Genomic DNA, 229,018 nt, shown 5'->3' on the forward strand with positions numbered 1-229,018 from the left:
CGCTGCGCATGGGCGGGGTCTGCGTGGCGATGCGGATCCCGGCGACCACCACCTCGGAGCCGCTGCGCACCTCGAGCAGCTGGCTCGCCGGGATCACCCCGAGCTCGTCGAGCATCGGCCGGTAGCTCTCCAGGACGTGCTCGGTGACCTCCATCTGCAGGATGTCGAGCTCGGCGGCGACCCGCTCGCGCCCGTCGGGGTCGGGGGAGCCGCGCGGGATGAGGTCGCGGTCGTCGACGAACAGGGGCAGCTGCCCGGCCGGATCCGCGGGGCGGGCCGCGCGCGCCGTGAGCCGCCGCACGTACGCCATCACGTCGCCGCGGGACGCGGGACCGCGGGTGCCGGCGTCGTCCGCCGAGGTCGCGAGCGGGTCGAGCGCGCCCACCGCCGCGAGCCGCTCGAGCAGCGCGCGCGACGGCTGCGCCTTCGCGTAGAAGTCGGAGATGGAGTCGAACGGCTGCCCGGCGACGATCCGCTCCATCTCCGCCTCGCTCATGCCGTGCACGTCCTGCAGCGACAGCCGGATCCCCAGCTCGCCGATGCGCGTGCGCGCCGTGGTCGCCTCGCCCTCCACGCGCTCCACGCGGTAGACGCCCGTGGAGCGGTTCACGTCGAGCGGCAGCACGGGCACGCCCATCCGGCGCGCCTCGGTGAGGAGCAGGCGCTTGGGGTACATGCCGGGGTCGTGCGTGAGGATCCCCGCGAGGAACTCCGCCGGGTAGTGGGTCTTCAGCCACGCGCTCTGCCAGGTGGGCAGCGCGAAGGCCGCGCCGTGCGCCTTGCAGAAGCCGAACGAGCCGAAGCCCTTCAGCGCCTTCCAGATGCGCTCGACGTCGGCGTCCGAGAAGGGGCGCCGCCCCGTGCGGCCGTCGACGTGCGCGGACGTGCGCTCCCGGAAGGCCTGCTCGACCACCGTGTCCATGCGCTCCATGTTGCGGCGCAGCTCGTCGGCCTCGGCGAGGGAGACCTGCATGCAGTCGGCGAAGATCCGGATGACCTGCTCGTGGTAGATCACGACGCCGAACGTGGGCGCGAGGAACGGCGCGAACCGCGGGTGCAGGTAGTCGGGCCGGGTGATGCCGTGCTTCGTGTCGAGGAACGGCGCGACCATGTTGCCCTTCATGGGCCCCGGCCGGAACAGCGAGATGTCGGCGATGAGGTCCTCGTAGACGTCCGGCTGCATCTTGCCGATGAGCTCGCGCTGCCCCGGCGACTCGATCTGGAACATGCCCAGCGTGTGCGTGGTGCGGATGGCGGCGAAGGTCTCCTCGTCGTCGTGCGGGATCTCGTCGAGCTCGATGCGCCCGTCGCGGTGCACGTAGCGCGCGTCGACCGGGATGCCGCCCGCGACCGCCGAGCGCGCGCCGTGGATGCGGTGGATCTCGTCCAGCGCGTACGCCATGGTGCTCTGCATCCGCACGCCCAGGATGTCGAGCTTGAGCAGCCCCATGTCGTCGATGTCGTCCTTGTCGAACTGGCTCATCGGCAGGCCCATGCCGCTCGGCTGCACGGGGCTCGTGCTGAGCAGGTCGGAGTCGCCGAGGATCACGCCGCACGGGTGCATGGAGATGTGGCGGGGGAGCCGGTCGAGCCGCTCGGTGAGGTCGACCAGCAGGTCGATGCTCGGGTCGTCGCGCACGAGGTCGGCGATGGGCTTCAGCTCCGGCTTCGTCTCGAGCACCGCCCGGAACTCGCGCGCGTTGAACCGCCAGATGTTCTTGGCGATGAAGTCGATCTGCTGCTCGTCGAGGTCGAGCGCGAGCCCCGCGTCGCGCGCGGCGCCGCGGGCCCGGTAGGTGTTCTGCATCGACAGCAGCGTGACCCGGTTGCTCCCGTACCTCTCGAACACGCGGTGGTACACCTCGTGCCGGCGCGCGGACTCCACGTCGATGTCGATGTCCGGCAGCGTCGAGCGCACCTTGCCGAGGAAGCGCTCGAACAGGAGGTCGTGCTCGAGCGGGTCGACGTTGGAGATGCGCAGCAGGTAGTTGACGAGGCTGCCCGCGCCGGATCCGCGCGCCTGGTTGCGCACGCCCATGTCGCGCATGAGGGAGCACACGTCGGCGACCGTGAGGAAGTAGGTGGCGAAGCCGAAGCCCGTGATGGTCTGGAGCTCGGTGCGCATGCGGGCGAGCACGCGCTGCCGCATCGCCTCGTCCACGTGCCCGAACCGCTCGGTGACGCCGGCCTCGGCCTTCCGCCACAGCGCCTCGTCCGGGTCGCCCGTGACGCCGATGACCGACTTCTCCGGCAGCTTGGGCTTCCGCCAGGCGAGGTCGGCGTCGGGATCCAGCCGGCACCGGTCCGCCAGCTCCTCGGTGGCGCGCAGCAGGGCCTCCCCGGCGCGGCGGTCGAGGGAGGAGGTGCCGGCGATCTCGCGCGCGATCGCCTGCATCTCCTTCGGGGTCTTCAGCCACGCCTGGCCGTTGGGCTGCGGCCGGAACGACCCCAGCGGGCGCAGCGTCCCCGCGGCGTCGAGCACGTCGCCCGTGAGCGCGTCGTCGGGCTCGAGGTAGCGGACCGCGTTGGTGAGCACGGCCGGGACGCGATGCGCGTCGGCGAGCTCCAGCATCCGGGCCGCGTGGCGGAGGCTCGCGGACTCGCCGGGCTCGGTGAAGTGGCAGACCACCTCGACCGCGATCGCGCCCGGCAGGAGGCGCGCCCACTCGGCGAGGTGCCGGGATGCGAGCGCGTGGTCGCCGGCCGCGACCGCGCGGCCCACGTCCGAGTCGGGCCCGAGCATGACCGTGCCGACCGGTCCGTCCTCGCCGAGGAGGAAGGCGGGCGGCCGGGTGCGTTGGATGCCCGCCTGGGCGCTCCGGGCGGTGCTGCGCGCCGTGCCCCGGCCGTGGCTCGCGCTGATGAGCCGGCTGAGCGCCGCCCAGCCCTGGCCGTGCGTGCCGCCGTGCGCGAGCACCGTGATCCGCCCGGGGTGGTCGCCCGTGAGCCCGAGCTCCGCGCCCACGACGGGGGAGACCCCCGCGGCGATCGAGCGGCGGATGTGGCGGACGGCGCCGTACAGCCCGTCGCGGTCGGTGATCGCCGCGGCCGACGCCCCCTCGGACGCGACCCGGTCGACGAGCGCCTCGGGCGCCGTGGTGCCGTGGTGGGCGGAGAACGCGGACGCGACGTGCAGGTGGGTGAAGCTCACGCACGCCTCCCGACGGATCCGCCGCGCCCTCCCGAGCGCGATGTTCGAACGGATGTTCGACTCGCCCAGTGTAGGTCGGCTGCCCGACGGCCGCGACCCGTAGTCTCGGAGGATGACCAGCGAACCCTCCACCCTCGTCATCCTCGGCGCCAGCGGCGACCTCACGGAACGCCTCCTCCTGCCGGGTCTCGGCAGCCTCGTGGCGAGCGATCGGGGGCGGCGGATCCAGCTCATCGGCACCGGCCGGAGCGAACGGTCGCCCCAGGAGTGGACGAGGACGGTCAAGACCGCGTTCGACTCCGTGGAGGCCACGGGGCGCCGGGCGGCGAGCATCGTCTCGTCGACGAAGTACATCCAGGCCGACCCCACGGACCTCGACGACCTGAAGCGCATCCTCGAGGCGTGCGAGGGCGCGCCGGCCCTGTACTTCGCGCTGCCGCCGGCCATCTCCATCGCGGTGTGCGAGAAGCTCGAGCAGCTCGACCTGCCGGAGGGCACCACGCTGGCGCTCGAGAAGCCCTTCGGCTCGAACAGCCGCACGGCCGCCCAGCTCAACCGCCAGCTGCTGAAGCTCGTGCCGGAGGACCGCATCCACCGCACCGACCACTTCCTCGGCCTCTCCACGGTGCTCAACCTCGTGTCGCTGCGCTTCGCCAACCGGTTCTTCGAGTCGGTGTGGAGCGCCAGGGACATCGAGAAGGTCGAGATCCTCTACGACGAGACGCTCGCGCTCGAGGGCCGCGCCGCCTACTACGACAAGTCGGGCGCGCTGGTCGACATGATCCAGAGCCACCTGCTGCAGGTGCTCGCGGTCTTCGCGATGGAGCCGCCCGCGAGCATCGACCCGGACGACCTGCGCTCGAACATCGCCTCGGTCCTCCGCGCCACGGAGGTCTGGGACAACGACCCCGTCGCGCACAGCCGCCGCGCCCGCTACACGGGCGCCACGGTCGACGGCACCCGCATCCCCGCCTACGCCAAGGAGGAGGGGGTGGATCCGGCCAACGAGACGGAGACGCTCGCGGAGGTCACCTTCGGTGTCGCGAACGCGCGCTGGGCGGGCGTGCCGTTCCGGCTGCGGTCGGGCAAGGCGCTCAAGGAGGCGTCGAAGCGCATCGTCGTCACGTTCAAGCCCGTGGCGCACCTGCCGCGCGGCCTCCACGGCTCGGCCCGGCCCGACCGGCTCGTCATCGACCTGAAGCCCGACGGCATCTCGCTCGAGGTCACCATGGACGGCACCGGCGAGCCCTTCACGCTCACCCAGTCCACCTTCCGCGCGGAGTTCGCCCAGCCCGAGCTCACCCCGTACGGCGAGGTGCTCGACGGGATCCTCGCCGGCGACCCGCGCCTCTCGGTCCGCGGCGACGTGGCCGAGCGGTGCTGGCGCATCGTCGCGCCCGTCATGCGCGCCTGGAAGGGCGACCGCGTGCCCATGGCCGAGTACCGCGCCGGATCCGCGGGGCCGACCGCCTGGCGCTGACCGGGCCGCGTCGGCCTCCCGTATGACGGCTCGCTGGGCGTCGTCGCCTCCCGGGGGCGGCGCCCACGGCGCGCCCTAGCGTGAGGGCATGCCCGTGACGCTCACCGAGATCCCCCTGCCCGCCGCCGGACCCGGGGCGTCGCCCGGCCTGCACGGCGTCCTCGCGGTGCCCGACGGCGACGGCCCCTGGCCCGCGGTCGTCGTGGTGCACGAGGCCTTCGGCGTCACTGACGTCATGCGCCGCCAGGCGGAGCGGCTCGCCGAGGCCGGCTTCCTCGCGCTCATGCCCGACCTCTTCTCCGCGGGCGGCGCGCGCCGCTGCCTGGTCGCGACCTTCCGCACGCTCGCGGCGGGGGAGGGCCGCGCGTTCGTCGACGTCGAGTCCGCCCGCCGCGCGCTCCTCGCCCGCGCCGACTGCACGGGTCGCGTGGGCGTCATCGGCTTCTGCATGGGCGGCGGGTTCGCCCTCGCGGCGGCCTCCCGCGGCTTCGACGCGTCGAGCGTCAACTACGGCATGCTCCCCGACGACCTCGACGGCGTGCTCGACGGCGCGTGCCCGATCGTCGCGAGCTACGGCGGGCGCGACCGGCAGCTGGCCGGATCCGCCGACCGGCTCGAGGCCGCCCTCGTCGCGCACGGGATCGACCACGACGTGCGCGAGTACCCGGATGCCGGGCACGCCTTCCTGAACGACGCCGAGTCGGGGCCGCGGCTGCTCCGTCCGGTGCTGCGCGCGGTCGGGATGGGCCCCGAGCCCGCGTCGGCGGAGGACGCGTGGCGGCGGATCGACGCGTTCCTCGACGCCCACCTGCGCGACGGCGAGCCCGCGGGGGCGTAGCGCATCCGTCCGCGCGCCGGGCGGACTCTCCACCGCCCTCGGTTACCCTGTGGAGGATCCGGGTGCCCGCGCCCGGCGCTCCCCGCCCGGCGACGAGAGATCCCCCCATGCAGCACGCCCCCCAGAGGACCCGCGCCGACCGGGCCCGCGTCCGCGGCATCGCCCGCCACGGCCGGCTCCGCGCCCCGAGCGCCTCGCGCACCGTGATGAAGGGGATCGGCATGGTCGCCGCCGTCTCCGTCGCAGCGGCGGCGTCGATCCTGACCATCGCCTTCTGGGACCTCTCGCGCACCGTCGCCGACAACACGGTCGACATCTCGGGCGGCCAGACGCTCCCGCCGTCGCTCGGCGGCATCGACGGCGGCGCCAACATCCTCATCGTCGGCAGCGACAGCCGCGCCGGCCAGGGCGACGGCTACGGCGCCGCGAAGGACGTGGGCACCGCGACGCTCAACGACGTGACGATGCTGCTGCACATCAGCGAGGACAGCAGCCGCGCGACGGTCATCTCGTTCCCGCGCGACATGCTCGTCCCCATCCCGGAGTGCGAGGGCCCCGACGGCACGAAGTACCCGGCCAGCGCGCGCGCCCAGCTCAACGAGTCGCTGTCCCGCGGCGGCTTCGAGTGCACCGTGCGGATGGTCGAGGGCCTCACCGGACTCGACATCCCCTACGGCGGCGTCGTGCAGTTCAACGGCGTGGTCGAGATGTCCAACGCCGTCGGCGGCGTCGAGGTCTGCGTGGCCAACGGCATCTACGACAAGAAGACCGACTTGGCGCTGGATCCCGGCATCCACCCGCTCCAGGGCAAGGAGGCGGTGCAGTTCCTCCGCACGCGCTACGGCGTGGGCGACGGCAGCGACATCTCGCGCATCGGCAACCAGCAGGTGTTCCTGAGCGCGCTCGTGCGCACCATCAAGAGCTCCGACACGCTGACGAACCCCGCCAAGCTCTACGGCATCGCGCGCGCCGTCGTCGACAACATGCAGCTGTCGACCTCGCTCGCCGACCTCGACACGCTCGTCTCGGTGGCGCTCACGTTCAAGGACATCCCGCTCGACGACGTGGTGTTCCTCCAGTACCCGGGCACCGTGCTCGCCAACGGCCGGGTGCAGCCGGACGCGCCGGCGGCGGCCCAGCTCGTGAGCCTGCTCGCGTCCGACGCGGACTTCTCGCTCGGCCAGCCCGCGGCGACGGGCGAGGCCGGCAGCGTGCCAGGCAGCGTCCCGGGCGAGGGTGCGACGACGCCGCCCGCGGCCCCGTCGCCGACGCCGACCGACGGATCCGCACCGGCGCCCGCCCCGACGCCGACCGCGGAGGTGCTCGACCAGAGCATCACCGGCCAGACCGCCGCGCAGGCCACCTGCTCCAACGGCCAGGGCCGCTAGGGAACGGGAACCGTCCCGCCGGGTGGAGGCCCGGCGTCAGCGCTCGGCGGGTGCCTCGACGACGCGCGGATCCGGGAAGGCCGTCTCGACCGCGGGGCTCGCGGTGCCGCGGGCGCGCATCCAGACGAAGAAGCCCGTGAGCGTGAACGCGCCGTAGAAGACGTACATGAAGGCGGAGGCGTAGTAGCCGGCGCTCACCAGCAGGGGCACGCCGACGAGGTCGACGGCCACCCACACGAGCCAGAACTCGACCCAGCCCTTGGCCATGCCGTAGGTGGCGAGGAGCGAGCCGACGAAGATCCAGGCGTCGGCCCACACGGGCTCGTAGGAGCCGAGCGCCCGGAAGACGGGCGTGAGGATCGCGGTGCCGCCGACGAGCGCGACGACGAGCAGGACGCGCTCGCGTCCGGACGCCCACTGCGGCACGACGGGCGCGCCGCCGTGCCGGGCCTGCTGCCAGCGGTACCAGCCGTAGACCGACACGGCGATGAACATGACCTGTCGGCCGGCCTGGCCGAGGAGGTTCACGGGGTTCGGCGTGCCGAAGACCGCGCCGAGGAAGACGGTGAAGAGCAGCACGTTGCCGACGATGCCGACGGGCCACGCCCAGACCTTGCGGCGCATGCCGCCGAGGGCGCTGGCCAGGCCGAAGAGGTTGCCGACGATCTCGCGCCAGAGCACGACCTGGTCGCCGATGCGGAGCTGCGCGTCGAACAGCCACTCGAGTGCCGCCATGCGGGTCCCCTCCGTGCGCCGCGGTCCGGGTGATCGCGAGCGGGCGCCGTGCGCGGCGCCGATCTGGTGCAAGGCGCGTGCGCCCTCCGCTATTCCCCGGCCTCAGGCGAACAGGCGCACGTCGAGCTCCTCGTCCGACGCCGTGACCAGCGACCAGCGACCGCGCGCGTCGACGCTGAGGTCGAACGAGCCGTCGACCCGCCGCGCGCCCGTGGTGAGCGGCACGGCCTCGACGCGCCACATCGACAGCTCGAGCAGGTGCGCGCTCGCGCCGCGGGGCGCGCGGCCCGTGCGCTGCCACCAGTCGACCCGCGCGATCCACCGCTCGGGGGAGCTGACCACCCCGTAGACCACGCCCCGCCAGGTGAACCGCAGCGGCGACCCGTCTCCGGAGAGCTCGACCTCCACGTCCTCGTCGATCCGCATGGTGCCGCTCCTCTCGCCCGCGCCGGCCGCGCTCCCGCGTTCGAACGGATGTTCGAACGTCTGATCCGAGTGTAGGAACGCCCGCCGACATCCACGAGGGGAGCGGGCGGATCCACCTCACCCTCGACCGGAGCCTGAGGGTCTCGTCCTCTTCCGGCGCATCGGGCATGGATCGGCGGGTCGGCGCGTTGGCCCCGGTGTCCCGAGGGCGGCAGACGCCCCCTCGTCATCGACACCCGAGGAGGGTCCACATGACCGACACCACCACCCGTCCTGCCGAGGCATCCGGCACGTTCACCATCGGCGGCGACCTGCCCGTCGTCCGGCTCGGCTACGGCACCATGCAGCTGACCGGCGAGGGCGTCTGGGGCGCCCCCGAGGATCCGGCCGAGGCCGTCCGCGTCATCCGCCGCGCCGCCGAGCTCGGCGTCACGTTCTTCGACACCGCCGACTCCTACGGCCCGTTCGTCGCGGAGGAGCTCCTCAAGGAGGCGCTGCACCCCTACGCCGACGACGTCGTCGTCGCCACCAAGGGCGGGCTCACGCGCCCCGGCCCCGGCGACTGGCGCCCGGTCGGCCGCCCCGAGTACCTGCGCCAGCAGGCCGAGCTGAGCCTCCGCCACCTCGGCCTCGAGCGCATCGACCTGTACCAGCTGCACCGCATCGACCCGGCCGTGCCGCTGGAGGACCAGATCGGCGTCCTCAAGGAGCTGCAGTCCGAGGGCAAGATCCGCCACATCGGCCTGTCCGAGGTCTCCGTCGACGACGTGAAGGCCGCGCGCGGCATCGCCGAGATCGTCTCCGTGCAGAACCTCTTCAACCTCGCCAAGCGCGACGCCGAGCCGCTGCTCGAGTACGCCGAGGCCGAGGGCCTCGCCTTCATCCCGTGGTTCCCGCTCGCGACCGGCGAGCTCGCGAAGGACGGCGGCCCGCTCGACGCCCTCGCGAAGCAGCACGACGCGAGCCCGTCCCAGCTGGCGCTCGCGTGGCTCCTCCGCCGCTCGCCCGTCATGCTGCCGATCCCCGGCACCAAGTCGGTCGGGCACGTCGAGGACAACATCGCCGCGGCGGGCATCGAGCTCACCGACGACGAGTTCCAGGCGCTCACCGACGCCGTCTGATCCGTCCCGCACGCACGAGGGCCCCGCAGGAGATCCTGCGGGGCCCTCGTCGTCGTGGGCGACGCCGCGGCTAGGTGCCGATGCGCGTGCCGGAGTCGTCGGCGAGCCCGAGGTCGTCGAGCTGCGCGAGGAGGCTCGCGCCGTCGGGGGCGTAGACCCACGGCACGCTGCTGTCGAGCGTGCGCTTCTCGGCCTTGGCGCGGCCGCCCGCGAGCACGGCCTCGCCGGCGCTCAGCTGGCGGATGAGGACGACCTCGACGTTGTCGGGGTGGTGCTCGGCGAACTCGCCGTAGAGGAGCTCGTCGTGCTGGCCGTCGTCGCCCGCGAGGATCCACTTCACGTGCGGGAACTCCTCCGCGAGCCGCTGCAGGTTCAGGCGCTTGTGCTCCATCCCGCTGCGGAACCACCGGTCGACCGTGGGGCCCCAGTCGGTGAGGAGGATCGGGCCCGGCGGGTAGAGGTTCCGCGACAGGAACCGGGTGAGCGTCGGTGCCACGTTCCACGCGCCCGTGGAGAGGTAGAGGACGGGCGCGCCCGTGTGCTGCAGGCGGAGCCGCTCGTAGAGCACGGCCATGCCGGGCGTGGGGGTGCGCGCGTGCTCGTCGAGCACGAAGGTGTTCCACGCCGCGAGGAAGGGGCGGGGGAGCGCGGTGACCATGACGGTGTCGTCGATGTCGCTGAGGATCCCGGTGCGCACGTCGTCGCCCACGACGAACACCGGCGCCTCGACCGTCTCCGAGCCCTGCGCGCGGAGGCGGATGGTGTGCCAGCCGCTCGGCAGGGTCGCCTCGACGACCACGTCCACGACGCCGCCGCGGTCCGCGCGCACGTGGTGCTCGGTGCCGTCGATCTCCACGGTGACGTCGACGTCGGTGAGCGGCACGCTCGTGAAGCTGCGCCAGCCGCGCACGCTCTTGTCGCCCGCGAGCGCGCGTCGGCTCTTCGGATCGGTGAGGAGGACGCGGCAGAGCACGCGCACCCAGCGCACGGACCCGTAGCCCGCGTACGGGATGACGGTGGGGGTGAGCCCGCGCTTGCGAGCGCGGCCCTCGCGGATCTCGTGGATGCGGTCCTCGATGCGCGCCGCCCGGTGCAGCACGGGCGCGGCGGCCGGCGACTCGAGGAGCGTGCGGGTCGCGTGCTTCTTCTTCTTCGAGGAGGGGGCCACGGGCTCAGTCAACCAGACCCGGGGACCGGCTCCGCGCGTCACACGGGTCGGGCGAGCTCCGCGGTGTCGGGCGCGCCCTGGTCGAGGCCGGGGCCGACCTCGTCCATCGCCAGCTGCTCGATCACGTCCTCCGCCTGCGCGGCGACCGCACGCAGCAGGTCCGGGGAGCCCTCGGCCGTGGGGTCGAGCCACTCCTCGACGACGTCGGGGGAGAGCACCACGGGCATGCGCTCCGCGAGCGCCTCCACCGTGCCGGCGGCCGGCCGGGTGAGGACGGCGCAGCTGAGCACCCAGCGGGCCGGGTCGTCCGCGGCGCGCGACGGGTCCCGCCACCACTCGTAGAGGGCCGCCAGCAGGACGAGGCCGTCGCCCGCGCCCACCAGGTACGGGGTGCGGAGGCCGTCGTCGGTCTCGTGGTGCTCGTAGTAGCCGGAGACGGGGATCGCGGCGCGCCGCGAGACCAGCGCCTGCAGGAGCTCCGGGCGGGAGGCCAGCTGCTCGGCGGGCACCTCGGCGAGCGGCGGGCCCTGGTCCGGCCCGGCGGATCCCGCGGGGACGAGGCCCCAGCGCGCCGACTCGAGCCGGCGCACGGGCACCTGGTCCTCCGTGTCGCCCTCGGCGCGGCGGGGGAGCGTGTCCACCAGGACGGCGACGCGCTGCCCGGGGACGATGCGCCAGGAGGGCGCCGGCACGGCGTCTCCCGCGTGGTCCACGTCGAGCAGGTCGACCAGGTCGTCGGCGGTCATGGCCCGGGCGAGGATGCGCGTCATGCCCTCCATACTGGTCGACGCCCCCGACGGCCAGGGACGCGGGCGCGGCATCCGGGGACTGTCCGCGGAAGGATCGATTCATTACGAAGTGGCGTCAGCGGACGCCCCGGTGCGGCCGATCGGCGCCGGTCGTGGTTCGCTGGTGTGCCTGGCAAGTGTCGATTCGTAGCGCATACGAGGAATGAGCCACCCATGATCGAGTTCCACCACGTCCGCAAGCAGTACCCGGACGGCACGCTCGCGATCGAGGACTTCAGCCTCGTCGTGCCGTCGCAGACGACGACCGTCCTCGTCGGATCCTCCGGCTGCGGCAAGACGACGCTCATGCGCATGATCAACCGCATGGTCGAGCCGACCGACGGCCGCATCGAGATCGACGGCACCGACATCGCCACCCAGGACGCCGTCAAGCTCCGCCGCAGCATCGGCTACGTGATGCAGAACTCGGGCCTCCTGCCGCACCGCAAGGTGGTGGACAACATCGCGACCGTGCCCCGCCTCACGGGCGTCGACAAGAGGACGGCCCGCGAGCGCGCGCTCGCGCTCATGGACACCGTGGGCCTCGACCGCTCGATGGCCGACCGCTACCCGTCGCAGCTCTCCGGCGGCCAGCAGCAGCGCGTCGGCGTCGCCCGCGGGCTCGCGGTGGACCCGAACATCCTGCTCATGGACGAGCCGTTCGGGGCCGTCGACCCGCTCGTGCGCGACGACCTGCAGCAGGAGCTCATCCGGCTGCGCACCCAGCTCGACAAGACCGTGGTCTTCGTCACCCACGACATCGACGAGGCGTTCCTGCTCGGCGACCAGGTCGTGATCCTGGAGAAGGGCGGCCGCATCGCCCAGCAGGGCACGCCGCAGGAGATCCTCTCGAACCCGGCGAACGACTTCGTCCGCGACTTCGTGGGCGCCGACAAGGGCAAGCGCGCGCTGCACGTCGAGGACACCGGCACGGGACGGGTGCTCGTCGACCGCGACGGCCGGCTCGTCGGCGTGCTCGACGACGCGGGGCGCTCCGACGCCGCACCGGCATCCGCATCGGACGAGGCGGGGGCCGCGCACGCCCCCGGTGCTCCGGCGCAGGGTGCGGGACCCGCGTGAACTGGGTCATCGCCAACATCCAGACCGTCCTGGACCTGGCCGCGGCGCACGTCGCGCTGGCCGCGCCGCCGGTCCTCCTCGGGCTCGTCATCTCGCTGCCCCTCGGCTGGCTCGCCAACCGGTACCGGCGCACCCGCGGCGCCCTGCTCACCATCGGGGGAGCGCTGTACACGATCCCGTCGATCGCCCTCCTGCTCGCGATGCCGGCGATCATCGGCACGAACATCCTCGACCCCCGCAACGTCGTCGTCGCCCTCACCGTGTACGCCGTCGCCCTGATGATCCGCATCACCTCGGATGCGCTCGCCTCGGTGTCGGAGGACGTCAAGCAGTCCGCGACCGCCATGGGCTACGCCGGCTGGGCGCGCTTCTGGCGGGTCGAGCTGCCGCTCGCGGGCCCCGTGCTCCTCGCCGGGCTCCGCGTCGTGTCCGTCAGCACCGTGAGCATGGTGACGGTCGGCTCGCTCTCGGGGATCCTGAGCCTCGGGACGATGATCCTGAGCGGGTACCGCCGCCAGTTCTACACGGAGATCATCACCGGGATCGTGGGCATCGTCGTCATCGCGCTCGTCTTCGACCTGATCCTCCTGCTGGCCGGGAGGCTCCTCATGCCGTGGTCGACGCAGCCGTCCCTGCGCGCCCGGACCCGATCGGCGCGCCGCGCGGCGCTCGTCACGGATGCGAGCGCGTCATGAACCTCTTCGCCGAGGCCTTCGCCCTCCTCCTCGACGCGTCGCGATGGGCGGGTCCCACCGGCTACGGGACGCGCCTGCTCGAGCACCTGGGCTACACCGCCCTCGCCATGGGGGTCGCCGCCGTCATCGCCATCCCCGCGGGTCTCTACATCGGGCACACCGGCCGCGGACGCAACGTCGCCGTGGCGTTCTCCGGCGGGCTCCGCGCGCTCCCCACCCTGGGCGTCCTGGTCCTGCTCGGGCTCCTCTTCGGCATCGGGCTGACCGGCCCGATCCTCACCTTCTCCCTCCTCGGCATCCCGCCGCTCCTGGCCGGCGTCTACTCCGGCGTCCAGGCCGTGGACCGCTCGGCGATCGACGCCGCGCGCGCCGTGGGGATGACCGAGACCCAGATCCTGGGCCGGGTAGAGATCCCGCTCGCGCTGCCGCTCATGATCAGCGGCTTCCGGGCCGCGATCCTCCAGGTCATCAGCACGGTCACCCTCGGCGCCTACCTCGGGCTCGGCGGGCTCGGCCGGGACATCTTCACGGGTCTGACGACCCGGAACTTCCCCCTCCTGCTGGCGTCGGCGATCCTCGTCACCGTCCTGGCGCTCCTCGTCGACGCGCTCCTCGCCGTCGTGCAGCGCGCCGTCGTCCCACGCGGCGTCGTCGCCGCAGCCGGACGCACCCCCGACTCACCGCGCGCCTCGTCGAGGCCGGCGGTCAGCACCACATCCTGAAAGGAACACAGCACATGTCCCACAGCATCACCCGCCGGCTCCTCGTCGGCACCGTCGCGCTGGGCACCGCGATGGCCCTCGCCGGCTGCTCGTCCGGCGACCCCCTCGACACCTCGGGCGGGTCGGCGTCCGCCGCGCCCTCCGACACCATCTCCGTCGGATCCGCCGCCTTCGGCGAGAACGTCATCCTCGCCGAGGTCTACGCGCAGGCCCTCGAGGCCAACGACGTGAAGGTCACGCGGAACCTGCAGATCGGCGAGCGCGAGGTGTACCTCAAGGCGCTCGAGGAGGGGTCCATCGACCTCATCCCCGAGTACACGGGCAACCTGCTCGCCGCCTACGACACCGACTCGAAGGCGACCTCGAGCGACGACGTCTACTCCGCGCTGGGCGCCGCCCTGCCGGAGGGCTTCGAGGTGCTCGACGAGTCGCCCGCCGAGGACAAGGACTCCTACAACGTCACCAAGGAGTACTCCGAGTCCAACGGCGTCACGAGCCTCTCCGACCTCGAGGGCAAGGCCGTGCGCGTCGGCGGCGGCGCCGTGCTGGGCGAGCGCGAGTACGGGATCCCCGGCCTCACCGACGTCTACGGCGTCGACGCGAGCCTCGTCACCATCGAGGACCAGGGCGGCCCGAACACCGTCAAGGCGCTCCTCGACGGCCAGGTCGACATGGCGAACATCTACTCGACCACCCCCTCGATCCTCGACAACGGCTTCGTCACGCTGAAGGACCCCGAGAACCTCATCAAGGCGCAGAACGTCGTGCCGCTCGTGAAGACGGCGAAGATGAACGCCGACATCACCGCCGTGCTCGACAAGGTCTCGGCCGCGCTGACGACCGAGGACCTCACCGAGATGAACCGCCGCAACCAGGGCGACGAGAAGGCGGAGCCCGCCGCCATCGCCGCCGACTGGCTGAAGGAGAAGGCCCTCTTCTAGGAGGACCGACCGGGCGGCGACGCCCGGATCCGCGAGGGGTCGACGCGCGAGCGCCGGCCCCTCGCTCCGTCGGTCGTGACGTGCCCGACGGAGCAGAATGGACCCACCGCACGTCCGTCCCCGACGACAGGAGCCCGCGCATGGCGAAGAAGAAGTCCCCGACCGGCGAGGTGAGCGTCCTCGGCGCGGTGACCACGGTCGCCCGCGAGGTCCGCAAGCACAAGACGGTCGCCGAGTCCGCGCCGCACGGCCAGGGCGCGAACATCCCGCCCGCCCCGAAGCGCAGCCCCGAGGAGCTGAAGCGCGACATCCAAGCCGGCCGCGAGGAGCTCGCCCGCACCGTCCGCGAGCTCGAGACCGCGCTCGACGTGCCGGCCCGCGCGTCCGAGCTGAAGGCCGAGGCCTCGGGACGCGCCCGCCGCATCCGCGACGGCGTCACCCGGCGCGTCCGCAGCGCCACGGAGGACGTGACGACCCGCACGCGCGCCTTCACCCGGAAGGACCCCGCCATCGCCGCGTCCATCGGCGCGGGCGCCGTGGCCGTCGTCATCGCGGTGGGCGCCGCCGTCGTCTCCGGCGGCCGACGCTGATCCCCTCGATCCGCTCCATCGCGACGGCGGTGCCGCCCACGGTCCTCGCGCAGGACGGCGTGCGGGACATGTTCGGCAGCCAGCCGGAGCTCGGGCGGCTCGGCACGCGGCTCGTGTCCGCGGCCTTCGGGGCCTCGGCGATCCGCACCCGGCACACGGTGATCCGCGAGCTCGGCACCGCCCCCGGCATGGCGGGGGCCGACGACCCCGTCGACCCCGACGACGGGGAGCCCGTCTTCTACGACCGCGCGACCGGCCGGATCCTCACGCCCGGCACCGGCGCGCGCAACGACGCGTACATCCGCGAGGCGCCGGCGCTGCTGCTCGGCGCCGCGCGCCAGGCGGTGGAGGAGGCCGTCGGGATCGAGGCGGCGGACGTCACGCACGTCGTCACCGTCTCCTGCACGGGCTTCTACGCCCCCGGCCCCGACTACGCCGTCGTGCGCGGCCTCGGCCTCGGCGCCTCCACGCAGCGCTTCCACCTCGGCTTCATGGGCTGCTACGGCGCGTTCCCGGCGCTCCGGATGGCCTCGCATTTCTGCGCCGCCGACCCGGACGCCGTCGTCCTCGTCGTGTGCGTCGAGCTCTGCTCGCTGCACCTGCACTCCTCGGGCGACGCCGACACGATCGTGGCCTCGTCCGTGTTCGCCGACGGCGCCGCGGCGGCGATCGTGACCGCGCGGCCGGCGCCCGCCGGTTCCACCGTGCTCGACCTCGACGCGTTCGAGACCGTGCTCACGCCGGTCGGCGAGGACGACATGGCCTGGACCATCGGCGACCAGGGCTTCGACATGGTGCTCTCGAGCTACGTGCCGAAGATCATCGACGAGCACATCACGGGCGCTCTCGAGCCGCTGTGGGCGCAGGTGCCCGCGCTCGCGGGCGTGGCGCCCGCGGCGATCGAGGACTGGGCGATCCACCCGGGCGGCAGGAGCATCCTCGACCGGGTCGAGGACCGGCTCGCGCTCGCGCCCGCGCAGCTGGCCGCGTCCCGCTCGACGCTCGCCGAGGAGGGCAACATGTCGAGCGCCACGGTGCTGTTCGTGCTGCGGCGGATCCTGCACGGGACGCCGCCCGCTGACGTGCCGGGCCGAGCGGACCTCGCGGAGGGCGCGTCCGCGGCCGCCGCGGGACCCGGCGCCGGCCGCGTGTGCGCCATGGCGTTCGGCCCCGGCCTCACCGTCGAGACGGCGCTCATGACCCGCCGCACCGCCTGATGGACCTGTCCCGGCGGGACGCGGAGCTCACCGAGCTCATGGACGACCCGGACTGCGACCCCGAGGCGCTCGAGCGGACGTACGCGCGGTTCGGGCTCGTCAACCGCGTCGTCGCGGGCTGGCGCGGGGTGTACCGGTCCCGGATCCGCCCGCTGCTCGCCGCCGACCGCGGGACGACGCTCCTCGACATCGGCTCGGGTGGCGGCGACGTGCCGCTCGCCCTCGCCCGGTGGGCCCGGCGCGACGGCCTGCGGCTCGCGGTGACGGGCATCGACCCGGATCCGCGTGCCGCCGCCTTCGCCCGCTCGCGCCCCGCTGACCCGGACGTGCGCTTCGTGGCCGCGTCGAGCGCGGACCTCGTGGCCGACGGCCGCCGGTTCGACCTCGTCACGAGCAACCACGTCCTGCACCACCTCGACGACGCCGCGTTCGACGCGCTGCTCGCCGACTCCGCGGCGCTCGCCCCGCGCGCCATCCACAGCGACATCGCGCGGAGCCGGTTCGCGTACGCGGCGTACGGGCCCCTGTCGCGCCTCGTCGCTCGCGGGTCGTTCGTGCACGTGGACGGGCTGCGGTCGATCCGCCGCAGCTGGACGCCCGTCGAGCTCGCCCTGCGCGCGCCCGCCGGCTGGCGGGTCGAGGGCGCGCTGCCGGCGCGGGTGCTGCTCGTGCGCGATGCGACCGCGCCGGCGGCCCCCGGCGTCGCGCCGTGACCCGCCTCGACGCGCTGGTCGTGGGCGGCGGGCCCGTGGGCATCCACCTGGCCGCGCTCCTCGCGCAGGCCGGCCTCGACGTGCGCGTCTGGGAGGCCCGGCCGGAGCCCGCGCTGCTGTCGCGGGCCATCGGGATCCACGCGCCGTCGCTCGACGCGTTCGACCGGCTCGGCGTCGCCGGTGAGATGGTGGCGGAGGCGGTGCTCGTCCGCACCGGGATCGCGATGGCGCGCGGCCGCGCCATCGGCCGGGTCAGCTTCGCCGGGGTCTCCGCCACGCACCCCTACGTCGCCGCGCTGCCGCAGTGGCGCACCGAGGCGATCCTCACCCGGCGCCTCGGCGCGCTCGCGCCCGACGCCCTGCGCCGCGGCGTGACGCTCACCGCGCTCCAGGTCGATCCCGTGGAGGCGCCCGGCGGCGGCGTCCGCGCGACCGGCACGGACGCGGACGGCCGACCCGTCGAGGTCGACGCGCGTCTCCTCATCGGGGCCGACGGCACGCGCGGCGTCGTCCGCGGCCTCCTCGGGATCGGCGTCGACGAGCGCCCGCTGCCCGACCGCTTCCTCATGGGGGACGCGCCCGACACCACCGACGGCGGCGACGACGCGGTCATCACGCTGCACCCCGACGGCGTCGTCGAGTCGTTCCCGCTGCCCGGCGGCATGCGCCGCTGGGTCGTCGGGCTGCGTGCGGGGGAGCGGGAGGGGGATCCCGCGGAGGCCGTCGCGGCGACCGTGCGGGAGCGCACCGGGTACGTCGTGCGCGCCGCCGACCTCGGGCCGGTGAGCGGCTTCGGCGTCCGCCGGCGGCTGGCGCGGCGCATGTCCGCGGGGCGCGCGCTCCTCATCGGCGACGCGGCCCACGAGATCAGCCCCATCGGCGGGCAGGGCATGAACCTCGGCTGGCTGGACGCCGACGCCCTCGCGCCGATCCTCGCGGACGCCGTCCGGGCGCGGGACGGCGTGCCGCATCCCGCGCGCATCGCCCGCTGGGAGCGCGACCGCATGGCGAGCGCCCGGCGCGCGGCCGTGCAGTCGGAGATCAACACGGCGCTCGGCCGGCCCGTCCGCGGCCTCACGCGCATCGTCCGCGACCAGGGACTCCGCGCGGTCCTCGCGTCGCCCGCCGCCGCGGGCCTCGCGTCCGTCTACGCCATGGGACGGGACGCGGGCGCGCGCGTCAGGTGAGGCGCGTCGCGTTCAGCGCGACCTGGGCGACGAGCAGCAGCGACGCCGCCATGATCAGCTGGAACAGCAGCCGCCCGGGCGGGCGCGTGACGACGAGCACGGCACCCCATGCGGCGACGGCCAGCATGATCGCGAGGCCGCCCAGGGCCAGCGGCGTCAGCGCGAGCCCGGGATCCGCGAGCACCGGGCCGACCGTCGCGGCCAGCGCCCCGAGCGCGAGCGCCCCGAACGCGACGAGGCCCGACGGGACGCGGCCGAGCCGGTGCGGCAGGCCGCGGACGCCGGTGCGCGCGTCGTCCTCGAGGTCGGGCAGCACGTTGGTGAAGTGGATGGAGACGCCGAGCACCCCGCCCGTGATCCCGGCCCACGCGGCGGCGGGCACGGGATCGGCGGCGCCGAGCGCGACCACCGTCGGCAGGATCCCGAACGCGACCACGAACGGCACGACGCTGACGGCCGTGCGCTTGAGGCCGGCGTTGTAGGCCCAGCCGGATCCCACCAGGACGACGTGCGCGAGGAGGAACAGCGGCCCGAGCGCCGCGGACGCGACGAGGCAGGCCGCCGCCGTGCCGAGCGCGGCCGCCCGCACCTGCGCCACGGTCACCTCGCCGCGCGCGACGGGCTTGTCCGCGCGGCCGACGCTGCGATCGCGCTCCGCGTCGATCCAGTCGTTGGAGAACCCGATCGACAGCTGCCCGAGGAGCACGGCCAGGGCGACCGCGACCACGCGCCCGAGCCCGTAGCCGAGCGCGACCGCGAGGCCCGCGGCGAGCACCGTCACGGTGGCCGTCGGCCCCGGGTGCGAGGAGAGGGCGAGGAGCCGGAGCCGGTGGATCACGCGAGCGTCAGCCCGTAGCAGCGCGAGCCCTCGGAGTCGGCGTAGGCGCCGAAGCGGGGGATCTCGATCCAGCCCTCGCGCGCGTAGAAGCGCATCGCGTCGGGCTGCTCGGGGCCGGTCTCCAGCACCAGGTCGACGACGCCGAGCTCGCGGGCCGCGTCCTCGAGCGCGCGGAGCAGGGCGGTCGCGACGCCCGTGCCGCGCGCGGCGGGGACGACGTACATGCGCTTGAGCTCCGCCCACGGCGTGCCGTCGCCGCGGTCGGCGAGCGGGCGGATCGCCCCGCAGCCGATGGGCGTCCCGTCCGCGTCGCGCGCCACGAGGAACGCGGCCACGTCGGCGGCGGTGGGCTTGGTGCCCGGCTCCGTGTCGCCGCCGTAGCGGAGGTCGAGCTCGGCGCGCTGGGCGGCGCGGAGCAGGGTCGCGTCCTCGTCGTCCCACGGGACACGGGCGATCGTGGGGTGCATGCCTCGATCCTGCCCCACCCGGTCGTCGGCTCCCGACCGCTCCGCTAGCCTGCCGGGATGAGGATCCGCCCCGCCGAGCCCCGTGACATCGACGACCTGCTGGAGATCCGCAACGACGCGATCCTCCACGGCACGGCGCTGTGGATGGACGAGCCGGTCGACCGCGCCGAGCGCGAGCGCTGGTACGAGGAGACGACGGCCGCGGGGGACCCGATCCTCATCGCCGACGTGGACGGCCGCGTCGCCGGCTACGGCACCTACGGCCCGTGGCGGAGCAAGTCCGGGTACCGCTTCTCGGTGGAGGACTCGGTCTACGTGCGGGACGCGTTCCAGGGCCGGGGCATCGGCCGGGCGCTCGTGGAGGAGCTGATCGCGCACGCGCGGGCCGCGGGCAAGCACGCGGTGTTCGCGGACATCGAGGCGGGCAACACGGGATCCATCCGGCTGCACGAGCGCCTGGGCTTCCGCCAGGTGGGGCTGCTGCCCGGCATCGGCTGGAAGTTCGGCCGGCCGCTCGACCTCGCGATCCTGCACCTGCCCCTGGTCGACGCCGCGGCGGCCGGGGACGACGCCGCGGGCGACCGCACGGCCTGATCCGACGGAGGACGGCCGAGAGGCCCGGCACGGGGCGCGGGAACGCCACGGGTGCCGGGCCTCTCCGGAGAAGCCGGTCCTTCGGGGGACGGGGGATCTCCGTGGTCCGGGAGCAGTCCCGTCCGGGGGGGGATGGACGGACGTGCTCGTCGGGTTGCGAGCGCCAGGCCCAAGGGGGGGTAAGGGCCGTGCGCTCGTGGACGACTCTATCCGGGTCCCCCTTTATGCGGACACCCCCGCGTGGCCCCAGAAGGAGGGGCGTGCCCGGACGGGGCGACCCCGATCAGTCCTGCGACTCGTCGAGCTCGCGCCCGCCGCCGGCGACGACCGCGTCGCGCAGGGCGTGGAAGTGGTCGACCGTCAGGCCGTTGCGGAGGAGGTAGGGCTCGACGCCGCCGCGGCCGGCCAGCGAGTGCAGCGCGAGGATGACGGGCGCGGGATCGCCGTCGACCGCGTGCTGCGCGGCGTCCCGGACGTCGAGGCCGCCGGCCACGAGCGCGAGGGCGACGACGAGCGCGTCCTCCACGGTCGCGGTGCGGGCGTCGTACCGGGCGGCCGTGCCGGCCTCGACCCGGTCGGCGGCCTCGGCGACGCGCGCCGTGAGGTGCGCGCCGTCGGCCACGAGGAGCGCGACGAAGGCGGACGCAGGTGCCGACGCGGCGGGGGTGGCGGCCAGGACCCGGGATCCGTCGGCGAGGCCGGAGACGGGGGAGGCGGTCTCGGGGGAGGTCATGGCGGCGGCCCTTCGGTCGACGTGCGCGGTGCGGGTGGGTGCGGTGCCGGATCCGTGCCGACGACGGGAGCGGGACGGGGCGTCCCGCGGATGGCGGGCGCACCGGGTCCAGGCCGATCCGCCGCGTGCCCCGAGCCTCACCCGGCCGGGTGAACGCCGGGTGTCGGCGGCGCCGCCGGGCGGCGAACGCGACCCGACCGGGACGCGCCGCAGGGCTCGCGTGGATCGTCTACAAGTCGTAGAATCGAGGCGTCGCGATGGAGCCTCACCACCCGCACGATCCGCCCTCCACAGGAAGCGCATCCGGTCGCCATGACACCGCACCCCGCCCCCGCTGACCGCCCCGCACGCCGCATCGGCCGCCGCCAGAGCGGTCGCCCCGCGTGAACGAGCTCCTCGACCCGCTCGTCCTCTCCCGCTGGCAGTTCGGCCTCACGACCGTCTACCACTTCCTCTTCGTCCCGCTCACGATCGGCATGGCCTTCGTCTGCGCGCTCTACCAGACGGCGTGGGTGCGCACCGGGAAGCAGCACTACCTCCGGCTCACGCGCTTCTTCGGCCGGATCTTCCTCATCAACTTCGCGATGGGCACCGTCACCGGCATCGTGCAGGAGTTCCAGTTCGGCATGAACTGGTCCGAGTACTCCCGCTTCGTCGGCGACGTGTTCGGCGCCCCGCTCGCGCTCGAGGGCCTGCTCGCGTTCTTCCTCGAGGCGTCGTTCATCGGCGTGTGGATCTTCGGCTGGGACAAGCTGCCGAAGGGGCTGCACCTGGCGTCCATCTGGGTGGTGTCGGTCGCGTCGATCCTGTCGGCGTACTTCATCCTCGCGGCCAACGCCTTCATGCAGAACCCCGTGGGCTACCGCATCGACGAGGCCCGGGGGAGGGCCGAGCTCACCGACATCGGGGCGCTCCTCACGAACAAGGTCGCGCTCGCGGCGTTCCCGCACACGATCTTCGCGGCCTTCATGTGCGCGGCCGCCGTGATCATCTCGGTCGCCGCGTGGCACCTGTCGCGCAACCAGCACCTCGAGACGATGATGCCGGCCATGCGGTTCGGCATGTGGTTCATGGTCGTCTCGGGCGCGCTCACCATCCTCTCCGGCGACCAGCTCGGCCTCGCCATGGTGCAGACGCAGCCGATGAAGATGGCCGCCGCCGAGGCGCACTACGACACCTCCTCCGGCGCCGCCGCCTCGTTCTCGCTCTTCACCTGGGGCACGCCCGACGGATCGAGCGAGCTGTTCTCCATCCGGATCCCGTACCTGCTCTCGTTCCTCTCCACGCACACGCTCGACGGCACGGTCGAGGGGATCAACGACCTCCAGGCGCAGTACGTCGCGAGCTACGGCCCCGGCGACTACACGCCCACCATCTGGGTCACGTACTGGGCGTTCCGCTGGATGATCGGCTTCGGCATGGCGGCCATCGGCGTCGCGGTCGCGGGCCTCTGGCTCACGCGCCGGGGCCGCGCCATCACCCGGCCGTGGATGTGGAAGGTCGCCATCTGGGCGGCGCCGCTGCCGCTGCTCGCGATGACGGTCGGCTGGATCTTCACGGAGATGGGCCGCCAGCCGTGGATCGTGTTCAGCCTGCTGCAGACGTCGTCCGCGGTGTCGCCGAACGTGACCGGGATCCAGGTGCTGCTCTCGCTCGTGGCCTTCACGGTCGTCTACGGGTCGCTCGCCGTGGTGGAGTTCCGCCTCATCCTGAAGGCGGCGCAGAAGGGGCCGGAGCCCGAGCGGGAGCCGGACCCCGAGACGGGCGAGGTCGTCCGGGAAGCGAGCGTGTACTGAGATGGACCTGCCCACCCTCTGGTTCGGCCTCATCGCCTTCCTCTTCGTCGGCTACTTCGTGCTCGACGGCTTCGACTTCGGCGTGGGGATGAGCCTGCCGTTCCTCGCCAAGGACGACACCGACCGGCGCGTGCTCATCAACACCATCGGACCCGTCTGGGACCTCAACGAGACGTGGCTCATCGTCGCGGGCGCCGCCCTCTTCGCCGCGTTCCCCGAGTGGTACGCCACCATGTTCAGCGGCTTCTACCTGCTGCTCGTCGCGATCCTCATCACGCTCATCCTCCGCGGCGTCTCGTTCGAGTTCCGGCACCAGGGGGCGTCCGACCGGTGGCGCGGCTCGTTCGACCTGATGATCGTCGTCGGCTCGGTCGTGCCGTCGTTCCTCTGGGGCGTCGTGTTCGCGAACGTGGTGCGCGGCGTGCCCATGGACGGGAACCACGACTACACGGGATCCACGCTCGACCTGCTGAACCCCTACGCGCTCCTCGGCGGGCTCACGACGCTGTCGCTGTTCCTCGTGAACGGGCTGCAGTTCGCGGCGCTGAAGACCGACGGGCCGATCCGGGCCCGCGCCCGCGCGCTCTCGGTGCGCATCGGCGCCGTCGCCATCGTGATCGCCGCGGCCTTCCTCGCGTGGACGACGCTCGCGCACGGATCCGCCCTGTCCGGGCTCGTCTCGGCGCTGGCCGCCGTGGCGCTCGTCGGCTCGTACCTCGCGAACGTGCGGGGACGCGAGCGGTGGGCGTTCGGCCTGCTCGCGGCGACCATCGCCCTCGCGGTCGCCAGCCTCTTCACGGCGCTGCACCCGTATGTGATGCCCGCGTCGAACGACCCGGCGAACGGCCTCACGCTCGAGAACGCGTCGTCGTCGCCGTACACGCTGACGATCATGACGTGGGCCGCGGGCTTCGCGCTGCCGCTGATCCTCGCCTACCAGGCGTGGACGTACTGGGTGTTCCGGAAGCGCATCACGCGCGCCGTCATCGCCCGGGCCGCCCACTGACGCGGCCGTGAAGCCCCTCGATCCGCGGCTGCTCCGGCACTCCGCCTCCGCCCGCGCGATGCTGGCCGCGGGCGCCGCCGTGGGCGTCGTGCAGACCCTCGCCCTCGTCGCCTTCTGCTGGTCGCTCACGCAGCTCGTCGTCCGGGCGATCGGCGGCGCCGACGCGGCGGCGCTCGGGCCCGTGCTCGCCCTCGTGGTCGGATCCGCCGTCCTGCGCGGGCTGGCCGCCTGGCTCCTCGACGTGACCGGGGCCCGCGGCGCCGCGCGGGTCACGGCGGAGCTCCGGCGCCGCGCGCTCCAGGCGATCGCGGACCTCGGCCCCCGATGGACCGCGAGCCGGAACCGGGGTCGGCTCGCGACCGTCGTCGGTCCCGGGCTCGACGCGCTCGAGCCGTACTTCGCGCGCTACGTGCCGCAGCTGATCCTCACGGCCCTCGCGACGCCGATCGTGGTGGCCGTGCTCCTCGCCCAGGACCTCGTCACGGGGATCACGGTGATCGCGACGCTGCCGGTCATCCCCGTGTTCATGGTCCTCATCGGCTGGGCGACGCAGGAGGTGCAGCGGCGGCAGTGGTCCCGGCTCACGGAGCTCGCCTCCGGCTTCCTCGACGTCGTCGACGGGCTCTCCACGCTGCTCGTCTTCGGCCGCGCGCGGCGCCAGACGGCGCGGATCCGCCGGGTCACCGAGGAGTACCGCGTCGAGACGATGCGCGTGCTGCGGATCTCCTTCCTCTCCGGCTTCGTGCTCGAGCTCGCGGCGTCGCTGTCGGTCGCGCTCGTCGCGGTCTCGGTGGGGGTCCGCCTCATCGGCGGCCAGCTCGACCTCGAGGTGGGCCTGTTCGTGCTGCTGCTCGCGCCCGAGGCGTTCCTGCCCATCCGGCAGGTGGGCGTGCAGTTCCACGCGGCCGCGGAGGGCGTCGCCGCGTCCGACGACGTGCTCGCCATCCTCGACGAGGCGGCGTCCGCGCCCGCGGGGACGATCCCGGCCGGGGACCGGGATCGCGCGACGGGCCCGGCGGGGGACGCCCTCGTGATCCGCGGCCTCGGCGTCGAGCACGACGGACGCGCCGTGCTGTCCGGGCTGTCGGCGCGCTTCCCGCGCGGGCGCGTCACGGCCGTCACCGGACCGAGCGGGGTCGGGAAGACCTCGCTCGTGGCGGCGATCCTCGGGCAGCTGCCCGCGACCGGGGCCGTCGGCTGGGTCGACGACGCCGATCCCGACGCGGTGCCGCGCCCGATTTCCCCCGCGCACATCGCCTGGGCGGGGCAGCGTCCCGGACTCGTGGCGGGCACCGTGCGGGAGAACGTCGCCCTCGGCGTCGACGACCCCCACGACGACCTCGTCCGGCGGGCGCTCGCGCTGGCCGACGCCCGCGGGATCGACCCCGACCTGCTGCTCGGCGTCGGCGGGCAGGGGCTCTCGGGCGGGCAGGCGCAGCGGGTCGCGGTCGCGCGCGCCGTGCACCGCGCGCTGGCGCTCGACTGCCCGATCGTGCTGCTCGACGAGCCGAGCTCGGCCCTCGACGCCGCGTCCGAGCTGCGCCTCGCCGCGGGGATCCGCGCGCTCGCCGACCAGGGCCGGGCGGTCGTGGTCGTGACCCACCGCGGCGCCCTCGTGCGCGCCGCCGACGCCGAGCTGCGGCTGGGTGACGGCGGATCCGCGGCGGACGCACCCCCGGAGCTGCCGCAGCGGCGCGCCGATCCCGCACTCGGCCTCGCCGTCGCCCGCATCGCGCCCGAGCCTGCGTGGCGCGCGCAGGTGGCCCCGTGAACCGCGACGACGTCCTCCGGCTCGCGCAGCCGCCCGTCCGCCGCGCGCTGCCCGGCCTCCTCGCCGGGCTGGCGAGCGCGGTCGGCGCGGTGGCGCTCCTCGCGACGTCGGCGTGGCTCATCACGCGCGCGTCGGAGCAGCCGCCCATCCTCTTCCTCGGCATGGCGATCGTGGGCGTGCGCGCCTTCGCACTCGGCCGCGCCGCGTTCCGGTACCTGGAGCGGATCACGAGCCACGACGCCGCGTTCCGCGCGCTGGCGACGCTGCGCGTGGGCGTCTTCGAGCGGATCCTGCCGTTCGCGCCCGCGGGCCTCCGCGACACGCGCCGCGGCGACCTGCTGACCCGGCTCGTCGGCGACGTCGACCGGCTGCAGGACCTCCCGCTCCGGGTCGTCCAGCCGCTCGCCGTGTCGGTGCTCGTGCAGGCGGCCAGCGTCGCCGTCGTGTGGGCGGTGCTGCCCGCCGCCGGGATGGCGCTCCTCGCGGTGCTCGCGGTGGCGCTCGCGGTCGGGGTGGGCGCGACCACCGCGATCGCGGGACGGGCCGAGACGCGCATCCAGCCGTTGCGGGCCGCGCTGCAGGACCGGGTGCTCGACCTCGTGGGCGGCCTCGACGTCCTCACGGCGTTCGGCGCGCTGGACGCGCGGCTCGCCGAGGTGGACCGCGCCGCCCGGGCCCTCCGTCGCGCCGAGCTGCGGAGCGCCGCGGCCGCGGGCGTCACGACGGGCGTCGTGCTCGCGGGCACCGGCGCGGTAGCCGGCTGGACGGTGCTGCAGGGCGTGCCGGGCCTGGCGTCCGGCACGCTGGATCCGGCGTGGCTCGCTCTCGCCGCACTGGTGCCGCTCGCGCTGGTCGAGCAGGCGGCGTCCGTGCCGCTCGCCGTGCAGGCGTGGCGCCGCGTGCGGACGAGCGCGGACCGCGTGGCGGGCGTCGTGCCGGCCGCGCTGCCGGTCGAGATCCCGCGCGAGGGCGGTGCGGACGAGCCGGACGCCGACACCGCGGCTGCCGCGCCGGCCGGCACGTGCGCGCTCGAGGTCCGCGGCCTCGTCACCCGCTGGCCGGGCGCCGACCGCGACGCGCTCGCGCCGGTGTCGCTCGCGGTGCGACCGGGCGAGGTCGTCGTGGTGCGCGGCCCGAGCGGATCCGGCAAGTCGTCGCTCGCGGCGGCCCTCGCCCGCTTCCTCGAGTCGGAGGGCGCGTACGAGCTCGACGGCCGGGACGCTCGGGGCATGCCACCGTCGGCGGTGCGGCGGATCGTCGGCCTCTGCGAGCAGGCGCCGCACCTGTTCGACGCGAGCATCCGGCAGAACCTGCTATTCGCGCGCGAGGAGGCGACCGACGACGAGCTCGTGGCGGTGCTCGCGCGGGTCGGGCTCGCGGGGTGGGCGGCCGAGCGCGGCGGACTGGACGCCCGCGTCGGCGACCGGGGCGCCCTCGTCTCCGGCGGCCAGGCGCAGCGCATCGCCCTGGCGCGGGCCCTGCTGGCCGACTTCCCCGTCCTCGTGCTCGACGAGCCGACCGCGGACGTCGACGCCGAGCGCGCGCATGCCGTGCTCCGCGACGTCCTCGCGGCCTCCCGCGACCGCGGGCGCGGCGTGCTGCTGCTGACGCACATGGACGTGCCGGACGACCTCGTCGACCGGACGGTGGAGCTGGGTCGCGCCGTCTGAGGCGCCGCTGCCGACGGCTCGGGGCTGTCGGGCGCGCCTCAGGCCGCCGGCAGCTCGCGGCGCAGCGCGGCGAGCCGCGTGCGCCAGGCGCGCGCCCGGCCGGGCTCCGCGGCGACCGCGGGCCCGTCCACCCAGCCGCGCACCAGGCGGATCCCGTGCAGCGCGCTGACCGCCCACACCTCGCGGCCGTCGAGGTCGGCGGGGGTGGCCCTCTCGTGCAGCACGTCGACGCCGAGCGCCGTCGCGAGCGCGACGATGCTGCGCTCGGTGACGCTCGGGATCCGCGGCACGTCGCCCTCGACGACCGCCAGGGCGTCGCCGTGCCACCACAGGATCGCGCTGTACGCGCCCTCCACGATCGTGCCGTCGGCGGCGAGGATCACCGCCTCGCCCGCGCCGTGGCGGGCCGCGCGGCTCCGCAGGGCGCCGAGCGCGTGCAGGTCGGGGCCCTTGACGCGCGGCATCGTCCGGGGATCCGGGCCGTCGTGGTCGCGGAGCACCACCGAGGTCGTCCGCTCCGGCGCGGGTCGGAGGAGGAGGCGCGCGACGTCGCCGTCGGGCCCTCGCAGCGCCTCGACGCGCGGGAACCACGCGCCCGCGCGCGGCAGGGCCCTGGCCGCGGCGTCGAGGAACGCGGCCGGATCCGCGACCGCGGCGGACTGCGCCCGCAGCGCGGCGAGGAAGCGCTGCCGGTGCACGTCGAGCGCGAGCACGCGGCCCTCGTCGACGAGGAACGAGTCGGCCGCGAGCACCCGGTGCCCGGCCGGGCGGGCCTCCTCGGCTCCTCCTCCACCGGCCGGATCCGCGACGTCCGCCGCCCAGCCCGCGGGGGTCCACCGGAGGATCGTCTCGGAACTCATACCCTTGAGGCTAGGCGGCCGCCGGGTGCGCTCACGACACCGGGAGGCCGAGCATGCACGAGCACGCCGCGCGCACCGCCGCGCCCGTCGTCGGCCGCCGCCTCGCCGCCTGGCACGATCCCGAGGAGGCGTTCCTGGCGCTCCTCGCGCCCGCGTCCGCCGGCGACGTCGCCTGGCTGGACGACTCGGCGGGGGAGAGCTGGAGCTACCTCGCGGCGTCCGCCGGCACCGTCGCCGCATGGCCCGACGGGGTGTTCGCCGGGCTCGCGGATCTGGTGCCGGGCCCCGCCGAGGCCGAGGTCCGGATCCCCGTCCCGGACGCGGACGCGGATCCGCTCCCGGACCGGCTCGCGTTCCGCCTCGGCGTCGTCGGGTGGATCCCGCATGACGCGTGGCCCGAGACCGTCCCGCTGCACCACGCCCCGCCGCGAGTGCCCGCCGACGACGCCGACGACGACCCGGCGGCTCCGGCGGCGTTCCTCCGGGTCGAGCGCCTGCTCGCGTACGACCACGCGGCACGCGAGGTGTGGGCGGTCGCGCGCGCGGGGGATCCGTGGCCCGACCTCGTGGAGGACGAGCTCGCCGCGGCGCGCGCCGCCCGCACCGGCCCGCCCGACACGGGCGGTCCCGACGACGCCGACGCGGAGCCGCTCGGCGCCGACCCCGTCTGGCGTCACGACGACGCCGCCTACCTCGCGCTCGTGCGCTCCTGCCAGGAGTCCATCCGGCGGGGCGACGCGTACCAGCTCTGCCTCACGAACGCCGCGCGCGTGCCGGGCGTCGTGGATCCCGTCCGCGTGCACCTCGCCCTCCGCGCCCTCAGCCCCACCCACCACGGCGCCTTCCTCCGCGTGGGCGGCACGGCGCTCGTCAGCGCGTCGCCGGAGCGCTTCGTGGAGGTCGACGCCGGCGGCACGCTGCGGACGCTGCCGATCAAGGGCACCAGGCCCCGGCACACGGACCCCGTGGCCGACGCGCGCGCCCGCGCCGAGCTCCTCGCGAGCGAGAAGGAGCGCGCGGAGAACGTGATGATCGTCGACCTCATGCGCAACGACCTCAGCCGCGTGTGCGTGCTCGGCTCCGTCCGCGTCACGAGCCTCTTCGCCGTCGAGGCGTACGCGCAGGTGCACCAGCTCGTCAGCCGCGTGGAGGGCGAGCTGGCGCCGAGCGTATCCGCGGTGGACGCCGTGCGGGCGCTGTTCCCCGCGGGATCCATGACCGGCGCCCCGAAGTCGGCGGCGGTCGGCATCCTGGCCGCCCTCGAGCGCGGTGCGCGCGGGATCTACGCGGGCGCGTTCGGCTGGTTCGGCGACGACGGCCGCGCCGACCTCGCCATGGTGATCCGCTCGGTCGTCGTGACGGACGGCCGGGCCACGGTCGGCGCGGGCGGCGGCATCACCGCGCTCTCGGTCCCGGAGGAGGAGCTCGAGGAGGTGCGGGTGAAGGCGGCGCCGCTCCTGGCGGCCGTCCGGGCGGGTCGCGTGACCTCCGCGGCGGCCCCGCGCGCGGCCGCCCGCCCCTCCCCAGGCCGACATCCGGGGCGTGATCCGCGCCCGCACCGGCCGTTCGGGAGCGGCCCGGCGCGTTCACTAGTCTTGTCGAGGCCTCGACGGCCGTGACCCCCGCATCGAATCGAGAGCGCCCTTGGCACACGAGACACCCGACACCCCCGGCGAGACCTACGACTTCCGCGCCATCGAGGCCGAGTGGTCCGAGGTGTGGGAGCGCGAGCAGCCCTTCCGCACGCCGGACGCGAGCGACACGCGCCCGCGCAAGTACATCCTCGACATGTTCCCGTACCCCTCGGGCGACCTGCACATGGGCCACGCGGAGGCGTTCGCGCTCGGCGACGCGGTCGCGCGCTACTGGCGCCAGCAGGGCTTCAACGTCCTCCACCCCATCGGCTGGGACTCCTTCGGCCTCCCCGCGGAGAACGCCGCCATCAAGCGCGGCGTCGACCCCCGCGAGTGGACCTACGCGAACATCGACACGCAGAAGCAGTCGATGAAGCGCTACGGCCTGTCCTTCGACTGGGAGCGCGAGCTGCACACGAGCGACCCCGAGTACTACACGTGGAACCAGTGGCTGTTCCTCAAGATGCACGAGAAGGGCCTGGCCTACCGGAAGGACAGCTGGGTCAACTGGGATCCGGTGGACCAGACCGTGCTCGCGAACGAGCAGGTCCTGCCCGACGGCACGTCCGACCGCTCCGGCGCCGTCGTCGTCAAGAAGAAGCTCACGCAGTGGTACCTGCGCATCACCGACTACGCCGACCGCCTCGTCGACGACCTCAACCAGCTCGAGGGCAAGTGGCCGTCCAAGGTGCTGAACATGCAGCGCAACTGGATCGGCCGCTCCGTGGGCGCCGAGGTCGACTTCGTGGTCGAGGGCCGCGACGAGCCCGTCACCGTCTTCACCACCCGTCCCGACACGCTGCACGGCGCCACCTTCATGGTGGTCGCGCCCGACAGCGACCTCGCGGCCGAGCTCGTCGAGGGCGCGTCCGACGAGGTGCGCGAGCAGTTCCGCGGCTACCTCGAGCGCACCCAGCGCCTCAACGAGATCGAGCGCTCCACGACCGACCGCCCGAAGACCGGCATCCCGCTCGGCCGCACGGCCGTCAACCCGGTCAACGGCGAGCGGATCCCGATCTGGGCCGCCGACTACGTGCTCGCCGACTACGGGACGGGCGCGGTCATGGCCGTCCCCGCGCACGACCAGCGCGACCTCGACTTCGCGCGCGCCTTCGACCTGCCCGTGCGCGTCGTGGTCGACACCACGCAGCCCGTCACGGGCGCCATCCGCATCATCCCCGAGGACGGCGAGCTGCCCGACCTGGAGGAGGTGCTGCCCGGTCGCACGGGCGTCGCGCTCCCCGGCGAGGGCCGCCTCATCAACTCCGGCTCGCTGAACGGCCTCAGCAAGCAGCCCGCGATCAAGCGCGTCATCGAGCAGCTCGAGGCGGAGGGGCGTGGCCGGGCGGCCAAGAACTACCGCCTGCGCGACTGGCTCATCTCCCGCCAGCGCTTCTGGGGCACGCCCATCCCCATCGTCTACGACGAGCAGGGCACCGAGATCCGCGTGCCCGAGGACCAGCTCCCCGTGCGCCTGCCCGACACCGAGGGCCTCGACCTCACGCCCAAGGGCAAGTCCCCGCTCGCGGCCGCCACGGAGTGGGCCAACGTGCCGAGCCCCGTCGACGGCAGCCCGGCCGTGCGCGACCCGGACACCATGGACACGTTCATGGACAGCTCCTGGTACTGGCTGCGCTTCCTGTCGCCGAACGACGCCACGAAGGCGTTCGACCCGGCGGACGCCGACCGCTGGGCTCCCGTCGACCAGTACGTGGGCGGCGTCGAGCACGCGATCCTGCACCTGCTGTACTCGCGCTTCATCACCAAGGTGCTCTTCGACCTCGGCTACGTCACCTTCACCGAGCCGTTCAGCGCGCTGCTGAACCAGGGCATGGTGCTCTCCGGCGGCAGCAAGATGTCGAAGAGCAAGGGCGGCGTCGACCTCGGCTCCGAGATCGACCGCCACGGCGTCGACGCCATCCGTCTGACCATGGCGTTCGCCGGTCCGCCCGAGGACGACATCGACTGGGAGGACGTCTCCCCGTCCGGATCGGCCAAGTTCCTGGCCCGCGCCTGGCGGCTCACGGGCGACATCACCAGCGCGCCCGAGATCGACTGGAAGACGGGGGACGAGGCGCTCCGCCGCGTCACGCACCGGTTCCTCGCCGAGACCCCGGGCATGCTCGAGGCGTTCAAGTTCAACGTCGTCATCGCGCGCACCATGGAGCTCGTCAACGCCATCCGGAAGACCATCGACCAGGGCGCCGGCGGCGGCGACGCCGCCGTGCGCGAGGCCACGGAGGTCGTCGCGGTGGCGCTCAGCCTGTTCGCGCCGTACACGGCCGAGGACATGTGGAAGCGCCTCGGCCGCGAGGGCTCGGTCGCGTTCGCCGGCTGGCGCAAGGCCGACCGGAACCTGCTCGTGGTGACCACGGTCACGGCGGTCGTGCAGGTCGACGGCAAGGTGCGCGACAAGCTCGAGGTCGACGCCCGCATCGGCGCCGACGAGCTCGAGGCCCTGGCGCGCGAGACGCCGGGAGCGAAGCGCTCCACGGCGGGCCGCACCATCGACAAGGTCATCGTGCGCGCGCCGAAGATCGTGAGCATCACCACCACGCCCGCCGCGTAGCGAGCGGCTCGCGCCACGGCGCGCGGAGACGAGGGCGGTCCGGTGACGGGCCGCCCTCGCTCCATCCCAGGGGCTCATCGCGTCGGGGATCCCCAGACCGCGGCCCTCGGGTCCCCGGGCGCGATGCAGGACCTACCGTGCGGGCATGCGTCCCCTCCGCCGATCCCGCAGCCGACCCGTCGACGTCGAGTCGGATGCTCGGGGACGGGGGCCATGGCCCTCTGCCGATCCCGTCGACCTGCGGGGCGGATCGCCCGGCGGCGACGGCTCGGGCGCGCGCTCCGAGGATGCGCACCCCGGGCGTGAACGCGAGGGTCGCCCCGCGGACGACGATTTCTCGCCCGAGGATCTGTTCCCGCCCGACGACGCGTTCCCGTTCCCGTTCCCGTTCCCGGAGGGCGTCGACGTCGGACTGCAGGCGTCCGGGTCCGCGACGGCCGCGGAGCCCGCCCGCGCGTCGGCCGTGTCCCCGGGAGCACCGCTGCCCGGGCAGCGCATGCGCGTGCGCCTGCGCGTCGGCATCGGGGCGGCGGCGGCGCTGGTGGGCGCGGCGCTGGTCATCACGATCCTCGTGACCGCGTTCCAGGGCGCCCAGGGCGGCACGACGACGGCGTCGTCCGGCGCGGGGTCGACGTCCGCCGAGCATCGTGCCCCGGGATCATCGGGCCGGGGAGCCCGCGCGTCGGAGGACGACGACGCTGCGGCCGGCGCGTCGGCCGGATCGCCCGGGGAGGGCGCCGGAGCCGATCCCGGCGCGGTGGGCTCGGAGGCCGCGGGCGCGGGAGACGCGGATGCGGACGACCCGCCCGGCACCGGATCGACGACCCCCATCTACGTGCACGTCGTCGGTGCCGTCGTGTCGCCGGGGCTGTTCCCGCTCGCGCCGGGCAGCCGCGTCGTCGACGCCGTCGCGGCCGCGCACGGCTTCGCGGACGGCGCGGACCCTTCCGGAGTGAACCTCGCGCGCGTGCTGACCGACGGCGAGCAGCTCGTGGTCCCGCGGCAGGGGGAGACGGCTGCGCCCGCCGCACCGGGCGCGACCGGAGCGTCCGCGGCCGGGGCGAGCCCCTCGACCCCGGTGGACCTGAACACGGCGACCGCCGAGCAGCTCGAGACGCTCCCGCGCGTCGGCCCGTCGCTCGCGGCGCGCATCATCGCGTGGCGGTCCGCACACGGGAGGTTCACGCGGGTCGCCGACCTCGGCCGGGTGCCCGGCATCGGCGACCGCACGCTGGCCTCGCTCACGCCCCTGGTCCGCGTATGAGCCCGCCGGCGCGGAGCGGTCGCGGAGGTCGGGCCGGGGGAGGCGCGCGGGGGCGTCGCGCACCGACGTTCCTCCGTCGAGGCGCGTCCGGGCAGGTCGACCTCCGGCTCGCGATCCCCGCCGCCGTCGGATGGGCCTCCACCGCGATCGCCGTCGGCGTGCGCGGAGCGGCCGCGATGCTGGCGGTCGCGTCCGCCTCGGTGGCCGTCGTGGCGGTCCTCGCGGCCCTCGGCACCGCGCGCCGCATGCGGTCGATCCGCTTCGACCCCACGGCCGCGCGTCTCGGCCCCGCCGCGCGTCTCGGCCCCGCCGCGCGTCTCGGCCCCGCCTCGCGTCTCGGCCCCGCCTCGCGTCTCGGCCCCGCGTGCATCCGCGTCGCTGCCGTCGTCGCGGTGACCGCCGGGGTCTCCGCGCTGCTCCTGGGCGCGGCCGCGGCACGCGAACCGCTCCGTCACCCCGCCGCGCTCGATGCGGCGGCCGCGGCCGACGGGATGGTCGTCGCCGACATCGTGCTCGACGAGCCACCGGCACCGGTGGCCTCCCATCCCGGCGGCGGATCGGGCTCCGCCGGGTCACGCGTGCGACTGGTCGGCCGGCTCCTGGCGCTGCACGTCGGGCAGGGGCCGCACGGGCGGGCGACGGACGGCACGGTCGTCCTCCGCGCGCCCGTGCCCGTCGTCGTCTTCGCGAGCCGACCGGGCGCCGACCGGAGCGGACCCGGGGGCGGGCACCTCGGCGTCGGGACCGTCGTGCGGTCGAGCGCGGCCGTCCGCCCCGCGGATCCGGCCGACCGCGCGGCGTACCTGCTCCTCGCCCGCGGCGCGCTGGAGCAGACGGCACCTCCGGCGGGACCGCTCGCCGCCGCGGACGGGCTGCGCGCGGGTCTCTCGCACGCCGCGACCGCGCTCCCCGGTCCCGGCGCGGAGCTGCTCCCCGGACTCGCGATCGGTGACGTGTCGGCCGTGGCGCCCGACCTCGCCCAGACCATGAAGGACAGCTCGCTCACGCACCTCACCGCCGTGTCCGGCGCGAACTGCGCGGTCATCGTGGGCCTCGTCCTCGCGCTGTCCGCCGCGATCGGCCTGCGGCGCCCCGGACGCGCGGTCGCGGCCCTCGCCGCCCTGGGAGCCTTCGTCGTGCTGGTGACCCCGCAGCCCAGCGTGCGCCGCGCCGCGGTCATGGCCGCCGTGCTCATCGGCTCCACCGCGAGCGGCCGGCCGGCCCGCGGGCTCCCCGCCCTGTCGCTCGCCGTGGTCGTCCTGCTGGCGGACGATCCCTGGCTCGCCCGCGACCTCGGGTTCGCGCTGAGCGTGCTCGCCACGGCGGGGCTCCTGGTCCTCGCGCCGCCGCTCGCCGAACGGCTGTCGCGGCGCATGCCGGGGCCGGTGGCCGACGCGCTGGCCGTCCCCGTCGCCGCGCAGGTCGCGTGCCAGCCGGTGCTGCTCGTGCTGCAGCCCGGGCTGCCCGTCCACGGCGTGCTCGCCAACGTCCTGGCCGAGCCGGCAGCGGCACCCGCCACCATCGGCGGCCTCGCGGCGTGCGTCCTGCTGCCCCTCTGGCCGGCGGCGGGCGACCTCGCACTGCGACTCGCCTGGCTGCCCGCGTCGTGGATCGCCGCGGTCGCATCCGTCCTGTCCGGCCTCCCGTGGGGCCGCGTCCCGTGGCCGACGGGGCCAGGGGGAGTCGCCGCCCTCGTCGTGGCGACGGCGCTGGTCGTGGCGGTGGTGGCGCTCGCCGGAGGCCGCAGCCCGATCGGCGACCCGCCGCCGCCCCGGGCCCGCCGATGCCGGCGACGGACGCGGGGACGGCCGATGTCCCACCCGACGGCTAACCTGGATCCGCTCGCGGCACCCGACCGCAGCCCACCGCTCCCGCCCACCTCTCCCGCCCACCGCTCGGAAGGACCCGCATGGCCGCCAGGACCTCCCGCAGCACCGCGGCCAAGGCGTCGGCCGCCATCCCGCAGCTCGCGTGGGACGCCGTGCGCCCCGCGCCCATCGTGCTGGTCTCCGGCACCGAGGCGCTCCTCGCCGACCGGGCCATGCGGCGCCTCCGCGACATCCTCACGGCCGAGGACCCGAGCATCGAGGTCTCCGACGTCGAGGCCGACTCGTACGCGCCCGGCGAGCTCATCACCCTCGCCAGCCCGTCGCTGTTCGCGGAGCCGCGGCTCATCCGCGTGGTCAACGTCGAGAAGTGCTCCGACCAGTTCCTGCTGGACGCGCTCGCCTACCTCGAGTCGCCGGCCGACGACACGTACGTGATCCTCCGGCACGCCGGGGGAGTGCGCGGCAAGAAGCTCCTCGACGCCGTGCGCGCCGGCACGGGCGGCGGCATCGAGGTCGTCTGCGCGGAGCTGAAGAAGGACAGCGAGAAGCACGACTTCGCCGTCGCCGAGTTCCGGGCCGCGAAGCGCTCGATCACGCCGGGCGCCGTCCGGCAGCTCGTCGCCGCCTTCCAGGACGACGTCAGCGAGCTCGCCTCCGCCTGCCAGCAGCTCATCTCGGACACCGCGCACGACATCACCGAGGTCACGGTCGACCAGTACTACGGCGGGCGCGTCGAGATCAACGCGTTCGCCGTCGCCGACTCCGCCATCGCCGGCCGCAGCGGCGAGGCCCTCGTGCTGCTCCGCCACGCGCTCACCTCGGGCGCCGACCCCGTGCCGCTCATCGCCGCGTTCGCCATGAAGATCCGCACGATGGCGAAGGTGTCGGGCGTCTCCGGCGCGTCGGGGCAGCTGGCGTCGAAGCTCGGCATGGCGCCGTGGCAGGTCGACCGGGCCCGGCGCGACCTCCAGCTCTGGGACGACGCAGGGCTCGGCCGGGCGATCGAGGCCCTCGCGGAGGCGGACGCGCAGGTCAAGGGCGGCGGCCGCGACGCGGTCTACTCGCTCGAGCGCATGGTCCGCACGGTCGCGTCCCGCGGCCGCGACTGACCACGACCGCCCGGTCCGCGCACGCGCCCCGGCGCCGGACATGACGAAGGGCCCCGCGCAGCGCGCGGGGCCCTTCGATCACACCAGGGGAGATCAGCCGATCTTGGCGACCTGCTTGGCGATCGCGCCCTTGCGGTTCGCGGCCTGGTTCTTGTGGATGACGCCCTTGCTCGCGGCCTTGTCGAGCTTCTTGCCGGCGAGGTTGACGGCCTTGACGGCCGCGTCCTTGTCGCCCGCGGTGATGGCGGTCTTGACGGAGCGGATGGCCGTCTTCAGCTCGCTCTTGACGGCCTTGTTGCGCTCCTGGGCCTTCTTGTTGGTGCCGATGCGCTTGATCTGCGACTTGATGTTTGCCACGTGTTATGTCTTCCGTTCGAGTTTTCGTCGTATGAGTTGCCGCTCAGCGAGAGAGGGCGCCTGCGGCGATACCGCGTGATCGGGGAGGATCACACGCAAGCCAACAGGCGACGATACCAGGTCCGGGCCGGGAAATCAGGCCGTGGTGCCCCGCGCGTCGCGGTCGTGGTGCGGCGCCTCCTCGCCGGGACGCACGAAGCGCGTCTCCGGCTCGTCGTCGAGGGCGTTCCGGATCCGCTGGCGGAGGTCGGCGCCCATCTCGGGCAGCGCGTCGACGGGCCACCACGCTACCTCGAGCGACTCGTCGTCGTTCACGCGCGCCTCACCCGAGACGTAGCGGCAGCGGAAGGTCAGGTCGAGGTAGCTCGCGCGGTCGCCGTTCGGGTACGTGATCTCGCCCGTGGTGCCGACGGCGACCAGGCGCTCGACCTCGACGATCACGCCGGTCTCCTCCTCGGCCTCGCGCCACGCGCCGACGGCCGGCTCCTCGCCGGGCTCGAGGATCCCCGAGACGGGCGCCCAGCCGCCGGTGTCGCCGCGCCGCACGAGGAGGACGCGCGGGCCGTCGAGGATCACCGCGGTCACGCCCGAAAGCCAGAGGGGAGCGGTGCCGACCCGCTCGCGGAGGGAGACGATGAAGTCGGGGATGCCCATGCCGCGAGCCTACCGACGGCCGTCGACCGCGCCCCGCCGTCCTAGGCTCGGACAATGGCCCTCCCCGCAGATCCCACCGCCCCCGTCCGCGCCTCCGCCTCCTCCGTCACCGCCATCGTCGGCGGCCACGTCGTCCCCGTCGACGGCGCCCCGATCCCGGGCGGCACCGTCCTCCTCCGCGGCGGACTCGTCGCCGCGGTCGGACAGGCCGACGACGTCGAGGTCCCCGACGACGCGACCGTGATCGACGCCACGGGCCGCTGGGTGCTCCCCGGCTTCGTCGAGGCGCACGGCCACGTGGGCATCCACGAGGAGGCCAACGGCCCCGCGGGCAACGACACCAACGAGATGACCGACCCCGACATGAGCTCGGTGCGCGCGATCGACGCCATCGACATCGACGACGAGGGCTTCCGCGACGCGCTCAAGGGCGGCGTCACGACCATCGTCGTCAAGCCCGGCTCCGGCAACCCGATCGGCGGCCAGTCGGTCGCCATCAAGTCGTGGGGCGGCCGCACCATCGACGAGCAGCTCGTCAGCGACTCCGTCAGCGTCAAGAGCGCGCTGGGCGAGAACCCGAAGCGCGTCTACGGCGCCAAGGACCGCACGCCGTCGACCCGCCTGGGCGTCGCCATGGTGATCCGCCGGGCCTTCCGCGACGCGGAGGACTACCGCGCCGCCCGCGACCACGCCGAGAAGGAGGGCAAGCCCTTCTCGCGCGACCTCGGCAAGGAGACGCTCGTGCGCGTCCTCGACGGCGAGCTCGCCTGGGACCAGCACACGCACCGCCACGACGACATCGCCACGGCCATCCGCCTGGCCGACGAGTTCGGCTACCGCCTCGTCGTCAACCACGGCACGGAGGGCGACAAGATCGCGGACGTGCTCGCCGAGCGCGGGATCCCCGTGATCTTCGGCCCGATGATCACGTCGCGCTCCAAGGTGGAGCTCCGCGACCGCGCCGTCGCCAACCTCGCCGCGCTGCACCGCGCGGGCGTCCTCGTCGCGATCACGACCGACGCGCCCGTGGTGCCCATCGACTTCCTGGTGCACCAGGCCTCCTTCGCCGTGAAGGACGGGCTGCCCGCCGACATCGCGCTGCGCGCCATCACGGCGAACCCCGCCGCGATCCTCCGGCTCGACCACCGCGTCGGCGCGCTCACGCCGGGCCTCGACGCCGACGTCGTGATCTGGTCGGGCGACCCGCTCGACGTGCGGTCCCGCGCCGAGCACGTCATCATCGGCGGCAGCACGGTCTACACCTGGGCCGACGGCACGGGCACCACGGTCGAGCGCAGCACTCGCTTCGGCGCATGAGCGACGCAGCGGGGGAGGCCGGCCGGCGCATCGCGGTCGTCGCGGGCGCGTCCGGCTTCATCGGGCAGGTGCTCGTGCGCGAGCTCGCCGACGAGGGCTACCGCGTGCTCACGATCGGCCGATCGGGCGCGGACGCGCGCTGGGGCGACGCCGAGGGGATCCGCCGCCTCCTCGACGGCGCCGAGCTCCTCGTCAACCTGGCGGGCAAGAGCGTGGACTGCCGGTACGGCGTCGCGAACCGCCGGGAGATCCTGCGCTCGCGCACGGAGACGACAGCCGAGCTCGGACGCGCGATCCAGGACAGCGCGCGTCCCGTGCCCGTGTGGATCAACGCGTCCACCGCCACCGTCTACCGGCATGCGACCGACCATCCGCAGACCGAGTCGACGGGGGAGCTCGGCGACGACTTCTCGCCGTCCGTCGGGCGGGCCTGGGAGCGCGCATTCTTCGCGCCGCACCTGCCGTCCACGCGGCGCGTGGCGCTGCGGATCGCGATCGTCCTCGGCCGCGACGGCGCGCTGCAGCCGCTCCTCGGCCTCGCGCGCTTCGGGCTCGGCGGCCCGCAGCTCGACGGACGCTTCCCGGGACGACCGTCGCGGATCCGCGCGGGCGCGCACCACGTCCACCAGCCGACCCACGGCCGCCAGGTCTTCAGCTGGCTGCACATCGACGACCTGGTCGGGATCATCCGCTTCGTGCGCGACACCCCGTCGCTCGAGGGCCCGGTCAACGCGTCGAGCCCCGCGCCCGTCACCAACCGCCGTCTGATGAAGGTCCTCCGTCGCGCCGTCGGCATGCCGATCGGCCTCGCCGCGAGCCGGTGGATGCTCGAGGTCGGCATGTGGCTGTTCCGCACCGAGCCGGAGCTCGTCCTCAAGAGCCGCTGGGTCGTCCCGGAGACGCTCGAGCGCGCGGGCTACCGGTTCCGCTGGCCGCACCTCGACGAGGCCGTCGCCGACATCGTGCGTCGCTGACGGCTGAACCCGGGCCCCGCGCCCGCGGCGGACCGGCCCGCGCGCCGCGCCATGGGATGATCGATGTTCCCGCCCCACCCGCTCGACCTTGAGGAACGCGTGAGCCCCCTAGCAACGAAGGCCCTCCGGCCCGCCGCGACCGACCCCGCGTCCATCCGCAACTTCTGCATCATCGCCCACATCGACCACGGCAAGTCCACGCTGGCCGACCGCATGCTGCAGCTGACGGGCGTCGTCGAGTCGCGGGCCATGCGCGCCCAGTACCTCGACCGCATGGACATCGAGCGCGAGCGCGGCATCACCATCAAGAGCCAGGCCGTCCGCATGCCGTGGGAGCTCGACGGGCGGACCTACGCGCTCAACATGATCGACACCCCGGGCCACGTCGACTTCTCCTACGAGGTCTCCCGCTCGCTCGCCGCGTGCGAGGGCGCGATCCTCCTGGTCGACGCCGCCCAGGGCATCGAGGCGCAGACGCTCGCGAACCTCTACCTCGCGCTCGAGAACGACCTCACGATCATCCCGGTGCTCAACAAGATCGACCTGCCGGCCGCCGACCCCGACAAGTACGCGGCCGAGCTCGCCTCCCTCATCGGCGGCGACCCCGCCGACGTGCTGCGCGTCTCCGGCAAGACCGGCGCCGGCGTCGAGGACCTCCTCGACCGCGTCTCCCGCACCATCCCCGCGCCCGTCGGCGACCCCGACGGCGCCGCGCGCGCCATGATCTTCGACTCGGTCTACGACGCCTACCGCGGCGTGGTCACCTACGTCCGCATGATCGACGGCAAGCTCAGCCCGCGCGAGAAGATCGCGATGATGTCGACGCGCGCCACCCACGAGATCCTCGAGATCGGCGTCAGCTCGCCCGAGCCCACGCCGTCCGACGGCCTCGGGGTCGGCGAGGTCGGCTACCTCATCACGGGCGTGAAGGACGTGCGCCAGTCGAAGGTCGGCGACACCGTCACGACCGCCGCGCGCCCCGCGACCGAGGCGCTGCCCGGCTACACCGAGCCGCTGCCCATGGTCTTCTCCGGCCTCTACCCGATCGACGGATCCGACTACCCCGACCTCCGCGACGCCCTCGACAAGCTGAAGCTCTCGGACGCCGCGCTCGTCTACGAGCCCGAGACCTCCGTCGCGCTCGGCTTCGGCTTCCGCTGCGGGTTCCTCGGCCTCCTGCACCTCGAGATCATCACCGAGCGCCTCTCGCGCGAGTTCGGCCTCGACCTCATCACGACCGCCCCGTCCGTGATCTACGAGGTCACGAGCGAGGACAAGAAGACCGTCACGGTCACGAACCCGAGCGAGTTCCCGGGCGGCAAGATCGTCAGCGTCTCCGAGCCCGTGGTGAAGGCCGCGATCCTCGCGCCCAAGGACTACGTCGGCACGATCATGGAGCTGTGCCAGTCCAGGCGCGGGATCCTGCTGGGCATGGAGTACCTCGGCGAGGACCGGGTGGAGATCCGCTACACGATGCCGCTCGGCGAGATCGTGTTCGACTTCTTCGACAACCTCAAGAGCAAGACGGCCGGCTACGCGTCGCTCGACTACGAGCCCGCGGGGTCGCAGGAGTCCGACCTGGTGAAGGTCGACATCCTCCTGCAGGGCGAGCAGGTCGACGCCTTCAGCGCCATCGTGCACCGCGACAAGGCCTACGCGTACGGCGTGCTCATGACGGGCCGCCTGCGCGAGCTCATCCCGCGCCAGCAGTTCGAGGTGCCGATCCAGGCGGCCATCGGCGCCCGGATCATCGCCCGCGAGTCCATCCGCGCCATGCGGAAGGACGTGCTCGCCAAGTGCTACGGCGGCGACATCACCCGCAAGCGCAAGCTGCTCGAGAAGCAGAAGGAGGGCAAGAAGCGCATGAAGATGGTCGGCCGCGTCGAGGTCCCCCAGGAGGCGTTCATCGCCGCGCTCTCGGGCGACACGGAGAAGAAGGCGAAGTAGCTCGCCCCCTCACGCGCGAAGCGCCCCCTGCCTCTCGAGGCAGGGGGCGCTTCCGCGTGCAGCGACGGAGGATCAGCAGCGCGCGGGAGCCGGCCGACCGGCCGCGACCCACTGGGCGTAGCTCATCTTCACGCCGTCGGGCGCCGCGTAGCCGCGGTAGGTGATGTCGGAGGATCCGGCGGCCTTGCAGTAGCGGTCACCGGGGAAGGACTTGACGACCTGCGGGGTGGGGAATGCGCGGGCCGCCCAGTCGTCGTACGACAGCAGGTCGCCGCTGCCGTTCTGCGGGATCTCCCACACGATCGCCGGGCTCCACGCGAGCTTCCGCATGAACATGCCGGAGAACGGGTAGTTGTCCGCGGCGGCTTCCGCCAGCTCGGGGGAGCCGAGGTGGACGTACTCGGCGTAGGTCAGCTTGTGGGTGGGTGCGGTCACGGGGCCGCCGTCGCGCAGGAGCAGGGACGTGTCCACGAACACCTCCGAGGAGGAGCCGTAGCTGAACGCGTAGCCGGACTCCGGCAGGGACGTGGTGACGGGTCGCGGGGATCCGACCCGCTGCCATTCGGCGAAGGAGAGCTGCGTCGCCTCGGTACGGTCGTCGTCCCCGAAGTGGAGGTCCGCCAGCACATCAGGGGACCAGGTATACGCGTGGTATGTGACGCCTGCGGCACGCGGAGACGGGAACCCGTCCTCCTGCCACTCGACGTACGTGGCTGTCGTGATGAAGGTCTGGTTCTGGTCGGTGAGCGCCTCGACGCGCACGAGGTCGCTGCGGAAGGGCAGCGAGTAGTAGGTGATCGTGCTGGCGTCTGCGGCGCTGGCCGGGGCGGCCGTGACGGCGCCTCCGACGAGCAGGGCGCCGACTACGGCGATGGAGGTGAGCGTGCGATGCATGGTGGCCTCTCAGGAGTTGGTGCGGTGCAGGGGGACCGCGAGGCGGTCGGACCCGAGCATGACCCGGATCCCACCGCCTCGCGCGATCTGTTCGATCAGCAGCGCGTCGGCGCCGGCTTCCCGGCCGTGACCCACTGCGCGTAGCTCATCTTGAGGCCCTGCGGTGCGGCGTCGCCGCGATAGACGATGTCGGCGGATCCGGCTGCCTGGCAGTAGCGGTCGCCGCGGAAGGACGCGACGACGCGCGGGGTCGGGCGGTCGAGGTAGACCCACTCGTCGTAGTCGACGAAGCCGCGCTCACCGGTCTGGTAGTCCGGCCCGATGATCGTCGAGAGCCACGAGAGCTTCTCGTAGGAGACGTCGGGCTCGAGGTCGGCCGCGGGGGAGCCGAGGCGAGTCCATTCGCCGTAGGTCAGCTTGTGGATCGCGGCGGTGTCCGTCTGCCAGCGGACGGTGGACGCGAACAGCTCGTCCGAGCTGGCGTACTTGAAGATGAAGGTGCCCGACGCGAGCACGTCCGTGCGCGGCGACGGGAAGCCCGCTGCTCGCCATCCGGCGTAGTCGAGCTCGAGGGTGATGGTCTGGCCGGGGAGCGCGACGTCCGCGAAGATCGTCGGCGCCCACGTGTACTTGAGCGTCGTGAACGGCGCGCGGACGGGGGACGGGAAGCCGTCGGCCTGCCACTCCGCGTAGGACGCGGTCATCGGCTCCGCGTCGCCGGCGACGCGGTACAGGTCGTCCGTGAAGGGCAGGGAGTAGTAGGTCGCGCCCGAGGGCGCGGCAGCTGCGGTCGCCGCGAGGGCGGGTGCTGCGGTGAGTGTCGTCCCGAGCGCGAGCGCTCCGGCGACGATGACGGCGGCGAATGATCTGTTCATGGTGCGGGTTCCTCTTGTGCCTCCAGGTGGAGCGGTGATGGGCAGCCGGTCGGCTGCCCACCGGGTGATCAGCAGCGTGCGGGAGCGGGGAAGCCGGCCTCGCGCCACTGGGCGTAGGTGAGCTTCACGCCCTTCGGCGCGGCGATCCCGATGTAGCGGATGTCCGCCGAGCCCGCGGCCTGGCAGAACCTGTCGCCGTCGAACGACTTCACGATCTGCGGCGTGGGGCGGCCGAAGAAGTCCCACGTCTCGAAGTCCACGACGCCGATGCGTCCGGTCTGGTCGACCGGCCCGACGATGTTGGGGTTCCACGAGAGCTTGCGGAAGGCGGGCTCCGACTCGTCGTCGACGGCGGGGTAGCCGAGGTGGGCGTACTCGGCGAACGTGAGCTTGTGGACGATGAAGCTGTCGCCCAGGCCCAAGCCCTCCCACACGAAGAGCTCGTCGGAGCCCGTGTACGCGCGGACCGTGGAGTCCGCGGCGAGCTGGTCCGTCCGGGGCGTGGGGAAGCCCAGGGAGCGCCAGGTCGGGTAGTCGATCAGGGTCGTGAACGTGATGTCGTCGACGGTGACGTCCTCGTAGATGGTGTCGCCCCACGTGTACTTGATGTACTCGGTGGCGGCCGGGCGGGGCGTCGGGAAGCCATCCGCCTTCCACTCGTCGTAGGTGGCCAGGTTCAGGCGTGACTGCCCATCGGCGACGTCGACCGTGAAGAGGTCGGACGAGGCGGGGATCGAGTAGTAGGTGCCGTCGCCGGGTGCGGCGTGGGCCGGCGTAGCGACGAGGGCGCTGCCGAGCACGAGGGCTCCGGCGATGGCGAGGGCGGGGATCGAGCGGTTCACGATGGCCTTCCGATGGTCGACGCGGTGGTCGGGGGGTGGTGGGAGTGGATGCGGAGGTGCGACGCAGTGGAGCGTCGGCGACCTCCGGGCCACGAGCGGACCGGGTCTACGACAGCTGAATTGACGATCTCCTGAGCCGGTCGGACCGGCCTTGGCTGAAACGTATCGGCCCGGGGGAGCCCGCAAGAGAACACCGGGTCACGGACGGATAACGCTTCTGACCGGGACTACAGCGTGCGGATGAGGGACCTGGGACGGGCGTCATCCGGATGGATGACGGGGGCCTCCGCGTCACCCCAGACCGGGGGTGCACGGCCTCCCGGGACGCACGGACCGGGCGACGCCGTCACGTCGGCACGAGGGGCGAGATCAGCAGCCGGGGACCGCGCAGCCCCGCGCCGTAGTCTTGACGTCATGCGCCGCAGCACCTACACCGCGACCGCCGTCACGTACGGCTCCATCGGCGGCACCCAGGCCGTCGACCTCATGACCTACCCGCCCGAGGGCTACCGTCCGGCCGAGGCGAGCGCCCGGCTCGGCAGCGGCGACGAGCGCTTCGAGCAGGCCGTGGCCCTGCTCATGACCTGGGGCGTCCAGCGCGGCAGCGGCATCGAGGTCACGCGCATCGAGCAGGAGGTCCCGGACGAGCCCGGCTACCAGGGGCTCGAGTTCGACGAGGACGGCGTGCCGCAGGTGCCCGTCGCGCGTCCCCGCGAGGCGCTGTACGGCGACGACGGCACGGCGTGGATCACGTCGGGCACCTCCGCCGTCCTCCGCATGCCCTTCGGCCCGTTCCATCCCGAGGCTCCCGTGCGCGTCGTCTACACGATCGACGAGGCCGACCGCGTCGGGTTCGCCTACGGCACCGTGCACGGCCACCCGCTGAGCGGCGAGGAGGCGTTCCTCGTCTCCCGCGAGCCCGACGGCAGCGTGTGGCTCACCCTCCGCGTCTTCTCCCGCCCGGCCTCGTGGCCGCTGCGGCTCGCGAGCCCCGTGCTGCGGATCGTGCAGGGCGTGTTCATGCGCCGGTACCTCAAGTCCCTGCACCCGGCGGTCGCGTCCGCCTGATCCCGGCGCGCGGACCTCAGCGCCCGGCGAGGCCGTCCAGGTAGGCCATGACCTCGTCGTGCCCGGAGGCCAGGTCCGGCACGACGACCGCGGCGTGCGCGTCCGGCGCCTGGAGCTGCGCGACGTCGTAGGCGCCCGTGGCGACCGCGACGAACGGGAAGCCGGCCGCCTCGGCCGCGACGCCGTCCGCGGGGGTGTCGCCGATGATCACGACGGGCGCGCCCGCGAGCGCGTCCGCGGCTCGACGCGTGAGGTCGCTCCGGATCCGCGCCTCGTGCCCGAAGAACGACGCCTCCCAGTCGAACAGGTCGACGTCGAGGCCCGCCCCGTCGAGCTTGTACCGGGCGCGCAGCGGCGAGTTGCCGGTGAGGAGCGCGTTCACCCAGCCGCGACCGGCCACGTCGGCGACGAGCCGCGGGACGCCCACCGGCACCTCGCGCCGCCCGGCGCCGTAGTGCTCGACGCGCGACATGCCCTCGAGCTGCTCGCGCACCGCGGCGTGCAGCGACTCCGGCAGCCCGTACAGGTGGAGCGTCTCCCAGATGATCTGGCCGTCCGTCTTCCCGTGGGCGTGCACCGTGCGGTCCTCGAGCGACTCGCCCGCCGCGAGCTCGATCGCCCGGTGGTACATGCTGCCGGCGCGCGGGCCGTTGAGCAGGAGCGTTCCGTCGACGTCCCAGAGGACGTGGAGGGGCGGGGGCGATGCGGCGTCGGTCATGGTCCCATCCTGCCGGAGGCCCGGCGCCCGGACGGCGGGGAGCGGCGGCGGCGCACGGGAGCGCCTCCCGGCCGGGGGATGATGGACGGATGCCGTCCGCCCTGCCCCTCGCCGATCCCGCCCCCGCCGACGGGCTGCTGCCGGCCTCCGCGGCCGACGGCGCGGACGCGCGCGCCTTCGGCGTGTACCTGCACGTCCCGTTCTGCCGCGTGCGCTGCGGGTACTGCGACTTCAACACCTACACGGCGCCCGAGCTCCGCGGGGTGAGGCAGTCGGACTACGCGTCGCAGGCCGTGCAGGAGGTGCGCTTCGCGGGATCCGCGCTCCGGGCCTCCGGCGTCCCCGTCCGTCCCGCCTCCACCGTCTTCCTCGGCGGCGGCACGCCCACGCTCCTCCCGGTCGAGGACCTGGTGCGGATGCTCGACGCCGTGCGCGCGACGTGGGGCCTCGCCGACGGCGCCGAGGTCACGACCGAGGCGAACCCCGACAGCGTCGACGAGGCCTACCTCGCGGCGCTCGCCGCGGGCGGCTTCACGCGCGTGTCCTTCGGGATGCAGTCGGCCGTGCCGCGCGTGCTCGCCACGCTCGAGCGCACCCACGATCCCGCGCGCATCGCGCCCGTCGTCCGCGGCGCCCGGGCCGCGGGCCTCGAGGTGAGCCTGGACCTGATCTACGGCACGCCGGGGGAGACCATCGACGACTGGCGCGCCTCGCTCGAGCAGGCGATCGCCCAGGAGCCCGACCACCTGTCCGCGTACGCGCTCATCGTCGAGCCGGGCACGAAGCTCGCGCGGCAGATCCGCCGCGGGGACGTGCCGGAGCCCGACGAGGACCTCCAGGCCGACATGTACGAGCTGGCCGACCGCATGCTCGGCGAGGCGGGCTACGAGTGGTACGAGGTGAGCAACTGGGCGCGCGGAGGACGCCGCAGCCGGCACAACCTCGCGTACTGGCAGGGCCACGACTGGTGGGGCGTCGGCCCCGGTGCGCACAGCCACGTCGGCGGCGTCCGCTGGTGGAACGTCAAGCACCCGGCCGCCTACGCCGACCGCGTGCTCGCCGGCGCGTCGCCCGGAGCGGGTCGCGAGACGCTCGACGACGCCACCCGCGAGGTGGAGCGCGTGCTCCTCGGCGCGCGCATCCGCGACGGCCTGGCCATCGCCACCCTCACCGCGGAGGGGCGTCGCCAGGTGGCGGGGCTCATCGCGGACGGCCTGGTGGATCCGCGGGCTGCCCTCGCCGGCACGCTCGTGCTCACGCTGCAGGGGCGCCTGCTGGCCGACGCCGTCGTGCGCCGGCTGCTGGAGGACTAGGGCCCCGGCGGATCGTCAGAGGACGACGGCGCCCACCTCGTCGCCGGCCTCGCGCTCGGCGTCGCTGCGCTCCACGCAGAACTCGTTGCCCTCGGGATCCGCGAGGACGACCCAGCCGCTGCCGTCCGCGTTCCTCCGGTCGGCCACGAGCGCGGCGCCGATGCCGCGGACGCGCTCGACCTCCTCGTCGCGCGTCCGGTCGTCAGGCGCGAGGTCGAGGTGGACCCGGTTCTTGCCGGCCTTCGGCGTGTCCGCCCGCTGCAGGATGATGCCGAGCCCGGAGACGGGGTCGCCGAGCCACGCGGCGTCGTCGCCGGGGCGGTTCGGCTCGTCGGGATCCTCCTCGAAGCCCGTCACGCCCGCCCAGAAGAGGGAGAGCGCGTACGGGTCGAGGCAGTCGATCGCGACGTGCCGGATCCGGGCGCTCATCGGATGCCGCCTACTTGATCCACCGGATGTTGAGCGGGTAGCGGTACGGGCGGCCGCTCTGCACGCGGGTGCCGCCGATGATCGCGAAGACGATGTTGACCACGACGACCGCGAAGATGGCGAGGCCGAGCAGCAGGCTGATGAGGAGCCCGAGGATCGGGATGACCACGAAGATCGCCTGCAGCACGTTGAGGACGACGAGCGCGCCGGCCACGTTGATGGTCCAGTTGGTCGCCTCCTTGCCCTCCTGGTCCGTGAAGCGACCGCGCTCGCGGAACACCAGCCAGACGATGAAGGTCGGCACGATGAGGATCGCGAGGAAGTGCGTGAGCGACGCCCAGAGGCGGTCCTCGCTCGGCGTGAGCGGAGCCGGGGCGCCGTAGGGGTGGGAGTCGGGTGCGGACATCGCGGGGCCTCTCGGTGCGCGGCGACGGCCGGCATACCGGCCGACCGCTTCGGATCAGGGTGGGCCAGGCATCACCGGGCCCCTCCACGCTACTGCCGCCGACGCGCGACCGGCAACGCCGACCACGCCGTGACGCGCGGTACGATTGGCAGTCAGAACCGACGAGTGCCAGGAGGGAGCCGCGATGGTCTCGGAACGCGGACTCGATGTCCTCCGGGTGATCGTGCAGGACTACGTGTCCTCGCGGGAGCCCGTGGGCTCGAAGTCCATCGTGGAGCGCCACGCCTTCGGCGTCTCGGCCGCCACCATCCGCAACGACATGGCCCTCCTCGAGGAGGAGGAGCTGATCGCGGCACCGCACACCTCGTCGGGTCGTGTGCCGACGGACAAGGGGTACCGCCTCTTCGTCGACCAGCTCGCGGACGTGCGGCCGCTCACCCCGGCGCAGCGCCAGGCGATCCACGTGTTCCTCGGCGAGTCCGTCGACCTCGACGACGTGCTCGCGCGCACCGTCCGCCTCCTCGCGCAGCTCACGAACCAGGTCGCGCTCGTGCAGTACCCGTCGCTCGCGACCAGCCACGTGAAGCACGTGGAGCTCGTCGCGCTGTCGACCACGCGCGTCCTCACGGTGCTCATCACCGACACGGGCCGGGTGGAGCAGCGCGTCGTCGAGCTCGCGGGCGACCCGGACGACGCGTTCCTCGCCGGGATGCGCACGCGCATCAACCAGGCGGTCGGGGGCCTCGGCCTCGCGGAGGCCGCGACCCGCCTCGAGACCCTGGCCGACGAGGTCGAGCCCGCCCAGCGCTCCGCCGCCGCCGCCCTCGCGGGCACGCTCGTGGAGCAGGTGCTCGCCAACCGCCAGGAGCGGCTGCTGCTCGCCGGATCCGCGAACCTCGCCCGCACGGAGCGCGACTTCCCCGGCAGCATCTCGCCCGTCCTCGAGGCCATCGAGGAGCAGGTGGTGCTGCTGCGCCTGCTCGGCGAGATGGAGGCCGACCAGCACGGCGTCTCGGTGAGCATCGGCCGGGAGAACGCCCCGTTCGGCCTCGGCGAGACGAGCGTGCTCACCAGCGGCTACAGCTCCTCCGGCGGCGTGCTCGCGCGCCTCGGCGTGCTGGGCCCGACCCGCATGGACTACTCGACCAACATGGCGTCGGTGCGCGCGGTCGCGCGCTACCTCTCCCGCCTGCTCGAGGAGCGGTGACCGCCGCACGCCGGCGCACCGCCCCTGATCCCCACGACCATCACCACCGAAGGGCCCGACGTGGCTGACCACTACGAAGTACTCGGCGTGAGCCGCGACGCATCCGCCGAGGAGATCAAGAAGGCGTACCGCAAGCAGGCGCGCCAGCTCCACCCGGACGTCAACGACGCCCCCGACGCGGCCGAGCGGTTCAAGCTCGTGACGCACGCGTACGACGTCCTGTCCGACCCGCAGCAGCGCCAGCAGTACGACCTCGGCCCGCAGGCCGGCTTCGGCGGGGGCGGCCAGGGCTTCGGCGGCTTCGGCGACATCTTCGAGACGTTCTTCGGCGGCCAGCAGGGCGGCGGCGGTCGCGGTCCCCGCTCGCGCCAGGAGCGCGGCCAGGACGCGCTGCTCCGCGTCGAGGTCGAGCTCGAGGAGGTCATCTTCGGCGTCCACCGCGACCTCGAGATCGACACGGCCGTCGTGTGCGACACCTGCCACGGATCCTGCGCGCAGCCCGGCACGAGCGCCGTGACGTGCGACATCTGCCGCGGCTCCGGCAGCATCCAGCGCCAGGTGCGCTCGCTCCTCGGCAACGTCATGACCTCGAGCCCCTGCGGCACCTGCCGCGGCTACGGCACGGTCATCCCGCACCCGTGCCCGACCTGCGCCGGCCAGGGCCGCGTCCGCGCGCGCCGCACGGTGCCGGTCGACATCCCGGCCGGCGTCGACACGGGCCTCCGCCTCCAGATGCCGGGCTCCGGCGAGGTCGGCCCCGCGGGCGGCCCGAACGGCGACCTCTACCTCGAGATCAAGGTCGCGCACCACGACGTCTTCAGCCGCAACGGCGACGACCTGCTCGCGACCGTCGAGGTGAGCATGGTCGACGCGATCCTCGGCAGCGACGCCCGCATCGAGGCCCTCGACGGCGCGGTGGACCTCGAGCTCCGCCCCGGCATCCAGAGCGCCGAGATCATCACGGTGCGCGGTCGCGGCGTCACGAAGCTGCGCGGCTCCGGGCGCGGCGACCTGAAGATCGGGATCCAGGTGGTCACGCCCCAGAAGCTCGACCACAAGGAGCGCGACCTCATCCAGCAGTTCGCGAAGCGCAACAAGGCCCCGGCGCCGCACCTCGCGCACTTCCAGCAGGGCCTCTTCCAGAAGCTCCGCGACCGCTTCCTCAACGTCTGACCCGTGGCGCACTTCTACCTCGCCGACGACATCGGAGCCCGCGACCTCGCGGTCGATCGCGTCATCGTCCTCACCGGGCAGGAGGCGCGGCACGCCGTGACGGTGAGCCGCGTCCGCGCCGGCGAGGCGCTCCTCGTCGGCGACGGGCGCGGCACCGTCGCGTCGTGCACCGTGACGTCGGCGGACGCGCAGCGCCTGGAGCTCCGCGTCGGATCGGTCGAGGCGCACCCGGAGCCGTCGCCCCGCGTCGTCCTCGTGCAGGCGCTCGCCAAGGGCGACCGCGACGAGCTGGCCGTGCAGGCCGCGACCGAGCTGGGCGTCGACGCGGTCATCCCGTGGCAGGCGCAGCGCTCCGTCTCCCGCTGGGAGGGCGCCAAGGTCGCCAAGGGCCGCGACCGCTGGCGCGCGATCGTCCGCGAGGCCGTGAAGCAGTCGATCCGGCCGCGCGTGCCCGTGGTGGAGGAGCTCGCGACGACGAAGGACCTCGTGCGCATGGCCGCCGCCGCGCGCGTGCTGGTGCTCGACCCCACGGCGGAGGCGCGCCTGTCCCGCCTCGACCTGGCACCGTCCGGCGAGGACGCCGCGACCGACGTGCTCCTGGTGGTCGGCCCCGAGGGCGGCATCAGCCCGGCGGAGGTCGAGGCGCTCCGGGCGGCCGGGGCGATCCCCGTGGCGCTCGGCTCGGGGATCCTCCGCACGTCCACCGCGGGACCCGCCGCGCTGGCGCTCGTCAACGCCGCCCTCGGGCGCTGGTGACGTCACCCGTGCCGCGTAGGCTGGTCGCATGAGCGAGACCCGAGAGCCCACCGTCTTCGAGCGCATCGTCGCCCGGGAGATCCCGGCCCAGATCGTCGCGGAGACCGAGCGGGTCATCGCCTTCGAGGACATCGCGCCGAAGGCGCCCGTGCACGTGCTCGTGGTGCCCAGGACCGCCGCGTACCGCGACGTCGTGGAGCTCGCCGCGGGCGACGCGGCGCTCCTCGCGGAGGTCGTCGACGTCGCGTCGCGCATCGCGGCGGAGCGCGCGGGCGGGCAGTTCCGCCTGGTCTTCAACACGGGCGCGGACGCGGGACAGACGGTCTTCCACGTGCACGCGCACGTGCTCGGCGGCTTCGGCCCGGGGGACCATGTCGGGCTCTGACCCGCGGGGCGGCGCGTCCGCGCAGGCGGACGACGACCGCGTCGAGCAGACGGCCACGATGGACGGCGTGCTCATGGTGCGCCTCCTCGGGCCGCAGGACCGGCTGCTCCGGCAGATCGAGCGCGAGCACCCGGACGTCGACGTCCGGGTCCGCGGGAACGAGATCACGCTCGTCGGGACCCGGGGCCGCGTCGCCGCGGCGCGCCGGCTCATCGACGAGGTCGTGGCGATGGTGGAGGACGGACAGCACGTGGAGCCCCAGGAGATCGAGACGAGCGCGAGGCGGCTCGGCGAGGACGACGCGCGGACCCTGTCCGACGTGCTGAGCGAGGCCATCGTGCAGTCGCGCGGCCGCACGGTCCGGCCGAAGACCGAGGGCCAGAAGCGGTACGTGCAGGCGATCGACGAGAGCACGATCGTGTTCGGCATCGGCCCCGCGGGCACCGGAAAGACCTACCTCGCCATGGCGAAGGCCGTCCAGGCGCTGCAGCGCAAGGAGGTCGAGCGGATCATCCTCACGCGCCCGGCCGTCGAGGCGGGGGAGCGGCTCGGCTACCTGCCGGGCTCCCTCACCGACAAGATCGACCCGTACCTCCGGCCGCTGTTCGACGCGCTCAACGAGATGATGGACCCGGAGCTCGTCCCGAAGCTCATGGCGTCCAACACCATCGAGGTCGCCCCGCTCGCCTACATGCGCGGACGCACGCTCAACAACGCGTTCGTCGTGCTCGACGAGGCGCAGAACACCACGCCCGAGCAGATGAAGATGTTCCTCACCCGCCTCGGCTTCGGCTCGAAGATGGTGGTCACGGGCGACATCACGCAGGTCGACCTGCCCACCGGATCGAGCGGCCTCCAGCTCGTCACGCGCGTGCTCGACGGCATGGACGACATCCACTTCTCCCGCCTCACGAGCGACGACGTCGTGCGGCACACCCTGGTCGGCCGCATCGTGGACGCGTACACGCGCTACGACGCGGAGCGCCAGGCCGCCGACCACCTCCGCGCCGAGCGCCGCACCGCCCCAGGGAGCACCCGATGAGCATCGAGATCAACAACGAGTCCGCGATCGAGGTGGACGAGCCGCTCATCCAGCGCCTCGCGACCTACGCGCTCGACACCCTCCACGTCCACCCCGACGCCGAGCTCGCCATCGTGATGGTGGACGAGGGCGCGATGGAGCAGCTGCACGTGCAGTGGATGGACGAGCCGGGCCCCACCGACGTCCTCAGCTTCCCCATGGACGAGCTGCGCCCCGGCACCGAGGACCGGCCGACCCCCGCCGGGCTGCTCGGCGACATCGTCGTGTGCCCGCAGGTCGCGGCCGAGCAGGCGGTGACGGCGGGGCACTCGACGATGGAGGAGATCCTGCTGCTCACCGCGCACGGGATCCTGCACCTGCTCGGGTTCGACCACGCCGAGCCCGACGAGGAGCGCGAGATGTTCGGGCTCCAGCGCGACATCCTGATCGGGTTCGCCATGAGCGAGCGCGGGCGCTGACCCGCAGCCGATGCTCGCCCTCCTCGTCCCCGCCTTCCTCCTGGTCGTCCTCGGCGGCCTCTTCGCCGCATCCGAGGCGGCCATCTCCTCGCTCTCCCGCGCCGACATCCAGGAGCTCGCGCTCACCTCGCGCGCCCGGCGGTCGATGCTCGCCATCTCGACCGACGCCGGCGCGTACGTCAACTCGCTGAGCTTCGTCCGCATCATCGCGGAGACGAGCGCCGCCGTGCTGGTCACCTTGGCGCTCGCCTACACGATCGCCGAGTGGTGGATCACGCTGCTCGTGGCCGCCGCGATCATGACGGCCGTGTCCTTCGTGCTCGTCGGGGCCAGCCCGCGCTCGGTGGGCCGCGTGCACGCGCGACCGCTGCTCGTGTGGACGGCGCTCATGGTGCGGGTGATCCGCGTCGCCATCGGCCCGATCGCCGACGCCCTCGTCGCGCTCGGCAACCGCGTCACGCCCGGCCGCCCCAAGACCGTCGCCACGTTCACCAGCGAGGAGCAGCTGCTCAGCATGGTCGACGAGGCCACCGAGCTCGAGGTGCTCGAGGAGGACGACCGGGAGCTCATCCACTCCATCTTCGAGTTCAACGACACGGTGGTGCGCGAGGTGATGATCCCGCGCACCGACATGGTCGTGGTCGAGCAGACCTCCCACGTCGGATCCGCGTTCGGGCTGTTCCTCTCGCGCGGCATCTCGCGGGCGCCGGTCACGGGCCGCGACTCGGACGAGATCGAGGGCGTCCTGTACCTCCGCGACCTCGCGCGCATGGTGTACGAGCGGCCCGAGGAGGCGGAGCGCACCACGGTCGACCAGCTCGCGCGCCCCGCGGTCTTCGTCCCCGAGTCGCAGAAGGCCGACGCGCTCCTCCGGCAGATGCAGCTCGAGTCCAACCACCTCGCGATGGTGGTGGACGAGTACGGCGGCATCGCCGGGCTCGTCACGCTCGAGGACCTCATCGAGGAGCTCGTGGGCGACATCAGCGACGAGTACGACCGCGACGTGCCCGAGTACGAGGACCTGGGCGACGGCGTGTACCGTGTGAGCGCCCGGCTGCCGATCGACGAGCTGGGCGACCTGTTCGGGCTCGAGCTCGACGACGACGACGTGGACAGCGCCGGCGGCCTCCTCGCCAAGACGCTGGGGCGCCTGCCCGAGCGCGGATCCGTGGTCCGCGTCGGCGGGCTCGTCCTCACGGCCGACCGGGTCGAGGGGCGCCGCACGCGCATCAGCACGATCCTCGTCGAGCGCGACCGCGCGGACGACGAAGACGACGACCACGAGGCTGCCCCCGCGGGCGCCGCCGCCAACAGAGGACACGACCATGACTGATCCCCGGGACGACGACCCGACGACCGAGCCCGCGACGGTGGACGACGCGACGGCGGAGGACGCGACCTCGTCCGCGCCCGCGCCGCTCTCCGACGAGGCCTGGGGCATCGACCGCGACGCCGAGCCGGCGAGGCCCACGCGCAAGCCGCGTGGCGGGGCCCCGGCGTACCGGGCCGGCTTCGTCTCGTTCGTCGGCCGGCCGAACGTCGGCAAGTCGACGCTCACCAACGCGCTCGTGGGCGAGAAGGTCGCCATCACGAGCTCCAAGCCGCAGACGACGCGCAAGGCCATCCGCGGGATCGTGCACCGGCCCGACGGGCAGCTCATCCTCGTGGACACCCCGGGCATCCACCGGCCGCGCACGCTCCTCGGCGAACGGCTCAACTCGCTCGTGCAGACGACGCTCGGCGACGTCGACGTCATCGGCCTGTGCATCCCCGCGGACGAGCGCATCGGCCCGGGCGACCGCTTCATCAACGAGCAGCTCGACGAGTACCCGCGCGCCCGCAAGATCGCCATCGTCACCAAGACCGACTCCGCGTCCCGGCACGCGGTCGCCGAGCAGCTGCTCGCCGTGCAGGAGCTGCGCGACTGGGACGCCATCGTCCCCGTCTCGGCGGTGGAGGCCCACCAGCTCGACGCGCTCGTGGGCGAGCTCCTGAAGGCGCTGCCCATCTCCGAGCAGCTCTACCCCGACGACGCCGTCACCGAGGAGGGGCTCGAGGCGCGCATCTCCGAGCTCATCCGCGAGGCCGCGCTCGAGGGCGTGCAGGACGAGCTCCCGCACTCGCTCGCCGTCACGATCGACGACATGATCGAGCGGGAGGACAAGGAGCTCCTCGAGATCTACGCGAACCTCTTCGTCGAGCGGGACAGCCAGAAGGGCATCGTCATCGGAGCCCAGGGGTCCCGGCTCAAGCACGTGGGCCAGGTGGCGCGCGCGCAGATCGAGCCGCTCGTCGGGAAGCGCGTTTTCCTGTCGCTGCGCGTGAAGATCGCCAAGGACTGGCAGCGCGACCCGAAGCTGCTCGGCCGCCTCGGGTTCTGACCCGCCGGGCCGCCCGTCCGTACATCGCGCGGATGAGATCGGGCCGCCTCCGCGGGGATCCTCGGCCGGCAGCGGCCTGCGGCCGACGCGCGGCACGTACGGTGGTCCCATGCTGCGCCGGATCCCGAGGTACCAGGTCGTCCTCGACGTCGTCCTCGCGGTCGCTTTCGTCGCCCTGCTGGCGCCCGGCTCCATCGGCGTCGCGGCCGCCAGCGCGTTCGGGATCTTCTCGTTCACGACCTCCGAGGTCTCGCTGGTCCTCGTGCTCGTCATGGGCGCGGCGCTGGCCGTCCGACGGATGGCGCCCGGGCTGTCGCTCGCGATCGCCTGGGCCGGCGCGATCGTGCAGATGGGCGCGGGGGCCAGCGTCGAGCCCGGCGACATCGCGATCGCGGGCGTCGTCTACTGCAGCGCCGCCTACGGCGGCCGCGTCACCCGCGCCCTCGGCCTCGCGTCCGCCGTCGTCGGCGGCGTGGTCGCGGCGCTCTACCTCTCGTACGCGGCGGGCCGCGTCCCCGTCGGCCGCCTCGCGTTCAGCACGGGGGAGTGGGCCGACTTCGCCACCCTGTTCCTCTTCCTCCTCCTCTGCGCGTGGAGCGTGCTCCTCGCCTCCTGGACCGCGGGCCGCCTGGTCGTCGCCTCCCGGGCGTCGCACGAGAGCCGGGACGCCCAGGAGGCGGCCGAGCGGGACCAGGCGCGGGCGCTCCACGACGTGGTCGTCGAGCAGGAGCGCAACCGCATCGCGCGCGACATGCACGACGTGGTCGCGCACTCGCTCGCCGTCGTCATCGCGCAGGCCGACGGCGCCCGCTACGCCCGCATGGTGGATCCGGACGCCGCCGACCAGGCGCTCCGCACCATCTCCACGACCGCCCGGCAGGCGCTCGGCGACGTGCGCATCCTCCTCGCGCAGCTCCGCCACAGCGAGGACGACACCCCGCAGCCGGAGCTCAAGGAGCTGAGCGACCTGATCGACCAGATGCGCTCCACGGGCCTCGCCGTCGAGTTCGTCGAGACCGGGCGGCCCGGCGAGTTCGGCACCGGCCAGCAGCTCGCCGTCTACCGGATCGTGCAGGAGGCGCTCACCAACGCGCTCCGGCACGGCGACGTCGGCCACCCCGTGGAGGTCGAGCTGGCGTGGGAGCCCGACGGCGCGTCCGTGTCCGTGCGGAGCCGCACGCTCCCGGACCCGGTGCGTCCCGCGCGCACGACCACCGGCATCATCGCGCTGCCCGTGCTGCCGCCCGCTCCGACGCCGCCCGCGCAGCCCGTCGGGCACGGCCTCGCCGGCATGCGCGAGCGCGCCACCCTCTCGGGCGGCCGGTTCTCGGCCGGCGTGCGCGACGGCGTCTGGACCGTCTCCGCCTGGATCCCGTTCGCCCCCGCCACGCGCCCCGTGCCGCGCGTCCCCGTCGCCGGCGCGGGCGTGGCGCCGGGCACGGACGCCCGCAGCCGCCCGCTCACCCTCGACGAGCTGTTCCCGCCCGAGGCCGCGGCCGCCGGCACCGCGACCCCCGGGGCGCCCATGCCGCCGGTCAGCCCGCACCGCACGGCCGCCGCGCGCGGCGCGGCGGCGGCGGCGGCGCGACGCGCCCGTGACGACCGGCCCGCCGGATCCTGAACCCGCGCCCCCCGCGATACGCTCCCAGCGCCCATCCCGACCGAAGGACCCCCGTGCCGACACCTCCCATCCGCGTCGCCCTGGTCGACGACCAGGCCCTGTTCCGCACGGGCGTCCGCATGCTCATCTCCTCCCAGCCCGACCTCGAGTTCGCGGGGGAGGCGGCCAACGGCGAGGAGGCCGTGGCGCTCGCGCGGCAGGAGCGCCCGGACGTCATCCTCATGGACATCCGCATGCCCGTGATGGACGGGATCCAGTCCACCGCCGAGGTGCTCCGCGCCGCCGACGCCCGCGGCGAACGGCCGCCCCGCGTCCTCGTGCTCACCACCTTCGACCTCGACGAGAGCGCCGCGCGGGCGATCCGCGCGGGCGCGAGCGGCTTCGTGCTGAAGGACGCCGACCCCGAGTTCCTGCTCGCCGCGATCCGCACCGTGCACGCCGGCAACAGCGTCATCGCCGCCTCGGCGACGCGGCAGCTCCTCGAGCACTTCGACCCGGGCTCGCGTCCGCGCGTCGCCCCGCCCGCGTTCGCCGCGCTCACCTCGCGGGAGCGGGAGATCTTCGTCCTCGCCGCCCGCGGGCTCAGCAACGCCGAGATCGCGCAGGCCGAGTTCCTCAGCGAGGCGACGGTGAAGACGCACGTGAGCCGGATCCTCGCGAAGCTCAGCCTCCGCGACCGGGTGCAGCTCGTGGTCTTCGCCTTCGAGCACCGGCTGAACGGGTCCCAGCCCCAGGGCTAGCCGCTCCCGGCCGGGCCCCGGTCCGACCGGGAGCGGCGTGCGTTACATTCGATCGCCGTCCCTTCCGCACCAGAGGACCTCCCGTGCTCCACGATCTCGCCGACCTCCCCATCATCTCGGCCTCCTTCGTCACCGCTGCGACGGTCGCGCCGCTGGTGATCCTCGTGCTCCTCGGCGTGATCGCCCGTCGTGCCCGCATCCGCACCGGGGCGAGCGCGGGCGCGCCCCGCACGGAGGTCGTCGCCCTCCTGGTCGGCGCCGTCGTCGGCGGGCTCGCGGGTCTCGCGCTCGCGTGGGTGCTGGGCGACCTCCTCCACCTCTTCGGGGTGATCCTGTCGGTGCCCACGCGCGCCTGGACGGCGTTCGGGGGCCTCGGGCTCGGGCTCGTGGTCGTGACGGTCGTGCGCAGCCGACGAGCCGTCACGGGTGTCGGGGGTCGCACGGCGCCGCCGCGACGCCTGCGGGTCCTGCACACCGTGCTCGCGGTCCTCGTCGCGCCGCTCGTGGTCTTCGCCTCCGCGGTCGGCATCAACGCCGACCTGCAGGAGTTCCCCAACATCGCGGCCGCCTTCGGGATATCCCGCATCAGCCCGCTCGACGTCTCGTCCCTGCCCGCGCCCGAAGCCGAGGCCGGGGCCCCGGGCGGCGACGCGGATCCGGACTCCGTCGCGCCCGTCGAGGAGACGTGGACGGCCGGGGAGAACCTGCCTCCGCGAGGCCGGGTCGGCAGCGTCACGATCCCCGGCACCAGCTCCGGCTTCCCGGCGCGCGACGCCCTCGTCTACCTCCCGCCGGCCGCGCTCGTCGCGGACGCCCCCGAGCTGCCCGTCGTGGTCGCCATGTCCGGTCAGCCGGGATCGCCGCTCGACCTCATCGCGTCGGGGCGCATCGCCACGGTCCTCGACCGCTACGCCGCCGCGCACGGCGGACTCGCTCCCATCGTCGTGATCCCCGACCAGCTCGGCGCCCAGGACGCCAACCCCATGTGCGTCGACTCGCCCCTGGGGAACACGGCCACCTACCTCACGGCGGACGTCCCGAGCTGGATCACGGCGAACCTGCGGGTGCTCACGGGCCCGCGGCACTGGGCGATCCTGGGCTTCTCCCAGGGCGGGACCTGCGCCGCCCAGATCGGCGCGGCGCATCCGGAGCTCTTCGGAACGCTCGTCGACATCTCCGGCGAGGTCGCGCCCTCACGCGGCGGCGACACCGTGGCGACGGCGTTCGGCGGATCCCAGGCCCAGTACGCCGCCGCCTTCCCCGCGGCCATCATGGAGGCCCGCGCCCCGTACGCCGACAGCGCGGCCTTCTTCTGCGTGGGCGAGGACGACCAGCAGTACCGTCCCGAGGTGGAGCAGGTCGAGGCCGCGGCGAAGGCCGCGGGCATGTCCACCCGGATGAGCACGGCCGAGGGACGCGCCCACGACTGGGGAGCCGTGAACATGTGCGTGCAGGACGCCCTCCCGGACCTCGGCCAGCGCCTGGGCCTCACCCGATGACGCCGCGCCCCCGGTTCCTCACCGCCTCCGGAGCGGCCCGCGCCCTGCTCACGCGGCTCGTGGCGCAGCCGGTGACCCTCGGCATCGCGGGCGTCATCCTGCTGCTCGCCGTGCTGCCCGCCGTCTCGGCCGTCTGGCGCCGGGTCGTCCACCACGAGCTGGCCACGGGCTACGTGGCCGTGGTCGAGCGCGGCCACTGGTGGACCACCGCGACGGCCGCGTTCCTCACCGACGGCCCGGTCGAGCTCGTCGTCTCCCTGGTCGCCGTGCTGGTGCTCGTGGGCGTCGCGGAGCGGCTGATGGGCTGGTGGCGCACCCTCGTCGGCTTCGTGCTCACCGGCACGGTCGGCTCGCTCCTCGGCATCGCCGTGCAGGCGCAGGGCCTCGTCGACGGCGAGCTGTGGTCGCACGGCGTGCGCGGCATCGCGACGGCGGATCCGCTCACCGCCGTGGCCGGCGTGCTCGCCCTCTCGAGCGCGTGGGCGGGCGTGCTGTGGCGGCGGCGGATCCGCGTGGTGCTCGTCGTCGTGGTGCTCGTGTTCCTGCTGTACTCGGGCCAGCCGTCCGACCTCTACCGCCTGCTCGCGATCCTGCTCGGCGGCGTCGCGGGCAGCATCCTGCACCGGCCGGCCGCGGGCGCGCGCTGGCAGCGCAGCTCCCACCACGAGGTCCGCGTCATCCTCGCCGCCGTCGTCGCGATCCTCGGTACCGGCCCGGTCATCGCCCTGCTGTCCCGCAGCCGCTACGGCCCGCTCGCGCCCATCGCGCTGCTCTTCGTCGACGACCGGGTGCCCGGCGACGCGATCTCCACCCGGTGCCTCTCGAGCGACTTCACGCACGACTGCCTGCAGGAGATCATGCTGGCGCGCATCGGCGGCGGGGTCGGCCCGATCCTGCTCTCGGTCGCGCCGCTGCTCGCGCTGCTCGTCGCCGCGTACGGCCTGTCCCGCGGGCGCCGCTTCGCCGTGTGGCTCGCCGTGAGCGTCAACCTCCTCCTGGCGGTCCTCTCGGCGTACGCGTTCGGGATGCTGGTGCACCGCGACATGATCTCGCCCCGGCTGCAGGCGTCGCCGTCCGCCCACCCCGAGGCGGTGGCCGCGCTCGTCGCGTCGGTGATGCTCCCGCTCGGCAGCGCGATCGTGCTCGTGCTGCTGCGGCGGCACTTCACGATCCTGTCCACCCGGCGGGCGATCCGTCGCTTCCTCACGACCACGGGCATCGCCCTCGCCGGGCTCATGGCGCTGTTCATCGCGACCGGCCTCGCGCTCGCCCACGGCTTCACGCGCACCGTCGACCTCAACGACCTCGTGGCCGAGGCCCCGGACCGCTTCATCCCCGCGTCGTTCCTGCGCGGCGAGTCGCTCGACTTCCTGCCGACGGATCCGATCACGGACGTCGTCTACCGCGGGGTGGGCCCGGCCTTCTGGATCATCCTCGTGATCGCGAGCCTCCGCGCCATCGCCGACGTCCGCATGGCCGCCGTGCCCCGCGCGCAGGCGCGCGTCATGCCGGCCCTCCGCCGCGGCGCGATCGGCTCCCTCTCGCACATGGCGACCTGGCCCGGCAACTCCTACTGGATCGCCGCCGACGGCCGCACGGTCATCGCGTACCGGGTGGTCGGCAGCGTCGCCATCACCACGGCGGCGCCGCTCGGCCCGCCGGACGAGGAGGGCGCCCTCCGCGACGTGCTCGCCCAGTTCGCGCGCTTCGCCGACGACAACGGCTGGACCCCCGTCTTCTACAGCGTCCCCGCGTCCCTGGCGCCGCTCTTCCACGACATGGGCTGGGAGACGCTCGTCGTCGCCGAGGAGACGATCGTCCGTCCCGGCACCTGGCAGACCACGGGCAAGAAGTGGCAGGACGTGCGCACCTCCATCAACCGCGCCGACCGCGCGGGGATCCGGGCGGAGTGGACCACGTGGGCCGAGCTGCCGCTGGCCTGGGCGAGCCAGATCGAGCAGATGTCCGAGCAGTGGGTCGCGGAGAAGGAGCTGCCCGAGATGGGCTTCACCCTCGGCGGCGTCGAGGAGCTGCGCGACCCGCAGGTGCGCCTCATGCTCGCGGTCGACGCGGACGACCACGTGCAGGCCGCCACGAGCTGGCTGCCCACGTGGCGCGACGGCGAGGTGGTCGGCTGGACGCTCGACTTCATGCGCCGCCGGCCCGACGGCATCAACGGCGTGATGGAGTTCCTCATCGCGCGCTCGGCCATGCGGATGAAGGAGGACGGCATCGAGTTCATGAGCCTCTCCGCCGCCCCGCTCGCGCAGACCCGGGCCGCGTCGCCGAAGGGCGAGCAGCCGGACGCACCGGAGCGGCAGGAGAGCGCCGTCGAGCGCATCCTCGAGTTCCTGGCCGACTCGCTGGAGCCCGTCTACGGCTTCCGCTCGCTGCTGGAGTTCAAGCGCAAGTTCCAGCCGGAGCTCGTGCCGCTGATCATGGCCTACCCGGACGCGACCGCCCTGCCGACCGTGGGCCTCGCCCTCACGCGCGCGTACCTGCCGTCCACGTCCGTGCGCGACCTGACGCGCGTGCTCCGCTCGGCGCGCTGACCGGGCGGTCGCGGTGTACCGTGGTGGCATGCAGTCCGGCCGCCTCCTCCTTAGTCGCCGCGGCGAGGCCTGATCCGGCCCTCCTCGTCGCGGAGTCCCGTCACGGCTGACCCGACATCGATGAGGAGACGACCATGAAGAGCACGCAGACCCCCAGCGGGATGCCGATCCACAAGTACCGCCCGTTCCACGAGCAGATCGCCGTGGACCTCCCGGACCGCACCTGGCCCGCCCGCCGGATCACCGAGGCCCCGCGCTGGTGCGCGGTCGACCTCCGCGACGGCAACCAGGCGCTCATCGACCCGATGAGCCCCGAGCGCAAGCGGATCATGTTCGACCTGCTGGTGCGCATGGGCTACAAGGAGATCGAGGTCGGCTTCCCGTCGGCCAGCCAGACCGACTTCGACTTCGTGCGCAGCCTCATCGAAGAGGGCGCGATCCCGGACGACGTGACGATCCAGGTCCTCACCCAGGCGCGCGAGCACCTCATCGCCCGCACCTACGAGTCGCTGCGTGGCGCCAAGCAGGCGATCGTCCACCTCTACAACTCCACGAGCGTGCTGCAGCGGGACGTCGTGTTCCGCACCGACAAGCAGGGGATCATCGACATCGCGCTCGAGGGCGCCCGCCTCTGCAAGCGGTACGAGGAGACGATCCCCGACGTGGACGTCTTCTACGAGTACTCGCCCGAGAGCTACACGGGCACCGAGCTCGAGTTCGCGGCCGAGATCTGCAACCGCGTCATCGAGGTGCTGGACCCCAGCCCCGAGCGCAAGGTCATCATCAACCTGCCCGCGACCGTCGAGATGGCGACGCCGAACGTGTACGCCGACTCCATCGAGTGGATGTGCCGCCACCTCGACCGCCGCGACGAGGTCATCGTCTCGCTGCACCCGCACAACGACCGGGGCACCGCCGTGGCCGCCGCCGAGCTCGGCTACCTGGCCGGCGCCGACCGCATCGAGGGGTGCCTCTTCGGCAACGGCGAGCGGACCGGCAACGTCGACCTCGTCGCCCTCGGCATCAACCTGTTCACGCAGGGCATCGACCCCGAGATCGACTTCAGCGACCTCGACGGGATCAAGCGCACGGCCGAGCACTGCAACCAGCTGGCCGTCCCGGAGCGGAGCCCGTGGGCGGGCGACCTCGTCTACACGGCGTTCAGCGGATCCCACCAGGACGCCATCAAGAAGGGCTTCGAGGCCATGGCCGCGGACGCCGCCGCGCAGGGCGTCACGGTCGACGAGATCCCGTGGGCCGTTCCCTACCTGCCGGTGGACCCGCAGGACCTCGGCCGCTCCTACGAGGCCGTCATCCGCGTCAACTCGCAGTCCGGCAAGGGCGGCGTCGCCTACCTGCTGAAGGCCGACCACTCGCTCGACCTGCCGCGCCGCCTGCAGATCGAGTTCTCCGGCGTCGTGCAGGCCAAGACCGACGCCGAGGGCGGCGAGGTCACGAGCGCGCAGATCTGGTCGATCTTCCAGGACGAGTACCTGCCCGCCCCGCTCGACCGCGCCGAGGAGAAGTGGGGCCGGTTCGAGCTCACCTCCACGCGCACCTCCAGCGACATGGGCGGATCCGTGTCGCTCGAGGTGCAGCTGCGCGACGGCGAGGAGGTGCGCGACGCGCACGCGTCCGGCAACGGGCCCATCGCCGCGTTCCTGCAGGTGCTCGCCGACCAGGGCGTCGACGTGCGCCTCCTCGACTACGTCGAGCACGCGCTCAGCGCGAGCGGCGACGCGCTGGCCGCGTCGTACGTGGAGCTCGAGGTGGAGGGCGTGCGGCTCTGGGGCGTCGGCATCGACGAGGACAGCTCCACGGCGTCGCTCGAGGCGATCGTCTCGGGCGTCAACCGGGCCATCCGCCGCACCGTGCGGGAGCCGGAGCTGGCCGCGGTCTGATCCGCGGGGCAGGACCACGACGACGGCCGGGCGGCGACACCCGGCCGACGTCGTGCCCGGGCACGTGGAGCTGCGGGATCAGCGACGCGGGCGCGGCCGGCGCAGCGCCGTGAAGCGCAGGCGGCTGAGCGCGCGCTGCTCGGGCAGGCTCCAGCCGAAGCGCACGGCGAGCAGGCGCGTCGTCGCCGTGACGGCGACGCAGACGATGGCGGCGATCCACATGGGCACGCCGAACGCGGCCAGCGCGACGACGATGATCGCGCCCACGGCGGCCGCGACCGCGTAGAGCGAGCCCACGTGCATCATCGCGATGGGCAGGTTGAGGAGCAGGTCGCGGACGAACGAGCCGCCCACCGCGGAGACGACGCCGATGAAGACCGCCGGCACCTCCGGCACCCCGGCCGCCATGGCCTTCGACGTGCCGATGGCGCAGAACAGGCCGATGGTGAGCGCGTCGAGCACCGTGATGACGACGTCGAGGCGCGTGAAGAGCCGCTCGAGGAGCATGCCGCCGAGCGCCGCGGCGACCGCCACGAGCATGAGCCAGTTGCTGGACAGCGCGGCCGGCGTGACGTTGAGGAACACGTCGCGGAGGAGCCCGCCGCCGAGCCCGGTGGCCGTGCCGATGATGGCGATGCCCAGCAGGTCGAGGCGGCGGTCGCGGAAGCCCGCCGCGAACATGGCGCCCTGGAGGCTGCCGATGCTGACCGCCAGGAGGTCCGCCCACAGCGGGATGGTGAGGGGGACGGGATCCATGGCCTCCCCTTGATAGCACAGCGGCGACCGCGAGCCGGGCGCGGCGGCGCAGGGGGACACGCGTCGCGGGGCGGATAATCGACGGGTGCCCCTCTACCGTGACGAGATCGTCGTCCTGCGCACCCACAAGCTGGGCGAGGCGGACCGGATCGTCACGATGCTCTCCCGGCAGCACGGCAAGATCCGGGCCGTGGCGAAGGGCGTGCGGCGCACGCAGTCGAAGTTCGGCGCGCGCCTCGAGCCGTTCATGGTCGCCGACGCCCAGTTCTTCGAGGGCCGGACCCTCGACATCATCACGCAGGCCGAGTCGATCGCCTCCTACGGCGCCCTCATCGCCACCGACTACGGCAGCTACACCGCGGCCAGCGCCATGGTCGAGACGGCCGACCGCGTCACCGAGGACGAGGGCTCGCTCCAGCAGTACCTCCTGCTCGTCGGCGCGCTCCGCTCGCTCAGCCGGCGCGAGCACGGGGCCAGCCTCACGCTCGACTCGTACCTGCTGCGGAGCCTGTCGATGGCGGGCTGGGCGCCGAGCTTCCAGGACTGCGCCGTGACGGGCGCGCCGGGCCCGCACTCCGCGTTCGTCGTGCAGCTCGGGGGCGTGGTCGCGGACGCCGCCGCGCCGCCCGGATCCCCGCGGCTCGACCCCGACACGCTCGCGCTCCTCTCGGCCCTCCTCACGGGCGACTGGCGGCACGCGGAGGCCGCGACGCTGCGGTCGCAGGCGCGCGCCAGCGGCGTCGTCGCCGCGTACGCGCAGTGGCACCTCGACCGGGGGATCCGCTCGCTCGGCCTCGTGGACCGCAGCGACGCCCGCCAGCTCCTGCCGCCCACCGAGCAGCCCGTGCCGCTCGACGCGCCCGACCTCGACGGCGCCGACCCGGATCCCGCCGCCGCCCTCGCCGCGGCGACCGCGTCCGTCGTCCGCGCGACGCCCCGTGACGCGGACCCCGCGCCCGACCGCCCCGCCGACCGCCCCCGAGCACAGGAGACGACCCGATGAGCCGACGCCCCGAGGTCCCCGGACGCACCGACCTGCCGCTCGACTGGACGGGGGAGCAGCCGCCCGCCATCCCCGCCGACCTCGTGCCGAAGCACATCGCGGTCGTGATGGACGGCAACGGCCGGTGGGCGAACCAGCGCGGCCTGCCGCGCACCGCCGGCCACCAGGCGGGGGAGGAGGCGTGGTTCGACACCGTCGCCGGCGCCGTGCAGCTCGGCGCCACGCACCTGTCGGTCTACGCGTTCTCGACCGAGAACTGGAAGCGCTCGCCCGCCGAGGTGCGGTTCCTCATGGGCTTCAACCGCGACGTGATCCACCGCCGCCGCGACCAGCTGGACGCCTGGAACGTGCGGATCCGCTGGGCCGGCCGCCGCCCGCGCCTCTGGCGCAGCGTCATCGACGACCTGCGGGTCGCGGAGGAGATGACCAAGGACAACACCGGGATGACGCTCACGATGTGCATCAACTACGGGGGGCGCACGGAGATCGGGGACGCCGTCAAGCGCATCGCCGAGGACGTGGACGCGGGGCGGCTCAAGGCGTCGCGCATCGACGAGCGCACGATCCAGCGCTACCTCTACCTGCCGGACGTGCCGGACGTCGACCTCTTCATCCGCAGCTCAGGCGAGCAGCGGACGAGCAACTTCCTGCTCTGGCAGTCGGCCTACGCGGAGATGGTGTTCCTCGACCGGCTGTGGCCCGACTTCCGCCGGAAGGACCTGTGGGACGCCGTCGAGAGCTACGTGCACCGCGACCGGCGCTTCGGCGGGGCGGTCGACGCGCACGCGACGGGCGGCGACGAGGGGTCCGCGGAGGACCCGGAGGCCGACGTCGAGGGCGACCGCGACCCGGCCGCTCAGTAGCATCGGGACGTGAGCACACCCGAGACCGCGCCCCGTCCCTCCTCCGCCGACGCACCGACCGAGGGAGCCGACGCGCCGATCCGCGTCGGGATCGTCGGCTACGGCCTCGCCGGCCGCGTCTTCCACGCGCCGTTCCTCGAGGCGAGCCCGGAGTACCAGGTCGCGCTCGTCGCCACCTCGGACCCCGACCGCGCGGCCCTCGTGCGCGAGCGGCACCCCGGCGCCGACGTCGTCGCCTCCGCCGACGAGCTCTTCGCCCGCTCCGCCGAGCTCGACATGGTCGTCATCGCCTCGCCCGCGTCCGCCCACCTCCGCCAGGGGCTGCAGGCGCTCGACGCGCACCTCGCCGTCGTCATGGACAAGCCGTTCGTCGCGACCGTCGACGAGGCGCTCATGCTCATCGAGCGCGCCGAGGCGCTCGGGATCCCCTTCTCCGTCTTCCAGAACCGGCGCCTCGACGGCGACTTCCTCACCGTGAAGGCGCTCATCGCGTCCGGGCGGCTCGGCGAGGTCCACCGCTTCGAGTCGACCTTCGAGCGCTGGGGCGGACCCGTGCGCGACCGCTGGCAGGACCGCGAGACCCCGGCGGAGGCCGCCGGCATCTCCTACGACCTCGGCAGCCACCTCATCGACCAGGCGCTCGAGCTGTTCGGACCCGTCGCCGACTTCGCGGCCGAGCTCGCGACCGTGCGGGAGGGATCCGCGAGCGACGACGACGCCTTCTACTCGCTGCTGCACGAGTCGGGCGTGCAGTCGCACATCACCGTCAGCCGCGTGGCCGCCCTCGCCGGCCCGCGCTTCCGGGTGCTCGGCACCGCGGGCGCGTACGCGGTGCACGGGCTCGACCCGCAGGAGCCGCTCCTCAAGGAGGGCGCGTCGCCCGTCGACCCCGGCTTCGGGGAGGCGCCCGAGGCGGACTGGGGCACGCTGGTCGAGGCCGCGGGCGACGCGGCGGGGGAGCGGATCCCCACCGAGCGCGGCCGCTACGCCGACTACTACGCCGCGATGGCCGACGCCGTGCGCGGCCGCGGCCCCGTGCCCGTCGAGCCGCGCGACTCCCTCGAGACCGTCCGCATCGTCGAGCTGGCGCACCGCCGCACCGCGGGCGACGAGGACTGACCGGACCCGCCCGTAGACTGGGGGCCGCCTTTCCCCGGCGACGCCGGCATCCCGCCGGCCGGTCGCCGTCCGCCGACCGGGCACCCAGTCCGGCCCCACCTAGGAGCAAACGTGGCAACCCCCTCGCGTCTCGACCCGGTCATCAACCTCGCCAAGCGGCGCGGCTTCGTCTTCCAGGCGGGTGAGATCTACGGCGGCTCGCGCTCCGCGTGGGACTACGGGCCGCTCGGCGTGGCGCTGAAGGAGAACATCAAGCGCCAGTGGTGGCAGACCATGGTCAACGGCCGCGACGACGTCGTGGGCCTCGACTCCTCGGTCATCCTGCCCCGCCGCGTGTGGGAGGCCTCCGGCCACGTCGAGGTCTTCAGCGACCCGCTCGTCGAGTCCCTGCACACGCACAAGCGCTACCGCGCCGACCACCTCCTCGAGGCGTACGAGGCCAAGCACGGCCACCCGCCCGTCAACGGCCTCGCCGACGTCAACGACCCCGACACGGGCCAGCCCGGATCGTGGACCGAGCCGCAGAACTTCTCCGGCCTCCTCAAGACCTTCCTCGGCCCCGTCGACAACCAGGAGGGCATGCACTACCTCCGCCCCGAGACGGCGCAGGGCATCTTCGTCAACTTCGCCAACGTCCTGAGCGCGGCCCGCCAGAAGCCGCCGTTCGGCATCGGCCAGATCGGCAAGAGCTTCCGCAACGAGATCACGCCGCAGAACTGGATCTTCCGCACGCGCGAGTTCGAGCAGATGGAGATGGAGTTCTTCGTCGAGCCCGGCACGGACGCCGAGTGGCACCAGTACTGGATCGATGCGCGCTACGCCTGGTACACCGACCTCGGCATCGACCCCGAGAACCTGCGCCTGTTCGAGCACCCGGCCGAGAAGCTCTCGCACTACTCGACCCGAACGGTCGACATCGAGTACCGCTTCGGCTTCACGGGCGGCGCGTGGGGCGAGCTCGAGGGCATCGCGAACCGCACCGACTACGACCTGCGCACGCACTCCGAGGCGTCCGGCCAGGACCTCTCCTACTTCGACCAGACGAAGAACGAGCGGTGGATCCCGTACGTCATCGAGCCCGCGGCCGGCCTCACCCGGTCGATGATGGCGTTCCTCGTCGACGCGTACCACGAGGACGAGGCGCCGAACGCGAAGGGCGGCGTCGACAAGCGCACGGTCCTCCGCCTCGACCGCCGCCTCGCGCCCGTGAAGGTCGCCGTGCTGCCGCTGTCGCGCAACGAGAGGCTGTCGCCTGTCGCGCGCGAGCTCGCCGCGGAGCTCCGCAAGGTCTGGAACATCGAGTTCGACGACGCGGGCGCCATCGGCCGCCGCTACCGCCGCCAGGACGAGATCGGCACGCCGTTCTGCGTCACGGTCGACTTCGACACGCTCGACGACCGCGCCGTCACGGTGCGCGAGCGCGACACCATGGCGCAGGAGCGCATCCCGCTGGACGACCTCATGGGGTACCTCGCGGGGCAGCTCGTCGGGGCCTGATCCGCTCCGCGCACGACCGGTCCGCCGTCCCCGACCCCGCCTCGCGCGGGATCAGGGGCGGCGGATCGTCAGCTCGTCGGTGATGTCGCCGACCGTCGCGCCGAGCCCGGCCACGAGCGCGTCCGCGTCCACGAGCGCCGAGACGCCGTGCTCGCCGCCGCCCATGCCGATCCGCCGGCCGACGATCCGCTCGTCGGCGTAGACGGGCAGGTCGCCCCGGGCGCCGAGCGGCGTGATGGTGCCGCGCTCGTACCCGGTCGCCTCGAGCGCCACCTCGGCCGCGGGCATCGACAGCTTGTTGACGCCCACGATGCCGCGCAGCTTCGCCCAGCTGATCTGCCGGTCGCCCGGCACGAGCGCGATGAGCAGCGCCCCGTCGTGGCGCTTCACCACGAGCGACTTCACGAGGTGCGAGGGCGCGATGCCGAGGCCCGCCGCGGCCTCCTCCAGCGACGAGGCGTCCGGGCGGTCGACGACCTCCACGTCGATCCCGAGGCGCGCCGCGTGGGCGAGCACGCGGTGGCGTCCGCGGGGCAGGGCGTCGTCGGATCCGGAGGGGACGGGGGAGGGGGAGCTGTCGGCCATGCTCGGGCAACACCGCGGGAATGCCCGGCCTTCCCGACCGGTTGACCACGCGTGACCGACTCCTCCGCCCCCGCCCTGCCCGCCCTCCGCGTCGACGTCTGGTCGGACATCGCGTGCCCGTGGTGCTACGTCGGCAAGCGCCGCTTCGAGGCCGGCGCGCGGGCCTTCGCCGAGCGGACGCCCGGTGCTCCCGGGATCGCGATCACGTACCGCTCCTTCGAGCTCGCCCCCGACACCCCGGTCGACTTCCAGGGCACCGAGGTCGACTTCCTCGCCGGTCACAAGGGCATCCCCGCCGAGCGCGTCCGCACGATGCTGGCGGACATGACGTCGCTCGCCGCCGCCGAGGGCCTCGCCTACGACTACGACGCGCTGCAGCACACGAACACGGTGCTCGCCCACGAGCTGCTGCACCACGCGCGCGAGCGCGGGCTCCAGCTCGAGATGGCGGAGCGGCTCCTCGCGGCGTACTTCACCGAGGGGCGCCACGTCGGCCGCGTGCCGGACCTGGTGGACCTCGCGGTCGAGGTCGGCCTCGACGCCGACGAGGTGCGCGAGGCCCTCGCGTCGCACCGACACCTCGAGGACGTGCGCGCCGACCAGGCCCAGGCGGTCGCGTACGGCATCCAGGGCGTCCCGTTCTTCGTGATCGACGAGCGATTCGGCATCTCCGGCGCGCAGGATCCGTCCGTCTTCGCGTCCGCCCTGGGCGAGGCCCTCGCGGCGCGCGACGGCGACACCGTGCGCGTGGTGTCCGAGGAGGCCGCGCGATGAGCGCCGCCCCCGCCACGGGCGCCCTGCCGGTGACGCCCCTGCTCGCCATGCGCGGATCCGCCGACGCCGCCGCGTGCGACGGCGACGCGTGCCTCGTGCCCGGTCCGACCGCGGACGCGGCCGACGCCCTCCCGGACGTCGACCCCGAGGGCTCCGCCGCGGAGGACCTGGCGCTCCTGCGCGACGCCATCGACTCCGGACGAGCCATCTGACCGTCCCTCCCCAGGCGCGCGCCGGTCGCCGATCGCGCGCCTCCCGCCCCGCGTCCGCCGCCCGCCGTCCCGTCTGGGAGAATCGAGCCGTCATGTCCTCTCCGACCCTCGCCCCCGTCCCCTCCGCGGCCGACGCGCCCGGCGGGCCCGCGCCCGCCGCCGAGCCCGCGCTCCGCATCGGCGGCATCCCGCTCGACGTGCCCGTGGTGCTCGCGCCCATGGCCGGCATCACCAACACCGCCTTCCGACGCCTCTGCCGCGAGTTCGGCGCCGGCCTCTACGTCAGCGAAATGATCACGAGCCGCGCCCTCGTCGAGCGCACGCCCGAGTCCATGCGGCTCATCACGCACCACCCGTCGGAGAGGGTGCGCTCCATCCAGCTCTACGGGGTCGACCCGAAGACCGTGCGCGAGGCCGTCACCATGCTCGTCGCGGAGGACCGCGCCGACCACATCGACCTCAACTTCGGCTGCCCCGTGCCCAAGGTCACCCGCAAGGGCGGGGGAGCGGCGCTGCCGTGGAAGCTCGGGCTCTTCACCGACATCGTCGAGGGCGCCGTCAAGGCCGCGGGCGACGTGCCGCTCACGGTCAAGATGCGCAAGGGCATCGACGCCGACCACCTCACCTACCTCGAGGCCGGCCGCGCCGCCGAGGCCGCGGGCGTCGCGTCCATCGCGTTGCACGCGCGCACGGCCGCCGACTACTACAGCGGGCACGCCGACTGGTCGGCCATCGCGAAGCTGAAGCAGACCATCACGAGCGTGCCGGTGCTCGGCAACGGCGACATCTGGGCCGCGGAGGACGCCATCCGGATGATGGACGAGACCGGCGCCGACGGCGTGGTCGTCGGCCGCGGCTGCCTCGGCCGCCCGTGGCTCTTCGGCGACCTCGCGGCCGCCTTCCACGCGCGCGCCGCCGGGCGGGATCCCCTCGACACGCCCCGCGCGCACCCGACGCAGGGGCAGGTGGCCGACACCTTCCGCCGCCACGTCGAGCTCCTCGCCGAGTTCTTCGAGAGCGAGGAGCGCGGCTGCCGCGATGCGCGCAAGCACGTCGCCTGGTACTTCAAGGGCTACCCCGTGGGCGGCGACCTGCGGGCGGCGCTCGCCTCGGTCTCGTCGCTCGCCGAGCTGGACGCGCTGCTCGCCACCCTCGACCGCGACCAGCCCTACCCGGGCGCCGGCGCCGAGGGCGCGCGGGGCCGCCAGGGCAGCATGAAGCGCACGGCGCTCCCGGACCGGTGGCTGGAGAGCCGCGACATCGACGCGCAGGATGCGATGGACATCGCGGACGGGGAGATCCACAACAGTGGCGGCTGAGGGCACGACGACGAGGTCCACGTACAGCGAGACCGACGCCGAGCGCTGGTACCCGGAGCAGCACTCCTCCCGCCGCAGCGACTTCGCGCGCGACCGCGCCCGGCTCCTGCACTCCAGCGCGCTCCGTCGCCTGGCCGCGAAGACGCAGGTGCTCAGCCCCATGGCCGGCCTCGACTTCGCGCGCAACCGCCTCACGCACTCCCTCGAGGTGGCGCAGGTCGGCCGCGAGCTCGCCTCGAGCCTCGACCTCGACCCCGACGTGGTCGACACCGCGTGCCTCGCGCACGACATCGGCCACCCGCCCTTCGGCCACAACGGCGAGCGGGCGCTCAACGACTGGGCCGCTGACATCGGCGGCTTCGAGGGCAACGCGCAGACGCTGCGCCTCCTCACCCGTCTCGAGCCCAAGGTCATCGGGCCGGAGGGGCGCCCCTACGGCCTGAACCTCACGCGTGCCAGCCTCGACGCGAGCTGCAAGTACCCGTGGCCGAGCTCGCAGTCGGTGCCCGATCCCTCCGGCCGCGGCAAGTTCGGCTTCTACGACGACGACGTGGCCGCCTTCGCGTGGCTCCGCGAGGGCGCGCCCACGGGACGCCGCTGCATCGAGGCCGAGGTCATGGACCTCAGCGACGACATCGCCTACTCCGTGCACGACTTCGAGGACGCCATCGTCGGCGGCTACGTCGACGTGCGCGCGCTCGGCGCCCGGGTCGACCACGAGGAGCTCGTCGACTCGATGGTCGCGTGGATCGGCGGGGCTCACTCGCACGAGGAGCTCATCCAGGCGTTCGACCGGCTCGACTCGCTCGACGTCTGGGTCGACGAGTACGACGGCGGCCGCGGCGCGCAGGCGGCGCTGAAGGACCTCACGAGCCAGCTCATCGGCCGGTTCGCGGGCGCCGCCACGCAGCTCACGCGCGCCACGCACACCGACCGCAGCCTCATCCGCTTCGGCGCGCACGTGGTCGTCCCGCGCGCCATCCAGGCCGAGATCGCGGTGCTCAAGGGCATCGTCGCGGCCTTCGTCATGTCGAAGAACACGCGCCAGCCCATCTACGCGCGGCAGCGCGAGGTGCTCGCGGGCCTCGCCGATGCGCTGCACGCGCGCGGCGCCGACGAGCTCGACCCCGGCTTCGCGGGCGACTGGCGCGAGGCCGCGGACGACGGCGCACGCAAGCGCGTCATCGTCGACCAGGTCGCCAGCCTCACCGACCAGTCGGCCATCGCCTGGTACGAGCGCCTGTGCGCCCGGCCCGTCTTCTGACGCCCGCGCGCGGCGCTCGACGACCCGGGACCGGGCCGGACGCCGGACGTAGGATGAGCCAATGGCCCTGATCCGCAAGAGCGACATCGACGAGGTGCGCTCCCGGGTCAACCTGGGCGACGTGGTGGGGGAGTACGTCACCCTCAAGTCCGCCGGCGTCGGATCCCTGAAGGGCCTCTGCCCCTTCCACGACGAGCGCACGCCGAGCTTCCACGTGCGGCCGCAGGTCGGCTTCTACCACTGCTTCGGCTGCGGCGAGGGCGGCGACGTCTACACGTTCCTGCAGCGCATGGACCACGTGACCTTCGCGGAGGCCGTGGAGCGCATGGCGCAGCGCATCGGCTACCAGCTGCACTACGAGGACGGCCAGGCCGCCACCGACCAGGGCAACCGCTCGCGGCTGCTCGGCGCCAACGAGGCGGCGGCGGAGTTCTTCGTGGAGCAGCTCGGGTCCGAGGAGGCCGAGATCGGCCGCACCTTCCTCGGGGAGCGCGGCTTCGACCAGGGCGCGGCGCAGCGCTTCGGCGTCGGCTTCGCCCCGCAGAGCTGGGACGCGCTCGCCACGCACCTGAAGGCCAAGGGCTACACCGAGGCCGAGCTCGTGACCGCGGGCCTCCTCAGCCAGGGTGACCGCGGCGCGTACGACCGCTTCCGCGGCCGGCTGGTGTGGCCCATCCGCGACCTCACGGGCGCCACCGTCGGCTTCGGCGCGCGCCGCCTCCGCGACGACGACAAGGGCCCCAAGTACCTCAACACCCCCGAGACGCCCGTCTACCACAAGAGCTCCGTGCTCTACGGGCTCGACCTCGCCAAGCGCGACGTGAGCCGCGGCCGCCAGGTCGTCGTGGTCGAGGGCTACACCGACGTCATGGCCTGCCACCTCGCCGGCGTCACGACCGCCGTCGCGACCTGCGGCACGTCGTTCGGCGTGGACCACATCAAGGTGCTCCGCCGCGTGCTCGGCGACGACAGCGGGCTCGGCGAGGTCGTCTTCACCTTCGACCCCGACGCGGCAGGCCAGAAGGCCGCCATGCGCGCGTTCTCCGAGGAGCGCCGCTTCGCCGCCCAGACCTACGTGGCCGTCGGCCCCGAGGGGCTCGATCCCTGCGACCTGCGGCTCACGCGCGGCGACGACGCCGTGCGCCGCATGATCCAGGGCAAGAAGCCCATGTTCGAGTTCGCGATCAAGCAGATCCTCGCGGACCACGACCTCGACACCGTCGAGGGCCGCGTTGCCGCGCTCCGGGCCGCGGCGCCCGTGGTCGCCGACATCCGCGACCCGTCGCTGCGCCCCGGATACGCGCGCGAGCTGGCCGGCTGGCTGGGCATGGACCTCACGGAGGTCGGCCGCGCCGTCCAGACCGCGGGCCGCTCGACGCCGGCCGACGGCGCCGACCGCTCCGGCGGGACCCCCTCCGGCCGCGGCTCCGGGCAGCACGGCGGCGGGTACGGCCGCGACGAGGACGGCCCCGTCGTCGAGAGCTCGCGCTCCATGTCGCTCATGGACCTGCCTACCGACCTCGCGACGCGCCTCGAGCGCGACGCCCTCATGGCCATGCTGCAGCACCCGGATCTCGTCGGGAACGACCTCGTCATGCGCGCGGCGCAGGTGACCTTCGTCAACGAGAGCCTCGCGGTCGTCCGCGACGGCGTCATCGGGAGCATGGACGCGCTCGGCGGCGCCGACTGGCTGAGCCGCGTGGCGCTCGAGGTGCCCGAGTCGTTCGCGACGCTCGTCAAGCAGCTGGGGGTCGCGCCGCTCCCGAACCGGGGCGACGTCGACAAGCTCGCGATCTACGTGAAGGGCGTCACCGCCGAGCTCGTGGGACGCGACCTGCTGCGTCGGAAGGCCGACCTGATCGGTCGGCTGCAGCGCACCGACGCGACGCACGAACGCGAGCGCTACCAGGAGATCCAGCGCGAGCTGATGCAGGTCGAGGCCGAGCGCCGCGCGTTGCGAGAATGACGCGGGATCCGCCCGGCGGCATTGTTTCGGTCATGTGAAGAACGGCGGGCGCGCGTCACCGGGGTCGGGACTGCTGTTTCCCGTGTGTTAGAAATCATTCACAGCACAGCGTCCGTGTCTCTCGATGCACGGGCGCGAACCCCCTTCATGAAAGAGGCACTCGGAACATGACGTCCGCATCCCCCCGGCGCTCACGCGTCCTGCTCGCCACGGCCGGGTTCTCCGCCGCGGCCCTCGTCCTCGCCGGCTGCTCCGGCGGATCCGGCGACCCGCTCGCCGACGGCGGCTCCGGCGGCGGCTCGGTCATCGTCGGCACCACCGACAAGGTCCTGTCGCTCGACCCCGCCGGCTCCTACGACAACGGGTCGTTCGCGGTGCAGAACCAGGTCTACCCGTTCCTGTTCAACAGCCCCTACGGCAGCCCGGACGTCGAGCCCGACCTCGCGACCAAGGGCGAGTACACGTCGCCGAACGAGTTCACGGTCACGCTCAAGCCCGACCTGAAGTTCGCCAACGGGCACGCGCTCACCGCCAGCGACGTCAAGTACACCTTCGACCGCACCATGACCATCGCGGCCAACGGCGCGGACAACGGCAACGGCCCGTCGTCGCTGCTCGCCAACGTCGAGAGCGTCGCCGCCCCCGACGACACCACGGTCGTCTTCACGCTGAAGACCGCCGACGACCAGACCTTCGAGCAGGTGCTCTCCAGCCCCGCCGGCCCCATCGTCGACGAGGAGGTGTTCCCCGCGGACGCCCTCGCCGACCCGGCCGACATCGTCGCGGCGAACGCCTTCGCGGGCCAGTACGTCATCACCGACTTCCAGCTCAACCAGCTCATCGCGTACGCGCCCAACAAGGACTACGCCGGCGTGCTGCCCAAGGCGGCCAACGAGGGCGTGACGGCGAAGTACTACGCCGACGAGACCACGATGAAGCTCGCCGTGCAGAACGGCGAGATCGACGTCGCGGGCCGCTCGCTCGGCGCCACCGACATCGCCGACCTCAAGAAGGACGAGAAGGTCAAGGTCATCGAGGGACCCGGCGGCGAGATCCGCTACATCACCTTCAACCTGAACACGCAGCCCTTCGGCAAGACCACGGGCGACGCCGACGAGGCGAAGGCCCTGGCCGTGCGCCAGGCGGCCGCCGACCTCATCGACCGCGAGGAGCTCTCCGACGCGGTCTACAACGGCACCTACACGCCGCTCTTCTCCTACGTGGCGGACGGCCTGTCCGGCGCGAACGAGTCGCTCAAGGGCATGTACGGCGACGGCGACGGCAAGCCCGACGCCGACAAGGCCGCGAAGGCGCTCTCCGACGCCGGCGTGCAGACGCCCGTCCAGCTCGACCTCCAGTTCAACCCGGACCACTACGGCGCCGGCTCGGACGACGAGTACGCGCTCGTCAAGCAGCAGCTCGAGAAGACGGGCCTGTTCCAGGTCAACCTGCAGTCGACCCTGTGGGACCAGTACAGCAAGGCGCGCGTCAACGACGAGTACCCGGCGTACCAGCTCGGCTGGTTCCCCGACTACTCGGACGCGGACAACTACCTCACGCCGTTCTTCTCCCCGCAGAGCTTCGTGAAGAACCACTACGAGGACGCCGAGGTCGCCGACCTCATCACCCAGCAGCTGTCCGAGGCCGACGCCACCAAGCGCGCCGAGCTCATCGGCCAGATCCAGGACGAGGTCGCCGCCGACCTGCCGACGCTGCCCCTGCTCCAGGGCTCGCAGGTCGCGGTCGCCGGCCAGGGCGTGGAGGGCGTGACGCTCGACGCGTCGTTCAAGTTCCGCTACGCGCCGATCACCAAGGGCTGATCCCGCCCGGAGGGCCGTCAGCGGACTGACGGCCCTCCTCACGATGGGGCGCTCCGCCACCCGCGGAGCGCCCCATCCCCCTGTCACCCCTCCGTGCCACCCGGCACGGCCCGGACGACGAAACGAAAGGCCCACCCGCTCGTGACAGTCCTACCCGACGCAGTGCCCGCGTCCGCGCCCCCCGGTGCGCAGCCCAAGGCCCGGAAGCAGGGGATCGGGCTCGGCCAGTACATCCTCATCCGCGCCGTGCTCATCATCCCGACGGTCTTCATCCTCGTCACGCTGGTCTTCTTCCTCATGCGCATCGTGGGCGACCCGATCTCCGCGGCCGTCGGCGACCGGCTCACCCCGGAGCAGCTGCAGGAGCGGCTCGCGACGGCGGGCTTCGACCGGCCGATCATCGTGCAGTACCTCGAGTACCTCGGCCAGATCGCGACGGGCAACTTCGGACGCTCGCTCACCGACAACCGGCTGATCAGCGACATCCTGCTGCAGTACGGCTCGGCCACGCTCGAGCTCGTCATCTACTCGCTCGTCGTCGCCTTCCTCATCGGCATCCCGCTCGGCCTCGTCGCCGCCTACTACAAGGACCGCACGCCGGACGCGGTGCTCCGCATCCTCGCGATCCTCGCCTACGCGACGCCCGTCTTCTTCGCGGGCCTGCTGCTGAAGCTCGTCTTCTCCGTCTGGCTGGGGATCCTGCCGCTGTCCGGCCGCGCCGACACGCGCGTCTCGGTCGCGCTGGGTCGCCTCGAGGACCCGACCGGCATCTACCTCATCGACGCGCTCCGCCTGGGCAGCCCCACCGCGGTGGGCGACGTGCTCCAGCACGCCGTGCTCCCCGCGCTCGCGCTCGGGCTCCTGACGGCCGGCATCTTCCTGCGCCTCGTCCGCACGAACGTCATCTCCACGCTCGGCACCGAGTACGTGGACGCGGCGCGCTCGCGCGGCGTGGGCGAGTTCCGCCTCACCACGCGGCACGCGCTGAAGCCCGCGCTCATCCCCATCATCACGGTGGTCGGCCTGCAGATCGCGGTGATGCTCGGCGGCGCCGTGCTCACCGAGACGACGTTCGAGTGGCGGGGCCTCGGCTTCCAGCTCGCGCAGTACCTGGCCTCGCGCGACTTCGTGGCGGTGCAGGGCATCGTCGCGCTGCTCGCCGTGATCGTGGCCGTGACCAACTTCATCGTCGACGTCGTCGCGGCGCTCATCGACCCGCGAGTGAGGTACTGACATGAGCGACACCACCACGCCCGCCGCGGTCGCCGCGGGACCCGCCCGCCGGACGCTCTGGCAGCGCCTCCCGCTCGTCTCGCACGTGCGGCAGAGCGTCGGCCTCCAGCGCGGCATGCTCATCGCCGGCATCGTGATCACCGGACTGTTCGTCCTCCTCGCGGCGTTCGCGCCGCTCATCGCCCCGTTCGGCTTCGCCCAGGGCGCCGACGACGCGGGATCCTTCCCGCGCCAGGCCGCGCCCGACGGCACGCACGTCTGGGGCACGACGGTCGGCGGCTACGACGTGTTCTCCCGCGTCGTCTGGGGCACGCAGACCGCCCTCTCGGTCGTCGTGATCGCCGTCGTCCTCTCGCTCTTCGCGGGCGTGCTGCTCGGCGTGGTCTCCGGCTACCTCGGCGGCTGGCTCGACCGGATCCTCGTGGTCGTCGCCGACGCCATCTACCCGTTCCCGACGCTGCTGCTCGCCATCGTGGTCAGCATCGTGCTGAACGGCGGGCAGTCGAGCCTGTGGGGCGGCATCCTGTCGGCGGCCGTGAGCATCACGGTCGTCTACATCCCGCAGTACTTCCGGGTGATCCGCGCGGAGGTCGTGCGGCTGAAGGCGGAGGCGTTCGTCGAGAGCGCCAAGGTCATCGGCACGTCGACGCCGCGGATCATGTTCGTGCACGTGCTGCGGAACTCCACGCGCACGCTGCCGCTGATCCTCACGCTCAACGCGTCCGAGGCCATCCTCACGCTCGCCGGGCTCGGCTTCCTCGGCTTCGGCATCTCGCCGACGTCGGCCGCCGAGTGGGGCTACGACCTCAACCGCGCCCTCGCCGACACGGCGAGCGGCGTCTGGTGGACGGGCGTCTTCCCCGGCGTCGCGATCGTCCTCCTCGTCCTCGGGCTCACGCTCGTGGGCGAGAGCGTGAACGACATCTCCGACCCCAAGCTGCGCGCCCGCAAGCGCGCCTCGACGAAGAAGGTGGCCGCATGAGCGACGTCGTCTCCATCCGCGACCTCGGGGTGACCTTCGCGACCGACGGCGGCGACGTCCGCGCGGTCGACGGCGTGTCCCTCACGGTCGCGCCCGGCGAGATCCTGGCCATCGTGGGGGAGTCGGGGTCGGGCAAGTCCGTCACCGCCCGCACGGTGCTGGGGCTCCTGCCCGACACGGCCGTCACCGACGGCGCCGTGCTCCTCAGCGACCGCACGGGCCAGGGCGCGGTCGACGTGCTCTCGCTCTCGGCGGACGAGCTGCGCCGGGTGCGCGGCCGCGACGTCGCGATGGTGTTCCAGGAGCCGTCGACGGCCCTGAACCCGGTCCACACGATCGGCTGGCAGATCATCGAGGGCCTCCGCGCCCACGGCCGCGTGTCGAAGAAGGAGGCGCGCGCGAAGGCGATCGACATCCTCCGCCGCGTGGGGATCCCGGATCCCGAGACCCGGGTGGACCACTACCCGCACCAGTTCTCGGGCGGGCAGAAGCAGCGCGTCGTCATCGCGATGGCGCTCGTGCTGGACCCGGGCCTCATCGTCGCCGACGAGCCGACCACCGCGCTCGACGTGACCGTGCAGGCCGAGATCCTCGACCTGCTGCGCCGCTGCCGCGACGAGTTCGGCGCCGCCGTGATCCTCATCACCCACAACATGGGCGTCGTCGCCGACCTCGCCGACCGCGTGGCCGTCATGTACCGGTCCCGGCTCGTCGAGCAGGCCGACGTGGCCACGCTCTTCGCGTCGCCGCGCGAGGAGTACACGCGGAACCTGCTCGCGTCCGTGCCGAAGCTCGGCGAGGGCGTCGACGCGACGGTCGAGCGCGCGGCCGTGCGCTCCCGGGCCCGGGCCGCGTCGGGCACCGAGGCGGCTCCGGTCGTCGAGGCTCGCGGACTCGAGATCGAGTACCCGGGCCGGCTCGGGAGCCCCGCCTTCCGCGCCGTGAAGGGCGTGGACCTGCGCATCGAGGCCGGCGAGGTCCTCGGGCTGGTGGGGGAGTCGGGCTCCGGCAAGACCACCATCGGGCGCGCCATCGCGGGGCTCACGAACGTGACCGGCGGATCCCTGAAGGTGCTCGGCACCGAGATGCTGGGCGTGCGGGAGCGCGACTTCCGGAAGCAGCGCGCCGACATCGGGTTCGTGTTCCAGGATCCGGCGACGAGCTTCAACCCGCGGCTCACGATCGCCGAGTGCGTGGCCGAGCCGCTCATCGTGCACGGCCGGGCGCGGAGCCCGCAGGCCGCGCGCGGCCGCGTCGACGAGCTGCTCGAGGCCGTGCAGCTGCCCCGGGCGTTCGGCGACCGGTACCCGCACGAGCTCTCGGGCGGCCAGCGCCAGCGCGCGAGCCTCGCGCGCGGCCTCGCGCTCGAGCCGTCGCTGCTGGTCGCCGACGAGCCCACCAGCGCGCTCGACGTGTCGGTGCAGGCGCGCGTGCTGGAGCTCTTCGCCGAGCTGCAGCGCGAGCTCGGGTTCGCGGCGCTGTTCATCAGCCACGACCTCGCGGTGGTCGACCTCCTCGCCGACCGGATCGCCGTGCTCTACCGCGGCGAGCTGGTGGAGGAGGGCACGGGCGCCGAGGTGCTCGGGGATCCGCAGCACCCGTACACGCAGCGCCTGCTCGCCTCGCTGCCCGTGCCGGACCCGGCCGAGCAGGCCGAGCGCCGCGCCCGGCTGCACGCGCTGCGCGCCGCCGAGCGGCCCGCCTCCTAGGGCGCTCCGAGCGGGGCCCGGCCGACGCCGGGCATGATGGGACCCAACCCGCACCCGTCGTGCGGCAGGCGACGCCTGCCGCACGACCCGCGCCGAGGACGGAGCAGCGCATGACGCACACCCCCCGAGAGGCCGACGCGGACGGCGGTCCCGTCGAGCCCGTGCTCGACGCGCGGGACCTCCGGCTCGCCTACCCCGCGCGACGCGGGGCCGAGACGCCGCCCGCCGTCGACGGCGTCACGCTGCGGATCGAGCCCGGCGAGGTGCTCGGGGTGGTCGGCGCGAGCGGATCCGGCAAGTCCTCGCTCGCGCGCGTGCTCGCCGGCCTCGTCCCGTCGGGCGACGAGGCCGCCGCCGTCCCGCGCATCACGGGCGGCGACGCGTCCGTGCTCGGGCAGGGCCTCCGCCGCATGGGACGCCGCGCCCGCACGCGCACCACGTACGGCATCGGCTACGTGCCGCAGGACGCGGGCACCACGCTGCACCCGCAGCTGACCGCGAGCGAGGCGATCGCCGAGCCGATCTTCTCCCGCGACCGCCGCTTCGACAGCCAGGTGGCCGCGCGCCGCGTGGTCACCCTGCTGACGGCGCTCGACCTGCCGCCCGGCACGCAGGACCGCTACCCGCACGAGCTCTCCAGCGGCCAGCGCCAGCGCGTGGCGCTCGCCCGCGCGCTCGTGCTCGGGCCGCGCCTGCTCATCGCCGACGAGCCCACGTCCGGCGTCGACGTGATGAGCCGCGTCGCGGTCCTCGACCTGCTCCGCGACCTGCAGGCGCGCGGCGGGTTCTCCGCCCTCGTCGTGAGCCACGACCTCGCCGTCGTCGAGCGCCTCACCGACCGCCTCGCCGTGCTGCACCGGGGCACGCTGGTCGGCTACGGCGACATCGACGACGTGCTCGCGGATCCCACGCACCCGTACGTGCAGGGCCTCGCGGAGTCGCGCACGGCGGCCGACCGCGGGCGCGCCCGCGACGCCGACGCTCGCGTCGACGATCCCGGCGCCGACGATGCCGAGCCCGGCGTCGTCCTGCGCTCGCCCGAACCCCCCGTCCGCGTCCCGCATCCCCGGAGGCCCCTCGCATGACCGACACCGCCGCATCCGCTCCCGCCCCCCGCCGCGTCCACCGCGCGGTCGACGGCGCCACGCCGCACCGCCTCACGGGCGACGCCCGCCCGACCCCCGGCCCGATCGCCATGCTGCCGCGCACCGAGGAGGCCTACCTCGAGGCCGTGCGCGACGGCGGCGGCGAGGTCGCCGAGCCCTCGGAGGAGACGCGCGGGATCGTCTGGCTCTCCATCCGCCGCGCCGCGGAGCTGACCGACACCCTCGCCGCCAACCCGCAGGTGCAGTGGGTGCAGCTGCCCTTCGCGGGCGTCGATGCCTTCGCCGACACGCTGCGGGAGTGCGACCGGCCCGACCTCGTCTGGACGAGCGCGAAGGGCGCCTACTCCCAGCCCGTGGCCGAGCACGCCCTCGCGCTGACCCTCGCGGCGCTACGGCAGCTGCCCGAGCGCGCCCGCGCCACCTCCTGGGGATCCTCGGCGGGCCTCTCGCTCTACGGGTCCGAGGTCGTGGTGGTCGGGGCCGGCGGCATCGCGCTGGAGTACATCCGGCTGCTCGCCCCGTTCGACTGCACCGTCACGGTCGTGCGCCGCAGCGGCGACCCCGTCGAGGGCGCCGACCGCACGGTCACCGCCGACCGGCTCGACGAGGTCCTGCCGGGCGCCGACGTGGTCATGCTCGCCGCGGCCAGCACGGACGACACCGCCGGCCTCATCGGCGCGCCGCAGCTCCGGGCGATGAAGGACACGGCCGTCCTCGTCAACATCGCGCGCGGCGCCCTCGTCGACCCGGACGCGCTGCTCGAGGCGCTGCGCACGGGCGCGATCCACGGGGCCGGCCTCGACGTGACGTCTCCCGAGCCGCTCCCGGACGACCACCCGCTGTTCTCCGAGCCGCGCTGCCTCGTCACGCCGCACACGGCCGACACCCCGGACATGGTGCGGCCGCTGCTGGCCGAGCGGATCCGCCTCAACACGGAGGCGTTCACGCGCACGGGCGACTTCGTCGGCATCGTCGAGCCGTCGTCGGGCTACTGATCCCGAGGGGCGGCCGGCGCGTCGTCCGTTCCCCGTAGGGTGATCGACGTGATGACGCCCGAGGAAGCCGCCGTGCCCGAGGTCTCGATGTGGGCGGGCGGCTACACGGCCGACGGCGGGGGATCCGGCATCGGCATCACGGGCCTGGTTGTCGATCCCCTCACGGGCGACCTCGCGGTCGTCGGCACGGCGGTCGAGACGCCGTCGCCCTCGTTCCTCCTCGCGCGCGGCGACATGCTCTACGCGGTGGGCGAGGCCTCCGGTCGCGTCGAGGCGTTCCGCCGCGGCCCCGGCGGCTCGCTGCAGTGGGCAGGCGGGCAGCCGAGCGGCGGATCCGGCCCCTGCCACCTGCACGTCGTCGACGACCTGCTCCTCACCTCGCACTACGGCGACGGCACCGTCGCTGTGCACCCGCTCGCCGCCGACGGCACGATCGCCGAGGCGACGCAGCTCCTCCCCGCGACGGGTTCCGGTCCCCGCCCGCAGCAGGACGGGCCGCACGCGCACAGCACGCTGCACGTCGGCGGCGGCACGGTGCTCAGCGCCGACCTCGGCACCGACACGGTCCACGTGCACGCCCTCCGCGACGGGCGCCTCGACCGCGTCGCGGGCGTCGCGCTGCCCGCCGGCACGGGCCCGCGGCACCTCGCGCTCCTCGCCTCCGGCCGCGTGCTGGTGGTCGGCGAGCTCGACGGCACGCTGCACGCGCTCGAGGGGGCGGGCTCCTCGTGGCGCGTCGCCGCCTCCGCGCCGTGCGCCGCGGTGCCCGACCCGCGCGACTCGGCGGCCGAGGTGCAGGTCTCCGCGGACGGGCGCCTCGCGTACGTCGGGCTGCGCGGGTCCGAGCGGATCGCCGTCGTCGGCATCGGGGAGGACGGCGCGCTCGCGCCCGTGACCGCGTTCGACTGCGGCGGCGCCGTGCCCCGCCACCACGCGCTCCTGGACGACCGCCTGCACGTGGCGAACCAGGGATCCGGCACGGTCGCGTCGTTCCGGCTGGACCCGGCCACCGGGCTGCCCGCGGGCGCGCCCACGATCATCGCCGTGCCGAGCCCCACGTACCTGCTGCCCGTCGGCTGACGCCCGTCCGCGCGCGCCTCAGCGCAGCAGCAGGGGAGCCGCCGCCCGGATCTCCTCCTCGACGCCGAGCCCCCGCCACCCCGCCGCGGTGAACGCCCTCCCGCCCACGCCGTTCCGGTCCATCAGCGCGAAGCCGACGGCGCGGATGCCCGAGTAGGCGATGAGCACGGGCCGCGCGGGGTCCGTGACCAAGGCGACGACGCGATCCCGGCGCGCCTCGAGCACCGGCAGCGCATCGGCGGGGGTGTCGTCGGGGCGCGGGGCCACGGCCGCGTCGACGGGATCCGCGTGGGGATCGCCGGCCGCCGCGCCCCGCTCCCGGTGGTCCTCCTCGAGCAGCGCCCACAGCCGGTCGACGTCGTTCGGCCGCGCCTGCACGACCTCGAACATGCCCATGCGCCGACGCTACCTGTGGACAGCGCGCGGCGTCCTCGCTCCCGCGGCCCTACCGTGCTCGCGTTGAGAACCGTTCTCAACAGCAGAGAGAGAGGATGCCGAGATGATCGACGTCTCCATCACCAGGATCGCCGGCGACGACGTGCTGAGCGCGCCGCAGGGACCGGGCACGAACGCCCTCGTCCACAACCCCTTCGCCGTCGAGGCGATCGCCGGCGACGACGTGCTCAGCGCGCCGCAGGGACCGGGCACGAACGCCCTCGTCCACAACCCCTTCGCTCTCCAGGACTAGGAGAGGGAAGCCGGCCGGCGCGCGACGGCGCGCCGGCCGGGACGACGCCCGTCCGCATCCGCCGCCCGGCCCGCCGCCGCACACCGAACGTGAGACCCGATGCTCCGCCTCGCCCCGCACCACCGCCTCTACCGCGTCGACGCCGACGAGTGGCGGCACGTCACCCCCGCCCTCGACTTCCACCGCGTGAGCGGACCCGACGCCCTCGTGGCGGACGTGGCCGCGCGCCTCTCGGGCGACGGCGTCCCGGATCCCGACGACGTCGGGGCGCCTGCTGCGGAGGATCCCGGCGCGCCCCTCGTGCGCCTGCTCCGGGACGGCGGCGCCCTCTCGGCCTCCCTCGACGACGTGCCGCGGCCGCTGCCCGGCACCGGCGACGTGGCGATCCAGGGCACCGGACCCGTCGCCGACGCGCTCGTCGCGCTGCTCGGCGACCGCGCCGCCCGCATCTCCCCGGACGACGACGTCCCGGCGACCGCATGCGCCCTCGTCTCCCTCGCCCCCGAGCAGCCCGACGCCGCCTGGTCCGCGCTCGGCCCCGAGCTCGCGCGCACGGGGCTGCCCTGGCACCGCGTGCACCAGGAGGGCGAGCTCCTCGTCGTCGGGCCGCTCCAGGCCCCGGGCGGCCCGGGCGCCGTGACCTACGCCGACTACCGCGGCCGCCGCCGCGCCGCCCACCGCGTGGTCGAGGAGCTCGACCGGCTCTGGGCCGAGGCGGACGCGCGCGCCGCCGCGGGCGTCGCGCCGCCGTGGGCCTGGCACGGGGTGGGCACGGGCGCCGCGGCCATCGCCGCGGGCGTCGTGCTCGACGAGCTCGCCGCGCACCTGTCGTCCGACGGCGCGGCCGGGCCCGGCATCCGGTACGAGCACACCATCGCGCTCGCGACCGGGCTGCTGGAGCGCCACCCCGTGCTGCCGCTGCCCGTGGACCTCGCCGACCTGCCCGTCGCAGGCGACCGGTGATCGGCGCTCCGGACTTCGCGGTGCCGCTCCGCGCGTCCGACGGGACCGTGCTCGTGCACGACGCGCACGTGCCCGCCGACGCCGGGACGGACGGCGTCCCGCGCGTGCCGTGCGTCGTCACGCGCACGCCGTACGGCCGCTCGCGCCACCTCGAGGAGGGGCGCGCCTGGCGCGCGCGCGGCCTCGCGTACGTGGTGCAGGACGTCCGCGGCCGCCACGACTCCGGCGGGACGTGGACGCCGTACGTCGGGGAGCGCGCCGACGGCGCCGCGCTCGTCGACTGGATCACGGACCAGCCGTGGAGCGACGGCCGCGTGGTGGCGTACGGCGGCTCCTACTCCGGCTTCACCGCGTGGGCGATGGCGGTCGAGCGCCCCGCCGCGGTCCGCGCCGTCGTCTCGCTCGGGCCGTCCATGTCGCTCGCGCGCACCAAGTTCGGCGGGGGCGGGATCCTCCGGCTCGCCGAGCACGCGTCCTGGTGGCTCGAGCGCGGCGACGCCCGCACGAGCCGCGACGGCCTCGCCGCGCTCGTCTTCCGGGAGCGGCCGGGGATCCTCCGCCACCTCCCCGTCGTGGACCTGCCCCGCGCGCTCGGCGCGCACCTGCCGTCGTGGCGCCGGATCGTGGAGGACGGGCCGGACGCGGTGACGGGGGAGGAGATCACCGCCGACGACCTCGCCGCCCTCCCCGCCGCGACGCTGCACGTGGGCGGCTGGCACGACCTGCTGCTGCCCGAGACGCTCGAGCAGCACCGGGCGGCGGGATCCGGCGCGCCCGGCACGCCCGCGCACCTCCTGGTCGGCCCGTGGGAGCACGACCTCGCGGGCAGCGCCTCCGGCCGGATCGGCGACCTCGACCACGGCGACGACGCCGTGATCCCGTGGGGGCGGATGCTCGTCGACTGGATCCGCGACGCGCTCGACGGGTCCCTCCCGCCCCGGCGCGCCGAGGTGCACGTCCGCGGATCCGGCTGGGAGCGGCACGACGACTGGCCTCCGCCGCACGTGCCCACGCGCGTGGAGTGGACCGCGGGCGGCGAGGTCGCCTTCGTCCACGATCCCCGGGATCCGCGCCCGTCGCGCCACCCGGGCGTCGACCGACGCGCGCTCGCGTCGCGGCCGGACGCCGTGCGGGCCACCTCCGTGCCGCTCGCCGCGCCGCTCCGGCTGACGGGCGACGTCGCCGTCGAGCTGACGAGCGCATCCGCCGCCCCGGGCGTCGACTGGGTCGCGAGGCTCCTCGCCCGGGACGCCGACGGCTCCGAGCAGGAGCTCGCCGTGGGCGAGACGACCGTCGCCGGCCCGCACGACGCGCTCCGGGTCGCCGTGCCGCTCGGGCCCGTCGCGGCCGTCCTCCCCGCGGGCACGACGCTCGTGCTGGAGCTCGCGGGCGCCGACGTGCCGCGCCTCGCGCGGAACCTCGGCGGGCCGCCCGCGGAGCGGTGCACCTCGACGCGCCAGGAGCCCGTGCGGCAGGGAGTGCGCGTGGACGCGGCCACGCCGCTCGCGCTCGTGCTGCCGATCGCCGACGGCGCGGTGCCGACGCCCGACGCGGTCCGGATCGCCGGCGCGTCCGAGGCCCCCGTGCCGCACGCTCCGACGACGCCGGGCGTCGCGTCGGACCCGTCGACGGAGGCGGCATCGTGAGCGCCTCCGACCTCGTCGACGCGCGCACCGGCCTCATCACCGCGCTCGCGCGCCAGCCCGCCGATCCCCGGCTGCCCTTCGCGTGGGTCGGCCACGGCGCCACGGTCTCCCGCGCCGACCGCTTCGCGCCCTGGCGCGCGGACGGCTTCGGCTTCGGCGCGTCGTCGGGCGATCCCGTGCCCGCGCGCCTGGCCGCGTGCGGGGAGGCCGTCGAGCGGTACTGCGGCAACGCGGTGCCGGAGCGCCTCGTCCGCGGATCCCACGCCTCGCTCACCGCGGGCGGCGCACGCGCGGTGGATCCCGAGGACCTCGCCCTGTACTCCGCCGCCCAGCACGCCGCGCCGGGCTTCCCCTTCCGCCCCTTCACGCGGCGCGACGAGGTGCTCTGGGCGCCCGGCGTCGACCTGCACGACGGCGGCCCGTGCTCGTCCCCGCCTCCCTCGCGTGGCTCGACTTCGTGCACGGATCCCGCGCCGGCGAGGTGCCGCGCCACTCGCTCGCCTACTCGGGCATCGCGGCGGGATCCGACCGGCGCATGGCCGTCGGCAACGCGCTCGAGGAGCTGCGGGAGCGCGACGCCGCGGCGATCTGGTGGGCGAGCGGCGCCTCCACGCGCGCGCTCGACGACGGCGGCCGGATCACCGGCGCGCTGGGCTGGGCGGAGGACGACGCGACGCCGGACGTCCGCGTGCGCCTCCTGGAGATCCCGTCGGAGTCGCCCGCGCCGGTGGTCGCCGCCTTCCTCGAGGAGGAGCACGAGGACGGATCCCGCATGGTCGCGTTCGGCAGCGCCTGCCGGTCGACGCCCGAGCGCGCCGCGACCAAGGCCCTCGTGGAGGCGCTCGGCCTGCTGCAGCTCACCCGGCAGCTCGTGGATCCGGCGAGCGAGGTGTGGCGGGCCGTCCGCGCCGGCGGGATCGAGGAGCACGTCTTCCTGCCGTACCGCGCCGACCGGCGCTACCTCGACGACGTCGGCCCCGGCTACGCGCGCCTCACCGACCTGCCGCCCGTGGCGCAGCTGCACCTCGACCCGCGGATGAACGGCGCGCACCTCGACCGGCTGCGGCCCGCGGCGTCCGTGCCGCTCGACGCGCTCCCGCGGATCGACGCCGCCGACCCGCTCGACGCGCACCTGGAGGCGCTCGCCCGCGAGGGGCTCCGCGCGGTCGCCGTCGACCTCACGACGCCCGACGTGCGGCTCGCCGGCCTCGAGGTGGTCCGCGTCGTCGTGCCGGGGCTCGTGGGCAACGGGCCGCCGGCGTACCCGCTCCGCGGATCCGACCGCTACCGGGAGGTGCCGCGCCGCCTCGGCCTGGACCGGATCCCCGCGAGCGCCGTCGACCTCGTCCCCGACCCGATCCCGCTCGCATGAGAGGCCCGATGAGTCCCGCCCCCACCCCCGCCGACCTGGTGGACGCGCGCACCGGCGTCGTCCGCCGCATCGAGCCGCGCGCGACGCCCGCGCACTTCCCGCCCGCCTTCGCGCTCGCGCACGCCGTGCTCGCCGACTCGTCCGCGCACTGCCCGTGGGCGTCCGACGCGTCCGGCGCGGGCCACGCCTTCGCGGATCCGGACGCCGTGCTCGGCGCCGCCGTCGGCGAGGCGGTCGAGCGGTACTGCGGCAACCTCGTGCCCGCGGGCCTCGTGCGCGCCTCGGCCCGCGAGCTGCGCGCCGTCGGGCGGGCCGTGCTGGATCCGGCCGACCTCGCGCTCTACTCCGCCGCCCAGCACGCGACCGGACGCCTGCCCGTCGCGCCCCTCGACCAGGACGCCGTCGTGGACTGGACGGAGGCCGCGCGCGTCGGCGCCGACGGGCACCTGCTCGTCCCCGCGTCGCTCGTCTGGGTGTCGCACGCGCTCCTCGTGCCGCCCGCGGTGCACCCGATCATGCAGGCCGGGCTCGCCACCGGGAGGTCCCGGGAGGAGGCGCTCTGGGGCGGCCTCGGCGAGGTGCTCGAGCGCGAGGCGATGACCCGCGCGTGGACGGACGGCGAGGGGTTCGTCGAGCTGGACGTCCCGCGGGCTCTGCACGACCTCGCCCGCGGGCCCGCCGACGCGCTCACCTGCCGCTGGCTGCTGCTCCCGAGCGAGGTCCCGATGCCCGTCGTCGGCGCGCTCGTGTCCGACGCCCGCACCGGGTACCTCACCCTCGGCATGGCGAGCGGCGGCCGGCCGATGCGCGCCGCCCGCAAGGCGCTGGGGGAGGCGCTGCAGCTGCAGCTCTTCCAGGCGGACCTCGACGATCCGGCCGGCCCCTACATGGCCGCGGCCCGCCGCCCCGGGAGCCCGCTGCGGCCCTGGCGCGCCGACCGCGCCTACGGCCGGTCGTATAGGCCCGACCTCTCCGACGTCGTCGACTACGGCTGCCACCTGCAGCTGCACCTCGACCCCGCCGTGCAGCGCGCCTTCCTCGACGAGCTGGAGCGGTCGATCACCGGCCGCCGGGCGCTGGCCGACGTCGACGACCGCTGGGACGGGCCGGCGCGCCTGCCGGGGCTCGTCGACGCGCTGCGGTCCCGGGGCCGGGAGGTGCTCGCGGTCGACGTGACCCTGCCGGAGGTCCGACGCGCCGGGCTGCACGTGACGCGCGTGATCGTGCCCGGCCTCCGCTCGAACGCGCCGCACGCGCTGCCCTTCCTCGGGGGGCCGGATCCCGCGCCTCCCCGGCCCGCGCGGCCGGTGCCGCTCCCGCACTGACCGCCGCCCGCGTCGCCGGGCACCGCCGACCGTTCCGCCACCCGACCGAGAGCCGCATGGAACCCACCGCCACGACCCCGTCCCCGCCCGCTGCGCCGACGCCCGCGCCCGCGTCGCCGCTCCTGCCCGACCGGGGCCCGCACGCCCGGACCGCCGCCCCGTCCCACGCGCGCACGTCCCGTCCGCGCCGGGCCGCGCGCGCCTCGCCCGGCGGATCCTCGTGCCGGCCCTCGTCCTCGGCGCCCCGCTCGTCCTGGCGATCGCGATGGGCGTCGGCGCGGTGTCCGTGTCGCCGCTGCACGTCGCGCAGGTCGTGCTGCACCACGCGCTCGGCACGGACGCGCTGGGCGTCGGCGCCGACGCGATCGACGACCAGATCGTGTGGGAGTACCGCGCGCCGCGCGTGCTCCTCGCGCTCGTCACGGGGGCGGCGCTCGCCCTCGCGGGCACCGTGCTCCAGACCCTCATCCGCAACCCGCTCGCGGATCCGTTCGTGCTCGGCATCGCCTCGGGGGCCTCGCTCGGCGCGGTGGCGGCGCTCGTCGTCGGCGCGTCCGCGGCGGGGATCCTCGCGACCCTCGGCGTGACCGGGGCCGCGTTCGCGGGCGCCATCGGCACCCTCGCGCTCGTGCTGGCGCTCGGGCGGCGCCGCGGGCGCGTGGATCCGGCCCGGCTCGTCCTCGTCGGCGTCTCGATCTCCTCGCTGCTGCAGGCGCTCACCAGCTGGCTGCAGCTGCAGGCCTCGCCCGACCAGATCGCGGGCGTGCTGTTCTGGCTCCTCGGCAGCGTGTCGGGCGCAACGTGGGGCTCGCTCGCGCTGCCCGCCACGGCGCTCGCGATCGGCCTCGTGGGGCTCCTCGCGGGCGGCCGGACGCTCGACGCGCTCCTCCTCGGCGACGACCGCGCGGCATCCCTCGGCGTCGACCTCTCCCGCTCGCGCACGATCCTGTTCGCCGTCTCGGCGCTCCTGACGGCCGCGGCGGTGTCCGTCGCGGGCGGCGTCGGCTTCGTCGGGCTCATCGCGCCGCATCTGGTGCGGCTGGTGGTCGGCCCCGCGCACCGGCGGCTCCTGCCGCTCGCCGCGCTCGTCGGCGGGCTGTTCCTCGTCCTCGCCGACCTCGCCGGCCGCACGCTGACGGCGCCGCGCGAGCTGCCGCTCTCGATCGTGACCGCCCTCGTGGGCGTCCCCGTGTTCCTCGCGGTCCTGCTCCGCGCCGACGGCGGGCGGACCCGGTGAGGCTCTCCATCGAGGACGTCGCCGTCCGCATCGGCCGCGCGACCCCCGTGTCCGGGGCCACGCTCGAGGCGCGCGACGGCGAGCTCGTCGGGCTCGTCGGTCCGAACGGCAGCGGCAAGTCCACGCTCCTCAAGGCCCTCTACCGCGCCCTCCCCGTCGCGCGCGGCACGGTCCTCCTCGGCGACCGGGAGCTCCGCGGCATGCGCCCGCGCGACTCGGCCCGCATCGTCGCCGCGCTCACGCAGGACCACGGCGACGACGGCGCCCTCGACGTGCGCGCCGTCGTCGCGACGGGCCTCACGCCGCACAAGGGCGCGCTCGACCGCGACACCGACGACGACCGCGCGCTCGTCGACGCGTGCCTCGCGCGCGCCGGGGCGACGGCCCTCGCCGACCGCTCCGTCCGCTCCCTGTCCGGCGGCGAGCGCCAGCGGGTGATGCTCGCGGCGGCCCTCGCGCAGCGCCCGCGGATCCTCGTGCTCGACGAGCCCACGAACCACCTCGACGTGGCCACGCAGCTGGAGCTCCTCGACCTCGTGCGCGGGCTCGGCATCACGGTGGTCGTGGCCCTGCACGACCTCAACCTCGCCGCCGCGTACTGCGACCGGATCCACGTCGTGCACGGCGGCCGCATCGTCGCGGGCGGCACCCCGGACGAGGTGCTGCGGCCCGGGATCCTGCGCGACGTCTTCGGCGTCGACGTGCACCTGGGCGAGCACCCCGCCACGGGCCGTCGCCACCTGTTCTTCAGCACGCCCACCGCGCGCCCCGCACCCACGCCCACCACGATCCCCACCCCGGACGGACACCCATGACCTCCCGCACCCGCACCTCCTCCCGCCGCGCGACCCGCCGCCTCCTCGGCCTTTCCGCGGGAGCGACCGCCGCCGCCCTCCTCCTCGCGGGCTGCGCCGCCGGATCCGCCGAGGACGCCGCCGCACCGGCCGCGGCCGCCGCGTCGGGCCCCGTGTCCGTCGACTCGTGCGACCGGACGCTGTCCTTCCCGACCGGACCGCAGCGCATCGTCTCGCTCTGGCCCGCCGTCACGGAGATGCTGCTGGAGCTGGGCGCGGGCGACCGGCTCGTCGGCCAGGCCTTCACCGACCAGTCGCCGCCGCTCGACCGCTACCGCGACGCCTACGACCGCGTGCCCGTGCTCGCGACCGGGGCCGTCGACCGCGAGACGCTCCTCGCGGCGCACCCCGACCTCATCGTCGCCGACGGCGAGTACCACTTCGACGGCACCGAGCTGCCGACGATCGACGACCTGGCCGCCCTCGGGATCCGCGTCTACGTCATCAGCTCGTTCTGCCACGGCCAGGTCACGACCGGGCACGTCGACGACGCAGCGACCGACCTCGCCTCGCTCGGCACGCTCCTCGGCGCCGGAGACGCGGCCGACCGCGCGATCGCCGACCAGCGGTCCCGGCTCGCCGCCGTGGACGCGCACGTCGCGGGCGCGGATCCGGTCGACCTCGCGGTGCTCCAGATCTTCGACGGCTCCGTCTACGCCGACGCCCGCGGCCTCTACAGCGACGTGGTCGCCCGGGCCGGCGGCCGGAACGCGTACGAGGACGCCCTGCCCGCCGACCAGTACTACGCCGAGGTCAGCGTGGAGGACGTCGCCCGACGGGATCCCGCCACGATCGTGTACCTGTACTCGACGGACGCCGAGCGCGACAGCGTGCGCGCGGACCTCGAGGCGCGGCTCCCGGGCGTGCGGGCGGTCCGCGACGGCCGTCTGCTCGCCCTGCCGTCCACGGACTTCATCGGATCCCGGGCCGTCGACGGCGTCGTCGCCCTCGACGCGCTCCTCCATGGCTGACGCGACCGACGCGACGACCACGCCCGGGGCGGCGCGCGCCTTCGACCTGTACGTCGTCTCCCGCGGCGTCTCCTGGGCGGGCAACGCGCTCACCGCGGTCGCGCTCCCGGTGCTCGTCTTCACGACCACCGGGGACGCCGCCCTGCTCGGCCTCGTCGCGATGATGGAGGCGCTGCCGTACCTGCTGCTCGCGCTCCCGGTCGGCGCGCTCGTCGACGGGTGGGACGCCCGGCGGACGATGCTCGTCACGACCTGGCTGAGCGCCGCGGCGACCGCCTCGGTCCCCGTCGCCGCGCTGGCCGGCACCCCGCCTCCGGCGCTCCTCGTCGGCGTCGCCGCGGCGGTGTCGTCGCTCTTCGTCTTCTTCGACGCCGCGAGCTTCTCCGCCGTGCCCGCCCTGGTGGGCCGCGAGCGAGTGGGCGCGGCGACCACGCGCATGACGACCGTCTACACCGTGATCGGCATCGCCGGGCCGCTCGCGGGCGCCGCCGCGGTCTCGGGCCTCGGGGCGCCGGCGGTGCTCGCCCTCGACGCGGCGAGCTACGCGGTCGCGGCCCTGCTCCTCGTGCGCGTGCGCTGGACGCCCGTGCCCCGGCCGGTCGCACCGACCCGGCGGCGCATCGGCCGCGAGGTCGTCGACGGGCTGGCGCACATCCGCCGCACCCCGCTCGTCCGCGACCTCACGCTCGTCGGCGCGGGCAGCAGCCTGACCGGGGGAGCGGTGACGGGCACGCTCGTCGTGATGGTCGCGCGCGGCCTCGGGGAGCCGGCCGACGGACCCGCCCTCGGGATCCTCGCCGCGGCCGCGGCCTGCGGCACCCTCGTCGCGTCCCGGGCGCTCGGTCCCGTGCAGCGGCGCGTGGGCGTCGGGGCCATCGCGATCGGCGGCCTGGCCCTGCAGGCGGCGCTCACGGCCGCGTGGGCGGCCGTCGGGTCGCTCGTCGTGGCGGTCGTGGTGCTCGCGGCGTGGCAGGCGGCCGCATCCACCGTGTCGATCTCCGGCATCGTCGTCCGGCAGACCGTGACGCCGGCCCACCTCCAGGGCCGCGTCAACACGACGGCGCGCATGATCGCGTGGGGCGGGCAGCCCGTCGGGGCGGGTCTCGGCGGCCTCCTCGCCGCCTCGCTCGGGATCCGGGCGGCGATCCTCGTCGCGGGCGTCGGCGTGCTCGCGAGCCTCGTCGGCGCGGCCGCGTCGGGCCTCCGCCGGGCGCCGCGCCTGGCGGAGCTGACCGTCCCGGACGCGGAGGACGCGCCCGTCGCGGGGTAGGTGATCGGAGGCGCCCGGATTCTTTGCTACGCTTTCCAGGTTGCTCCACGTGATCCTCGATAGCTCAATTGGCAGAGCAGCCGGCTGTTAACCGGCAGGTTGTTGGTTCGAGTCCAACTCGGGGAGCGAAGGCCTCGCGGCTCCACCCGCGGGGCCTTTTCCTTTGGCCCGTGCGCCCGTCACGGGCGCACGACGGCGGCAGGTCGGCGCACGTCGCCCGCCCGCCGCCGACACGCCTAGTCCTCCAGGTGGTCGCGCCCCGGCAGCCACGAGCTGCCCGGCACGCCCCACCCGCTCTTGCGGATGACCTTGGCGACCGGCTTCCGGTGCTCGTGCGCGAGCCGGTCCGTGTAGAGGCACCCCTCGAGGTGGTCGTACTCGTGCTGCAGGATGCGGGCGAACCACCCGGACGCCTCGATCTCGAAGGGCGTCCCGTCGAGATCCCGGGCCCGGAGGATCGCCCGCTCCGCGCGCACCAGCGGGAACCGCTCGCCGGGGAACGACAGGCAGCCCTCCTCCTCGGTGTCCTCGTCGGCCTCGCGCACGGGCACGGGCGTGATGAAGAGCTCCGGGTTCACGGCCACCCCGCGCAGCGGCTCGCCCTCGTCGGTCTCGTACGAGTAGACGAACACGCGCAGCGGCAGGCCCACCTGCGGGGCAGCGAGTCCGACGCCCGGCGCCTCGTCCATGGTGTCGTACATGTCGGCGACGAGGGCGCGCAGGTCGTCGTCGAACGCCTCCACCTCGCGGGCCGGGGCGTGCAGGACGGGGTCTCCGGTGATCCGGATGGGGAGGACGGCCATGCTGCCGATGATAGGCGGGCCGCCGGGTAGGGTCGGGTCGTGCCCCTCGATGCCAGCCCCGTCCTCCAGGCCGCTTCGCTGACCCCGTACCAGGCGCTGGGCATCCCGATCGCGCTCGTGGGCGCCGTGTTCCTGTCCCTCGGCGCGCAGCTGCAGTCGCAGGGCGTCGCGAAGATGGAGGCGCGCGGGAAGAAGAGCACGTCGGGCCTCAGCCTCCGCCAGCTCGGCGCGCTCCTCGGCCGGCCGTCCTGGGTCGCGGGCACCGTCATGCTCGGCCTCGCCATCGTGTTCCAGCTCGTGAGCCTGCGCCTCGCGCCGCTCATCGTCGTCCAGCCGCTCGGCGCCGTGGCCCTCGTCGTCACGGCGATCCTCAACTCGCGCGCCACCGGCACACGGCTCGACCTCAAGGCCAAGCGCGCGGTCGCGCTCTGCATCGGCGGCGTCGGCCTCTTCGTGATCTTCGCGGCCGTCTTCGCGAAGGAGACGCCCATCCGCACGCCCGAGCTCGTCACGATCCTCGTGATCCTGGGGCTCGTCCTCGCCCTCCTCGGCGGCCTCTTCCTCTACTTCCGCCGTCACGTGCGCGCGATCTTCTACATCATCAGCGCGGGCGTGCTCTACGGCTTCGTCGCGACGCTCGCCAAGGTGGTCATCAACCGGCTCACCACGGGCGCGTTCGACGTGCTGACGGCGGTGTGCATCGTCGCCCTCGTCGCCGCCACCCTCCTCGGCGCCTACTTCGTGCAGACCGCGTACTCCTCGGGCCCGCCCGACCTCGTCATCGCGGGCCTCACGGTCGTCGACCCGCTCGTCGCCGTCTGCATCGGCGTCACCGTGCTGGGAGAGGCGGCCGACGCGCCGTTCTACGCCGGGGTGGCCTTCCTCGTCGCGGGTGCCGTGGCCGTCGCCGGGGTGTTCCAGCTCGCGAAGCACCACCCGCACGTCGCCTGACCTCCCCGCCGCGAGCCGGTCGGGCGGGCTCGCGGCCGGCCGGTGCGCCGTCGGGGCGCGTCCGTGAGCGTGCGATACGTTGCTCTGCGACACCCGGCCCGCGCCACCGGGAACGACGTGACGCGCACCGGACGCCGACAGCACTGGAGAGACACTTCTTGCCGAACACCTCAGGGCACACCCCGCCCGAGCCCGCGACCACCGGCCGCCCGCTGCGCATCCTCATCGGCGCGGACACGTTCCCGCCGGACGTGAACGGGGCGGCGCGCTTCGCCGAGCGCCTCGCGGGAGGGCTCGTCCGCCGCGGTCACGAGGTGCACATCGTCGCCCCGGCGCCGAGCCGCAAGCACGGCACGTGGACCGAGGTCCACGACGGCCAGGAGGTCACGGCCCACCGCCTGCGCAGCTGGCGCTGGTACCCGCACGACTGGCTGCGGTTCGCGCTGCCGTGGACGATCAACCAGAACAGCGCCCGGATCCTCGACGCGGTGCAGCCGGACGTCGTCCACTTCCAGTCCCACATCGTCACGGGCCGCGGCCTCAGCATCGAGGCCGCGAAGCGCGGGATCCGCATCATCGGCACCAACCACTTCATGCCGGAGAACATGCTCCAGCACACCCTGCTGCCGGTCGCGTGGCAGGACAAGGCCATCAAGGCCGCCTGGCGGGCCGCGCGCCGCACCTTCGGGCGCGCCGAGGCCGTCACCACGCCCACGCGGCGCGCGGCGCAGTTCCTCGAGCGCTACACGGGCCTCGAGGGCGTCATCGCGATCTCCTGCGGCATCGACGCCGGCAACTACACGCCCGACTTCTCGCCGCGCACCCGCAACCGCATCGTGTTCGTCGGCCGGGTGACGGGGGAGAAGCAGATCGACGTGCTGCTCCGCGCGTTCGCGAAGCTGCCGGCGTCGCTCGACGCGGAACTCGAGATCGTCGGCGGGGGAGATCAGAAGGGCGCGCTCGAGCGGCTCGCCGCCGAGCTCGGCATCGCCGACCGCACCACGTTCACGGGCTACGTCTCCGACGAGGAGCTGCGCCGCGCGTACACGCGGGCCACGGTCCTCGCGATGCCGAGCATCGCCGAGCTGCAGTCCATCGTCACGATGGAGGCCATGGCGTCGGCGCTGCCGGTGGTCGCGGCCGACGCCATGGCGCTCCCGCACCTCGTGCACGACGGCGAGAACGGCTACCTCTTCCGTCCGGGCGACGTCGACGACCTCGCCGCGAAGCTGCAGCGGGTGCTGGAGCTGCCCGAGGAGGAGCTCCAGCTCATGAAGCGGGAGAGCCTCGCGGTCGTCGCCACCCACGACATCCAGCGCACGATCTCGACGTTCGAGAGCCTGTATCGTGGCGAGTCCGTGACCGCCTCGGTCACGGACGAGGCCCGCGGGCACGCGGACGGCTCCGGCGCCGTCTAGCCCGTCACCTCGGGGCGGTAGCTCAGCTGGTCAGAGCATCGGACTCATAATCCGCCGGTCACGGGTTCAAGTCCCGTCCGCCCTACTCCTCGCGCGTCGCGCCCCCCTCGGACTGGGGTGCGCCCCGTCTTAGCACGGCCGCGTCCCGACCGCCACGGCGATGTCCGCTCGATTACCATAGGCGGAGAAATATCCCGGTCGCGGGGCCCTCGGTGCCGCCGACCGCAGCCGGCCAGCCGTCGCCGGCCGCCCGCCGCCGTGCCGAGCGCACGCGCGCGCACCGCCGCCCACCCGCGAGGACACGATGACCAGCACCCGCCCCAGCCGCCCGAGCCGATCCACCGCGGTGGCGCCGGAGGGATCCCGTACGAGCTCGTTCCGCGGCGACATCCAGGGCCTGCGCGCGCTCGCGGTCGTCGCCGTGATCCTCGACCACCTGCTCGCCTGGCCGTCCGGCGGCTTCCTCGGCGTCGACGTCTTCTTCGTGATCTCGGGCTTCATCATCACGTCGCTGCTGCTGCGCCAGCACGACAGGCGCGGCCGGATCTCGTTCCGCGACTTCTACCGCAAGCGCGTGAAGCGCATCCTCCCGGCCTCGACCGCCGTGCTCCTCGTCACCGTGCTCGCCAGCTGGATGGTGTTCCTCTCCGGCCGCGCGTCCGCCATCGCGTGGGACAGCGTCGCCGCCTTCCTCTTCGTCGCCAACTGGCGCTTCGCCGCGACCGACACCGACTACTGGGCCGCGGACAGCGCCGTCTCGCCCGTGCAGCACTACTGGTCGCTCGGCGTCGAGGAGCAGTTCTACGTCGTCTGGCCGATCCTCCTCGCGCTCGGCCTCGCGCTCTCGCTCCGGTTCCGCGGGCCCGGCCGCTACCGGGGGATGCTCACCGCGATCCTCCTGGTCGTCACCGTCGGCTCGTTCGCGTGGGCCATGGCCGACACCGCGGGCGACGCGGCCGTCGCCTACTTCTCCACGTTCTCCCGGGCGTGGGAGCTCGGCATCGGCGCGCTCCTCGCGGTCGCGACGCCGCTGCTCCGCCGCATCCCGGACGCCGCCCGTCCGGTCATCGCCTACGCGGGCCTCGCGGTCATCGCCTACGGCCTGTTCGCGCTCAGCAGCGCGTCGCCGATCCCCGCACCCGGCTCCGCGATCCCCGTCCTGGGCGCCGCGCTCGTCATCGCCGGCGGCACGGGCGGCGCCCAGCGCTTCCTCTGGCCGCTCACCAACCCGGTCTCCCGATACCTCGGCGACATCTCCTACTCGCTGTACCTCTGGCACTTCCCGGTCATCGTGATCCTCGCCGCCGTCAGCGACACCGCGGGCCTCGGCTACCCGATCATCGTGCTGGTGCTCACCCTCGGCCTCTCCGTGCTCTCGTACCACGGCCTCGAGGACCCGATCCGCCGCTCGCACTGGCTGGAGCCCGGAGCCGCCGAGCGCCGGAGGAAGCGGCGCGCGCGTCGCCGCCCGGGGTTCGGCGCGTCGACCGGCACGAAGGTCGCGGCGCTCGGCACGGCGGCGCTCCTGACGGTGACGTTCATCAGCCTCGCGGTCGTGCGGCAGCAGCAGATCCAGGAGGCGTCGCGGATCGCCACGGGCCCCGCCGCGTCCCCGGGCGCGGAGGATCCCGCGGACACCGCCGTCCTCGCCGACGGCGACCTCGGCGCGCTCCAGGGCCAGATCCGCGACGCCCTCTCCGCGACCAGCTGGCCGGCGCTCGACCCGGCGATCGACGGCCTGGAGAAGAGCGCCGTCCCCGTCGAGGACGGCCAGGGCTGCGGTCGCACCGACATCGGGAACCCCCGCTCCTGCTCCTTCGGCGACAGCAGGAAGCCCACGATCATGGTGCTCGGCGACTCGACCGGCATCACCCTGCTGCCGACCGTGCGGGCGCTGTTCGAGGCGACCCACCACATCCGCGGCCTCACCTACGCCGGCTGCGCCGTGATGGACGTCGACTGGGACTTCCCGGACACGACCACCCGCTCCGGCTGCCTGGCCTTCCGGGACGCCGCCGTCGCCGCGATCCAGGAGGAGGAGCCGGAGATGCTGTTCGTCAGCAACAGCTACGGCCAGGTCCTGAAGCTCGCCTCGAAGGCCACGGGCGACGACGCCGTGACCGAGTGGTCGGCGGGCGTGCAGAGCACGGTCGGCAAGGTGCGCGACAGCGTGGGCCAGGTCGTCCTCGTCTCCTCGCCGCCCGTGGGCCAGCCGCTCGAGACCTGCGCCACCAAGGTCTCGACGCCCGCCGACTGCCAGGCGTCCGTCCCGGGTGCCTGGAAGGTGGGGGACCGTGCCCAGCGCGACGCCGCCACCGCGCTCGGCGTGGCCTACGTGGACACCTCGTCGCTGTTCTGCTGGCAGGAGGAGTGCCCCTCGTTCGTCGGCAGCACGCCCGTGAAGCGCGACAGCGTGCACACGACCCCGCAGTACGCGTCGGTCATCACGCCCGCCTTCCGGCAGATGCTCGACGAGGCGCTCGCGTCCGTCGCCGCCTGATCCGCCCGGGCCGGCGGTACGCTGGCCTCCCGACGCGAGACGAGGACGTCATGCAGGCCATCACCCCGTTCATCTGGCTCGACGGACGCGTCCGGGAGGCCGCCGCCCTCTATGCGTCGGCGCTGCCGGACTCCCGCACCATCGACGTCCCCGACGGGGACGGGCCCGTGCGGTCGGCCACCGTGGAGCTCGGCGGCCTGCGCGTGATCCTCTTCGACGGCGGCCCCGGCTTCCCGCAGACGCCCGCGTTCTCCCTGTCGGTGCCGGTGGCGACGCAGGCGGAGCTCGACCGGATCTGGGACGCGCTCGTCGCCGACGGCGGCGAGGAGGGCAGGTGCGGCTGGCTGCGGGATCCGTTCGGCGTCTCCTGGCAGGTCGTGCCGACCGTCCTGCCCGCTCTCCTCGGCGACCCCGACCCGGAGCGCGCCGCCCGTGCGCAGCAGGCGATGCTCGCGATGGGCCGCCTCGACATCCGGGCGCTCGAGCGCGCCGCCGACGGCGCCTGACCCCGGAGGGCTCGCGGGCCGCGACGCCCGGGACCGACGACGGCCGCCGCGCGGGTGCGCGACGGCCGTCGGATCGATCAGGCGGAGCGACTACTCGCGCAGCGTCGTGATGTGCTCGCGGTACCACTCGACCGTGGAGCGGAGCCCCTCGTCGAGGCCGATGGAGGCCGTCCACCCCGCGTCGGCGAGCTTCGACACGTCGAGCAGCTTCTGCGGCGTGCCGTCGGGCTTCGTCGTGTCCCACTCGGTGCGACCCTCGAAGCCCACGACGCGCGCGATGGTCTCCGCGATCTCGCGGATCGTGACGTCGCTCCCGGTGCCGACGTTGACCTGCTCGGGGCCGTCGTAGTGCTCCATCAGGTGGAGGCACGCGGCCGCCATGTCGTCGACATGGAGGAACTCGCGCCGGGGCGTGCCCGTGCCCCAGTTCGTGACCGACTCGGCGCCGGACGCGCGCGCCTCGTCGTAGCGGCGGATGAGCGCCGGGAGCACGTGCGAGCCCTGCGGCGAGAAGTTGTCGCCGGGGCCGTAGAGGTTGGTGGGCATGGCCGAGATCCACGGCAGGCCGTACTGGCGGCGCACCGCCTGGATCTGCATGATGCCCGCGATCTTCGCGATCGCGTACGCGTCGTTGGTCGGCTCGAGGTGCCCGGTGAGGAGGCTGTCCTCCGTGATGGGCTGCGGCGCGAGCTTCGGGTAGATGCAGGAGGATCCGAGGAAGAGCAGCCGGTCGACGCCGTGCGCGAGCGCCGCGTCGAGCACGTTGACCTGGATCCGCAGGTTGTCGCTCAGGAAGTCGACCGGGTACGTGCTGTTCGCGAGGATCCCGCCGACCTTGGCCGCCGCGAGCACGACGTGCACGGGCCGCTCGGACGCGAAGAACGCGAACACGGCGTCGCGGTCCTTGAGGTCGAGCTCCGCGGAGGTGCGGCTGACGATGTCGGTGAAGCCCTCGGCCTCGAGGCGCCGGACGATGGCCGACCCCACGAGCCCGCGGTGGCCGGCGACGTAGATGCGCGCGGAGCGGTCGAGCGGCGCCGGCGTGAAGGAGACGGCGTCGCGCTCGTCCCGGCCGGACGCGGCGGGCGCGGTCACGCCTCGTCCGCGGTCGGCTCGGCCGTGCCCCAGCTCGCGAGGCGCACCGTGTCGATCCACGGGCGCCCCTCGGCCTCGAGCGCGGCGATGTCGGCATCGACCATGATGCGGGCGAGCATCGTGGTGTCGACCGTGGCCTTCCAGCCGAGCTTCTCGTGCGCCTTCGTCGCGTCGCCGACGAGCGCGTCGACCTCGGTGGGGCGCAGGTAGCGCGGGTCGAAGCGCACGTGCTCGGACCAGTCGAGCCCGGCGTGCGAGAACGCGGTCTCGAGGAAGTCGCGCACGGTGAAGTTCCCGCCCGTCGCGAGCACGAAGTCGTCGGGCTCGTCGGCCTGCAGCATGCGCCACATGCCCTCGACGTACTCGGCGGCGTAGCCCCAGTCGCGGATGCTGTCGAGGTTGCCGAGGTAGACGTGGTCCTGCTTGCCGGCCTTGATGGCGGCGACCGCGCGCGTGATCTTGCGGGTCACGAACGTCTCGCCGCGGCGCGGGGACTCGTGGTTGAAGAGGATGCCGTTGACCGCGAACATGTCGTACGCCTCGCGGTAGTTCTTCGTGATCCAGAAGCTGTAGAGCTTCGCCGCGCCGTAGGGCGAGCGCGGGTAGAACGGCGTGGTCTCGCTCTGCGGCGGGGGAGTGGCCCCGTAGAGCTCGCTCGAGGAGGCCTGGTAGAAGCGCGTCTCGATGCCCGAGAGGCGCACGGCCTCGAGCAGGCGGATCGTGCCGGTGCCGGTGGTGTCGGCCGTGTGCTCGGGCTCGTCGAACGACACCCGCACGTGCGACTGCGCGGCCAGGTTGTAGACCTCGTCGGGCTGGATCTGCATCATCAGCGTCGTGAGGCGCGAGCCGTCGCTCAGGTCGCCGTAGTGGAGGAACAGCTGCGCGCCGTCTTCATGCGGGTCCTGGTAGAGGTGGTCGATGCGCGACGTGTTGAACGTCGACGAGCGGCGGATGAGGCCGTGGACCTCGTAGCCCTTGCCGAGCAGCAGCTCCGCGAGGTACGAGCCGTCCTGCCCCGTGATGCCGGTGATGAAGGCCTTCTTGACCATGGATCCCCCCAGATTCTCATGCGTGATGACGGCGGCGGGGCACGCGCCCGGCGCAGGCCGTCGCTCGAATCTAGCCTGCGGAGACCGCGTGGCGGCAATCGGGGTACGCACCCGCGCGGTGCGGGGACGACATCCGGCGGCCGAGGCGTCAGAATGGCCCCATGGGGGAACTGAGCACGACCGACGGCACGCGCACGCATGCGGCGCCGGACCTGGGGGGCCTGACGGTCTGCCTGGTCGGCATCAACTACTGGCCGGAGACCACGGGGATCGCGCCGTACACGACCGCGATGGCGGAGGCGCTCACGGACGCCGGGGCGACCGTGCACGTGATCACCGGCATCCCGCACTACCCGCAGTGGAAGCTGCAGGACCAGGCGTACGCCGAGGGCAGGCGGTGGGAGGAGATGCGCGACGGCGTCCGCATCACGCGCGTCCGGCACACCATCCCGGAGACGCCCGACCTCGCCGGCCGCGCCAAGCTCGAGGCCAGCTTCCTCCGCGGAGCGCTCCGCGAGGTGCGCCGCGACACGAGCGACATCGTCATCGCGGTGACGCCGTCCCTGGCCGGCCTCGCGGCGGGCGCGCTCGGCCACGGCCGACGCCCGTTCGGGGTGCTCGTGCAGGACCTCACGGGCAACGCGGCGGGCGAGTCCGGCACCACGGGCGGCCGCGCCTCCCGCCTCATCGCCTCGGGGGAGTACGCGCTGCTGCGTCGCGCCGACCGGATCGGCGTCATCACGCCCCGCTTCGGCGACCTGCTCGCCGGCCAGGGCATCGACGAGCGGTGCATCTCCGGCCTCCCGAACTTCACGCACATCACCCCGGTGGACGTCTCCACCACCGCCGCCCGCGCCCGGCTCGGCTGGACCCCCGACGCCTTCACGGTCGTGCACACCGGCAACATGGGCATGAAGCAGGGGCTCGAGTCGGTCGTCGAGGCGGCGCGCCTGTCGGACACGCGCGACCTCGGCATCGAGTTCGTGCTCGTCGGCGACGGCAACCAGCGCGCCGCGCTCGAGGAGCAGGGCGCGGGGATCCGCTCCCTCCGCTTCATCCCGCCGCTCGACGGCGACGACTACCCGTACGCGCTGGCCGCGGCCGACGCGCTCCTGCTCAACGAGAAGCCCGGCGTGCGCGAGATGAGCATGCCGTCGAAGCTCACCTCGTACACGAGCTCCAAGCGGCCCATCATCGCGGCCGTCGAGGAAGGCGGCATCACCGAGAGCGTCGTGCGCGAGCACGGCGCCGCGGCGATCATCCCGCCGGGGGATCCGGAGCGGCTGCTGCAGGCGGCGCAGGACCTGCGCTGCGACGCCGAGCGGGCCGCGCACCTCACCACGGCCGCCCAGCGGATGTTCCAGAACCGCTACTCGCCCGTGAGCGCCCACGCCCGCTATGTGCGCTTCGCGCAGGCGCTGGCGCTCGGCGCCGGGGTCCCCGCGTGACCGCGTCGCCCGAGGAGGCGACCGACGTCCCGGTCATCGACCTCTCCCGCGCACCCGGCGAGCACCAGGCGTGGGACCGGCCGAAGCGCACCGTGTACCTGTGGGCCGCCGTCGAGCTGCTGCTCGTGACGAACCCGTGGCAGATCAGCTCGTCGCTGCGCGTCCGTGCGCTGCGCGCGTTCGGCGCCGAGATCGGCGAGGGCGTGGTCTTCCGGCCGCGCACACGGGTCAAGTTCCCGTGGAAGCTCCGCATCGGCGACCGCTCCTGGATCGGCGAGGGAGTCTGGTTCCACAACCAGGACCTCATCACGGTCGGCCACGACGTCGTCCTCTCCCAGGAGACGATGCTGACCACGGGCAGCCACGCGCACCGCCGGGACATGGCCCTGCTCACGCGCCCCATCGTCATCGAGCCGGGAGCGTGGATCACCTCGCGCTGCCTGGTCCTCGGCGGCGCGCACGTGGGCCGCTCGGCGCTCGCCCGCCCGATGACCGTCGTCCAGGGCCGCGTGCCCGACGGCGCCATCGTCTCGGGTCCCGACGGCGCGGTGGTCGGCTCGCGCTTCGGCGACCGCTCCTGACCCCGAGTCAGACGGAGGGCGCGTCGTCCGGGAGCAGCGCCTGACGGAAGGTCGCTGCGAACGCCTCGGGCGTGTGCGCCAGGATCTCGGGCTCGTCGATGCGTGTCGCCGGCACCGCGGCGGAGATCGCCCGACGGAGCTCCGGGACGGTCACGCCCGTCGTCACGACCCCAGGCATCCCCCGGACGGACGGAGTGACGCCCGCGTGCTCCCCGACCACGACGCTGAGGCCCGCGGCGAGGGCCTCGTTGACCGTCAGGCCCCACACCTCCTGCAGCGCCGGGTGCACGAGCACGTCGTGGTCGGCGAAGAGCTCCGGGAGGCCGGACGTCGGCACGTACCCGGTGAAGCGGATCCGCGCACCCAGGCCTAGCCGGGCGACGAGGCCCTCGAGCGGCGCCCGATCCGGGCCCGTGCCGACGATGGTGAGCGTGCACCCCGCGAGCTCCGGCGCAGCCAGTGCCTCGATCAGGGACGGGACGTTCTTGCGGTGGATCAGCTGGCCGACGCACAGCAGGCGCCGGCCGACAGGTCCCACGGGGGAGCCGACGCGGGCGAGGACGGCGCGCGTGCGGGCGTGGATCCCCTCGACGTCCACCGCGTTGAACCCCAGGCGGATGCGCCGGGGATCGACGCCCTCGGCGACGAGCGCGTCGCGGGCCGCGACGCCCGGGACGACGATCTCGTCCATGCCCGCGAAGAACGCGCGCCGGATGCGGGCGATGGGGCCGCGCGTGTGCCGCTGCGAGAGCCGGTGCGACTCGTAGAAGCCCACACGCCGCACGCCGGCGATCTTCGCGGACCACGAGGCGACCCAGAAGGCGGGGGAGTCCCACCCGCCGATGAGGATGGCGTCCGTGCCCCGGAGGGCGGTCGGGCGGATCCACGCCGTCACGTAGTGGCGCGCCTCGCCGCGGCGGATCACCCGGCTCCGCAGGAACCGCATCGTGTACTCCGCCTGGCGGCCGCCCGCGGTCCAGTCGTCGCCGCGGTTGTTGTCGTCGCGTCGCAGCCGCGCGTCGGTCTCGAGGAGCCAGACCTCGAGGTCGGCATCCCGGGCGAGCGCGTCCCACACGGGGACGCGGTACGGCGGCGCCACGTTGGTCAGCCACACGATCGACGGGCGGGATCCGGCGTCCGTCCCCGCCTGGTACCGACGGAGGAGCGCGTCGGCCGTCGCGCGGATGGAGAAGGCCTCCGCGAGGGCCAGGCGCATGCCGCTGTCGAGCCGGTCGCGCAGGTCGCCGTCGGACAGGATCGCGCCGACGGCCCGCGCCAGGTCGTCGGGGGAGCCGTCGGTGACGAGGGCGGCCTCGCGGACGCGGAGCTCGTCGGAGATCCCGCAGTCCTCGGTCAGCACGACGGGCGTGCCGACGGAGAGCGCCTCGAGCACGGTCATCGGGAAGACCTCGCGGAGGCTCGGCAGCACGTAGACGGCCGCGCTGGCGAGCCGTCCCGTCACCTCGCCCGGGGCGAGGGGGCCGTCGTAGGAGAGCGGCACGTCGGGGTGCTCGGCCATGAACTCCCTCAGCGCCGGCAGGTCGCCCTCGTCGGGGCCCACGACCACGAAGCGCGCATCCGGATGCGCTCGGCTGACGAGCGCGGCCATCTCGGCGAACGCCATGACCCGCTTCCGCGGATGCAGGCGCGCCACGAACAGGACCTCCTGGCCGCGGTCGTCGCCGACGACCGGCGGGGCGTCACCCCGCTCCTCGATGCCGTTGCGGATCCGGGAGACCGCGGCGCCCGGGAACTGCTCCCGCAGCCCGCGCTCCTCCTCGTCGGTCAGCGCCAGCACGGCGGCGGCGCCGGCGATGGCGCGGGCCGTCATGGTGCGGTCCACGAGCATGGGCAGGGCCCCGCCCGGCATCACCATGCCGTGCGTCTGCATGACGTAGCGGACGCCGAGGCGACGGGCCGTGAGCGCCACCTCGAGGTCGAGCAGGTGGCGGCCGGCGTGCACGTGCAGCACGTCGACGCCGGGCGCGTTCTCAGCCAGCCAGGACAGCGCACCGCGGGAGCGCAGGCCGCTGAAGCCGAGGCCGGGGAGGCGCTGGACGCGGGCGAGCACGACCCGGACCCCCGGGATCCGGAGCTCGGCGACCCCGTCCCATCCCGCGAGGAGGACGACGTCGTGTCCGCGCCGCGCCAGCTCGCGCGCCTGCGCGACCGCCACCGCGACGGGTCCGCCGAACGCGCCGTCCGCGGAGACGTACGAGACGAACTGCACGATCCTCATCGCCCGGACCCCCGGGTCACGCGACGACGTCCGTGGCTGTCCTCGGGTACGACGGTGACCGGTAGGTCCCGCGCACGGGCGTCGTCCTGCTCCACTGCTCTCCCTCATGACGGACCCGCGGCGGCCCCGTCCTCGGGCGGGACGGCGGGAACCGCGCGGTGACTGAAGTGTAGGTGGGCGGGGCTTCCCCGCCCTGGCCCTCTCCCGGGTGCGCTACCGCTCGTCGAGCGCGTCCAGGATCGTGGCGCTGATGGTGTGGGCCGCCGCCTCGATCGTGGGGTGCTCGGCGGGCGGCGCCTCCGTGCGCTCGGCGCCGTCCGTCCAGGCGCGGGCGTAGGCCTCCGGCGTCGCGGGCACCTCGACGACGTCGATGCCGGGCCGGAGGTACTCGACCTCCGGACCGTGCTCCGCGCCCGACGTCGTGACGATCCCGAGGCCCATCACCAGGGCGTCCACGGCGACGAGCCCGACCCGGCCCGGGTTCACGAGCGTGCGCGACATGGTGGCGGCCGCCGCGTAGTCCGCGGGTCCCGACTGGCCGAGGAGCACGACGCGCCCCGTGTCGCGGGCCAGCTCCTCCACGAGCGCCCGCGACTCCCCGTCGCCGGCGACCACGAGCCACTGCGATGGATCCGCGGCGAACACGATCCGCGCGGCGTCCACCAGGAGGTCGACGGCCTTGAAGCGGTTCAGCGCGCCGAGGTACAGCGAGACGCGCGCATCGTCGGGGATGCCGTGGCGCTCCCGGAACGCGGTCAGGTCCGCGGGCGTGACCTCGTCCATCGCGCGCTGCAGCCGCGACGTGTCGGTCGAGTTGCGGAACGCCGCCACCTGGTCGTCGCGCAGGCGCGTGGACGCGAGCACGTGGCGTCGCCCCCGCTCGGTGTAGGTCAGCGCCCGCGTCGCACGGGAGTTCAGGAGGTTCTCCGCTGCATCGGCGAGCGGCGAGCGGGTCGTCGTGTCCGAGACCCCGTGACCGAGCGTGATGTACGGCCGCCGCAACCCGGCGCGCAGCCAGGCGTTGAGGTTCGTGCCCTGCATCTCGGTCACCAGCAGCGCGTCGCGTCCTCGCCAGGTGCGCGGGAGCCGACGGAACACGAACTTCGGGATGGAGCGCACGGGTCGCAGCGTGCATGCGGCGACGCGGCTCGCCCACCCGGGCTGGATGCCGTCGCCCCGGGCCGCGATGTCGCGCTCCTGCTCGCGGTCGCCGCCGTAGAACACGCGGCAGTCCACCTCGGCTGCGCGGAGCTCCTCGATGACCAGCGACCACAGCCGCTCGCGGTACCCCGGGATGTACGGCTGGGTGATCGCCACCCGGCGGTTCACGGCGCGCTCCCGGTCGTGGCGGCGTCGTTCGTGGATGTGGCGTCTCGCATCATTCCCCCCAGATGACGATCCGGGGAGCATCTCCTGCGACGACATCCCCCGATGCCGCCCGGCTGACCATGGCCGGTACCTGTACCCGTCCCCTGGCGCAACCGCCCCCTCACTCAGGCTAGTACCGGGATCCGCCTCCGTGCAGCCCGCGCCGGAGCACGACGTCGAGCGGACGGGCGTCACGACGCGGTCCGCCATACTGGTCTCGTCGTGCGGTCGGACCGCGCGGCCGACGTCGGAAGGGGACGGAGTCGCATGGGGGAGTGGGGATGCCCGGCGCTGCCGTCGGGACGCGATCGCGGGCGCACGGCGACCCCCGCGCGGGGTCGGCGCGCATGAGCGCCGCTCCATCAGGACCCGCCGCCGGTGATGCCCCCGTGGTCGTCCTCGAGGGCAACGGCGACGGCCACCGCTTCTACTACGTCCGCCTCCTCGCGGAGGCGATCGTCGCCGAGGGCCGGCGTGCCGTCCTCGTGACCAGGGCCGGGGAGAGGGACAGCCCCCAGGCCGCCGAGTTCCTCGACGGGCTCCCGTCGGGCTTCTCCGTCGTGGAGGTGCCCCGCGCCGACGTGGCATCCGCGACCCGCGTGGCCCGCAGCACGGGAGCGCACCGCATCGTGATCCCGGACGGCGACCTCCACCTGGTGCACCTGCTGACGCGGCGCGGGCGTCGCCTCCCGCACGTCACCGCGCTCGTGATGCGCGAGCCGGTCGTGGGGCGCGGACAGGCCCCCAAGGCGCTCGCGCGTCAGGCGATGAAGCTCGCCACCATGACGCTGGCCGCCCTCCGCCCGTCCACGAGGATCACGGTCCTCAAGTCGTCCGTGTGGGCCGGTCGCTCCCGCTTCCCCGTCGCCCAGGATCCCGTCACGCTGGCGGCCGGGCCGCAGGACGTCGCCGGCGTCCGGGCGGGTTGGGATCTCGAGCCCGACCGCCGGTGGTTCGCCGTCGTCGGCGCGATCTCCTCCCGCAAGAACCTGCCGCTGGTCGCCGAGGCGTTCGCGCGCGTCGCCGGCGACGGCACGGGGCTCCTCGTCGGCGGCCGGATCGTCGAGGACCAGCTCGCCGAGGCGGAGCCCCACCTGGCCGAGGCGCGCCGACGCGGCGCGCACGTGGTGGTGGTCGACCGCATGCTCGAGGACGTGGAGCTCGACGCCGCGATCGCCGCCGTGGACTGCGTCGTCCTCGCGCACTCCAACGAGGGCCCGAGCGGCATCCTCGGCAAGGCCGTCGTGTCGGGCACGCGCCTGATCGTGTCCGGGGCATCGAGCCTCCGTCGTGACGCGCAGGCCATCCCGGACCACGCGACCTGGACGCCCCTCGAGGTTGGCGCGTTGGCGGACGCCATGGAACACGCCGTCGCGGCGGTCGGTCCGGCCCCCGTCCCCGACATGGGCACCGCCCGCTTCACGTCGGCGCTCCTGTGACGGACGCCACCCCCGCGCCCTCCGGCGGGCTCGGCCGCCAGGCCACGTTCCTCGCGGGCGCCACCGCCGGTGCGCAGGTCCTCACCGCGCTCATCTACCTGTTCGCGGCGCGCGTCAGCGGCCCCACCGACTTCGGTCAGGTCGTGACGGCCATCGCCATCGCCACGAGCGCCGTGGGCATCCTCGACTTCGGTACCAACTCGCTCTGGATCCGGGAGACGGCGAAGGGTGCCCTGCCCACGCGCGACCTCGCACGCCGCGCCCTGGCCAAGGTCCTCATCGCCATGGCGGCCTTCGCCGTGGGCGGCGTGCTCCTGTACCTCCTCTCGCCGAACCCCTGGCTGTGGACGGCCGCTCCCATCGCCATGTTCCTGCTGGTCTCGCAGACGGCGCAGGTCCCGCTCCGCGCCCACTCGCGCATCGGCGTCGTCGCGCTGTCCCTCATCGTCGACCGCGTGGTGGGCCTGCTCGTGCTGTTCGCCGGCGTCCTCATCGGGGCGGACGGCGCCGCATCCCTGTGGCTGGCGCTCGTCTGCGGCTCGATCGGCGGCACGCTCTTCCTCGTGGGCTTCATCCCGCAGCGCTCGCGGCTCCTGGTGTCGCCCGATCTCCGCCGCTCACCCTGGCGCGGCTCGGGCTTCTACGGGCTGAGCTCAATGGCCGCCACATCGCAGGTCCTCGACGTGGCGATCATGTCGGCCGTGGCCGGCCCAGCCGCCGCGGGCATCTACGGCGCGGTCAACAGATGGACGCAGCCGATGGGCCTCGCGGTATCCGCCTTCGCCTCGGCAGCGGTCCCGGTCGTCGCACGTGCGCAGTCCTGGAGCGCTGCCTGGCCGCACGTGAAGAAGGCGCTTTGGCTCCCCGCCATGGCGTTGGTGGCGTGCGTGGTCGTCATCATCGGCGCCCCGATCTTCGTTGACGTGCTCGTCGGCGACGCCTACGCCGAGTCGGCAACGGTGCTCCGCGTCCTGGCCTTCGGGACCCTGTTCGCGATCGCGAACCAGCCCCTCGCCGTCTTCCTGCAGAGCCTCGGACGGGACCGCGCCGTCTCGTTCGTCACGCTCTCCCTGGTCGCCGTGCAGCTCGTCCTCGTCGCCGTCCTGGCCTCGATGTACGGCTCGGTGGGCGCCGCCTTCGCGTTCGTCGTCTCGCAGGCCTGCATGCTCGTCCTGCTGCTCATGCTGACCCGCGGCGGCGCGAAGCGGACCCGCGGTTACGGAGGCCGATCGTGAACATCTTGCAGCTGCTGCTCCGTCCTCAGATCGGCGGAGCCGAGACCTTGGCGGCGGCGCTCGCCACCGAGTGGGAGCGTCTCGGCCACACGGGCGAGGTGGTCTACCTCGATCCGCCCGACGCGTCGACAGGCAGGATCGCCCGCATCGCCAGGCTGCGACGGATGATCCGCGAGATGCGCCCGGACCTCGTGGTCAGCCATTCCGCTCTTCCAAACCTCTACGCGAGCTTCGTCGCTCCGCGGCGCACACCTCTGCTGACGGTCCTGCACAGCGCGACGGACGACTTCGCGTCCCGACTGCTGAGGGCCGCGGAGTCGCGGAGCCGGAGCCGTGCACGGACCGTCATCGCCGTGAGTCGTAAGCAGGTGGACGAGTACACGGCGCACTTCCCCGGACGCGCGCGGCCGGTCCTCATCCCCAACGGCGTCAGCGACGACCTGCCGCGCAAGGCCGACAGGCCCGACAGGCCGACCCGGGTGATCACCATGGCCCGTGTGGCGAGCCAGAAGGAGCCCGAGCTGTGGTTGCAGGTCGTGGACGCGTTCGCGTCGATCGATCCGGACTTGCGCTTCTCGTGGGCGGGGCCGATCCTCGAGTCCGACGCCCGCGTCGCCCGGTTCCTGTCCGACGCACGCTCCCGAGGGCTGTCCCACCTCCTCCTCGGACCGTCGGCGGACGTCGGGACCGATCTCGCCGCCGCTGATCTCTACTTCCACCCGTCGAGCCGCGAGGCCCACAGCATCGGCGTGCTCGAGGCGGCGGCGGTCGGACTGCCCGTTGTCTGCAGCACGGACGTGGCCGCGACCCTGCCGAGCTTCATGTCCGTCGAGACGTTCAGCCCGGGAGACCATGCCTCCGCGCAGGCTGCGCTCCGGCGTGCGGTCGAGGACTATCCGAAGGCCCTTCGCGAGGCGAGTGCGATCGCCGAGCGTGTCCGTGCCGAGTTCAGCATCACGGCCACGGCCCGCGCGTACCTGGACGTCTCAGGCTCCGCAGCCTTCCCGGAGCGCTAGGCGGATTGACGGAGCCGTCCGGACCCCCGGATGACGCTCACCTCGGCTACTCGAGGCGTCTGACCACGTCTCCGTCGGATCCCGGACCACGACCGCGACGTCGAGAGGCCGCCGCGCTGGTGGTCGGGACCTTGCTGCCGGTCAGCGCATCCGCGCGCGCTGGCTCCCCGGCACAGCCGGCGACGACGGGCTAGGGATCTGGGGCGATCGAATCGTCTGCTCCGTCAGCTCCGGCGACACGGGATCCGGCGACGTCTCACCTCGCGCGTTCAGCATCATCAACACCAGCGGCAGGAGGGCCGGGATCAGGTAGAGACGGCCGGGAGCGCTCGTCACCTCCGTGATGCCGCCTGCCAGCCACACGACGGCGAACCCGAGGCCGACGATCTTCGCATCCGGCGTCGCCCGGCGGGCACACAGCACCACCGCCCCGATGAGCGCCAGCGCGCCGAGCAGACCCGTCGAGAGGACGACCTCGAGGGCGAGGTTGTGCGTGCTGTAGTTGGCGAGCAGCGCGGTCGTCGGGGGCTGCCGGACCCAGAACGTCGATCCGACCCCGAGGAGGGGGTTCTCGAGGATGATCTCCTGTGCTCGGATCCAGAGCACCCCGCGGTCGGTGAAGGCGTCCGGGCTCCAAGGGGCGACGGCGACCCCGGCGACGATCAGTGCGGTCACGCTCGTGACCGCGCTGACGAGGCGGATGCGCACGCGGGTGCGCATCCTCTCGGTCGTGCGGATGAGGAGGGCGGCGACGGCCGCGAAGATCCAGATGATCAGAGCGGAGCGGCTGCTGCACAGATCCACGAGCAGACCGGAGCAGACCACCGCGATGATCGCCCATGCATTCCTCTTGGCGATCAACACGATGGGGAAGACGAGCACCGCGATCGCGACACCGAGCGCGTTGCCGGAGCCCAGCTCCCCGAGCTGCTGGCCCCAGAGCGAGCACTTGTCCAGCCGGCAGGCGCCGATGATCGCTCCGCTGGCCCCATAGAACGCGGTGAGCAACACGATCCCCTTGAGCGAATGCACCGCCGCGAGGATGAGCAGGCGCACGTCCATGGGTTCGCGGTCCACCGCCAGTGCGGGCAAGAAGGCGAAGGCGGCCACGAACGGGGTCGGCGAGCTCTCGCTGGAGGCGAAGGCGATCGGTATGCAGATCGCAAGCAGGAGGAGCAGATGACCCCCGTAGAGCTTCCCCCGCACGAGGCTGCGGATGCCGATCACCGCACCGAGGACGAGCATGGGGACGTACCTGACGAGCGAGAGCAGCTCGTTCACGGAGCCCGTGCCGTCCTGGGTGAGCTCGGTCACGCGAAGGAGACCCGGTAAGCCGAAGCCCGCGACGACCCAGAGGTAGTAGGGCGACTTCCAGGCACCGCGCAGGCGTGGCCCGGAGGTGGGGACGAGGAGCAGGAGAAGAGCTGAGGCGAGGAGGACGAGCTGTGCCATCAGCGGACTCGCCATTCAATGCCGGCACCGCGGCCCTGGATCTGGCCACGCGGGCGGGCGGAGATGACGCGAGCTCCCGCCGCTCGCTCGAGCCATGCCGCGGAGCGGCTCCGGTCGTCCATCAGTACGCCCCCTCGCGTCGCAGCACGGCCCGTGCCGTCTTCCACAGGATGACCAGGTCGCCCACGATCGACCAGTTCTCCACGTAGTACAGGTCGAGTCGCACGCTGTCCTCCCACGAGAGGTTCGAGCGGCCGCTCACCTGCCAGAGCCCGGTGATGCCGGGCTTCACGAGGAAGCGCCGGTGCACCTTCGACTCGTACGACTCGACCTCGCGGGCGAGCGGCGGGCGCGGACCCACGAGCGACATGCTGCCGTTGAGCACGTTCACGAGCTGCATGAGCTCGTCGAGGCTGTAGCGACGCAGGAAGCGCCCGACCGGGGTCACGCGCGGATCGTCCTTCATCTTGAACAGCACGGAGTTGCCGGCGTCCCGCGCCTCCTCCTGGAGCTCCCGGAGGCGCGACTCGGCGTCCGTCACCATCGTGCGGAACTTGAGCATCTGGAACGGGCGGCCGTTGATGCCGACGCGCTCCTGGCGGAACAGCACCGGACCCGACGTGCTGAGGCGGATGGCCAGGGCGATCGCGAGGAGCAGGGGAGAGGCGAGGACGAGGATCACCACGCTCGCCAGGAGGTCGAAGGCGCGCTTCGCGAACAGCTTGGTGCCCTCGTAGCGCGGCGTCTCCACGTGGATCAGCGGCAGGCCGGCCACGGGCCGCGTGTGGATGCGGGGACCGCCGATGTCGGTGAGGCTGGGGGCGACGACGAGGTGCTGACGGCCGGGCTCGAGCGACCAGCTCAGCTCGCGGATCCGCTCGGCCGAGAGCTCGTCGTTGCTCGCGATGACGATCGTGTCCGCGTCCACGGCGCGCATGGCGGCCTGGAGGTCGTCGAGCTTGCCGAGCACGGGGATCCCGGTGCCGGGCAGCGTCGCGGCGATGACGCCGGACGGGATGCACGCCCCGACCACGAGGTAGCCGGCGTACGGCTGCCGTGCCAGTTCCCGGGCGAGGAAGCCGGTGGAGGCCTCGGATCCGATGAGGAGGACCCGGGAGGAGTAGCGGCCCTTGGTGCGCTGCACGTTGAGCCACTGCCGCCACATCCAGCGGCTCAGCACGAGCGTCACCAGTCCGAGCGGCAGCGCGATGATGATGTAGCCGCGCGCGAACTCGATCCGGCCGAGGAACGCGACGATGGCGACGAGCCCGAACAGGCGTACGGTCGCGCTGAGGATGAGGCGGTACTCCTGGGGCCCGGTGCCGAGGACGCGGTAGCTGCGCGTGCCGTGGAGGCCGAGAGCGAGCATCCAGCTGGCGATGATGACGAGCGAGATGAGCGAGTAGCTGACGGTGACGCCCTCGACGTCGCCGTTGAAGGCGACGTCCGAGGTGGAGACCCCGAACCAGGCGATCTGCACGCCGAAGACGACCCAGATGAGGACGAGGAGGTCGGTGATCACGAGGCCGAAGGCGTAGGTGCGGCGCCACTCGTGCGCCCGGGAGTGGGTGCGCTCGGTCTCCGGCCCCGACATCCTGCCGGATGCGTCTGCGCCGCTGCCGCGCATGCGTCCTCGTGGAGCCGATGCGGCCCGTGCGTCGTCGTGCGTCGCCTGCTGTTCGATCATCGTCCCCCCAAGCCGATGGTGCGTCCCCCAGAGTCACCGTCGGCTCTCGGACACGAGACTACAGGCGTTCCTGCCGATCCCCGGCGGCACGGCCTCCGGGGGACGTCGAGGCACCCGCAGCGGACAGCCGGTGGGGGCTCAGACGCGGATCCAGGCGCCGCCGTCCCTCCGGGTGATGGTTGTGCGCTCCACGTCGAGGAGCTGGGCGGTGCGGGCGCGCACCTGGCCGGCGACGCGTTCGGCAGCCGGGTCGTCCTCCGCCGTGAACCGCACGGTGAGCCGGGGCTCCCCGCGGACCACCTGGAGGTCGTTCGCCTCGAGCGTCGCGACCCGGGACGCCTCGGCGGCGGCAGCGGGGAGGACCTCGGTGGGATCGACGCCGGGTCGGAGGCGACCGACGGTCATCGTGATGCGGTAGGAGGGCACGGTCCATGCTCCCGCACGCGGGGCGTGGCGTGGCGTGGCGTGGCGTGGCGTGGCGTTAAATGGAAGACGGCCCCGACCACATGGTCGGAGCCGTCCTCGGAAGCTCAGCGTGCGTCGCTCACCAGTGGTGAGCGGGTGGCGTTAGAGCGGGCGGATGTTCTCAGCCTGGGGACCCTTGGGGCCCTGGGCGACCTCGAACTCCACCTTCTGGTTCTCGTCGAGCGACTTGTAGCCGCCCGTCGCGATCGCGGAGTAGTGAGCGAACACATCCGCGGTTCCGTTGTCGGGAGCGATGAAGCCGAAGCCCTTTTCAGCGTTGAACCACTTGACGGTGCCTGTTGCCATGACGAAATTTCCTTCAAAAGAGATGCATCGATCCCGGGACCCGGGACCGCGGGCCGTCTGCTCCTCGTGATCCCTCCGGCGGACCGGGCGGATCGTCTGGACCTGACGACTTGTGAGCAACCCTAGCGGGTGAATGACGCGCGATGGGGGATGCGGGGAGATTCGCCCCCGGTGTTTCCCTGCATGACGCCCTGGGGAGGAGCCGCTCCGCGGCCGACCCGCCCTTCGGCGTCGGACGATGGCGGGATGATGAGGTCATGCACATCCTGGTCGCGAGGACGCCCGCTGGCGTGCGGCTCGTCGACCTCGACGCGGGAGGCGCGGTCTCCCGCGTGCAGGACGTCGCGTCCAAGGAGTGGCCCGCGGTCGCCGCCGCCCGCGAGCGCGTCACTCCGTCGCCCCGATGGGTGTGGGACGACACCGCAGTCTGGGCGCGCCCCCTCCTCGCGGCGGGCGTCCGCGTCGCACGGTGCCACGACCTCCGCCTCTGCCACGCGATACTGCGCCTGTCGACCGCGGCGGCCGACAGCGCCCTCGCCCGCGGGCCGCTCGGCCCGTGGGATCGCCCCGCACCGGTGGAGCGCGACCGGACCGCGGGCGCCACCCTCTTCGACGACCTCGACGCGCCGGAGGGACGCTCGCCGGACGAGCTCGTGGCCGAGTTCCGCCTGCAGCTCGAGGCGGTGGCGGGCAGCGCCGCGCCTGGCCGCCTGCGCCTCCTCCTCGCCGCCGAGTCCGCCGGCGCCCTCGTCGCCGCCGAGATGTCGGCCGACGGCCTGCCCTGGGACACCGCCGTGCACGACGCGCTCCTCGTCGACCTGCTCGGCGGCCGGCCTGCGCACGGCGGGGCACCGCCGGCCCTCGTCGCGCTCGCGGCGCGCATCCGGGAGATCCTGCGCGCCCCCGAGCTCAACGTCGACAGCCCGCCGGACGTGCTGCGCGCCCTGCGGCGCGCCGGCATCGACGCCACGAGCACGCGGCAGTGGGAGCTGCAGGAGATCGACCACCCGGTCATCGCGCCGCTCCTGGAGCACAAGAAGCTGTCGCGGCTCCTCACCGCCAACGGCTGGACCTGGATGGAGTCGTGGATCCGCGACGGCCGCTTCCACCCCGAGTACGTGCCGGGCGGCGTCGTCACCGGCCGCTGGGCGGCGAGCGGCGGGGGCGCGCTGCAGCTCCCGCGACAGATCCGGTCGGCCGTGCGCGCCGATCCCGGGTGGAGGCTCGTGGTCGCCGACGCGGCGCAGCTCGAGCCGCGCGTCCTTGCCGCCCTGGCGGAGGACCGCGCCATGGCGGACGCGGGCCGGGGCACCGACCTCTACCAGGGCCTCGTCGACGCCGGCGTCGTGGACACCCGTGCGCACGCCAAGGTCGCGATGCTCGGCGCCATGTACGGAGCGACCTCGGGGGAGAGCGGGCGGCTGATGCCGCGCCTCGTCCGCGCGTATCCCCGCGCCACGGGCTACGTCGAGCAGGCGGCGCGCGCGGGAGAGAGCGGCGGCGTGGTCAGCACGCGCCTGGGGCGGTCGTCCCCGCCTCCCGGTGACGCGTGGCGCGACGTGCAGCAGACCGGCCGCGCGGGCGAGGCCTCGGCCGCCGACGCGGCGCGGGCGCGCACCTCCGCGCGCGACCAGGGGCGCTTCACCCGCAACTTCGTCGTCCAGGGCAGCGCCGCCGAGTGGGCCCTCTGCTGGCTGGCCGGGCTGCGACGTCGGCTCGCCGCCATGGAGCGCCCCGGCTCGCGTCCGCACCTCGTGTTCTTCCTGCACGACGAGGTCATGGTCCATGCGCCCGACGACCGCGTCGACGAGGTCCGCGTCGCGGTCGCCGACGCCGCCGCGGAGGCCGGGCGCCTCCTCTTCGGCGACGCGCCCGTCGACTTCCCCGTCACGATCGCGGTGGTCGACGACTACGCCCAGGCGAAGTGACACGCACCCGGACATGACGACGCCCGGCCCCCTAGGGGGCCGGGCGTCGCGGTGCGTCGTGGGGGAGGATCAGCCGCCGGAGGCGACGTCGCCGTCGTGGTCGTCGCCCTCGCCCGTGTTGCTGCCCGAGCCGTCCGGGGTCGACCCGTCCGAGCCGCTCTCCGTCGTGACCGAGGACGAGGACTGCTCGACGTGCTCCTCGGTGTGCGTCGTCGTGCCGTCGTCGTCGGTCGAGGTGCTCTCGTGATCTGTGCTCATGGACCGACCGTACGCCCGCCGTGCTCTGCGGGGAACCCCGCCCGCCGTCGGGCACGCACCGCTGCCGCCGACTTGGCCGGGGCCGCGCCTCCGGCGAGGATGGGGGCATGACCGATCCCGCCGGCACCGCCGCGTCCGCCGCACCCGCTCCCACCGATCCCGCGGAGGTGCTCGCGGTCTACCGCTCCCGCCGCGAGCAGATGGTGGTCCTGCCCCAGGGCAACCTGGCGCTCGTCAACACGCAGTGGATCTCGCACGACGCCGACCCGCAGCCCGTGTACGGCATCCCGGGCACCTGGTCGCCCCTCGAGCCCGGGGTCTCCGGCCTGCGTGTCCGCGCGTCCGCCGCGGACGGCCTGCACGTCGACGGCGTCCTGGTCGACGGTGAAGCCGTCGTGCGCGGCCGCGACGACCCGCAGCCGTCGTCGGTCGTCGCCAGCGACACGGTGTCGGCGTTCGTCATCGCCAGCGAGGAGGGCACGTACGCGCTCCGGGTCTGGGACGCGCAGTCCGAGGCGATCCGCGACTTCGGCGGCATCGACGCCTTCCCCTACTCCGAGGAGTGGGTCGTGAAGGCGGACTTCACACCCATCGAGGGCGGGCGCGCGATGGGCTTCGAGCACCTCAAGGACGACGGCGCCACCAAGGACAAGATCGTGCCCGGCGAGATCACCTTCACGAAGGACGGGGTCGACTACTCGCTCGCCGCCTTCCGCGAGGGCCGCGCGCTCCTGCTGGTGTTCTCGGACGCGACGAGCGGCGAGTCCACCTACGGGGTCGGGCGGTTCCTCATGGTCGCGCCGTCGCCCGACGGCACCATCACGCTGGACTTCAACCGCGCCTACCTGCCGCCGTGCGCATTCAGCTACAACTTCAACTGCCCCATGCCGCCCAAGCAGAACCGCTTCGCGGTGCCCATCGAGGCAGGGGAGAAGAACGTGCTCGCCAAGGGCGGCGGGCTGCTGCACTAGGTCAGCCGCCGATCCCCTCCGGACGTCTGGACGGCCTCCCGCGCCGTGGTGCCTCCGCCAGCCCCGCGGGCCGATCTCCCGATGCGCGAGCCGCGCCGATGCGGCTCTCCGCGGCGTCGAGCCAGGCCAGCCGGGCGGCGACCTGCGCCTCCTGCGCCTCGAGGGCCAGCACCCGCGCCAGGTGCCCGCCGTCCTCGCGCGCCTCGAGGTCCTCGCGGTCCCGGGCGAGCGATCGGGCCTCCGCGCGCGAGCTCGCCCGCTGGATCCGCACCACCTCGCGCGCGTCGGCCTCGGGCAGCGAGAGCGCGAGCGTCACCTTGACCAGCAGCTCGTCGCGCGCCGCGACGCCGTCGACGCTCTCGGCGAGCCACGCGTCGACCGCGGACCGCCCCGCAGCCGTGATCGTGTACGGCACGTGCCCGGCATCGTCCGTAACGCCCTTGACCACGAGCCCGTCGCGCTCGAGCCGGTCGAGCGTGTTGTAGATCTGCCCGACGTTCAACGGCACCGAGGTCCCCGTCCGCCGCGCGAACTCGGTCCGCAGCTGGTAGCCGTAGCAGGTGCCCTCGGTGAGCACGGCCAGCAGCGCGTTTCGCACCGACATGCCGCCTTCGTCTCCCGGCCCCGGCGGGCCGACACCTGGAGCCTAGGCATTCCCGGCATGCACCCGGTGGGGACCCGCCGCGACCGCCGAAGCGCGGGGGAGCGGGACGCCCGGCGCGTCGTGGCGGCGATGTTGCCGATGCACAGGATCACCCGCCATGATGGGACCCGTCGGCGCTCGCGCCGGCCGCACCGGCAGGTGTGGAGCTCGTCCATCGCACGCAGATCGTTGGGGAAGACGCATCTGATCGGATGGAGGAGACCCATGGAAGCACCCGTCGCCAACTCAAGACCGGCTCGAGGAGTGCTCTACGTGCACTCCTCTCCTCGCGCGCTCTGCCCCCATGTCGAATGGGCAGCGGGTCGCGCCCTCGGTCACGCCGTGAACTTCACGTGGGACCCGCAGCCCGTCCTGAAGGGCGCCATGCGCGCGGAGTACTACTGGGAGGGGCCGGAGGGATCCGGTGCCGCCATCGCCAGCGGCCTGCGCGGCTGGGAGCACCTCCGCTACGAGGTCACCGAGGACGCCGGCCCGGGACGTGACGGCGGCCGGTGGATGCACACGCCCGACCTCGGCGTGTTCTTCGCCCAGACCGACACGGCCGGGAACACGGTCATCCCCGAGGACCGCATCCGCTACGCCCTCGACGTCGCGGGATCCAACACGCTGGAGCTGCACCGCGAGCTGCGGCTCGCCATGGGCCAGGCGTGGGACGACGAGCTCGAGGCGTTCCGCCACGCGAGCGACTTCAGCCCCGTCGTCTGGCTGCACAAGGTCGGCTGACCCGAGCGCTCCGGCGCGCGCCTCCTCCTCCCGCGGCGTGCACGACGAGGGGCCCCGACCATCCGGTCGGGGCCCCTCGTCGTGCGCCTGCCGCTAGACGCTGCGGAACGCGATGACCGCGTTGTGCCCGCCGAACCCGAACGAGTTGCTGATCGCCAGCAGGTCGCCGTCGCCGAGCGGGCGGGGCGACGTGACGACGTCGAGCGGGATGTCCGGGTCCTGCTCCGTGAGGTTGATCGTCGGGGGAGCGGTGCGCTCCGCCAGCGCCTTCACGGTGAAGACGGCCTCGATCGCGCCCGCACCACCGAGCAGGTGGCCGGTCGACGCCTTCGTGGCGCTCACGGGGATGCCGTGGACCGCGTCGCCGAACACGCGCTCGAGCGCCTTGTACTCGGCGATGTCGCCGACCGGGGTGCTCGTCGCGTGGACGTTGATGTGCGAGACGTCGGACCGCGAGTAGCCCGCGCCCTCGATGCTCTGGATCATGGCGCGCGCGGCGGCCGTGCCCTCGGGGTCCGGGGCGGTGATGTGGAACGCGTCGCTGGTGACCGCACCGCCGACGAGCTCGGCGTAGATGCGGGCGCCGCGGGCCTTCGCGTGCTCCTCGGTCTCGAGGACCAGGGCCGCGCCGCCCTCGCCGAGGACGAAGCCGTCGCGCGAGATGTCGTAGGGGCGCGAGGCGCGCTGCGGGTCGTCGTTGCGCTTGGACAGCGCCTGCATCGCCGCGAAGGAGGCGATGGGGAGCGGGTGGATGGACGCCTCGGATCCGCCGGCGACGATGATGTCGGCGCGGCCGGCCTGCAGGTGCTCGTAGGCGCTCGCGATGGACTCGGTGCTGGAGGCGCACGCGGAGACGACGGTCTGGATGCCGGCGCGGGCGCCGAGGTCCATGCCCACCGCGGCCGCGGGACCGTTCGGCATGAGCATGGGCACGGTCATGGGGAGGACGCGACGCGGGCCCTTCTCGCGCAGGGTATCCCATGCGTCGAGGAGCGTCCAGACGCCGCCGATGCCGGTCGCCCAGTCGACGGCGAAGCGCAGCGGGTCCACCTCGGGGGAGCCCGCGTCGGCCCACGCCTCACGGGCGGCCGTCAGCGCGAACTGGCTGGACGGGTCGAGGCGCTTGGTCTCGATGCGCTGCATGACCTCGGAGGACGGCACCTTGGCCTGCCCGGCGAAGGTGACGGGGATCTCCCACTTCGCCACCCACTCCTGCTCGAGGGTGCTGATGCCCGACTCGCCGCGGAGGAGCGCCTGCCAGGTGTCCTCGGCCGTGCCACCGAGGGGCGACGTGGCGCCGATGCCGGTGACGACGATCTTCTTGGGGGTGGTCATGCGTGGCGTCTCCTCGACGTCAGGGGGAACGGGAAGGGGAGACGGCCGGCCCCGGTTGCGGGACCGGCCGTCGTCCGCGCGATCAGGACTGCGCGTTGGTGATGAAGGTGACGGCGTCGCCGACGGTCTTGAGGTTCTTGACCTCCTCGTCGGGGATCTTCACGTCGAACTTCTCCTCGGCGTTGACGACGATCGTCATCATCGAGATCGAGTCGATGTCCAGGTCGTCGGTGAACGACTTGTCCATCTCGACGGTGTCGGTGGCGATCCCGGTCTCGTCGTTGACGAGCTCGGCCAGGCCGGCCAGGACTTCTTCGGTGGACAGTGCCATGTGTATCTCCTCGTGGTTCGTGATGACCGGAACAGCTTATGGGGCGGTGGGGCTCAGGGCAGGACGACGACCTGCGCGCCGAAGACGAGTCCGGCGCCGAATCCGATCTGCAGGGCGAGGCCGCCGGACAGCGACGGGTCCTCCTCGAGCAGGCGGTGGGTGGCGAGCGGGATGGACGCGGCGGAGGTGTTGCCCGTGGTCGCGATGTCCCGTGCGATGGCCACCGTATCGGGCAGGCCGAGCTGCTTGGCGAACTCGTCCACGATGCGCATGTTCGCCTGGTGGGGGATGAAGGCGGCGAGCTGGTCGGGTGCGACGCCCGCGCGGTCGAGCGCCTCCTTGGCGACCTTGACCATCTCCCAGACCGCCCAGCGGAAGACCTTCTGGCCGTCCTGGCGGAGCGTGGGCCAGGCGGATCCGTCGCGCATGCTCTTGAGCGTGCCGGTCATGCCGACCGCGTCCCAGTTGGATCCGTCGGAGCCCCAGACCGTGGGAGAGATGCCGGGCGTCTCGCTCGGGCCGACGATCGCGGCGCCGGCGCCGTCGCCGAGCAGGAACGAGATCGAGCGGTCCGTCGGGTCGACGATGTCGGACAGCTTCTCGGCCCCCACCACGAGGACGTACTCGGCGAGGCCCGAGCGGATGAAGGAGTCGGCCTGCGCGATGCCGTACGTGTACCCGGCGCACGCGGCCGAGATGTCGTAGGCGGGCGCGGGGTTCGCGCCGATGCGGTCGGCGAGGAGCGCGGCCATCGACGGCGTCTGCACGGTGTTGCTCACCGTGGAGACGAGGACGATGCCGATCTGCTCGGGGCGGATGCCGGCCTTCGCGATGGCCTCGAGAGACGCGGTGGTCGCGAGGTCGACCGCGTCGACGTCGGCGCCCGCGCGCTTGCGCGTGATGATGCCGGTGCGCTGGCGGATCCACTCGTCGGACGAGTCGATGGGGCCGACCAGGTCGTCGTTCGGCACGTCGAGCTCGCCGCGGGCGGCGCCGAGGCCCCAGATGCGGGTGAAGCGCTCGACCACGGGCGCGGTCTGGATGGTGGGGCGGGGCTGGTCGGTCATGTGTGCCTGTTCGGTGTCGGTGAGGCGGATCAGGCGTGCGCGTCGAGCATGTCGATGGCCGCCGGGAGGTCGTCGGGCGTGGAGAGCGCGAGCGTGGGCAGCCCCTTAAGGCCGCGCTTGGCGAGGCCCGTGAGCGCGCCGGCCGGGGCGACCTCGATGAGGCCCGTGACGCCGGCGGCGTCGAACGCCTCCATGCAGAGGTCCCAGCGGACCGGGCTCGCGACCTGGCCCACGACGAGGTCGAGGAACGCGGCGCCGGACTCGACGCGGCTGCCGTCGCGGTTGGTCCAGATGGGGAAGCGCGGGTCGCGGGGCGCGAGCGGCGCGACGGCCTCCCGCAGCGCGTCCACGGCGGGCGCCATGTGGTGCGTGTGGAACGCGCCGGCGACCTGGAGCGGGATGACGCGCGTGCCGCGGAGGGGCTCTGCCTGGAGCGCGGCGAGGGCGTCCGGGTCGCCGGCGACGACGATCTGGCCGCCGCCGTTGTAGTTGGCGGGCTCGAGCCCGAGCTCGGCCAGGCGCGCGAGGACGGCGTCCTGGTCGCCGCCGACGACGGCGCTCATGCCCGTGCGGGTGATCGCGGCGGCCTCGGCCATGGCGTCCCCGCGGGTGCGCACCACGGACATGGCCTCGGCGTCCGTGAGGATGCCCGCGCCGGCCGCCGCGGTGATCTCGCCCACCGAGTGGCCCGCGATGCCGGCGACGTAGGCGTCGCGGCCGTCGGCGAGCAGCGCGTGGAGGGCCATGATGCCCGCTGCCACGATGAGCGGCTGGGCGACGGCGGTGTCCCGGATCGTGTCCGCGTCCGACGTGGTGCCGTGCGTGACGAGGTCGAGCCCGGCGGCGTCGCCGAGCTCGCCCAGCAGCCGCGCGTGCTCGGGGTGCTCGAGCCAGGGGGAGAGGAAGCCGGGCTTCTGGGAGCCCTGACCCGGGCAGACGACGATGATCATCCGTCCATCCTCCCGCCCCGGGCAGGGCACGTCGGAGTCGACGTCCTACAGAGGATCAGCCGCGACATTGTGTCGGCGCCACACCGGGCGGCGCTCACCGGGCGGCCTGGCGCTTCGGCCGCGCGCGGCCCGATCCCTGCTGCTTGGGGACGGTGGTCCCCGCCTCCGCGATGCTGCCGATGATGAGCGCCGCCTGCAGGATGAGGGCCTCGCGCGCGCCCGTCGCATCCCAGCCGATGACGTCCGAGACGCGCTTGAGGCGGTAGCGGACGGTGTTCGGGTGCACGAAGAGCTCGCGGGCCGTGGCCTCGAGCGAGCGTCCCGTGTCGAGGTAGCACCAGAGCGTCGCGAGGAGCTCCGTCGAGTGCGCCTGCAGGGGCTTGTAGATCCGGTTGATGAGGGTGGAGCGCGCGAGCGGGTCGCCGGCCAGGGCGCGCTCGGGCAACAGGTCGTCGGCGAGCGTCGGCCGCGGGGCGTTCCGCCACGAGCGCGCGACCGCGAAGCCCGCGAGGGCGGCGCGGGCGCTGCGGGACGCCTCCACGAGGCTCGCCACCTCGTGCCCGAGCACCAGGTGGCCGGATCCGAAGCCGGGCTCCAGCTGGGTGGCGATCTCGAGGAAGGAGACGGGGGCCGTCTCGGGGGCGCCGGCGTCGGGATCCACGACCGCCGGCGATGCGCGCCCGATGACGAGGACCAGCCGGCTGCCCTGGACCCCGATGAGCACGTCCGCGTCCAGGTGTCGTGCCGTGCGCCGCAGCTGGTCGACGTCGAGGACCGCGGGCGCGGTGCCGACGAGCACGGACACCTCGCCGTGGCCGTGCCAGCCGAGCGCGGCGATCCGCGACGGCAGCTCGTCGTCGTACTCGCCCGAGAGGATGCTATCGACGACGAGCGCCTCCAGACGCGCGTCCCACAGGCCGCGCGCCTCGGCCGCGCGCGCGTAGACGTCGGCTGCGGCGAAGGCGATCTCCCGCGAGTACAGGAGGATCGCGTCGCGGACCGTGCGGTGCCGGTCGCGGACCCGGTCCTCGACGACCTCGACCGTGACCCGGATGAGCTGCAGCGTCTGCTGCAGGCTCACCGAGCGGAGCAGCTCGCGCGGTGCCGCGCCGAACACGTCCGCGGCGATCCACGGAGTGGAGTCCGGGTCGTCGTACCAGTGGATGAAGGACGTGATGCCGGCCTGCGCCACGAGACCGACGGCGGACCGCCGCCCCGGCGGCATCTCGCCGTACCAGGGCAGCGTGTCCTCCAGCCGCTTGAGCGTCGCGCTCGCGAGCTCGCCCGACAGGGACCGGAGCCACGTCAGCGTCTCCGCCTTCGTCTCCCCGGTCTCCACGTCGGTGTCGTGCCGGTCGCTCGGGGTCACGTCAGGTCGGCGCAGCTCACGCCTCGCCGCCGGCCGACCCGGTGGTGCCGGCGTTCACGTCGAGCAGGCGGTACTTGTCGATCGCCCACTTCGGCGCGTCCTGGTCGACCTTGCCCTGCTTCGCGAGGCGCTGGAGCGTCTTCACGACCATCGACGGACCGTCGATGGCGAAGAAGCGGCGGGCGGCCGGACGCGTGTCCGAGAAGCCGAAGCCGTCGGCGCCGAGCGTCGAGTAGTCGCCGGGGACGAACTGGCGGATCTGGTCGGGCACCGCGTGCGAGAAGTCGGTGACCGCGACGAACGGGCCCTCGGCGCCGCGCAGCTTCTCCTCCAGGTACGGGACCCGGGTCTCGGCGTGCGGGTGCAGGAGGTTGTGCTCCTCCGCAGCGAGGCCGTCGCGCCGCAGCTCGCCCCACGAGGTGACGGACCACACGTCGGCGGACACGCCCCAGTCGTCGGCGAGGAGCTGCTGCGCCTCGAGCGCCCACGGCACGGCGACGCCGGAGGCCATCAGCTGCGCCTTGGGGCCGTCGACCCAGCCGTCCTTGAGCTTGTGGACGCCGCGGACGATCCCGTCCACGTCCACGCCCTCGGGCTCGGCCGGGTGGATGATCGGCTCGTTGTACACCGTGAGGTAGTACATGACGTTCGGGTCCTCGTGCTCGCCGCCGTACATCCGCTCGAGGCCGGAGCGCACGATGTGCCCGATCTCGTAGGCGTACGCCGGGTCGTAGGCGACGACCGCGGGGTTCGTCGCCGACAGGACGAGCGAGTGGCCGTCCGCGTGCTGGAGGCCCTCGCCCGTGAGCGTGGTGCGCCCGGCGGTGGCGCCGATGAGGAAGCCGCGCGCCATCTGGTCGCCCGCCGCCCAGATCGCGTCGCCCGTGCGCTGGAACCCGAACATCGAGTAGAAGACGTAGATCGGGATGAGCGGCTCGCCCTGCGTCGAGTACGTGGTGCCGAGGTTGGTGAACGCCGCGAGGGCGCCCGCCTCGTTGATGCCCACGTGCACGATCTGGCCCTGCGGGCTCTCCTTGTAGGACAGCAGCAGCTCGCGGTCGACCGACGTGTAGTGCTGGCCGTTCGGGTTGTAGATCTTCGCCGTCGGGAAGAAGGCGTCGATGCCGAAGGTGCGGGCCTCGTCCGGGATGATCGGGACGACGCGGTTGCCGAAGTCCTTCGCGCGGATCAGGTCCTTCAGCAGCCGGACGAACGCCATGGTCGTGGCGATCTCCTGCGTGCCGGAGCCCTTCTTCGAGATGCGGTACGCCGAGTCGTCGGGCAGCGAGATGGCCGTGTGGTTCGTGCGGCGCTCGGGGGAGTACCCGCCGAGGGCGCGGCGACGCTCCTGCATGTACCGGATCGCCTCGTCGTCCTGGCCGGGGTGGTAGTACGGCGGCAGGTACGGGTCCTCCTCGAGCTGGGCGTCCGTGATCGGCACGCGCATCTCGTCGCGGAACTGCTTGAGGTTGTCGAGCGTGAGCTTCTTCATCTGGTGGGTCGCGTTGCGGCCCTCGAAGCTCGGTCCGAGGCCGTAGCCCTTCACCGTCTTGGCGAGGATCACCGTGGGCTGGCCCGTGTGCTCGCTCGCCGCCTTGAACGCCGCGTAGACCTTGCGGTAGTCGTGTCCGCCGCGCTTGAGGTTCCAGATCTGGTCGTCCGAGTAGCCCTCGACGAGCTTCGCGGTGCGCTCGTCGCGCCCGAAGAAGTTCTCGCGGATGTAGGCGCCGCTCTCGGCCTTGAAGGTCTGGTAGTCGCCGTCGGGCGTGCGGTTCATGAGGTCGAGCAGGGCGCCCTCGGTGTCGCGGGCGAGCAGGTCGTCCCACTCGCGGCCCCAGACGACCTTGATGACGTTCCAGCCGGCGCCGCGGAAGAAGCTCTCGAGCTCCTGGATGATCTTGCCGTTGCCGCGGACCGGGCCGTCGAGCCGCTGCAGGTTGCAGTTGATGACGAAGTTGAGGTTGTCGAGCTTCTCGTTCGCCGCCACCTGGAGCTGCCCGCGGCTCTCGACCTCGTCCATCTCGCCGTCGCCCAGGAACGCCCAGACCTGCTGGTCGGACGCGTCCTTGATGCCGCGGTTGGTGAGGTACTTGTTGGCCTGCGCCTGGTAGATCGCGTTGATCGGGCCGAGGCCCATCGACACCGTCGGGAACTGCCAGAACTCCGGCATGAGGCGGGGGTGCGGGTACGAGGAGAGGCCGCCGCCCTCGTGGCTCTTCTCCTGGCGGAAGCCGTCGAGCTGGTGCTCGCTCAGGCGTCCCTCGAGGAAGGCGCGGGCGTAGGTGCCGGGGGAGGCGTGGCCCTGGACGAAGACCTGGTCGCCGCCGCCGGGGTGGTCCTGGCCGCGGAAGAAGTGGTTGTAGCCGACCTCGTAGAGGGCGGCCGAGGAGGCGTACGTGGCGATGTGCCCGCCGACCGCGATGCCGGGACGCTGGGCCCGGTGCACCGTGACGGCCGCGTTCCAGCGGATCCACGCGCGGTAGCGGCGCTCGAGGTCCTCGTCACCCGGGAAGTCGGGCTCGTTCTCCGGCGCGATGGTGTTGATGTAGTCCGTGGTGGGGACCATCGGCACGCCGAGGTGCAGCTCCTTCGAGCGCTTGAGGAGGCTGAGCATGACGTCGCGCGCGCGACCCCGGCCCTGCGTCTCGACGAGCCCGTCGAGCGACTCGTTCCATTCGGCGGTCTCTTCCGGATCCTGGTCGGTGTGGTTCACCGAGTACGGATCCTGGTCGTTGACAGTCACCCTCGACCTCTTCCTGTGGTGTGCAGACATCGTCTTCGGTGCCACGGGGCTCGAAGGGTGCGAGACCGCGCGTACGCCGAGGGCCAGCCTACCCATGCCGACCGACGGCGGCGGACGACCGGTCGGCGCGCCCGTCCGGCGGCCTCGCGCCCCCGCCGCTGGACATCGCGGGGGCCCGGCGTAGGATCGATCCTCGTGCCAGACAGGGGACATCTGCCGGCACGGAAGGAACCGCACCCCATGGCCCTGGCCAACGACACACAGGCTCCCGACTTCGAGCTCGCCAACCAGTACGGCGAGCGGGTCCGGTTGAGCGAGTACCGCGGCCACCGCGCGGTCGCCCTCGTCTTCTTCCCCCTCGCCTTCTCCGGCACCTGCACGGGGGAGATGTGCCAGCTCGAGGAGAACCTCGGCATGTTCGCCGACAGCCGCGTGGAGCTCATCGGCATCAGCGTCGACAGCAAGCACACGCTGCGCGCGTGGGCCCAGCAGCAGGGCATCGACTTCCAGCTCCTGGCCGACTTCTGGCCCCACGGCCAGGTCGCCAAGGAGTACGGCGTGTTCCTGGAGGAGAAGGGCTTCGCGAACCGCGCGACCTTCCTCATCGACACCCGCGGCATCATCCGCCGCAGCTTCATCACCGCGCCCGGCGAGGCCCGTGAGCTCGAGGCGTACCGCTCGGCGATCCGCGACCTGGCGCTCGTCCCGGCGTGATCGGGCTCCCGTCGCGCCTCAGCTGAGGATGTTGACGGCGCGGGCGATGACCAGGGCGAGGATCACGAACCCCGCGAACGCCTGCAGGGCCATGAGGCCCTTGGCGCGATGCGAGAGCGGCATGACGTCGGTGGGGCTGTAGGCCATCGAGTTCGTCAGCGAGAAGTACGCGTAGTCGACGAACCCGGGGACCCAGTCCGCGTGCTCGGACGAGCGCCGGGCGACCTCGGACACGGCGCCGGCGTCCTCGTCCTGGGGGAAGCGGAAGTCGGCGGGGGCGAGCGCGGCCCGGGCGTGGGAGCGGCGCGCCACCGGGCCACCCCGGTCCATCTCCCAGTAGACGAGCGCGAAGGCCAGGACGTTCGTCGTCCAGACCTGGAGCGCCGTGAGCAGCAGCTCGGGACCCGCCTCCGAGGCGTCGACGAGGGCGACCACCAGCACCACGAGGCTCACCTGGTTCGCGACCAGCAGCAGGCCGCCGAGCGCGAGCCCGAGACCTCGCGACCACGCCGTCTCGCGGGCCAGGCGCCGCGGGTTGAGGGCGACCAGGGGCACGAGCAGGGCGACGGCGATCAGCACCACGGCGATCCGAACCGCGGTCGGCACCGCGGTCGGCGCGATCCCGTAGAGGACGACGGCCACGAGGACGCCGACGCCGGCGGGCCAGCGGGGCTCCGCGACCGTGCGGCGCGAGGGGTGGATGGGCACGGGGGAGAGGGTACGGCGATCTCCCGACCCGGGGCCGTGGCGCGCCGACGGCGTCGGCTAGCATGGCGGGGCGCCGGATCCCCGGCCGTCAGGGGCCTTTAGCTCAGTTGGTAGAGCGCCACGTTTACACCGTGGATGTCGTCGGTTCGAGCCCGGCAGGGCCCACCGTCCCCCGTGGCCGCGACCCCTCCCGCGGTCGTCCGCCGCCTACCCGTCCGTCCGCAGGTCGGCGAGACCTCGCACGAGCAGGTCCACCCCGAAGCGGAAGCCGTCGGCGGACTCGCGTCGGGTGCGCGCCGAGGGCTCCGGGTGCACGAGCCCGAGCCGCGCCAGCTGGTCCCGCTGCTGCTCGTGGGCCACGTGGCCGAGCACGAAGTGCAGGATCGCCGCAGCCGCGCGCGCGGTGTCCGCCTCGCCGGCTCCGCTCGCGGCCACGGCGTCAGCCAGCGCCTGACGGGCCGTCGAGGAGCCGAGGCCGAGGACCGTCGTGCTCGCGACGACCTCCGCGCCGTCGCGGTGGGCGAGGAGCGCCGCGCGCAACGCGGCGGCCCGGTCGCGCACGCGCTCGTCCCACGGTCGCTCGCCGGCCGGTCGACGCGGTCGGTGCTCCTCCGCCTCGGCGACGATCCGGTCCGCGACCTCCGCGAGCAGGCCCTGCTTGTCCGGGAAGTGCCAGTAGAGCGCGCTCGGCTGCACCTCGAGCACGGCGGCCAGGCGCCGCATCGTGAGGTCGGGGAGGCCGTGCTCGTCGAGGATCCGCAGGGCGGCCCGGGCCACGTCGTCGCGCGTGTGCCCCCTGCCGCCGCGCGCCTCCGCCATGCCGCCACTATAGTGAACGGCGTTCAGGTGAACGCCGTTCAGGAGATCGACCCCGATCCGGAGGAAGCGCATGACCACGTCCCCGACCGCCCCGCCGGAGCGCGCGTCCCGCGTGGACGCCACCGACCTGGCCCGCGTGGCCGTCCTGGCCGCGGTGATCGCCGTGCTCGGGCTGCCGGGCGGCATCAGCGTCCTCGGCGGCGTGCCCATCACGGCGCAGACCCTGGGCGTGATGCTCGCCGGGGCGATCCTCGGTCCGTGGCTGGGCGCCCTCTGCATCCTGGTGCTGCTGGCGCTCGTCGCCGTCGGCCTGCCTCTCCTCTCCGGCGGCACGGGCGGGATCGGCGTCTTCGCCGGGCCGACCGCGGGCTACCTCGTCGGCTGGGTGCTCGGCGCCCTCGTCGTCGGCGCGCTGGTCCACCTCGGCGGGCGGAAGCCCGCCCTCGTCCGCACCGCCGTCGCCATGGTGACCGGCGGCATCCTCGCGATCTACGCCGTCGGGATCCCCGTGCAGAGCGCCGTCACGCGCCTCCCGCTCCTCGAGACCGTCTACACGAGCCTCGTCTTCGTCCCGGGCGACCTGGTCAAGGCCGCCATCGCCACGGGCATCGTGATGACACTCGTGCGCGGCTACCCGCGCGCCTTCCGCCGTCGGGCCGGGTGGACCCCCGCCGTCCCGCGGGCGTCCGCCACGACGACCGCGTGACCGCCGCCCTCCGCCTCGACGGCGTCGGCGTGCGCCTCGGCGACGTCGACGTCCTCGCCGACGTCTCGCTCGACCTCGACGCCCGCACCGTCGCCGTGATCGGCGAGAACGGATCGGGCAAGAGCACGTTCGCGCGGCTGGTCGGCGGGCTCGTGCCGCGCTCGTCCGGCGAGGTCCGCGTGCTGGGCCTGGATCCCGCGCGCGACGCCCGGGAGCTGCGGCGCCGGGTCGCGCTGGTCTTCAGCAACCCGGACGCGCAGATCGTCATGCCCACGGTGCGCGAGGACGTCGCGTTCTCGCTGCGGTCGGAACGGCTCGCGCGCGACGAGTCCGCCGCCCGGGTCGCGGACGCGCTCGCCCGCTTCGGGCTGGCCGACCTGGCCGGCCGGCCGTCGCACGACCTGTCCGGCGGCCAGAAGCAGCTGCTGGCGCTCGCGGGCGCATTCGTCCGCCAGCCGGAGCTCGTGATCGCCGACGAGCCCACCGCGTACCTCGACGCGCGCAACGCCCGGCGCGTGGCCGACCACCTCTTCGAGGAGGGCCACCGCCTCGTGCTGGTGACCCACGACCTCGACGTCGCCCGCCGCTGCGACGCGGCCGTGCTGTTCGCGGGCGGCCGCCTGACCCGCGTCGGGACGCCCGTCGAGGTCGTCGCCGCGTACGAGGCGCTGCTCGGATGACGGCGGCCGGGCGCGCCCCGGGACGTCTCGCCCGCATGCGCACGGGGCCGAAGGCGCTCCTCCTGGCCGCCGCCGTGCTCGGGGTCTCGCTCCTCCCGTCGACCTGGGCGGGCGCGGGCATCGCGGCGACGGTGGCCGTGGTCGCCTACGCCGCCGCGGGCCTCGGCGACGGCGCCCTGGGGCTCCGCGCCCTGGCGTCGCAGCTGCGGGCCGTGCGGCTCCTCCTCCTGTTCACGCTCGCCTGCCAGGCGCTGCTGCTCGGTCCCGAGCCGGCGGTCGCCAACACCGCCCGCGTGGCGACGGCCGTCGCCATCCCCGGGCTCCTCGTGCTCACGACCTCGACCACCGCGCTCCTCGACGCCGTCGAGCGCGGCCTCCGTCCGCTGGGACGGCTGGGGGTCGACACCGAGCGGATCGCGCTCCTCCTGACCGTCACGGTGTCGACGGTGCCCGTCCTCGCCCGGCTGGCCGGGGACGTCCGGGACGCCCAGCGCGCCCGAGGCGGACGCGACGGGCTGCGCACCTTCGTCGTCCCCTTCCTCGTGGTCGCGCTCAAGCACGCGGACGACCTCGGCGATGCCCTGACGGCGCGCGGCGTCCGCTGACACGCCGCCGGACGCGCGGCGGGGACCGCGGGGGAGTCCGTCCACGCATCCGTTCGCGTACTCACGGTGGGTTGGCGCTACTGTGCACTCATGAGCCCCGAGAAGGTCGAGGACGCGGCCTCCTGGTCCGTGGTCGACGCCGCGACCCACGGGTCGAGCACCCATCCCGGATCCGCCCAGCGCGCGCTCTGGCCCCTCGACCCGCTCGTCCCGACCCGGGGCGCCGCATCGGACGACGACGAGGCGCGTCGCGGTCGACGCTGACCCGCGGGCGCCGGGACGGCGCCACCCCTTCGTTACGATGGGCGACGTGACATCCACCCTCGCCGACGCCGTCCGAGCCGTCGAGGGCGCGTGGCCCCCCGCCGGCGCATCCGACTGGGATGCCTCCGGCCTCGTCAGCGGCGATCCGCGTCGTCCCGTGCGGCGGATCCACCTGGCCGTCGACGCGGTGCGCGCGACCGTGGACGAGGCGGTCGAGGCCGACGCCGACCTGCTGCTGGTGCACCACCCGCTGCTCCTGCGCGGCGTGACGACCATCGCCGAGACCGGCTGCAAGGGCGCGCTCCTCGCCGACCTCGTGCGCGCCGACTGCGCGCTGTACGCCGCGCACACCACCGCCGACGTCGTGGAGGACGGCACGTCCGGCCGGCTCGCAGCCCTGCTCGGCCTGCTCCCCGAGACGCTCCGCCCCCTCGAGCCCGCGGAGGGCGGCGTCCGCGGCATCGGCCGGGTCGGCGACCTGCCCGCGCCCACCACCTTGGGCCGACTGGCCGGCGAGCTCGCGCGGATCCTCCCGCCCACGGCCACGGGGATCCGCGCCGCCGGCGCCTACGACGCGCCGATCACCCGCGTCGCGCTGTGCGGCGGCGCTGGCGACTCGCTCCTCGGCGCCCCCGAGGTGCAGGCGGCCGACGTCTACATCACCTCCGACCTCCGGCACCACCCGGCGAGCGAGGCCCGCGAGGCCGCCGTGCAGCGCGGGGGCGGACCCTGCCTCATCGACACGTCGCACTGGGCCAGCGAGTGGCTCTGGCTCGACGCCGCCGCGGACACGCTGCGCCAGGCGCTGCCGGACGTCGAGGTGACCGTGAGCGACATCCGCACCGACCCCTGGGACTTCGTCGTCACCCAGTGACGACCCGCGGCCCGAGCCGCACCCGCACCACCGGCAGGCGCGCCCGCCGCACCCGCCGCACCACGAGAGGGAGAGCATGAAAGCCGATCCGAGCATCCAGAAGGAGCTCCTCGACCTGCAGGAGATCGACACCCGGCTCACGCACCTGAAGCGCCAGCTCGCGCAGCTCCCGCAGCTGGCGCGGATCGACGCCCTCCAGCGCGAGATGGAGCTCGTCCGCCGTCGGCTCGGCGAGCGGACCGGCGTCGTCGAGGACGCGCAGACGGAGCTCGCGCGCATCGAGTCCGACGTCGCCGTGGTCCAGGCGCGCATGGACCGCGACCGCTCCCGCATCGAGGCCGGCGGCAGCCCGAAGGACGTGCAGGCCCTCGAGCGCGAGCTCGAGTCGCTCCTGCGCCGCCGGGACACGCTCGAGGAGGTCGAGCTCGAGGTGATGCAGCGCCTCGAGGAGGCGCAGGCCGCGCAGGCGGAGGTGGTCGTCGAGCGCGACGCGCTGGCCGACCGACTCGCCGCGGTCGAGGCCGAGCGCGACGCCGCGGCCGTCGAGCTGCGCGTGCAGGCCGAGCAGGCGCAGAAGGACCGCGACGCGCTCGCGCCCCGGTTCCCCGAGGACCTCCTCGCGCTCTACGAGAAGCAGCGCGCCCGCTACGGCGTCGGCGCGGCCATGCTGCACCGCGGCATCTCCCTCGGCAGCAACATCGCCCTGCACCAGAGCGACCTCGACGCGCTCCGCAAGCGCGCCCCCGACGACGTGGTCATCGACCCCGAGAGCAACGCGATCCTCGTGCGCACGGACGAGTCCGGCCTCTGACGCGGCGGCCGCCGCCGCGGCTGCCCTAGACTCGTCCCCGCGGATGGGTCGGCAAGACGGTCGCGCCGCGGTGGATCCTCCGGGAGACGCCGCGTCGAGGAACGTCCGGGCTCCGCAGAGCAGGGCGGTGGGTAACACCCACCCGGGGTGACCCGCGAGACAGTGCAACAGAGAGCAGACCGCCCGTCGCGCGAGCGGCGGGTGAGGGTGAAACGGCGGTGTAAGAGACCACCAGCGGCCCGAGTGATCGGGTCGGCTATGCAAACCTCGCCCGGAGCAAGGTCGAACAGGGGACGCACAGGCTGCTCGTCCAGTCCCCGGGTAGACCGCTGGAGGGCTGCGGTGACGCAGCTCCGAGATAGATGGCCGTCCATGGTGCCTCGGCACCGGGACAGAACCCGGCGTATCAGCCGGCCCATCCGCGCCACGCACCACGGACGGAAGCGGCCGGGTCCCCCAGGGGATCCGGCCGCTTCCGCGTGCGAGGCGCGTGACGCGCGTCAGTCCTCGGGCTTCGTCTTGTCGACGAGGTCGGAGGCGGGGGCGTGCGTGCTCGCGCCCACCGCGTGCGCGGCGAGGGCCGCGGCGCCCATGATGCCCGCGTTGTTGCGCAGCTCCGCCGGCACGATGGGCGTGCGGAGGCGCAGGAGCGGCAGGAAGTGCTTGTGGTTCTTGGAGACGCCGCCGCCGACGATGAACAGCTCCGGCCACATCAGCTTCTCGAGCTGGCCGTAGTACACCTGCAGCCGCGCGGCCCAGCGCTTCCAGTTGAGGTGCGCGCGCTCCTTGGCGGCGTACGAGGCGCGGCGCTCGAAGTCACGGCGCCCGGCGACGTCCATGTGGCCGAGCTCGGCGTTCGGGATGAGGACGCCGTCGTGGATGAGGGCGGTGCCGATGCCCGTGCCGAGCGTCGTCATGATCACGAGGCCGCGCACGTCCTTGGCGGCGCCGTAGCGGGCCTCGGCGTAGCCGGCCGCGTCCGCGTCGTTGACGAACGTGATCTCGAGGCCGAGCCGCTCCTCGAACAGCTTCTCGGCCTCCAGGCCGATCCACGTGGGGGAGACGTTCGCGGCCGACATGGTCGTGCCGTGCACGATCGCGGCCGGGAAGCACACGCCGAGCGGCGTGCCCGCGGGCACGTCGCCGAGGGCGTCGATGATCTGCTCGACGGTCGCCACGATGTCCTCGGGCTCGCCGCCCTGCGGCGTGGGCAGCTTCACGCGCTCGCTCCGCAGCTCGCCGGTCGTCACGTCGACGATGGCGCCCTTGATCCCGGTCCCGCCGATGTCGATGCCGATTGCGGTCGTCGCGTCGTCGCTCATGGAAGCGACCCTACCGGCTCGTCCGGCCCGTCCCGGCCCGCGCACGCGGCGCGGACGGGCCTAGCATCGGCTGCATGAGCGACACCGACGAGCAGTACTGGTACGACGACCGCACGGGCGAGGTGGAGAAGGGGATGCTGTCCCCGGCGGCCCACCGGATCGGCCCGTTCGCGACCGCGGAGGAGGCGGCCCGTGCGCCGCAGCGGCTGCGCGAGCGCGCCGAGCAGTGGGCCGCGGAGGAGCGCGGCGACGACTGACCTCGCGGGTCAGTCGGAGTAGCTCTCCGCCTCGGCCGGGAACGCGCCCGAGACCACGTCGTCCCGGTAGCGGGTCGCGGCGTCCAGGAGCACCTGGCGCATGTCCGCGTAGCGGCGCACGAATCGCGGCACGCGTCCCGACGTGAGGCCGGCGAAGTCGGTCCACACGAGGATCTGCCCGTCGGTGCCGTTCCCCGCGCCGATCCCGATCGTCGGGATCCGCAGCTCCTCGGTCACCCGGCGCGCGACGTCCTGCGGCACCATCTCGAGCACCACGGCGAACGCCCCGGCGTCCTGGACGGCGCGCGCGTCGGCGAGGAGCGCGTCGGCGGCGTCGCCGCGGCCCTGGATGATGTGGCCGCCCAGTCCGTGCTCGCTCTGCGGCGTGAACCCGATGTGGCCCATCACGGGGATGCCGGAGGAGACGACGCGGCGGATCTGCTCGGCGCTGCGGACGCCGCCCTCGAGCTTCACGGCGTGCGCGCGCGACTCCTTCATGAAGCGCACCGCGGTGGCGAGCGCCTGGTCGGGGCCGGACTCGTAGGACCCGAAGGGCAGGTCCGCGACGACGAGCGCGCGCCGGGCGGACGAGGCGACGGCTCGGGCGAGCGGGATCAGCTCGTCGACCGTCACGGGCACGGTGGTGTCGTAGCCGAGCACGGTGTTCCCGGCGGAGTCGCCGACGAGGAGGAAGTCGATGCCGGCCTCGTCGAAGATGCCGGCGGTCAGCATGTCGTAGCTCGTGAGCCCGGTGATCCGGAGCCCCTCGTCCTTGGCCCGGGAGAAGTGGCGGATGCGCACGCGCTTCGGCGGCGCGGCGGGGTCCGACGGGAGGCGGGCGGGTTCGGGCGGGGTGACGGCAGCGTCGGGGCTCTGCATGTGACGGAGTCTACGGCGGGCCCCGCGTCGGCTCGGTCCGGCCCCTGGTCAGCCGGTAGGTTGGACTCCGACGAGAGGGTGGTGGATGGACAAGCAGCGTGACTTCGTCCTGCGGACGATCGAGGAGCGCGGGATCAAGTTCGTGCGCCTGTGGTTCACCGACGTGACCGGCACGCTGAAGTCGGTGGCGATCGCCCCGGCCGAGGTCGAGGGGGCGTTCGCCGAGGGGCTCGGGTTCGACGGCTCGGCCATCGAGGGCCTCACCCGCTCGTACGAGGCCGACATGCTGGCGCACCCGGATCCGACGACGTTCCAGATCCTCCCGTGGCGCGGCGAGATCGACCCGACCGCGCGCATGTTCTGCGACATCTCCACGCCCGACGGGCAGCCGGCCATCGCGGATCCCCGCAACGTCCTGAAGCGCACGCTGGAGAAGGCGGCCGACCGCGGCTTCACCTTCTACACGCACCCCGAGATCGAGTTCTACCTCCTCAAGTCGAGCGAGTTCGGCGTCGACGGACCCGAGCCGGTGGACGCGGCGGGCTACTTCGACAACGTCCCCGGCGGCACGGCGCACGACTTCCGCCGCCGCTCGGTGCGCATGCTCGAGGACCTCGGCATCTCCGTCGAGTTCAGCCACCACGAGGCGGGGCCCGGCCAGAACGAGATCGACCTGCGCTACGCGGACGCCCTCACCACCGCGGACAACATCATGACCTTCCGCACGGTCATCAAGGAGGTGGCCATCGAGCAGGGCGTCTACGCGACGTTCATGCCGAAGCCCCTCGCGGCGCAGCCCGGCAGCGGCATGCACACGCACATGTCGCTGTTCGAGGGCGACGTCAACGCGTTCTACGCGTCCGGCGCCGAGTACCAGCTCTCCACGATCGGCCGCCAGTTCATCGCGGGCCTGCTCAAGCACGCGCCCGAGATCACGGCCGTCACGAACCAGTTCGTGAACAGCTACAAGCGGCTCTGGGGCGGCGGCGAGGCCCCCAGCTTCGTCACGTGGGGGCACAACAACCGGTCCGCCCTCGTGCGCGTGCCCCTCTACAAGCCCAACAAGGGCAACAGCTCGCGCGTCGAGTACCGCGCCATCGACTCGGCGGCGAACCCGTACCTGTCCTTCTCGCTCATGCTGGCCGCGGGCCTCAAGGGCATCGAGGAGGGCTACGAGCTCCCGGCCGAGGCCGAGGACAACGTGTGGAGCCTGAGCGACGCCGAGCGACGCGCCCTCGGGTATGCGCCGCTGCCGTCGAGCCTCGACCACGCCATCCAGCTCATGGAGCGCTCCGAGCTCGTCGCCGAGACGCTGGGGGAGCAGGTGTTCAACTACGTGCTGCTCAACAAGCGGCAGGAGTGGCGCGACTACCGCGCCCAGGTGACGCCGTACGAGCTGCGCTCCAACCTCGAGATGCTCTGACGCGGATCACCGTCCCGCCCACCCGCATCCGCACCGACATCCGACGACGAGGCCGGAGACCCCGATGAGACGCGGTCAGACCCTGATCGGCGCCCTGGCGCGCGCCGGCTTCGCGCGCCTGAGCGAGGTCGGCGCGACGCTGGCGGAGGCGGCGGAGCTCGCGGGCTGGCCCGAGTCCGACCTCGTGGACGCGCTCACGCCGAGCGCGGACCCCGACGCCGCGCTCGACGCGCTCGTGCAGCTGCTGCGGATCGACCCCGCGCGGACGCGCGCCGTCCTCGCCGACGACGATGCGCGCCACCGGCTGGCGCGGGTGCTGGGCTCCTCGCACGGGCTCGCCGACTTCCTGACCCGCCATCCGGCCGAGCTCGACGCGTTCGCCCGAGCGCTCGGTCACGCCCCCGCTCCCGACGACGTGCGGGAGCAGCTCCTCGACGCCGTCGGCGCGTTGGACGGGGTGGCTGCCCTCACGGGCACGGAGGCCCGCGCGGCGCTCCGGATCCGGTATCGCGCGCTCGTCGCGCGCGTCGCCGCGTGGGACCTGGTTCACCCCGATCCGCTCGTCGCCGTGCGCCCCGTCACCGCGTCCCTCGCCGACCTCGCGGGGGCGGCGCTCGAGGCGTCCCTGGCCGTCGCGCGGGCCGAGCTCTCGGCCGCGGGCACCTTCGGCCGCGCGCGACCCGAGGAGATCCGGGCCACCCGGCTCGCCGTCATCGGCATGGGCAAGGCCGGGGCCCGCGAGCTCAACTACGTCAGCGACGTCGACGTGATCTTCGTCGCGGAGGCCGCGACCGACGCCGCGGGCGAGCCGCTCATCGAGCCCCACCGCGCCGTCGAGCTCGCCACGCGCCTCGCCGTCCTCACCATGCGCGGAATCGACGAGCACGAGGTCGAGCCGGCGCTGTGGGAGGTCGACGCCAACCTCCGGCCCGAGGGCAAGGCGGGCGCGCTGGTCCGCACGCTCGACTCCCACCTCGCGTACTACGACCGCTGGGCGAAGGACTGGGAGTTCCAGGCCCTGCTCAAGGCCCGTCCGCTCGCCGGCGACGTCGAGCTGGGGGAGCGGTACGCCGAGGCCGTCGCGCCGCTCGTGTGGTCGAGCGCGTCGCGCGAGGGGTTCGTGGGCCAGGTGCAGCGCATGCGCACGCGCGTCACGGACAACATCCCCGCCGACCAGCTCCACCAGCAGATCAAGCTCGGCCCGGGCGGGATCCGCGACATCGAGTTCACCGTGCAGCTCCTCCAGCTCGTGCACGGCCAGACCGACGAGGAGGTGCGGCACCGCGGCACGCTGCCCGCGCTGATCGCCCTGGCCGACGGCGGCTACATCGGCCGCACCGAGGCGGGGGACTTCGCGCGCGACTACCGGTACCTGCGCCTCCTCGAGCACCGCCTCCAGCTCGACCGGCTGCACCGGACGCACCTCATGCCCACGGACGAGGAGCGGCTGCGGGTCCTCGCGCGCAGCACGGGCCTCGACGGCAGGGCCGAGGAGCTCACCGCGCGCTGGACGGCGACGAAGACGCGCGTGCGCACCCTGCACGAACGGCTCTTCTACCGGCCGCTCCTCGCCGCCGTCGCCTCGCTCCCGGAGGAGACCCTCGCGCTCACGAGCGACCAGGCCGCCGCCCGCCTGTCCGCCATCGGCTTCGTCGACGCGCGGGGCGCGCTCGCGCACATCCGGGCGCTGACCCAGGGCGTCTCGCGCAGCTCCGCGATCCAGCGCCACCTGCTCCCGGTCCTCCTGCAGTGGTTCGCGGACGGCCCGGATCCCGACCACGGCCTGCTCGCGTTCCGCCGCCTCAGCGAGGCGCTGGGGGAGGCGACCTGGTTCCTCCGCATGCTGCGCGACTCGTCCGGCGCGGCGCAGCGGCTGGCGCAGGTGCTGTCGGGATCCCGGTACGTCTCGGAGCTCCTCGATCGCGTCCCCGAGGCCGCTGCCTGGCTCGCCCGTGACGAGGACCTCCGGCCGCGCACGTGGGCGGCGCTCGAGGAGGAGGCCGTCGCGACGGTCAACCGCCATCCCACGGCGGACGCCGCGGCCGCCGCGCTCCGCACGCTCCGCCGGCGCGAGATCCTCCGGCTCGCCATCGGGGCCATCGTCGGCGTCACGCACGTGGAGACGCTCGGGCCGTCGCTCGCGGACATCACGACGGCGACGCTGCGGGGCGTGATGCGCGCCATCCGTCGCGAGGACGGGCCCTGGCCCGAGTTCGCCGTCGTCGCGATGGGCCGCTACGGCGGCGCCGAGCTGGGCTTCGGATCCGACGCCGACGTCATGCACGTGTACCGACCGATCGCCGGAATGGACCCGGAGCTCGCCCAGCGTCGGGCCCAGCTCATCGTCTCCGAGCTCACGCGGCTCACCGAGGACTCGCGCCTCCCGCTCGACCTCGACACGGGGCTCCGGCCCGAGGGACGGAACGGTCCCGTCGTCCGCTCGTTCGCCTCCTACCGCGCCTACTACGAGCGCTGGTCGCTCACGTGGGAGGCGCAGGCCCTGCTCCGCGCACGCGGCGTCGTCGGCGACAGCGGGCTCATCGCCGACTTCACGGAGCTGGCCGACCGCTTCCGGTACCCGGCCGGCATCGGCGAGGCCGACGTGCGCGAGATCAAGCGCATCAAGGCGCGCGTCGAGAACGAGCGGCTGCCGCAGGGCGCGGATCCGACCCGGCACCTGAAGCTCGGCCGCGGATCGCTCAGCGACGTCGAGTGGCTCGTGCAGCTGATCCAGCTGCGGCACGCCCACGCGCATGCCGCCCTGCGCACGCCGACGACCCTGGGCGCCCTGGACGCCGCCGTCGCAGCCGGGCTCGTGGACGAGGAGGACGCGGCCCGGCTCCGGGACGCCTGGCTGCTGGCGTCCCGCGTGCGCTCGGCCATGACGCTGTGGACCAACCGCACGGCCGACGTGCTGCCCGCCGACCGCGCCGCGCTCGACGCCATCGCCCGGCTGCTGGAGTACCCGCCCGGCTCGGCATCGGTGCTCGAGGAGGAGTACCTGGGCGTGACGCGGCGGTCGCGCGCCGTCTTCGAGCGGCTCTTCTACGGCCTGGACGACCGGCCGGAGCCGCGCGGCGCCTGATCCGTCCGGAGCACGGGCCCGGGTCACCGCATCCGTCCCCGCGCACGACGACGGGCCGCCCTCCCGGAGGAGGACGGCCCGTGCGTCACGCGCCCCGATGAGGAGCGCCGGCGGGATCAGACGCCGTAGTACAGCTCGAACTCGAACGGGTGCGGGCGCTGCGCGAGGGGCTTGATCTCCATCTCGCGCTTGTACTCGATCCACGTCTCGATGAGGTCGGGCGTGAACACGTTGCCCGCGGTGAGGAACTCGTGGTCCGCCTCGAGCGCCTCGAGCGCGGCTCCGAGCGACGCGGGCACCTGCGGGATGTTCTTGGCCTCCTCGGGCGGGAGCTCGTAGAGGTCCTTGTCGACGGGCTCGTGCGGCTCGATGCGGTTCTTGATGCCGTCGATGCCGGCCATGAGCTGCGCGGCGAACGCGAGGTACGGGTTGCTCGACGCGTCGGGCGCGCGGAACTCGATGCGCTTCGCCTTCGGGTTCGTGCCCGTGATCGGGATGCGGATCGAGGCCGAGCGGTTGCCCGCCGAGTAGACGAGGTTCACGGGCGCCTCGAAGCCGGGCACGAGGCGGTGGTAGGAGTTCACCGTCGGGTTCGTGAAGGCGAGGATCGCCGGAGCGTGCTTGAGGATGCCGCCGATGTACCAGCGCGCGACGTCCGACAGGCCGCCGTAGCCGGCCTCGTCGTAGAACAGCGGCTTGCCGTCGTTCCAGAGCGACTGGTGCGTGTGCATGCCCGAGCCGTTGTCGCCGAAGAGCGGCTTCGGCATGAACGTGGCCGTCTTGCCCCACTGCTCCGCCGTGTTCTTGACGATGTACTTGAACTTCAGGATGTCGTCCGCCGCGTGCACCATCGTGTCGAAGCGGTAGTTGATCTCGGCCTGTCCGCCCGTGCCCACCTCGTGGTGCGCGCGCTCGAGGATGAGGCCGGCGTCGATCAGCTTGAGGCTGATGTCGTCACGCAGGTCGGCCTGCTTGTCGACCGGGCTGACGGGGAAGTAGCCGCCCTTGTACGGCGTCTTGTTGCCGAGGTTGCCGCCCTCCTCCTCGCGTCCCGAGTTCCAGGCGCCCTCCTCGGAGTCGACCGAGTAGAAGCTCGTGTGCTGGTTCACCTCGTAGCGGACGTCGTCGAAGATGTAGAACTCGGCCTCGGGCGCGAAGAACGCGGTGTCGGCGATGCCGGACGCGGCGAGGAACTTCTCGGCCTTCTTGGCCACCTGGCGCGGGTCGCGGGCGTAGATCTCGCCGTTGCGGGGGTTGTAGATGTCGAACACCATGATGAGGGTGCGCTCGATGCGGAACGGGTCGATGTACGCCGTCGTCACGTCGGGGATGAGCTGCATGTCCGACTCGTGGATGCTCGCGAAGCCGCGGATGGACGAGCCGTCGAACAGCTGGCCGACGGAGAAGAACTCCTCGTCGACGGTGGACGCGGGGATGTTGAAGTGCTGCTGCACCCCGGGCAGGTCGGTGAACCGGATATCGAGGAACTTGACGTCGGTGTCCTTGATGAACGCGAGCACCTCGGATGAGTCTCTGAACATGTGGTGTCTCCAAAAGGGGGCCGGAGCGGATGAGACTGACGGTTTCAGCCTCTCCGACCCTAGGGGGAAGGGGTTACCTCGCCATAACCGCCGTGTTTCCGCGATGTTACGCAGCCTCGCCCGGGCGCGTCGGGGACCGCTCCCATGCCCGCGGATCAGGGCTCCCACCGGCCTCGCGCCTAGGATCGGGAGGTGCCCGCGACTCCCACGACCCCCGACCTCGGCGACCCCGGCCGCAACCGATGGCCGGGGGAGCGGCTCGGCCTCCCGGAGCGCGGTCGCGGCTCGGTGGCCCGGGCCGGCCGGCGCATCGTCGGGATCTGCATCGACTGGGGCCTCGCGGTCCTCGTCTCGTGGGCCTTCTTCGCGTACGACCCGACGGCGACCCTCGTGATCTTCGCGGTCATGCAGTACGTCCTCGTCGTCACCCTGGGCGGCAGCGTCGGGCACGTCGTGCTCGGCATGCGCGTCCGGCCCCTCGGGGGCGGCTACGTGTCGCTCTGGCGGCCCGCCCTGCGCACCGTGCTCATCTGCCTCGTCGTGCCCGCGGTCGTGTGGAACGCCGACCAGCGCGGGCTCCACGACGTGTTCTCCGGCACGGTGCTCGTCCGCACGTCCTGACGGCCGACGCGTGCCCGCGGAGCGGGTCAGCCGGGCTCGCACCCCAGGTAGACGAGCTCCGGGTCCACGCCGCCGAGCACCACGCGAGCGGGCGAGCCGGCACGGACCGCGCCGAGCTCGCGGCTCTCGGTCTCCCGGCCGTCATCCGACCTCCCCGTCGTCACCTCGAAGCGGGCGAGGGCAGCGCTGCAGTCCTCCGGGGCCGTCATGTCCAGCAGCGTGCAGTTGCTCGCGTCCACGCACTCGCTCGCGCGCGACGCGGGATCCCGCACCTGGACGATGCTCGCCCCCTGCGTCAGGTCCGCGCCGATGGTGGTGAACTGCGCGCGGGTCGAGTCCTGGAAGGTGACCAGCACCACTAGGACCCCCGCGAGCGCGCACACCGCGGCGATGGACGGGCCCAGGCCGCGGCGGGCGAGCTCACGTCGGGATCGGCCGTAGGGGTGGCGGCGCTCGGTCGGGGCTGCGGGTCGCGCGGGCGGCGTCGACGAGGGGGCAGGCCGTCCCTCCCGGGTGTCCCCGCCGACGCGCTCGGCCCCGACGCGCTGACGGAGGTGCAGCGCGTCGCGAGCGAGCGTCAGCTGGACGAACCGCTCGTGCGCGACGCGGAGCTGCTGCGGCGTCGCGCCGGGGAGGCGATCCGGGTGCGTGTCCCGTGCGTGCCGCGCATACGCCCGGTTGACGGCCGTGCGATCGGCGTCCACGTCGACGCCCAGCAGCGCCGCGGCGAGGACCCGATCCATGCGCTCAGTCTGCGCCGGGGACCGGGCCCGCGCAAACGCCCGTCGGCCGGGGGATCAGCGTGCGCGCGACGGACGCACCTTGAAGGGGTCGACGCCCTTCGGGATCGGCATGCTGTTCTGGCCGAGCGAGGTGAGCCGGTTGTTGACGGCAAGGACCTCGGCCTTGGTGATGGTGCGGGGGAAGCGCTGCAGGCGGCCCGCGAGCTTGTGCAGCTCGACGGAGTCCGCGTCCGGTCCGACGAACACGAAGTGGACCGGGACGTTGGGGAGGACGCGGGCGATCTTGCGGCGCTCGTCCTCGAGCATGCGCGTGGTCCGGCTCTTCGGTCCCTCGCCGATGAGCGCGACGCCCGGACGCCCCACCGCCCGGTAGACGGCGTCCTGCGACTTGCCGTTGACGGCGACGGGCATCTCGCTGCCCACCCATCCGCGCTTCAGGGAGCTGCGTAGCACGACGCCGACGGCTCCCGGCTGGCCCTTGATCTGGAGGTACGCCGCACGCTCGGCCTTGCGCCCGAGGACGATGAGGAAGGCGAGCACGCCCGCGAACAGGCCGGCGATCACGAAGAGGATGCCGGTGAGCCAGTTGCCGCCCGTGGCGAACACCGCCAGCAGGACGCCGACGACGAGGGGGCCGAGCAGCGCCAGGAGCATCCACCAGACGGAGCTCTTGTCGTACCGCCGGGTCATCTGGAAGACCTGCCACATCTGCTTGATGCGGCCGGGTTCCTTGGGCGCCTTCGGAGAGGCTGTCTTGCGGGCCATGGTGCTCAGGATACCGGTGCGCGACGCGCTCCCGGAACGGCGCCGAGCGGGACGGGCCCGGATGGCTGCCCGCAGCCACCCCTCGTCCCTCACAGGAGCGCTCATCCGCGTCGATGCCACGCATGCGCGCCCGGTGGGCCCCGTCCAGCCACCCGCACGGCACCCTCGCCCGCGGGACCGCACCTCCCCTGCGTGGTGGTGGCGAGTGCGGCGGTCCACGGAGGAGAGGGCGAGAGGCGATGCGCGACGGACGGGCTCGGAGGGGTGGCGGAGGGTCGTCCTCCGGGCGGCGGCGGGGCGAACCCGCTGCCGTGGACGACGGGGGCGGGGTCGCCGAGCGGGGGTCGCGTGGCCCCGTGCGACGGCGGAGCAGGGGTGCCCCGTCGGAGGGCGCTCCGCTCGTCGCGGGCTACCGCCTCATCCGGCTGGTGGGGACCGGCAGGTCCTGCGCGGTGCACCTCGGCCGGCCGGAGCGCGCCGCGGATCCCGGGCCGGCGGCGAACGTGGCCGTCAAGATCGTGCCGGCGACCGACCTCAGTCGCGGGGAGGCGGAGGTGGCGGCGCTGCAGTCCGTCGTGTCGGAGCACGTGGTCGCCCTGCTGGACGTGGCGACGCTCGCGGACGGGAGCCTGTGCGTCGTCCAGTCGCTGGGTGCCCGCGGCACCGCCGCGGCCTTCGTCGCACGGCGGGGGAGCCTGACGCCCGGCGAGACCGTGACCCTCGTCGTGTCCGTGCTCCGCGGTCTGGGCGACCTGCACGAGGCCGGGCTCGCCCACGGCGCCCTCGACCTGACCCACGTGGTCATCGACGCGTCGGGACGCCCGTTGCTCGGGGGCCTCGGATCCTCGCGCCCGCTCTCCGTCGGCGCCGCGGGTGCGGACCCGGGCCACGGCGATCCCCTGCAGCAGGACCTGACGAGGGTGTCGAGGATCGTCGACGCCCTCCGCGACCCCCTCGACGCCCGCGGCGCGGTGTCGCACGCCAGGTGGGACGCGTGGCTCGAGCTGCTCGACTCCGTCATCCACGGCGAGTCCGACCTCACAGCGCACGACCTGGCGGATCGGCTCCTCGACGTGGCCGACGCCGCACCCCTGGCGGACGCGGTCGGAGGACAGCGCGTCGAGGACGTCGACGTCCGCGACGCGGGCACCGCGCACACCGCGAGCACCGCCGAGCGTCCGCGCGGGACGGGAGGGACGGGCGTGCGGCCTCGCGGCGCCGCGAGGCCGACCGGCCCCGGGGCGCGTCGGCACCGGGCGCTTCGGGAATCGCCGCCACGACGGGCTGCCCTGCGGGCGATCGCGCTGCGCCGGTCGATGCGGCGCGAGCTCGGCGCGGTCCGTCCACGGGTGTGGGCGATGGGGGCCTCGGCGCTCCTGCTGCTCGTCGTCGGCGGGGTCGGGCTGCCCCTGTTGACGGACGCCGCGCACGGCGAGGGCGCCGGGACCACGACGACGACACCGCCGGACCCCGCATCGACAGAGGCACCGAGCGCGCCTCCGTCCTCCGTCCCGGACACGACGGACGCGGACTCCGCCGCGGCATCCGACCCGGATCCCGACCTGGCGGCACCGGCGCTGCTCCGGATGAGGGCGGCGTGCCTCCGACAGGCGGATCCGGCCTGCGTGAGCACCGTCGACGAGGCGGGCTCGGCGCTGGAGGACGCCGACCGGACGACGATCGTGGCGGGCGATCGCGACCGCCTGGACGACGGCGCGCTCCATGCCACGGACCTGCTGGCACCGGCGCGACGGATGGGGGACGGCGCGATCGTGGAGCTGCGCCCGGGGCCTGCAGCGGGAGCCGACGCGCAGGGAGGCCCCGGACGCCGAACGGCCTCCCTCCTGATGGTCAGGGGGGAGGCCGGGTGGCGGATCAGGGACCTGATGGACGACCGGTGAGGGCCGTCGATCCGGTTCCGGGGATCAGATGCCCAGGTCGGCGTCGAAGGCGCCGGCCTCGAGGCGGTTCTTCACGGCCACGAGGAAGCGGGACGCGTCGGCGCCGTCGACGATCCGGTGGTCGTAGGACAGCGCGAGGTACACGGTCGACCGGATGGCGATGGTGTCCTGGCCGTCCGCCGTGATGACCACGGGGCGCTTGGTGACGATGCCCGTGCCCAGGATCGCCGACTGCGGCAGGAACACGACGGGCGTGTCGAACAGCGCGCCTCGGGACCCCGTGTTGGTGAGCGTGAAGGTGCCACCGGCCAGCTCGTCGGGGGACAGCTTGTTGTCCCGCGTGCGCGCGGCGAGGTCGGCGATCTCCGACGCGAACTGGGCGAGGTTCTTGCCCTCCGCGTTCTTCACCACGGGGGTGAGGAGGCCGCGCTCCGTGTCGACCGCGATGCTGATGTTCTCGTGGTCGGGGTAGACGATGCTGTCGCCGTCGACCGTCGCGTTGACGACCGGGTAGGCCTTGAGCGCCTCGGCGGCGGCCAGCGCGAAGAACGGCAGGAACGAGAGCTTCACGCCGGTCTTCTCGAGGAAGTCGCCCTTCACGCGGTCGCGGAAGCGCGCCACCTTCGTGACGTCCACCTCGACCACCGAGGTGAGCTGCGCGGTGGACTGCATCGACACCACGGCGCGGTCCGCGATGAGCTTCCGCATGCGCGACATCTTGGCGGTGGTGCCACGGAGCGGCGACGTCTCCAGCGGTGCGGCCACGGGGGCGGCAGCAGCGGCCGTGGGAGCGGACTTCGCGGACGCGGCGGCCTCCGCAGCGGCGAGGACGTCCTCCTTGCGGATGCGTCCCCCCACACCGGTGCCGGTCACGGAGCTGATGTCGACGCCGCGCTCGTTGGCGAGCTTGCGCACCAGCGGCGTGACGTAGCCGGCGTTGCCGGACGCGGCGGGAGCCGGCGCGGCGGCAGGAGCTGCGGCGACCGGGGCGGGCGTCGCAGGTGCCGGGGCTGCGGGAGCGGGTGCCGGGGCCTCCGCGGGGGCGGGCGCCTCCTGGGCGGCGGCGGGCGCGGGCTCGGGCTCGACGGGCGCGGGCGCCTGGGAGTCGTCGTCCGCCTCGGTGGACGGCGTGACCTGGTCGTCGACGGCCTCCTCGGCCGGCTCCTCCTGCTGCTCGGGCTCGGCCTGCGCCGCGGGCTCCTCGGCGGGCGCGTCGCCGCCGCCCGAGCCGTCGCCGATGCGGACGAGGACGGCGCCGACCTCGACGGTCTCGTCCTCCTGGACGAGGATCTCCTCGATCACGCCCGCCACGGGGGAGGGGATCTCGGTGTCGACCTTGTCGGTCGACACCTCGAGCAGGGGCTCGTCGACCTCGACGTGGTCGCCGACGTTCTTGAGCCAGCGGGTCACCGTGCCCTCGGTGACGCTCTCGCCGAGTGCGGGGAGGTTGACGGATTCGCTCATGGGGTTGTCTCCTTCAGGCCCGACTCCGGACCCGGCTTGTGTGTCGGTGTTGGCAGGGTGCTACAGGGCGTGCAGAGGGGTACCGGCGAGGGCCAGGTGGGCCTCCCCGAGCGCCTCGTTCTGAGTGGGGTGGGCGTGCACCAGGTTGGCGACGTCCTCGGGGTAGGCCTCCCAGTTCACGATGAGCTGGCCCTCGCCGATGAGCTCGCCGACGCGCGCGCCGATCATGTGGATGCCGACGACCGGGCCGTCCTGCACCCGGACGACCTTGACGGAGCCGGCCGTGCCGATGATCGAGCTCTTGCCGTTGCCGCCGAGGTTGTACTCGTAGCTGGAGACCTTGTCGGCGCCGAACTTCTCGACGGCCTTGGCCTCGCTGTAGCCGACGCTCGCGACCTCGGGGTCGGAGTAGGTGACCTTGGGGATGTTGATGTCGTCGACGACGACGGGCTTGTTGCCCGCGATCTCCTCGGCGACGAAGATGCCCTGCTGGAAGCCGCGGTGCGCGAGCTGCAGGCCGGGGACGATGTCGCCGACGGCGTAGACGCCGGGGACGCTGGTCTGGAGGCGCTCGTCCGTCAGGACGAAGCCGCGGTCGGTCTTCACGCCGGCCTCCTCGAAGCCGAGGCCCTGGGTAGCGGGGCCGCGGCCGACGGCGACGAGCAGGATGTCCGCGTCGAAGGCGGTGCCGTCATCGAGGGTGACCTGCACGCCCTGGTCGTCCTGCGTGACCGACTTGAAGCGCACGCCGAGCGAGAACGCGATGCCGCGCTTGCGGAAGGCGCGCTCGAACTGCTTGCTGATCGACTCCTCCTCGTTGGGGACGAGGTGCGGGAGGGCCTCGATGATCTGCACGTCGACGCCGAACGAGCGCCAGACGGAGGCGAACTCCACGCCGATGACGCCGCCGCCGAGGATGGCGACCTTCTTGGGGATGTAGTCGAGCTCGAGGGCCTGCTCGCTCGTGATGACGCGGCCGCCGATCTCGAGGCCGGGGAGGGTGCGCGAGTAGGAGCCCGTCGCGAGCACGATGCTCTTCCCCGTGATGGTCTGGTCGCCGACCTGCACGATGGTGCCGGAGGTCAGGCGGCCCTCGCCCTCGATCACGGTGATGCCGCGGGCCTTGATGAGGCCCTGGAGGCCCTTGTACTTGCTGGCGACGATGGCCTCGCGGTACGCCGTGACGCGCGCGATGTCCACCCCGTCGAACGTGACGTTGACGCCGTACTTCTCCGACTCCCGCGAGACGTCGGCCACCTCGGCCGAGTGCAGGAGGGCCTTGGTGGGGATGCAGCCGCGGTGGAGGCACGTGCCGCCCAGCTTGCCCTTCTCCACGAGGCCCACGGTCTTGCCCAGCTGCACCGCTCGGAGGGCGGCCGCGTAGCCACCGCTCCCGCCGCCGAGCACCACCACGTCAAAGTTCTGTTCCGACACCCAGGATCTCCCTCGTATGCATCAAGGTCGTCTCATGCGACCGCCCGACCGGGCAGGCGCGGGACCCCCTCAGGAGGCCTATCCGAGCCTACTACGCGCGTGAAAACCCGGCAGCCAGGGCCAGGAGCGTGCGCACCGCGACGCCGGTCGGGCCCTTCCCGGTGAAGCCGTGCCCGCCCGCCTTGTTGTGCGACGGGCCGGCGATGTCGATGTGCGCCCACGGGATGCGCGGGGCGTCCTCGGCGTCGCTCGTCCGGCCGACGAACTCCTTGAGGAACACGCCGGCGACGAGCATGCCCCCCGCGGGGTTGCCCGGCTTGACGTTCGCGATGTCGGCGACGTCCGAGTTGAGCAGCGCGCGCATCTCCTCGGGCAGCGGCATGCCCCACATGCTCTCGCCCTGCTCGCGGGCCGCGTCGAGGAGGCGCGCCACGAGCGCGTCCTCGCCCATGACCGCGGAGTACCGCTCTCCGAGCGCGACGACCTGGGCTCCCGTGAGCGTCGCGATGTCGACGATGGCGTCGGGGTGCTCCTCGCTCGCGGCGACGATGCCGTCGGCCATGACCAGGCGGCCCTCGGCGTCGGTGTTGAGCACCTCCACCGTCGTGCCGCCGCGCATGCGCAGGACGTCGTCGGGGCGGATGGCGGAGCCGGACGGCATGTTCTCGGCGATGCAGAGCCACGCCGTCAGCCGCACGGGCAGCTGCAGGCGCGCGGCCGCGACGACGACCTCGAGGATCGTGGCGGCGCCGGTCATGTCGTACTTCATGCCGATCATGGGGACGGCGGGCTTCAGGGAGATGCCGCCGGTGTCGTAGGTGATGCCCTTGCCGACGAGCGCGAGGTGGCGCGTGGCGCCGGCGGGGGAGTACGCGACCTTCACGAGGCGGGGCGGGCGGGTGGATCCCTGGCCGACGCCCAGGATGCCGCCGAAGCCGTCGGCCGCGAGCGCCTCCTCGTCCCACACGCGGACGTCGATCGGCAGCCCCGACGCGCGCGCCTCGACGGCGTCGACGAAGGTCGCGGGGTAGAGGTCGAGGGGCGGGGTGTTGACGAGGTCCTTGGTGCCGGCCACGGCGTCGGCGACGGCGACGGCGCGCGCCACGGCCTCGTCCGCGTCCTCCGCGGTCCACGAGGTGCCCTGCGCCGCCACGACGATCGCGGAGGCGCGCGGCTTCTGGCCGGCGAGGGAGTCGTGGCGGTAGGAGTCGAAGGCGTAGACGCCGAGCGCCGCCCCCTCGAGCACCGCGGTGAGCTCCTCGAGCGACGTGACGGGGACCGCGACCGCGACCCGCTCCACGCCGCGCAGCTGGCGGGTGGCGGAGCCGACGGCGTAGCGGAGCGCGACCGCGTCGAGCGGGGCGGACCCGACGCCGACGAGCGCGATCGCGCGGGCCGACGTGCCGGTGGCCGCCACGCGGACGACCTCGTCGCGCGCGCCCGTGACGCCGAGCGCCGGCAGGCCCGCCTCGTCGAGCTCCAGCCCGTCCGGCAGGTGCAGCCGGACGCCCTCCTTCTCGCTGGAGACGGCGACGACGAGGACGTCGGCCTCGATGTCGACGGCGCGGTCGGGGGACACGGAGAGGAGGGGAGTGGTCATGGGCGACGAGCCTATCGACGCGGGACGACAGGGGGCCGCGTCCGCGCCGAGGCGGAGCCCGGGCCGCCGCGCGGGAAGGCGGGCGCGCGTGTTCGCTCTCGGCGGCACGGACCGGCCGCCCTCCGCGAGGGGCCGTCGGAGGCGCGGCCTAGAGTGGATCCATGGCTGACGCGGACGGACTGTACGAGATCGACACCGACATCGGCGAGGTCCCCACCGGCCTGCCCCTGGTCGCCGGGCTCACCGGGTTCTCGGACGCCGGATCCGGCGTCTCGCAGGTCAGCGAGTACCTGCTGAGCACGCTGAGCCACCGCGACGTCCTCCGCTTCGACACCGACACGCTGCTCGACTACCGCGCCCGCCGTCCCACCATCTACTTCGACCAGGACCACCTCGCGGACTACCGTCCCGCGCGCCTCGCCCTCTACCTCGCCCACGACGAGATCGGCCAGCCGTTCCTCCTCCTCACGGGCTTCGAGCCGGACTTCCGGTGGGAGGCCTTCACCGCCGCGGTCATCGGCATCGTCGAGCGCTACCGCATCTCGACGACGACGTGGGTGCACAGCATCCCCATGCCCGTGCCGCACACGCGCGACATCAACGTCACGGTGAGCGGGAACCGCACGGAGCTCATCGACGCGCTGAGCGTGTGGAAGCCGCACACGCAGGTCCCCGCGAACGCGCTCCACCTGGTGGAGCACCGCCTGCACGACGCCGGGCACCCCGTGGCCGGGTTCGTCCTGCTGGTGCCGCACTACCTGGCAGACACGGAGTTCCCGCTCGCCGCGGTCGCGGCGCTCGAGAGCATCAGCGCCGCCACGGGGCTGATCTTCCCCACCGACCGCCTCCGCGAGGAGGGTCGCGACTTCGTCGGGCGCATCGACGAGCAGGTCGCCGGCAACCAGGAGCTGGCGCGTCTCGTCACCACGCTCGAGGAGCGCTACGACAGCTACATGGAGGACACGCCGCTCAAGTCGCCGCTGACCGACGAGGACGGTGCCCTGCCGACGGCCGACGAGATCGCCGCCGAGCTGGAGAAGTTCCTCGCACGTCGTCGCCCCGGCGACGGCGACGCGGCCTGACGATCCGGGCTCCATCCGCACTCCCGGCGAGGCCGTCGGCGAGGTGATCCGGGCGTCGGTATCCTCGTCCCGATGACCACCCGCCGCGCCCGCATCGTCCTCGGCGTCGCGATGGCGGCGTACCTCTCCTCGGTCCTCCAGCGCGGGTCCCTCGGGATCGCCTCGGTCGAGGCGGGCGAGCGCTTCCACGCATCCGCCTCCCTCCTCTCGACCCTCGCGGTCACGCAGCTCGTCGTCTACGCGGCGCTGCAGGTGCCGGTGGGCGTGCTCATCGACCGGGTCGGCCCGCGTGCGCTCCTCGCGAGCGGCGCCCTGCTCATGGTGACCGGCCAGGTCACCCTCGCCCTCTCCACGTCCCTCGAGGTGGCGGTGCTCGGCCGCATGCTGGTCGGCGCGGGCGACGCCATGACCTTCGTCTCGGGCCTGCGCCTCATCAACTCCTGGTTCTCGGGCCCCCGGGTCCCCGTGATCTCCCAGTGGTTCGCGAACGTCGGGCAGCTCGGCCAGGTGCTCTCGGCCATCCCCCTGTCGATCGTGCTGCACACCGCCGGATGGACACCGGCCTTCCTCGGCTCGGCCTCCGTGGCCGTCGTCGCGCTGATCGCGGTCCTCGTCGCGGTGCGCGACCGGCCGACCGGCGACGCCCCGCCGCCGCGCGTCCCCTGGGGTGACTCGATGCGCGAGCTCGGCCGGAGCCTCCGTCGACCCGGCACGCAGCTGGGGTTCTGGTCGCACTTCGTGACGCAGTCCTCCGGCGTCGTGTTCAGCCTCCTCTGGGGCTTCCCGTTCCTCGTCGGCGCGCTGGGCTACAGCCCCGCTCTCGCGAGCGGCCTCCTCATCGTCATCGTGGCGGCGGGCATGGTCGTCGGGCCGGTAATCGGGATCCTCACGGGCCGCTTCCCCTTCCGCCGCTCCAACCTCGTGCTCGGGATCGTCGTCATGATGGGCATCGCATGGGGGGTGCTGCTCCTCTGGCCCGGGGTGCCGCCGCTGCCCGTGGTGGTCCTCGTCGTGGTCGCGATCGGCATCGGCGGCCCCGGCTCCCAGGTGGGGCTGGACTTCGCGCGCACCTTCAACCCGCCGCGGAGCCTCGGGGCGGCGTCCGGGATCGTGAACGTGGCCGGCTTCACCGCGAGCTTCACGATGATGCTGCTCATCGGCATCGCCCTCGACGTGCAGGACGGGATCCGCGTGGCGGGGGGAGAGCCGAGCGACCTCTACTCCCTCGACTCCTTCCGGCTCGCGTTCGCCGTGCAGTACCTCGTGGTCGGAGCCGGGGCGGTCATGCTCGTGCGCACCAGGCGACGCACCCGGCGCGCGCTGGCGGACGAGGGAATACGCGTGGGGCCCCTCTGGGTTGCCTACCTCGACCGGCGTCGACGCCTCCGCGCGTGACGTCGGCCCGCCGGTGGGCGGCGATGGCTCGTCGGCGCGCCCATCCGTGCAATAATCAGATACGGACCCGTTCATGTCCCGCATCTCGCACCGCCCCGGTGGTGCACGATCCGCGGACTTGACATGGGTCCTAGCAATGTCCGAAAACAACCCCGACCCACCTCCGGCAGGTCACCCCGCAGCAGCACCGCGGAGCGCACGACCGGTCGTCGTGGGGACGAAAGGTGTTCGCATGGCCACCCCCTCCACCCCGTCCGCCACCCTGGACGCGGCCGCCGCGACCGGCACGGCCGACGACGCCGCGACGGGGGAGGCGAAGGCACCCGCGAAGCGCGCGCCCGCCCGCACCTCCGCGGCCGCGAAGACCGCCGCCACGAAGGCCCCCGCGGCCAAGACCACCACCGCGAAGGCGCCGACCAAGGCCGCCGCCGCCAAGGCCGCAGCCGCGGAGGCCGCCCCCGCCGAGTCGGAGGCGCCCGCGAAGGCACCCACCGCCCGAGCCAAGGCCGCCGCCGCGAAGAAGGCCGCTGCCGCATCCGGTGAGCCCGCGCCCGCTAAGGCGCCCCGCAAGGCCGCCGCGAAGAAGACCGACACGGCCGACGGCCCCGGAGACGCGTCCGAGGAGGACGCCGAGGAGGTCGTCGTCCCGGTCGCAGACGACGACACCGAGGACGAGGTCGTCGAGGACGGCGCCCCGAAGCCGCCCGTCGTGCTCGAGCCGCTCCCCACCGGCGCCATGGTGCTGTCGAACAAGGAGGAGGACGAGGACGTCCCCGTCTACTCGACGACCATCACGGGCGCCACGGCCGATCCGGTCAAGGACTACCTCAAGCAGATCGGCAAGGTCGCGCTGCTCAACGCCGCGGAGGAGGTCGAGCTCGCCATGCGCATCGAGGCGGGCCTCTTCGCCGAGGACAAGCTGGCGAACACGCCCGGCATCTCCCGCGAGCTGGAGCGCGAGCTCCGCTGGGTCGCGCGCGACGGCCAGCGCGCGAAGAGCCACCTGCTCGGCGCCAACCTCCGCCTCGTGGTCAGCCTCGCCAAGCGCTACACGGGTCGTGGCATGCAGTTCCTCGACCTGATCCAGGAGGGCAACCTCGGCCTCATCCGCGCGGTCGAGAAGTTCGACTACACCAAGGGCTTCAAGTTCTCCACGTACGCGACCTGGTGGATCCGCCAGGCCATCACGCGCGCCATGGCCGACCAGGCCCGCACCATCCGCATCCCGGTGCACATGGTCGAGGTCATCAACAAGCTCGCGCGCGTCCAGCGCCAGATGCTCCAGGACCTCGGCCGCGAGCCCACGCCCGAGGAGCTCTCGCGCGAGCTGGACATGACGCCCGAGAAGGTCATCGAGGTCCAGAAGTACGGCCGCGAGCCCATCTCGCTGCACACGCCCCTCGGTGAGGACGGCGACAGCGAGTTCGGCGACCTCATCGAGGACACCGAGGCGGTCGTCCCGGCCGACGCCGTGGGCTTCACCATGCTGCAGAAGCAGCTGGAGTCGCTCCTCGACTCCCTCTCCGAGCGCGAGGCGGGCGTCATCCGCATGCGCTTCGGCCTCGGCGACGGCATGCCGAAGACGCTCGACCAGATCGGCGACACGTTCGGCGTCACGCGTGAGCGGATCCGCCAGATCGAGTCGAAGACCATGGCCAAGCTCCGCCACCCGTCGCGCTCGCAGTCGCTGCGCGACTACCTCGAGTAGGCCGTGCCCCTGCGCCTCGCCGTCGCCGCGGGACGGGCCGCCCGCTGGGCCGCCCGTCTCCGCGGCGGCGGTTCCGCCGTGCCCGGCGTCGTCGCCCTCCGCCTCGAGCCCCGCTTCCTCGAGCGGACGATCGCCGACCTGCCGCACGGCGTGGTGGCCGTCACCGGCTCCAACGGCAAGTCGACGACCACCCACATGCTCACCGCGGTCCTCCGCGCCCACGGGCTCCGCGTGTTCACCAACCCCTCCGGCGGGAACCTGCCGCAGGGCATCGCGTCCGCCGTGCTCGCCGACGCGGACGCGTCCGGTCGGCTCGACGCGGACGTCGCCGTGCTCGAGGTCGACGAGGCCTACGGCGTCGCGCTCTCCGCGCTCCTGACGCCGCGCACCGTGCTGCTGCTCAACATCCAGATCGACCAGCTCAACCGCTTCCACGAGCCGGACCGGGTCGTCGGGATGCTCGAGCGGATCGCCGCCACCGCGACCGAGGCGGTCGTCGCCAACCGCGACGACGCGCACGTGAACGCCATCGCCGCGCAGACCGCGCAGGCCGGTCGCGCCGCCGTCGACTGGTTCGGCGTCTCCGAGGGCCTGCTCGGCGACAGCAAGCACGGGCTCGCGTCCGCGCCCCGGTTCGGGTCGGAGGCGCCCGACCTCGTGCAGGTCCCCGCCGACGTCGAGGCCGTGGCGCTCACCGGGCGGGACGCCGTGTTCCGGCTCGCCTCCGGCGACGTGTCCGCGAGCCTGCCGTCACGCGGACTGCACTACGCGGTCGACGCGGCCGGCGCGCTCGCCACCGCGCGCCGCGTGCTCGGCGACCGGTTCGACCCGGCACTCGGCGCCCAGGGGCTCGGCTCCGTCGCCGCCGTGTACGGGCGCGGCGAGATGCTGCGCTCGGGCGACGAGGACATCGAGATCATCATGATGAAGAACCCGGCGAGCCTGCAGATGAACCTGGACGCGCTGGGCGACCCGCCCGAGCAGGTCCTGCTCGCCGTCGACGACGGGACCCCGGACCCGTCGTGGATCTACGACACCGACCTGACCACCCTCACCCACGCTGACGTCGTCTCCGGCACCAAGGGCTACCAGCTCGCCGTGCGCTTCGGATACGAGGGGCTCGAGGTCGGCCGGGTCGAGCCCGACCTGCGCCGCGCCGTGCAGGCGTTCCTCGCGATGGAGAAGCCGTCCCGCGGGGTCAAGACCATGATCGTCAACTACGAGCAGATGATGGCGATCCGCCGCATCCTCGGCTACACGGACCTCGAGGGAGGAGCCGCGTGAGCGACGCCCTGCGCATCCTGCACCTCTACCCCGAGGAGCTCGGCATCAACGGCGACCGCGGCAACGTGACCGTGCTCGTCGAGCGGGCCCGCATCCGCGGCATCCGCACGGACGTCGTCCGCCATGCGCCGGGCGGCGGAGACCCGGGCGAGGCCGACCTGGTCGTCGTCGGATCCGGTCCGCTCACCGCCCAACGCGCCGTGCTGCCCGACCTCGTCTCGCACGCTCGCCACCTGGTCGCGCTCCGGGAGTCGGGCGTCCCGCTGCTCGCGGTGGGCGGCGGGCTCCAGCTGATGGGGGAGTCCGTGCGGCTCGTCGACGGCGGCGAGCTCGTGGGCGCGGGCGTCCTGCCCGTGCGCACCACGCTCACCGCCGAGCGGCGCGTGGGCGACCTCGTGCTCGACACCCCCGAGGGCGAGCTCGTGGGCTACGAGAACCACGGATCCACCCTCGACATCGGCGAGGCCCTGCCCCTCGGCACCGTGCGCGCCGGCTTCGGCAACGGCGGCCAGGGCGGCGGGGAGGGCGTGCGCGTCGGCGCCTCGATCGGCACGCACCTCGGCGGTCCCGTCCTCGCCCTCAACCCGCGGCTCGCCGACGAGCTGCTCGCCGCGGCCCTCGAGCGTCACGGCCGGGAGCTGCCCGTCGACATCTCGGGCACGCTCGACCGGCTCGACGGCTGGGCTCGCGAGGCCCGGGCGACCGTCATGGCGCGGCCCGCGCACTACTAGTCGCTCGGCCCCGCCGCATACGACAGAAGGGCGCATCCCCGTGGGGATGCGCCCTTCTGCGTGCGTCGGACGGACCGACGCGGACGATGCTAGGAGCGCTCGTCGAGCAGGCGGCTCGACTCGTCGTGCCAGCTCGTGGCGATGGCCGACAGCTTCTCCTGGTACTTCTTGCCGTGGTGGGCGCAGAAGAGGAGCTCGGAGCTGTTGACCTCGACTCGGATGTAGGCCTGCGCCCCGCAGCTGTCGCAGCGGTCGTTGGCGGTGAGCTGGTGGTCGTCGAGCTCGTCGACGGGACGCTCGGTCGCGGTCGGTGTCATGTGATGCTCCCCTCCGGGTCGGGTCGTGTGTCGAGCCGAATGCGTCAAGTAGACCACGTGCTCCCGGGTGCCGACCCGTGCGCGGCCCTCCGTTTCGCTCTGCGCGTAGGCGCGGACCGGGACGGCGGGTCGGAGGGGGAGGCACCGAGTGGCGGTTAAGATCGACACCGGCTCGCGTCCGGCGAACGCCGGACGCACATGGAGGACAGCACGTGGCAGCATCCGATTATTCCGCCCGCCATCTCTCCGTCCTCGAGGGTCTCGAGGCGGTGCGCAAGCGGCCCGGCATGTACATCGGGTCCACCGACTCCCGCGGTCTCATGCACTGCCTGTGGGAGATCATCGACAACAGCGTGGACGAGGCGCTGGGCGGACACGGCGACCGCATCGACGTGCGCCTGCACCCGGACGGCAGCGTCGAGGTCCGCGACACCGCACGCGGCGTGCCGGTCGACATCGAGCCGAAGACCGGGCTGTCGGGCGTCGAGGTCGTGTTCACCAAGCTGCACGCCGGAGGCAAGTTCGGGTCGGGGTCGTACGCGTCCTCGGGCGGCCTGCACGGCGTGGGAGCCTCCGTCGTGAACGCCCTCTCGGAGCGCCTCGACGTCGAGGTCGACCGCGGCGGCAGGACGTACGCCATGTCCTTCCGTCGCGGCGAGCCCGGCATATTCGACGACCAGGGCGACGCCAGCCCGGACGCCCCCTTCCGCCCGTTCACGTCGGGCAGCGAGCTGCGCGTCGTCGGCAAGGTGCGCAAGGGCGTCACCGGCACGCGCATCCGCTACTGGGCCGATCGGCAGATCTTCACCCGCGGCGCGTCGTTCCTCACGGAGGAGCTGCTCGGGCGGGCCCGGCAGACGGCGTTCCTCGTCCCCGGCCTCAGCATCGACATCGAGGACCTCCGCGGCGAGCAGCCGGTGCGCGAGTCGTTCCGCTTCGACGGCGGCATCGCCGAGTTCGTCGACCACCTCGCGCTCGACGCGCCGCTCACCGACACGTGGCGGCTCGAGGGATCCGGCTCCTTCACGGAGACCGTGCCCGTCCTCACCGACGGCGGGGCCATGGTCCCGACCGAGCTCACGCGCGAGTGCGCCGTCGACATCGCCCTCCGCTGGGGCACCGGGTACGACACGCGCTTCAAGTCGTTCGTCAACATCATCGCGACGCCCAAGGGCGGCACCCACCAGGCCGGGTTCGAGGCGGGGCTCCTCAAGTTCGTGCGCGCGCAGGTCGAGGCCAACGCCCGGAAGCTCAAGGTCGGCACCGACAAGCTCGAGAAGGACGACGTGCTCGCGGGCCTCACGGCCGTGCTGACGGTGCGCTTCCCGGAGCCGCAGTTCGAGGGCCAGACCAAGGAGGTGCTCGGCACGCCGGCCGTCCGCGCCATCGTGTCGCAGGTCGTGCAGAAGGCGATGGCCGAGCGCTTCGAGTCCACCCGGCGCGAGGACAAGGCGCAGACCGCCGTGCTCCTGGAGAAGGTCGTGGGCGAGATGAAGTCCCGCATCTCGGCGCGCACGCACAAGGAGACGCAGCGCCGCAAGAACGCGCTCGAGAGCTCGTCGCTGCCGGCCAAGCTGGTGGACTGCCGGTCGAACGACGTCGCGAACAGCGAGCTGTTCATCGTGGAGGGGGACTCCGCGCTCGGCACGGCGAAGCTCGCGCGCGACAGCGAGTACCAGGCGCTCCTGCCCATCCGCGGGAAGATCCTCAACGTGCAGAAGGCGTCGCTCCCCGACATGCTGTCGAACGCCGAGTGCGCCTCGATCATCCAGGTGCTGGGCGCCGGATCCGGTCGCACCTTCGACCTCTCCGCCGCCCGCTACGGGAAGATCATCATCATGAGCGACGCCGACGTGGACGGCGCCCACATCCGCACGCTCCTGCTCACGCTCCTGTTCCGCTACATGCGGCCCATGATCGACGAGGGCCGGGTCTTCGCCGCCGTGCCGCCGCTGCACCGCGTCGTGGTCATGAACCCGGGGTCGAAGCCCAATGACGTGATCTACACGTACTCGGAGCGCGAGCTCGCGGCCGTGCTGGCGCAGGCGAAGCGGCAGGGCAAGCGCTACCAGGATCCCATCCAGCGCTACAAGGGCCTGGGCGAGATGGACGCCGACCAGCTCGCGACCACCACGATGGACCGCCGCAACCGCACGCTCCGGCGCGTGCGCGTGGAGAAGGCCGAGGCGGCCGCGCGGATGTTCGAGCTGCTCATGGGCAACGACGTCGCGCCGCGCAAGGAGTTCATCATCGACGGCGCCGGCACCGTGCGGGACCGCATCGACGTGTGACGCGCCGCCCGCACGAGGCGGGACGACGACGGCCGCGGACCCGAGGGTCCGCGGCCGTCGTCGTCCGGGCAGGGTCCTACGTCTCGAGCGGCGCCGAGCCGTCCTCGGCAGGGGACTCGACCACGCCGACTGCGGCGCCGGACGCGGCGTCGGGCGCATCCGCCGGCGTGACCGCCTGGCCGACGCCGCCGATGGCCTTCTCGAGCGGGATGCCGGATCCGTCGCGCTTCATGCCCGTGGGCGGGAGCTGGCGCACCTCGCCCGCGGGGCCGACGGCCAGCGCCGGGCCGGGACCGACCCAGGCGAGGGCGAGGTGGTCCTCGCCCTTGAGGTACGCGTGCGCCCGGACGCCGCCGGTGGCGCGGCCCTTGCGCGGGAAGTCGCCGAACGCGGACACCTTGGCGCGGCCGGGGTCCACGCCCGTGATGGTCGCCGACGACGCGGAGATCGTGACGACCTCGGCACCCTCCGGCGCGACGGAGGAGAAGAAGAGGACGCGCGCGCCCGCGCCGAGGTTGACGCCGGCGACGCCGCCCGCCTGGATCCCCTGGGGCCGCACGGAGACGGCGGGGAAGTGCAGCAGCTGCGCCTCGCTCGTGACGAAGACGAGCTCGTCCGTCTCCGCGCCCTGGCGTGCGCCGACGACCTCGTCGCCCTTCTTGAGCGCGATGACCTCGAACTCGGGCTTCGCGGGCAGCGACGACGGGGCGACGCGCTTCACGACGCCCTGGCGCGTGCCGAGGGCGATGGCCTCCTCGGTGCCGAGCGCCACGAGCGCCACCACGCGCTCCTTCCTGTCCGTCAGCCCGAGGTAGTCGCGGATCCGCACGCCGGCACCCAGCTGCACGCTCGCGACCGGGACGACCGGCAGGTCGACGGGCGTCATGGTGATGAGGCGGCCGGTGCTGGTGATCGCGCCGATGCGGGTGCGGCTCGTGGTCTCGATGGCCGTGAGGACCGCGTCGTGCGAGCTGCGGCGGACGGTCTGCAGGGGCGTGCCCGGCGCGTCCGTCGGCAGGTCGACGCGGACCGCGCGGCCCGTGGTGGACAGCAGCACGCGGCACGGCACGTCGGCGATCTCCAGCACGGGCGCGGAGCGCCTGCTCGACGCCCCCGCGACGCTCGGCGCGGCCTCGGTGAGCAGCGTGCGCCGCGGCGTGCCGAAGCGGTCGGCGACCTCCTGCAGCTCGCTCGAGACGAGGGCACGGAGTCGGCGGGGGTCGGCGAGGATCGCCTCGAGCTCCGCGATCTCGGCCTGCAGCCGATCGCGCTCCTCCTCCAGCTCGATGCGGCTGAACCGCGTGAGCCGACGGAGACGCAGCTCCAGGATGTAGTCGGCCTGCAGCGTCGAGAGGTCGAACACCTCCATGAGGCGGGCGCGCGCCTGCTCCGTGTCGTCGCTGCCGCGGATGACCTGGATGACCTCGTCGATGTCGAGGATCGCGATGAGGAGGCCGAGCACGAGGTGCAGCCGCTCCTGCTTGCGCGCGAGCCGGTAGCGCGTGCGGCGGGTGACGACGTCGAGCCGGTGGGCCACGTAGACCTGCAGCAGCTCCTTGAGCCCGAGCGTCTGCGGGCTGCCGTCGACGAGCGCCACGTTGTTGATGCTGAAGCCGTCCTCCAGCGGGGTGTAGCGGTACAGCTGCTCGAGCACCGCCTCGGGATTGAAGCCCGTCTTGATCTCGATGACGAGCCGGAGCCCGTGCGTGCGGTCCGTGAGGTCCGTGACGTTCGTGATCCCGGACAGCTTCTTGTTCTGGACGCCGTCCTTGATCTTCTCGATGACCTTCTCCGGCCCCACGAGGTACGGCAGCTCGGTGACCACGAGCCCCGACTTCCGCGGCGTGAGGCTCTCGACGGAGACGCGCGCCCGGGTCTTGAAGCTGCCGCGGCCCGTGAGGTAGGCGTCCTTGACGCCCGACAGGCCGATGATCGTGCCGCCCGTCGGCAGGTCCGGCCCCGGCACGAACGCCATCAGGTCGTCGAGCGTGGCGTCGGGGTGGTCGATGAGGTGACGCGCGGCGCCCACGACCTCGATGAGGTTGTGGGGGACCATGTTCGTCGCCATGCCGACCGCGATGCCGCTCGCGCCGTTGACGAGGAGGTTCGGGAAGGCAGCCGGCAGCACGGCCGGCTGCATGAAGGCGTTGTCGTAGTTGGGCACGAAGTCGACGACGTCCTCGTCGAGGCCCTCGACCGTCGCGAGCGCGGACGCGGCGAGCCGCGCCTCCGTGTAGCGGGGCGCTGCCGGTCCGTCGTCGAGCGACCCGAAGTTGCCGTGCCCGTCGATGAGCGGCACGCGCAGGGTGAACGGCTGCGCCATGCGGACCATGGCGTCGTAGATGGCGGAGTCGCCGTGCGGGTGGAGCTTGCCCATCACCTCGCCCGTGACGCGCGCGCTCTTCACGTGGCCGCGGTCGGGACGCAGGCCCATCTCGCTCATCTGGTAGAGGATCCGGCGCTGCACGGGCTTGAGGCCGTCGCGGGCGTCGGGCAGGGCGCGGGAGTAGATGACCGAGTAGGCGTACTCGAGGAACGAGTTCTCCATCTCGGTGGAGACGTCGACGTCCTCGATCCGCTCGGCGGGCTCGTCGGGCGTGGTGTTCGTGGTGGAGGGACTCATGGACTCTCTGGGTCGGGATCGGCGCTGCGTCGATCGGCGTCGTGACGCGGATGCGCGCCGGGCTGCTGTGGCAGACTGGGCCGGATGGCCCCCATGCTACCGGCGCCCGGATCCGGCCGGATGAGCCTCACCGCGGTCATGCCGGGTTGCCTCGCCGCCCTCGCGGGGGAGGAGTCCGAGTCCGGCCTGCCGCCCGTGGACCGCGCGGTCGTCGTCCTCGTCGACGGCCTCGGCTCCGCCGCGCTGCGTGCCCGGGCGGGCCACGCGCGGCACCTGGTCCAGGGCTGGCGCAAGAAGGACGTCGTCGACGTGGGGTTCCCCACCACGACGGCGGCGAGCATCACGTCGCTCACCACGGGCGTCCGCGCGGGCGAGCACGGCCTCGTGGGCTACAGCGCCCTGGATCCCGCGCACGACCGGGTGCTCAAGCTCCTCTCCGGGTGGGATGCGCGGAGCGTCCCGGAGGAGTGGCAGCCCGTGCCCACCGTCTTCGAGCGCGCCACGGCCGCGGGCGTGCCCGCCTTCGTGGTCGGCTCGGCCCGGTACGCCGGATCCGGCTTCTCCCGCGCCGCGCTCCGCGGCGCGACGTTCGTCGCCGCCGAGTCCATCGCCGACCGGTTCGCGACGACCCGCGCGCTGCTCGACCGCATGCCGCGCGCGCTCGTCTACCTCTACGTCCCCGAGCTCGACCAGACCGCGCACGCGCACGGCTGGCAGTCGGACCGCTGGCTGCGCGCGCTCGAGGAGCTGGACGCCGCCGCCGGGTCCTTCCTCGCCCGCCTCGGGCCCCGCGAGGGTGCGCTCATCACGGCCGACCACGGCATCGTCGACGTTCCCGCCGAGTCCCAGGTGCTGTTCGACCGGGTGCCGGAGCTCGTCGCGGGCGTGCGGCACGTCGCGGGGGAGCCGCGCTGCCTGCACCTGCACCTCGAGCCGGGCACGGACGCGGATGCCCTCGCCGACGCGTGGCGCGCCTCCGAGGGGACGCGCGCGCACGTCGCGACCCGGGCCGAGGCGGTCGCCGCCGACTGGTACGGACCCCTGCGACCCGGCGTCGAGGAGCGGATCGGCGACGTCGTCGTCGCGACCCGCGCCCTCATCGCCTACTACGACGGCCGGCCCCGGGACCAGGGCGCCCGGCGCATGGTCGGCCAGCACGGGTCCTTCTCGGACGAGGAGCGCCTGGTGCCCCTCATCCGCGCGGGCGCCTTCGCGCGCGGCTGACGCGCCCCGACTCGTCCACGGGGACGCCGGCGCGAGCCTCGGGGCTCGCGGGACGCGGATCAGGCCAGGTGGTCGTCGTCGCTGCGCGCGCCGAACACGATCTCGTCCCAGCTCGGCATGGCCGTCCGGCCCCGTCGACCCGAGGGCTTGGCGGATCCGCGCCCCTCGCCGGAGCCGGGCGTGCGCAGGCCCTCGTCCTCGGACTCGTCGCGCGGCCGGTCGCGACCCGTGTCGACGCGGCCGATGCCGGGGATCACCGCGGAGCGCAGGGGCGGCACCGAACGCTGACCGCCGCGGGGGCGGGACAGCGGCTCGTCCCGCCGGGCGGCGGGAGCGGCCGAGGGAGCGGGAGCGTCCTCGACGGCGCCGTCTCCCTCGTCCTCCCGCGGGACGGACTCGCGCTCGCCCCGGCGACGCCGCAGGGCCTCGAGGAGGTCCGCGGTCTCGTTCAGCTCGACCTGCGCGACGCGCGCCGGCTGCTGGCTCCCGGCCGGGTGGTTGCCCTGCCGGCCGAGGTGCGACACGGATGCGCCCTCGTCACGACGCGGGGCCTCCCACGCCTGCGGCGCCGTGTCCTCGGTGGCCGACGCGGCCGGCTCGGGCAGGCGGAAGGCGCCGCTGTCGAAGCGCGTCACGCCGTCCTCCTGATGGGTGTCCGCCGCCTCGGGCGGCAGGGCGCGGAGGCGCGGGATGAGCGCCCCGCGGATCTCGCCCTGCTGCGAGAGCGTGATCGCCTCGTTGTTCGCGGGGGAGAGTGCGTGCTTCTTGGCGTCGTAGGACCAGCGGGCGTCGTGGTCGATGTCCTCGCTCGTGAAGGCGACCTTCACGACCCAGCCGCCGAGCTGCTCCTTCCAGCTGCTCCAGCGCACGTCGCGCGCGCCGAGCGACTCGAGGCGCTCCTCGATGACCTGCCCGAAGAGCGTGCCCTGGCCCATGGGATCCACCTCGATGGCGGTGTGCACGGGCACCTTCATGGCGCTGCGGACGACGTGCTCGCGCTCGGCGACGACGGGTCCCTCGAACTTGCGGACGTACTCGACGGACGCGCCGGTCTCCCGCGCGACGTCCTCGGCGCTCATGCCCTGCCGGATGAAGGACTGGATGATGCGCGGGGCGGCCTTGCGCGTGGCGCCGTTGCCGTCGGACTGGCGGCGCAGCGCCTGGCGGAAGGAGTCGTCCATCACGAGGCGGTGCCGTTCACCGCCCGCGGTCTCCACGACGAGGGCGCCGTCCTCGACTCCGACGATCTTCAGATCCTGCATGTGTTCCACGCCTCTCGCGCTCACTGGACGATTCACGATGACACGAGTCGGCCCCTCTTCCGGGGAATACGCGTGGCGCGCCGCGACTTGGATCCGACGAGAGCGTCGGGAGGCGGGATCACGGCCCCGCGCGGCACTCAGTTAGTGCGCGAACGGTGTACCGTGTGAGTCCGCATCCGCGGCCCGGTGACGGGCCGGCTCCGCGCATCCAAACCGCCGATCAGGGCCCCCGAGAGAGCCCTTCGGACGGTTTGCTATCCGGGTGCGATTCATGCAAACTGTGCCCGCCGATTCCGTTCGGCGGTTATTCGAGAAGTGGACAGGAATGGCAACTGATTACGACGCCCCGCGCAAGACGGAGGACGACTCCGACTCGATCGAGGCTCTCAAGGAGCGCGTCCCGGACCGCATGTCCGGGGTCGTGGACGTCGACGATGCCGACAACCCCGGGAGCTTCGACCTCGCCGGAGCCGACCTCTCCGACCTCGAGCTCGAGACGGTCGTCCTCCCGCCCCAGGCCGACGAGTTCACCTGCGTGAGCTGCTTCCTCGTGAAGCACCGCTCGCAGATCGACCACCAGGAGAAGCTCGGCCCCATCTGCCAGGAGTGCGCCGCCTAAGGGCGACGCCGGGCGAGAGCCCCTCGGAGGCCCCGCGCCTCCCCGCACGTCATGATCGCCGCGATCCTCGGATCGCGGCGATCAGTCGTTCCGGGGTCCGCGTGGACAGCAGCCAGTACGGTGCCGGGTCCGAGGCGTCCAGGAGCGGCACCTTGACCACCGGATCCACCCACCCGCGGATGACGAGGTGCGCCCGCGCGTGCAGCCGGGTGCCGCGCTCGGCGGTCGCCTCCGCGCCGCGGAAGCCCTCCGGCTCGCCCAGCTGGTCGATCTCGATCGACGCGCGTCCCGCCCGCAGCCGCCCGTCGACCACCTCGATGACCGGGCTCGTCAGCACCAGCGTCGCGACGACGCCCGCGTAGAGGACGATCGCGACGACCACGCCGGCCAGCACGCTGATGGGGAGGAACACGAGCAGGCTCGCGGGGATGACGAGGGCGGTGGCGACGAAGAGCCAGGGAGCCGGCCACAGCCGCTCCCTGTGGGGGGACGCTTGCATGCGCCTATTCGATCAGATTCCTGCACTAGCCTCTGACCGTGCCCGATCCCGTCGACGTCCTCATCGCGGGCGACGCCCCGATCCCGGCCTACGCGCATCCCGGTGACGCCGGCGCCGACCTCGTGAGCGCCGAGTCCCTCCGGCTCGAGCCCGGGCAGAGGGCCACCGTCGGCACCGGCGTCTCGATCGCCCTCCCCGACGGCTACGCCGCGTTCGTGATGCCCCGCAGCGGCCTCGCCGCGCGCCACGGCATCACGATCGTGAACGCCCCCGGCACCGTCGACGCGGGGTACCGCGGCGAGATCCGGGTCACCCTCCTCAACACCGACGCCGAGGCCGCGTACGATGTCGCGGTCGGCGATCGCATCGCGCAGGTCGTCGTCATGCCGGTCAGCCGGGTGCGCTTCGTGCCCGTCGAGAAGCTGCCCGGGAGCCACCGCGGCACGGGGGGCTTCGGCTCCACGGGCACCGGCGCCCTCCCCGCCCGAGATCCAGGAGACCTGACATGACCGACGAGAACGCGAACCAGCCGGACGACGCCGCCGTCGCGGACGACGCCGAGCACGTCCTGGACGCCAAGTCCGCGCCCGACGACCGCGCCGACGAGGGTCCCCTCGACGAGACCGAGGCGAACCCCGTCCGCCCGTACGTCGACCTGGGCGGGATCAAGATCCTCCCGCGCGAGGGCCTCCACCTCCGCCTCGAGGTCGCCGAGGGCACGCAGCAGGTCGTCGCCGTCGGCCTCGACTTCGCCGAGTCCAGCCTGCAGGTGCAGCCGTTCGCGGCGCCGCGCTCGAGCGGGCTGTGGCACGAGATCCGCACCACCATCGGCGAGCAGATCCAGCGCCAGGGCGGCACCACGCGCCTGGCCGACGGCCCCTTCGGACCCGAGCTCCACGCGGTGATCCCGGTCGTCCCGCAGCAGGGGCAGCCCGCGGCGACGACGCGCGAGGCCCGCTTCATCGGCGTCGACGGACCGCGCTGGTTCCTGCGCGGCGTCATCACCGGCCGCGCCGTGTCCGACCCCGAGGCCGCCGCGGCCGTCGAGGACCTGTTCCGCAGCGTCGTCGTGGTGCGCGGATCCTCCCCGATGCCGCCGCGCGACCTCATCCCGCTGAAGATGCCCGCCGCGCAGGTCGGCACCACCCCGGGTGCGGCTCCCGCCGGCGAGAGCCCGGCACCCGCGCTGGGCGCCTGAGCGTGACGGGGGAGGGGCCTCGCGGGCACGATCCGGCTCGTGACATGAGCGGCGAGCACACCGCGCCCTCCGCCGACGCGCCTCGCGTGCCCGCGCCGGGGGAGGCCATCGGGGCGAGCATGGCGCAGGCCGCCGAGCGCGCCGGCCTCGGCCAGGCCGCTCGCGGCGAGGCGATGACCGCGTCCGCCCTCCTCACCGCCATGGGCGGCGTCCGCGGCGTGCTCGAGGCCATCGTGCCGGGGCTCCTCTTCCTCGTGGCGTTCACCCTCACGCGCGACATCGTGCTCTCGGTCGCGGTGCCCGTCGCGGTGGCGGTCGTCGCCGTGGTCGCGCGGCTCGTCCAGCGCTCCGCCGTGGCACCCGCGGTGGGAGGGCTCGTCGGGATCGTGATCTCCGCCCTCCTGGCGCTGCGCTCGGGGGAGGGTCGCGACTTCTACGCGCTCGGCCTCTGGACCAACGGCGCCTACTTCGCGGTGCTGCTCGTCTCCGTGGTCGTCGGCTGGCCGCTCGTCGGCGTCGCGGTCGGCTTCCTCATGGGCGACGGCACGGCGTGGCGCCGGGATCGCCGGAAGGCGCGGGCGCTCCGCCTCCTCACGCTCGTCTGGGTCGGCTTCTTCGCGCTCCGGCTCGCGGTGCAGCTCCCGCTCTACCTCGCGGACGCGATCGACGCGCTCGGCGTCGCGCGCCTCGTGATGGGGACGCCGCTCTACGGCGTGCTGCTCGTGCTGTCCTGGCTATTCGTGCGCGCCGTCTACGCGAAGGACCCCGCGGCGCCCGCCGCCTGACCCTCGGCTCCCACGGGGCGTCCGACCGGGCGCGCCGCGACGGTGCGGCCGCCGCCGCGATGGTAGATTCATCTCGACGTCGAGATACATCGGCGCCGTCCCGCCTCGCGCCGGGGTGCCCGATCAGGGTCGCCTTACTGGACCCGGCCGCGGTGGGCGACCAAGATCGGATGACGGGCGGAATCGACTTCCGCGCCCATCCAGCGAGGGAAGAGGGCCACGTGTCTGCAATCAACAGCTTCGGCGCGAAGGACACACTCCGCGTCGGGGACACCGACTACGAGATCTACCGCATCGACACCGTGGCGGGCCACGAGCGTCTCCCGTTCAGCCTGAAGGTGCTGCTCGAGAACCTGCTCCGCACCGAGGACGGCAAGAACGTCACCGGCAGCCAGATCAGCGCCCTCGGCGACTGGGCGCCCGACGCCGAGCCCGACACCGAGATCCAGTTCACGCCCGCGCGCGTCGTGATGCAGGACTTCACGGGCGTCCCCTGCATCGTCGACCTCGCCACCATGCGCGAGGCCGTCGGCGAGCTGGGCGGCGACCCGACCCGGATCAACCCGCTGGCGCCCGCCGAGCTCGTGATCGACCACTCGGTCATCGCCGACCTCTTCGGCTCCGAGGACGCGCTCGAGCGCAACGTCGACATCGAGTACGAGCGCAACGGCGAGCGGTACCAGTTCCTCCGCTGGGGCCAGACGGCGTTCGAGGACTTCAAGGTCGTCCCGCCCGGCACGGGCATCGTCCACCAGGTCAACATCGAGCACCTCGCCCGCGTCACCATGACGCGCGAGGTCGGCGGCGTCCTGCAGGCCTACCCCGACACCTGCGTCGGCACCGACTCGCACACCACCATGGTCAACGGCCTGGGCGTGCTCGGCTGGGGCGTCGGCGGCATCGAGGCCGAGGCGGCCATGCTCGGCCAGCCGGTCTCGATGCTCATCCCCAAGGTCGTCGGCTTCAAGCTCTCCGGCGAGATCCCCACGGGCGTCACCGCGACCGACGTGGTCCTCACCATCACGCAGATGCTGCGCAAGCACGGCGTGGTCGGCAAGTTCGTGGAGTTCTACGGGACCGGCGTCGGCGCCGTGCCCCTCGCCAACCGCGCCACCATCGGCAACATGAGCCCCGAGTTCGGCTCCACCGCCGCGGTGTTCCCCATCGACGACGTCACCCTCGAGTACCTGCGCCTCACCGGCCGCAGCGAGGAGCAGGTCGCGCTCGTCGAGGCGTACGCCAAGGAGCAGGGCCTCTGGCACGACGCGGACGTCGAGCCGTCGTTCAGCGAGTACCTCGAGCTCGACCTCTCCACCGTCGTGCCCTCCATCGCCGGCCCGAAGCGCCCGCAGGACCGCATCGAGCTGACCGACGCGAAGTCGCAGTTCGAGCGCGACCTCAACGACTACGCGAAGGTCGACCACGACATCGTCGACCTCGCGTCGGCGATGAGCTTCCCGGCGTCCGACCCGGGCGAGCTGCAGCCGGAGGACGAGCACTCCATGCACGAGACGCACCACGCGTCGAACAGTCCGGCCAGCGTCACGAAGCCCACGCGCGTCACGCTCGAGGACGGGCGCGACTTCACGCTCGACCACGGCGCCGTCGCCATCGCGGCGATCACCTCGTGCACCAACACGTCGAACCCGTCGGTCATGCTCGCGGCCGGGCTGCTCGCCCGCAATGCCAGCAAGAAGGGCCTCAAGGCCAAGCCGTGGGTGAAGACCACCCTGGCGCCCGGATCCAAGGTCGTCACGGACTACTACGAGAAGTCCGGCCTCACGACGTACCTCGAGGACCTCGGCTTCTACACGGTCGGCTACGGCTGCACCACCTGCATCGGCAACTCGGGCCCGCTGCTCGACGAGATCTCCACCGCGGTGCAGGACAACGACCTCGCCGTCACGGCCGTCCTCTCGGGCAACCGCAACTTCGAGGGCCGCATCAACCCCGACGTGAAGATGAACTACCTCGCGAGCCCGCCGCTCGTGATCGCCTACGCGCTGGCCGGGTCGATGAACTTCGACTTCGACGCCGACGCGCTCGGCACCGACACCGAGGGCAACGAGGTGTTCCTCAAGGACATCTGGCCCGACGCGGCCGAGGTCCAGTCGACCATCGACAGCTCCATCGACACGGGCATGTTCGCGAACCAGTACGCCGGCGTCTTCGACGGCGACGAGCGCTGGCGCTCGCTCCCCACGCCGACGGGCGCGACGTTCGAGTGGGACGCGGAGTCCACCTACGTGCGGAAGCCCCCGTACTTCGAGGGCCTCACGATGGAGACCACGCCGGTCTCGGACATCCAGGGCGCCCGCGTGCTCGCCAAGCTCGGCGACTCGGTCACGACCGACCACATCAGCCCGGCCGGCTCGATCAAGGCGGACAGCCCCGCGGGCCGCTACCTCGACGAGCACGGCGTCGGCCGCAAGGACTACAACTCCTACGGCTCGCGCCGCGGCAACCACGAGGTCATGATCCGCGGCACGTTCGCGAACATCCGCCTCCGCAACCAGCTGCTCGACGGCGTGGAGGGCGGCTATACCCGCGACTTCACGCAGGAGGGCGGCCCGCAGTCGTTCATCTACGACGCGTCCGAGAACTACCAGGCGGCCGGCACCCCGCTCGTGATCCTCGGCGGCAAGGAGTACGGCTCCGGCTCGTCGCGCGACTGGGCGGCGAAGGGCACGAGCCTCCTGGGCGTCAAGGCGGTCATCACCGAGAGCTTCGAGCGGATCCACCGCTCCAACCTCATCGGCATGGGCGTCGTCCCGCTGCAGTTCCCGGCGGGGGAGTCCTGGGACTCCCTCGGGCTCGACGGCACCGAGGAGATCAGCATCTCCGGCCTCGAGGAGCTGAACGCGGGCACGACGCCGCGCACCGTGCGCGTGGTCGCCGCCCCCACCTCCGACTCGCCCGCGGGCAAGGAGACGGTGGAGTTCGACGCGGTCGTGCGCATCGACACCCCGGGCGAGGCGGACTACTACCGCAACGGCGGGATCCTGCAGTACGTGCTGCGCAGCCTGGTCGCGTAACAGGTACCTGAGGAGGCCGGACGGCGACGTCCGGCCTCCTTCGTGCATGCAGGGCCCTGCGTACACTCGATGAGGCGGGCGCCTGGACATGGGCCCCGATGGAAGGCGGTCAGCATGGGAATCCTCGAGACGATCACGGGACCCCGGGACCTCGACCGGCTGAGCCCCGAGCAGATGCTCGAGCTCGCCGCGGAGATCCGGCAGTTCCTCGTCGCGGAGGTCTCCAAGACGGGCGGCCACCTCGGACCCAACCTCGGCGTCGTCGAGACCACGCTCGCGATCCACCGGGTGTTCGACTCCCCCCGCGACCCCATCGTCTTCGACACGGGTCACCAGTCGTACGTGCACAAGCTGCTCACGGGCCGCCAGGACTTCTCCCGGCTCCGGGAGTCGGGCGGCCTCGCGGGCTACCCGCAGCGCTCCGAGTCCGAGCACGACATCGTCGAGAGCTCGCACGCGTCCAGCTCGCTGAGCTGGGCGGACGGGATCTCGCGCGCGTTCGAGATCACCGGCCAGGCGGACCGCCACGTGGTCGCGGTCGTGGGCGACGGGGCGCTCACCGGCGGCATGACGTGGGAGGCGCTCAACAACATCTCCGACGACAACACCAGGAAGCTCATCATCGTCGTCAACGACAACGGGCGGTCCTACGCGCCGACGATCGGCGGCATGGCGCGGTTCCTCAACACCGTGCGGACGCGCCGCTCCTACCGCGGGCTGTACGAGACAAGCCAGCGCGTGTTCGGCGTCTTCGGATCGCCCGGCGACAGCCTCTACCGCGGCCTGCGCGGCGGCCTCCACGGCTTCCTCACGCGGTTCACGGACAACGAGGCGCTGTACTCCAACCTGGACATCAAGTACCTGGGCCCCATCGACGGGCACGACCAGCAGGCGATGGAGGAGGCGCTCCAGCAGGCGCGGGACTACGGCGCGCCGGTCATCGTCCACGCCATCACGGAGAAGGGGCGGGGCTACGAGCCCGCCCGTCGGGACGTCGCCGACCAGTTCCACGCCGTGGGGCAGATCGACCCCGAGACCGGCGAGCCCATCGACCCGTCGCAGGCGGTGAGCTGGACGAGCGTGTTCGCGGACGAGATCCTCGCCCTCGCCGACGAGGATCCCCGCATCGTCGGCATCACCGCCGCCATGCTGCGCCCGGTGGGCCTGCACCGGTTCGCCGAGAAGCACCCCGAGCGCGTGCACGACGTCGGCATCGCCGAGCAGCACGCGGTGACGAGCGCGGCCGGTCTCGCGTACGGCGGGCTGCACCCCGTCGTCGCGCTCTACGCCACCTTCGTCAACCGGGCCTTCGACCAGGTGCTCATGGACGTGGCGCTGCACCGCGCGGGCGTGACCTTCGTGCTCGACCGCGCGGGGGTCACCGGCCCCGACGGCCCGAGCCACCACGGCATGTGGGACCTCGCGCTGCTGCAGATCGTGCCGCACATCCGCCTGAGCGCTCCGCGCGACGCGACGCGGCTCCGGGAGGAGCTGGGGGAGGCGGTGAAGGTCGACGACGCGCCCACCGTGGTCCGCTTCTCGAAGGGCAGCGTGGGCGACGAGATCGAGGCGATCCGCCGCCTCGACGACGGCGTCGACGTGCTGCACGAGTCGGCGTCGCACGACGTGCTCATCGTCACCGTCGGGCCCATGGCCGCCATGGGCATCCAGGTCGCCGAGCGCCTCGCCGCGCAGGGCATCGGCGCGACCGTGGTGGATCCGCGCTGGGTCGTCCCCGTGCCGCGCAGCGTCGTCGAGCTCGGCGGCACCCACCGCCTCGTCGTCACCATCGAGGACGGCGTGGTCGTCGGCGGGATCGGCACGCGCATCCGCCAGGACCTGCGCGAGGCCGGCATCGACACGGGCGTCACCGAGCTGGGCCTGCCCGACGAGTTCCTCGACCACGCCTCGCGCTCCGAGATCCTCGAGCGCGTCGGGCTCACGCCGCAGCACATCGCCCGCGACGTGGTCGCCCAGGTGCTCGGCAGCCGCGTGCCGTCGGCGCGGCCGCTGCCGGAGGACGCCGACCGCGTCTCCATCGCGCACGAGGACGACACGCAGGCGTAGCCGCCCACGACGAAGGGCCCGGCCATGGCGGCCGGGCCCTTCGTCGTGCGGTGGATCCCTACGCGACGCCGCGGATCACCGGGTGGTGGAACGTGTCGCCGAAGGCGCGCTCGCTCGCCCCGACCCGGTCGAGGTACGGCGTGAGGCCGCCCATCTGGAACGGGTAGCCCGCGCCGAGGATGAGGCAGAGGTCGATGTCCTCAGCCGCGTGCACGACGTCGTCCTGGAGCATGCGGTGCACCTCGTCCGCGAGGCCCGTCTCGACCCGCTCGCGGATCTCCTCGGCCGTCATGGGCGACTTCCCGCCCTTGACGATGCGCACGGCCTCCTTGTCGAAGCCCGTGGGACGACCCTTGGCGTCGCGCGCGTAGATGCGCCCGAGGTCCGCCAGCCGGTGCAGGTTGGGGCTCTCGAAGAAGCGGTCGGGGAACGCCGCGTGATGCGTGTCGAGCACGTGCGCGCCGACCTTGAGGCCGACGAGCTCGAGCAGCTCGAACGGCGTCATCGGCAGCCCGAACGGCGCGAGCGACCGGTCGACGACCTCGAAGGGCGTGCCCGTGTCGACCGCGTGCATGGCCTCGCCGAGCACCTTGGCGAGGATCCGGTTCACGACGAAGCCGGGGGTGTCGCGCGTGATGACCGCGTTCTTCTTGAGCTTCCGGGCGACCTGCATCGCCGTCGAGAGCGTCGCGTCGGTGGTCTGCGGCGTGCGGACGACCTCGATGAGCGGCATGACCGCGACGGGGTTGAAGAAGTGGAAGCCCACGACGCGCTCCGGGTGCTGCAGGCGCTCCGCGATGCGCTCCACCGACAGGCTGGACGTGTTCGTCGCGAGGATCGCCGTCTCGGATACGTGCTGCTCGATCTCCGCGAAGACCGCCTGCTTGACGCCCAGCTCCTCGAACACGGCCTCGATGACCCAGTCCGCGTCCGCGAAGTCGGCCTTGTCGGTCGTGCCCGTGACGAGCGCGGTGAGGCGGTTCGCCTCGTCGGGGGAGATGCGCCCCTTCTCGGCGAGCTTCCGGATCTCGCCGTGGATGCCCGCGACGCCGGCGTCGACGCGCGCCTGGTCGAGGTCGGTGATCACCACGGGCACCTGGAGGCGGCGCACGAACAGCAGCGCGAACTGCGACGCCATCAGACCGGCGCCCACGACGCCGACCTTGGTGACGGGCCGGGCGAGGTCCTTGTCCGGCGCGCCGGCGGGGCGCTTCGCGCGCTTCTGCACGAGGTCGAACGCGTAGATGCTCGCGCGGAACTGGTCGCCGGAGATGAGGTCGGCGAGGGCCTCGTCCTCGGCGGCGAAGCCCTCCTCGCGCGTGCTGCGCTTGGCGGCCTGCAGCAGGTCGAGGGCGCGGTACGGCGAGAGCGCGACGGTGCCGATCCGCTGCTCGAGCGACTTCCGGGCGATGCCGATCGCGACGTCCCACTTGGCGAGGCGCTCCAGCCGGCCGGGCGCGTTCGGGCGCTTCACCTCGATCGCGCCGGAGATGACGCCGTCGGCCCAGCGGATCGACTGCTCGAGGAACGACGCGGACGGGAACGACGCGTCGGCGATGCCGAGCTCCATGACGTCCGCCGCCTTCAGCGTGCGGTTGTTCTTCAGCGGGTTCTCGATGACCACCTTGAGGGCGTTCTCGATGCCGATGAGGTTCGGCAGCAGCCACGCGCCGCCCCAGCCGGGGATGATCCCGAGGAAGACCTCGGGCAGCGCGACGGCCGGCACGGACTCGTCGACCGTGCGGTAGTCGGAGTTGAGCCCGATCTCGAGCCCGCCGCCGAGGGCCAGCCCGTTGATGAAGGTGAACGACGGCACGCCCAGGCGGTGCAGCCGGCCGAGCGTGTCGTGCCCGAGCTGCGCCATCTGGCGCCCGACCTCGCGGCTGGGGATCTCGCCGACCTTGCTGAGGTCGGCGCCCGCGGCGAGGATGAACGGCTTGCCGGTGATCGCGACACCGCGGATGTCCCCGGCGGCGGCGCGCGCGGTGAGGCGGTCGAGCACGTCGGCGAGCTCGAGCAGCGTGGCCGGGCCGAGCGTGGACGGCCGGGTGTGGTCGCGCCCGTTGTCGAGCGTCACGAGCGCGAGGACGCCGCCCGAGGGCAGCGGCACGTCGCGGACGTGCGAGTGGGTGACGACCTCGTCGGGGTCGAGCGCCACGAGCTCCCGGAAGCGGCTGGTGTCGGTCACTTGTTCCCCTTCTTCCTCTTGCCCGTGTAGTGCGGGTTCTCCCAGATGACGCTGCCGCCCTGGCCGAGGCCGACGCACATCGCCGTGAGGCCGTAGCGGACCTCGGGGTGCTGCTCGAACTGGCGCGCGAGCTGGTTCATCAGGCGGACGCCGCTCGACGCGAGCGGGTGGCCGACGGCGATCGCCCCGCCGTACTCGTTGACGCGCGGGTCGTCGTCGTCGATGCCGAAGTGGTCCAGCAGGCTGAGCACCTGGATGGCGAACGCCTCGTTGAGCTCGAAGAGCCCGATGTCGTCGATCGTGAGGCCGGCCTTCCGGAGCGCCTTCTCGGTGCTCGGCACGGGGCCGATGCCCATGATCTCCGGCTCGACGCCGGCGAACGCGAACGACACCAGGGTCATCTTCGGCGTGAGGCCGAGCTCCTTCACCGCGTCGCCGCTCGCGAGAAGGGCCGCGGTGGCGCCGTCGTTGAGGCCCGACGAGTTGCCGGCCGTGACGCGGCCGTGCGGGCGGAACGGCGTGCGGAGCCCCGCGAGGCCCTCGAGCGTGGTCTCGGGGCGCATCGCCTCGTCGCGCGTGGCGAGGCCCCAGCCCTCCTCCGAGCGGGTGGCGACGGGCACGAGGTCCGGCTGGATGTCGCCGTTGGCGTAGGCGATCGCCGTCTTCTGCTGGCTGGCGAGGGCGTAGCGGTCGGCGCGCTCACGGGTGAGGGCGGGGAAGCGGTCGTGGATCCGCTCGGCCGTGTTGCCCATGTTGAGGGCGTCCTGGCTCACGAGGCGCTCCGCGAGGAAGCGGGGGTTCGGGTCCGCGTCGAAGCCCATCGGGTGGCGGCCCATGTGCTCGACGCCGCCCGCGATGGCGAGGTCGTAGGCGCCGAACGCGATGCCGCCCGCGGTGGCGGTGACGCTCGTCATGGCCCCCGCGCACATCCGGTCGATGGCGAAGCCGGGGACGGACCGGGGGAGCCCGGCGAGGAGCGCGGCCGTGCGGCCGAGGGTGAGGCCCTGGTCGCCCGTCTGCGTCGTGGCGGCGATGGCCACCTCGTCGATCCGGTCCTTCGGCACCTGCGGGTTCCGCTCGAGCAACCCGATCATGGCCTTGACCACCAGGTCGTCGGCGCGGGTCCGCCAGTACATGCCCTTCTCACCCGCTCGTCCGAACGGGGTGCGGACCCCGTCCACGAAATGGACTTCGGCTCTCTCGACCACTGACGCCTCCTCGCATCGATTTCCCCCACCCTAGGGAGACGCCGGTGGCGAGCCGAATCCGTTGACTGTTCCTACGAGGCGCCGTCGTCGGTCGCGTCGTCGGCTTGGTCCGCATCGACAAAGGCCGAGGCCACGGGAGCGGCGGTCGCCTCGATCTGCCAGGGGCGCGCGCCCCAGGAGGCGAGCGCCTCCGCGACGGCCTCGGGCGCGAGGTCGGCGGGCGGCGTCCACGCCACCCGGCGGAGGACCTCCGGGGTGAGGAGGTTCTCCTGCGGGACGCCCATCGAGGTCGCGACCTCCTGGACGACGACGCGGGCGCGCTTCAGGCGGCGGTCGGCGGCGGGGTCCTTGTCGGCCCAGGCCTTCGGCGGCGGCATCGTCTCGCCCGTGCCGCGCAGCTGCGGGAACTCGGTGGCCGCGAGGCCGCGCTCGACGGCGGCCCACCAGCGGTCGATCTCGCTGCGGCTCGCGCGGCCCGAGAACTCCCGGACCGCGGCCAGATCGCGCTTGGACTGCGGCAGGACGCGCGCGACGGCGACGAGCGAGCCGTCGGGGACGAGACGGCCGGGGCTCGTGTCGACCTCGCGCGCGTACGCGTCGCGGGCCTCCCACAGCTCCTTCGCGACCGCGAGGTTGCGACCGCCGCGGACGCCGTGCAGGCCGCTGAGGCGGCGCCACGGCTCGACGCGCGCGGGCTTCGCCTCCTTGGCGATGGTCGCCTGGAACTCCTGCTCGGCGATCGAGGTCTTGCCCTGCTCCTCGAGCCGACGGGCGATCTCGTCGCGCACGTCCACGAGCAGCTCCACGTCGAGCGCGGCGTAGACGAGCCAGGCGCGGGGGAGCGGACGGGTGGACCAGTCGGCGGCCGAGTGCTCCTTGGCCAGGTGGATCCCGAGCAGCTCCTCCACGACGGTGCCGAGTCCCACACGGGGGAGCCCGAGCAGGCGCGAGGCGAGCTCGGTGTCGAAGATGCGCCGCGGGTCGAGGCCCACCTCGCGCAGGCACGCGAGGTCCTGGCTGGCGGCGTGCAGGACCCACTCGACGTCGCGGATCACCGCATCGAGCTCCGAGAAGTCGCCGACCGCGGGCGGGTCGAAGAGGAACGTGCCGGCGCCGCGGCGGAAGACCTGGATGAGGTAGGCGCGCTGGCTGTAGCGGAAGCCGGACGCGCGCTCGGCGTCGACGGCGATGGGTCCGATGCCGGCGGCGATGGCCTCCACGGCGCGGAGGTACTCGTCGCGCGTGTCGATGACGGTGAGGTCGCCGGTGGCGGCCGCCTCGCGGAGGGCGGGCCGCGCGGGGACGTCCGGCAGGACGGCCTGGGCGGCCGGCGTGGCCTCCGCGGCGGGAGCGGTCGCCCGCCGGCGGCGGCTCGGGCGACGGTCGGCGTCGGGGGAGTCCGGCCGCGCGGCCGACGCGACGGGGGCGTCCGCGTCGTCCGGGGCCGCCTCGGGCGCGGCACGTCGTGTGCGCGCCCGGTTCCGCGCGACCACGGCGTCCGTGGCGGTGGATCCGGGGACGTCGGAGAAGAGCGACGCGCCCATGGCCGGACGGCCGAGCGGCGCGGCCGGAGGGGTCGCGGCGGCGGGGTCGGGGACCGCAGCCGCGGACTCGGGGTCGGGGGTGTCGGACGGGGTGTTCACGTCCGGGTGCGTCGCGCTGATAGCAGTGTCACTCCTTCGCCCGCGGGAGGCAGCCCGGCGAGCATGCACAGTAGTTCCCCCCAGCCTTCCACATGGGCGGTCACGTCCGCGTCCGCGGGGGTCCAGGACGCGCGCAGCTCGATCTTCGCGCCGCTGCCCTGGCGGGCCAGCTCGCCGTAGCCGGTGCTGATGATGCGGGTCGCGGTGCCCGAGGGCGCCGAGTAGCGGGCGCCGCGGGAGGCGAGGCCGTCGACGAGCCACGACCAGGCGACGTCGGCGAGGAACGGATCCGTGCCCATGTCGGTCTCGAGGGGCGCCTGCGCGAAGCAGACGATGCGGAAGGCGCCGCCCCAGGCGTCCGGCTCCTCGGGGTCGTGGAGGAGGATGAAGCGGCCCGTGCCGAGCTCGGAGTCCGACGCGTGGCCCGAGGGCGAGACGTCGGCAGCCAGGGCGACGGCGTACGGCGCGAGGTTGCTCGACGGCGAGGGGATCTCCGTCAGCACGAGCTCGGACCGCGTCGTCGCGCGCCGCAGCGCGTCCAGCGCCGCGCGGAACTCGGGCGGATCCTCGGGGCTGTCACGGGTCTCTACCACGTGTGCAGACTAGGGTCCGCCGCGCTCCGGTCCGGGAGCCACGCCGCGACGGGGCGCGCGGTCGCGGCCCAGGACGCCGGCGCTCTAGCGCGGCGCTCGGTCCCGCCGCACGGTCCAGCGCGCGTAGGTGCGATCGTCGTCGTCCACCAGCAGCTGCTCGAGCCGCATCGGGGCGTGGACCCCGGATCCGGCCGGCACGAGGGGCGTGAGCGGCGACACCAGATCGGGCGACGTCGTGAGGCAGAGCTCGTCGACGCGACCGGCGGCGAGGAGCGACGCCGCGAGCGCGGGCCCGCCCTCGCACACCACGCTCGTGAGGCCGTGACCGCGGAGGGCGTCGAGGACGTCGTCGCCGCCCACGCGCCCGTCGGCGGCCGCGCCGAGCGGCACGGGCACGATCTCCGCGGGCACGCCGCCGAGGGTCGCCACGGCCCGGTCGCGCGCCTCGGGCGGGCACAGCACGAGCAGGCGGCCCTCGGCGGCGTCGGCGTCGAAGCGGTGCCCCTCGAGGTCGCCCGTGGACGTCGCGACGGCGAGGGGCGTCCGGCGGGGGAGCACGTAGCGCTCGGCGCGCACGGTGCCGGCTCCCACGAGCACGACGTCCGCCAGCTCGCGGATGACGCCGAGGATCCGCCGGTCGACGACGCTGCTGAGGCTGTCGGACGAGCCGTCCGCGCCGATGACGCTGCCGTCGACGGAGGCCACGAAGTTGAGCCGCACGTGGTCGGGGGAGCGAGGACGGTAGAGGTCCTCGAGCCACTCCCGCGTGCCGTCGTCCTCCAGCCCGCGCGACGAGGCGGCCTCACCGGAGCCCGCGACGGGCAGGACCCGCGCGATCCTCACCCGGCGAGCCGCTCGCGCACCTGGCGCTTCACCCGGCCGAGCATGGCGGTCATGCCGCGCATGCGCAGCGGCGACACGGCCGCGTCGAGCCCGATGGTGGACGGGTAGTCGTCGGGCACCGCGAGGGCCTCGTCGGCAGGAAGACCGTCGAGCCCCTGGGCGAGGATCGACGCGAAGCCGCGGCTGGTGGGAGCCTCGGCGGGAGCCTGCGCGTGCACGTGGACGCGGCCGTCGACGACCTCCACGAACATGAACACGGGCGACTGGCACTCCTCGACGCGCTCGAGGAGGTCGGGGTGCTCGGCGTAGCGCGCGGGCAGCTCGGGCAGCTCGTTGCTGAAGTCGAGCAGGAGCAGGAGCCGGTCGCGCTGCCCGAGCGCGAGGAAGTCGTCACGGATCTCGGCGAGCGCCGCGGGCAGCACGGGGGAGGCGGTCATCGGGAGGGCAGCTCCCCGGGCTCGGCGCCCTGCACGATGGGGACGCGCACGGCGGAGCCCCACTCGGTCCAGGATCCGTCGTAGTTGCGGACGCCCTCGAAGCCGAGGAGGTGCGTGAGCACGAACCACGTGTGGCTCGAGCGCTCCCCGATGCGGCACAGGACCACGACGTCGTCGCCGTCGGCGAGGCCCGCGCCCTCGCGGTAGACCGCGTCGAGCTCGGCGCGGGGCTTGAAGGAGCCGTCCTCGGCCGCGGCCTTGGCCCACGGCACGTTCCGCGAGGTGGGGATGTGGCCGGCGCGGAGCGAGCCCTCCTCCGGGTACGCGGGCGCGGTGGTGCGCTGGCCCGTGTACTCCTCGGGGCTGCGGACGTCGATGAGCGGGTTGCCGAGGTGGGCGAGCACGTCGTCCTTGAAGGCGCGGATCTCCTCGTCGCGGCGCTCCACGACGGGGTACTCGACGGGGGCGACGTCGGGCTGGTCGGTGGTGGTCGGGCGCCCCTCCGCGATCCACTTGTCGCGGCCGCCGTCGAGCAGGCGCACGTCCTCGTGGCCGAAGAGCGTGAACACCCAGAGGGCGTACGCGGCCCACCAGTTGCTCTTGTCGCCGTAGATGACGACCGTGCTGTCGCGCGCGATGCCGCGCTCGGACATGAGCTGGGCGAACCGCTCGCCGTCGACGTAGTCGCGCTGGACGGGGTCGTTGAGGTCGGTGTGCCAGTCGAGCTTCACCGCGCCGGGTATGTGGCCGGTCTCGTAGAGCAGCACGTCCTCGTCGGACTCGACGACCACGAGGCCGGGCGTGAGGGCTCCGGCCGCGAGGCGCTCCTGGAGCCAGTCGCCGCTCACGAGCCGCTCCGGGTGGGCGTACTCGGCGAACCTGGGGGTGGTGTCCGGCTCGACGGCCATGGCTCTCTCCTGATCTCGCGGCCTCGGGGGCCGCGCTGGGTGGGACGCGGTTTAGTCTGGGGGTCTTCCGCGGGCGCTCGGCGCACCGCGACGACCACCATCCACGGTAACGGTTCGCGATGCGCGGGACCTTCCCATGACAGCCGGAGATCCACCTGTGACGAACGCCGAGACCGGATCGCGGAGCCACGACGAGCGGGGAACGGGGCCGGGCGCGCTGGTCGGCCGCTCGCCGAGCATCAGCGGCGAGGAGATCGCGGCGCACCTCGTGCCCCCGCGGCAGTTCGACGAGGCGCGCTTCGACACCTACCGGCCCGACCCCGAGTACGACACGCAGGCGCAGGCCGTCGAGGCGCTCCGCGCGTTCTCGGGCGACCGCACGGGATCCCGCGGCGGGCTGTTCTCCCGCCGCAAGGCGCCGGCGGCGAAGCCCGGCGTCTACCTCGACGGCGGGTTCGGCGTCGGCAAGACCCACCTGCTCGCGTCGCTCTGGCACGCCATGCCGGGGCCGAAGTACTTCGGCACCTTCATCGAGTACACGGCGCTCGTCGGCGCGCTCGGCTACCAGGGCGCCGTCGGCATCCTCCGCGGCGCGACGCTCGTGGCCATCGACGAGTTCGAGCTGGACGACCCGGGCGACACGATGATGATGACCCGCCTGCTCTCCGACCTCGTGGCCGACGGCACCCGGATCGCCGCGACGAGCAACACCCCGCCGAACGCCCTGGGCGAGGGGCGCTTCGCCGCGGCCGACTTCCTCCGCGAGATCCAGGCGATGAGCGACCGGTTCGACACCATCCGGATCGACGGGCTCGACTACCGCCGCCGCGCCTTCGAGGGCCACGCGGTCACGGTGGACGACGCCGCCCTCGACGCGCGCGCCGACGCCGCGCAGTCCGCCGGACGCGCGGTCACGCTCGACGGCTTCCCGGAGCTCGTCGCGCACCTGTCGCGCCTGCACCCCTCCAAGTACGTCAAGGTCATCGAGGGCGTGGACGTCATCGCCCTCCGCGGCGTCACCCAGCTGCAGGGGCAGACCGACGCGCTGCGCTTCGTCGCGTTCGTCGACCGCGTGTACGACGCGCAGATCCCGCTGCTGGCCTCGGGCACCCCGTTCGACGAGGCGTTCTCCGCCGAGATGCTGGCCGGCGGCTACCGGAAGAAGTACCTGCGGGCGATCTCGCGGCTCATCTCGCTCACCGCGGCCGGGCGCGACCTCTAGCCGCACGGCGAGCGCCGCGCCAGGGCGGGACGGCACCCGGGAGCATCCCCTCCGCTCGGGGAAACACGATGTTCACACGGGCACGTGCCGTGTAACGCGCCGGAAACACGTCCGGCGAGCCGGCGAAACCTCGTCCCCGGACACTGGAGGCGTACCCGGCACACGGCTCGCGCCGAACCCCCCGACCACACGGGCGGCAGCTCGCCCTCGTCCGGTGCGACCCCCTGCACGATCTACGAGAGGTGAAACACCATGGATCAAGGCAACACCGCCTTCCTCCTGATCGCCGCGGCGCTGGTCCTCCTGATGACGCCGGGTCTGGCGTTCTTCTACGGCGGGCTCGTCAAGGCCAAGAGCGTCATCAGCATGATGATGATGAGCTTCGGGGCCATGGGCCTCATCGGGCTGCTCTGGGTCCTGTACGGCTACGCCATCGCGTTCGGGAACGGGCCCGACGGCGCCGCGGGCAACCCGCGCTTCGTCGGCATCGACGGCATCCTCGGGATCGACCTCGGTCAGCTGGGCCTCGGCGACGCCTACACGGCCGCCCTCGGCGACCAGACCACCGCCTACCCGACGCTCGCCTTCGCGGCGTTCCAGGCGACCTTCGCCATCATCACGGTGGCGCTCATCTCCGGCGCCATCGCCGACCGCGCGAAGTTCGGAGCCTGGATGGTCTTCGCGGGCGTCTGGGCCACGATCGTCTACTTCCCGGTCGCCAGCTGGGTCTTCAACTTCACGCTCGCCGACGGAGCGACCGTCGACGGCGGATGGATCGCCTACAACGTCGGCGCCATCGACTTCGCGGGCGGCACGGCCGTCCACATCAACGCCGGCGCCGCCGCCCTCGCGCTGTCGCTCGTCCTCGGCAAGCGCGTCGGGTTCGCCAAGGGCATGCACGTGCCGCACAACCCGCCGTTCGTCCTCCTCGGCGCCGGGCTCCTCTGGTTCGGCTGGTTCGGCTTCAACGCGGGCTCCGAGCTCGCGGCCGACGGCATCGCGGCCGTGGCGTTCCTCAACACCATCGCGGCACCGGCGGCCGCCATCCTCGGCTGGCTCGTCGTCGAGAAGATCCGCGACGGCAAGCCGACCTCGGTGGGCGCCGCGTCCGGTGCCGTGGCGGGCCTCGTGGCGATCACGCCGGCCTGCGCCGCGCTCTCGCCGACCTGGGCCATCGTGCTCGGACTCGTCGCCGGCGCCGTCTGCGCCGTGGCGATCGAGCTGAAGTTCAAGCTCGGCTTCGACGACTCGCTCGACGTCGTGGGCATCCACCTCATCGGCGGCCTCATCGGCACGCTCTACATCGGGTTCTTCGCCACGAACGTCGGCCTCATCTACTCCGGCTCGCTCGAGCAGCTCGGCAAGCAGGCCCTCGCGGCCGGCGCCGTGCTCGTCTACTCGTTCGTGCTCTCGTACCTCATCGGCACGATCATCCAGAAGACCATGGGCTTCCGGGTCACGAACGAGGACGAGATCGCGGGCATCGACACGATCGTCCACGGCGAGGAGGGCTACGTGCTGGAGACCTCCGGCCGCTGACCCCGACCGGCTCGCGCCACCCGACGGGCGCCGCACCTCGCGAGAGGGCGGCGCCCGTCGTCGTGTCCGGCACCGCTCGGCGGCGTCGCGTGTTCGCCCTCCGCGGAGCGGGCCCCCGACCGGTCGCCGGGGAACGAGCCGGGCGTACGGTGGACGCAGGCGGTGAGGCGCGCACGACGGCGTCCGCCGCCACCCGTGACCATCGAGACGAAGAAGACGAGAGCACATGGCATCCCCCCTGATCACCCTGAACAACGGCGTCACCATCCCGCAGCTGGGATTCGGCGTCTTCCAGACCCCGCCCGCGGAGACCCAGCAGGCCGTCGAGCGCGCGTTCGAGGCGGGCTACCGCCACATCGACACGGCCGCCGGCTACTACAACGAGGAGGGCGTCGGCGCCGCCATCAAGGCGACGGGCATCCCGCGCGAGGAGCTCTTCATCACCACGAAGCTCCGCAACGGCGACCAGGGCGCGGACAGCGCCCGCACCGCCTTCGAGGACAGCCGCCGCAAGCTCGGCGTCGACGCGGTGGACCTCTACCTCATCCACTGGCCCTACCCGAAGCACGGCCTCTACGTCGAGACCTGGAAGACCTTCGAGGCGCTGCACGCCGAGGGCCTCATCCGCGCGATCGGCGTCTCCAACTTCCTCCCGGAGCACCTGGAGAAGCTCGCCGCCGAGAGCGACGTCGTGCCCGCGGTCAACCAGATCGAGGTGCACCCCACGTTCCAGCAGCACGACCTCTCGACCTTCTCGGTGGAGCGCGGCATCGAGGTCGAGGCCTACAGCCCGCTCGGCCAGGGCGCCGACCTCGAGTCGGACGTCGTCACGCGCCTCGCGAAGGAGAAGGACGCCACCCCCGCGCAGATCGTGCTCGCCTGGCACCTCGCGCAGGGCCGCATCGTGATCCCGAAGTCGGTCACGCCGGAGCGCATCGTCCAGAACTTCCAGTCCATCGAGGTCGAGCTCTCGGTCGAGGAGCTCGCCGAGATCGACACCCTGGAGACCGGCACGCGCCTCGGCGCCGACCCGGCGACGGCGGACTTCACGCAGTTCCCGTCCTGATCCACCCGCCGGCCAGCCGGCACCCGACGCCCGCCCGGCAGCCGCCGCGGCGGGCGTCGTCGCGTCCGGCACCGGGCCGGCCCCGTCCCTTCGGCCGGAGGGGGCTAGCGTGAGCCCCACGACGCCCGCTCGGTCGGGACCGCGGGTCCCGGACCGGTGGGGGCGCACCATCGTCAGGAGCACCGTGACCGACACCGCCCGCCCGCCGGCCCGACTCGCGGACGCGCTCAGCGCCGTCACGGAGCGCATCGACGTCTCCGTGGACGCGAGCTGGGACGGCCTCACCGGGGTGCAGATCCTCATCCTCCGCCGGCTCGCCGGCGTGGAGCGCATGGATCGCGCATCGCTCGCGCTCGACACGCGGACGGCCCGCGCCGCGACCGTCCCGAGCCTCGCGTCGCTCCTGCAGAAGGGCTTCGTCATGGAGTCCGACGACGAGGCCGGCTCCTACCTGCGGCTGACCGACGGGGGCCACGCGCTCCTCACCGGCGTCCGCGCGGCACGCGCGGAGTGGCTGGAGCGCGCCGCGCGCGACGCGGTGCCGCCCGTGCGCGGCGAGGACCTGGTCCGGGTCGCGGCGCTGCTCGAGCACCTCGGCGGCACCGGGCCCAGGTGAGCGCGTCGGAGTGAGCGCGGATCCGCGCCTCGAGGCCCTCGTCGGGCGGCTGCGGGCCGCCGGCTGCGTCTTCGCGGAGGAGGAGGCCGGCCTGCTCCTGGACGCGGCCGCCGAGCGGCATCCGTCCGGCGACGGGACCGGGGCGACCGAGGCCGTGGCCACCGCCCGTGCCGCCGAGCTCGAGGCCATGACCTCCGCGCGAGTGGCGGGGGAGCCGCTCGAGACCGTGCTCGGCTGGGTCGCGTTCGCGGGACGCCGGATCGTGGTGCGGCCGGGCGTCTTCGTGCCGCGCCGTCGCACCGAGCGGCTCGCCTCCGCGGCCGTCGCGGAGGCGCGCGCGGTCGCGGGACCCCTCGTCGTCGACCTGTGCTGCGGATCCGGTGCCATCGGCGCGGTCCTCGCGGACGAGGTGCCCGGGGCCGTCGTGCACGCCGCCGACGTCGATCCCGTCGCCGTCGCCTGCGCCGCCGTGAACCTCGCGCCCCGCGGGGCAGCCGTGCACCGCGGCGACCTCCTCGACGCGCTCCCGGGGGACCTGCGCGGCCGGATCGACGTGCTGGTGGCGAACGTGCCGTACGTACCACGCGCCGGCCTCGCGCTCATGCCCCCGGAGGCCCGCCTCCACGAGCCGGCGGCGACCCACGACGGCGGGATCGACGGGCTCGACGTGCTGCGGCGCGTCGCCCGGGGGAGCGGCACGTGGCTCGCGCCCGGCGGCGTCCTCCTGTTCGAGGTCGCGGTCGCGCAGCTCGACGCCGCCCTCGACGCGCTGGCCGCGGCCGGCTGGGAGGCCCGGATCGCGCCGACCGACGCGCCCGGGGGCGACGCGGACGACGGCACGCGGGTCGTCACCGGCCGACGCCCGCGCTGACCGGCAGCGGCGCCCGACCGCCCGGCGTCGACGACCGACGGCGAGGCGCCGCCGCTCCCGCAGCCCCCCGCGGATCTCGTTGCCGCCTGTCCACAACGCGCTCGCCAGGCGGTCGGCGCTCCCTAGGGTCGCGGTGTCCCGTCCGCCTACGAGAGGCCCCATGACCCCCGTCCCGTCCCGTCACGTCGCATCCGTCCCCCCGACGCCGTCCCTCCCGGACGCCGACCTCCGCCGTCGCCCCGGCCGCGGCCTCGCCGCCCTCGCGTCGGCCGCCGCCCTCGTCACCGCCGTCGCCGTCGGCGTCCCCGCCGGATCCGCATCCGCCGCCGCACCCAGCACGCCGGTCCCCGGCATGCAGGTCCCCGCGCTCAAGGACGTCCTCGGCAGCGCCGGCATCGAGCACGTCGGCGTGGCGATGGGCGGCGACGAGGTCCGGGGCACCTCGGCCGCCCTCATCCAGCGCCACTTCAACGCCCTGACGCCGGAGAACGCCGGCAAGGCCGACGCGATCCAGCCCGTCGAGGGCCGCTTCGACTTCACCGGCATCGACCAGCTGCTCGACTTCGCCGACGCGCACGGCATGAAGATGTACTTCCACGTCGACTTCTGGATGCCGCAGACGCCCGCCTGGTTCTTCCTCGACCACGGCCGCCCGCTCACGAACAGCCCGGCCGACCAGGCGCTGCTCAGGGCGCGCATGGAGGCGCACGTGAAGGCGATCTCCGACCACATCGCCTCCCGCTACCCGAAGGGCGGCAGCCCCATCTGGGCGATGGACGTCGTCAACGAGGTCATCGACGACGGCCCGAACGGCAACCCGCACCACATGAAGGACACGCGCTGGTTCCAGGTGCTGGGCGAGGGCTTCGTCGACGAGGGCTTCCGGCTCGCGAAGAGGTACTTCCCGGGCGTCAAGCTCTTCATCAACGACTACAACACCGACGTGCCGAGCAAGCGCACCGACTACCTCGGCCTCATCTCCGACCTCCTGAAGCGCGGCGTCCCCGTCGAGGGCGTGTCGCACCAGGCCCACGTGGGCATCCGCAGCTCCGTCGCGGAGCTCCGCACGTCGATCGAGGCCGTGAAGGCGCTCGACCCGGACCTCCTCGAGGCCATCTCCGAGCTCGACGTCAGCGCCTCCCAGGCGGCCGCGACCGGCAACAGCCAGAACCGGAACCACACGGCGCCGATCTACTCGAACCCGGATGACACGGCCGCGGCGGTCGGCTGGTTCTACCGCGATCTGTTCACGATGATCCGGCAGGAGGCGGGCGACCTCGAGTCGGTCACCTTCTGGGGGTCGGACAACTCGCGCAGCTGGCTGCGCGGGGGCTCGATCGACCAGCCGTGGGAGCGACCGCTCCCGTTCGGCGACCACCAGGAGGCCATGCCCGCGTACTGGGGCATCGTGGATCCGAGCCGCCTCCCGGCGCGACCGCCGCTGCCGAAGGGCTGATCCGCCGCAGCGGCCAAGCCCCCGGCCCCCGTCCTCACCGAGGGCGGGGGCCGCTCCGCGTTCGTTGCCTGACACAACAAAGATTTTCGAAACCCCCACCCCCCGTAGGGGAGGGTGCCTACGGTGCGAGGATCCGACACCGAAGTCGGAACACATGGAAGGTGTTCGACGATGAGCATTCCCCGCACCACCCCGTCCGCGCTCGCGGACGCTGGTCCTCCCCGCCCGCAGCAGAGCAGCGCGGCCCGCCGGCCCCCGCGCGACCGTCGCCGCGGCCTCGCCGCCCTCACCGCCCTCGGCCTCGTCGTGGGCGCGGGCGCCCTCACCGCGCCCGCGGCGCAGGCGGTGGACGCCGCCCCCGCGCCCGCGGGCGTCGGCTCCGACTTCGAGTCGGGCACCGGAGCGTGGGCGCCCCGCGGCGACGGCGTCCGCATCGCGCCGAGCACGACCGCGCACACCGGATCCGGCAGCCTGCTCGTGACGGACCGCACGCAGGAGTGGCACGGCGCCGCGCTCGACGTCACGTCGTCCCTGCCCGTCGGCCAGCAGGTCGAGGTCACCGTCTGGGCGCGCCTCGCGCCGGGGGAGGAGCCCGCGTCGCTCAAGGTCTCCGTGCAGCGGGACACCGGCGGCGGGAGCGGCTACGACGGCGTCGCCGGGGCGGCCGCCCGGGTCACCGCGGACTCCTGGACCGAGCTCACGGGCACGTACACGCTCGGCGGCCCGGTCGACAAGGCGCAGGTGTACGTGGAGGGCACCGTCGGCGCGGACTTCCTCATCGACGACTTCCAGCTCGGCGAGGCCGTGGCCACGCCCGTGCAGACCGACATCCCGGCGCTGAGGGACGTCCTCGGCGCGCGCGGCATCGAGCACGTGGGCGTCGCCGTCGACGGCCGCGAGACCGTGGGTGCCGGAGCGGATCTCGTGAGTCGCCAGTTCGACGCGATCACGCCCGAGAACGCCGGCAAGCCCGAGAGCGTCCAGCCGGAGGAGGGGCGGTTCACCTTCACCCAGATCGACCAGCTGCTCGACTTCGCCGACCGGACGGGTACGAAGGTCTACTACCACGTGCTGTTCTGGCACTCGCAGACGCCCGCGTGGTTCTTCCTCGACGGCGAGCGCCCGCTCACCGACAGCCCCGCCGACCAGGCGCTGCTGAAGGCGCGCATGGAGGCGCACGTGAAGGGCATCGCGGATCACGTCGCCGCCCGCTACCCCGACGGCGGCAGCCCGATCTGGGCCATGGACGTCGTCAACGAGGTCATCGACGACGGCCCCAACGACAACGCGCACGACATGCGCGACAGCCGCTGGTACCAGGTGCTGGGGGAGGGCTTCGTGGACGAGGGCTTCCGCCTCGCGCGCGCCCACTTCCCGGGCGTGAAGCTCTTCATCAACGACTACAACACGGAGCTGCCCACGAAGCGCGCCGACTACCTCGAGCTCATCTCCGCGCTCGTGGCGCGCGGCGTGCCGATCGACGGCGTCGGGCACCAGGCGCACGTCGACTTCGCCCGACCCGTCTCGTGGCTGCGCGACTCGATCCGCGCCGTCGAGCGCATCGACACGCGCCTGCTGCAGGCGATCACGGAGCTCGACGTCAACGCCTCGAACCAGAACGAGGGCGCCGACGTGAGCGGGGCGCCGCAGGATCCGTACACGCCGGTCTACGCGGACGACGCCCAGGCGGCGGCCGAGGTCGGGTACTACTACCGCGACCTGTTCCAGATGATCCGCCAGCAGTCGGCGTCGATCGACTCGGTCACCTTCTGGGGCGTGAGCAACGCGCGCAGCTGGCTGCGCACGTGGCCGATCGCGCGTCCGTGGGAGCAGCCGCTGCCGTTCGACGACGACCTGCAGGCCGCGCCCGCGTACTGGGGCATCGTGGATCCGAAGCAGCTGCCGGCGCGTCCGGCGGACCTGTCGGCGCCGCGCATCGCGGACGTGGACGACATCACCGCGGTCGCGACGAAGGCGACCGGCGTGCGCGTCCCGTACGCGCTGCCGTCCGCCATCGACACGCGCGACGGGAACGTGCGGGTGGTGTGCGCGCCGCCCCGCAGCGGGATCTTCCCCGTCGGGACCACCACGGTCACCTGCACCGCCGGGGACCGCGCCGGGAACGTCCGCACGAGCGACTTCGACGTGATCGTGACGCGCGCGGGCTCGTGATGCGCTGATCCGGCGCACCGCACGGCGCGGCCCCCGATCCTCCGGGACCGGGGGCCGCGCCGCGGGGACGCCGTACGCTCTCCCCGTGGACAGAGCCCGCATCAGCGACCTCGCCCATGCCGACCACCCCATCGCCTCCCCGCTGGGCGATGACCGCGTCGACCGCCTCCTCGCGCTCGCGCTCGCCGGACGGAGCTCGGTGCTCGACCTCGGGTGCGGTGACGGCAGCTGGCTGCTGCGGGCCCTCCGCCGGGAGCCGTCCCTGCGCGCCGTGGGGGTCGACCACTCCGACGCGGGCTTCGACCGGGTGCGCGCCCAGGCCGCGCGCGAGGGCCTCGCCGATCGCCTCGAGCTCGTCCGCGCCGACGCGCGCTCGTGGACCTCCCCCGAGGAGTTCGACGTCGTCCTCTGCATCGGCGCGTCGCACGCGTTCGGCGGGCTCGAACCGACGCTGGCCGCGACGGGCATCTGCGCCCGGGCGGCCGAGCGCTCGTCGGCGAGTGCTTCTGGGAGCAGCCGCCCACCCCGCAGGTCCTCGACCTGCTCGGTGCCCGGCCGGACGACTACGGCGACCTCGCCGCGACCGTCGAGATCGCGGCCTCGGGCGGGTGGGTGCCCCTGCACGGGCACGTCAGCACCCTCGAGGAGTGGGACGACTACGAGTGGTCCTGGACGGGCGCGCTCGCTCGGTGGGCCTCGGAGCACCCCGACGACCCGGACAGCCGCCAGGTGATGACCGCGTCGGTCGAGCACCGCCGCGCGTGGTCGCAGGGCTACCGCCGGACGCTCGGCTTCGTCACCCTGCTGCTGGGTCGCCCGCCGACCGCCTGAGCCCGCTCCTCCGGGGACGGTCGGCCGAGCGGCGGCCGCCGTGGGCAGCCGGAGGCCGCGGGCGGCATCGTTGCCGGCGTCGGGGTGGTGCAGGACGAGGATGAGGTCCCCGCGGCCTCCTCGTGATGCAGCTCCCGGGTCCCCACGAGGGGTGGTGCACCCTGGTGGTGCCGCCGTCGAGGGCTCGGACGTCGTACCGGGCCCGGAGCGCGCGCTCGCACGCCCATGACGGAGAGGGGATCGCGTCATGGGTGGACACGGGACGGGCCGGGTGCCGCCAGCCGGGAGGTCCGCCGGGCTCACGCCCACGACGATTCCGGGACCCGGACAGCGGAGCGTCCGCGGGAAGGGGTCATGCCCTCCTCACGCTGCGCCGGGAGCGAAGAGGTACCACGGGATCTCGCCGAACCAGAGCGTGGGCAGCGAGACGACGAGGAACACGAGCTCGGCGGCCAGGATCGCCACGGTGCCAGCCCTCCTGCCCTGCCGCAAGGCCAGCGCGACGATCGCGAACACGAGGCTGAGGAGCGCCAGGAGCTCGATGGGCACCCAGGCGAGGAGGAACAGCGGATAGAGGATCAGCAGGCCCGTGCCGTCGACGTACGTCGGGATCCACATCACGCACCAGAGCACGGCGTACACGCCGAGGGCGACGGCCCCGGTGAGGATGGCGACCTTCGCCCAGCGGTCGTCGCGCCGCGATGCGCACTCCATGATCCGGTCCCGTCTCCTCCGAGGTGGTCCCAGCGTAGGCGGCGGGGGAGCGACACGTGGTTCCCCGCGCGACCTCACGCGGACGCCCCCTCGTGCGGATCCCCTGGCCGGACGGCTCAGGGCCCCGTCGGGACGCCGACGGGTCGGAGGAGCGGGTCGAGGGCGTCCCACTGCCGCCGTCGCTCCTCCTCTCGGGCGCTCGCCCCGGACCCGTGCAGCCCCAACGCCATCGCGGCGTAGGTGGCGGCGTGCGGGGAGTGCTCGATCATGTGGGCGACCGCGGCCGCCTGCCCGGCTGCTCGTGCTGCGGCGGTCGCTGCCGGGGCGCCGGCCCGGCTCGCGTCGCGCGCGGCCGCATGGGCGGCGAACGCCGCGGCGCGGCACTCCGTCATGGGGACCTCGCCTCGCTCCCATGATCTCAGGACGTCGAGCGCCCGCCGGGGACGGGCGTCGGTCGGGTCCCACTCCTCGAACACGGCGAGCGCGCGCTCGGCGCAGTCCCCGGCCCACCGGGCGAGGGCGCGGTGGATCCCGGGATCCGGGCCGCCCCGGCCCGGTCTCGGCGGATCGGTCATGGGCCCATCGAAGCAGCCCGCGGCGTCCACGGCATCGGGCCGGGGTCGGTCGTGCGTGTCGCGAGGAGGCGCCTGCCTGGCCACCGCTGCCGGGACGCGCGAGGAGGCGTCGCTCATCGGACGGTCGGCCGGGCACGGGGCGGTCCATGGCGACGTCACGCGTGCGCCGAGGACGAGGAGGTCCAGGCCCGCGCGGACGCACCCGCTCGTCGATGCCCCACCGGAGTCGATGCGCGGCCCCCTCCTCGCGAGGCGGGGCCGCCGGACGCCCGGGATAGTGTCGAGCCATCGCAGGGCGCACCGGATCCACCCGGACGACGACCGCCGCCGTGCGGAGGGGAGAGCACCATGACCACGCAGACCCGGCCCGTCGCGGTCACCGGCGTCACCGGCGCCGTCGGGGGAGCGGTGGCCCGCCACCTCGCCGACGCGGGGATCCCGCAGCGCATGCTCGCCCGGACCCCCGCCCGAGCGCCCGAGCTGCCCGGCGCCACCGTGCACGAGGTGTCCTACGGCGACCATCCGGCCACCGTCGCGGCGCTCCGCGGAACCTCGACGCTCCTGATGGTGTCGGCCGCCGAGGACGAGCACCGGCTCGCGCAGCACGTCGCGTTCGTCGACGCGGCCGCGGACGCCGGCGTCCGCCACGTGGTCTACACGTCGTTCGCGGGCGCGGCCCCCGACGCGACCTTCACCCTGGCTCGCGACCACCATGCGACCGAGGAGCGGATCCGCGCGTCCGGCATGGCGTGGACCTTCCTGCGGGACGCGTTCTACATCGACTTCGTGAGCCAGCTCGTGGGGGAGGACGGCGTGATCCGCGGTCCCGCCGGCGAGGGACGGGTGGCCGCGGTCACGCGCGCCGACGTCGCCGAGGTGGCGGCGACGATCCTCCGCGACCCGGAGCCCCACGCGGGCGCCACCTACGAGCTGACCGGACCCGAAGCGCTGACGATGGGGGAGATCGCCGCGACCGTGGCGTCCGCCGAGGGGCGCGCGGTCACGTACCGCGACGAGACCCTCGAGGAGGCGCGCGCGTCGCGGGCCGTCTGGGGCGCGCCCGAGTGGCAGCTCGACGCGTGGATCAGCACGTACACGGCGATGGCCGCCGGGGAGATGGGGCGCGTGAGCGACGACGTCGAGCGGATCCTCGGTCGCCGGCCCACCAGCCTGGGGGAGTTCCTGGCGTCCGCGGGCCGGGACGGGAGCGGGTCCGCGCGCCCCGCCTGACGCGTGCTGCCGGCGCGGAGGGCGTGGCCGCCGAGGCCTGTCGGCCGGGCGGCGCTGCCGCAGGGCGGCGCGACCCCGGTCACCACGGGACGCGGGTGCTGTCCCACGACCAGAGGCCACCCGTCGGGCCGTCGTCGGGGAGCAGGGCGAGCCGCACGGCGCCGGACGCGGCCTCGGCCGGGTCCCCGCCGGTCGACATGCCGGGCACGATGCTCGTGCGACGCAGACCGGGCGCGAGCGCGTTGACCTTGATGCCGTCGCCCAGGGCCTGGGCCGTGAGCAGGGTCACCGCGTTGACCGCGGTCTTCGAGCTCCGGTAGGCCACGCCACCTCCCTGCACCCGCTCCCAGTCGAACTGCGGGTTCGGTCCGCTGTTCCACGTGAGGGATCCCGTCCCGCTGGACACGTTGACGATGCGCGCGTGCGCGGACCGCCGCAGCGCGGGCAGGAACGCCTGCGTCACGGCGATGAGGCCGAACACGTTGGTCTCGTACGCGGCACGGAGCTGCTCGAGCGACGTGCCCGTGATGTCGTCGCCGCCCGGGTTCACGCCGGCGTTGTTGACGAGGACGTCCAGCTCCCGTACCAGCTCCGCCGCTGCGGCGACCGACCCGGTATCCGTGACGTCGATCTCCACGGGCTGCGCGCCGGAGCCCAGCTGCGCACAGGCCCGTCGCCCCCGTTCGCGGTCGCGGGCGCCGATCCACACCGTCACCCCGTGGTCGATGAGCTGGCGGGCGGTCTGGAATCCGATGCCGCTGTTCGCGCCCGTGACGAGTGCTGTGGTCGCCGCCGCGGGGGAGCGGACCGTGATCGGAAGGCGGGTGGTGTCGTGCATGGTGTCCTCCAACTCCAACGATGTGGTTGGAAGAGTACACCCGCGCCCGCCCCACTCCAACCGCACGGTTGGTAGTCTCGGACGATGGCCTGGGATGTCGAGGGGACGCAGCGTCGGCTCCGCGAGGCCGCGCTCGTCGAGTTCGCCGCCAACGGATACGACGGCACCACGGTGGCGTCCATCGCGGCGCGGTCCGGCGTCAACAAGGAGCGGCTCTACAGCTACTTCGGCGACAAGCAGGCGCTCTGGGACGTCGTGCTCACCATGGAGCTCGAGCGCCTCGCGACCGCCGTGGAGCTCACGGGGCTCGGATTGGACGACGTGGGGGAGTTCGCCGGTGCGACGTACGACTACCACGCGGCCCATCCCGAGCTCGGCCGCCTCCTGCAGTGGGAGGGGCTCCGAGCCGGTCCGCCGGCTCACGTCGAGGTCCGCACCGCGCACTACCGGGAGAAGGTGGCCGGCTTCCGGGACGCGCAGCACGACGGCGTGCTCGATCCGGGACTGGACCCGGCGCACCTGGTGTTCGCCCTGATCGCCCTGGCCGCGTGGTGGCAGACGGTGCCGCAGCTCGCCGAGATGATCACCGGCAGAGGACCCGACGACGAGCACGAGCGATCCGCCCGTCGACGCTTCGTGGTCGAGGCGGCGAAGCGGATGGCCGCACCGGCGCATCGCTGACGATGCCGCCCCCCGAAGGGCGAGGAGCGGCCTACCTGACATAATGTGCATTATCGGCACACTATCCCCAGCACGGAGTGGGCCGCATCAGCCGCCTCAGGCGCCCCGGGACAGCACCCCGCGCACGAAGTCCACGAGCTCGGCGGGTTCGACGGGATCCGTCGTCGTCGCGAGCTCCTCGAGGGCGAACCAGCGGTGCGCGTGGATGTCGTCGAACTCGTCCGGCATCCAGTTGTCCGACACGGGCGCGAACGCGTCGGTCCGCACCAGGTAGAACGTCGAGTGGCCGACGTCGAGGCCGCCGTCGATCCGGCGGCGCGCGTAGTCGTGCTCCCACACGGGCTCGCCGACCGAGTCGACCCGCAGCCCGGTCTCCTCGAACAGCTCGCGACGGGCCGCGACGGCCGGCGTCTCGCCCGGGTCGATGCCGCCGCCGGGCGTCAGCCAGCGCGGCGGCAGGTCCACGTTCACGGAGTAGTTCGTGAGGAAGAGCAGCAGCCGGTCGCGCTCGTCGACCAGCAGGATCCGCGCGGTGTCCCGGATGTGCCGGGTCGCCTCGCCGTCGGTCATCGCGCGCCGCCGTCGACCGGCAGGTGCCGGGCCCACCAGTCGAGGATCGCCTGGAACCGCTGCACGCGGTGACGCGGCCGGCCGGAGCGGCTGAGCTCGTGGTCCTCGCCCGGGAAGACGAGCATCTCGGTCTCCACGCCCGCGCGCACGAGCGCCAGGTGGTACCGCTCGGCCTGCGACAGCGGGCAGCGCAGGTCGTCCTCGGAGTGCACGACGAACGTGGGCGTCGTCACCTGGTGCGCGACCGCCTGCGGGCTCTGCTTCCGCCGGGTCTCCTCGTCGTGGCCCGTGTACTCCTCGCCGAAGAACGTGCCGATGTCCGAGGTGCCGGTGAACAGCTCCGGGTCGAGGAATCCGCGCTCCACGATGGCGCCCTGGAACCGGTGCTCGTGCGCGATGGTCCACGCCGTGAGGTAGCCGCCGTAGGAGCCGCCCATGATGCCGGCGCGGGAGCCGTCGATGGAGTCGTGCACGGCGATCGCGCCGTCGAGGAAGTCGAGGACGTCGTGCATGTCCACCGTGCCCATGCGCTCCTTGATGACCCGGCCGTGCTCCTGGCCGTATCCGGCGGCGCCGCGCGGGTTGCAGAGCAGCACCGCGTAGCCGGCGTCGGCGTAGACCTGCGCCTCGTCGAACAGGTGCACGCCGTACGCCGCGTAGGGCCCGCCGTGGATCACGAGGAGGACCGGATGCGGCCCCTCCCCCTCCGGCAGCACGACCCAGCCGTGAACCGGGTAGCCGTCCCGTCCCTCCACCACGAGCTCGTGCAGCGGGCGGATCCCCGTCTCGCGCAGCGCGGCGGAGAAGTCGGTGAGCCGGACGAGGGCGGATCCGGCGTCGGGGGCGCGGTCGGTGCGCACCAGCGCGAGGTCGCCGTGCGTGCGCGGGTCGGTGAGGGCGACCACGACGGCCCCTCCCCCGACGCCGACGCCCGTGACCTCGACCTGGTCGTCCACGAGCGCCTCGACGGCGCCGTCGACGGTGACGCGCAGCAGCTGCACGGTGCCGCGCGAGGCGTTGAGCACGAGGACGGCGTCGCGGTCCTCGACGGTGATGTCGCTGCCGCCGAGGTCGATCGTCTCGGCGTCGGTGAGCGCGCGCGGCGCCGCGTCGCGGTCGTCGAGCACGTACAGCGCGGTGTTGCGGGCGACGAAGTCGACGCCCGTCTCCCCCAGGTCCTGCGCGAGCAGGTAGACGCGCCCGCCGTCGACGGATGCCACGGCGACGACGCCGAGCCCCGCCTCGTGCGAGACGATCGTGCGCACCTCGGGGACGACGGCGGGCGTCTCGCCCGCGGCGGGCACGGCGACCGCGTACGCGCCGGCGAGCAGGTCGTCGTCGCGTCCCGCGTGCCGCGAGGCGACGAAGAGCACCTCGGACCCGTCGGCCGAGAACCGCGGCGACCCGTGGTCGACGGGATCGTCGGTGAGGCGGACCACCGGACCGACGCCCGCGCGCTCGGCGGCCGACGGCGTCGCGTCCGCCCCCTCGCCGCGCACGGCGGGATCCGCGGCGTCGGGGTAGCCGGACGGCGCGGCGGCCACGAAGGGCTCGGCGTCGAGCTCCGGCACCGCGACGAGGTGCAGCTGCACGTGCCGGTCCGTGGACCAGCCGAGGCCGTTGGCGAGGTACTTGGTGGTGCGGATCCGACGGGCGGGCTCCGCGGCGGCCGGCACGCCCTCGACGCTGCCGTACCGCCCGGGCTCGGCGACGCGCGCCGCGTAGACGATGCGGGTGCCGTCCGGCGACCAGTCGAACGCGCCGACCCCGAGGAGCTCATCCGTCAGCGCGATGGGCTCGCCGCCGGCCGCCCGCACGACGTGCAGCTGCGGCGGCCCCTTCGGCTCCGCGCGCAGGAACGCGATCACGGCGCCGTCCGGCGAGAGCCGCGGCGCGGTGTCGCGGAAGCCGCGCGTGATGCGCCGCGGGGGGCGGGATCCGTCCGTCGTCACCTCCCACAGCTGACCGGTGTACGCGTCGGCGTGCACCCGCGGCCGGGTCGCCGAGACGACGGCGAGGCGGCCGTCGGGCGAGACGGCGGGGCGGGAGACGGAGGTGAGGAGGTCGAGATCCGTGGTCTTCATCGGATCGAGCCTAGCCCCGGGCCGCCGCCCGGCCCGGGGTCACTCGGGCTGGAAGCTGCTCGTGTCGCCCACGAGACGGGTGTGGTCCGCAGGGATCGGATCGACGACCGCGCGCGCGACCTCGGCCGCGAACTGCGACACGTTGTAGAGGCCGCCGGACGCCTCCTTGCGCTGCTGGATCGCCTCGGGGTTGAGGCGCCCGAGGAGCGTCGCCGTGATGGTGCCCTCGATCATGTCGCCGGACACGACGACGAAGCCGATGCCGCGCTCGTCGAGCTCGGGCAGGAGCTCGCGGAGGGCGTCCTCCCCCGCGCGCTTGCTGCGGGCGACGCCCTCGTACTCGGGCATGGTCGGGGTGGTGCGGATGAAGTGCGCCTGGTGGCTCGTGACGAAGACGACGCGGCCGCCCTCGGACATCAGCGGCAGCGCGCTCCGCAGCACGTTCAGCTGCGCGTCGCGGTTGAGGGTCATGGCGTAGTCCTCCGCCATGCCGCTCTCCATGCCGCCGGACGCGTTGAGGACGAGCACGTCGAGGCCGCCGAGCTCGGAGCGGACGGTGTCCATCAGGCGGTCGACGGACGCGGGATCCGTGAGGTCGGCCCCCACCGCGATGGCCTTCGTCCCGCCCTCCACGAGCTTGGCCACGAGCTTCTCGGCGCGGGCGGCCTTGTTGCGGTAGTTGACGACGACGTCGGCGCCCGCGTCGGCGAGGTACGCCACGGTGTCGGCGCCGATGCCGCGCGAGGAGCCGGTGACGAGCGCGCGCTTCCCCCGGAGCTCGTCGGGCGCGAAGGGGCGGATCTCGTCGACGGTGCTCACAGCGGTACTCCTCCAGGTGGGCGCGCCTGCGGGCGCGCGACGGGTCGTCCGGCGAGGGACGGGGCGGGACGGCCGCGCGGGCGGGACCCGGCCGGACGGCCCTGAGAGCCTACCGCCCGCGATCCCGCCGGTGGACTAGGTTCGGGGTCGTCCGGTCGGCGGAACGAGGGAGCAGCGGGTGACGGTCCTCCTCGACGAGAGCGCGTGGCTCGGCTGGCTCGCCGTGATCGTCGTCCTCGTCGTCGTCGAGATGCGCTGCCTGGATCTCGCCGCGCTGTGCGGAGGCGGCGCCGCCCTCGTCGCCCTGCTGTCGGGGCTGTTCGGCGCCCCCTGGTGGCTGCAGGTCGTCGTGGCCGTCGTCGCGGCCGCCGTCCTCGTCGGCGTCGCCCGGCCGGCGCTCCTGCGCGCGCTGCCGGTCGACGAGCCCCCGGTCGGCCACCCGACCGCCGACGGCTCGGCGGAGCACCCGGGGACCGCCGACCGGCCGTCGTGACGTCCCCGCCCTGGTTCGACGGCCGCGTGCCGCGCGTTCTGGCGCACCGCGGGTGGACGGGATCCGGCGCCGTGGAGAACACGCTCGGCGCGTTCCTGGCCGCCTGGGACCTCGGGGTCACTCACCTGGAGACCGACGTGCACGTCACCGCGGACGGCGCCTGCGTGCTCTGGCACGACGCCGACCTCCGCCGCCTCACGGGCCGCCCCGGACGCGTGCGGGACGCGACGCTCGCCGAGCTGCGCGCGCTCGACCTCGGATCCGGCGCCCGCGTCGCCACGCTCGCCGAGCTGCTCGACGCGCTGCCGGGAGCGCGCGTGAACGTCGACGTGAAGGGCCGCGATGCCCCGGTCGCCGTCGCGCGCGCGATCCACGCGGCAGGCGCCGTCGACCGGGTGCTCGTCACCTCGTTCTCGGGCCGGCGGCGACGGCTCGCGGTCTCCCTCCTCCCCGGCGTCGCGACCTCCGCCGACGCCGGCCGGCTCGTGCTCGCGGTCGTCGGCGCACGCCTGGGCCTCGCGCCCGTCGTCCGCCTGGCGCTCCGCGGCCTCGACGCCGTGCAGATGCCCTGCCGCGTGCTCGGGATCCGCACCGTCTCCCCCGCGATGGTCGGCCGGCTCGCCCGCGCCGTCCGCGAGGTGCACGTGTGGACGGTCGACGACCCCGACGAGGCGGTGCGCCTGGTGGAGGCCGGCGTCCACGGCGTCGTCACCGATCGCCCCGACCTGGTGCTCGCCGCGTTCGACGGCAGGGACTGGGATTCGCCTGGGAACCGGACGTCCTGAGAAAGGATCCTCACAGCCGCGCGGTTTACAACGGGGAGTGCATCGCGAGAGGAGACCACCATGGCAGATCGCAGCTTGCGCGGGATGCGGCTCGGATCCACGAGCCTGCAGAGCGAGGAGGGCGTCAGCTTCTCCCCCCGGCAGAGGAAGACGTACCGCACGTCCGACGGGACCACCTTCGAGGTCGTGTTCTCGGCGGACGCCGAGGTGCCCGAGGTCTGGGAGTCGCCGAAGAGCGGCCTGGAGGGACGCCTCCTCGACGCCGAGGGCGCACCCGTCGCCCACGACGAGGTCGAGGCGAAGATCCCCCGGAGCCACTGGGACATGCTGCTCGAGCGCCGGACGCGCGCCGAGCTCGAGGAGCTCCTCGAGGAGCGCCTCGCCACCCTCCGCGCGCGGCGCGGTCAGCACCGCATCGGCGCCTGACCCGACCCCTCCGCTCGCGAACCGACCACAGGAGCACCCCCGGCATCGCCGGGGGTGCTCCTTCGCGTGGGGCAGGCGACGGGTCAGCGCGCGGCGCGACGACCTCGACGGCCGAGCGCGATCCCCGCGACCGCGAGGGCGCCGAGGCCGAGCCCGGACACGAGCCACTCGATGTCGCGCCCCACGAGGATCGCGGGCGTCACGACGTCGGCGGTCGGCACGTCCACGACCATCGACCCCGCGGTGTACCAGGGCAGCCGGTCGAGGTCCCGCCCGTCCGGGCCGACGACCGCGCTCGTGCCGACCGTGGAGATGTTCACGACGCTGCGACCCGTCTCGAGCGCGCGCATGCGCGCGACGGCGAGCTGCTGCACGCTCTCGTCGGTCCGGCCGAAGTCGGCGTTGTTCGTCTGGGCGAGGATGACGTCCGCGCCCTCGCGCACCATGTCGGTCGTCAGCTGGTCGTCGACGATGTCGAAGCAGATGGCGATGCCGGCGGTGATGCCCGCGACGTCCATGACCTGGTCGGTCGTGCCCGGCGTGTACTCCCGCTGGATGAGGCCGATGAGGTCGGGTGCGAACGGCTCCCAGAACGCGCGGTCGGGCACGTACTCCCCGAACGGCACCGGGTGCTTCTTGTCGTAGTGGTCGGTCGCCCCTCCCCCGGTCCAGACGAGCGACTCGTTGTAGTACCGGCCGTCGCGCTCCGTGACCGTGCCGACGACCAGCGGCGCGCCGAGCCGCGCGACCACGCGGTCGAGGGCGGCAGCGGAGCCCGGGTCGCGGAGCGGATCCGCGTCCGCCGCGTTCTCCGGCCACACCACCATGTCGATGCCGGAGTCGGCCGGTATCTCCGCCGTCGCGGCCAGGTGCGCGCGCAGGATGTCGCCGTAGCGCGCGCCGTCGAAGTACCCGGCCTTGGCGTTCCCCTGCACGGCCGCGATCCGGGTGGTGCCCGTGGTCGCGACCGGGAAGGCGGGGACGACGAGCACCAGGGCCACCGCGATCCCGGCGACGAGCGCCCGGCTCGACGCCCGCACGCGCTCCTCCGCCGCGAGCTCCAGCAGCAGCGCGACGAGCAGCACGAGCACGAAGGACAGACCGGACAGCCCCAGCCAGGTCACGAGGTGGGCGAACGGCCCCTCGGATTGCGACAGGGACACCCGCCCCCACGCGAACCCGCCGTAGGGCCAGACCGCGGAGATCGCCTCGCGCGCGGTCCAGAGCCCCGCCACGGCGACGGGCAGCAGCACGACGCGCCCGGCGACGGTCGGGAAGGCGCGCGGGATCCACCGCGTGGCCGTCGCGATGGTGACGGCGCCGGTCGCGACGAAGAGCGACTCGAGCGACGACAGCGCGATCCAGGGCACGGGTCCGAGGTACAGCGACGCCCACTCGATGTGCGTGAGGTAGAAGGCGAGCCCGGCGACGAGGCCGACCAGGAACGCGGGCCCGGCGCGGCGCCCGCGGAGGGCCACCAGCACGAGGGCGATCCCCGGGAACGCGAGGGGCCAGATGCCGCGATCCGGGAACGCCGCGTCGAGGACCGGGCCGGACAGCGCGGCGAGGAGGAGCGCGCCCCAGAGCGGCACGGGCGGGCGGATCGGCGACGCGTCGACGGGCGCCGGCGCGACGGGCGCGGTCGTGCCCTCCCGACGGGGCGCGCGGGCGAGCGCGGTCACACCGACGAGTACGCGACGATGCCGCGCCGGATGCTGTCGAGGGCCGTGCGCGCGTTCCGCGACACGGGGCCGTCGGCCACGATCGAGAGCTGGTCGAGCAGGTCGATGGTCTGCTTCGTCCAGCGCACGAAGTCGCCGGCCGCGAGGTCGGCCTCGTCGAGCACCGCGTCGAGGCTCCCGCCGCGGGACCAGCGGTGCATCGGCGCGCAGAGCCCGGTCGACAGGGGCTCGGTGGTCGGCAGGCGGCGCTCGCGCTCCACGTCGTCGAGCCGTGACCAGATCTCCTCGGTGCGCTCGAGCGCCGGGCGGAACGCTCCGCGCGGGAGGTTCCGGTCGTTGCGGTCGCCCTCGTCGCGACGCGGCTGGTAGACCAGCGACGCGGCCATCGCGGCGAGGCCGGCCGGGTCGAGGTCCACCCAGACCTGCGTGCGCAGGCACTCGGCCACCAGCAGGTCGCGGTCGCCGTAGATGCGCTTGAGCATGCGGCCGTTGGGCGTCGGCGCGACCTGGCCGTCGGCGGCGCGCTTGAGGTAGCCGAGCGAGAGGAGCAGCTCCGTGACCCGGTCGAAGACCTTCGCGACGGCGTTGGTGCGCGTGCGGATCTGCTGCCCGAGCGCATCCGTCTGGCGCTTAAGGCGCCACCAGCGCTCCGCCCAGCGCGCGTGGGACTCGCGGTCCTTGCACGCGTGGCAGGGGTGCGCCTTCATGCGCCGACGGAGGTCGGCGAGCTGGCGCTGGCGCTTGTCGCGCTCGCCGTGCTGGCCGGCCTGCTGCATGTCGGCGCGCGCGGCCGTCGCGCGCTCGAGGTCGCTGAGCTCGCGCCGGAGGCCCGAGTACTCGCGGAAGTCGCCGAGGTGGCAGACCATCGCCTTCTCGTAGCCGGCGAGCGACTCCTCCTGCGTCCGGACCTTGCGGGCGAGGTCCACGACGGCGCGGTCGGCCTGGAACTGGGCGAACGACGACTCGAGGACCTCGCGGGTGCGCTCGCGGCCGAACTGGTCGATCAGGTTGACGGCCATGTTGTACGTCGGCCGGAAGCTCGAGTTGAGCGGGTACGTGCGGCGGGAGGCGAGCGACGCGACGGCCTGCGGATCCAGCCCGTCCTTCCACTGGATGACCGCGTGGCCCTCGACGTCGATGCCGCGGCGGCCGGCGCGACCCGTGAGCTGCGTGTACTCCCCCGGCGTCAGCGGCACGCGCGCCTCGCCGTTGAACTTCTCCAGCTGCTCGAGGACGACCGTGCGCGCGGGCATGTTGATGCCGAGCGCGAGCGTCTCCGTGGCGAACACCGCCTTGACGAGCTTCCGCTGGAAGAGCTCCTCCACGACCTCCTTGAAGGCGGGCAGCATCCCGGCGTGGTGCGCGGCCACACCGCGCTCGAGGCCCTCGAGCCACTCCCAGTAGCCGAGGACGGCGAGGTCCTCGTCGCGGAGCGTGCGGCAGCGCTCCTCCACGACGGCGCGGATCTCGTCGCGCTCGTGCGCGTGCGTGAGCCGGACCCCCGCGCGCAGCACCTGCTTGACCGCGGCGTCGCATCCCGCGCGGCTGAAGATGAAGAAGATGGCCGGGAGGAGGTTCCGCTCCTCCAGGAGCGCGACGACCTCGGGACGGTCCATGCGGCCGCGGTCGCCCGGGCCGGGACCCGCGCCGCGCCGGCCGGCGCTGCCCGCTCCCCCGCGCCCGCGCGCCTGGCCTCCGCGCACACGCACCGCCTCGCGGCCGCCGCCGTGCGTCATCCGCACGAGCTCCGGGTTGACGCGGTGCGTGGCGGCGAGCCCGGACGAGTCGAAGAGGTCGACCATCCGGTGCCGGACGATGACGTGCTGCTCGAGCGGCACCGGCCGCTCCTCGGAGACGATGACGTCCGTCTCGCCGCGGACGGCCTGCAGCCAGTCGCCGAACTCCTCGGCGTTCGAGACGGTCGCGCTCAGCGAGATCATCCGCACGCTCTGCGGGAGGTGGATGATGACCTCCTCCCACACGGCGCCGCGGAAGCGGTCGGCCAGGTAGTGCACCTCGTCCATGATCACGAAGGCGAGGTCGCGGAGGAGGTCGGAGTCCGCGTAGAGCATGTTGCGCAGCACCTCGGTCGTCATGACGACGATGCGCGCGCGGCTGTTGACGTTGGTGTCGCCGGTGAGCAGGCCCACCTCGTCCGGCCCGTACTCGGCCACCAGCTCGGCGTACTTCTGGTTGCTGAGCGCCTTCATCGGCGCCGTGTAGAAGATCTTCGCGCTCGGCCGCTGCATGGCGAGGTACACGGCGAACTCCGCGACGACGGTCTTGCCGGCGCCGGTGGGCGCCGCGACGAGGACGCTCCGCCCGTTCTCGAGGGACTCCGCGGCGGCGCGCTGGAACGGGTCGAGGTCGAAGCGCAGCCCGCTCGCGAACGCCTCGAGGAGCGGGAGGCTCCGGCGGGTCCGGGAGGCGGCGTAGCGTTCGGCGGGCGAGAGCTGGTCTGTCACGATGACGCCATCCTAGGCTCCGGATCCGGGCGCCAGCCGGGCGCGGACGCGGCGACGCCCGCCCCTCGCGGGACGGGCGTCGCGGGTCGTGCGGGTCAGGGCAGCAGGTCGTCCGCGAGCGACGCGGCCTTCTTCGCCCGTCGGCGGTCGTTGAGGAGCGAGATGCCCGCGGCCACGAGGTAGAGCAGCGTCATCGGCACGGCCAGCAGGAACATCGACATGACGTCGGCGGCCGGGGTGGCGATGGCGCAGAACAGGATGATCAGCAGGATGGCGATGCGCCAGGAGCGGATGATCGTCGCGCCGCTCAGGATCCCCATGAAGTTGAACAGCACGAGGAACACCGGCAGCACGAACGCGATGCCCACGGCGAAGACGAGCTTCAGCACGAAGTCGAAGTACTCGCGCGCCGTGATGAAGGACGAGTCGCCCGCCCCCGCGAACTGCGTCAGCAGCGCGACGATGTGCGGCAGCACGAACCAGCCGGCCGCGCATCCCGCGAGGAACAGCGGCACCGCGGAGAAGAAGAACCCGAACGTGTAGCGGCGCTCGGTCTTCGTGAGTCCCGGCACCAGGAACGCGAAGACCTGGTACAGCCACACGGGGCTGGAGATGATCAGCCCCACGTAGAGCGCGATCTGCAGGCGCAGGTCGAACGCCGACGTGATGGTCGGGAAGTTGAGGCTGGCGTTCCGCCCCTGCTCCGCGTTGATCGTCTCGATGGGCGAGCGCAGCGCCTCCAGCACGAACGAGGAGAGGAACCAGCCCGCCACCATCGCGAGGATGATCGCGACGCCCGCGATGAACAGGCGCTTCTTCAGCTCCAGCAGGTGCTGGACGAGGGACATGCGCCCCTCCGCGTCCCGCTTCTTCTGGCGGGGACGCTCGGTGGTGCTCACGGATCAGGCGCGGGGGCGGGAGTCCCCGCCGTCGCGCGGGGAGTCGTAGCGCGGGGCGTCGTACCGGGGCTCGTCGACACGGGGTGCGGACTCACGGGGACGGTCGCGGTCGTCCGCGCGGTAGCGGTCGTCGTCGCGGCGGCGCTCCTCGTCGCGGATGTCGTCGCGACGGTCGGAGCCGCTCTCCTCCTTCATGGTCTTCACCTCGCCCTTGAAGATGCGCATGGACTGGCCCACGCTCTTGGCCAGGGCGGGCAGCTTGGTGGAACCGAAGAGCAGCACGATGACGACGAGGATGATGACGAGGTGCCATCCGGTCAGGTTTCCGAGCATGTGGTTCACATTCCTTCAGGTCAGGAGGGCCGGACGGTCGTTGTCGGGATCCATGGGGAGTCTACCGTCGGCACCCTCCAGGACACCCTGTGCGGCACCTCGGTTCATCCGGATTTTCCTCGGGAGACGCGCACGACGCCGAGCTCGCTCCGGATGCCTGGTCTTCGGAGCCGCCGCCGGAGCCGCTCGGTGTCGCGCTCAGTCCGCGTCGTCGTAGGCCGCGGCCGCCCGCTCGGCCCACTCGGCCACGGCCGCCCGGGCCTCGGGCGGCGACGTGACGACCACGACGCCCGCCATGCCCGCGACGAGCCGGACGAGCCCCTGGTAGTGGGCGACGCGCACCGTGACGGACACGCGCCCCGGTCGGCCGGCGACCGGCGCGGGACGCTCGTCCCCCACGAAGTCGCCGAGGAGAGGCACGGCCCCCTCCGCGATATCGAGGGTCACGCGGAGGTCGTCGGGGCTCGGCTCGAAGAGGGTGTCGCCGAGCACGACGTCCTGCGGCCGGTGCTCCGGCGGCAGGTCGGTGACGAGGAGCTCGTCGAGGCGGTCGAGGCGGAAGGTGCGGACGGCGCCGCGCGCCAGGTCCCAGCCCCGGAGGTACCAGTCCTCGTCGACGGACTCGAGGCGGAGCGGATCCACAACCCGGCGCTCCGTGCCGCCCCGGGGGCTGCGGTAGTCGAACTCCACGCGTCGCGCGTCGGCGATGGCGCGGCGGAGGCCCTCCCGGGTGGCGTCGCCGGCGCCGGGCGCGACGGCGACCTGGCTGGGGCTCGCCGACGCGCCCCGCGCGAGCTTCGCCATCAGCTGGCCCACGAGGTCGAGGTCGCTGGCGTCGGCCTGGGACGAGACGTACTGGAGCCCCGCGATGAGCGCGGCCGCCTCCCGTGCGGAGAAGCGCGGCGAGTCGTCGATCGCGACCATGTGCGTGATGACGATCTGGTCGTTGTCCTCGAAGTCGTCCCAGGCGATGTCGAACAGGTCGCCGTGCTGGTACGACGAGGTGGATCCGGGCACGCCGGACACCGCGATGAGGCGCACGGCCTGGCGGATCTGCTCGGGCGGCACCCGGAAGTGCGCCGCCGCCTGGCTCACGCTGACCCGGCCGTGGTCGGTGAGGTACGGCACGAGCGCCAGCAGGAACGCCAGCTTGTCCTGCGCCTGCAGCGGCGCGGCGCGGTCGGTCACGAGGCGTCCTCACGGTGGGCGGCGATGGTCTCGGCGAGGCGGGCGCGCACGGCGTCCCGCAGCCGGGGCGGCGCGATCGCCCGGGCCTCGGGTCCGAAGCCCGCGATCTCGTCCGCGAACAGGTTGGTGTCGGAGTAGTGGACGCGCAGGCGTCCGTCGCCGAGGTCCTCGGTGCCGCGGCGGCGGCGCAGGCGGATCTCGGCGTCCGATCCGGGCGTCACCGCGACCTCCCCCACGCCGTTGGCCCACACCCGGTCGAGGTCGGCGAGGGCGCGCTCCGCGTGGTCCTCCCCCTCGGGGACGAAGCCGCGGCTCGTGACGCGCACGCGGTCGACGATGCGGGAGAGGAGGAACGTGCGCGGCCCCTGCGCGTCCTGGTCGATGCCGTGCAGGTGCCAGCGTCCCTGGTGCTGGACGAGCGCGAGCGGGGCGACCGTGCGGGTCCGGGGCGTCCGCTCGCCGGGCTTCAGGTAGCCGAACGCGACGAGCACGTGCCGCTCGAGCGCGACGCTGAGCGGCGCGAACGCCGCCTCCCGCGTGCGGAGCCGGGGCGCGTAGCCGATGACGGGGTCGTCGGACTCCACCCCGAGCGACCGGAGCTTGATGAGCGCCCGCCGCGACTCCCCGGAGAGCGATCCCTCGCGCCACACCATGGCGGCGAGGTTGAGCAGCGTCGTCTCCTCGGGGGTGAACGAGAGGTCGGCCGGGAGCTCGTAGGCGCCGCGCGGGATCCGGTAGCGCAGGAGCTGGTTGTTGCCCTCCTGGCCGGGCGCCTCGACGGTCTCGAGCGGGACGCCGAGGTCGCGGATGTCGTCCTTGTCGCGCTCGAACTGGCGCTCGAGGTTGGCGTTGTCGCCGCCCGCCGCGTACCGCTGGCGGTAGCCCTGGACGCTGGAGAGGACCTCGTTCTTCGTCAGGCCCTGCTCGGTGGCGAGCAGCGCCAGGACGAGGCTGAAGAGGCGCTCCTCGACCGGCACGGTCGGACGGCGGGATGGATCGGGCACGCGGTGGTCCTCACGATGGTGCAGCCCCCGGCCGGCGGCGATGCGTCGTCACTTGCTGTTCTTGCTCGTCCCGAGGATATCCACGACGTAGACGAGCGTGGAACCGGCGGGGACCTTGGCCGAGGCCTGGTCGCCGAAGCCGTCGCCCGGAGGGACGACCGCGATGACCTGGTCGCCGACGTGCTTGCCGACGAGCGCCTTCGCGAGACCGGGCGTGACGACGAGCGCGGCGGACGCCCCCGTCGACGGCGACGCGGTCGTCGCCGTGGCCGGCACCTGGAGCGGCGTGCCCTCGGCCCAGCTGGATCCGAAGACCGCCTGCTTCTGGGCCGAGGCGCTGGTGCCCCAGACGACGCCCGTGTACTGGAGCGTGACGACGTCGCCGTCGCCGACCTCGTCGCCGTCGCCCGCGCGCAGCAGCGCGTCGCGGTACTCCGTGGGCGGGGTGCTCGGCGGGATGGTGACGCCGGGGATCCCGTCGTCCGTCGTGACGACCGAGGGGAACCCGGCCTGGGCGGGCCGCGGCTCGCCGGTCGCGCGCTCCGGGTAGGACGAGGTGATGTCCACGATGAGCACGAGCCCGTCGGAGGGGTCGAGGCCCTCGGAGGAGACGTCCTGGTCCGGGAAGACCGTGGACACGGGCACGGTGACGGCGAGGCGCGAGCCGACCGGCATGCACTGCATGGCCTGCTGGAGGAAGGGGAGGCGCTCGGCCAGCGACGCGGTCGTGACGAGGTCGGAGCCCGTTGTCCGCGCGTTGGGCGCGATCCCGGCGTAGGCGGCGAGGGGCGCGCCCGTCTTGCCGTTGACGATGGACGCGGCGGCCGTGATGCCCTGGCGCGGCTGGACGCGCGGGCCCGTGCCCTCGACGAGCGTCGAGACCTCGACGCCCGACGGCTTCAGCGGCGTGGGGAACGTGACGGAGCCCGGCGCGCTGCCGACGTCGCCCGTGGCGGAGACCGTGCTCGACGACGTGCCGGGCTGCGCGAGGGGCGTGCAGTCCGACGCCGCACCCGATCCGGACCCCGAGGGGCTGCAGGCGGCGAGCGTCAGGACGAGCCCTGCGCAGACGGTGAGCGCGGCGGAACGGCGCACGTGACTCCTCTTTCGATGGTGGGGGCGGCCGACACGCACCCGCGTGATCGGCCCTGTCATCCTAGGCGGTGGGCTCGGTGGGCTCCGGCGCATCCGACGTGTCGTCGGCGTCGCCCGCGTCGCCGGACTCCGCCGCGTCCCGCGCGCCGGCGAGCTGCGCCCCGTGCTCGGCGACCCGGACGCGCTTGCGGAGGACCTTGTCGCTGACGCGGCGCTCGCCGAGCGCCCCGGGGGTCCAGGCCTCCATGTCCTCGTCGCTGAAGTCCGACTTCGACGCACGGCGCTTGAGCTGCGGCAGGACGGATCCGGGTGCGAGGCGGCGGGCGGTGATGAGGAAGCCGGTGTGCCCGATCATGCGGTGCTCGGGGCGGACCGCGAGGCCCTCCACGTGCCAGCCGCGGATCATGGTCTCGCTCGCGTCGGGGTTGGTGAAGAGGCCGGTGTCGCGGAGCGCCTCGGCGACGCGGGACAGCTGCGTGACGGTGGCGACGTAGCAGAGCAGGACGCCGCCGGGCGTGAGCGCCTCGGCGACCGCGTCGACGCACTCCCACGGGGCGAGCATGTCGAGCACGACCCGGTCGACCGAGTGCGGCTCGGTGACGGTCGGCAGCGCGTCCGCCAGGTCGCCGAGCGTGATGGACCAGTTCTCCGGGCTGTGCCCGAAGTAGCTCGAGACGTTGCCGCGGGCCACATCGGCGAACTCCTCGCGGCGCTCGAAGGAGAGGAGCGTGCCGGTGGGGCCGAGGGCGCGCAGAAGCCACATGGAGAGCGCGCCGGATCCCACGCCCGCCTCCACGACCGTGGCGCCGGGGAAGACGTCGGCGAGGCCGAGGATCTGCGCGGCGTCCTTCGGGTAAATGATCGCCGCGCCGCGCGGCATCGACATGACGACGTCCGAGAGCAGCGGGCGGAGCGCGAGGCACTCGACGCCCGCGCTGTTGGTGACGACGCTGCCGTCGGGCAGGCCGATGAGGTCGTCGTGGTCGATCATGCCGCGGTGGGTGTGGAACACCTTGCCCGGCTCGAGCAGGATCGTGTTGAGGCGGCCCTTGGGACCGGTGAGCTGCACGCGGTCGCCCGCGCGGAAGGGGCCGCTGAAGCGCGCGGCCGCGGCGTCGACGGTCATGCGCGCACCTCGTCCCGGATCGGGGCGGCGGCGCGGCGGTCGGCGTGGGCGGACTCGACGTCGGCGAGGGCGCGACCCGCGAGCGTGTCCCAGAGGACGTACGCGTCGTCGGCCGGGAGGGGCACGTGGTGCGGGACCGCGATGACCGTGGCGCCGGAGGCGACGGCCGACGCGACGCCCGGCGCCGAGTCCTCGATGGCGACGCAGTCGCGGATGTCGACGCCCAGCAGGTCGGCGGCGGCGAGGTAGGCCTCGGGGTCCGGCTTGCTGCGGGCGACGTCGTCCCCGGCCACGACGTGGTCGAACGCGTCGAACGGGACGGCGTCGGCGACCTGGCGGGCCATGCGGCCGATGGACATGGTGACGAGCGCGGTGGGGATGCCGGCGTCGCGGATCCCGCGGAGGAGCTCCCGGGCGCCCGGGCGCCACGGCACCTCGACGAGGATCTGCTCCATGACGCGGTCGCTGAGCCGGTCGATGATCTCCGCGACGGGCAGGTCGACGCCCGCCTCCTGCAGGATGCGCGCCGAGTCCGGCAGGCCGTTGCCGACGAGCCGGAGCCCGTCCTCGTGGGTCCACGTGCCGCCGAACGAGCCGACCAGCGCCTCCTCCGCCACCATCCAGTAGGGCTCCGTGTCCACGATGGTGCCGTCCATGTCCCAGAGGACGGCCGCGGGTCTGTTGCTGATCACGGGGAGCGAGTCTACCGGCGGGGCGGCGCGTCCTAGGATCGTACGACGACCGCCGGCCGGGCGGTCCGAGGGCGAGACGGAACGGGAGTCACGTGGCGGATGCCGAGAGGTTCGTGAGCGGACGACTGCTGGTCGTCGCCTTCGAGGGCTGGAACGACGCGGGCGAGGCCGCCAGCGGAGCGGTCCGGGCGCTCAAGGAGCTGCTCGACCTCGAGGCGGTGTCGTCGGTGGATCCCGAGGACTACTTCGACTTCCAGTTCAACCGCCCCACCATCGGCTTCGCGGAGGACGGCACCCGCGAGCTCGAGTGGCCGGGCGCCACGCTCTACGGCCCGAAGGACCCGCGGCGCCCCGCGCAGGACCTGGCCGCCGACGCGCAGCTCGGCGTGAGCGGCGACAACGGCGGCAGCATCCACCTCCTCCTCGGCGTCGAGCCGTCGCGGCACTGGACGGCGTTCACCGCCGAGGTGCTGGACGCCGCGCGGGCCGCGGGCGTCGAGGGCGTGGTCCTCCTCGGCGCGCTGCTGGCCGACGTGCCGCACACGCGCCCCATCTCCGTCTACTCGACGAGCGAGAACGCGGCCGTCCGCACCGAGCTCGGCATCGAGCGGAGCACCTACGAGGGCCCGGTCGGGATCCTCAGCATCATCGCCCAGCGCGCCGAGGACATGGGCATGCCCACGGTCTCGCTCTGGGCCTCCGTGCCGCACTACGTGCACAGCGCGCCGTCGCCCAAGGCCACGCTCGCGCTCATCGACAAGCTGGAGGAGATGGTCGACGTGGTGATCCCGCGCGGCGACCTCATCCAGGAGGCCGCGACGTGGGAGGCCGGCATCGACCAGCTCGCGGGCGAGGACGAGGACATGGCGTCCTACATCCAGCAGCTCGAGCAGGCCCGGGACACCGTCGACTCCCCCGAGGCGAGCGGCGAGGCCATCGCGCAGGAGTTCGAGAGGTACCTCCGCCGGGGCGACGGTCCGCGCGGGCGCGGCGACGACCGGCCCGAGGAGCCGTGGCGGCCGAAGGACCCCAAGGACCCCAAGGACCAGTAGGCCAGGGGCCCCGCTGCCGGGTCAGGCCGCCGGGCTCCCGAGCGCGACGCCGAGGAGCGCGTCGACCGCGGCCACCTCGACGGGCGTCGCGGGCACGCCCGTGGCGACGCGGAGGTCGAGGAGCAGGATCGCGCCCGGGGTGTCGAGGTCGTCGGCGAGGCGCTCGCGGACGAGGTGCACGAGCTCGCCCGGTTCCCCGTTGGCGTCATCCGATGCCCCCGCCGCCCAGGCGTCCCACGCGGCGAGGCGCGCGACGGACTCCTCGAGGAGGGCGTCGGTCCACTCCCAGTCCGCCCGGTGGTGCTGCGCGAGGAGCGCGAGGCGGATGGCGCGCGGATCCACGCCCGCAGCCCGGAGGCGCGACACGAGCACGAGGTTGCCGAGCGACTTGCTCATCTTCTCGCCCTGGTACGCGACCATGCCCGTGTGCGCGTAGACGCAGGCGAAGCCCTCGCCCGTCAGCGCCGACGCGTGGCCGGCCGACATCTCGTGGTGGGGGAAGATCAGGTCGGAGCCGCCGCCCTGCACGGTGACCGGACGGTCGAGCGCCTTCAGCGCGATGACCGCGCACTCGATGTGCCAGCCGGGCCGACCGCGTCCGACGACGCTGTCCCACGCGGGCTCGCCCGCGCGCTCGGCGCGCCACAGCAGCGGATCCAGCGGGTCGCGCTTGCCCGGCCGCTCCGGGTCGCCGCCGCGCTCGGCGGAGAGCACGGCCATGGTGTCGCGGTCGTACCCGCTCTCGTCGCCCAGGGACCACGGGCCGGTCTCGCCCGCGCGGGCGACGTCGAAGTAGAGGTCCTGCGCGCCGGGCACGACCGCGTACGGGGTGTCGACCGGGTAAGCCGTGCCGCGTCGGACGAGCTCCGCGACCGCGGCCGCGACCTCGTCGACGACCTCGGTGACGCCCACGTAGGAGTCGGGCGGCAGGATGCGCAGGGCCTCCATGTCGGTGCGGAACAGCTCCACCTGCTCGGCGGCGAGGTCGCGCCAGTCGACGCCCGTGGCCGTCGCGCGCTCGAGCAGCGGGTCGTCGACGTCGGTCACGTTCTGCACGTAGGCGACGTCGTACCCGCGGTCGAGCCACAGGCGCTGCAGCGTGTCGAAGGCGAGGTAGGTGGACGCGTGGCCGATGTGCGTCGCGTCGTACGGCGTGATGCCGCAGACGTACAGGCCGACGCGGCCGTCGCCCGTGCACTCGGCGGGGCGGACGGATCCGGTGCTCGTGTCGAACAGGGTGGGGACGGGCGGCTCCCCCGCGACGGCGGGGACGGCGGGGCGTGACCAGGCGCGCACGGGATCAGGCCGCGATCGCGCCGGTGCCCAGCAGCACCAGCAGCACGACGCCGAGGGCGACGCGGTAGACGACGAAGGGCATGAAGGTGCGCGTCGAGATGTAGCGCATGAGGCCCGCGATGACGGCGAGGCCGACGACGAACGCGATGAGCGTCGCGACCGCGGTCTGCCCGGCGCCCGCCTGGCCCGTCTCGTCGAAGCTCTTCACGAGCTCGTAGAGGCCGCTGCCGAACACCGCGGGCACGGCGAGGAGGAACGAGTACTCGGCGGCGACGGGCCGGGCGTAGCCGAACGCGCGCGCCGCGGTGGTCGTGGCACCCGAGCGCGAGACGCCGGGGACGAGCGCGAGCGCCTGCGCGATGCCGATGCTCACGCCGTGCCCGTAGGTCATGTCCTTCTCGGTCCGGTCGCTGCGGCTGTAGCGGTCGGCGAGGCCCAGCAGGATGCCGAACACGATGAGCACGATCGCGACGATCCAGAGCGAGCGGAACGTGGAGCGGATCGTGTCCTGGAACAGGTAGCCGGCGATGCCGATGGGGATGGTGCCGATGATGACGAGCCAGCCCATGCGCACGTCCGGGTCGCCCTTGGGCATGCCGCCGCGGAGCGAGCGGAACCACGCCGAGAGGACCTTGCCGATGCGCTTGCGGAAGAAGACCACGACCGCGAGCTCGGTGCCGAGCTGCGTGATGGCGGTGAACGTGGCACCCGGGTCGCCGCCCATGAAGAGCCCGGCGATGCGGAGGTGCGCGCTCGAGGAGATGGGGAGGAACTCGGTCAGGCCCTGGACGAGGCCCAGGATGATCGCCTCGAGATAGCTCAAGCGGATGCTCCCAGTGTCGGGTGGCCCACCTGGGGCTCGGATCTAGTAGTTCAGGAGGAGGTCGCGGAGGACCTGCCTCCCGAAGACTAGTGCGTCGAGCGGGACCCGCTCGTCGACGCCGTGGAACATCGCCGGGAAGTCCATCGAGGCGGGCAGCTTGAGCGGCGCGAAGCCGTAGCCGGTGATCCCGAGGAGGCTGAGGGCCTTGTTGTCCGTGCCGCCGGAGAGCATGTAGGGCAGCACCTCGGCCTCGGGGTCGTGCGCGCCGAGGGTCGCGACCATGGCGTCGACGAGCGGTCCGGCGAACGGGTTCTCCAGGCCGACGTCCTGGTGCACGATGCGCACCTCGACGCCCTCGCCCGCGAGCTCGCGGACCCGCGCCAGCACGGCGTCCTCCTCGCCGGGGAGCACCCGGATGTCGACGAGCGCCTCGGCCGTGTCGGGGATCACGTTGTGCTTGTAGCCGGCGTGCAGGAGCGTCGGGTTCGTGGTGGTGCGGAGCGTCGCCGCGATGAACTTCGACGCCGTGCCGGTGGCGATCGCGAGGTCGTCCGGGGTCACCTGCTTCGGGTCGGCCCCGACGATCCGGGCGATCTCGTCGAGCAGCTGACGCGTCGTGTCCGTGAGGTGGACGGGCCACTCCTCCATGCCGATCCGCGCGACCGCGCCCGCGAGACGGGTGACCGCGTTGTCGCGGTTGACCTGCGAGCCGTGGCCGGCGGTGCCGGTGGCGACCAGGCGGATCCAGACGAGGGCCTTCTCCCCCGTCTGCAGCAGGTACGCCCGCTTGCCGGCGAGGTCGATGGAGTAGCCGCCGACCTCGCTGATGGCCTCGGTCGCGCCCTCGAACCAGTCCGGGCGGTTCTCGACGACGTAGGCGGAGCCGAGCACGCCGCCGGCCTCCTCGTCGGAGAAGAAGCCCATGATGAGGTCGCGCTCGGGGGCGCGGCCGGACGTGATGATCTCCTGCAGCGCGGTGATCATCATCGCGTCCATGTTCTTCATGTCCACGGCGCCGCGGCCCCAGAGCATGCCGTCCTTGATGACGCCGGCGAACGGGTCGACGGACCAGTTCGCGGGGTCGGCGGGGACCACGTCGAGGTGGCCGTGCACGACGAGGGCGGGCTTGTCGCGGTTGCGGCCCGGGATGCGCGCGAGGACGCTGGTGCGTCCGGGCGCGGCGTCGATCAGCTCGGGCTGCAGCCCCAGGTCCTTGAGATGCTGCTCGACGTACTCGGCGGCCTCCGTCTCCCCCTCCGACCGGCCCTCGCCGTGGTTGGTCGTGTCGAACCGGATGAGGTCGCGGGCGATCCGGGCGGTGGCGTCGAGGTCGTCGGGCAGCGTGTCGGTCATGGGTCCACGCTATCGAGGCTCGACGGCGGCGACCGGACCGGCGGGTGGTCATGAGGGCCTCGGAAGCCGTGCTAATGTCGTCTCTCGGCAGCCGGAGACGGCGGGCCGCACATCCTGTCCGGATGGCGGAATTGGTAGACGCGCTAGCTTGAGGTGCTAGTGCCCGTATTAGGGCGTGGGGGTTCAAGTCCCCCTTCGGACACACACGAGAGCCGGTCGGATCCTTCGGGATCCGACCGGCTATTCCTCGTTCCGGGACCGGCCGCACGGGCTGCTCGACCGGCGCACGGATACAGTCGCTCTCGGCCCCGCGCGGGTCCCGACCCGAGAGAAGAGATCCGATGACCGTCGTCGACAGCGCCGTGTACGTCCAGGGGGTCCGCACCGCGGATCCCGAGAGCCTCGACGAGACGTTCGAGGTCATGCGGGCGCGCGACGGGCTCGCCTGGATCGGCCTGTACCGGCCCGACCCGGACGAGGTCCACCGCGTCGCCGCGGAGTTCGGCCTGCACCCGCTCGCGGTCGAGGACGCGCTCACCGGCCACCAGCGCTCGAAGATGGAGCGCTACGGCGACACCTGGTTCGTGGTGCTGCGGCCCGCCCGGTACGTGGACGCCGAGGAGCGCGTCGAGTTCGGGGAGCTGCACGTCTTCGTCGGGCCCGACTTCGTGGTCACCATCCGGCACGCGGAGTCCCCCGACCTCGCCGCCGTCCGCCACCGGCTGGAGGCCGACCCGGAGCTCCTCGCGCTGGGTCCCAGCGCGATCATGTACGCGATCCTCGACCAGGTCGTCGACGAGTACGGTCCCGTCGCGGCGGGCCTCGAGGACGACGTGGACGAGATCGAGGACCAGATCTTCGGCGCCGACCCCGACGTCTCCCGCCGCATCTACGCGCTGATGCGCGAGGTCACCGGGTTCCAGCGGGCCACCGCCCCGCTCGGCGCCATGCTCGACGACCTGCGGCAGCGGGCCGAGGAGCGCGAGGTGGACCTCGAGCTCCGCCGCGGCTTCCGCGACGTGCACGACCACGTCATCCGCGTCGCCGAGCGCGCCGACGCGTTCCGCACGCTGCTGCAGAACGCGCTCACCGTGCACACGACCCTCGTCGGCCAGCGGCAGAACGACGAGATGAAGAGGCTGACCGAGACGAGCCTCGCCCAGAACGACCAGGTCAAGCGGATCTCCTCCTGGGCCGCGATCCTGTTCGCGCCGACGCTCGTGGGCACCGTCTACGGCATGAACTTCGTGAACATGCCGGAGCTGAAGTGGACCTACGGGTACCCGCTCGCGATCGGGCTGATGGTCGTCATGGGCGGCATCCTCTACGCGGCCTTCCGCAAGCGCGGCTGGATCTGATCCGCGGGCGGGCGGGCGCCCGGCGCGCCGATAGGGTGACGGGATGCGCGTCGTCGTCATCGGAGCCACCGGCCACATCGGGACCTTCCTCGTCCCCCGCCTCGTCGACTCCGGCCACGACGTCGTCGCCGTCAGCCGCGGCACCCGCGAGCCCTACCGCGCGTCGCCCCTGTGGGACCGCGTGGAGCGCGTGCGGGTCGACCGGGACGCGGAGGACGCGGCCGGCACCTTCGCCGACCGGATCGCGGACCTCGCCCCCGAGGTCGTCGTCGACCTCGTCTGCTTCACGCCGGAGTCGGCGCGCCACCTCGTCGAGGGGCTGCGCGGACGCGTGCGCCACCTGGTGCACATCGGCAGCATCTGGACCCACGGTCTCAGCACGTCCCTGCCGCTGCGCGAGGACGACGCGAAGGAGCCGTTCGGCGAGTACGGCGTCGCCAAGGCGGAGATCGAGCGCTACCTCATCGCGGAGTCGCGCTCCGGCGGCCTGCCGTCCACGGTCGTGCACCCCGGCCACATCAGCGGGGGCGGCTGGCCCGTGATCACGCCGCTCGGCAACCTCGACCCTGCCGTCTGGGCCGCGCTCGCCGCGGGCGACCGGCTCGTCGTCCCCGGGTCCGGCAGCGAGACCATGCACCACGTGCATGCGGACGACGTCGCGCAGGTGGTCCAGCTGGCGATCGCCAACCGCGAGACCAGCGTGGGCGAGAGCTTCCACGCCGTCTCCGACCGGGCGCTGTCGGTGCGCGGGTTCGCGCGCGCGGCCGCCGCCTGGTTCGGCCGCGAGCCCGAGCTCGAGCACGTCGACTGGGACGCGTTCCGCGCGCGGACGGACGCCGAGCACGCCGACGCCAGCTGGGAGCACCTCAGCCGCAGCCACGTCGCGAGCATCGACAAGGCGCGCGACGTGCTCGGCTACGCGCCCCGCTACACCAGCGAGGAGGCGGCCCGTGAGGCCGTCGAGTGGATGGTGCGCGCGGGCGAGCTGGACGTGCCCCTCCCCCGCTGACACCGCGGCACGACGGGCGACGTGCGCCGGTCGCGCCCTCGCCTCAGACGAAGCGCGCGTCGAGCACCAGGCGCGTGCGCACGGCGAGGAGGCGCTCCGGATCCATCGCGGTGAGGCCGGGGAGCCCCGCGGCCACGTGGTCGGCGAGGAGCGTGCGCGCCACCGCGTACGCCGGGAACGCGGCCGGGTCGTCGGCCGCGTGCAGCACCACGGGCGCGGCCCCGAGGACCCCGGAGGGCAGCGACAGCACGAGGCCGACGACGGGCACCTCCATCTCCCGCGCGAGCGCCCGGGCGCGGGCGTCGAGGCCGCGGAGCGCGGCGTCGCGGGCGGCGGGGTCGGTCGCGGCGGCGGATCCCGCGGGCACGGACTCGACCGCGACGAGCCCCTGCGGGCCCAGGACGAGGTGGTCGATCGCGTCACCCGAGCGCGGCACGGACACGCCGTTCCAGAACGCGTACGACGGGCCGAGCTCCATGAGCTCGCGCGCGGTCTCCTCCTGCGCCACGGCGGCACGCAGGGCGTCGGCGGCCGCGACGGGCACCTCGGCGACGAGGTCCGGCGCGTAGGCGTCCGCCTCGAAGCGACGGCGGAGGCCCTCCAGGCGGGCGAGGCGCGCGCTGTACGCGGCCATGAGGTCCGGGTAGGCGCGGACGGCGCGCTCGTGCGCGAGGACGTCCTCCTGGAGCCGCTCCGCCGCCCGCCGGCGCGGCTCCTCGGCGCGGTGCCAGGCGCGACCGGCGGGACCGGCGGCCGCGAGCCCTGCGACGGCGCCCACGACGAGCCCGACGACGACGGCGATCGCGCCCAGGCCGGAGACGAGGACCACGAGCGCCAGCAGCACGGCCGCGACGGGAGGCGCGATCGCGCGCGCCCGCCGGACGTAGGGCTCCGGCCGGTCGGAGAGGGCAGGTCCCCCGCGCGGCGGGACGGGCTCGGCGGGCACCGACGGCTCGGCGGGATCCGCCAGCCACTCGCGCACGAGGGCGAGGTAGCGGAGCCGGGCGAAGCCGCCGGGGTGGCCGAAGCTGCGGGTGCGCGCCGCGGGACGCTGCCGGGGCGCACCGGGGCGGCCGCGACGGGAGGCGGGATCCCACGCGGGACCGGCGGTCGAGGTCGGGTGGGCGGGGTGCGCGCGGCCGACGGGCTCGTCCGCCACCGGCGCCTCGCGGAGCGCGCGCTCGTAGCGGGCGCGGGCCTCGGGATCGCCCACGGCCTCGAAGGCGTCGCGGACGGCCTGGAACTCGGCGGCGCTGCCGCCCATGTCGGGGTGCGCGGAGCGGACGCGACGGCGATAGGCGCGCCGGATCTCGTCCTGCGACGCGGACCCGTCCACGCCCAGCACGGCGTACGCGTCGGCATCGCGCGACGGGACGGGCATCGTTCGCTCCTCGCGGGAACCGGTCGGGCGGCTCCCAGGATCACGAGCGTAGGCGAGCACGCCTGGACGACGCCCGAGCGCGCGTCCGCGCCCCGGCGTACCGCACGACATCGCGCGCGCCCGCCCGCGCGCCGCGCGCGATAGCACCATCGCGCGCCCGACGGCGAACTTCGCGCTCCCCGACGGCCTGCGTACAGTAGGCCACCGCCGATGCCCCTCCCGGTGACCGACACCTCCTGAGGAGACCGACATGTGGGACTTCCTGTCCTCCCGCGCCGACCAGATCGCGTTCTCCGCGTGGCAGCACCTCAGCCTCGTGGTGCAGTGCCTCCTGCTCGCCACCGTGATCGCCGTGGTGATCGCGGCGCTCGTGTACCGCAGCCGACCGCTCAGCTCGCTGGCCAACAGCGTCTCCGCGATCGGCCTCACGCTCCCGGCGTTCGCGCTCGTGGGGCTGCTCATCGCCCCGCTCGGCTTCGGCGTCGCCCCCGCCGTCGCGGTCGTGACGTTCTTCGCCGTGCTGCCCATCCTCCGGAACGCGGTGGTGGGGCTCACGGGGATCGACCCGGCCGTCGTGGAGTCGGCGCGCGGGATCGGCATGGGCCGTCTCCGCACGCTGCTGCGCGTGGAGCTCCCGCTCGCCTGGCCCGTGATCCTCGGCGGCATCCGCGTGTCGGCCCAGATGGTCATGGGCATCGCCGCGGTCGCCGCCTACGTGCTCGGCCCCGGGCTCGGCGGCTTCATCTTCTCCGGGCTCTCCCGGCTCGGCGGCGCCAACGCGACGGAGTCCGTCGTCACGGGCGTCGTCGGCGTCGTCCTGCTCGCCCTCCTGCTCGACCTCGTCCTCGTCGGCATCGGCCGGCTCACCACCCCGAGAGGCATCCGTGTCTGAGACCACCACCCCCACCGCCCCCGAGATCAGCGGCCGCTCGATCCTGCTCGACGGCGTCACCAAGAGGTACCCCGGTCAGGCGAAGCCCGCCGTCGACGGCATCACGCTGGAGATCCCCGCCGGCAAGATCGTGATGCTCGTCGGCCCGTCCGGCTGCGGCAAGACCACGACGCTCAAGATGATCAACCGGCTCATCGAGCCCACCGAGGGCCGCGTCGTCCTCGGCGACGAGGACGTGACCGGCATCGACGGCGACGAGCTGCGGCGCCGCATCGGCTACGTCATCCAGGCGGGCGGGCTCTTCCCGCACATGACCGTCGCGGCGAACATCGCCGTGGTGCCCAAGATGCTCGGCTGGGATGCCGCCCGCATCCGCGCCCGCGTCGACGAGCTGCTCGAGCTCGTCTCGCTCGACCCCGACCAATACCGCGACCGCTACCCGAAGGAGCTCTCCGGCGGCCAGCAGCAGCGCGTCGGCGTCGCCCGCGCCCTCGCGGCCGACCCGCCCGTGCTCCTCATGGACGAGCCGTTCGGCGCGGTGGACCCGATCACCCGGCAGCGCCTCCAGGACGAGCTCATCCGGATCCAGGCCGAGCTGCAGAAGACCATCGTCATCGTGACGCACGACTTCGACGAGGCCGTGAAGCTCGGCGACTGGATCGTGGTCTTCGCCGAGGGCGCCCGCATCGTCCAGTACGACACCCCCGAGCGGATCCTGGCGGAGCCGGCCGACGCCTTCGTCGAGGAGTTCATCGGCTCGGGCGCGGGCCTCAAGCAGCTCACCCTCCGCCGCGTGGACGAGGTGCCGCTCGCGGACGCCGTCATCGCGCGGCCCGGCGACGCCGCGCGCGACGTGCTCGGCCGCATGGACGAGGTCGGGCACCAGCACGCGGTCGTCCTCGACGGCCGCGACCGCCCGATCCGCTGGCCGTCACGCCGCGCGCTCGGCCGCATGGACGCCATCGGCGCCGACGCGGATCCGCGACTGCCCGTCATCGGCAGCCGCGCCACGCTCAACGACGCGCTCGACACGATGCTCGTCTCCAGCGCGGGCGCGGCGCTCGTCACGGGACGCGCCGGCGCGTTCCTCGGGGTGATCGACGTCGAGACCGTCATGGACGCCATCACGAGCGCCCGGGCCGCCGCGGCCGGCGGTCTCGAGGACGCGCCCGTCGGCACCAACACCGGCACGATCGGCACGGTCGGCGCCACCGCCGCGCGGGCCGGGCAGGAGGACGGCTCCCCCGCCGCCGGGGCGTCCGACGCCAGGGACGGGCAGGACGGATGACCGCCGCCACGGACGCCCGCACGAGCGCCGTCGGCGGCGCACGGGGCTGGCGCGGCCTCGTCGCCCAGCCCGTCGCGATCGCCGCGGTCCTCGCCGGGTACCTGGTCTGGCTGCGCGTGGCGCCGCTCACCTCCGTCGAGCGCACCACGCTCGACCCCGCCGCCCTCGGCAAGTCCACGCTCGAGCACCTGGTGCTGACGTTCTCGGCCGCCGGGATCGTGCTCGCCATCGCGATCCCGCTCGGGATCCTCATGACGCGCGGGGGGCTGCGGCGGTTCTCGCCGCCCGTCCTCGCGGTGGCCAACTTCGGCACGGCGGCACCGGCGATCGGCCTGGTCGTGCTCCTGGCGATGTTCGTGCCGAACGGGTTCACCGCGAGCCTCATCGCCCTCGTCGTCTACGCCGCGCTCCCCGTGCTCGGCAACACGATCCTCGGGATCCGCGGCGTCGACGAGCGGCTCGTCGAGGCGGGACGCGGCATGGGGATGAGCCGGGCCTCGGTGCTGTTCCGCATCGAGCTGCCGCTCGCCGTCCCCGTGATGCTCGCGGGGATCCGGACGGCGCTGGTGCTCCTCGTGGGCACCGCGGCCCTCGCCGCGTTCGTGAACGGCGGCGGCCTGGGGATCCTCATCACCACGGGCGTCAGCCTGTACCTGTATCCCGTGCTCGTCTCGGGTGCCCTGCTCATCGCGCTCCTCGCGCTCGCCATCGACTGGCTCGGCCGCGTCGTCGAGCACGTCGCCCGCCCGAAGGGACTCTGATCGTGCCGACCCCCACCCGCTCCGCCCGCGTGCGCCGCGCGCTCGGCGTGCCCGCGCTCGTGACCGCCGCCCTCGCGGCCCTCACCGGCTGCGGGCTGCAGCCCGCGACGGCGTACGTGCCGGACACGGCGCCCGGTTCCATCCAGCCCCTCGACCTGCCGGACGACGCGCACCTCACGGTCACGTCGAAGAACTTCACCGAGCAGCTCATCCTCGGGAAGATCGCGGTGATCGCGGCGAAGGCGGCCGGGTTCCGCGTCACCGACCAGACGAACGTGCCCGGCAGCGTGCCCGCCCGCGAGCTCATGACGAGTCACGGCGCGGACATGACGTGGGAGTACACGGGCACCGCGTGGCTGAGCTACCTCGGCGAGGCGAAGGGCATCCCCGACCAGCGCGCCCAGTACGAGGCCGTGCGCGACGCGGACGCGGCCAACGGCCTCACCTGGCTGACCCCGGCCCCGCTCAACAACACCTACGCGCTCGCCATCCGCAGCGAGGAGGCCCAGCGGCTCGGGATCACGAAGCTGTCGCAGATCAAGGACCTGCCGGTGGACCAGCGCACCTTCTGCGTCGAGGCGGAGTTCAACTCCCGCTCCGACGGCCTGTCGCCGCTGCTGGACGCGTACGGCATCCCGCGCGGGTCGGCCGACGGCGTGCCCGAGGGCAACGTCAGCATCTTCGACACGGGCGCGGTGTACACGGCGACCGACCGGGGCACGTGCGAGTTCGGCGAGGTCTTCACGACCGACGGTCGCATCGACAAGCTCGACCTGACGATCCTCCAGGACGACCTCGGCTTCTTCCCCGCGTACAACGTCGCGCCGGTCCTCGACTCGGCGACCCTCGCGGAGTACCCGGGCCTGAAGGACGTCTTCGACCGGATCTCCCCCGCCATCACCGACGACGCCCTCCGCGAGATGAACCTGCGGGTTGACGACCAGGGCGAGGAGCCCGCGGACGTCGCCTACGAGTTCATGGTCGACCACGGCTTCGTCACGGCGCCCTAGGCGGCCGCGCGGGTGGATGCGTCAGCTGCGCGTCCACTCGCGGAGCTGCCCTGTGACGTCCGGGCGCGTCAGCTGCGCATCCACCTGGGGAGCTGCCCTGTGACGTCCGGGCGCGCTAGCTGCGCATCCACCTGCGGAGCTGGTCGATGCGCTGCTGCAGCTGCGTCACGCTGCACTGGCCGACCGCGGGTCCGCCGCAGACACGACGGAGCTCGGCGTGCACGAGGCCGTGCGGCTCGCCGTGCAGCTTCGCGCGCATGCCGACGAGGCTGTTGAGGAGCTGCCGCTGCTCCTTGAGCGTGCGGTACAGCGGGATGTCGTCGGGGTCCTTGGGCGCACCGCTCTCGGCCTGCTTCCGCTCGCGCTCGCTGGCGTGCTTCGACTGCCGGTGCTGCCGCTGCGCGAGGAGCTCGCGCACCTGCTCGGGCTCGAGGATCCCGGGGAGCCCGATGAACTCCTCCTCCTCGAGGCTGCCGACGTCGGCCATCTGCCCGAACTCGGCGCCGTCGAAGAGCACCTTGTCGAACGTGGCCTCGGATCCCATCGCCTCGAAGGAGAACTCGCTGAGGAGCGAGTCGGACCCCTTCTCGCTGCGGTTGGCCTCGCCCATCATGGCGTCCTCGGGGTTGTAGAGGTCGCCCTCCTTCGAGGAGTCGCGGTCGAGCGCGTGGTCGCGCTGGCGCTCGAGCTCGTTGGCGAGCACGAGGAGGTTCGGGACGCTCGGCAGGAAGATCGACGCCGTCTCGCCGCGGCGGCGCGCACGCACGAAGCGGCCGATGGCCTGCGCGAAGAACAGCGGGGTGGACGCGCTCGTGGCGTAGACGCCGACGGCGAGACGCGGCACGTCGACGCCCTCGGACACCATGCGCACCGCCACCATCCAGCGCGAGGTGCCGGCGGAGAAGCGGTCGATGTTGGCGCTCGCCTCGACGTCGTCGGACAGGACGAGGGTGACGGGCTGCCCGCTGATGCGCTGCAGGATCGCCGCGTAGGCGCGCGCGGTGGTGTGGTCCGTCGCGATGACGAGCCCGCCCGCGTCCGGGATCGACTGCCGCACCTCGCTCAGGCGCCGGTCGGCGGCGGCGAGCACCTGCGGGATCCACTCGCCGTCGGGGGCGAGGGCGGTGCGCCACGCCTGCGAGGTGATGTCCTTCGTGTTGCCCTCGGCGAGCTGGGCCTCCATCTCGTCGCCCATCTTGTTCCGCCAGCGCATGCTGCCGGCGTAGGCGAGGAAGATGACGGGCCGGACGACGCCGTCGGCGAGCGCGCGGCCGTAGCCGTAGTCGTAGTCGGTCTGCGAGAGGCGGACCCCGCGGTGGTCGCGGAGGTAGCTGACGAACGGGATCGGCGCGGTGTCGGAGCGGAACGGCGTCCCCGTGAGCGAGAGGCGGCGGGTGGCGCGCTCGAAGGCCTCGCGGATCGCGTCGCCCCAGCTGAGCGCGTCGCCGCCGTGGTGGACCTCGTCGAGGATCACGAGCGTGCGGCTCGACTCGGTCATGGTCTTGTGCAGGTAGGGGTTCGCGGCGACCTGCGCGTAGGTGACGGCGGCCCCGTGGTAGTGCTTGCCGAGGGCGCCGGAGGAGTTGCTGTACATCGGGTCGAGACGGACGCCCGCGCGGGCGGCGGCGTCGGCCCACTGCTTCTTGAGGTGCTCGGTGGGGGCGACCACGGTGATCCGGTCGACGGTCTTGCGGTGCAGCAGCTCGGAGGCCAGGCGGAGGGCGAAGGTGGTCTTGCCGGCGCCCGGCGTCGCGTTGGCGAGGAAGTCGCGCGGCTCCTTCTCGAAGTACGCGGTGAGGGCCTCCTCCTGCCAGGCCCGCAGCTTGCTGACGGTGCCCCAGGCGGCGCGCTCCGGGAAGGCCGGCGAGAGGTGCTCGGCCGCGGCGGATCCGACGTGCGGAGGAGGGGACGGCAGGGTGCTCACTCGACCTCACGATACCCGCCCCCGCGGGAGCTCCGGACGATCCGCCGGGGGCCGCGAGGGGGCGGCACGGGCCGATCGGCACGGTCGTCGGGGCGGCGCGGGCACGGTGCGGCGCGAGCGGATCCGGCACCGGGCGGCGGTCCGGGCGCGTCGCACGGGAACGTGTCCCGCGCGCTCCCACCGGCCGCCCGGCCGGCGCTCAGGACGGGCGCCGGACGGGTCCGAGGAGCGTCGTCGCGATGGTCTCCGCGGCCTGCCGGTCGTTCGACGGGTGGAAGCCGCCGGCCAGCACGTCGCGGTACAGGCGGCCGAGCTCGTCGCCCGTGCGGAAGGATCCGCCGCCCGCGACGGCGACGGCCCGCTGCACGACCTCGGCCGACGTGCGGGTCGCCCGCACCTTGGCCCCGACGAGGAGGGACGCCCAGCGGTCGCCGTGGTCGACGCCGCGGTCGACGTCGTCGGCGAGCGCCGTGAGCTGCGGGAGGAGCGCGTCCTGCGCGAGGGCGGCCTCCGCGACGAGGTGCCGGATCCCGGGGTCCGCGGCGAGCGCCGCCCCGCCGGCGGCCCGCGAGGTCCGACGGAGGGCGGACTCGACGGCGAGGTCGAGCGCGCGCTGCCCGAGTCCGGCGTAGACCGCGGCGACGAGCAGCTCGAACGCCTGCAGCACGGCGAGCGCGAACGGGTCGTCGCGCCTGCCGTGCTCCCGGCGGCGGATCACGTCGGCCGGTGCCGCGCGCACGTCGCGCAGGACCACCGTGTGACTCTGCGTCGCCCGCATGCCGAGCGTGTCCCAGTCGGGCACGATCTCGAGGCCGGGCGCGTCCCGTGGCACGAACGCGTGCACGAGGAGCGGCCGCTCCGGGTCCCGGTCGTCCCGCCCGAAGAGCCCGAGGCGCGTCCAGGCGGGCGCCATGCTCGAGGACACCTTGGTGCCCGTGAAGCGGTACCCGCCGTCCGCGTCGGGCTCGGCGCGCGTCAGCGCGTCGGCGAGCGCCTGGTCGTTGCCGGGCTCGCTGATCGCGAAGGCCAGGAGCTCGTCGCGGCCGGCGTCCTCGAGGACGCCGCGGAGGGAGTCGTCGCCGCGGTCCGCGAGGATCCGGGCGACGGCCGTCCAGACGAGGTGCATGCCGACGCCGAGGGCGGTGGCGGGCGCGGCCTGGGCGAGGAGGTGCTGGGCGCGCACGGCGTCGGCGAGGGACGCACCGGATCCGCCGAGCTCGCGCGGCACGAGCAGCCGGAGGTGCCCGGCGGCACGCAGCTCGTCGAGGTCCTCCGCGAAGAAGGCGTTGCGGGCGTCGTACCCGGCGGCGCGCGAGCGGATCCGGTCGAGGAGGGCCGGGGCGAGGTGCGCGAGCGGGTCGGCCGGGGCGGCGAGCGTCATGCGCCCAGTCTCCCCCGCCCGGATCCGCGTGGGCCCGCCGGGCCGAGGGCTCAGCCGGCCGACAGCACCAGGGCGTTCCCCCACGGGTCCTCGAACGAGAGCGCGCGACCGTCGTCGCGCGTGGCGACGCCCACCCGCCGGAGGCGCGCGTCCACCGCCTCGACCTCGTCGCGCGTCGGCACCTGGATGCGCACGGTGCCGAGCCCGAGCGTCGCGGGGCGCCGGCCCGCGCCCCGGCTGTTCCAGGTGTTCATGGCCATGTGGTGGTGGTACCCGCCGGCGGAGACGAAGATCGCGGATCCGTGCCAGCCCGCGACGAGCTCGAAGCCGAGGGCGTCGACGTAGAAGGCGGACGCGGTCTCCGTGTCCCCCACCTGCAGGTGCACGTGCCCGATCCCGGCGGCGTCGGACGCGGCGTCGGCGACCGGGGCGAGCTCGTCGCGCAGGAACGCGTTCGGGTCGAGCCGCAGGCTGTCCATGACGACGCGCCCGTCCTGCCAGGTCCACTCGTCGCGCGGGCGGTCGGTGTACAGCTCCACGCCGTTGCCCTCGGGGTCGGTGAAGTAGAAGGCGCGGCTCACGAGGTGGTCGGCGCTCCCGGCGAAGGTGCCGGGGGCGTGCTGCGCCAGCGAGGCGACGGAGCGGGCGAGCGCCGCCGGCTCGTCGAAGAGCACCGCGGTGTGGAAGAGGCCCGCGTTCCCCGGGCTCGGCAGGTCGAGGCCGTGGGCCGGCTCCAGGATGACCGCGGGGACGCCCGCCCGTCCGAGCGTCGTGGTCTCGACGCCCTCGGCGAGCACGTCGAGCCCGACGGCGTCCCGGTAGTAGGCGGTCATCCGGTCCAGGTCGCCGACCAGGAGGGTCACGGGACCCATGGCGGTGTCGGCGGAGAGCAGGTCGGGCATGGATCCTCGTTCCTCGGTGTGCGGCACACGTTACTTGAAGGCTCAACCAAATGCGCGTGCCCGGCATTCCCGCCGCCGCGGTCGAGGGCGTTCCTATGATGGGGACCGTCCCACCCGGAAGGAACCGCATGACCGAGCCCCATCCCTGGCGCCGCTACGTCGCCCTCGGCGACTCGTTCACGGAGGGCATCGGCGATCCCGAGCCGGGCAGCCCCGGCGGGCACCGGGGCTGGGCCGACCGCGTGGCCGAGGTGCTGGCCGACCAGGTCGAGGGCTTCTCCTACGCGAACCTCGCCATCCGCGGTCGCCTCCTCGCGCAGATCGCCGACGAGCAGGTCGAGCCGGCGATGGCCCTGCATCCCGACCTCGTCTCGCTCTCCGCCGGCGGCAACGACATCCTGCGCCCCGGCGCCGACCCCGACCGGCTCGCCGACCGCCTCGACGGCATGGTCGCCCGGCTCTCGTCCGAGGGCGCGACCGTCGTGCTCTTCACGGGCACCGACGTCAAGTTCTCCCCCGTGTTCGGGCGCCTGCGCGGCAAGGTCGCGATCTACAACGAGGACATCCGCGCCGTCGCCGCCCGGCACGACTGCATCGTGGCCGACCAGTGGTCGCTCACCGAGATCCAGGACCCGCGCATGTGGGACGTCGACCGGCTGCACCTCGCGCCGCTCGGCCACCACACGGTCGCGCGCATGGTGCTGCAGGCGCTCGCCGTGGAGAACGACCTGGAGCCCTTGAAGCCCGAGCCCCTCCCGCCGCGCACCTGGAGGCAGGCGCGCGCCGGGGACATCGACTGGGCGCGGTCGTACTTCGTGCCCTGGGTGCTGCGGCGCCTGCGCCACCAGTCGTCGGGCGACGGGCGCACGGCCAAGCGTCCGGAGGCGTCGCCGTGGACGCGCGCGGGCGACGCGGGCTGATCGGGTCGGCTGGGTCGCACGTCGCGGGCCCGTGATGCCGGGCGTCCCGTGGGCGGGGACGCCGGGCGGTCAGCCCAGCAGCTCGCCCGGGTTGCCGAGGCGCCACCAGCCGTCGGGCCCCGGGATCGCGCGGTCGAGCGCGAGCGGGATCCGCACCGACTGCGGACCGGCCGTCACCGTCGCGGCGCCTACCTCGGCGCCGGCGTCCGCCTCCCCGACCGCCGTGGCCTCCACCGTCGTCGTGACCGGGGTGTCGCCCCACACGAGCAGCGACTCGTCGGCGGTGCTCACGGCCTGAGCGGTCGCGCCCCAGGCGGTGGCGTAGTCGGCGAAGGGCTCCCCCGCCGCGGCGACCTGCACCACGTGCATGTTCGCGGTCACGGTGGGCAGGAGCGCGAGCACCTGCCGGGCGAGCTCGGCGTGGTCGCGCGCCCCGAGGGTCACGCCGACGACGGTCACGTCGCGGTCGCCCACCTTCGTGTCCACGGCCCAGAGCAGGCACTTGCCCGCCTGCTCGAGCGTCCCCGTCTTGATGCCGCGGAACCCCGGCACGGCCGCGAGCAAGTTGCGGTTCTCCACCTGGCCGACGCCCGCCACGTCCGCGCCGCGCTGGTCGACTATGCCGGAGAGCACTGGGTCGGCCAG

General features: G+C 73.6%; 201 protein-coding genes, 4 tRNA genes, 1 other RNA gene and 3 pseudogenes (2 of these 209 running past the window's edge). 128 read left to right on the forward strand and 81 right to left on the reverse strand.

Going from position 1 to position 229,018, the window contains the following annotated elements; genetic code table 11:
* Positions 1–3,151 carry the 5' portion of a DNA polymerase III subunit alpha gene (locus AES38_RS07215; RefSeq protein ID WP_053774394.1) on the reverse strand. 275 nt of this gene lie to the left of the window's left edge, so 3,151 of the gene's 3,426 nt are visible here — the first part of the coding sequence; its start codon is at positions 3,149–3,151; its stop codon lies off the left edge, out of view.
* 112 nt (positions 3,152–3,263) lie between these two features.
* Here AES38_RS07215 and AES38_RS07220 point away from each other — a divergent pair, with 112 nt between their 5' ends.
* From AES38_RS07220 to AES38_RS07230, 3 genes are all read left to right on the forward strand, one after another.
* The gene (locus tag AES38_RS07220) at positions 3,264–4,631 is read left to right on the forward strand and encodes a glucose-6-phosphate dehydrogenase (protein ID WP_053774395.1); all 1,368 of its coding nucleotides are present in this window, start codon (positions 3,264–3,266) and stop codon (positions 4,629–4,631) included.
* 88 nt (positions 4,632–4,719) lie between these two features.
* Entirely contained in the window at positions 4,720–5,469 is a 750-nt protein-coding gene (locus AES38_RS07225) for a dienelactone hydrolase family protein (RefSeq protein ID WP_053774396.1), read from the forward strand.
* Positions 5,470–5,576: 107 nt separating this feature from the next.
* The gene (locus AES38_RS07230; RefSeq protein ID WP_053774397.1) at positions 5,577–6,857 is read left to right on the forward strand and encodes an LCP family protein; all 1,281 of its coding nucleotides are present in this window, start codon (positions 5,577–5,579) and stop codon (positions 6,855–6,857) included.
* A gap of 36 nt (positions 6,858–6,893) precedes the next feature.
* On the opposite strand, the gene pnuC is transcribed toward AES38_RS07230, so the two are convergent.
* Both pnuC and AES38_RS07240 read right to left on the reverse strand, forming a co-directional pair.
* On the reverse strand, positions 6,894–7,592 hold the full coding sequence (pnuC, locus tag AES38_RS07235) for a nicotinamide riboside transporter PnuC (RefSeq protein ID WP_053774398.1): 699 nt from the start codon (positions 7,590–7,592) through the stop codon (positions 6,894–6,896).
* Positions 7,593–7,694: 102 nt separating this feature from the next.
* Positions 7,695–8,018: a DUF6504 family protein gene (locus AES38_RS07240; protein WP_012038212.1), complete on the reverse strand. Its 324-nt coding sequence runs from the start codon at positions 8,016–8,018 to the stop codon at positions 7,695–7,697.
* A 251-nt stretch (positions 8,019–8,269) separates the two neighbouring features.
* Between AES38_RS07240 and AES38_RS07245 the strand changes: the two genes are divergently transcribed.
* Positions 8,270–9,139: an aldo/keto reductase gene (locus AES38_RS07245; RefSeq protein ID WP_053774399.1), complete on the forward strand. Its 870-nt coding sequence runs from the start codon at positions 8,270–8,272 to the stop codon at positions 9,137–9,139.
* A gap of 70 nt (positions 9,140–9,209) precedes the next feature.
* Here the strand turns inward: AES38_RS07245 and AES38_RS07250 are convergent, their stop codons facing one another.
* Positions 9,210–10,307, reverse strand: a complete 1,098-nt coding sequence (locus tag AES38_RS07250; protein ID WP_244629140.1) for an App1 family protein phosphatidate phosphatase — start codon at positions 10,305–10,307, stop codon at positions 9,210–9,212.
* 38 nt (positions 10,308–10,345) lie between these two features.
* A complete protein-coding gene (locus tag AES38_RS07255) occupies positions 10,346–11,077 on the reverse strand; it encodes an SOS response-associated peptidase (RefSeq protein ID WP_053775720.1) in 732 nt (243 codons plus the stop codon).
* A gap of 192 nt (positions 11,078–11,269) precedes the next feature.
* On the opposite strand from AES38_RS07255, the gene AES38_RS07260 reads away from it, so the two are divergent.
* From AES38_RS07260 to AES38_RS07295, 8 genes are all read left to right on the forward strand, one after another.
* Positions 11,270–12,175 (forward strand): ABC transporter ATP-binding protein, encoded by a 906-nt coding sequence (locus AES38_RS07260; RefSeq protein ID WP_053774400.1) that lies wholly within the window; start codon positions 11,270–11,272, stop codon positions 12,173–12,175.
* Positions 12,172–12,870 (forward strand): ABC transporter permease, encoded by a 699-nt coding sequence (locus tag AES38_RS07265; protein WP_053774401.1) that lies wholly within the window; start codon positions 12,172–12,174, stop codon positions 12,868–12,870. The genes AES38_RS07260 and AES38_RS07265 overlap by 4 nt, the downstream gene beginning before the upstream one ends.
* Positions 12,867–13,592, forward strand: coding sequence for an ABC transporter permease (locus AES38_RS07270; RefSeq protein WP_053774402.1), 726 nt, complete (start codon positions 12,867–12,869; stop codon positions 13,590–13,592). Before AES38_RS07265 ends, AES38_RS07270 begins: the two co-directional genes overlap by 4 nt.
* A gap of 14 nt (positions 13,593–13,606) precedes the next feature.
* On the forward strand, positions 13,607–14,533 hold the full coding sequence (locus tag AES38_RS07275; RefSeq protein ID WP_053774403.1) for an ABC transporter substrate-binding protein: 927 nt from the start codon (positions 13,607–13,609) through the stop codon (positions 14,531–14,533).
* 140 nt (positions 14,534–14,673) lie between these two features.
* Entirely contained in the window at positions 14,674–15,123 is a 450-nt protein-coding gene (locus tag AES38_RS07280; RefSeq protein WP_242430751.1) for a DUF3618 domain-containing protein, read from the forward strand.
* On the forward strand, positions 15,120–16,340 hold the full coding sequence (locus AES38_RS07285) for a type III polyketide synthase (RefSeq protein ID WP_053775721.1): 1,221 nt from the start codon (positions 15,120–15,122) through the stop codon (positions 16,338–16,340). Before AES38_RS07280 ends, AES38_RS07285 begins: the two co-directional genes overlap by 4 nt.
* Complete coding sequence (locus AES38_RS07290; RefSeq protein WP_053774404.1) at positions 16,340–17,053, forward strand: class I SAM-dependent methyltransferase; 714 nt, start codon at positions 16,340–16,342, stop codon at positions 17,051–17,053. Before AES38_RS07285 ends, AES38_RS07290 begins: the two co-directional genes overlap by 1 nt.
* Positions 17,050–18,240 carry an FAD-dependent oxidoreductase gene (locus AES38_RS07295; protein WP_053774405.1) on the forward strand — a complete coding sequence of 397 codons (1,191 nt, stop codon included), beginning with the start codon at positions 17,050–17,052 and terminating at the stop codon, positions 18,238–18,240. Before AES38_RS07290 ends, AES38_RS07295 begins: the two co-directional genes overlap by 4 nt.
* Here AES38_RS07295 and AES38_RS07300 read toward each other — a convergent pair.
* Complete coding sequence (locus AES38_RS07300) at positions 18,233–19,078, reverse strand: UbiA family prenyltransferase (protein ID WP_053774406.1); 846 nt, start codon at positions 19,076–19,078, stop codon at positions 18,233–18,235. The genes AES38_RS07295 and AES38_RS07300 overlap by 8 nt on opposite strands.
* The gene (locus tag AES38_RS07305) at positions 19,075–19,545 is read right to left on the reverse strand and encodes a GNAT family N-acetyltransferase (RefSeq protein ID WP_053774407.1); all 471 of its coding nucleotides are present in this window, start codon (positions 19,543–19,545) and stop codon (positions 19,075–19,077) included. Before AES38_RS07305 ends, AES38_RS07300 begins: the two co-directional genes overlap by 4 nt.
* Positions 19,546–19,602: 57 nt before the next feature.
* Between AES38_RS07305 and AES38_RS07310 the strand changes: the two genes are divergently transcribed.
* Positions 19,603–20,139, forward strand: coding sequence for a GNAT family N-acetyltransferase (locus AES38_RS07310; protein WP_053774408.1), 537 nt, complete (start codon positions 19,603–19,605; stop codon positions 20,137–20,139).
* Between the two features lie 283 nt (positions 20,140–20,422).
* Here AES38_RS07310 and AES38_RS07315 read toward each other — a convergent pair whose 3' ends face one another.
* The gene (locus AES38_RS07315; RefSeq protein ID WP_053774409.1) at positions 20,423–20,872 is read right to left on the reverse strand and encodes a hypothetical protein; all 450 of its coding nucleotides are present in this window, start codon (positions 20,870–20,872) and stop codon (positions 20,423–20,425) included.
* 383 nt (positions 20,873–21,255) lie between these two features.
* Here AES38_RS07315 and AES38_RS07320 point away from each other — a divergent pair, with 383 nt between their 5' ends.
* From AES38_RS07320 to cydC, 4 genes are read left to right on the forward strand one after another with little or no spacing between them, the layout of a single operon-like run.
* The gene (locus AES38_RS07320) at positions 21,256–22,668 is read left to right on the forward strand and encodes a cytochrome ubiquinol oxidase subunit I (protein ID WP_053774410.1); all 1,413 of its coding nucleotides are present in this window, start codon (positions 21,256–21,258) and stop codon (positions 22,666–22,668) included.
* A 1-nt stretch (position 22,669) separates the two neighbouring features.
* Positions 22,670–23,674 (forward strand): cytochrome d ubiquinol oxidase subunit II, encoded by a 1,005-nt coding sequence (gene cydB / locus AES38_RS07325; RefSeq protein ID WP_053774411.1) that lies wholly within the window; start codon positions 22,670–22,672, stop codon positions 23,672–23,674.
* A gap of 7 nt (positions 23,675–23,681) precedes the next feature.
* The gene (cydD, locus tag AES38_RS07330; protein ID WP_053774412.1) at positions 23,682–25,445 is read left to right on the forward strand and encodes a thiol reductant ABC exporter subunit CydD; all 1,764 of its coding nucleotides are present in this window, start codon (positions 23,682–23,684) and stop codon (positions 25,443–25,445) included.
* A complete protein-coding gene (gene cydC, locus AES38_RS07335) occupies positions 25,442–27,115 on the forward strand; it encodes a thiol reductant ABC exporter subunit CydC (RefSeq protein WP_053775722.1) in 1,674 nt (557 codons plus the stop codon). Before cydD ends, cydC begins: the two co-directional genes overlap by 4 nt.
* Positions 27,116–27,153: 38 nt before the next feature.
* Here the strand turns inward: cydC and AES38_RS07340 are convergent, their stop codons facing one another.
* Positions 27,154–27,975 (reverse strand): aminotransferase class IV, encoded by an 822-nt coding sequence (locus tag AES38_RS07340; RefSeq protein ID WP_053774413.1) that lies wholly within the window; start codon positions 27,973–27,975, stop codon positions 27,154–27,156.
* 53 nt (positions 27,976–28,028) lie between these two features.
* Here AES38_RS07340 and AES38_RS07345 point away from each other — a divergent pair, with 53 nt between their 5' ends.
* The 5 genes and pseudogenes from AES38_RS07345 to holA all read left to right on the forward strand — a co-directional run bounded on the left by AES38_RS07345 (position 28,029) and on the right by holA (position 36,380).
* Entirely contained in the window at positions 28,029–29,594 is a 1,566-nt protein-coding gene (locus AES38_RS07345) for an anthranilate synthase component I family protein (protein ID WP_081001862.1), read from the forward strand.
* A 25-nt stretch (positions 29,595–29,619) separates the two neighbouring features.
* On the forward strand, positions 29,620–32,178 hold the full coding sequence (gene leuS / locus AES38_RS07350) for a leucine--tRNA ligase (RefSeq protein WP_053774414.1): 2,559 nt from the start codon (positions 29,620–29,622) through the stop codon (positions 32,176–32,178).
* A gap of 145 nt (positions 32,179–32,323) precedes the next feature.
* On the forward strand, positions 32,324–33,442 hold the full coding sequence (locus tag AES38_RS16305; RefSeq protein ID WP_244629141.1) for a ComEA family DNA-binding protein: 1,119 nt from the start codon (positions 32,324–32,326) through the stop codon (positions 33,440–33,442).
* A gap of 986 nt (positions 33,443–34,428) precedes the next feature.
* A pseudogene (locus tag AES38_RS16310) lies at positions 34,429–35,109 on the forward strand (ComEC/Rec2 family competence protein); the annotation flags it as partial.
* 242 nt (positions 35,110–35,351) lie between these two features.
* Positions 35,352–36,380: a DNA polymerase III subunit delta gene (holA, locus tag AES38_RS07365; RefSeq protein WP_053774416.1), complete on the forward strand. Its 1,029-nt coding sequence runs from the start codon at positions 35,352–35,354 to the stop codon at positions 36,378–36,380.
* 93 nt (positions 36,381–36,473) lie between these two features.
* Here holA and rpsT read toward each other — a convergent pair whose 3' ends face one another.
* Both rpsT and AES38_RS07375 read right to left on the reverse strand, forming a co-directional pair.
* Positions 36,474–36,737 (reverse strand): 30S ribosomal protein S20, encoded by a 264-nt coding sequence (gene rpsT / locus AES38_RS07370; RefSeq protein ID WP_053774417.1) that lies wholly within the window; start codon positions 36,735–36,737, stop codon positions 36,474–36,476.
* Positions 36,738–36,872: 135 nt separating this feature from the next.
* Complete coding sequence (locus AES38_RS07375; RefSeq protein WP_053774418.1) at positions 36,873–37,391, reverse strand: NUDIX hydrolase; 519 nt, start codon at positions 37,389–37,391, stop codon at positions 36,873–36,875.
* A gap of 54 nt (positions 37,392–37,445) precedes the next feature.
* On the opposite strand from AES38_RS07375, the gene AES38_RS07380 reads away from it, so the two are divergent.
* From AES38_RS07380 to lepA, 3 genes are all read left to right on the forward strand, one after another.
* On the forward strand, positions 37,446–38,708 hold the full coding sequence (locus AES38_RS07380) for an amidohydrolase (protein WP_053774419.1): 1,263 nt from the start codon (positions 37,446–37,448) through the stop codon (positions 38,706–38,708).
* Positions 38,705–39,682 (forward strand): epimerase, encoded by a 978-nt coding sequence (locus tag AES38_RS07385; RefSeq protein WP_053774420.1) that lies wholly within the window; start codon positions 38,705–38,707, stop codon positions 39,680–39,682. The genes AES38_RS07380 and AES38_RS07385 overlap by 4 nt, the downstream gene beginning before the upstream one ends.
* A 99-nt stretch (positions 39,683–39,781) precedes the next feature.
* Complete coding sequence (gene lepA, locus AES38_RS07390) at positions 39,782–41,629, forward strand: translation elongation factor 4 (RefSeq protein ID WP_053774421.1); 1,848 nt, start codon at positions 39,782–39,784, stop codon at positions 41,627–41,629.
* Positions 41,630–41,701: 72 nt separating this feature from the next.
* Here lepA and AES38_RS07395 read toward each other — a convergent pair whose 3' ends face one another.
* The 3 genes from AES38_RS07395 to AES38_RS07405 form a co-directional block, all read right to left on the reverse strand.
* Positions 41,702–42,523 carry a hypothetical protein gene (locus AES38_RS07395; protein ID WP_053774422.1) on the reverse strand — a complete coding sequence of 274 codons (822 nt, stop codon included), beginning with the start codon at positions 42,521–42,523 and terminating at the stop codon, positions 41,702–41,704.
* A gap of 95 nt (positions 42,524–42,618) precedes the next feature.
* A complete protein-coding gene (locus tag AES38_RS07400; RefSeq protein WP_053774423.1) occupies positions 42,619–43,398 on the reverse strand; it encodes a hypothetical protein in 780 nt (259 codons plus the stop codon).
* 68 nt (positions 43,399–43,466) lie between these two features.
* Complete coding sequence (locus AES38_RS07405; RefSeq protein WP_053774424.1) at positions 43,467–44,240, reverse strand: hypothetical protein; 774 nt, start codon at positions 44,238–44,240, stop codon at positions 43,467–43,469.
* A gap of 414 nt (positions 44,241–44,654) precedes the next feature.
* Between AES38_RS07405 and AES38_RS07410 the strand changes: the two genes are divergently transcribed.
* Positions 44,655–45,308 (forward strand): DUF1990 domain-containing protein, encoded by a 654-nt coding sequence (locus AES38_RS07410; RefSeq protein WP_053774425.1) that lies wholly within the window; start codon positions 44,655–44,657, stop codon positions 45,306–45,308.
* A gap of 16 nt (positions 45,309–45,324) precedes the next feature.
* Here the strand turns inward: AES38_RS07410 and AES38_RS07415 are convergent, their stop codons facing one another.
* A complete protein-coding gene (locus AES38_RS07415) occupies positions 45,325–46,026 on the reverse strand; it encodes an HAD family hydrolase (protein WP_053774426.1) in 702 nt (233 codons plus the stop codon).
* 89 nt (positions 46,027–46,115) lie between these two features.
* On the opposite strand from AES38_RS07415, the gene hemW reads away from it, so the two are divergent.
* Positions 46,116–47,339, forward strand: coding sequence for a radical SAM family heme chaperone HemW (gene hemW / locus AES38_RS07420; protein ID WP_053774427.1), 1,224 nt, complete (start codon positions 46,116–46,118; stop codon positions 47,337–47,339).
* Between the two features lie 15 nt (positions 47,340–47,354).
* Here the strand turns inward: hemW and AES38_RS07425 are convergent, their stop codons facing one another.
* On the reverse strand, positions 47,355–47,768 hold the full coding sequence (locus AES38_RS07425) for a VOC family protein (RefSeq protein ID WP_053774428.1): 414 nt from the start codon (positions 47,766–47,768) through the stop codon (positions 47,355–47,357).
* A gap of 10 nt (positions 47,769–47,778) precedes the next feature.
* On the reverse strand, positions 47,779–48,174 hold the full coding sequence (locus AES38_RS07430; protein ID WP_053774429.1) for a DUF4870 domain-containing protein: 396 nt from the start codon (positions 48,172–48,174) through the stop codon (positions 47,779–47,781).
* Between the two features lie 184 nt (positions 48,175–48,358).
* On the opposite strand from AES38_RS07430, the gene hrcA reads away from it, so the two are divergent.
* The 13 genes from hrcA to leuA all read left to right on the forward strand — a co-directional run bounded on the left by hrcA (position 48,359) and on the right by leuA (position 63,889).
* Complete coding sequence (gene hrcA, locus AES38_RS07435) at positions 48,359–49,381, forward strand: heat-inducible transcriptional repressor HrcA (RefSeq protein ID WP_053774430.1); 1,023 nt, start codon at positions 48,359–48,361, stop codon at positions 49,379–49,381.
* 60 nt (positions 49,382–49,441) lie between these two features.
* Entirely contained in the window at positions 49,442–50,554 is a 1,113-nt protein-coding gene (dnaJ, locus tag AES38_RS07440) for a molecular chaperone DnaJ (protein WP_053774431.1), read from the forward strand.
* Between the two features lie 3 nt (positions 50,555–50,557).
* Positions 50,558–51,310: a 16S rRNA (uracil(1498)-N(3))-methyltransferase gene (locus AES38_RS07445; RefSeq protein WP_053774432.1), complete on the forward strand. Its 753-nt coding sequence runs from the start codon at positions 50,558–50,560 to the stop codon at positions 51,308–51,310.
* A gap of 28 nt (positions 51,311–51,338) precedes the next feature.
* Complete coding sequence (locus AES38_RS07450) at positions 51,339–51,695, forward strand: HIT domain-containing protein (RefSeq protein WP_053774433.1); 357 nt, start codon at positions 51,339–51,341, stop codon at positions 51,693–51,695.
* Positions 51,682–52,737: a PhoH family protein gene (locus tag AES38_RS07455; protein WP_053774434.1), complete on the forward strand. Its 1,056-nt coding sequence runs from the start codon at positions 51,682–51,684 to the stop codon at positions 52,735–52,737. The genes AES38_RS07450 and AES38_RS07455 overlap by 14 nt, the downstream gene beginning before the upstream one ends.
* Entirely contained in the window at positions 52,734–53,195 is a 462-nt protein-coding gene (gene ybeY, locus AES38_RS07460; RefSeq protein WP_043669058.1) for an rRNA maturation RNase YbeY, read from the forward strand. Before AES38_RS07455 ends, ybeY begins: the two co-directional genes overlap by 4 nt.
* 10 nt (positions 53,196–53,205) lie before the next feature.
* A complete protein-coding gene (locus AES38_RS07465) occupies positions 53,206–54,528 on the forward strand; it encodes a hemolysin family protein (protein WP_053774435.1) in 1,323 nt (440 codons plus the stop codon).
* Positions 54,521–55,576 carry a GTPase Era gene (gene era, locus AES38_RS07470; RefSeq protein WP_174775891.1) on the forward strand — a complete coding sequence of 352 codons (1,056 nt, stop codon included), beginning with the start codon at positions 54,521–54,523 and terminating at the stop codon, positions 55,574–55,576. The genes AES38_RS07465 and era overlap by 8 nt, the downstream gene beginning before the upstream one ends.
* 109 nt (positions 55,577–55,685) lie before the next feature.
* Positions 55,686–57,197, forward strand: coding sequence for a sensor histidine kinase (locus AES38_RS07475; protein WP_053774436.1), 1,512 nt, complete (start codon positions 55,686–55,688; stop codon positions 57,195–57,197).
* Positions 57,198–57,250: 53 nt separating this feature from the next.
* Positions 57,251–57,937, forward strand: coding sequence for a response regulator (locus tag AES38_RS07480; RefSeq protein ID WP_053774437.1), 687 nt, complete (start codon positions 57,251–57,253; stop codon positions 57,935–57,937).
* 83 nt (positions 57,938–58,020) lie between these two features.
* On the forward strand, positions 58,021–59,436 hold the full coding sequence (locus AES38_RS07485) for an alpha/beta hydrolase (RefSeq protein ID WP_053774438.1): 1,416 nt from the start codon (positions 58,021–58,023) through the stop codon (positions 59,434–59,436).
* Positions 59,433–61,988, forward strand: a complete 2,556-nt coding sequence (locus tag AES38_RS07490) for a bifunctional lysylphosphatidylglycerol flippase/synthetase MprF (RefSeq protein ID WP_053774439.1) — start codon at positions 59,433–59,435, stop codon at positions 61,986–61,988. The genes AES38_RS07485 and AES38_RS07490 overlap by 4 nt, the downstream gene beginning before the upstream one ends.
* Before the next feature lie 134 nt (positions 61,989–62,122).
* On the forward strand, positions 62,123–63,889 hold the full coding sequence (gene leuA, locus AES38_RS07495; RefSeq protein ID WP_053774440.1) for a 2-isopropylmalate synthase: 1,767 nt from the start codon (positions 62,123–62,125) through the stop codon (positions 63,887–63,889).
* A gap of 78 nt (positions 63,890–63,967) precedes the next feature.
* Here the strand turns inward: leuA and AES38_RS07500 are convergent, their stop codons facing one another.
* Positions 63,968–64,645, reverse strand: a complete 678-nt coding sequence (locus AES38_RS07500; protein ID WP_053774441.1) for a trimeric intracellular cation channel family protein — start codon at positions 64,643–64,645, stop codon at positions 63,968–63,970.
* An 85-nt stretch (positions 64,646–64,730) separates the two neighbouring features.
* Here AES38_RS07500 and recO point away from each other — a divergent pair.
* The 4 genes and pseudogenes from recO to AES38_RS07520 form a co-directional block, all read left to right on the forward strand.
* Positions 64,731–65,444, forward strand: a pseudogene (gene recO, locus AES38_RS07505) (DNA repair protein RecO); the annotation flags it as partial.
* Between the two features lie 200 nt (positions 65,445–65,644).
* Positions 65,645–66,511: an isoprenyl transferase gene (locus tag AES38_RS07510; protein ID WP_053774443.1), complete on the forward strand. Its 867-nt coding sequence runs from the start codon at positions 65,645–65,647 to the stop codon at positions 66,509–66,511.
* Between the two features lie 9 nt (positions 66,512–66,520).
* A complete protein-coding gene (locus tag AES38_RS07515) occupies positions 66,521–67,630 on the forward strand; it encodes a Gfo/Idh/MocA family protein (protein ID WP_053774444.1) in 1,110 nt (369 codons plus the stop codon).
* A gap of 111 nt (positions 67,631–67,741) precedes the next feature.
* Positions 67,742–69,127 (forward strand): glycine--tRNA ligase, encoded by a 1,386-nt coding sequence (locus tag AES38_RS07520; protein WP_053774445.1) that lies wholly within the window; start codon positions 67,742–67,744, stop codon positions 69,125–69,127.
* Positions 69,128–69,178: 51 nt separating this feature from the next.
* Here the strand turns inward: AES38_RS07520 and AES38_RS07525 are convergent, their stop codons facing one another.
* Positions 69,179–69,712: an aminoacyl-tRNA deacylase gene (locus AES38_RS07525; protein WP_053774446.1), complete on the reverse strand. Its 534-nt coding sequence runs from the start codon at positions 69,710–69,712 to the stop codon at positions 69,179–69,181.
* Positions 69,713–69,763: 51 nt separating this feature from the next.
* Between AES38_RS07525 and AES38_RS07530 the strand changes: the two genes are divergently transcribed.
* From AES38_RS07530 to AES38_RS07585, 12 genes are all read left to right on the forward strand, one after another.
* Positions 69,764–70,486 (forward strand): DsbA family oxidoreductase, encoded by a 723-nt coding sequence (locus AES38_RS07530; protein WP_053774447.1) that lies wholly within the window; start codon positions 69,764–69,766, stop codon positions 70,484–70,486.
* The gene (locus AES38_RS07535) at positions 70,483–70,698 is read left to right on the forward strand and encodes a hypothetical protein (protein WP_053774448.1); all 216 of its coding nucleotides are present in this window, start codon (positions 70,483–70,485) and stop codon (positions 70,696–70,698) included. Before AES38_RS07530 ends, AES38_RS07535 begins: the two co-directional genes overlap by 4 nt.
* Positions 70,699–70,790: 92 nt before the next feature.
* Positions 70,791–72,017 carry a tRNA dihydrouridine synthase DusB gene (dusB, locus tag AES38_RS07540; RefSeq protein ID WP_053774449.1) on the forward strand — a complete coding sequence of 409 codons (1,227 nt, stop codon included), beginning with the start codon at positions 70,791–70,793 and terminating at the stop codon, positions 72,015–72,017.
* Positions 72,007–73,281 (forward strand): deoxyguanosinetriphosphate triphosphohydrolase, encoded by a 1,275-nt coding sequence (locus AES38_RS07545; protein ID WP_167441203.1) that lies wholly within the window; start codon positions 72,007–72,009, stop codon positions 73,279–73,281. The genes dusB and AES38_RS07545 overlap by 11 nt, the downstream gene beginning before the upstream one ends.
* A 61-nt stretch (positions 73,282–73,342) precedes the next feature.
* A complete protein-coding gene (gene dnaG, locus AES38_RS07550) occupies positions 73,343–75,247 on the forward strand; it encodes a DNA primase (protein ID WP_053774451.1) in 1,905 nt (634 codons plus the stop codon).
* 167 nt (positions 75,248–75,414) lie between these two features.
* Positions 75,415–77,067, forward strand: coding sequence for an ABC transporter substrate-binding protein (locus tag AES38_RS07555; RefSeq protein ID WP_053774452.1), 1,653 nt, complete (start codon positions 75,415–75,417; stop codon positions 77,065–77,067).
* Positions 77,068–77,208: 141 nt separating this feature from the next.
* A complete protein-coding gene (locus AES38_RS07560; RefSeq protein WP_081001863.1) occupies positions 77,209–78,300 on the forward strand; it encodes an ABC transporter permease in 1,092 nt (363 codons plus the stop codon).
* Position 78,301: 1 nt separating this feature from the next.
* A complete protein-coding gene (locus tag AES38_RS07565) occupies positions 78,302–79,282 on the forward strand; it encodes an ABC transporter permease (RefSeq protein WP_053774454.1) in 981 nt (326 codons plus the stop codon).
* Positions 79,279–80,991, forward strand: a complete 1,713-nt coding sequence (locus AES38_RS07570; RefSeq protein WP_053774455.1) for an ABC transporter ATP-binding protein — start codon at positions 79,279–79,281, stop codon at positions 80,989–80,991. Before AES38_RS07565 ends, AES38_RS07570 begins: the two co-directional genes overlap by 4 nt.
* A gap of 110 nt (positions 80,992–81,101) precedes the next feature.
* Positions 81,102–82,076, forward strand: a complete 975-nt coding sequence (locus tag AES38_RS07575; RefSeq protein ID WP_053774456.1) for an ABC transporter ATP-binding protein — start codon at positions 81,102–81,104, stop codon at positions 82,074–82,076.
* A gap of 110 nt (positions 82,077–82,186) precedes the next feature.
* Positions 82,187–83,092 carry a D-isomer specific 2-hydroxyacid dehydrogenase family protein gene (locus AES38_RS07580; protein WP_053775725.1) on the forward strand — a complete coding sequence of 302 codons (906 nt, stop codon included), beginning with the start codon at positions 82,187–82,189 and terminating at the stop codon, positions 83,090–83,092.
* A gap of 51 nt (positions 83,093–83,143) precedes the next feature.
* A complete protein-coding gene (locus AES38_RS07585; RefSeq protein WP_053775726.1) occupies positions 83,144–84,172 on the forward strand; it encodes a lactonase family protein in 1,029 nt (342 codons plus the stop codon).
* Positions 84,173–84,190: 18 nt separating this feature from the next.
* On the opposite strand, the gene AES38_RS07590 is transcribed toward AES38_RS07585, so the two are convergent.
* The gene (locus AES38_RS07590) at positions 84,191–84,568 is read right to left on the reverse strand and encodes a hypothetical protein (RefSeq protein WP_053774457.1); all 378 of its coding nucleotides are present in this window, start codon (positions 84,566–84,568) and stop codon (positions 84,191–84,193) included.
* 103 nt (positions 84,569–84,671) lie between these two features.
* Here AES38_RS07590 and AES38_RS07595 point away from each other — a divergent pair, with 103 nt between their 5' ends.
* The 10 genes and pseudogenes from AES38_RS07595 (at position 84,672) to AES38_RS07640 (ending at position 94,624) form a co-directional block, all read left to right on the forward strand.
* On the forward strand, positions 84,672–84,860 hold the full coding sequence (locus AES38_RS07595; RefSeq protein ID WP_043669115.1) for a streptamidine-related RiPP repeat protein: 189 nt from the start codon (positions 84,672–84,674) through the stop codon (positions 84,858–84,860).
* Positions 84,861–84,959: 99 nt separating this feature from the next.
* A complete protein-coding gene (locus AES38_RS15825; RefSeq protein WP_053774458.1) occupies positions 84,960–85,823 on the forward strand; it encodes a hypothetical protein in 864 nt (287 codons plus the stop codon).
* Entirely contained in the window at positions 85,820–87,469 is a 1,650-nt protein-coding gene (locus AES38_RS07605) for a CocE/NonD family hydrolase (protein WP_053774459.1), read from the forward strand. The genes AES38_RS15825 and AES38_RS07605 overlap by 4 nt, the downstream gene beginning before the upstream one ends.
* A gap of 233 nt (positions 87,470–87,702) precedes the next feature.
* Positions 87,703–88,841, forward strand: a pseudogene (locus AES38_RS16020) (YcaO-like family protein).
* Between the two features lie 8 nt (positions 88,842–88,849).
* Entirely contained in the window at positions 88,850–90,166 is a 1,317-nt protein-coding gene (locus AES38_RS07615; protein WP_053774461.1) for a YcaO-like family protein, read from the forward strand.
* 220 nt (positions 90,167–90,386) lie between these two features.
* Positions 90,387–91,403, forward strand: a complete 1,017-nt coding sequence (locus AES38_RS07620) for a FecCD family ABC transporter permease (protein WP_256998793.1) — start codon at positions 90,387–90,389, stop codon at positions 91,401–91,403.
* Positions 91,400–92,218, forward strand: coding sequence for an ABC transporter ATP-binding protein (locus AES38_RS07625; RefSeq protein WP_053774462.1), 819 nt, complete (start codon positions 91,400–91,402; stop codon positions 92,216–92,218). Before AES38_RS07620 ends, AES38_RS07625 begins: the two co-directional genes overlap by 4 nt.
* The gene (locus AES38_RS07630) at positions 92,215–93,228 is read left to right on the forward strand and encodes an ABC transporter substrate-binding protein (RefSeq protein ID WP_053774463.1); all 1,014 of its coding nucleotides are present in this window, start codon (positions 92,215–92,217) and stop codon (positions 93,226–93,228) included. The genes AES38_RS07625 and AES38_RS07630 overlap by 4 nt, the downstream gene beginning before the upstream one ends.
* Positions 93,221–94,498 (forward strand): MFS transporter, encoded by a 1,278-nt coding sequence (locus tag AES38_RS07635; RefSeq protein WP_053774464.1) that lies wholly within the window; start codon positions 93,221–93,223, stop codon positions 94,496–94,498. Before AES38_RS07630 ends, AES38_RS07635 begins: the two co-directional genes overlap by 8 nt.
* A gap of 53 nt (positions 94,499–94,551) precedes the next feature.
* Positions 94,552–94,624 (forward strand) — tRNA-Asn (locus tag AES38_RS07640).
* Positions 94,625–94,734: 110 nt separating this feature from the next.
* On the opposite strand, the gene def is transcribed toward AES38_RS07640, so the two are convergent.
* A complete protein-coding gene (gene def / locus AES38_RS07645; RefSeq protein WP_053774465.1) occupies positions 94,735–95,301 on the reverse strand; it encodes a peptide deformylase in 567 nt (188 codons plus the stop codon).
* Between the two features lie 39 nt (positions 95,302–95,340).
* Here def and AES38_RS07650 point away from each other — a divergent pair, with 39 nt between their 5' ends.
* From AES38_RS07650 to AES38_RS07670, 5 genes are all read left to right on the forward strand, one after another.
* Complete coding sequence (locus tag AES38_RS07650; RefSeq protein ID WP_053774466.1) at positions 95,341–96,252, forward strand: DMT family transporter; 912 nt, start codon at positions 95,341–95,343, stop codon at positions 96,250–96,252.
* 158 nt (positions 96,253–96,410) lie between these two features.
* Positions 96,411–97,670, forward strand: a complete 1,260-nt coding sequence (locus AES38_RS07655) for a glycosyltransferase (protein WP_053774467.1) — start codon at positions 96,411–96,413, stop codon at positions 97,668–97,670.
* A gap of 11 nt (positions 97,671–97,681) precedes the next feature.
* Positions 97,682–97,755: transfer RNA gene (locus tag AES38_RS07660), tRNA-Ile, on the forward strand.
* Between the two features lie 219 nt (positions 97,756–97,974).
* A complete protein-coding gene (locus AES38_RS07665; protein ID WP_053774468.1) occupies positions 97,975–100,170 on the forward strand; it encodes an acyltransferase family protein in 2,196 nt (731 codons plus the stop codon).
* Between the two features lie 50 nt (positions 100,171–100,220).
* Complete coding sequence (locus tag AES38_RS07670) at positions 100,221–100,676, forward strand: VOC family protein (RefSeq protein WP_053774469.1); 456 nt, start codon at positions 100,221–100,223, stop codon at positions 100,674–100,676.
* Between the two features lie 90 nt (positions 100,677–100,766).
* Here AES38_RS07670 and AES38_RS07675 read toward each other — a convergent pair whose 3' ends face one another.
* Together AES38_RS07675 and gmd are read right to left on the reverse strand one after the other, a co-directional pair.
* Entirely contained in the window at positions 100,767–101,771 is a 1,005-nt protein-coding gene (locus tag AES38_RS07675) for a GDP-L-fucose synthase family protein (protein WP_053774470.1), read from the reverse strand.
* Positions 101,768–102,820 (reverse strand): GDP-mannose 4,6-dehydratase, encoded by a 1,053-nt coding sequence (gmd, locus tag AES38_RS07680; protein ID WP_053774471.1) that lies wholly within the window; start codon positions 102,818–102,820, stop codon positions 101,768–101,770. Before gmd ends, AES38_RS07675 begins: the two co-directional genes overlap by 4 nt.
* Before the next feature lie 161 nt (positions 102,821–102,981).
* On the opposite strand from gmd, the gene AES38_RS07685 reads away from it, so the two are divergent.
* Both AES38_RS07685 and AES38_RS07690 read left to right on the forward strand, forming a co-directional pair.
* A complete protein-coding gene (locus AES38_RS07685; protein ID WP_053774472.1) occupies positions 102,982–104,268 on the forward strand; it encodes a glycosyltransferase family 4 protein in 1,287 nt (428 codons plus the stop codon).
* Positions 104,265–104,849, forward strand: a complete 585-nt coding sequence (locus tag AES38_RS07690) for an LbetaH domain-containing protein (RefSeq protein WP_053774473.1) — start codon at positions 104,265–104,267, stop codon at positions 104,847–104,849. The genes AES38_RS07685 and AES38_RS07690 overlap by 4 nt, the downstream gene beginning before the upstream one ends.
* 7 nt (positions 104,850–104,856) lie before the next feature.
* Here AES38_RS07690 and AES38_RS07695 read toward each other — a convergent pair whose 3' ends face one another.
* Complete coding sequence (locus tag AES38_RS07695; protein WP_162232636.1) at positions 104,857–107,088, reverse strand: glycosyltransferase; 2,232 nt, start codon at positions 107,086–107,088, stop codon at positions 104,857–104,859.
* Between the two features lie 213 nt (positions 107,089–107,301).
* Complete coding sequence (locus AES38_RS15830; protein WP_162232637.1) at positions 107,302–108,405, reverse strand: glycosyltransferase; 1,104 nt, start codon at positions 108,403–108,405, stop codon at positions 107,302–107,304.
* A 440-nt stretch (positions 108,406–108,845) separates the two neighbouring features.
* Here AES38_RS15830 and AES38_RS07705 point away from each other — a divergent pair, with 440 nt between their 5' ends.
* The 3 genes from AES38_RS07705 to AES38_RS07715 are packed head-to-tail and all read left to right on the forward strand — an operon-like array spanning position 108,846 to position 112,146.
* On the forward strand, positions 108,846–109,895 hold the full coding sequence (locus tag AES38_RS07705) for a glycosyltransferase family protein (protein ID WP_053774476.1): 1,050 nt from the start codon (positions 108,846–108,848) through the stop codon (positions 109,893–109,895).
* The gene (locus AES38_RS07710) at positions 109,892–111,130 is read left to right on the forward strand and encodes an oligosaccharide flippase family protein (protein ID WP_053774477.1); all 1,239 of its coding nucleotides are present in this window, start codon (positions 109,892–109,894) and stop codon (positions 111,128–111,130) included. Before AES38_RS07705 ends, AES38_RS07710 begins: the two co-directional genes overlap by 4 nt.
* Positions 111,127–112,146 (forward strand): glycosyltransferase family 4 protein, encoded by a 1,020-nt coding sequence (locus AES38_RS07715; protein WP_053774478.1) that lies wholly within the window; start codon positions 111,127–111,129, stop codon positions 112,144–112,146. Before AES38_RS07710 ends, AES38_RS07715 begins: the two co-directional genes overlap by 4 nt.
* A gap of 141 nt (positions 112,147–112,287) precedes the next feature.
* Here the strand turns inward: AES38_RS07715 and AES38_RS07720 are convergent, their stop codons facing one another.
* The 4 genes from AES38_RS07720 to AES38_RS07735 form a co-directional block, all read right to left on the reverse strand.
* Positions 112,288–113,391: an O-antigen ligase family protein gene (locus AES38_RS07720; RefSeq protein WP_157883516.1), complete on the reverse strand. Its 1,104-nt coding sequence runs from the start codon at positions 113,389–113,391 to the stop codon at positions 112,288–112,290.
* A gap of 328 nt (positions 113,392–113,719) precedes the next feature.
* A complete protein-coding gene (locus AES38_RS07725; RefSeq protein WP_167441206.1) occupies positions 113,720–115,192 on the reverse strand; it encodes a sugar transferase in 1,473 nt (490 codons plus the stop codon).
* Between the two features lie 231 nt (positions 115,193–115,423).
* Complete coding sequence (locus AES38_RS07730; protein WP_053774481.1) at positions 115,424–115,711, reverse strand: hypothetical protein; 288 nt, start codon at positions 115,709–115,711, stop codon at positions 115,424–115,426.
* 141 nt (positions 115,712–115,852) lie between these two features.
* Positions 115,853–116,056 (reverse strand): cold-shock protein, encoded by a 204-nt coding sequence (locus AES38_RS07735; protein WP_012038298.1) that lies wholly within the window; start codon positions 116,054–116,056, stop codon positions 115,853–115,855.
* Positions 116,057–116,313: 257 nt separating this feature from the next.
* Here AES38_RS07735 and AES38_RS07740 point away from each other — a divergent pair, with 257 nt between their 5' ends.
* The gene (locus AES38_RS07740; protein ID WP_053774482.1) at positions 116,314–117,984 is read left to right on the forward strand and encodes a bifunctional 3'-5' exonuclease/DNA polymerase; all 1,671 of its coding nucleotides are present in this window, start codon (positions 116,314–116,316) and stop codon (positions 117,982–117,984) included.
* 69 nt (positions 117,985–118,053) lie between these two features.
* Here the strand turns inward: AES38_RS07740 and AES38_RS15835 are convergent, their stop codons facing one another.
* Complete coding sequence (locus AES38_RS15835; RefSeq protein ID WP_053774483.1) at positions 118,054–118,242, reverse strand: hypothetical protein; 189 nt, start codon at positions 118,240–118,242, stop codon at positions 118,054–118,056.
* A gap of 107 nt (positions 118,243–118,349) precedes the next feature.
* On the opposite strand from AES38_RS15835, the gene AES38_RS07750 reads away from it, so the two are divergent.
* The gene (locus tag AES38_RS07750) at positions 118,350–119,213 is read left to right on the forward strand and encodes a DUF1684 domain-containing protein (protein ID WP_053774484.1); all 864 of its coding nucleotides are present in this window, start codon (positions 118,350–118,352) and stop codon (positions 119,211–119,213) included.
* Position 119,214: 1 nt separating this feature from the next.
* Here AES38_RS07750 and AES38_RS07755 read toward each other — a convergent pair whose 3' ends face one another.
* The gene (locus tag AES38_RS07755; protein WP_053774485.1) at positions 119,215–119,817 is read right to left on the reverse strand and encodes a PadR family transcriptional regulator; all 603 of its coding nucleotides are present in this window, start codon (positions 119,815–119,817) and stop codon (positions 119,215–119,217) included.
* 264 nt (positions 119,818–120,081) lie between these two features.
* On the opposite strand from AES38_RS07755, the gene AES38_RS07760 reads away from it, so the two are divergent.
* Positions 120,082–120,600, forward strand: coding sequence for a DUF3145 domain-containing protein (locus AES38_RS07760; protein ID WP_012038303.1), 519 nt, complete (start codon positions 120,082–120,084; stop codon positions 120,598–120,600).
* Positions 120,601–120,693: 93 nt separating this feature from the next.
* On the opposite strand, the gene AES38_RS07765 is transcribed toward AES38_RS07760, so the two are convergent.
* The 6 genes from AES38_RS07765 to aceE form a co-directional block, all read right to left on the reverse strand.
* A complete protein-coding gene (locus AES38_RS07765) occupies positions 120,694–121,935 on the reverse strand; it encodes a beta-ketoacyl-[acyl-carrier-protein] synthase family protein (RefSeq protein ID WP_053774486.1) in 1,242 nt (413 codons plus the stop codon).
* 82 nt (positions 121,936–122,017) lie between these two features.
* Positions 122,018–122,266, reverse strand: coding sequence for an acyl carrier protein (locus tag AES38_RS07770; protein WP_012038305.1), 249 nt, complete (start codon positions 122,264–122,266; stop codon positions 122,018–122,020).
* A gap of 53 nt (positions 122,267–122,319) precedes the next feature.
* The gene (locus AES38_RS07775; protein ID WP_053774487.1) at positions 122,320–123,333 is read right to left on the reverse strand and encodes a beta-ketoacyl-ACP synthase III; all 1,014 of its coding nucleotides are present in this window, start codon (positions 123,331–123,333) and stop codon (positions 122,320–122,322) included.
* A 29-nt stretch (positions 123,334–123,362) separates the two neighbouring features.
* Positions 123,363–124,283, reverse strand: coding sequence for an ACP S-malonyltransferase (locus tag AES38_RS07780; protein WP_053774488.1), 921 nt, complete (start codon positions 124,281–124,283; stop codon positions 123,363–123,365).
* 94 nt (positions 124,284–124,377) lie between these two features.
* A complete protein-coding gene (locus tag AES38_RS07785) occupies positions 124,378–125,652 on the reverse strand; it encodes a PucR family transcriptional regulator (RefSeq protein ID WP_053774489.1) in 1,275 nt (424 codons plus the stop codon).
* 16 nt (positions 125,653–125,668) lie between these two features.
* Positions 125,669–128,395 (reverse strand): pyruvate dehydrogenase (acetyl-transferring), homodimeric type, encoded by a 2,727-nt coding sequence (gene aceE / locus AES38_RS07790; protein WP_053774490.1) that lies wholly within the window; start codon positions 128,393–128,395, stop codon positions 125,669–125,671.
* Positions 128,396–128,635: 240 nt separating this feature from the next.
* Here aceE and AES38_RS07795 point away from each other — a divergent pair, with 240 nt between their 5' ends.
* Positions 128,636–129,109 (forward strand): peroxiredoxin, encoded by a 474-nt coding sequence (locus AES38_RS07795; RefSeq protein WP_043669182.1) that lies wholly within the window; start codon positions 128,636–128,638, stop codon positions 129,107–129,109.
* A gap of 18 nt (positions 129,110–129,127) precedes the next feature.
* Here AES38_RS07795 and AES38_RS07800 read toward each other — a convergent pair whose 3' ends face one another.
* Complete coding sequence (locus AES38_RS07800) at positions 129,128–129,817, reverse strand: DUF1345 domain-containing protein (RefSeq protein WP_053774491.1); 690 nt, start codon at positions 129,815–129,817, stop codon at positions 129,128–129,130.
* A gap of 92 nt (positions 129,818–129,909) precedes the next feature.
* Between AES38_RS07800 and AES38_RS07805 the strand changes: the two genes are divergently transcribed.
* Positions 129,910–129,982, forward strand: a tRNA-Val gene (locus AES38_RS07805).
* Positions 129,983–130,024: 42 nt separating this feature from the next.
* Here AES38_RS07805 and AES38_RS07810 read toward each other — a convergent pair.
* Positions 130,025–130,636, reverse strand: coding sequence for a TetR/AcrR family transcriptional regulator C-terminal domain-containing protein (locus tag AES38_RS07810; RefSeq protein ID WP_053774492.1), 612 nt, complete (start codon positions 130,634–130,636; stop codon positions 130,025–130,027).
* A gap of 70 nt (positions 130,637–130,706) precedes the next feature.
* On the opposite strand from AES38_RS07810, the gene AES38_RS07815 reads away from it, so the two are divergent.
* The 7 genes from AES38_RS07815 to rnpB all read left to right on the forward strand — a co-directional run bounded on the left by AES38_RS07815 (position 130,707) and on the right by rnpB (position 134,998).
* Positions 130,707–131,342, forward strand: a complete 636-nt coding sequence (locus AES38_RS07815) for a biotin transporter BioY (RefSeq protein ID WP_053774493.1) — start codon at positions 130,707–130,709, stop codon at positions 131,340–131,342.
* Positions 131,339–132,022 carry an energy-coupling factor ABC transporter ATP-binding protein gene (locus AES38_RS07820; protein ID WP_053775728.1) on the forward strand — a complete coding sequence of 228 codons (684 nt, stop codon included), beginning with the start codon at positions 131,339–131,341 and terminating at the stop codon, positions 132,020–132,022. The genes AES38_RS07815 and AES38_RS07820 overlap by 4 nt, the downstream gene beginning before the upstream one ends.
* Positions 132,019–132,627, forward strand: coding sequence for a CbiQ family ECF transporter T component (locus tag AES38_RS07825; RefSeq protein ID WP_053774494.1), 609 nt, complete (start codon positions 132,019–132,021; stop codon positions 132,625–132,627). Before AES38_RS07820 ends, AES38_RS07825 begins: the two co-directional genes overlap by 4 nt.
* Before the next feature lie 90 nt (positions 132,628–132,717).
* The gene (locus AES38_RS16025; RefSeq protein WP_167439747.1) at positions 132,718–132,891 is read left to right on the forward strand and encodes a hypothetical protein; all 174 of its coding nucleotides are present in this window, start codon (positions 132,718–132,720) and stop codon (positions 132,889–132,891) included.
* Positions 132,892–132,937: 46 nt separating this feature from the next.
* Positions 132,938–133,765 (forward strand): Nif3-like dinuclear metal center hexameric protein, encoded by an 828-nt coding sequence (locus tag AES38_RS07830; RefSeq protein ID WP_157883517.1) that lies wholly within the window; start codon positions 132,938–132,940, stop codon positions 133,763–133,765.
* Positions 133,766–133,841: 76 nt separating this feature from the next.
* Positions 133,842–134,576, forward strand: a complete 735-nt coding sequence (locus AES38_RS07835; protein ID WP_053774496.1) for a zinc ribbon domain-containing protein — start codon at positions 133,842–133,844, stop codon at positions 134,574–134,576.
* Between the two features lie 44 nt (positions 134,577–134,620).
* An RNA gene (rnpB, locus tag AES38_RS14510) (RNase P RNA component class A) lies at positions 134,621–134,998 on the forward strand.
* Positions 134,999–135,076: 78 nt separating this feature from the next.
* On the opposite strand, the gene ppgK is transcribed toward rnpB, so the two are convergent.
* Positions 135,077–135,898 (reverse strand): polyphosphate--glucose phosphotransferase, encoded by an 822-nt coding sequence (gene ppgK / locus AES38_RS07840; protein ID WP_053774497.1) that lies wholly within the window; start codon positions 135,896–135,898, stop codon positions 135,077–135,079.
* A gap of 74 nt (positions 135,899–135,972) precedes the next feature.
* Here ppgK and AES38_RS07845 point away from each other — a divergent pair, with 74 nt between their 5' ends.
* Positions 135,973–136,155 (forward strand): hypothetical protein, encoded by a 183-nt coding sequence (locus tag AES38_RS07845; RefSeq protein ID WP_043669198.1) that lies wholly within the window; start codon positions 135,973–135,975, stop codon positions 136,153–136,155.
* A 9-nt stretch (positions 136,156–136,164) separates the two neighbouring features.
* Here AES38_RS07845 and panB read toward each other — a convergent pair whose 3' ends face one another.
* Complete coding sequence (gene panB, locus AES38_RS07850) at positions 136,165–137,034, reverse strand: 3-methyl-2-oxobutanoate hydroxymethyltransferase (RefSeq protein ID WP_053774498.1); 870 nt, start codon at positions 137,032–137,034, stop codon at positions 136,165–136,167.
* Between the two features lie 85 nt (positions 137,035–137,119).
* Here panB and glnA (AES38_RS07855) point away from each other — a divergent pair, with 85 nt between their 5' ends.
* Both glnA (AES38_RS07855) and AES38_RS07860 read left to right on the forward strand, forming a co-directional pair.
* Complete coding sequence (gene glnA / locus AES38_RS07855; RefSeq protein ID WP_053774499.1) at positions 137,120–138,457, forward strand: type I glutamate--ammonia ligase; 1,338 nt, start codon at positions 137,120–137,122, stop codon at positions 138,455–138,457.
* 64 nt (positions 138,458–138,521) lie between these two features.
* Positions 138,522–141,542, forward strand: coding sequence for a bifunctional [glutamine synthetase] adenylyltransferase/[glutamine synthetase]-adenylyl-L-tyrosine phosphorylase (locus AES38_RS07860; protein ID WP_053774500.1), 3,021 nt, complete (start codon positions 138,522–138,524; stop codon positions 141,540–141,542).
* A 116-nt stretch (positions 141,543–141,658) separates the two neighbouring features.
* Here the strand turns inward: AES38_RS07860 and glnA (AES38_RS07865) are convergent, their stop codons facing one another.
* Positions 141,659–143,083 (reverse strand): type I glutamate--ammonia ligase, encoded by a 1,425-nt coding sequence (gene glnA, locus AES38_RS07865; protein WP_012298985.1) that lies wholly within the window; start codon positions 143,081–143,083, stop codon positions 141,659–141,661.
* 192 nt (positions 143,084–143,275) lie between these two features.
* Between glnA (AES38_RS07865) and AES38_RS07870 the strand changes: the two genes are divergently transcribed.
* Positions 143,276–143,704 (forward strand): RDD family protein, encoded by a 429-nt coding sequence (locus AES38_RS07870; RefSeq protein WP_053774501.1) that lies wholly within the window; start codon positions 143,276–143,278, stop codon positions 143,702–143,704.
* 26 nt (positions 143,705–143,730) lie between these two features.
* On the opposite strand, the gene AES38_RS07875 is transcribed toward AES38_RS07870, so the two are convergent.
* Together AES38_RS07875 and AES38_RS07880 are read right to left on the reverse strand one after the other, a co-directional pair.
* Positions 143,731–144,447: a J domain-containing protein gene (locus tag AES38_RS07875; RefSeq protein WP_053774502.1), complete on the reverse strand. Its 717-nt coding sequence runs from the start codon at positions 144,445–144,447 to the stop codon at positions 143,731–143,733.
* A gap of 54 nt (positions 144,448–144,501) precedes the next feature.
* On the reverse strand, positions 144,502–145,212 hold the full coding sequence (locus AES38_RS07880; protein ID WP_053774503.1) for a DUF4191 domain-containing protein: 711 nt from the start codon (positions 145,210–145,212) through the stop codon (positions 144,502–144,504).
* Positions 145,213–145,568: 356 nt separating this feature from the next.
* On the opposite strand from AES38_RS07880, the gene AES38_RS07885 reads away from it, so the two are divergent.
* Positions 145,569–147,113, forward strand: a complete 1,545-nt coding sequence (locus AES38_RS07885) for a protein kinase (RefSeq protein ID WP_157883518.1) — start codon at positions 145,569–145,571, stop codon at positions 147,111–147,113.
* Positions 147,114–147,137: 24 nt separating this feature from the next.
* Here AES38_RS07885 and sucB read toward each other — a convergent pair whose 3' ends face one another.
* The 3 genes from sucB to AES38_RS07900 all read right to left on the reverse strand — a co-directional run bounded on the left by sucB (position 147,138) and on the right by AES38_RS07900 (position 151,611).
* Positions 147,138–148,577, reverse strand: coding sequence for a 2-oxoglutarate dehydrogenase, E2 component, dihydrolipoamide succinyltransferase (gene sucB / locus AES38_RS07890; RefSeq protein ID WP_053774505.1), 1,440 nt, complete (start codon positions 148,575–148,577; stop codon positions 147,138–147,140).
* A gap of 60 nt (positions 148,578–148,637) precedes the next feature.
* Positions 148,638–150,011 carry a dihydrolipoyl dehydrogenase gene (lpdA, locus tag AES38_RS07895; protein ID WP_053774506.1) on the reverse strand — a complete coding sequence of 458 codons (1,374 nt, stop codon included), beginning with the start codon at positions 150,009–150,011 and terminating at the stop codon, positions 148,638–148,640.
* A gap of 91 nt (positions 150,012–150,102) precedes the next feature.
* On the reverse strand, positions 150,103–151,611 hold the full coding sequence (locus AES38_RS07900) for a leucyl aminopeptidase (RefSeq protein WP_053774507.1): 1,509 nt from the start codon (positions 151,609–151,611) through the stop codon (positions 150,103–150,105).
* Between the two features lie 161 nt (positions 151,612–151,772).
* Between AES38_RS07900 and AES38_RS07905 the strand changes: the two genes are divergently transcribed.
* The 5 genes from AES38_RS07905 to AES38_RS07925 all read left to right on the forward strand — a co-directional run bounded on the left by AES38_RS07905 (position 151,773) and on the right by AES38_RS07925 (position 157,811).
* Positions 151,773–152,693, forward strand: a complete 921-nt coding sequence (locus AES38_RS07905) for a proteasome assembly chaperone family protein (protein ID WP_043669232.1) — start codon at positions 151,773–151,775, stop codon at positions 152,691–152,693.
* A 72-nt stretch (positions 152,694–152,765) separates the two neighbouring features.
* On the forward strand, positions 152,766–154,088 hold the full coding sequence (locus AES38_RS07910; protein WP_053774508.1) for an MFS transporter: 1,323 nt from the start codon (positions 152,766–152,768) through the stop codon (positions 154,086–154,088).
* A gap of 232 nt (positions 154,089–154,320) precedes the next feature.
* Positions 154,321–155,796 carry an RNA polymerase sigma factor gene (locus AES38_RS07915; protein WP_053774509.1) on the forward strand — a complete coding sequence of 492 codons (1,476 nt, stop codon included), beginning with the start codon at positions 154,321–154,323 and terminating at the stop codon, positions 155,794–155,796.
* Positions 155,797–155,799: 3 nt separating this feature from the next.
* Entirely contained in the window at positions 155,800–157,080 is a 1,281-nt protein-coding gene (locus tag AES38_RS07920) for a MurT ligase domain-containing protein (protein WP_053774510.1), read from the forward strand.
* A complete protein-coding gene (locus tag AES38_RS07925) occupies positions 157,077–157,811 on the forward strand; it encodes a type 1 glutamine amidotransferase (RefSeq protein ID WP_053774511.1) in 735 nt (244 codons plus the stop codon). Before AES38_RS07920 ends, AES38_RS07925 begins: the two co-directional genes overlap by 4 nt.
* Positions 157,812–157,900: 89 nt before the next feature.
* Here AES38_RS07925 and AES38_RS07930 read toward each other — a convergent pair whose 3' ends face one another.
* On the reverse strand, positions 157,901–158,128 hold the full coding sequence (locus AES38_RS07930) for a DUF7455 domain-containing protein (RefSeq protein ID WP_043669247.1): 228 nt from the start codon (positions 158,126–158,128) through the stop codon (positions 157,901–157,903).
* Between the two features lie 212 nt (positions 158,129–158,340).
* Between AES38_RS07930 and AES38_RS07935 the strand changes: the two genes are divergently transcribed.
* Positions 158,341–160,419: a DNA gyrase/topoisomerase IV subunit B gene (locus tag AES38_RS07935; protein WP_053774512.1), complete on the forward strand. Its 2,079-nt coding sequence runs from the start codon at positions 158,341–158,343 to the stop codon at positions 160,417–160,419.
* A gap of 76 nt (positions 160,420–160,495) precedes the next feature.
* Here the strand turns inward: AES38_RS07935 and AES38_RS07940 are convergent, their stop codons facing one another.
* A complete protein-coding gene (locus tag AES38_RS07940) occupies positions 160,496–163,042 on the reverse strand; it encodes a DNA gyrase/topoisomerase IV subunit A (protein WP_053774513.1) in 2,547 nt (848 codons plus the stop codon).
* An 84-nt stretch (positions 163,043–163,126) separates the two neighbouring features.
* Between AES38_RS07940 and AES38_RS07945 the strand changes: the two genes are divergently transcribed.
* Entirely contained in the window at positions 163,127–164,266 is a 1,140-nt protein-coding gene (locus AES38_RS07945; RefSeq protein WP_053774514.1) for an alkaline phosphatase family protein, read from the forward strand.
* 59 nt (positions 164,267–164,325) lie between these two features.
* Here the strand turns inward: AES38_RS07945 and sepH are convergent, their stop codons facing one another.
* Entirely contained in the window at positions 164,326–165,528 is a 1,203-nt protein-coding gene (gene sepH / locus AES38_RS07950; protein ID WP_053774515.1) for a septation protein SepH, read from the reverse strand.
* A gap of 325 nt (positions 165,529–165,853) precedes the next feature.
* On the opposite strand from sepH, the gene AES38_RS07955 reads away from it, so the two are divergent.
* The gene (locus AES38_RS07955) at positions 165,854–166,147 is read left to right on the forward strand and encodes a DUF4193 domain-containing protein (protein ID WP_012038342.1); all 294 of its coding nucleotides are present in this window, start codon (positions 165,854–165,856) and stop codon (positions 166,145–166,147) included.
* Between the two features lie 49 nt (positions 166,148–166,196).
* On the opposite strand, the gene AES38_RS07960 is transcribed toward AES38_RS07955, so the two are convergent.
* Positions 166,197–166,646 (reverse strand): DUF3093 domain-containing protein, encoded by a 450-nt coding sequence (locus AES38_RS07960; RefSeq protein WP_053774516.1) that lies wholly within the window; start codon positions 166,644–166,646, stop codon positions 166,197–166,199.
* Between the two features lie 38 nt (positions 166,647–166,684).
* On the opposite strand from AES38_RS07960, the gene dut reads away from it, so the two are divergent.
* The 5 genes from dut (at position 166,685) to dxs (ending at position 173,731) form a co-directional block, all read left to right on the forward strand.
* Positions 166,685–167,155, forward strand: a complete 471-nt coding sequence (dut, locus tag AES38_RS07965; RefSeq protein ID WP_053774517.1) for a dUTP diphosphatase — start codon at positions 166,685–166,687, stop codon at positions 167,153–167,155.
* The gene (locus AES38_RS07970) at positions 167,152–167,844 is read left to right on the forward strand and encodes a DUF3710 domain-containing protein (RefSeq protein ID WP_053774518.1); all 693 of its coding nucleotides are present in this window, start codon (positions 167,152–167,154) and stop codon (positions 167,842–167,844) included. The genes dut and AES38_RS07970 overlap by 4 nt, the downstream gene beginning before the upstream one ends.
* 44 nt (positions 167,845–167,888) lie before the next feature.
* The gene (locus tag AES38_RS07975; protein ID WP_072174626.1) at positions 167,889–168,629 is read left to right on the forward strand and encodes a DUF3159 domain-containing protein; all 741 of its coding nucleotides are present in this window, start codon (positions 167,889–167,891) and stop codon (positions 168,627–168,629) included.
* Positions 168,630–168,850: 221 nt separating this feature from the next.
* Positions 168,851–171,664, forward strand: a complete 2,814-nt coding sequence (gene acnA, locus AES38_RS07980) for an aconitate hydratase AcnA (RefSeq protein ID WP_053774520.1) — start codon at positions 168,851–168,853, stop codon at positions 171,662–171,664.
* Between the two features lie 114 nt (positions 171,665–171,778).
* Positions 171,779–173,731, forward strand: a complete 1,953-nt coding sequence (gene dxs / locus AES38_RS07985; RefSeq protein WP_053774521.1) for a 1-deoxy-D-xylulose-5-phosphate synthase — start codon at positions 171,779–171,781, stop codon at positions 173,729–173,731.
* A gap of 58 nt (positions 173,732–173,789) precedes the next feature.
* Here dxs and AES38_RS07990 read toward each other — a convergent pair whose 3' ends face one another.
* From AES38_RS07990 to AES38_RS08020, 7 genes are all read right to left on the reverse strand, one after another.
* A complete protein-coding gene (locus AES38_RS07990; RefSeq protein WP_053774522.1) occupies positions 173,790–175,919 on the reverse strand; it encodes a 3-hydroxyacyl-CoA dehydrogenase NAD-binding domain-containing protein in 2,130 nt (709 codons plus the stop codon).
* A complete protein-coding gene (locus tag AES38_RS07995) occupies positions 175,916–177,127 on the reverse strand; it encodes a thiolase family protein (RefSeq protein ID WP_053774523.1) in 1,212 nt (403 codons plus the stop codon). The genes AES38_RS07990 and AES38_RS07995 overlap by 4 nt, the downstream gene beginning before the upstream one ends.
* Positions 177,128–177,198: 71 nt before the next feature.
* On the reverse strand, positions 177,199–178,440 hold the full coding sequence (locus AES38_RS08000; RefSeq protein ID WP_371259393.1) for a ribonuclease D: 1,242 nt from the start codon (positions 178,438–178,440) through the stop codon (positions 177,199–177,201).
* A gap of 326 nt (positions 178,441–178,766) precedes the next feature.
* A complete protein-coding gene (locus tag AES38_RS08005) occupies positions 178,767–179,363 on the reverse strand; it encodes a DUF3000 domain-containing protein (RefSeq protein ID WP_053774524.1) in 597 nt (198 codons plus the stop codon).
* An 84-nt stretch (positions 179,364–179,447) separates the two neighbouring features.
* The gene (locus AES38_RS08010; RefSeq protein ID WP_053774525.1) at positions 179,448–180,206 is read right to left on the reverse strand and encodes a dihydrofolate reductase family protein; all 759 of its coding nucleotides are present in this window, start codon (positions 180,204–180,206) and stop codon (positions 179,448–179,450) included.
* Complete coding sequence (locus tag AES38_RS08015) at positions 180,203–180,643, reverse strand: SufE family protein (RefSeq protein ID WP_053774526.1); 441 nt, start codon at positions 180,641–180,643, stop codon at positions 180,203–180,205. Before AES38_RS08015 ends, AES38_RS08010 begins: the two co-directional genes overlap by 4 nt.
* Complete coding sequence (locus AES38_RS08020; RefSeq protein WP_053774527.1) at positions 180,640–181,551, reverse strand: sulfurtransferase; 912 nt, start codon at positions 181,549–181,551, stop codon at positions 180,640–180,642. Before AES38_RS08020 ends, AES38_RS08015 begins: the two co-directional genes overlap by 4 nt.
* A 157-nt stretch (positions 181,552–181,708) precedes the next feature.
* On the opposite strand from AES38_RS08020, the gene zapE reads away from it, so the two are divergent.
* The 8 genes from zapE to AES38_RS08060 all read left to right on the forward strand — a co-directional run bounded on the left by zapE (position 181,709) and on the right by AES38_RS08060 (position 191,226).
* Positions 181,709–182,773 (forward strand): cell division protein ZapE, encoded by a 1,065-nt coding sequence (zapE, locus tag AES38_RS08025; protein ID WP_053774528.1) that lies wholly within the window; start codon positions 181,709–181,711, stop codon positions 182,771–182,773.
* Positions 182,774–183,025: 252 nt separating this feature from the next.
* Positions 183,026–184,312: an ammonium transporter gene (locus AES38_RS08030; RefSeq protein WP_053774529.1), complete on the forward strand. Its 1,287-nt coding sequence runs from the start codon at positions 183,026–183,028 to the stop codon at positions 184,310–184,312.
* 226 nt (positions 184,313–184,538) lie between these two features.
* Entirely contained in the window at positions 184,539–185,378 is an 840-nt protein-coding gene (locus AES38_RS08035; RefSeq protein WP_053774530.1) for an aldo/keto reductase, read from the forward strand.
* 184 nt (positions 185,379–185,562) lie between these two features.
* Positions 185,563–185,994: a helix-turn-helix domain-containing protein gene (locus tag AES38_RS08040; protein ID WP_053774531.1), complete on the forward strand. Its 432-nt coding sequence runs from the start codon at positions 185,563–185,565 to the stop codon at positions 185,992–185,994.
* Positions 185,995–186,004: 10 nt separating this feature from the next.
* Entirely contained in the window at positions 186,005–186,865 is an 861-nt protein-coding gene (locus AES38_RS08045) for a putative protein N(5)-glutamine methyltransferase (RefSeq protein ID WP_053774532.1), read from the forward strand.
* A 160-nt stretch (positions 186,866–187,025) separates the two neighbouring features.
* A complete protein-coding gene (locus AES38_RS08050; RefSeq protein WP_053774533.1) occupies positions 187,026–188,321 on the forward strand; it encodes an endo-1,4-beta-xylanase in 1,296 nt (431 codons plus the stop codon).
* A 171-nt stretch (positions 188,322–188,492) separates the two neighbouring features.
* On the forward strand, positions 188,493–190,493 hold the full coding sequence (locus AES38_RS08055) for an endo-1,4-beta-xylanase (RefSeq protein ID WP_053774534.1): 2,001 nt from the start codon (positions 188,493–188,495) through the stop codon (positions 190,491–190,493).
* 199 nt (positions 190,494–190,692) lie between these two features.
* A complete protein-coding gene (locus tag AES38_RS08060; protein WP_244629266.1) occupies positions 190,693–191,226 on the forward strand; it encodes an SAM-dependent methyltransferase in 534 nt (177 codons plus the stop codon).
* A 461-nt stretch (positions 191,227–191,687) separates the two neighbouring features.
* Here the strand turns inward: AES38_RS08060 and AES38_RS08065 are convergent, their stop codons facing one another.
* Both AES38_RS08065 and AES38_RS16315 read right to left on the reverse strand, forming a co-directional pair.
* Positions 191,688–192,038, reverse strand: a complete 351-nt coding sequence (locus tag AES38_RS08065) for a hypothetical protein (RefSeq protein WP_053774535.1) — start codon at positions 192,036–192,038, stop codon at positions 191,688–191,690.
* A 116-nt stretch (positions 192,039–192,154) separates the two neighbouring features.
* Positions 192,155–192,613 carry a putative immunity protein gene (locus AES38_RS16315; RefSeq protein ID WP_072174686.1) on the reverse strand — a complete coding sequence of 153 codons (459 nt, stop codon included), beginning with the start codon at positions 192,611–192,613 and terminating at the stop codon, positions 192,155–192,157.
* 348 nt (positions 192,614–192,961) lie between these two features.
* Here AES38_RS16315 and AES38_RS08075 point away from each other — a divergent pair, with 348 nt between their 5' ends.
* Positions 192,962–193,843 (forward strand): SDR family oxidoreductase, encoded by an 882-nt coding sequence (locus AES38_RS08075; RefSeq protein ID WP_053774537.1) that lies wholly within the window; start codon positions 192,962–192,964, stop codon positions 193,841–193,843.
* Positions 193,844–193,922: 79 nt separating this feature from the next.
* On the opposite strand, the gene AES38_RS08080 is transcribed toward AES38_RS08075, so the two are convergent.
* Entirely contained in the window at positions 193,923–194,681 is a 759-nt protein-coding gene (locus AES38_RS08080) for an SDR family NAD(P)-dependent oxidoreductase (protein ID WP_053774538.1), read from the reverse strand.
* 84 nt (positions 194,682–194,765) lie between these two features.
* Here AES38_RS08080 and AES38_RS08085 point away from each other — a divergent pair, with 84 nt between their 5' ends.
* Positions 194,766–195,362, forward strand: coding sequence for a TetR/AcrR family transcriptional regulator (locus tag AES38_RS08085; protein ID WP_053774539.1), 597 nt, complete (start codon positions 194,766–194,768; stop codon positions 195,360–195,362).
* Positions 195,363–195,458: 96 nt separating this feature from the next.
* Here the strand turns inward: AES38_RS08085 and AES38_RS08090 are convergent, their stop codons facing one another.
* From AES38_RS08090 to AES38_RS08100, 3 genes are read right to left on the reverse strand one after another with little or no spacing between them, the layout of a single operon-like run.
* Positions 195,459–195,932, reverse strand: a complete 474-nt coding sequence (locus AES38_RS08090) for an NUDIX hydrolase (RefSeq protein ID WP_053774540.1) — start codon at positions 195,930–195,932, stop codon at positions 195,459–195,461.
* Positions 195,929–198,016, reverse strand: coding sequence for a S9 family peptidase (locus AES38_RS08095; protein ID WP_053774541.1), 2,088 nt, complete (start codon positions 198,014–198,016; stop codon positions 195,929–195,931). Before AES38_RS08095 ends, AES38_RS08090 begins: the two co-directional genes overlap by 4 nt.
* A gap of 39 nt (positions 198,017–198,055) precedes the next feature.
* Positions 198,056–198,835, reverse strand: a complete 780-nt coding sequence (locus AES38_RS08100) for an SDR family oxidoreductase (RefSeq protein WP_053774542.1) — start codon at positions 198,833–198,835, stop codon at positions 198,056–198,058.
* A 178-nt stretch (positions 198,836–199,013) separates the two neighbouring features.
* Between AES38_RS08100 and AES38_RS08105 the strand changes: the two genes are divergently transcribed.
* The 3 genes from AES38_RS08105 to AES38_RS08115 are packed head-to-tail and all read left to right on the forward strand — an operon-like array spanning position 199,014 to position 200,539.
* A complete protein-coding gene (locus AES38_RS08105) occupies positions 199,014–199,328 on the forward strand; it encodes a hypothetical protein (RefSeq protein WP_244629143.1) in 315 nt (104 codons plus the stop codon).
* Positions 199,325–200,113, forward strand: coding sequence for a glycerophosphodiester phosphodiesterase family protein (locus tag AES38_RS08110; RefSeq protein ID WP_053774543.1), 789 nt, complete (start codon positions 199,325–199,327; stop codon positions 200,111–200,113). The genes AES38_RS08105 and AES38_RS08110 overlap by 4 nt, the downstream gene beginning before the upstream one ends.
* A 60-nt stretch (positions 200,114–200,173) precedes the next feature.
* Complete coding sequence (locus AES38_RS08115) at positions 200,174–200,539, forward strand: RNA polymerase-binding protein RbpA (RefSeq protein ID WP_043669361.1); 366 nt, start codon at positions 200,174–200,176, stop codon at positions 200,537–200,539.
* A gap of 83 nt (positions 200,540–200,622) precedes the next feature.
* Here AES38_RS08115 and lnt read toward each other — a convergent pair whose 3' ends face one another.
* The 9 genes from lnt to AES38_RS08160 form a co-directional block, all read right to left on the reverse strand.
* Positions 200,623–202,221 (reverse strand): apolipoprotein N-acyltransferase, encoded by a 1,599-nt coding sequence (gene lnt, locus AES38_RS08120; protein ID WP_210768422.1) that lies wholly within the window; start codon positions 202,219–202,221, stop codon positions 200,623–200,625.
* On the reverse strand, positions 202,218–204,686 hold the full coding sequence (locus AES38_RS08125) for a DEAD/DEAH box helicase (RefSeq protein ID WP_053774544.1): 2,469 nt from the start codon (positions 204,684–204,686) through the stop codon (positions 202,218–202,220). Before AES38_RS08125 ends, lnt begins: the two co-directional genes overlap by 4 nt.
* A 95-nt stretch (positions 204,687–204,781) precedes the next feature.
* On the reverse strand, positions 204,782–205,534 hold the full coding sequence (tatC, locus tag AES38_RS08130) for a twin-arginine translocase subunit TatC (RefSeq protein ID WP_053775731.1): 753 nt from the start codon (positions 205,532–205,534) through the stop codon (positions 204,782–204,784).
* Positions 205,535–205,588: 54 nt separating this feature from the next.
* A complete protein-coding gene (gene tatA / locus AES38_RS08135; RefSeq protein ID WP_053774545.1) occupies positions 205,589–205,918 on the reverse strand; it encodes a Sec-independent protein translocase subunit TatA in 330 nt (109 codons plus the stop codon).
* Between the two features lie 198 nt (positions 205,919–206,116).
* Complete coding sequence (locus AES38_RS08140; RefSeq protein WP_053774546.1) at positions 206,117–207,106, reverse strand: helix-turn-helix transcriptional regulator; 990 nt, start codon at positions 207,104–207,106, stop codon at positions 206,117–206,119.
* On the reverse strand, positions 207,103–208,110 hold the full coding sequence (locus AES38_RS08145; RefSeq protein WP_053774547.1) for a helix-turn-helix transcriptional regulator: 1,008 nt from the start codon (positions 208,108–208,110) through the stop codon (positions 207,103–207,105). The genes AES38_RS08140 and AES38_RS08145 overlap by 4 nt, the downstream gene beginning before the upstream one ends.
* Before the next feature lie 48 nt (positions 208,111–208,158).
* Entirely contained in the window at positions 208,159–209,205 is a 1,047-nt protein-coding gene (locus AES38_RS08150; RefSeq protein WP_053774548.1) for an FKBP-type peptidyl-prolyl cis-trans isomerase, read from the reverse strand.
* A gap of 61 nt (positions 209,206–209,266) precedes the next feature.
* Complete coding sequence (locus tag AES38_RS08155; protein WP_053774549.1) at positions 209,267–210,331, reverse strand: tRNA (adenine-N1)-methyltransferase; 1,065 nt, start codon at positions 210,329–210,331, stop codon at positions 209,267–209,269.
* Positions 210,328–211,023, reverse strand: coding sequence for an HAD family hydrolase (locus AES38_RS08160; RefSeq protein WP_053774550.1), 696 nt, complete (start codon positions 211,021–211,023; stop codon positions 210,328–210,330). Before AES38_RS08160 ends, AES38_RS08155 begins: the two co-directional genes overlap by 4 nt.
* A 92-nt stretch (positions 211,024–211,115) precedes the next feature.
* Here AES38_RS08160 and AES38_RS08165 point away from each other — a divergent pair, with 92 nt between their 5' ends.
* Complete coding sequence (locus tag AES38_RS08165; RefSeq protein WP_053774551.1) at positions 211,116–212,075, forward strand: PAC2 family protein; 960 nt, start codon at positions 211,116–211,118, stop codon at positions 212,073–212,075.
* Between the two features lie 21 nt (positions 212,076–212,096).
* On the opposite strand, the gene mshC is transcribed toward AES38_RS08165, so the two are convergent.
* From mshC to AES38_RS08180, 3 genes are read right to left on the reverse strand one after another with little or no spacing between them, the layout of a single operon-like run.
* Positions 212,097–213,371 carry a cysteine--1-D-myo-inosityl 2-amino-2-deoxy-alpha-D-glucopyranoside ligase gene (gene mshC, locus AES38_RS08170; protein WP_053774552.1) on the reverse strand — a complete coding sequence of 425 codons (1,275 nt, stop codon included), beginning with the start codon at positions 213,369–213,371 and terminating at the stop codon, positions 212,097–212,099.
* Positions 213,372–213,375: 4 nt separating this feature from the next.
* Positions 213,376–214,194 (reverse strand): undecaprenyl-diphosphate phosphatase, encoded by an 819-nt coding sequence (locus AES38_RS08175; protein WP_053774553.1) that lies wholly within the window; start codon positions 214,192–214,194, stop codon positions 213,376–213,378.
* A 42-nt stretch (positions 214,195–214,236) separates the two neighbouring features.
* Positions 214,237–215,547 (reverse strand): M20/M25/M40 family metallo-hydrolase, encoded by a 1,311-nt coding sequence (locus tag AES38_RS08180; protein WP_053774554.1) that lies wholly within the window; start codon positions 215,545–215,547, stop codon positions 214,237–214,239.
* Positions 215,548–215,663: 116 nt separating this feature from the next.
* Between AES38_RS08180 and AES38_RS08185 the strand changes: the two genes are divergently transcribed.
* From AES38_RS08185 to AES38_RS08195, 3 genes are all read left to right on the forward strand, one after another.
* Positions 215,664–215,749 (forward strand) — tRNA-Leu (locus AES38_RS08185).
* A 139-nt stretch (positions 215,750–215,888) separates the two neighbouring features.
* Entirely contained in the window at positions 215,889–216,905 is a 1,017-nt protein-coding gene (locus AES38_RS08190; protein WP_053774555.1) for a magnesium and cobalt transport protein CorA, read from the forward strand.
* Positions 216,906–216,948: 43 nt separating this feature from the next.
* On the forward strand, positions 216,949–217,914 hold the full coding sequence (locus tag AES38_RS08195) for an NAD-dependent epimerase/dehydratase family protein (RefSeq protein ID WP_053774556.1): 966 nt from the start codon (positions 216,949–216,951) through the stop codon (positions 217,912–217,914).
* A gap of 43 nt (positions 217,915–217,957) precedes the next feature.
* Here AES38_RS08195 and AES38_RS08200 read toward each other — a convergent pair whose 3' ends face one another.
* Entirely contained in the window at positions 217,958–219,295 is a 1,338-nt protein-coding gene (locus tag AES38_RS08200) for a J domain-containing protein (protein ID WP_053774557.1), read from the reverse strand.
* A 250-nt stretch (positions 219,296–219,545) separates the two neighbouring features.
* Between AES38_RS08200 and AES38_RS08205 the strand changes: the two genes are divergently transcribed.
* The 4 genes from AES38_RS08205 to AES38_RS08220 are packed head-to-tail and all read left to right on the forward strand — an operon-like array spanning position 219,546 to position 223,246.
* The gene (locus tag AES38_RS08205) at positions 219,546–220,187 is read left to right on the forward strand and encodes an ABC transporter permease (protein ID WP_053774558.1); all 642 of its coding nucleotides are present in this window, start codon (positions 219,546–219,548) and stop codon (positions 220,185–220,187) included.
* Positions 220,180–221,475 carry an ABC transporter ATP-binding protein gene (locus AES38_RS08210; RefSeq protein WP_053774559.1) on the forward strand — a complete coding sequence of 432 codons (1,296 nt, stop codon included), beginning with the start codon at positions 220,180–220,182 and terminating at the stop codon, positions 221,473–221,475. Before AES38_RS08205 ends, AES38_RS08210 begins: the two co-directional genes overlap by 8 nt.
* Positions 221,472–222,236, forward strand: a complete 765-nt coding sequence (locus AES38_RS08215) for an ABC transporter permease (RefSeq protein ID WP_053774560.1) — start codon at positions 221,472–221,474, stop codon at positions 222,234–222,236. The genes AES38_RS08210 and AES38_RS08215 overlap by 4 nt, the downstream gene beginning before the upstream one ends.
* Complete coding sequence (locus AES38_RS08220; RefSeq protein WP_053774561.1) at positions 222,236–223,246, forward strand: glycine betaine ABC transporter substrate-binding protein; 1,011 nt, start codon at positions 222,236–222,238, stop codon at positions 223,244–223,246. Before AES38_RS08215 ends, AES38_RS08220 begins: the two co-directional genes overlap by 1 nt.
* A 115-nt stretch (positions 223,247–223,361) precedes the next feature.
* Here AES38_RS08220 and AES38_RS08225 read toward each other — a convergent pair whose 3' ends face one another.
* From AES38_RS08225 to AES38_RS08235, 3 genes are all read right to left on the reverse strand, one after another.
* Positions 223,362–225,170, reverse strand: a complete 1,809-nt coding sequence (locus AES38_RS08225; protein ID WP_053774562.1) for a DEAD/DEAH box helicase — start codon at positions 225,168–225,170, stop codon at positions 223,362–223,364.
* A gap of 199 nt (positions 225,171–225,369) precedes the next feature.
* Positions 225,370–226,551 (reverse strand): acyl-CoA dehydrogenase family protein, encoded by a 1,182-nt coding sequence (locus AES38_RS08230; protein ID WP_053774563.1) that lies wholly within the window; start codon positions 226,549–226,551, stop codon positions 225,370–225,372.
* A gap of 50 nt (positions 226,552–226,601) precedes the next feature.
* Positions 226,602–227,453 (reverse strand): VOC family protein, encoded by an 852-nt coding sequence (locus AES38_RS08235; protein WP_053774564.1) that lies wholly within the window; start codon positions 227,451–227,453, stop codon positions 226,602–226,604.
* Between the two features lie 128 nt (positions 227,454–227,581).
* Between AES38_RS08235 and AES38_RS08240 the strand changes: the two genes are divergently transcribed.
* Positions 227,582–228,373, forward strand: coding sequence for an SGNH/GDSL hydrolase family protein (locus AES38_RS08240; RefSeq protein WP_053774565.1), 792 nt, complete (start codon positions 227,582–227,584; stop codon positions 228,371–228,373).
* Between the two features lie 69 nt (positions 228,374–228,442).
* On the opposite strand, the gene AES38_RS08245 is transcribed toward AES38_RS08240, so the two are convergent.
* On the reverse strand, positions 228,443–229,018 hold the final stretch of the coding sequence (locus tag AES38_RS08245; RefSeq protein ID WP_053774566.1) for a D-alanyl-D-alanine carboxypeptidase family protein. Its footprint extends 639 nt past the window's final position; the window shows 576 of its 1,215 coding nt (coding positions 640–1,215); its start codon lies off the right edge, out of view — the gene reads right to left on this strand; it ends in the stop codon at positions 228,443–228,445.

It is taken from the genome of Clavibacter capsici (genome assembly GCF_001280205.1).
GTDB classification, from domain to species: domain Bacteria; phylum Actinomycetota; class Actinomycetes; order Actinomycetales; family Microbacteriaceae; genus Clavibacter; species Clavibacter capsici.

What these genes read in the sequence shown, in the direction of transcription:
- AES38_RS07815 (WP_053774493.1), top strand. Translation starts at nt 130,707, where the DNA reads ATGACCACGTCCCCGACCGCCCCGCCGGAGCGCGCGTCCCGCGTGGAC.
- AES38_RS07340 (WP_053774413.1), bottom strand. Translation starts at nt 27,975, where the DNA reads ATGAGTTCCGAGACGATCCTCCGGTGGACCCCCGCGGGCTGGGCGGCG.
- AES38_RS07880 (WP_053774503.1), bottom strand. Translation starts at nt 145,212, where the DNA reads ATGGCCCGCAAGACAGCCTCTCCGAAGGCGCCCAAGGAACCCGGCCGC.
- AES38_RS07955 (WP_012038342.1), top strand. Translation starts at nt 165,854, where the DNA reads ATGGCAACTGATTACGACGCCCCGCGCAAGACGGAGGACGACTCCGAC.
- AES38_RS07930 (WP_043669247.1), bottom strand. Translation starts at nt 158,128, where the DNA reads ATGACACCGACCGCGACCGAGCGTCCCGTCGACGAGCTCGACGACCAC.
- dxs (WP_053774521.1), top strand. Translation starts at nt 171,779, where the DNA reads ATGGGAATCCTCGAGACGATCACGGGACCCCGGGACCTCGACCGGCTG.
- AES38_RS15825 (WP_053774458.1), top strand. Translation starts at nt 84,960, where the DNA reads ATGCTCCGCCTCGCCCCGCACCACCGCCTCTACCGCGTCGACGCCGAC.
- era (WP_174775891.1), top strand. Translation starts at nt 54,521, where the DNA reads ATGACTGATCCCCGGGACGACGACCCGACGACCGAGCCCGCGACGGTG.
- AES38_RS07575 (WP_053774456.1), top strand. Translation starts at nt 81,102, where the DNA reads ATGACGCACACCCCCCGAGAGGCCGACGCGGACGGCGGTCCCGTCGAG.
- AES38_RS07665 (WP_053774468.1), top strand. Translation starts at nt 97,975, where the DNA reads ATGACCAGCACCCGCCCCAGCCGCCCGAGCCGATCCACCGCGGTGGCG.
- AES38_RS15835 (WP_053774483.1), bottom strand. Translation starts at nt 118,242, where the DNA reads ATGAGCACAGATCACGAGAGCACCTCGACCGACGACGACGGCACGACG.
- hemW (WP_053774427.1), top strand. Translation starts at nt 46,116, where the DNA reads ATGCCGTCCGCCCTGCCCCTCGCCGATCCCGCCCCCGCCGACGGGCTG.
- AES38_RS08075 (WP_053774537.1), top strand. Translation starts at nt 192,962, where the DNA reads ATGACCACGCAGACCCGGCCCGTCGCGGTCACCGGCGTCACCGGCGCC.
- AES38_RS07685 (WP_053774472.1), top strand. Translation starts at nt 102,982, where the DNA reads ATGGGGGAACTGAGCACGACCGACGGCACGCGCACGCATGCGGCGCCG.
- AES38_RS07570 (WP_053774455.1), top strand. Translation starts at nt 79,279, where the DNA reads ATGAGCGACGTCGTCTCCATCCGCGACCTCGGGGTGACCTTCGCGACC.
- AES38_RS07810 (WP_053774492.1), bottom strand. Translation starts at nt 130,636, where the DNA reads ATGGCGGAGGCGCGCGGCGGCAGGGGGCACACGCGCGACGACGTGGCC.
- AES38_RS08240 (WP_053774565.1), top strand. Translation starts at nt 227,582, where the DNA reads ATGACCGAGCCCCATCCCTGGCGCCGCTACGTCGCCCTCGGCGACTCG.
- ppgK (WP_053774497.1), bottom strand. Translation starts at nt 135,898, where the DNA reads ATGAGCGACGACGCGACGACCGCAATCGGCATCGACATCGGCGGGACC.
- AES38_RS16305 (WP_244629141.1), top strand. Translation starts at nt 32,324, where the DNA reads ATGCGTCCCCTCCGCCGATCCCGCAGCCGACCCGTCGACGTCGAGTCG.
- AES38_RS07945 (WP_053774514.1), top strand. Translation starts at nt 163,127, where the DNA reads ATGGCCCCCATGCTACCGGCGCCCGGATCCGGCCGGATGAGCCTCACC.
- AES38_RS07305 (WP_053774407.1), bottom strand. Translation starts at nt 19,545, where the DNA reads ATGCACCCCACGATCGCCCGTGTCCCGTGGGACGACGAGGACGCGACC.
- AES38_RS07780 (WP_053774488.1), bottom strand. Translation starts at nt 124,283, where the DNA reads ATGATCATCGTCGTCTGCCCGGGTCAGGGCTCCCAGAAGCCCGGCTTC.
- AES38_RS07255 (WP_053775720.1), bottom strand. Translation starts at nt 11,077, where the DNA reads ATGACGCGCATCCTCGCCCGGGCCATGACCGCCGACGACCTGGTCGAC.
- AES38_RS08035 (WP_053774530.1), top strand. Translation starts at nt 184,539, where the DNA reads ATGGCATCCCCCCTGATCACCCTGAACAACGGCGTCACCATCCCGCAG.
- AES38_RS07615 (WP_053774461.1), top strand. Translation starts at nt 88,850, where the DNA reads ATGAGTCCCGCCCCCACCCCCGCCGACCTGGTGGACGCGCGCACCGGC.
- dnaG (WP_053774451.1), top strand. Translation starts at nt 73,343, where the DNA reads ATGGCCCTGATCCGCAAGAGCGACATCGACGAGGTGCGCTCCCGGGTC.
- leuA (WP_053774440.1), top strand. Translation starts at nt 62,123, where the DNA reads ATGAAGAGCACGCAGACCCCCAGCGGGATGCCGATCCACAAGTACCGC.
- tatC (WP_053775731.1), bottom strand. Translation starts at nt 205,534, where the DNA reads ATGTCCCTCGTCCAGCACCTGCTGGAGCTGAAGAAGCGCCTGTTCATC.
- AES38_RS07845 (WP_043669198.1), top strand. Translation starts at nt 135,973, where the DNA reads ATGAGCGACACCGACGAGCAGTACTGGTACGACGACCGCACGGGCGAG.
- AES38_RS07750 (WP_053774484.1), top strand. Translation starts at nt 118,350, where the DNA reads ATGACCGATCCCGCCGGCACCGCCGCGTCCGCCGCACCCGCTCCCACC.
- AES38_RS08200 (WP_053774557.1), bottom strand. Translation starts at nt 219,295, where the DNA reads ATGCCCGTCCCGTCGCGCGATGCCGACGCGTACGCCGTGCTGGGCGTG.
- sepH (WP_053774515.1), bottom strand. Translation starts at nt 165,528, where the DNA reads ATGCAGGATCTGAAGATCGTCGGAGTCGAGGACGGCGCCCTCGTCGTG.
- AES38_RS07220 (WP_053774395.1), top strand. Translation starts at nt 3,264, where the DNA reads ATGACCAGCGAACCCTCCACCCTCGTCATCCTCGGCGCCAGCGGCGAC.
- AES38_RS07915 (WP_053774509.1), top strand. Translation starts at nt 154,321, where the DNA reads ATGGCCACCCCCTCCACCCCGTCCGCCACCCTGGACGCGGCCGCCGCG.
- tatA (WP_053774545.1), bottom strand. Translation starts at nt 205,918, where the DNA reads ATGCTCGGAAACCTGACCGGATGGCACCTCGTCATCATCCTCGTCGTC.
- AES38_RS08080 (WP_053774538.1), bottom strand. Translation starts at nt 194,681, where the DNA reads ATGCACGACACCACCCGCCTTCCGATCACGGTCCGCTCCCCCGCGGCG.
- AES38_RS07410 (WP_053774425.1), top strand. Translation starts at nt 44,655, where the DNA reads ATGCGCCGCAGCACCTACACCGCGACCGCCGTCACGTACGGCTCCATC.
- pnuC (WP_053774398.1), bottom strand. Translation starts at nt 7,592, where the DNA reads ATGGCGGCACTCGAGTGGCTGTTCGACGCGCAGCTCCGCATCGGCGAC.
- AES38_RS07455 (WP_053774434.1), top strand. Translation starts at nt 51,682, where the DNA reads ATGTCGGGCTCTGACCCGCGGGGCGGCGCGTCCGCGCAGGCGGACGAC.
- AES38_RS07565 (WP_053774454.1), top strand. Translation starts at nt 78,302, where the DNA reads ATGAGCGACACCACCACGCCCGCCGCGGTCGCCGCGGGACCCGCCCGC.
- AES38_RS07975 (WP_072174626.1), top strand. Translation starts at nt 167,889, where the DNA reads ATGAGCGGCGAGCACACCGCGCCCTCCGCCGACGCGCCTCGCGTGCCC.
- AES38_RS07270 (WP_053774402.1), top strand. Translation starts at nt 12,867, where the DNA reads ATGAACCTCTTCGCCGAGGCCTTCGCCCTCCTCCTCGACGCGTCGCGA.
- AES38_RS08015 (WP_053774526.1), bottom strand. Translation starts at nt 180,643, where the DNA reads ATGACCGCCTCCCCCGTGCTGCCCGCGGCGCTCGCCGAGATCCGTGAC.
- AES38_RS07525 (WP_053774446.1), bottom strand. Translation starts at nt 69,712, where the DNA reads ATGGCCGACAGCTCCCCCTCCCCCGTCCCCTCCGGATCCGACGACGCC.
- AES38_RS16315 (WP_072174686.1), bottom strand. Translation starts at nt 192,613, where the DNA reads ATGACCGATCCGCCGAGACCGGGCCGGGGCGGCCCGGATCCCGGGATC.
- AES38_RS07960 (WP_053774516.1), bottom strand. Translation starts at nt 166,646, where the DNA reads ATGCAAGCGTCCCCCCACAGGGAGCGGCTGTGGCCGGCTCCCTGGCTC.
- AES38_RS07835 (WP_053774496.1), top strand. Translation starts at nt 133,842, where the DNA reads ATGAAAGCCGATCCGAGCATCCAGAAGGAGCTCCTCGACCTGCAGGAG.
- AES38_RS08205 (WP_053774558.1), top strand. Translation starts at nt 219,546, where the DNA reads ATGTGGGACTTCCTGTCCTCCCGCGCCGACCAGATCGCGTTCTCCGCG.
- AES38_RS08215 (WP_053774560.1), top strand. Translation starts at nt 221,472, where the DNA reads ATGACCGCCGCCACGGACGCCCGCACGAGCGCCGTCGGCGGCGCACGG.
- AES38_RS08055 (WP_053774534.1), top strand. Translation starts at nt 188,493, where the DNA reads ATGAGCATTCCCCGCACCACCCCGTCCGCGCTCGCGGACGCTGGTCCT.
- AES38_RS08195 (WP_053774556.1), top strand. Translation starts at nt 216,949, where the DNA reads ATGCGCGTCGTCGTCATCGGAGCCACCGGCCACATCGGGACCTTCCTC.
- AES38_RS08180 (WP_053774554.1), bottom strand. Translation starts at nt 215,547, where the DNA reads ATGACCGACACGCTGCCCGACGACCTCGACGCCACCGCCCGGATCGCC.
- AES38_RS07535 (WP_053774448.1), top strand. Translation starts at nt 70,483, where the DNA reads ATGAGCGCCGCCCCCGCCACGGGCGCCCTGCCGGTGACGCCCCTGCTC.
- AES38_RS07635 (WP_053774464.1), top strand. Translation starts at nt 93,221, where the DNA reads ATGGCTGACGCGACCGACGCGACGACCACGCCCGGGGCGGCGCGCGCC.
- AES38_RS08065 (WP_053774535.1), bottom strand. Translation starts at nt 192,038, where the DNA reads ATGGAGTGCGCATCGCGGCGCGACGACCGCTGGGCGAAGGTCGCCATC.
- AES38_RS07740 (WP_053774482.1), top strand. Translation starts at nt 116,314, where the DNA reads ATGCACATCCTGGTCGCGAGGACGCCCGCTGGCGTGCGGCTCGTCGAC.
- AES38_RS07380 (WP_053774419.1), top strand. Translation starts at nt 37,446, where the DNA reads ATGGCCCTCCCCGCAGATCCCACCGCCCCCGTCCGCGCCTCCGCCTCC.
- AES38_RS07670 (WP_053774469.1), top strand. Translation starts at nt 100,221, where the DNA reads ATGCAGGCCATCACCCCGTTCATCTGGCTCGACGGACGCGTCCGGGAG.
- AES38_RS07755 (WP_053774485.1), bottom strand. Translation starts at nt 119,817, where the DNA reads ATGTCGGTGCGAAACGCGCTGCTGGCCGTGCTCACCGAGGGCACCTGC.
- AES38_RS08020 (WP_053774527.1), bottom strand. Translation starts at nt 181,551, where the DNA reads ATGGCCGTCGAGCCGGACACCACCCCCAGGTTCGCCGAGTACGCCCAC.
- gmd (WP_053774471.1), bottom strand. Translation starts at nt 102,820, where the DNA reads ATGGTCAAGAAGGCCTTCATCACCGGCATCACGGGGCAGGACGGCTCG.
- AES38_RS07400 (WP_053774423.1), bottom strand. Translation starts at nt 43,398, where the DNA reads ATGAACAGATCATTCGCCGCCGTCATCGTCGCCGGAGCGCTCGCGCTC.
- AES38_RS08190 (WP_053774555.1), top strand. Translation starts at nt 215,889, where the DNA reads ATGACCGTCGTCGACAGCGCCGTGTACGTCCAGGGGGTCCGCACCGCG.
- AES38_RS08230 (WP_053774563.1), bottom strand. Translation starts at nt 226,551, where the DNA reads ATGACGCTCGCCGCCCCGGCCGACCCGCTCGCGCACCTCGCCCCGGCC.
- AES38_RS07905 (WP_043669232.1), top strand. Translation starts at nt 151,773, where the DNA reads ATGGCTGACGCGGACGGACTGTACGAGATCGACACCGACATCGGCGAG.
- AES38_RS07595 (WP_043669115.1), top strand. Translation starts at nt 84,672, where the DNA reads ATGATCGACGTCTCCATCACCAGGATCGCCGGCGACGACGTGCTGAGC.
- AES38_RS07240 (WP_012038212.1), bottom strand. Translation starts at nt 8,018, where the DNA reads ATGCGGATCGACGAGGACGTGGAGGTCGAGCTCTCCGGAGACGGGTCG.
- AES38_RS07450 (WP_053774433.1), top strand. Translation starts at nt 51,339, where the DNA reads ATGAGCGAGACCCGAGAGCCCACCGTCTTCGAGCGCATCGTCGCCCGG.
- AES38_RS07230 (WP_053774397.1), top strand. Translation starts at nt 5,577, where the DNA reads ATGCAGCACGCCCCCCAGAGGACCCGCGCCGACCGGGCCCGCGTCCGC.
- AES38_RS07900 (WP_053774507.1), bottom strand. Translation starts at nt 151,611, where the DNA reads ATGACCACTCCCCTCCTCTCCGTGTCCCCCGACCGCGCCGTCGACATC.
- AES38_RS07290 (WP_053774404.1), top strand. Translation starts at nt 16,340, where the DNA reads ATGGACCTGTCCCGGCGGGACGCGGAGCTCACCGAGCTCATGGACGAC.
- AES38_RS07475 (WP_053774436.1), top strand. Translation starts at nt 55,686, where the DNA reads ATGCTGCGCCGGATCCCGAGGTACCAGGTCGTCCTCGACGTCGTCCTC.
- AES38_RS07765 (WP_053774486.1), bottom strand. Translation starts at nt 121,935, where the DNA reads ATGACCACCCCCAAGAAGATCGTCGTCACCGGCATCGGCGCCACGTCG.
- AES38_RS07695 (WP_162232636.1), bottom strand. Translation starts at nt 107,088, where the DNA reads ATGAGGATCGTGCAGTTCGTCTCGTACGTCTCCGCGGACGGCGCGTTC.
- def (WP_053774465.1), bottom strand. Translation starts at nt 95,301, where the DNA reads ATGGCCGTCCTCCCCATCCGGATCACCGGAGACCCCGTCCTGCACGCC.
- dusB (WP_053774449.1), top strand. Translation starts at nt 70,791, where the DNA reads ATGTCCTCTCCGACCCTCGCCCCCGTCCCCTCCGCGGCCGACGCGCCC.
- AES38_RS08235 (WP_053774564.1), bottom strand. Translation starts at nt 227,453, where the DNA reads ATGCCCGACCTGCTCTCCGCCGACACCGCCATGGGTCCCGTGACCCTC.
- AES38_RS07260 (WP_053774400.1), top strand. Translation starts at nt 11,270, where the DNA reads ATGATCGAGTTCCACCACGTCCGCAAGCAGTACCCGGACGGCACGCTC.
- AES38_RS08050 (WP_053774533.1), top strand. Translation starts at nt 187,026, where the DNA reads ATGACCCCCGTCCCGTCCCGTCACGTCGCATCCGTCCCCCCGACGCCG.
- AES38_RS07395 (WP_053774422.1), bottom strand. Translation starts at nt 42,523, where the DNA reads ATGCATCGCACGCTCACCTCCATCGCCGTAGTCGGCGCCCTGCTCGTC.
- AES38_RS07940 (WP_053774513.1), bottom strand. Translation starts at nt 163,042, where the DNA reads ATGAGTCCCTCCACCACGAACACCACGCCCGACGAGCCCGCCGAGCGG.
- AES38_RS07970 (WP_053774518.1), top strand. Translation starts at nt 167,152, where the DNA reads ATGACCGACGAGAACGCGAACCAGCCGGACGACGCCGCCGTCGCGGAC.
- AES38_RS07760 (WP_012038303.1), top strand. Translation starts at nt 120,082, where the DNA reads ATGGAAGCACCCGTCGCCAACTCAAGACCGGCTCGAGGAGTGCTCTAC.
- AES38_RS07725 (WP_167441206.1), bottom strand. Translation starts at nt 115,192, where the DNA reads ATGTCGGGGCCGGAGACCGAGCGCACCCACTCCCGGGCGCACGAGTGG.
- AES38_RS07875 (WP_053774502.1), bottom strand. Translation starts at nt 144,447, where the DNA reads ATGGATCGGGTCCTCGCCGCGGCGCTGCTGGGCGTCGACGTGGACGCC.
- AES38_RS07555 (WP_053774452.1), top strand. Translation starts at nt 75,415, where the DNA reads ATGACGTCCGCATCCCCCCGGCGCTCACGCGTCCTGCTCGCCACGGCC.
- AES38_RS07345 (WP_081001862.1), top strand. Translation starts at nt 28,029, where the DNA reads ATGCACGAGCACGCCGCGCGCACCGCCGCGCCCGTCGTCGGCCGCCGC.
- hrcA (WP_053774430.1), top strand. Translation starts at nt 48,359, where the DNA reads ATGGTCTCGGAACGCGGACTCGATGTCCTCCGGGTGATCGTGCAGGAC.
- AES38_RS07510 (WP_053774443.1), top strand. Translation starts at nt 65,645, where the DNA reads ATGAGCCGACGCCCCGAGGTCCCCGGACGCACCGACCTGCCGCTCGAC.
- AES38_RS07430 (WP_053774429.1), bottom strand. Translation starts at nt 48,174, where the DNA reads ATGTCCGCACCCGACTCCCACCCCTACGGCGCCCCGGCTCCGCTCACG.
- AES38_RS07590 (WP_053774457.1), bottom strand. Translation starts at nt 84,568, where the DNA reads ATGGGCATGTTCGAGGTCGTGCAGGCGCGGCCGAACGACGTCGACCGG.
- AES38_RS07585 (WP_053775726.1), top strand. Translation starts at nt 83,144, where the DNA reads ATGACGCCCGAGGAAGCCGCCGTGCCCGAGGTCTCGATGTGGGCGGGC.
- AES38_RS07795 (WP_043669182.1), top strand. Translation starts at nt 128,636, where the DNA reads ATGGCCCTGGCCAACGACACACAGGCTCCCGACTTCGAGCTCGCCAAC.
- AES38_RS07415 (WP_053774426.1), bottom strand. Translation starts at nt 46,026, where the DNA reads ATGACCGACGCCGCATCGCCCCCGCCCCTCCACGTCCTCTGGGACGTC.
- AES38_RS07770 (WP_012038305.1), bottom strand. Translation starts at nt 122,266, where the DNA reads ATGGCACTGTCCACCGAAGAAGTCCTGGCCGGCCTGGCCGAGCTCGTC.
- AES38_RS07580 (WP_053775725.1), top strand. Translation starts at nt 82,187, where the DNA reads ATGCTGCCGCGCACCGAGGAGGCCTACCTCGAGGCCGTGCGCGACGGC.
- glnA (WP_012298985.1), bottom strand. Translation starts at nt 143,083, where the DNA reads ATGTTCAGAGACTCATCCGAGGTGCTCGCGTTCATCAAGGACACCGAC.
- AES38_RS07500 (WP_053774441.1), bottom strand. Translation starts at nt 64,645, where the DNA reads ATGGATCCCGTCCCCCTCACCATCCCGCTGTGGGCGGACCTCCTGGCG.
- AES38_RS07490 (WP_053774439.1), top strand. Translation starts at nt 59,433, where the DNA reads ATGACGCCGCGCCCCCGGTTCCTCACCGCCTCCGGAGCGGCCCGCGCC.
- AES38_RS08155 (WP_053774549.1), bottom strand. Translation starts at nt 210,331, where the DNA reads ATGACCGTCGACGCCGCGGCCGCGCGCTTCAGCGGCCCCTTCCGCGCG.
- AES38_RS07910 (WP_053774508.1), top strand. Translation starts at nt 152,766, where the DNA reads ATGACCACCCGCCGCGCCCGCATCGTCCTCGGCGTCGCGATGGCGGCG.
- AES38_RS07310 (WP_053774408.1), top strand. Translation starts at nt 19,603, where the DNA reads ATGAGGATCCGCCCCGCCGAGCCCCGTGACATCGACGACCTGCTGGAG.
- AES38_RS07825 (WP_053774494.1), top strand. Translation starts at nt 132,019, where the DNA reads ATGACGGCGGCCGGGCGCGCCCCGGGACGTCTCGCCCGCATGCGCACG.
- AES38_RS08115 (WP_043669361.1), top strand. Translation starts at nt 200,174, where the DNA reads ATGGCAGATCGCAGCTTGCGCGGGATGCGGCTCGGATCCACGAGCCTG.
- AES38_RS08090 (WP_053774540.1), bottom strand. Translation starts at nt 195,932, where the DNA reads ATGACCGACGGCGAGGCGACCCGGCACATCCGGGACACCGCGCGGATC.
- panB (WP_053774498.1), bottom strand. Translation starts at nt 137,034, where the DNA reads ATGCAGAGCCCCGACGCTGCCGTCACCCCGCCCGAACCCGCCCGCCTC.
- AES38_RS07385 (WP_053774420.1), top strand. Translation starts at nt 38,705, where the DNA reads ATGAGCGACGCAGCGGGGGAGGCCGGCCGGCGCATCGCGGTCGTCGCG.
- AES38_RS16025 (WP_167439747.1), top strand. Translation starts at nt 132,718, where the DNA reads ATGAGCCCCGAGAAGGTCGAGGACGCGGCCTCCTGGTCCGTGGTCGAC.
- AES38_RS07375 (WP_053774418.1), bottom strand. Translation starts at nt 37,391, where the DNA reads ATGGGCATCCCCGACTTCATCGTCTCCCTCCGCGAGCGGGTCGGCACC.
- AES38_RS08095 (WP_053774541.1), bottom strand. Translation starts at nt 198,016, where the DNA reads ATGAAGACCACGGATCTCGACCTCCTCACCTCCGTCTCCCGCCCCGCC.
- AES38_RS07720 (WP_157883516.1), bottom strand. Translation starts at nt 113,391, where the DNA reads ATGCTCGTCCTCGGTGCGGTGATCGGCATCCGCAGCCTCGTGCGGGGG.
- glnA (WP_053774499.1), top strand. Translation starts at nt 137,120, where the DNA reads ATGGACAAGCAGCGTGACTTCGTCCTGCGGACGATCGAGGAGCGCGGG.
- AES38_RS08085 (WP_053774539.1), top strand. Translation starts at nt 194,766, where the DNA reads ATGGCCTGGGATGTCGAGGGGACGCAGCGTCGGCTCCGCGAGGCCGCG.
- AES38_RS08030 (WP_053774529.1), top strand. Translation starts at nt 183,026, where the DNA reads ATGGATCAAGGCAACACCGCCTTCCTCCTGATCGCCGCGGCGCTGGTC.
- AES38_RS07280 (WP_242430751.1), top strand. Translation starts at nt 14,674, where the DNA reads ATGGCGAAGAAGAAGTCCCCGACCGGCGAGGTGAGCGTCCTCGGCGCG.
- AES38_RS07735 (WP_012038298.1), bottom strand. Translation starts at nt 116,056, where the DNA reads ATGGCAACAGGCACCGTCAAGTGGTTCAACGCTGAAAAGGGCTTCGGC.
- AES38_RS07425 (WP_053774428.1), bottom strand. Translation starts at nt 47,768, where the DNA reads ATGAGCGCCCGGATCCGGCACGTCGCGATCGACTGCCTCGACCCGTAC.
- AES38_RS07245 (WP_053774399.1), top strand. Translation starts at nt 8,270, where the DNA reads ATGACCGACACCACCACCCGTCCTGCCGAGGCATCCGGCACGTTCACC.
- AES38_RS07465 (WP_053774435.1), top strand. Translation starts at nt 53,206, where the DNA reads ATGCTCGCCCTCCTCGTCCCCGCCTTCCTCCTGGTCGTCCTCGGCGGC.
- cydB (WP_053774411.1), top strand. Translation starts at nt 22,670, where the DNA reads ATGGACCTGCCCACCCTCTGGTTCGGCCTCATCGCCTTCCTCTTCGTC.
- holA (WP_053774416.1), top strand. Translation starts at nt 35,352, where the DNA reads ATGGCCGCCAGGACCTCCCGCAGCACCGCGGCCAAGGCGTCGGCCGCC.
- AES38_RS07225 (WP_053774396.1), top strand. Translation starts at nt 4,720, where the DNA reads ATGCCCGTGACGCTCACCGAGATCCCCCTGCCCGCCGCCGGACCCGGG.
- AES38_RS07860 (WP_053774500.1), top strand. Translation starts at nt 138,522, where the DNA reads ATGAGACGCGGTCAGACCCTGATCGGCGCCCTGGCGCGCGCCGGCTTC.
- AES38_RS07315 (WP_053774409.1), bottom strand. Translation starts at nt 20,872, where the DNA reads ATGACCTCCCCCGAGACCGCCTCCCCCGTCTCCGGCCTCGCCGACGGA.
- ybeY (WP_043669058.1), top strand. Translation starts at nt 52,734, where the DNA reads ATGAGCATCGAGATCAACAACGAGTCCGCGATCGAGGTGGACGAGCCG.
- AES38_RS07775 (WP_053774487.1), bottom strand. Translation starts at nt 123,333, where the DNA reads ATGACCGACCAGCCCCGCCCCACCATCCAGACCGCGCCCGTGGTCGAG.
- AES38_RS07630 (WP_053774463.1), top strand. Translation starts at nt 92,215, where the DNA reads ATGACCTCCCGCACCCGCACCTCCTCCCGCCGCGCGACCCGCCGCCTC.
- sucB (WP_053774505.1), bottom strand. Translation starts at nt 148,577, where the DNA reads ATGAGCGAATCCGTCAACCTCCCCGCACTCGGCGAGAGCGTCACCGAG.
- AES38_RS07275 (WP_053774403.1), top strand. Translation starts at nt 13,607, where the DNA reads ATGTCCCACAGCATCACCCGCCGGCTCCTCGTCGGCACCGTCGCGCTG.